The organism is Nocardia sp. NPDC055002, from assembly GCF_053608825.1.
This window is the reverse complement of sequence record NZ_JBSGWE010000001.1, coordinates 674139-904824: the sequence shown is the minus strand read 5'-3', so window position 1 is coordinate 904824 and position 230686 is coordinate 674139. Positions and strand designations below refer to the sequence as shown.

Genomic DNA, 230686 nt, shown 5'->3' with positions numbered 1-230686 from the left:
GCGATCTACCTGCATTTTCCGTCGAAGATCGAGCTGTTGACCGCCCTGCATCTGCACATCTACGCCACCGATGTCGTTCCGGTTCTCGAACGGCATCCGGTCACGGACACGATGACCGCGTGGGAGGCGCTCGACGCGACAATCGCCGCCGATGTCGAGGTCGCGTCCAGGGTGTGGCGGATTCACGAGGCGCTGGTGGTGGCTCGGCGCCAGCATCCCGAAGTCGAGGAGACATTGCGGGTACGCGAGGCGGATCGCTACGGCGAGCTGCTCGAACTCGGGCGGCGACTCGAGCGAGAGGACGCACTGCCGCCGCGGATCGACGTCGATGCGGTGGCCGACATGCTGTGGGGCCTGGTCAACACCGGGACCTACGGCAATCTGGTCAACGAACGAGGTTGGTCGCTCGACCGGTACAGGTGCTGGGTACGCGACACGATCCACCTCCATCTCGGCGCGAAGTGATCGCGCAGGGGGCGGTCCGGCCACCGCGGTAGTGGTGGGATTCGTAGTGATGTCGGAATCGTCGCAGGTCACGGCCCTCGCCATCGGTCAGGAACTGGCGTAACCATCCGGTAATTGCCCGAAACGTCCGTCGTAACGCGGCGTTCGCAGCATTTGCCGCATGACAGCCACTCCAACCTCCTCGGCGAGGCCACGGCCTCCCGATCCGGGTTCGGGCAGACGCAGCGCACCGGCCCGGCGCATCCGCGACATCCTGCGCGCACGTATCCGCAGCGGCGTCTACGGCACCCGCGCACTGCCCGCCGAAGCCCAGCTCGCCGCCGACTTCGCCACCAGCCGCAATATCGTGCGCGACGCGCTCACCCTGCTCCGCGACGAAGGCCTGATCGACCGCGTTCCCGGTGCGGGCACCTTCGTCGTCGCCGACAAGGCGGTGCAGGGCCTCGACCGCCTGCGTGGCCTCGCCGAAACCTTCGAGACCACCAGCGACCGGGTGGTGAACCAGGTCCTGCTCGCCGAGGTCGTGCCCGCCACACCGTTGGTCGCCGAACGGCTCGAGCTCCAGCCCGGCGACCCGGTCGTCGCCCTGGAACGGGTGCGCTACCTCGACGGGGCACCGCTCTCGCTCGACGCCAGCTACCTCACCGCCGACGTCGGCATCCCGCTCCTGGACAAAGACCTCACCGGCTGCGATGTGTTCGGCCTGCTCGAAGCCGAACTCGGCCTGCCACTGGGCTCAGCGGCGGTCGCGATCGAGGCGGTCGCCGCCGATCCCACCGTCGCCGGACTGTTGCAGGTCCGTGCGGGATCTCCGCTGCTGTTCCTGGAACGGCTCACCTACACCGACTCCGGTCGACCCGTCGATCTCGAATACATCCGCTATCGCGGCGACCGGTTCTCCCTGTCCGGGCGGCTCGACCGCGTCCCGGTGACCCCGCGGCGCACCCGCGACAACCATGAAAGGGGTTGATCCCCATGCAGATTCCACCGCTGACCGACCGGCGAGAACTGGTCTGCGACGTCCTGATCGTCGGTGGCGGCACCGCGGGCACCATGGCCGCGCTCACCGCCGCCCGCCACGGCGCCCGCGTGCTGCTGCTCGAGAAAGCCCACGTCCGGCACTCCGGCGCACTCGCCATGGGCATGGACGGCGTCAACAACGCCGTGGTCCCGGGCAAGGCGAGCCCGGAGGACTACGTCGCCGACATCACCGTCGCCAACGACGGCATCGTCAACCAGCGCACCGTCTACGAAACCGCCACCCGCGGTTTCGAGATGGTCCAGCGCCTCGAGGGCTACGGCGTCAAATTCGAGAAGGACGAGCACGGCGAATACGCGGTCCGCAAGGTGCACCGCTCCGGCTCCTACGTCCTGCCGATGCCCGAGGGGCGCGACGTGAAGAAGGTGCTCTACCGCACCCTGCGCGCCCGCGACGTCCGATCCAAGGTGACCATCAGCAACCGGGTGATGCCGGTGCGGGTGCTCACCGTCGACGGTCGGGCGGTCGGCGCGGTCGGATTCGACACGCGCACCGGCGAATTCGTCACCATCTCGGCAGGCGCGGTGATCCTGGCAGCGGGAGCGTGTGGCCGGCTCGGTCTGCCCGCGTCGGGCTACCTCTACGGCACCTACGAGAACCCCACCAACGCCGGTGACGGCTACGCCATGGCCTATCACGCCGGCGCGGAGCTCTCGGGTATCGAGTGTTTCCAGATCAACCCGCTGATCAAGGACTACAACGGTCCTGCTTGCGCGTACGTGGCGAATCCGTTCGGCGGCTATCAGGTCAACTCCGAAGGCAATCGCTTCGTCGACTGCGACTACTGGTCCGGTCAGATGATGGCCGAGGTCAAACGCGAACTCGACAGCGCCCGCGGCCCGATCTACCTGAAACTGAGCCACCTGCCCGATGCCACGATCCGCGAGATCGAAGGCATCCTGCACACCACCGAACGCCCCACCCGCGGCACCTTCCACGAAGGCCGCGGCACCGACTACCGCACCAGCGATATCGAGATGCACATCTCCGAGATCGGTTTGTGCAGTGGGCATTCCGCGTCGGGAGTCTGGGTCGACGAACACGCCGCCACCACCGTGCCCGGCCTCTACGCCGCGGGCGATATGGCGCTGGTGCCGCACAACTACATGATCGGCGCCTTCGTCTACGGCGACATCGCCGGTGAGCACGCGAGCCAATTCGCCCGTGGCGCGGCACATCCAGCGCTGCCCACCGATCAGATCGAGGCCGCTCACGAGCTCATCTACCGCCCGCTGCGCAACCCGGACGGCCCACCCCAAACCCAGGTCGAGTACAAACTGCGTCGCTTCGTCAACGACTACCTCCAGCCGCCCAAGGCGCAGTCGTATCTGACGCTGGGCGTCGAGGCGTTCGAACGGATGAACGCCGACATCGCCGCGATGGGCGGCCAGACGCCGCACGAACTGATGCGCTGCGCCGAGGTGACCTTCATTCGCGACTGCGCCGAAATGGCGGCCCGGGCCTCGCTGCGACGCACCGAAAGCCGTTGGGGGCTCTACCATCAGCGTGCCGACTGGCCCGGACGCAACGATGCCGAATGGTTCTGTCATTTGAACCTGTATCGCGGCGCCACCGGGGCGATGGAGTTCCGCACCAGGCCGGTCGCCCCCTACATCGTGCCGGTGCCGGGCTTCGTCCGTCCCGACGGCGTCGCCGATGTCTCCGCGCCCGAACTCGTCGGCGCTTGGGGTGCGCGATGAGCACACCGGTGCCGGGCCCGCGCAATGTCGGCGACTTCGACGTGCGGGGCGTCCGATGAGCGCCCGCCTGCTGGCCCTGCTCGAACTGGCCGACGAGTGCCCCGAGCTCGACGAACTCACCCCGTTCATCACCGACCCCGACCCGGAGGTGCGCCGTACGGCACTGTCGGTGCTCAGCGAGACCACCGACGCCTGGGCCGAGGCCGCTCCGATCTTCGCCACCGCACTGGCCGATGTCGATGTCGACGTGCGGCACGCCGCCATCGGCTTGCTCACCGAACTCCTCGAGGTCATCGTGCCCGGTCCGGAATTCGATGCGGCGCTGCGCCATTGCGTCACCGCAGCGGAGCCTGCGGTGCGCTCGGCCGCGATCGAGGCGCTGTGGCGGCACCGCAGGACCGAAGCGGCGGAGCTGGCGCGGTGGCTCGCCGATCCGAACGCGGCGGTTCGTCGCACCGTCGTGGGCGGGCTCACCTCTGTCGACGCTCTCGACGAACTGAGCCTCGGCGCCGCTGACGAAGACGAGGACGTGCGCATCGCAGTGGCGAAAGGGGTTGCGGCGATCGGTGATCCACGCGGCGCGGTGACCCTGCTCGTCCTCGCCGCCGACCCCCGGCCGCTTGTCCGCGCCGCCGCGCTGTCGAGTCTGGCCGGGACCGGCTGCGACGAACACGCTGCCGCGGCGGCCGCCGCATCGATGACCGACCCGGCCTGGCAGGTCCGGCAGGCGGCGGCCATCGCCCTGGCCGCCGCCGACCCCGAACTCGCCGCGGCACCGCTGCTGTCGGCGGTCTCCGATCCCAACCTCGACGTCCGCAAGGCGGCGGTGCGCGCACTGGCCGAGCGGATCGCCGAACGACGCGACATCACCACGGCGCTGCAGGCCGCGCTCGACGACCCGGACGCCGATGTCCGCGCCTTCGCCCGCATCGGCATCGCCAACTCTGGAAAGGAACTCTGATGGCCCAGGTCAATGCCCGTCTCGACGTCCCCGTCTCGGTCGACGAAGCGAAATGTATCGACGGCTGCACCCTCTGCGTGGACATGTGCCCACTCGATTCCCTTGCCATCCACCCAGATTCGGGCAAGGCCTACATGCACGTCGACGAATGCTGGTACTGCGGGCCGTGTGCCGCGCGGTGCCCGGTCGGCGCCGTCACCGTGAACATCCCGTTCCTGTTGCGTTGAGAGAGCCGACCATGAGCACCCGAATCCCCGCGCTGCTGCTCGGCGTCGCCGCGGTGGCCGCACTGGCCACCGGCTGCGGGAGCGCCGACGACGCCAAGACCGTCACCGTGAACATCGGTTACCAGTCCAAGACGATCAACACCGTCACCGCGGGCACACTGCTGCGTGATCGCGGCACTTTCGAGGCAGAACTCGCCGAACTCGGCAAGACGACAGGGCTCACCTACAAGGTGGAGTGGAAGGACTTCGCCGCGGGCCCACCGCTGACCGCGCAGATGTTGGCGGGCCAGGTCGACATCGGGTCGATGGGAGACGCGCCGATCCTGGTCAACGGCTCCAAGACACGCGACCACGCCGACGTGAAGTCCGAACTGATCGCCGTCACCGGCTACAACCTGCGCGGTTCGCTGAATCAAATTGTGGTGCCGACGGATTCGAAGGCGGCCACGATCACCGACCTGCGTGGTGAGATCGTCTCGACCAGCGTGGGGTCGGCCGCGCACGGCATGCTCGCCACCGGGCTCTCGGCCGCCGGGATGACTCTCGACGATGTGAAGCTGCTCGGTCAGGATCCGGCCGTCGGCGCCTCGGCGCTGCAAGGGGATCAGGTGGCCGCGCTGGCCCAATTCGTGCCGTGGCCACAGAAACTCGTCTACGACGGTAAAGCCAAGCTGCTCTATGACGGTGGCAGCGCCGGCATTCCGACCTTCCACGCCGTGGTCGCGAGCGAGCGCTTCGGTACCGGCAACCCCGATATCGTCACCGCGTTCCTCACCGCGGTGCGCAAGACCACCGACTACCTCAACCAGAACCCCTTGGCGGCCGCACAGCGCGTCGCCGAGATCACCGGGCTGCCCGCCGAGGTCGTGTACCTCTACAACGGCCCGAACGGCCTGGTGAGCTTCGATCCGACCATCAAACCCCAACAGGTGGACGCGCTGGGCACACTGTTGCCGTTCCTGAAAAGCCTCGGTGCGCTGTCGGATCTGAATCTCGGCGAATTCGTCGACGACCGCTACCTGCGCACCGTCTACGGGCCCGACTACGACACCGCCCGCGCGTCGGTGGCGGCTCCCGCGCCACTGACCGGCACCGATGCCGCGTGTGGGGGAGCGGTGGACGGCCTTCCCACCGCCTCGGAGGTGTGGTTCGCCGACGCCACGACCACCACCGTCGCCAAGACCCCGACCTGTCTGCTGCGACAGATCGCGGCCACCGGCAGCACCGTCCGCGCCGCCTACGTCCCCGACCACAGCACCGGCACCCGGCTCTTCGCCGCGACCGCGACCTGGGTCAGCGACCCTGCCGCGGGGCCGGACGATCGGCTGCTGCCCTTCGCGACCGGTGCCGCAGCACAGCAGTACGCCGCCGCCCACCCGGGCGTCACGGTGATCGACTACCAGGCAGCACTGAAGGCCCGCTAGATCCGTCACGTGAGACCAGGAGGCTCACCATGACCGTTTCCGCCGAACCCCGCACCGCGCCCGTCGCGAAGCCCGACATCGCCACCGCACCACCGAGTGCACCCACCCGATTCATCGTTCCCCGCAAAGCACGCAAGGCCGTACTGACCGCCGTGCCACTGGCCGCGTTGCTCGTGGCCTGGTACCTGCTCACCACCAATCAGGTGGTGTTCTGGCTACGTTTCGACAAGATCCCCACGCCCGCACAAGTATTCGACTCCTTCCGTACGCAGCTCGGTGCGGCCACCTACTACCGCGACATCTTCTCCAGCACCCGCCGCATCCTGATCGGCTTCGGCCTCGCCACGGTGTCGGGCGTGCTGATCGGTATGGCGGTCGGTCGCTCGGCCGTGGTCAGCGCACTCGTGCGGCCGGTACTCGAGGTGTTCCGGCCGATCCCCGCGATCGCGCTGGTGCCCCTGGCCATCCTGCTGTTCCCGACCGGCGAACAGGGCATCGTGTTCATCACCTTCTTCGCCGCGTTCTTCCCGGTCGCGGTGAGCACCATCCACGCCATGCACGCGCTGCCGAAAGTCTGGGAGGAAGCGGCGCACACCCTGGGCGCGCGTCGACGCGACATCCTGTTCCAGATCGCCCTGCCCGGTGCGCTACCCGGCATCTTCTCGGGCCTGTCGGTGGCGATGGGCGTGGCCTGGATCTGTGTGATCAGCGCGGAGATGATCTCGGGTCAGTTCGGCATCGGGTACTTCACCTGGCAGTCCTACGGGCTCCTGGACTATCCGGGGGTGATCGTCGGGATGCTCACCATCGGGCTGCTCGGCTGGTTCACCGCCTGGCTGGTCGAACTGGCGGGGCGCCGGGTGAACCGGTGGCTGCCCAGGGCACAGCGATGAGCGCCGGCGCCGCGGTGCGGCTGCACGGACTGCGCATCGCCTACGGTAAAAGTCTCGCCGCCGAAGTAGATCTCGACGTCGACGCCGGCCAGATCGTGGTCCTGCTCGGTCCGTCGGGCTGTGGCAAATCCACGGTGCTGCGGGCGATGGCCGGATTGCTGCCGCCGATCGGCGGCACGGTCACCGTCGACGGTGGGCCCAGCGCCCAGCACTGTTCGATGGTGTTCCAGGAGGACGCGCTGCTGCCGTGGCGCACGGCCCGGCGCAATGTCGAATTCGCGCTGAAACTGCGTGGAGTGTCACGGCGTAACCGGCGCGTCGAAGCCCAGGAACTGCTGAACCTGGTGGGGCTCACCGACTTCGGTGACCATCTGCCCGGTGCGCTGTCGGGCGGTATGCGTCAGCGGGTGCAGTTGGCGCGGACATTGGCCGCGCAGCCACGCGTGCTGCTGATGGACGAACCGTTCGGCGCTCTCGACGCCCAGACCCGCGCCGATATGCAGCGCCTGCTCATCTCGGTGTGGCAACAGCGCCGGACCACGGTGCTGTTCGTGACCCACGACGTCGACGAGGCGCTGTTGCTGGCCGATCGGATCGTGCTGCTCACCCCGCGCCCCGCCCGCATCCAGCGCGTCATCGAGATCGCCGCACCTCGCGCACCCGGCGCCCGCTTCGAACCCGAATTCGCGCGTCTGCGTTACGAAATCCTCGCCGCCCTCGGCGAGCCCAGCGAGAAGGAACTACAGCCATGACCTTTGTCATCGGAGCCGCCTGCGTGGACGTCATGGATCGCGCCTGCGTGGAGGAATGCCCCGTCGACTGCATCTACACCGGCGACCGGATGGCCTACATCCACCCGACCGAGTGTGTGGATTGCGGTGCGTGCGAACCGGTGTGCCCCGTCGAGGCGATCTACCTCGACGATGACATTCCGGCCGGCCAGGAAGGTTTCGTCGCCACCAATGCGGCCTTCTTCGACACGGCGCTGCCCGGCCGCGACACCGCGCTCGGCTCGCCGGGCGGCGCGGGCGCGGTGGGTGAACTCGGCGTGGACACGCCGTTCGTCGCGGGGTACGAGAAGTGAGAACTGCACTGCGGGTGGCGATCATCGGCGCCGGGCCCGCCGGTATCTACGCCGCCGACGCGTTGATGAAGTCCGATGCCTGCGCACACCGGGGAGTGAGCATCGACCTCTACGAGCGCATGCCCGCGCCCTTCGGTCTCATCCGCTACGGCGTCGCCCCCGACCACCCCCGCATCAAGGGCATCATCACCGCCCTGCACAAGGTCCTCGACAAAGACCAGGTCCGCCTGCTCGGCAACATCGACTACGGCACCGACATCACCCTCGACGACCTGCGCCAGTTCTACGACGCGGTCATCTTCTCCACCGGCGCCAACGCCGACCGCGCCCTGACCATCCCCGGCATCGACCTCGACGGCTCCTACGGCGCCGCCGACTTCGTGTCCTGGTACGACGGCCACCCCGACGTCCCCCGCTCCTGGCCCCTCGAGGCCGAGAAGGTCGCCGTCCTCGGTGTCGGCAACGTCGCCCTCGACGTCGCGCGCGTGCTGGCCAAGACCGGTGACGAACTGCTGCCGACCGAGATCCCGCCGAACGTCTACGAAGGACTCAAGGCCAACAAGGCCCTCGAGGTCCACGTGTTCGGTCGTCGTGGCCCCGCGCAGGCCAAGTTCACGCCCCTCGAGCTGCGCGAACTCGACCACTCGCCGACGATCGAGGTCATCGTCAACCCCGAGGACATCGACTACGACGAGGGCTCCGAAGCCGCACGCCGTAACTCCAAGCAGGTCGACATGGTCGCCAACACCTTGGAGCAGTGGGCCATCCGCGACCACGGCGACCGCCCGCACAAGCTGTTCCTGCACTTCTTCGAATCGCCCTCGGAGATCCTCGGTGCCGACGGCAAGGTCGTCGGCCTGAAGACCGAACGCACCCAGCTCGACGGCACCGGCAACGTCAAGGGCACCGGCGAATTTCGGGTGTGGGAGGTGCAGGCGGTCTATCGGGCAGTCGGCTATCGCTCCGAAGATGTCGCCGACATCCCGTTCGACGACCGCACCGGCACCATCCCCAACGAAGCGGGGCGCGTGCTGATCGACCCGAACGCGCGCGAGGGGGCGCGATACCTCGACGGGGTGTATGTCACCGGCTGGATCAAACGCGGCCCCGTCGGCCTGATCGGCCACACCAAAGGCGACGCCGCCGAAACCGTTGCCTGCCTGCTGGCCGATCAGGCCCGGCTGACGCCGGCGCCGCGACCACACCCCGATGCGGTGACCGAACATCTCACCGCCGCGGGCATTGCCTTTACCACCTGGGAAGGCTGGTACCGACTGGACGCCCACGAACGCGCGCTGGGCGAAGCCGAAGGACGCGAGCGGATCAAGGTCGTCGAACGCGCGGACATGCTGCATGCCGGCCTGGCCCAGTGAGGAGGAGCCCATGACATCACCGACCGAACCCCAGATCAGGACCGCGCTCGCCGGCGTCGACGACCCCGAGATCGGCCGTCCCATCACCGAATTGAACATGGTCGAGACCATCGACATCGACGGAGAAGGTCGTGTCGCGGTAGCCATCCTGCTCACCGTCGCAGGATGCCCCCTTCGGGCGAAGATCAGTGACGACATCCGCGCCGCCGTCACCGCGGTGCCCGGCGTCGCCGGTGTCGAGATCGACTTCGGGGTGATGAGCGAGGAGCAGCGCCGTAGCCTGAGAATCCAGCTCCGGGGACCCGCATCCGAGAATGTCTCCGCTCTCGTACAACCGGATTCACCCACCCGCGTGTACTGCGTGGTCTCGGGCAAAGGCGGCGTCGGGAAGTCGAGTGTGACCGTCAATCTGGCGGTCGCGCTGGCTCGACGCGGACTACGCGTCGGTCTCATGGACGCCGATGTCCACGGTCACTCGGTACCCGCGATGCTCGGCATCACCACCGCGCCCACCCTGATCGAATCAATGATCATGCCGCCCACCGCATTCGGCGTACGCGTCGTGTCGATCGGGATGTTCGTCGACGACAACGCCCCCGTCGTCTGGCGCGGGCCGATGCTGCACCGCGCGTTGCAGCAGTTCGTCAACGACGTGTACTGGGGCGAGCTGGATATTCTGCTGATCGACATGCCACCGGGCACCGGCGACGTGGCCATCTCCCTGGCCCAGTTGCTGCCCACCGCGCAGCTGCTGGTCGTCACCACGCCCCAACGCACCGCGGCTCGCATCGCCGAACGCGCGGGCGCCGTGGCCGCGCAGACCGGTCAGCGGGTGGCGGGCATCATCGAGAACATGTCCTGGTACGACAGTCCCGACGGCACCCGGCAGACTCTGTTCGGCGCGGGCGGCGCCACCGCGGTGAGCCGCGCGCTGAGCGGCCTGCTCGGCACCTATTGCCCGGTCATCGGCCGGATCCCGTTCGATCCGGTGGTCTGCGCGGCCGGCGATCAGGGCGCTCCGTTCGTCGACACCGATCCCCACTGCGCACCCGCCCTGGCGATCGGCGAGATCGCGGCGACCATCGCGCCGATCGTGCGCCGCCCGCTGTCTGTGACCCCGGTCAGCCCGGTGCCTGCCTGAGATCGAGGCGAAATAGTGCGTAAGCGGAGCTGACGGCTCTAGTCTGTTAGCGCTACGCACTGTGGAGGTTGGATCACATGACGGTCGAGATCGTGACCGAACCGGCGCCCGAGAACCTGTGGACCGGATCGGGCCGGGCGACCGGGACACCGCCGACGTCGATGATCGAGCGGATGACGCTCATCCTGGACGCGTTCGACGCCGCCACACCCACGCTGACGCTGCTCGGGCTCGCCGAACGCACCGGGCTGCCGCGCTCGACCGTGCATCGCATCCTCGACCAGATGATCCGGCTGCGCTGGCTCGCGCACACTCCGGGCGGCTACCGGCTGGGGTTGCGGGTGCTCGAACTCGGCGGGCTCGCGGCCGAGCAGAACGAACTGCGCGAGGTGGTGGGGCCATTGCTCTACGAACTCAGTCAGCGCACGGGGCTGGTGGGACACCTCGCGGTGCTGGACGGGCGTGAGGTGTTGTTCCTGGATCGTTCGGGGGGCCGCGGACGGGTGGTCATCCCGACCCGTGTCGGCGGCAGGCTGCCCGCGCACTCCACGGCGGTGGGCAAGGCGCTACTGGCCACGCTGGAGCCCGGCATCGCCGAGGCCGCGCTGCGGGGCAATGCCGTGGCACGGACCGCGCGCACGATCGTCGACCGGGCCGAACTGCACCGCGAACTCGCCCGCATCCGCAACCGTCAGGGCGTGGCCGTGGACACCGAGGAGTCGCTGCCGGGCGTCGGTTGCGTGGCGGTGCCGATCCGCGGCCGCGGTGTCGCGGTGGCCGCGATCTCGTTGTCGGGCACGGTCAATGGTGAGCGCACCGCGCTCGACACCGCGCGGCTGGCTCGGGCGCTGGCCGAGGTGGCCAAGGAAGCGTCACGCACCCTGGCCCCCCGGCACCCGCACTAGGCTGTGCGTCGCGCGATCGCTCGCCCGGCCGCCCGACCGGAGAAGATGCACCCGCCCAGGAACGTGCCCTCCAGCGCGTTGTAACCGTGCACGCCGCCACCGCCGAACCCGGCGACCTCACCGGCCGCGTACAAGCCGGGGAACACCGAGCCGTCCGGGCGCAGCACCTGCGAATCGAGGTCGGTCTGCAGCCCGCCGAGGGTCTTGCGGGTCAGCACATTGAGGCGCACCGCGATGAGCGGGCCGTGGGCAGGGTCGAGGATGCGGTGCGGCTTGGCGACGCGGAGCTTGTCGCCGAGGAACTTGCGGGCGCTGTTGGTCGCGGTCACCTGCGCGTCCTTGGAGAAGGAGTTGGCGACCTCGCGATCGCGGCCCACGATCTGGTGCTCGAGGGCGGCCACGTCCAACTTCGGGCCGCGGGAGATGTCGTTCATGCCGTCGACGAGTTCGGCCAGGGACTCGGCGACCACGAAGTCCACGCCATGCTGCTTGAACGCCTCCACCGGGCCCGGCGCGCCCTTGGCGAGCCTGCTGCGCACGGTGAACTTCAAATCCTTGCCGGTGATGTCGGGGTTCTGTTCCGAACCCGACAGCGCGAACTCCTTCTCGATGATCGACTGGTTCAGGACGAACCACGAGTAGTCGTAGCCCGTCGACAGGATCTGGCGCATGGTCTCGTTGGTGTCGAAACCGGGGAAACACGGTGCGGGCATGCGGTTTCCGTTCGCGTCGAACCACAGCGACGACGGGCCGGGGATGATGCGGATGGCGTGATCGGGCCAGATCGGATCCCAGTTGTGGATGCCCTCGGTGTAGTGCCACATCCGATCGCGGTTGACCAGCGCCGCCCCGGCCTCCTCGGAGATCCCGAGCATCCGGCCGTCGACATAGGCGGGCACACCGGAGATCATGTGCTCCGGACACGGGCCGAGCCGTTCGGTGGGCCAGTTGCGGCGGATGAGGTCGTGGGCGTGCCCGATGCCACCCGAACTCACGAGAACCGCGGGGGCTCGGAAGGTGAACTCGCCCACCACTTCCCGGTTCGAGGCCTGACCGCGGTCGGTGTCGGAGGGGGCGAGAACGCTGCCGCGCACGCCGGTCACGGCGCCCTCCTCGACGATCAGCTCGTCGACGCGGTGCCGGAAGGCGAAGCGGACCAACCCTTTCGCCTCACCGGCCAGCACCGGCTCGCGGAACACCCGCAGTACCTCGGGCCCGGTGCCCCAGGTGAGGTGGAACCGCGGCACCGAGTTGCCGTGCCCGCCCGCCAGGCCACCGCCCCGCTCGGCCCAGCCGACCAGCGGGGTGAAACGCAGACCCAGGGCGTGCAGGTAGTCCCGCTTCTCGTCGGTGGCGAACCGCACGTAGGCCTTCGCCCACTCGCGGCCCATCCGGTCCTCGTCGTCGCGGTCGAAACCGGCCGATCCCAGCCAATCCTGCAGTGCCAGTTCGTAGGAGTCCTTGATGCCCATCCTGCGCTGCTCCGGGCTGTCGACGACGAACAGCCCACCCAGCGACCAGAACGCCTGCCCGCCGAGGTTGGCGCGATTCTCCTGATCGAGCACCAGGACCTTGCGTCCGGCGAGCACCAGCTCGTGCGCGGCCACCAGGCCCGCCAGTCCGGCGCCGACGACAATCGCGTCGGGGGTGAAATCTTCGGTGGGCTCAGGCGCTGTGCTCGACATGTCTGGAACGTAGCATTGGTTCGTCGGCAGGCGGGGGCAAGTCCTGGAAAACACCCTGACCTGCGACATTTCATTCTATGAAAGGCTCGACACGCTCATGAACGTCCGAATCCGTACCGGCGCCGCCGTCCTCACACTCGCCGTCGTGGCCGGCCTCGGCGCCACCTCGTGCTCGAAGTCGCGCTGGTGTGAACGCGATCAGGGCGACGTTCTCGTCGCGGACTCCTACTGCGAGCGTGGTGTCGCGGGCTACGAGTGGGAGCCCGATCACGACAAGCCCAAGTACAAGAAGAAGCCCAAGAAGCACTGACGTAGCGCCAGCGGCGTTGTGCCGCAGGCGATCCGAGATGTAACCGTGGCGCAGCCGATGCCGAGTCAGCGCCATGTCTTTGCAGGTCAGCGGGTATTCCACCACTGAGCACACCGAATGCTGTAGGGCAGGAGGTGAATCGCTCTTTCTCTATTTCTCACAACGGCGTGAGTGGGTGGGCACGATGACCTATCGGAAGGCAATTCGTATCGTCGCAAGGCAAACAGCGCGAGCGCTGTCGGTGTTGCTACTGGCCGCGGGAATCGGGACAGCGATGTCCCCGGGACTGACAGCGTGGGCGCAGAATTGCGCCACCCTCGACGTCGTGATCGCCCGCGGCACAGTAGAACCCGGCTATCTGGGAGCCGCGATCGGCGACCCGCTCTACGCGGTACTGAGCGCGCAACTACCGGTGGACACCACCGCCCATCGCGTGGACTACCCAGCCGATCTGCTGGTGCCGACCTCGATGCCCGACGGTACCCGGGCCATGACCGGCCACCTGATCGACCAGGCCGCCGCCTGCCCGGACCAGCGTTTCGTTCTGGTCGGCTACTCCCAGGGCGCGGTGGTCACCCACGGTGTCCTCGGATCCGCCCCGCTGCCCGGCGCGTGGGTATTGCCCCCTGAGCTGTCTTCGCGCGTCGTCGCGGTGCTGCTGTTCGGTGACCCGCTGCGATTGATCGGCGGCACGGTGCCGCCGATGTATGCCGATCGCACCGCGAACTATTGCGCCGCAGGCGATCCGGTGTGCGCGGGCGGGGTGTTCCCGGCCGCGCACGGCAGCTACGGATGGGCGTTCGCGGCCGCGGCCGGACAGGTGAGCGCCCGGTTGTGACCCCCGCTCAGAGGGCGGGCATCACCCCCGACAGGACAGCGCCGACCTGCGCCACCGCGCGGTCGACGCTGCCTGTCGGCTGGAACAGATGACTCAGCGTCAGCCGGACCATGATCTCGACGACCGAGGTCAGCTCGTCATCGGTGAGGGACGCGAATTCGTACTGCTCGCGGACGGTGTCGCTGAGGGCGGCCACGGCCCGCCCGAGCACCGGCTCCGGGTCACTCACCAGGGCCGGCAGCAAGGCGGTATCGCCGTCCTGGCGAGCTGAGAGCACCGCCTTGATCAGGGTGTTGTCGCCCGCGGCGCGCAATGTGTACTCGGCGGCGGCGGTCATGCCGGCGAGCGGGTCGGCCGGATGCCGGGCCAGTGTCTCGGCGATGCCGGTCAGGTAGATGCCGGTCTCACGCTCGATCAGGGCATCCGCGAGCGCCTGCTTGGTGCCGATCTCCTTGTAGAGGACCGGCCTGCTGATACCGACCTCCTTGGCCACCCGCGACATGTTGACCGCGCCCCAGCCCTCGCTCACGACCATCGTGCGCGCGGCGTCGATCATCCGGTCGCGCAGCAGTTGGCGCATTTCTGCCTGAAAGTTCGGTGGTTCGGCCACGTGATCATCCTACATGTGCCCATCGATGTGCTCGTTCATTGACAATATGTGTGATTGTGTATCCAATCGGAACAACGCACGCTAATGTGTAAACGAAGGCGACTTCGAGCGAGAAGGTGTCCGAAGTCTCGGTGATGAGGAGAATGGCAATGACGACATCTCGAATCGGTGACCACGCAGGATCGGCGGCCCCGCCGCGGTGGCGAGATCCCAAGCGATACCTGTGGCTGTTCGGCCTCGTCGCCCCCAGCGCGACGCTGCTGGCGAGCGGGTTCGTGTGGGCCTTCAACCAGTTCGGCTGGCAGGCTGTCGCGCCCGTGTGGTGGTGGCTCGGGCCGATCCTGCTGTACGTGCTGCTGCCGACCCTCGACCGATTCTTCGGGCCCGACGGCAAGAACCCGCCCGACGAGGTGATGGAGCAGCTGGAGAACGACAAGTACTACCGCTACTGCACCTACGCCTACATTCCGTTGCAGCTGGTCAGCCTGGTGTTCGCCTGCTACCTGTGGACCGCGGACAACCTGGCCTGGCTCGGCATCGACGGTGGTCTCGGCCTGATCTCCAAGATCGGTCTGGCCTTCACGATCGGCGCGATGGGCGGCGTCGGCATCAACACCGCGCACGAACTCGGCCACAAGAAGGACGAACTCGAACGCTGGCTGTCGAAGATCACGCTGGCCCAGACCTTCTACGGCCACTTCTACATCGAGCACAACCGTGGCCACCACGTGCGCGTCGCGACGCCGGAGGATCCGGCCAGCGCGCGGTTCGCCGAATCGTTCTGGAGCTTCCTGCCGCGCAGCGTGTGGGGCAGCTTGACCTCGGCGTGGGAGCTGGAGCGCACCCGCATGCAGCGGCTGGGCAAGAGCACGTTCTCGCTGCAGAACGACGTGGTGAACGCCTGGCTCATGTCGGTCGTGCTGTGGGTGGGGCTGGTCGCGGTGTTCGGTCCGTCGATTCTGCCGTTCCTGGTGATCCAGGCGATCTACGGTTTCTCGCTGCTGGAAACGGTGAACTACCTCGAGCACTACGGTCTGCTCCGGCAGAAGACCGCCTCGGGCCGCTACGAGCGCTGCACCCCCGAGCACAGCTGGAACTCCGACCACATCGTCACCAACATCTTCCTCTACCACCTGCAACGGCACAGCGACCATCACGCCAACCCCACCCGCCGCTACCAGATCCTGCGCCACATGGACGGCGCGCCCGAGCTGCCCAGCGGCTACGCGAGCCTGATCGGCCTGGCCTACCTGACGCCGCTGTGGCGCAGGGTGATGGACCATCGCGTGCTCGCCCACTACAACGGCGACATCACCCGCGTGAACATCCAGCCCAGCAAGCGGGCGCGGGTCCTGGCGAAGTACGGAGTGAACTGATGGCGTATCTCTGCCCGATCTGCGACTACGTCTACGACGAGCGATTCGGTGCTCCCCGTGAGGGTTTCGCGCCCGGCACGGCCTGGACACAGATCCCCGACGACTGGTGCTGCCCCGACTGCGGTGTGCGCGAGAAGGTCGACTTCGAACCGAGGGAAGGCGCGACCCGATGAGCGACTATCGATTGTTCCAGTGCGTCCAGTGCGGCTTCGAATACGACGAGGCTCTCGGCTGGCCCGAGGACGGTATCGAGCCCGGCACCCGCTGGGACGACATTCCCGACGACTGGTCCTGCCCCGACTGTGGTGCCGCCAAGGCCGATTTCGATATGCGGGAGGTGAGCCGCGGATGAGTGGACGGATCGTCATCGTCGGCACCGGCGTCGCCGGTGCCACCGCCGCCCAGACCCTGCGACGCGAGGGCTACGCCGGTGAGATCGTGCTCGTCGGGGCCGAACCCGATCTGCCGTATCGCCGACCGGCGGTCTCCAAGGAGCTGCTCGCGGGTACTACGCCGTTCCAGCGCGTGGTGCTGAAGCCGGTGAAGTTCTGGGCCGACAACGCGATCGATCTGCGCCCGGCCACGCTGGTGCGCGCCATCGACACCGACAGCGCGACAGTGCGTTTGAGCACCGGCGAGGTGCTCGGCTACGACAGCCTGCTGCTCGCCACCGGAGCCGGCGCGCGCACGATCGACACCGCGTCCACCCGCGTGCACACCTTGCGGAGACAGGCCGACGTCGTCGCACTGCAAAACGCGATCGACATGGGCGGCTCGCTGCTCATCATCGGTGGCGGGCTCATCGGGTGCGAAGCCGCCGCCACCGCGCGCGGTCTCGGCGCCGAGGTGACGCTGGTGAACGCCGGGCCGGGGTTGCTCGATCGGGTAGTGCCGAACGCCGTGTCGAACCTGGTGCGCGACATCCACATCGAGCACGGCGTCGTCGTCGAGAACAGCGTCACCACCACGCAACTCGTCGACACCGCCACCGGCGTCGCCGCCACCACCACCGACGGCCGCACGTTCACCGCGGCCGCCGCCCTGGTCGCCATCGGCTCGATCCCCGACACCGCCCTGGCCGAATCCGCCGGCATCGCGGTGAACGACGGCATCGTCATCGACCAGCACTACCGCACCTCGGCCCCCGCCGTCTTCGCCGCGGGCGACGCCACCACCGCATTCAACCCCCGCCGTGGGGAATACGAACGCGGCCAACATTGGAACACGGCGATGTCGGACGGCGCCGCGGCCGCCAAAGCCATCCTCGGCCATCCTGCGGCCCCCGCCGACGTCCCCTGGGGCTGGACCGACCAACACGGCCTGTCGATGCACTTCACAGGCTGGCTGCACCCCCACGACGACCTGGTCATCGACGGCGACCTCGACTCCCGGGACTTCCTCGCGATCGCCCTCCACAACGGCCACCCCGTCGGCGCCGTAGCCATGGCAAGACCGAGAGAACTCCGAGCCACCCGCACCCTCATCGCCGCAGGGCAGCCGTGGTCACCGAACGCTTCCCTCGACCTGGTCCGCGCACGCTGAACCGAGAGCCGGCGAATTCAGCGAAATCTGTCGGCTGTTGCGGTCAGGAACTGGCTGCGATGGGTTTTAGCGTGGGGTTATGGAACTGAGAGAGGACGCGAAGAAGGTTGTTGTCACTACGCCGGTCGGGCATGTGGGGGCTCGGGTTGTGCAGTTGCTGGTGCAGGCGGGGGTTCGGCCGACTGTGCTGATGCGCGATCCTGGGCGGCTCGACGACGCGATGCGGGAGTTCGTCGATGTCGTGCGGGTCGATCAGGGGGATTCGGAGGCGGTGGTGCGAGCTACCGTGGGAGCGGATCGGTTGTTCTGGGTGGATCCGCCTGCGCTGGTGGATGGTGATCCGGTGGCAGGGTTCGCGCGGATGGGGGCGTCGGCGGCGCGTGCTGTTGTCGAGAACGGGATCGAGGCGACGGTGTTCGTCAGCAGTGTGGGTGCTGAGAAGCGGGGTGGGGCCGGGGAAATCGACGGGCTGGCGCGGACCGAGGAGTTGCTCGACAAGACCGGGGCGAATGTGGCGCACCTGCGGTGCGGCTACTTCTTCACCAATCTGCTGACCCAGCTCGATGAAATCCGGGCGGGCACGCTGTCCACACCGTGGCCGCCCGACCATGCGATGGCCTGGGTGGATCCGCGCGATATCGGTGAGGTGGCGGCGGCCCGACTGCTGTCGGACGCCTGGTCGGGGCGTGTCGTGCAGGCCGTGCACGGTCCGCGGGATCTGACATTCACCGAGGTCGCCGAGATCCTCGGCCGGCAGTTGGGCCATGAGGTCACCCCGATCCACCTCGCCGACAACGAGTTCCGGGAAGCGCTGCGATCAGCGGCCCTCGGACAGGGCCAGATCGACGGAATCGCCGGTATGTCAGCGGGATTGAGTTCCGGATTCGTCGCGGAGAACCCGCGAACGGTGCTCACCACCACGCCGACGACCCTCGCCGCCTGGGCCAGCACCTTCCTGCGGTGAACCGAACCGGCCGGTCACGACGACGAACGTCGTGACCGGCCGGGTGTTCAGGGTGATGTCACCAGTGCACGCCGGGCAGTACCCGGCTCATGCGGGCCGCTGAGTTCGGCATCACCATCAGCGGCGCGAAGACCGGGCCGAGGACGGTGAGGGCATTGCGTGCCGGTTCGGCGGGCTCGGTGACCGCGGCGGGAACGGACTTGCCCTGTGCCGCAGTGGATTCGCCGAAGAACCGGAACCCGGTGTGCATGATCGTGCGCTTGAGCGAGGGCAGGAACATCTCGACCGCCTGGGCGAAGGTGCCCGCGGGGGTGTCGATGCGGTCGGGGCGTTCCAGCAGAGCGCGCACCACGATGTCGGCCGCCCGGTCGGGGTCGGGCAGGGGCAGCGAACGGTAGAGATCGGTGGGCGCGATCATCGGGGTGCGCACGAGCGGCATCCGGATCGAGGTGAAAGAGACACCGTCGCCACGGTTTTCGACCGCGGCGATATCGCTGAAGTTGTCCAGGGCGGACTTGCTCGCGGCATAGGCGGCGAAGCGAGGTGCCTTGGTCTGCACGGCGATGGAGGAGATGTTGACGATGTGGCCGAAGTGACGTTCGCGCATCGAGGGAAGCAGCCCCAGGATGAGACGGACGGCACCGAAGTAGTTGACCGCCATGGTGCGTTCGAAGTCGTGCATCCGGTCCACCGAGTTGGCCACCGAACGACGGATGGAGCGGCCCGCGTTGTTGATCAGGTAGTCGACATGGTGGTGCTCGGTCAGCACGGTCTTGACGAGGAGATCGACCGCCTCCGCGTCGGTGATGTCGCAGGGGTAGGCGAACGCGGCGCCGCCCTCGGCGCGCACGGATTCCGCTGCGGCCGTGAGATCTTCGACGCCACGGGCGATCATCAGCACGATCGCGCCACGGCGGGCGACGGCATGGGCTGTGGCCAGACCGATACCCGAGGACGCACCGGTGATGAGCACCGTGCGACCCGAGAGCGGGTGCGCGTCGGCGGCGGGACGACCGCGGTGCGGGTCCAGGTTGACGCGCCAGAAGTCCCAGAGACGGTCGGCATAGGTGTCGAACGCGGGCACGGTGAGCCCGGGCAGTACCGCCTGGGTGGAGTCGGAGACGAAGTCGGCGGTGAACCCGACGTGCGGTGCGACCTCGGCGGGAATGCCCGCCTGTTCGAACAGGAAGTCGCGCACCGTGTTCGCGCCGGGAACATGACCGAGCCCGCTCAGCGCGCGTGCGCTACCGGGCACGGTGCCGATGCCGACCGGACCGCCCGCGGCGGTCGCCAGCGCGCGGTAGATCTCCCCGAACGGCTGCGGCCGCGGGTTGACCAGGTGGAACGTGCGCCCGTCCAGGCCGTCGCGGCGCACCAGCCGCACCATCGCCTCGGCGACGTAGTCGACCGGCACCACATTGGTCGCACCCAGATCGGGCAGCGGCAACGGCAGTTCGGACGGCAGGCCCGCCAGCGTGGAAATGGCCGAGAAGAAGTAGTACGGGCCGTCGATCTTGTCCATCTCGCCGGTCCGCGAATCACCGACGACGATCGCCGGGCGGTACACCCGCCAGCGCACGTCGGTGGCCTCGCGAACAAGCTTCTCCGCGGCGAACTTGGTGCGGTGGTACGGCGAGGTCAGGTTCTGGCCGAGGTCGAAATCCTCCTCGAAGAATTTGCCGCGGTGGTCGCCCGCCACCGCCACCGAGGACACGTGGTGCAGGGTGGCATCGAGGTTGCGGGCCAACTCGATCACCGAGCGAGTGCCCGCGACGTTGGCCGCGTGGGCGGTCTCCTCGTCGGCGGTCATGTCGTAGACCGCGCCGAGGTGCAGCACGTGATCTGCCCGCGGTGCGCCGTCGCCGAGACCGAGGCCGTCGGCGGTCAGGTCCCCGACCAGCGCGAACACGCGGTCACTGTCGGGATGTTGCGCATTGTGCGCGGTGAACTTGGGCAGCGACTCGGCGCGCACCAGCACGTGCACGATCGCGGTGGGGTCGGCTGCGAGCAGCCCCCGCACTACGCGTCGACCCAGAAATCCGGTACCGCCTGTCACGATGTAGGAAACCATCGCTCCTCCTGAAAATCTCGAAACACGGTGTCGCGCAACAGTGATCGGCATGCGGCGGTGAATGCGAAATCAACGGTTGAGGTCCAGCAGCAAAGTGGCTGGAGAGAAACCGGGCACATCGTCGTCCCGGCTACGCTTACCGTACTCGTCAGTAACCTAGCCGGGCAAGCTGATGGCGTGGTATCACCGTGTGGGAATTGTCACCCATCGCCGCAGGTCAAAGGGTATGTGTGACAGATACTTTCAGTAACCGAGAGTTTCAGACAACATGTCGCTACCGATCCGCCAGGACATCGGCCACAGTGCTCGCGATCCTGGTGCGGAACACCTCGGGGGCGAAGGTGTTGGCGTGCTCGCGGATCTTCGCGGGATCGTAGGAGGCCGAGCGGAATTCGCCCATCATGTCGGCCAGCGCCGCGACGACGTCCTCATCGGATCCGGCCGGTACGTACTCGCCGGTGACGCCGGGGCGCACTGTATCGAGCGCGCCGCCGGCGCCGACCGCGAGCACCGGCGTGCCGCAGGCCATCGCCTCCACCGGCACGATGCCGAAATCCTCGATGCCCGGCATGAGCAGCGCTTGGCAGCGCCGGTACATGTCCTGCAACAGCTCGCCCGAGGTGGCGCCGAGGAAGGTCGTCTCCGAGCCCGCGATCTCGTCGAGCTGCGCGCGGAACCGGCCTTCGCCGAGGACCACCAGGCGAACCCCGGCCCGCTGCGCGGCGCGAATGGCGAGGTCGGCGCGCTTGTAGGGCACGAGCCTGCCCGCGCACAGGAAGAAGTCCTCGCGTTGCACCGACGGATCCGGGGTGAAGCGGCTGACCTGCACCGGCGGGTTGACGACCGAGGCGGGCAGCCCCCACCACTCGGTGACCCGCTCGGCCACCGCGTGCGAGTTGGCGATGACGTGGGTGAGCCGCGGGGCGGCGCGCAGTTCGCCCCGCCGGGCCAGGGTGCCCAGCGCGCCCAGCGCCAGCTGGCCTGTACGACCGCCTGCCTCCTGTGCGCGGAACTCGCGATCCCAGGCCCAGCGGGCGGGGGAGTGCACGTAGGCGACCACCGGCGCGTCGGTGGCCAAGGCGGCCTGGGTGGCGAACGCGTGATGGCTGATCACCACGACATCGAAGTCGCGCAACGGCATTCGCCGTAGCACGCGCGGAACCAGCGGGAGCAGGGGAGCGTGCCTGCCGCCGGTGTAGGTGTGCGCCCTGCTGAGCCAGGTGTCGTGCACGGTGCGCACCGGCTCGCGCACGCCACCCGGCGCGACGATCGGTGCGAAAACCTCGGCATCGGGCCAGGTTTCGACGAATTCGCCGACAACGGCCTCGGAGCCGCCGAACTCGGTGAAACGTTCGTGGACGATGGCGACACGGGTCATCGGCGGGAGCTCGCTTCGATCTGTCGGGGTGCGGCGGTGCGACGCAGGGCGGGTGCGACCGGACGACCGGTCAGCAGACCGTCGACGGTGCCGCGGGCAAGGGCGGTGCGGTACACCCGGGCGGCCTCGGCGAACGCGGCGATGGTGTCGTCGACGGCGGTGTCGTCGTGGGCGGCCGAGGTGACGAACGACTGACCGAGGACGCCGTGGGTCAGCATCTCCTGGATGAACAGGGTTCGAAAGGCTTGGGACGCAACACCATCGGCGTCGTGCGTGCGGAAAATGGAGCAGGACGGGCGCCCCGTCACCGACAGGTGCTCGGCGATGCCGAGCTCGGTGGCGATCGCGTTCGCCCCCGCGGCCAACCGGTTACCGGCCGCTTCCATCCGGGCGACCGGGTCCTCGGTCCGGTAGGCGTGCACCACCGCGCGAAACGCCGCCAGCGACGCGGTCTCCGGGCCGTGCGTGGTCGACAGCAGGAACACGCGGTCGTGGTCGGTCCGGAGTCCGCCGCGTTCCATGAACTCGCGTTTGCCCGCCAGCGCCGCGATGGGGAAACCGTTTCCCATCGCCTTGCCCCAGCACGACAGATCGGGGGCGACGCCGTATACCGCCTGCGCACCACCCGCCGACCAGCGGAAACCGGTGATCATCTCGTCGAAGACCAGCAGGGCGCCGTACCGGTCGCACAGGTCGCGGACCGCGGACAGGTAGCCGTGTTCGGGTTCGCCGGTGGCGGTCGCGGGTTCCATCACCACGGCGGCGATCGGCGACGCGGCCAGGACTCGACGCAGCGCGGAGAGGTCGTTGTAGGGGAAGGTCACGGTGTCGACCGGGGGGATACCGGCCGACATCGGTGTGGTGCCGATGAACCAGTCGTCGACGGAGAAGAAGGGCTGCTGACAGACCGCGACGCGGTCGCGTCCGGTCACCGCGCGGGCCAGGCGCACCGCGGCGGTGGTCGCGTCGGAACCGTTCTTGGTGAACTTCACCATGTCGGCGCCGGGGACCAGATCCAGGAAGTCCTGGGCGGCCAGCAGTTCCAGCTCGGTGGGGCGGGTGAAGCTGACCCCGTCGGCGATGGTCGACGACACCGCGTCCAGCACGGGTCGGTACGCGTGGCCGAGCGTCACCGACCGCAACCCCATCCCGTATTCGACATAGCGATTGCCGTCGGCGTCCCATACGTGCGCGCCCTTGCCGCGCACCAGGATCGGCGCCATGTTCTCCGGGTACTGATCGGCGCCACGAGCGTAGGTGTGCGCACCGCCCGGCACCAGATCGTGCAGGCGGGCCTGGATCTCATTGCTGCGCTGGAACGTTCGCATCAGCGGCGACCTCCGTGACTCGGTGGTGTGGTCAGGGCCCACAGGCGATGGTCGGCGCGGACACCCGTGGGGCCGCAATGGTCGTGTAGCACACCTTCTTCGGTGAAATGGGCGGCAGCCAAAGCGGTGTTCGGAGCGGGGTCGGCGCTGGGGGCTTCGGCGGCGATCCGCCGAAGCCCGAGTTCGGAGAACCCGTGTTCGGCGACCGCCCGTAGCGCCGCCCCCAGCTGCGTGGCCTCGACGAGCTCGGGATCCGCCCATGCCGACAGCCGGGCGACGCGCCCGGTCATCGTCGGTTCGAACAATCGGATCTCCCCGGCGTACCGGCCCTCGGCCAGGAGCACGAGGACCAGCCCGGCCGGTGACCGCAACCCGTGGCGGGCATTGCGCAGGGCGCGGTGCCACTCGCGCCGATGCCGGCGCCGGTCGGTCGGTGCGAGCCGGGCGCGGTGGGCGGTAGCGGCCGCCTGCCAGTCGACCCGGTCGGCGCGGGACAGGCTGCGCACCGAGATGTTCGGCGCATCGGTGACGGTGATCCGCACCGTGCGGGCGAGCGTGTACCGGCGCAGACGGCGAACGACCAGCCACAGCAACAGCCGCAGCGCGGCGATCGCGATGATCGCCGGTGAGGGCCCACCGGCGCGCGAGGATCGATCGGTGGTCGGCGCTGGGAACTGTGGCGCGACCGCGAAAGTCTCGGGGGTCGAACTGTCACGTGCGGTCCACGCCCACAACGCGTGGTCACGCAGCGACCCACCCGCGTCGAAGGCCACGGCCATGGTGGCTTCCTTGCGGAAGCCGAGGGCGCGCACCGATCCGGCGGCGGGCAGATTGGCGGGGGAGATCGGCGCGACAACGCGTACCAGCCCGAGCGCGGTGACTCCGTAATCGAGCAACATCGCGCCCGCCACGGTGATCATCCCCTGGCCTGCCCAGCGGGCGTCTATCCAGCCGCTGGACTCGGCGGTCCCCGTCGCGGTGTCGATGACGCAGTACTCCAGCTGTCCGACGAATTGTCCGTCGACCTCGATCGCACCCGCGTAGCGGCGTCCGGCGCGCATGTCGGCACGGGCCAGCAGACATTCGCGCGCCCAACGCCGCGCGGTGTGCCGTCGCTCCCACGGCAGCGGGGAGGTGCTCCAATACGGCTCGATATGGGCGCGATCACGCAGCCGGATCTCGCGCCACGCGGCGAAATCCGACATCCGGGGTGGGCGCAATCGGATCTCGTGGCCGTTGTGTCGCACCGGGCCGAGGGTCAGCCGCGACAATTCGCGATCGTTCGGCCGTTGTCTGCTTCGGTAGGAAATGGTCACGCCGCGGAGCTAGCTGTCGCGTGGTTCGGTGGGAGTCGCGCGCGGACTGCTCGGCGTGTACCCGACCCGAGGCAGCGCCATGGTCTCGGGGTCGTGCGAGATGGTGGCCGAGCGCGGGGTGACCGGGGCAGCGCGGCGTGGCGGCGTGTCGAACGATGCCGGGGGAGCCGGCGACGTGCGCATCCGGGAATCGGCGGCGGGTGCACGGGTTTCCATCGCGGGAGCACGGTTGTCGGGTGCGGGTGCTCGGGTTTCCGCCGTGGGCGCGACCTTGTCGGTGTCGACCCCCGTGGGCTCGGCTGGCTTCTTGCCGCCACGACGACGGCCACGAGCCACCCCGGCCAGCACCAGACCTTCGGCGACCACGATCAATGTGGCCAGCGCGGCGAACAACCCTTCCTGCACCGGGTGCGGGGCAACGAGTTCCCAGGAGGGCGCGGTGAGCACCGTCAGGCGCGCGGGGCCGAGTACCTGGCGGAACTCGGTCTCGCGCGCGACATCACGGGCGTCGAAACTCAGCTCCGGGCGCAGCGGATCGTCGGACAGACGCTTGGAGAAGGTGTCCTCGACCGCGCGCCGGTGTGCTTCCAGGTCGGCCGCGGACCGTGCGATCGCCTCGGTCCGCATCTGGGAACCGACGCTGTCGAGCGACTGTTCGACTGCCACGACCAATTTCGAGGCCTGCTCGGGCGAGCCGGCCTCGGCCGTGATGATCAGCAACGACGGCGCGGGACCGGTCATCGCCGACACCCGGGAGCGCAGATCCGCTTCCGAGGGTGCGAGCCCGTTCTTCACCACATCCGAGAGCACGCGGGTATCGGTGACCATCACAATGTAGGGCTGGGTCAGTTCGTTGAACACCGCGCCGATCGACGGCTGCGAGATCTGGACGGTGATGCTCGCCTGGTAGGTCCGCTCGCTCCCGTCACGAACCAGCCACACCGCGCCGCCGACAATGATCGCGGCAACCAGGGCGAACGGCAGCACCCGTATCAGTTGGCGAAGATGGCCCGCGATGTTCACCGCGGGCATCGACCGCCCGCCGGAGTCGAGGTCGGCGGTCGACGGCGACTCGGTACTGCTCACACTTCCCCCACATTTCACGCATCAACACTTCTCGATCACCGGCCCCCGAAGCCGGTATGCCGTCACTTCGGCACGACCGAGTTGCGATGACGATACCCCAGGTCTGCCGGACGGTCGCGTCGGCGAACGCGGTCGAACCCCGCCGAACCTGCACAGTTCACTCGCCGGTAAGTCGCTGGGAATTCCACGGCGAACATCCGCGAAGCCCTCCAGGTAGTCTGATCTACGTTCGCCCTTGATGGGTGCGGGACGGTTGAGCCGTCGGCAAATGGATCTCATTGAGGGGTAACGGCTGTGGGGGTTCGAGTGTCGGTATGTGTACCGGCCTTCAACGCGGCGCGCACGATTGTCGAGACGCTGGAGTCGATCAGCGCGCAAGATTTCGACGACCTCGAGATCGTGGTCGTCGACAACGCGAGTACGGACGGCACGGGCGATCTCGTGCGCGCGTTCGACGATGCGCGCATTCGGTTGTACACCAACGACACCACGCTGCCGATCGAGCAGAACTGGAATCGCGCGATCGAACTGGCCGGTGGCGAGCTGGTCAAGCTGGTCTGCGCCGACGACATGATCGCCCCGGGGTGCCTGTCGGCGCAGGTCGAGTCGATGGACGACAGCGGGATCGCGGTCGCGGGCGCCAAGTTCGATGTCGTCGACGACGAGGGTGTGGTCCTCGCGCGGGGGCGTGGGCTGCCAGGACTGGTGGGTCGATGCTCGTCGCGGACCGTGCTGCGCACGCTCGTGCGCAAACTGCCCGACGACGTGTGCCCGACCGCGGCGTTCCTGTTCCGTCGCGCTGATTTCGCCGGTACCAGCGGTTTTCGCGCGGACTTCCTGTACGCGATGGATGTCGACCTGGTGGCGCGGCTGTGCGGACGCGGCGAGTTCTTCGGCCACGATCGTGTATTCGCGATCAACCGCGCGTCGGTGTTCAACTACTCGAGTACGACATCGTCGGCGAGCAAATTCGCCGACGTGCTGCGGTTCAACCACCATCACCGTCGGCAGTTCGCTGACCGCGTCGGTGTGATCGATGTCCTGATCGGCGACGGTCGCGTGCTGCGGCAGGCGCTGGTCCGGGTGTCGGCGCGGGCCGCGCGGTTGTTCGGGCGAGGCGCGCGGCAGTGAACTCCCTGTTGTACGTGGTGGCCCTGCCGGTGGCTTGGGTCTTCCTGCGCTGGATCTGGCATCGACCCCAGCGCGGGGTCTTGCTGGTGGCGGCGTTGGTGCCGTTCAACGGATTGCTGCTGATCGCACCGGCGTGGATGCGGGTCGACGGCTGGAAAGAAGCGATGCTGCTGCTCACCCTCGCGGTGGCGGCGTTCGTGCCCCACGGGCGAGTCGACCCGCGTCCGGCGTTGCCGTGGTGGTCGATCGGCGTGGTGCTGTGCGTGTTCGGGGTCGGTTCGGCGTTCCTGACAGCGGGAATTCTGGGCATTTTCGCGATCAAGATCACGTTCTTCTACTTCATCGTGGTGCCGTTGATCCTGTATCTGCGGCCGTTCACCGCGCGCGATCGCGATCTGCTCATCACGATCATGATGGTCGAGTCGGTCGGAATCGCGGTCTTCGGCTTGGCGCAGCAGGCGATCGGGCCCGCCGGGCTCGCCGAGATGGGCTACAAGTTCAACGAGACGATCCGGTTCTCCGGTGGTCTGATGCGCTCGTTCGGATCGTTCAACCAACCGTTCCCGTTCGCGTTCTATCTGGTCACCGTCTTGCTGGTGGGTGGATCAGTCGCGCTGGCCGCCCCGCGCCGGCTACGCAATCGGTTGTTCCTGCTGATGACTCCGGTGCTGGTGGCCGGTATCGCGGCCAGCGTCGTGCGCGCCGCGCTTCTCGGGTTGCTGATCGGTGTGCTGGTGCTCGCGGTCGTCCGCTATCGGCGCCAGCTCAAAGCGGTGATCATCGGCGGGGTCGCGTTGATCGTGGTGGTCGGCGTCGGGGCGTCGTCGCAGGCGCGCAGTTCGCTGTTGTCCTCGGACAGCCTGGCCGCGCGCGAGACCGGGTGGAAGGTCGTGACCAGGACGGTCCCGAGTCACCCGTTCGGTGAGGGCCTCGGCTCGACGGGGGCGGCGAAGGCGGCCCAACTCGTCGCCGAGCTCGGCCCGGCCGCCGAGAAATTGCCCTATGCCACCGGCGAAGTCCAGATCTACGGGCGCCCGTACCAACCCGACAACTACTACGTGAAGCTGCTCATCGAACTCGGGCCGATCGGGGTCTGGTTGTTCTGCGCGATCCTGGTGGTGATCTATCTGCTCGCGCTGCGTTCGGCGCGCACGATGAGCGGCAACGACGCCGCACTGGCGCTCGGGGTCGCGGCGGCCGTGCTGTCGAGCGCGGTCGCGGCGGTCGCGTCGAGCTACTTCGAGATCTTTCCCAGCGATTTCTACTTCTGGTTGCTCGCCGCGGTCGTCGGCTGCGCGGTCTCCCAGCACTCCCCAGTCCAGGCCGTCGAGCGCAGCCCCGTCCCCGAACAGGTGTCATGAATACTGCTGCGAACAGCCGGCCCACCGTGTGTTTCGGGGCGTTGGCCTACCGACCCGACGGCGCCGGGGTCTCGACGTATCAGCGGGAACTGCTGGCGCAGTTGCCCGCGCTGTTGCCGGGTGCCGAGCTGTCGGCGCTGGTCCAAGCCGACGCGGCGAGTTCGCTGCCGTCCACCGTCTCGGCGGTGTCGCGCCCGGTCGCGGCGGGCGCTCGCCGCGCGTGGCACGGTGTCGCGCCGCTGCGCGGATTCGATGTGTTCCACGGCCTCGATGTCGACCTTCCGCTGGTCGGGCCGCGTGCCACGGTCGCCACGGTGCACGACCTGTCGGTCTTCGATGTGCCGTGGGCGTTCAGCCGGTATCGGGCGCGCGGGGAACAGTTGCTGGTCCGGACGTCGTTGACGCGTGCCGATCTGCTGATCGCGGTATCGGAATTCACCGCCGAACGGATCGCGGACAAGTTCGGCCGCGCGGCGGTTGTCGTGCCGCTCGCGCCCGCCGACTGGGCGCGCGTCCCCGAAGCCTCCGAGGTGGACCGGGTGCGGGCCGGCTACGACCTGCCGCCTCGATTCATCCTGCAGGTGGGGACCGTCGAGCCGCGCAAACAGGTCGGGATGCTCGCGGAAGTGGCGCGCGCCCTCGACATTCCGCTCGTGCTGGCCGGGGCCGGATCCACCGGTCCGCAGGCCCCGGCCACGGCGATCGGTCTCGGTTACGTCGATGCCGCCGATCTGCCCGCGCTGTACGCCGCGGCGACCGTGGTGGCCTACTGCTCGGAGTACGAAGGATTCGGGCTGCCGCCGGTGGAGGCCATGGCGTGCGGTGGCGCGGTGGTGGCCAGCGCGGTCGGCGCGCTGCCACAGGTCTGTGGCGACGGTGCCGTGCTGGTCGCGCGCGCGAATGTCGAGTCGTGGACGGCGGCCGTGCGCCCACTGCTGCACGACACCGTCGGCAACGCCGTACTGCGCGAGCGTGGTCTGGCCGCGGCGTCGAAGCTGAGCTGGCGGGCCACCGCCGAGGCGACGGTCGGCGCCTATCGCGGCGCCGGGTTGATTCCGTGACGACCGAGGCGAAACCGTCGGTCCCCGATCGCCCGATCGAGAGCCGCGCCTCGATGTCGGGGCGGGCCGCCGCCAACAACACCGCCGCGATGCTGGCCAGCCGGATCTTCGCCGCGGTGCTCGGTCTGCTCGGCACCATGCTCACCGCCCGGATGCTGCCCGCGGTCGAATGGGGCTACTTCTCCTTCGTGTTCGGTCTGCTCGGCATGCTCGCGATCGTCACCGATCTGGGGGTCGGGCGCGCGGTCATCGGCAAACTCGTGCACGGCGAGCCCGCCGAGGTCGCCGAGATCGCGAGCTCGTTCATCGCGCTGCGGACCGTACTCGGACTGCTGGGTTACGGGGTGGCGCTGGGCTATGTGGTGCTGCTCGGTTGTCCACCGCAGGTCATCGCGGCGACAGCCGTCGCGGGGCTGGTCGTGGTGGTCGCGACGCCGAGCAACGCGCTCACCGTGCTGTTCCAGTCGACCATGCGCTTGACCTTGGTCGCCGCGGCGGAGTCGATCGCCCGCCTTGTCCAGGTGGCGCTGACCGTCGTCGCGGTGCTGTGGGCACCGACCTTGCTGATCGTGGTGATCCCCGCCGTGGTGTACGAACTGATCGCCATCGCGATCAAGATCGTCGGCGTGGGTCGGGGGCTCGGTGGACCGATCCCGGCGCGCCGTGTCGAACTGCGCTGGTGGGGCGGCATGTTGCGCGAGGCGCTGCCGCTGAGCATCGGCCTGGCCCTGATCATCATGCTGCAGAAGGTCGGCCTGCTGCTGCTGGGTCACTTCGACACCTTCGAATCCGTCGGGATGTTCGCGGTCGGCATGAAATTCGCCGACCTCGTCGACACCGCGGCGATCGCGGTCGTCGCCCCGTTGACCACTCTGCTCATCGCGGTGTGGCCGGCCGACCCCACCCGATTCCGGCGCTACTTCCGCCAGTCGGGTGCCGCGCTGACGGCCCTCGGCCTTGCCGCGCTGGTCGCCTTCTGGCCGGTCGCGACCCAGGTGATCGACCTGCTCTTCGGTGCGAAGTTCGTGTCCGCGGTCGATGCGAGTCGCTACCAGATCATCGGCGGACTGCTCGGCGCGCTGGCCCATCTGGGCCTGGTCGCGCTGATGGCCGCCGGGCGCAACTACCTGATTCCTTGGATCGCGCTACTCGCGCTGGTCGTCGACCTGGCGTTGTCGTGGCCGCTGATCGCGTGGCTGTCGTTCGAAGGCGCGGCCATCGCCGGTCTGGTGGCCAATGTCGTTCTGCTGATCGGGGTGTGGCTCGCGCTCGTCGCCACGGTGCGGATCGGGCGGTTGATCCCGGTCACCTCGGTGGTGTCGGTCAGTGCCGTCGCCGCCGCGGTGATCGTCCCCGCGACGATGATTCAGCAGCGGTGGGAGCCACCGTGGATTGTCACCTCTACGGTGGCCGGTGTGTTGTACCTTTTCCTCGCCGGCTGCGTTGTGCGCTGGACCGACGGATTGACGATACGAAGCGTGCGAGGGCCGAAATCTGATGACACTGTGGCGATTCGCTCGGATGATCACCACCGTGGCCCTCACGCTCACCCTGCTCGGATGCGGGACACCGACGATGTCGACCGTGCTCGATGAGCGCGTGAACGAGACCGGACTCGGCATCGCGGGCGGCCACTCTTGGCTCGCACTGAGCGCCGGCGAATTGGACCGCCAGATGAAGGGCGTGGTCGACGCGGGCGCCACCTGGATCAGGATGGATCTGGACTGGTCGCTCATCGAGCACGACCGTGGCCGCAAGGACTGGTCGATGACCGATCGGGTGGTGCGGTCGGCGCGCGCCCACGGGTTGCACGTGCTGGCCATCCTCACCTACTCACCGCCGTGGGCACGTCAGGACCCGGGGCCCGGTGGAAACAAGGTCGCCCCGTATCCCGCGCTGTTCGGCCAATTCGTCGCCGACGCGGTCGAGCGCTACCGCGATCAGATCAAGCACTGGGAGGTCTGGAACGAGCCCAATGTCACCAGCTTCTTCGCGCCGCTGCCCCATGTGAATCTGTACGCCCAGCTGCTCCACCAGGCGGCGACGGCCGTGCGCACCCGCCAGCCGGGTGGTCAGGTGCTGGTCGGCGGCTTGGCGCCCGCTGCCGACAACGGCCGCGACATCGCGCCGTCGACGTTCATCGAGCGCCTCTACGCGCTGGGCTCGGCTCTCGACTTCGACGCCATCGCGGTGCACCCCTACTCCTATCCGGAGCTGCCCTCGTCGCCGAGCCGGGACAACGCCTTCCAGAACCTGACTCGAATCCGCGCGATCATGGATGCTCGCGGCGATACGTCGAAGCGGCTGTGGCCCACCGAATTCGGCGCGCCGACCGGTACCGGAGCACGCGCGGTCGACGAGCAGACCCAAGCCGAGATACTCGGCGGCGGACTGGACTTGATGGCGGCGATGCCCAATATCGGCCCTGTTTTCGTCTATTCCCTGATCGACGCGGGCGACGATCGTCAGAACCTGGAGGACAACTTCGGCATGCTCCGTCGTGACTATTCGGCGAAACCGGCACTGGCGCAGGTCCGCGCCCGCGCGGAGGTGCTCCGTGCGGGGCAGTGACGACGGGCGCGAGCTGGTTTTCGTCGCTCACACCGGACAGGCGTCGGGCGCGGAGAACGTGATGCTCGCCCTCGTGGACTCGGCGCTCGAACGTGGCTACCGGGTGCGGGTCGCCTGCCCGGACGGTCCGTTGCGGGAGCGGCTGCCCGCCGGTGTCGAGCACATCGGCATCGCCGCGCTGGGGTTGGCGGGTGAACGCGGCCTGCGCCGGTTGACCGCCGCGCTGGTGATGCTGAAGAACTGGATCAGTGCGGTATGGCGTCTTCGGAAGCCGTTGCGGGACAGCCGAACCCGCATCATCGTCAATTCGACCATGGCGTTGCCCGCGCTGGCGCTGGCCCGTCCACATCGGGGCTCGGCGGCCTGGTTGGTCCACGACATCCTCGCCAGTCGGCGGCAATACGGCGCTGCCTGGGCCGGGCGTGCGGCGGTGGGCCGTGCCGTCGCGGTGTCCGAGACCGCCGCGCAGCCGCTGCGCCGGCGCGGGTTCGATGTCGATGTCGCGTTCAACGGCGTGACCTGGCCGGTCGAACCCGCGCCCGTGGTCGAGCGCACGCCACCGGTGGTCGGCATCCTGGGCGTGGTGACCTCATGGAAGGGTCACCACGTTCTGCTGGAGGCCGTCGCGGGGTTGCCCGAGGTGCGACTCGAGATCGCCGGCCGGGCATTGCCCGGCGACGTGGCGTATCTGGCCGAGCTGCGCGAGCGCGCCGAGCAGCCCGACCTCGTCGGCCGGGTCGCCTTACTCGGTCAGGTCGACGCCATGACCACCCTGCGGGGCTGGGACGCGGTGATCTCGGCCAGCGTGCTGCCCGAGGCCGGTCAGCTCGTCGTCCTCGAGGCGATGAGTTTGGGTGTCCCGGTGATCGCCACCGATCACGGCGGATACGCCGATGACCGCGTCATGGTGTGCGTTCCGCCCGCTGATCCGGTCGCGCTGCGGGCCGCGATCGAGCGTGTCATCGGCGACCCGCGGTTGCGGTCGCGCTTGCACGAGGACGGTCGGGCTCGGGTCGCGGCAGCACACGATCGGTCCCGCACACTGCCGCAGATGCTCGACGCTCTGCTCGGCACGGCACCGTGACAGCGACGGACCCGGCGAGTGAACTCACTCGCCGGGTCCGTCGGGCCCGATCAGATCGAGAAGGTCTTGCCGTAGGTGACGACGGTGTCGCCGGACGAGCCGACGATCCGCACGAACGGACGGACATTGGTCTGGCCGAGCACACCGGTGACAGTGCCGTGGAAACCTGAAAGACGCAGTACGCCTTCGGCTCCGGCGATCTCACCACCGGCGACCTCGACCTCCTGGATACCGGGGCCGAAGCCCGCGGCGAGTTCGATGCCCGCGCGCGGGATGAGACCGTCGAGCTTGACGGTGGGGCCGTCGGCGCCGACCTCGAGGCCGAGGCTCGGGGTGGACCACTCGAACTTGATCCGGCCGTCGAGAGTGGCGGGGTAGCCGACCTGATAGCCGAGCGTGATGCGACCGGACCAGGTCTCGGCGTCGGGGCCGGTGACCAGGTAGGAAGCCGCGCCGCTGTGGAACCATTCGCGGGTGAGCGGATTGCCGTCCAGTGGTGCGACGAAGTCGATCCGGGTGTCGGACTGGATCGCTTCGACGGTACGGTTCTTGCCGTCGAGAACGGTACTGCTGCTGTCGATTCCGGCAGCAGCGGTGCCTGCCCCCATGGCGAGACCGACAGCGATGGCCGATACCATCGCCGCGATCCGGAGCGCGCGTGATGCGAGCACGGTGGTTCCCCTCATCAGAATTCTTCCCCTGGACAGTGGCCCGCCGAACGCTGCGTTCGGCGCCGCGTTTCCCCTGCGATCCGGACACCGGCCACCGCGACACTGCGGCGGTCCAGCGGTGACCCGAATTCGATCATGGTGCGGCGCTGGGCATTTCCGAGTATCCCACGTCCTGCGGTCATGTGCCGATCGGCATAAGGTCGGTTATCCCACAGCCTTCGCCGGTCTCTATCGGTTGCGTGGGCCCGCCGGATCGTCGATCATCCACCGTCCGTCGAGTTCGGGCAGTGCGGCGCTCACCTCGGCGAGCAGGTCCGGCAGCGTGAGCAGCACGACGTCGGGCTCGGCGGCGACCAGTTCGGCGGGGGAGATGATGGGCACATCGGTGCCGGGCATCCGGCAGCCCTGTTTTCCCGGAGCGGCGTCGGCGACACCGGCGAGCAGGTCGCGGTGCGCGCCCGCCATGCTCAGCAGGGCCACCGCGCGCGACGCGGCGCCGTAGGCATAGACGCGAAGGCCCTGCGTGGCACCGGTGTCCAGCCAACCGCGCAGGGCGCGGACGTGACGGTCGACCGTCTGCTGCAGCTCGGGGGCCGCCCTCAGTGCGTCGGCTTCGGCGACGAGAAGGCTGTCGATGCTGGCGTCGGGGGTGTGATCGCCGTGGCGAACGGCCAGGAGTACCGTGCCGCCGTAGAGGTCGAACTCCCACGCGGTGACCACGCTCATCCCCGCCGCGCGTAACAGGGTGCGCAGAGCGGACAGCGAGTAGTACGCGAAGTGCCCGTGCCGCAACGCGTTCCATTGTCCCTGCGTGACGATGGTGGCCAGTGAGTGGTATTGGACAAGCAGCACCCCGTCGGGCGCCGTCGCCGCGGCCCGCGCCGCGAAGGCCGCTCGCTGATCGGGTTCGTGCATGATCCCGAAGCAGTCGAGCACCACATCGGCCGGTTCACCCGTGTTCTCGGTGAAGCCGTGCTCGGCGAGCAGTGGCAGCCAGGTGCCGCCGTGCGGGCTACCGAATTCGGTGACCGTCGATCCGCGCAGCAGCCCGGCGGCGTGCACCAGGCGCACCGCCTCGCCGGCTTGGTCGCGCAGGGCCAGCGGCTCGATACCGCGGGGCTCCGCGGTGACGGTGTCGTCGTCGGCCAGCTGAGCCAGCCCGCACGACGTGCACCGGTCCATCCGCAAGGGGTGGCCGGATTCGGTGGCGGCGATCGGAGCGTCACGTGGCGGAAAGTGATCCGCCGCCGGGACCGAGCCCAGATCGAGGACGGGAACGAGCGCGGTCTTCGCGCAGCCGCGGCATCGGCGGGTCATGGGAGTATGGCCTCGTGCGTATCGAGCGGACCGAATTGGCCGACGTAGTGGTACTCGTTCCCGAACCGTTCCGGGACGAGCGGGGGTTGTTCACCCGTACCTTCGACGCGGGCGAGTTCGACGCCCATCTCGGGGTAGCGGGTGCGGCGGCGGCCTTCGTGCAGGATTCGCAGTCGCGGTCGGTGCGCGGGGTGATCCGTGGCATGCACGGGCGCGGTGGGCGCGGTGAGGCCAAGCTGGTGCGGTGCGCGCACGGCGCCGTGCACGACGTGCTCGTCGACATTCGACCAGGTTCGCCGACTTTCGGTGCGCGCCAAGCGTTTCGGCTCGACGACGAGCAGTTCCACCACCTCTATGTGCCGCCGGGTTTCCTGCACGGGTTCCAGGCACTCACCGAGATCGCCGACGTCTGCTACCGCATCGACCGTCCGCACGATCCCGAAGAGGACCTCGGGGTCGCCTTCGACGACCCCGAACTGGCCATCGAGTGGCCGCTGCCCGTCGGCCCGGTCTCCGCGCGTGACGCGCGGGCCGGGACCTGGGCCGCGCTGCTGGCTACGCTGACGCCGACGCACTGATCCGGCGCAGCTGTGCGTCGAGCACCCCGGAGTCGCACAGCCCCTGCAGGTGCGGCAGCCGGGTGAACCGGCGGAAGAACGCATCGGCGGTGAGTCCGCGCGCGGTGTACTCGGTGAAGAGCTCGGCCGCGCCCGCGGGAACCGTCCACTGCGCCTCGAAGCCGAGAACCTCACGCGCGTAGGAGAAGTCGACCCGGTAGGACCGTGGGTCGGCGCCGTTCTCGCCGGTGATCAGCAGCCGGGATCCGGGGACTGCGTCGACCACCGAGGCGGCGATCTCGGCGACGGTGAGGTTGTTGACCTCGGTGCCGATGTTGAACGCCCGGCACGAGATGTCGGCGGCGGGCGCGGTCAGGCAGGTGGCGAAGGCGGCGGCGATGTCGGCGGCGTGCACCAGGGGCCGCCACGGGGTGCCGTCGGAGAGCACCTTCACCTCGCCGGTGAGCACCGCGTAGCCGACCAGATTGTTGAGCACGATGTCGGCCCGCAACCGCGGCGAGAAGCCGAAAGCGGTGGCATTGCGCAGGAATACCGGAACGAAGTTGTCGTCGGCCAGCGCGGCCACATCGTCTTCGACGCGCACTTTGCTCTCGGCGTAGGGGGTGATCGGGCGCAGCGGGGCGTCCTCGGTGACGAGGTCGGCACCGGCGGCGCCGTAGACCGAGCAGGTGGACGCGTAGAGGAACCGCGACACCCCGGCTTCCTTGGCGAGGCGGGCCAGTCGCACCGACGCGCGATGGTTGATGTCGTAGGTGATCTCCGGCGCCAGAGCGCCGAGGGGATCGTTCGACAACGCCGCGAGGTGGATCACCGCGTCGAAACCGCGCAGCTGCTCGACGGTCACCTCGCGCAGGTCCACGGCCAGACCGTCGGGGTCACCGGCGAATTCGCCGAGCAGGCAGTCGGCGAAGTAGCCGATGTCCAGGCCGGTGACCCGGTGGCCCGCCGCCCGCAGCACGGGCACCATCACGGTGCCGAGATAGCCCTGGTGCCCGGTGACCAGTACCCGCATGTTCACGTCTGTTCCCATCTGATGATCGCTTTGTCGAGCACGAACGCCTCGGCATACGGTGCGTGGCACTGCACCCCACGCATCCGGGCCAGCCCGAGGAAGGCCTGTTCGTCGAACCAGTCGCGGCCCGTCTGCGACGGATAGTGTTCGTGCAGCAGACGCGACTTCTGCTGCGCGAGTGCGTGACTCAGTGGGTGGTAGAGGGTGGGAGCCGGAGTGTCGGTCTCCCACTTGAGGATTTCGTAACCCAGGGTCAGGTGGTCACGGAACTCGGTGGGCACCAGTTCGGCGAGCAGCCGATGGTCCTGATGGGCGTCGCCACGATGCGGCGCGAACACCACCTCGGGTTCACCGCCACGACGAAAGTCCGCCAGCGCGTCCTTGATCCGATCCCAGTGCGCGGGCGCGCGGCCGTCGGGCACATCGAGGACGCGCAGTTCCGGCTTGTTGCCCGAGCAGAACGCGGTGAGCGCCGCCCGCTCCTCGTCCTCACGTGCGGTGCCGCCACCGGAGAGGACAAGCGCGCGCACCTCGATCTCGGGATCGGCGCCGGTGAGCGCGAGAAGCGTTGCCCCCATCCCGATCGCGATGTCGTCGCAGTGCGCGCCGAGCACCGCGATCCGGCGCGGCGGGGTGGTGAACAGCCCGATCACGGCCGGTCCCACACCATCCACGGCCGGGTGCCGTTGCGGTAGGCGTCGTCGAGTTCGGCGCGCTCCTTGAAGGTGTCGGCCGGCTTCCAGAAACCCATGTGCTGATATCCGAAGAGCCTGCCCTGCCCGGCGAGCGCGCCGCACGCGTCGGCCACCAGATCGCCACCGGGGGGCAGCAGATCGAAGATCTCCTGGCTGAGCACGAAATATCCGCCGTTCTCCCACAGCGGCATCTGCGCCACCGGCACGATGTCCTTCACTTCACCGGTCGGCGAGATGTCCACACAGTGGAACGAGGACTGCGGCGGCACCACCATCATCGACGCGGCCGCACCCGAGGCATGGAAACGCTCGATCATGGTGTCCAGCGGTGCGTCGGTGAGGACGTCGGCGTAGTTGGCCAGGAAATACTCGTCGCCGTCGAGGTGCTCGCGCACGCGGCGCAGTCGCTCCCCGATCGCGGATTCGACGCCGGTGTCGACGAAGGTGATCGTCCAGTCGCTGATGTCGCTGCCCAGCAGCTCCACTTCACCGTTGCGGATCACGAAGTCGTTGGACGCCGACTCCTGGTAGGTGAGGAAGAAATTCTTGATGTGCTCGGCGCCGTAACCGAGACACAGCACGAACTCTGTGTGTCCGTAGTGCGCGTAGTAGCGCATCACGTGCCACAGCAACGGGCGCGGCCCGACCAGCTGCATCGGCTTGGGGACGACGTCGTCGGATCCGCCGCGCATGCGCATGCCGTATCCGCCACAGAACAATACGACCTTCATCGGTTCGTTCACCTTCATTCCGGGAGTGCGCCGACCGCGACCGGTTCGCCCGTCGTGGCGGCGCGATGCAGCACCGGCAGAGGGTAGATCAGTTCGCCACCCCATTCGCCGACGTGGCTGAGTTGAGCGGTGATCTCGGTTTCGAGATTCCACGGCAGGACCAGCACCACATCGGGCTTGTCCGCGTCGATGCGTTCCGGCGGATGGATCGGAATCCGGGTGCCGGGGGTGTAGCGGCCGTGCTTGTAGGGGTTGCGGTCCACGGTGTATTCGAGCAGGTCGGGCCGGATGCCGCAGTAGTTGAGCAGCGTGTTGCCCTTGCCCGGTGCGCCGTAGCCGACCACCCGCTTGCCCGCGGCGCGGCAGTCGAGCAGGAAACGCAGCAGCTCGTGGCGAACCGATTCGGCACGGGCACCGAGCGCGGCGTAGCCGGCGGGTTCGTGCAGCCCCGCCGCGCGCTCGAGGTCGAGGACCTCGGCGACGCGGGCGGTGGGTTCGGCGACGGCGTCGGGGCGTGCCCACAGCCGGAGCGAGCCGCCGTGGGTGTCCAGCAGTTCCACATCGACGACGGTCAGGCCGGCGATCGCCAGCGCGCGCTGCGCCGAATGGACGGTGTAGTACTGGAAGTGCTCGTGGTAGATGGTGTCGAACTGGCCGAGCTGGACCAGGTTCAGCGCGTGGTGCACTTCGATGCTGCACCAGCCGTCGTCGCTGAGCAGGGTGCGCAGTGCGTGGGTGAACCCGCGCAGGTCGGGTACGTGGGCGTAGACGTTGTTGGCGACCACCAGGTCGGCCGGTCCGTGCTCGGCGCGGATCCGCGCGGCCGAATCCTGGTGCAGGAACGCGGTGTCCGTCGGTACGCCGACCTCGCGGGCCGCGAGTCCGACATTGACCGAGGGCTCGATGCCCAGACAGCGGATGCCGCGCGCGACCGCGTGTCGCAGCAGGTAGCCGTCGTTGCTCGCCACCTCGACGACGAACGAATCGGCGCCGAGGCCGAGTCGTTCGGCGGTCGTGGTGACGAACTGCTCGGCGTGACGGACCCAGCTGTCGGAGAACGAGGAGAAGTACGCGTACTCGGTGAAGGTGTCCTCGGGCGTGATCAGCGCCGGGATCTGTAACAGCAGGCAGTCCTCACACAACCGCAGGTGCAGCGGATACGTCGATTCGGGCCGGTCGAGATCGGTGGCGGACAGAAAGCTCTCGCACGGTGGGGTGGCGCCCAGGTCGAGCACGCTCGTGAGCCGTTCGGAGTCACAGAGTCGACATTGCACGTGGAGCCCCCACCTTCATACCTGTTCACCCGAGCTGTCGCGGCTCTTGCCGGTCATGCCGGAAGTCGGATCAGTGGGCACAGACGTTACAGCGGCGGGCAGAAAGGGTGCCCTGAAACGTTCGGGCGGAAACACATTCATGGTAATTTTCGGAGTAATACCAGGTCGATCCGGCACCGGCTAACTGTCGGCGAGGGCGACCATTCCTCCTCTGTTTGTGATGGCGATCACTTGTGAAAGTGATTGTCCTGCATTCATATCGAAAGGCAATAGCGGCTCGGTGATAGCTGTCCGATTGCGCTGTGAAGTGGCTAACTACTGGAATCCCTTGTGGCGGTGAGTCTTCGGAAAGAACCCCTGCTGGTGGTCTGTAACAATCAACGAGCGGGTATCGAATCGACGGGAAGTAGGACGGCCGCAACGGCCGCATTCCGGTCGACGGGGATCGGGAAACGATTCGTCGCCCGAAGGGGAGGTGTGGGTTCATGAGCTACGAGCTCACCGGTAGTGGCGACGTCGATGTTGTCAACGGCGTCCAGGTGCTGCGCCGTACCCAGCGCGAGAGTTGGCAGAGCGCACTGGTCCAGCGGTTGGCGGTGACCGACGTGATCGCGGTGTTCGGTGCGGTCGCGGCGGCACAGGTCATCCGCTTCGGCGGGCCCGCCGCCCCGCCGCTGGCCTGGCCACTGCCCTACGAGGTCGGCTACTCCGTGGTGTCGCTGGCTCTGGCCGCCGGGTGGCTGGCGTTGCTGCACGGCTATGGCAGCCGCACCCCACAGGTGGTCGGGACCGGGACCGAGGAGTTCCGCAGGCTGGTGTCGGCGACCCTGCGGCTGTTCGGTGTGCTGGCGATCCTCGCGCTGCTGTTCCGGGTGGAGGTCGCGCGCGGCTATCTCGCCATCGCGTTGCCCGCCGGGCTGTTCGCGCTGGTGGCCGGGCGGTTGGCGTGGCGGTGGCGGTTGCGGCGGTGGCGCGCGCAGGGGCGGTGCCATATCGCGGTGCTGGTCGTGGGTTCGCCGGAGGCCGCGCAGGCGATGGCGACGGCGTTCACCGGTGATCCCGGCTCCGGCTATCGCGTGGTCGGTGTCTGCGTGCCCGCGGGATCGGTGGGCCCGCAGTTCGATACGTCCGACGGGCCGTCGGTGCTCGGCGACGATCGCTCGGTGCTGGAGGCGGTGCGCCGCAGTGGCGCCGACTCCGTGGCCGTGGCCGCGACCGATCATCTCGGACCCGCCGAGTTGCGGCGGATGGCATGGGCATTGGATCCCCTCGGCGTCGATCTGATCGTCGCACCCGGCATCGCCGACATCGCGGGGGCGCGGCTGACCAACCGCCTCGTCGCGGGGATGCCGATGCTGCACATCGACCCGCCGCGCTACGGACGAGCGAAGTCGAGCCGTAAAGCGCTGTTCGATGTGTGTTTCGCCGCGACCGTGCTGGTGCTCGTCGCGCCGATGCTGGCCGCCATCGCGATCGCGGTGAAGATGACGAGCGCGGGGCCGGTGTTCTACCTGTCGGAGCGGATCGGGCGCGACGGTATTCCGTTCCGGATGATCAAGTTCCGCAGCATGCTCGTCGACGCCGACAACACGGTGGAGGCGCTCATCGAGCACCACGGTGGAAATCCGTTGTTCTTCAAGGTCAAAGACGATCCGCGAGTGACCGCCGTCGGCCGTTTCCTGCGCAAGTACAGCCTCGACGAGCTGCCCCAGTTCTTCAACGTGCTGCGCGGCGACATGAGCGTCGTCGGGCCACGGCCGCAGGTGCAACGTGAGGTCGACAGCTACGACGGGGAGATGCGACGGCGGCTGCTGGTGAAGCCGGGCGTCACCGGGTTGTGGCAGGTCAGCGGACGGTCCGATCTGTCGCCGGAGGACTCGGTGCGCCTCGACCTGTCCTATGTCGAGAACTGGTCGATGGTGCTGGATCTGGCGTTGATCGCGCGCACTGTCGGGGCGGTCACCCGCGGCGACGGCGCGTATTGAAACCGGGGTGGCGAGTCGACTCACCACCCGGCTCGGTGACGCGGAACGCACGCTCGGGGTCAGCGCAGGTCGCGTCGGCGCAAGGCCATGAGCCCCACCACGATTCCCGCCCCCGCCAGGGCGAGCAGGTAGGCGATCGGCACGATGTCGAACGCCGCACCCGGCAGCTTCGGCGGGTGGACGAAGGGCACCAGATCGAGGATCCACTGCGAGAAGCTGCCCAGCGAGCCCAGCACGAAGATCACGATCATCGCGCTCAGCACGCCCCACGCGAGTGCCGCGTACTTGGGCAGTGCGCCGAACAGCAGCATCGCGATGGCGGTGACCACCCAGACCGCGGGCAGTTGCACCGCGACCGCGCCCAGGGATTCGCCGACCTTGCCGGGAAGGTCGCCGTCTGTCGCGCCCCAGACGATGCCGATCGCCGAGCCCGCGGTCAGCAGTGCCACAGCGGGTCCGCCGATGGCGAACAGCAGGTGGCTCGACGCGTAGCGCACGCGGCTCACCGCGGCGGCCAGGACCGTCTCCGCACGCCCTGAGTTCTCCTCCTCGTGCAATCGCAGCACAGCCGACACGGAGTAGGCGGCGGCCGCGGCGGCCAGCATGGTGACCGCGTAGGCGATGAACGACTTCTCCAGATCGGCCGACCCGCCCATCGAGGTGACCACATCCTGCAGGGTGCCGCTGTCGTCGAGCATGCCGCCGATGCTGTCGACCGCACCGCCGATGAGCAGACCGTAGAGGGCGAAACCGGTCGTCCAGGCGAGCAGCGAACCTCGCTGCAGTCGCCAGGCCAGACCCACCGGACCCGACAGCGCGGTGCCCGCGACGGCCGGTCCGGGTCGGTCGGCCAGCAGTCCCGCGCCGATGTCGCGAGTCCGCAGCAACCGATAGGCGAGCAGGGTCGCGCCGGTGGCGAGGGCGGCCATCGGCACGAGCACCCACCAGCGTTCGTCGGCGAACGGGCGGATCTGCAGGCACCATCCCAGCGGCGAAAACCAGGACAGCACACCGTTTCCCGCGTCGCCGACCGCACGCACCGCGAACGCCGCACCCAGTGCGCCCAGCGCGATGCCGCGGGCGAGCCGCGCGCCGGTGCTGACCTGCGCGGCGACGGCGGCCACCGCACCCCAGACCACGCCGGAGCCGGCGAGTGCGGCGCCGAAGGCGACCGACCCTGCGACGGGTAGATCGGTGGCCATCAGTGAAGCGGTACAGGCGATTCCGGCAACCGCCGAAGCCCCGTAGGCGAGCAGCAGTGCTCCGGTGAGACCGGCGAAGCGGCCGATGCTGGTGGCGCCGACCAGTTCCGCACGCCCGGTCTCCTCCTCGACTCTGGTGTGGCGGATGACCGTGAGCACCGCGGCGATCGCGATCATCGCGTACATCGCCCCGGCCTTCCAGGTGCCGATGGAACCGAGTGCCGAGCTGAAAACGGGTCCGTACATGGCGATCAGCGCGGGGCTGGCCGCCGTGGTCGCCGCGAAGTGGTCGAGTTGTTCTCCGGTGGTGTAGATGTCCTTGATCGACACGATCTGCAGCGCGGGCATCAGCCCGATCAGCAGCGACCACAGCGGCGCGACCACCCGGTCGCGGCGCAGATACAGGCGCAGCATCTGACCGGTGCCGGCGAATTCGCCTGCGGTGCGGGCAGTTCCGGTGAAACGAGGGAGAGCGGCTGTCGCAGTCATGCCCGCACCTTCTCCGCGGTCTCGGCACCGTCGACGTGGTAGTGGCGAAGGAACAGATCCTCGAGCGTCGGTGGCGCGCTGGTCAGGCTGCGGACCCCCGCGTCGCCGAGTACCCGGATCAGCGCGCCGAGGTGGTCGGCATCGACCTGGCAGCGCAGGGTCGAACCGTCTCGTTCGACATCGCCGACCCCGGGCATCGTGCTCAGATCGCCGGGATCGCCGATCAGGTCGGCGGTGATGGCAGTGCGGCTCAGATGGCGCAGATCGTTGAGCGAACCGGATTCGACGGTGCGGCCGGCGCGGATGATGGTGACCCGGTCGCACAGGTGCTCGACCTCGGACAGGATGTGGCTCGACAGCAGCACTGTCGCGCCACGGGCGGCGGCATCGCGCACACAGTCCTGGAAGACCTGCTCCATCAACGGGTCCAGACCCGAGGTCGGCTCGTCGAGGATCAGCAGATCCGCGTTCGCCGAAAACGCCGACACCAGTGCGACTTTCTGCCGGTTGCCCTTGGAATAGGTACGCGCCTTCTTGGTGGGGTCGAGTTCGAAGCGTTCGATCAGCTCGCCGCGTCGTGCCTGGTCCAACCCCCCGCGCATGCGGGCGAGCAGGTCGATCGTCTCACCGCCCGACAGCGACGGCCACAGCGTGACATCGCCGGGGACATAGGCGATCCGGCGATGCAGGTCGACGGCATCGGTCCAGGGGTCGCGGCCGAAGACCGCGGCTTCGCCACCGGTCGCGCGCAGTACTCCGAGCAGGATGCGGATGGTGGTGGACTTGCCTGCGCCGTTGGGACCGAGGAAACCGTGGATCTCGCCGGTGCTGACGTGTAGGTCGAGTCCGTCGAGCGCGGTGAAGCGGCCGAACGTCTTTCGCAGGTCCGCGACATCGATGACCTGGTCGGTGGTGGGGGAGGGCATCGTCTACTCCTCGAAAAGGGTGTCGAGCATGGTGGAATCGGTGAGTAATCCTTGGGTGTAGAGCTCGAGCGCCGGGAAGGTGATCTCGTCGGACAGCTCACGAATCGCCTTGCGGTAATCGAGTTTTCCTTCGCGCTGCAGGCGCATCTGGAGGTAGAGGTTCATCGCGCCGACATGGCAGAGCACGATGTAGCGAGCACGTGCCGCGTGGTCGCGACTCGGTTTGGCCTTGCCCTCGTCGACGGCTGTCTGCATGTACTGCTCCGCGTCGGAGATCATGTGTTCGAGCAAGGACTCCGACAGCGGGCCGCCTGCCTGGAAGCTGCGCAGCATGTAGGCCACCAGAGGTGCGTACATCTCGAGTTCGGCCATCGCGTTCAAGATCCCCGCGGGACCGGGCGCCTGGATCGCGCGCAGCTTCTCGTCGCGGATGATCTCGAGCACACGATCGTCGCAGACCGCGCGCAGGCCGTCCTTGGAGCCGAAGTGATGGTTCACCAGCCCGGGTGACACCCCGGCCGCGGCGGCGATGGCCCGTACGCCGACGCCGAACCCCTGCTCACCGAACAATTCGATCGCGGCATCGCGAATCCTGGCGGCGGTGGTGAGATCGGCTGAACGCATGTTCAACATGTTAAACGTGTGTTCAATCCGTTGGCAAGACTTTCGCCCGATCCGAGTTTCGGGCCTGGGGGACCCATCGTGTGCGGGCTAATGTCGAAGCCATGGCTACCGGCACATCGACGACGGCAGAACATCTCCGCGCAGCGCTGGACGGACCGTGGCGCACGGTCAGGGAGCAGGCGCGCACCCAGCTCGCCGGTGCGGAATTCACCGACGATCCCGAACTCGACATCCACGCGGCGAGAGCGCGCGTGCTCGACCAGATGCGGGTCATCGCGACCATGGGCTACCCCGAACGCGGTTTCCGGCCCGAGAACGGCGGCACCGGTGATCCCGGCGGCGCGGTCATCGGGCTGGAGATGCTCGCCTACACCGACCTGTCGTTGTGGGTGAAATCCGGCGTGCAGTGGGGACTGTTCGGTGGCGCGGTGGAGAACCTGGGCACCGAACGTCACCGTGACTTCATCAAGCGCCTGATCTCGCTCGATCTGCTCGGCTGTTTCGCGATGACCGAGTCGGGCCACGGCAGCGATGTCGCCGATCTGGAGACCACGGCCACCTATGACCCGGCCACCCAGGAATTCGTCATCAACACCCCGACCCCGTCGGCGCGCAAGGACTACATCGGTGGCGCCGCGGTGCACGCGCGGATGGCCGCGGTGTTCGCCCAGCTGATCGTCGGCGGCGAGAGCAAAGGGGTGCACTGTCTGCTGGTGCCGATCCGTGACGACCTCGGCGCGGACCTGCCCGGCGTGACCACCTACGACGACGGGCTCAAGGGCGGCCTGCCCGGTGTCGACAACGGCCGGATCGTCTTCGACCAGGTGCGGATCCCCCGCGAGAACCTGCTCAATCGCTACGCCGACGTGTCACCGGACGGCACCTACAGCTCGGAGATCGAGAACCCGAGCCGCCGCTTCTTCACCACCCTCGGCACGCTGGTGCGTGGCCGGGTCAGTGTCGGCGGCGCGGCCGCGGCGGGCGCGCGGGTGGCACTGAGTATCGCCGTCCGCTACGCGCTGGCGCGCCGCCAGTTCGCCGACCCCGATACCGGCGAAGAGACCCTGCTGATGGACTACCGCAGCCATCAGCGCAGGCTGCTGCCGCTGGTCGCGAAGTCGTTCGCGCTGGCCTTCGCCCAGAACGACCTGGTGCGCCGGATGGACGAGATCCAGCGCGGGGAGAACACCGAACCGAGCTCACAGCGGGCGCTGGAGAAGCGTGCCGCCGGTCTGAAGGTGGCTCAGACCCGCCACGCCACCAGGGCCATTCAGGAATGTCGCGAAGCCTGCGGCGGCGCGGGATATCTCACCGAGAACCGCCTGGTCACGCTGAAGGCCGACACCGATGTGTTCACCACCTTCGAGGGCGACAACGTCGTGTTGACCCAGCTCGTGGCGAAGGAACTGCTCACGGCCTACTCCGACGAGGTCCGCGACCTCGACGCACTCGGCTGGGTGCGCTTCGCCGCCACCATGGCCGGTGACGTGGTGCGCAAACGCTCCGGCGTGCGTCAGCTGATCCAGACCCTGCGCGACCGCAACGACGAGTCCGTCGACGAAGGCGACCTGTCCAAACGCGACGTCCAGCTGCAGCTGTTCGCCGACCGCGAGGACTACCTGTTGCGCACCGCCGCGCACCGGCTGCGCGCCCGCGCCGCCGACACCGGCCCGTTCGAGGCGTTCAACAATGCCCAGGACCACATCCTGGCCGCCGGCGCCGCGCACATCGACCGGCTGGTGCTCGAGGAGTTCGTCGACGGCATCGCCACCATCGAGGACCCCGATGCCAAGGCGCTGGCCGAAACCGTCTGTGACCTCTTCGTCTACGCCTCGCTGGAGGAGAACCTGGCCTGGTACATCATGCACCGGTTCATGTCGGTGGAGCGGGCCAAGGCGGTGCGGCGCGGGGTGAACGAACTCGTCGACCGCCTGCGTCCGGACGCGCTGACCCTGGTGGAGGCGATGGGTGTGCCCGAGACGATGCTGCGCGCCGAAATGCTGCACGACGCCAGCGTTTTCGATCGCCGCTAGACGGCGCGCCGGGCGGCGTGTAGGGCATCGGAGATCCAGCACAGGCCGATCGCCATCGAGGCGGCCGCTGCCGCCCCACCGAGGACATCGGTGGGGTGGTGGTAGCCCAGCTCGGCCATCGCGGGGGTGATCGCGATCAGGGCGAGCACGGTGAGCGTCGCGACCGCGATCCGTATCCGGAGGTCGGTCACCAGGCACGCGAAAGTCGTTGCGACAGCGACCATGTGGACGGTGTGCCCGCTGGGGTAGGCGAGATGGTCGTCGAGCCGGCGATCCCACAGTGGTTTCAGCAACCAGGTGTTGACCGCCAAGGCGACCTCGGGAACCACCAGCATGGTCACGGCCCGCCACCACTGCCGATGGAGCGCGAAAAAGGCACACGCGGCCAGGAGCAGCGCCACGACCACCGGCACGTTACTCGGCGTGACGAGTACGTGCGCCAGGCCCGGGGAGACGGTGTCCGTCGACGCCACCGAATCCAGCTCGCTCGGGCCGCCGTCCGCGGGGAACGTCAACGGGACCGACGCGGTCAGTACGGCACCGGCGCCGATCGCCGCCACTCGCACAGCGGAGGCACTACCGACACGGTCGATCACGAACGCGACGATAGCCGCCGTCCGGCCCCGCTCAGGCCGGACCGTAGGTGAGTACCGCCGTGACCAGGAACCACAGCACCCACACGATGGCCACGATCATGCCGAGAGCGAGGGTGATCCGCAGGAATGCCCGGCCGAAATCGAGATCGCCGCCGACCCGCGGATACAGCTTCCACGGGCTGTACCACGGTGCGACCATCCCCCGGGACTGCGCCTGGCGTTCGAGCTCGGCCTGTTGCTCGGCGTAGGACTCCGCGGCCGCCTGGGTGGGCCCGCCGTGCCACAGCGTCACGTCGATCGGGCCGAGGAAGCCCTCGTTGAGCAGATCCTGTGGTGCGGGCAGGAACGGCAGGATGCCGAGGCCACGGAACGCGATGGCGACGTCGTTGGCCGTCCAGAGGTTGTGTTCCTTCTCGGCCAGCAACTCGAAGTACATCTCGAGCCGATGCGGGTCGTCGGTGACGATCACATCGAAGCTCGGGTCGCTCCAGCCCTGGTGCACGTCGATCTGGGCGCCGGGCATCGGCACGATCAGGCCGAGACCGTGCACCGCGCGCTGGCCGAGCCCGCGCGCGGCGAGATAGTCCTGCAGGGCGAAGGTGTGATCACGCGAACGTTCCAGCGGCGTCGATTTCTCCGCGCCCGCGAACTGGGCGAGTTCGCCGGAGACCATCCACGGACCGTTGAGCGGGATCTCGAGTACGCCGTCCTGCGGGGCGGTGAAGGTCTCCGCCTCGATGATCACGCAACTGGTCGGAGTCCAGACCACCGCGTCGAACTGATGCAGCCGATCCTGGTGGAACAGGCTGCAGTTGATCGTGGCGACGCCGTGCGGGCTCGCCGGGTCCTTCCACGTGCGCAACCAGTCGATCAGTGCCGCCTCGGCATCGCTGCCTGCCGCATTCTGCACGCGCACGAGCATGGAGACCGCCCTTCGTTGTGCCGAGAACCGTTGGCGTACATCGTAGCTCGATCAATCCTGTTCGGCGGCGATCGTACCCGCGTCCACGGCCGCGACGAGGTCGGCGTGATCGGCCTCGGTGCGGTCGGCGTAGCGCACCGCGAAGCGGGCCACCGAGTCCTCGAACCGGTCGTCGTCGTCATCGTCGGTTTCCAGATATCCCGCCAGCGCGCGCGGGTCGAGGGAGCGAGCGTGCGCGCGGGCCAGCAGCGCGCCGGCGAGGCGGCCGTAGTCGTCGAGATCGTCGGCGGACAGTTCCGCCGGGTCGATGCTGCCCTTGAGATTGCGGAACTGACGCACGATGAAGGGCAGCGACTCGTCGAGTTCGACGGTCGTCCAACCGAGCAGGATGTCGGTCTCGGACTGCACGGTCCGCGCGCCGACCACGATCCGTTCGCCCTCGTGCCGGGGCTCGGTGGGCGGCAGGAACGGGGCGAGGGCCGACGGGCGCGCCTGCTTGACCTGCAACACCACCGCCTCGCCGTCGTTGCCGTGCAACAGCGCCACATAGCTGTGCAGGCCGACGCTGCCGGTGCCGACGATGCGGAACGCGACATCGGAGACCGCGAACCTGGCCAGGAGGTTGCGCCGGGACTCCCGGATGGTGCCCGCGTAGCGTTCCAGGCCGTCGATCACGGCTTCCGACACCGGCGTGTCGACCGCGGTCAGCACGGGCGGATCGCTGACGAAACGGTGCTTGCGGATGTCGGTCTCGTGGTCGTCGAGGTGCTCGGTCCACTTCGCCACCACCTTGGCGCTGGTGTTCTTGCGCGCCTTCTTCGCGGCCTTCTTGAAGTCGTCGAGCAGGTCTTCGGCTTTGGCGCTGGTGAGGATCGACTCGTCGGGCAACGCGGTCCAGGACTGCATGAACGGCATGTCGGCCAATTCGCCGACGGTACGACGGTAGGAGCGGGCGGCATCGCGTGCCGCGCGCAGGCAATCGTCCTCGTCGACGCCGCTCTCGCGTCCCGCCAGCACGAGGCTTGCCGCCAGACGCTCCAGATCCCACTCCCACGGGCCCATGACCGTCTCGTCGAAATCATTGATATCCATCACGATCTCGCCGCGCTGGGTGCCGTAGAGGCCGAAGTTGGCGGCGTGGGCGTCACCACAGATCTGGGCGGCCAGACCACTGTCCGGTCCGGCGGCGAGGTCGGCGGCCATCAGGCCCGCGGCGCCGCGAAAGAAGGTGAACGGTGAGGCGATCATCCGCCCGATCCGCAACGGGATCAGACGTTCGATCCGGCCGCGGTTGCTGATGTCGATGAATTCGCGCACTGTCGGCCGATCGGGGCTCGCCGCGGCACGGTCACGCTCGGTGACAGGCACCCGCCGCCGGGCAGCCCGGCCACGTTCGCGGGCGTCCTCGGCGGAGACGTAGGAACGCAGATCAATACCACTGTCGGACACGATTGCCGAGGTTAGCCGGTTGCCGCGCGCCGGGCAGGGTGGCGCTCGGTACACAGCGGAGTTGACGGCGTTTCGGCGTGGCCGGATGGCGCCGGACGGGGTCGGTGCGGTAAGCAGGGGCGTGGCAACCGAATCAGGAACGCCGGGCACGCACGACACCGAAACCGGTGGCGTGTTCAGCGACCGCATCCTGACCGTGCCCAACGCGCTGAGCGTGGTGCGGTTGATCGGCATCCCCGTCTTCCTCTGGCTCCTCCTGGTCCGCCACGCCGACGGCTGGGCCTTCGCCTTGCTGATCGCCAGTGGCTTCACCGATTTCCTCGACGGCAAACTCGCCCGATTGCTCGATCAGTCCTCGCGGCTGGGAGCGCTGCTCGACCCGCTCGTCGATCGGCTCTATCTGGTGACGACCCTGGTGGCCTTCGTCGTGCGCGGCCTGCTGCCGTGGTGGCTGGCGGTGATCTTGATCGCACGCGATCTGGTACTCACCGCGACCCTTTCGGTGTACAAGCGGCGCGAGCTACCGGCGCCGGAAGTGATCTACCTGGGCAAAGCCGCCACTTTCGCGCTGATGTCGGCGCTGCCGTGGATCTTGACCGGGGAGATGGACTGGGCGGGGGCGAGTTTCGGGTGGGCCTTCGGCTGGGCACTGCTGATCTGGGGCACGGCACTCTACGTCTGGACCGGGCTGCTCTACGCGGGGCTCGCGGTCGCGGTCGCGCGATCGATACCGCCTGTGCCGCACCGCGGGAGCTAGTCGATACTGTTGCGTGCAACGTCGACGATGAAAGGACGTCCAGTGACCCGGACCCCTGAGGAACTGCGCTACACCGAAGAGCACGAATGGGTGCGGCGGACCAGCCCCACGGCGGTCCGTGTCGGCATCACCGATTACGCCCAGTCACAGCTGGGTGACGTCGTGTTCGTCCAGCTGCCCGACGTCGACAAAGACGTGACCGTCGGCGACAGCATCGCCGAGGTCGAGTCGACCAAGAGCGTGTCCGACATCTACGCTCCGCTCACCGGCAAAGTCGTTGCGGTGAACGAGGATCTGGTTCAGACGCCGGAGACGCTCAACGAAGATCCCTACAACGAGGGATGGCTGTTCGAGCTCGCGTTCGACGACGAGGCAACCCTCGATTCCGCCCTCGGTGAACTGCTGGATGCAGCGGGTTACCAAGGAGTTATCGGGGGCTGACTCAGCCTTCACAGTTCTCCCTGCACGGGCACGCCCCGGCAGGGTACGGTCAAAGCCAAGCGGATACGTCGGGGAATCGACGCCGGGATCTTTTCCTGGCGATGTGATCGCGCCGGTCGTGTCGCCGAATACAGCACCTGCTTGCATGGATAATCAGGTTCGAGGAGGAGAGAAACGGTGAGCGAGAACAGGGACCCGGGTTACGGGGAAACCGCGGCCGAGACGACGTCGGTCTTCCGCGCGGACTTCCTCAACGAGGTCGACGCGTCGCGCTCCGCAGAGCCGACCGGCGAACAGCCGGTTCAGGGCGTCGAGGGCCTGCCGGCCGGTGCGGCCCTCCTGGTGGTCAAGCGTGGCCCGAACGCGGGCTCGCGTTTCCTGCTGGATCAGCCGACCACTTCGGCCGGCCGCCATCCCGACAGTGACATTTTTCTGGATGACGTCACCGTCAGCCGTCGGCATGCCGAGTTCCGTCAGGACGACGACTCGTTCCAGGTCGTCGATGTGGGCAGCCTCAACGGCACCTACGTCAACCGGGAGCCGGTGGACTCCTCGGAGCTGCAGAACGGCGACGAGGTCCAGATCGGCAAGTTCCGGCTGGTCTTCCTGACCGGTCCGCGCACGCAGGCGAACGAGTCGGCGTCGGGCGCGGGGTCGCGATGACCCCAACGGTACTGGTGCCCGTGACGGGCACAGTGCTGTGACAGGGGCGGCGCAGTGGGCGCGCGGAGGGATGTCGATCGGCTCCGTACTCGACCTGCTGCGACCAGATTTTCCTGATATCACCATCTCCAAGATCCGGTTCCTCGAATCCGAGGGCCTGATCCGGCCGGAACGGACACCGTCGGGGTACCGGCGGTTCTCGGTGGCCGACTACGAACGGCTGCGTTTCGTGCTGACCGCGCAACGCGATCAGTACCTGCCGTTGAAGGTGATCAAGGAGCAGTTGGAAGCGATCGACAGTGGTGCGGCGACGTTGGGTGTGCGTGAAGCGCGCGCCCGCGCGCACTCCCACCACGGCGCCGCGGAGGCCGGGCACAGTGTGTCCGGCTCCGCGGAGTCCGATGCCGAGGCGAAGAGCCCGGCCGCGCCGCGCCGCCTCGGTATCGTGACGGGCGCGATCACGCCCGAGGAATTACGTGTCGACGTCGGCGTGCGGCTCACCAGGTCCGACCTGCTCGCCAAGGCCGACATCGACGACCGTTTCCTCGACGATCTGCTGCGCGCGGGACTCATCGTCCCCGGTGCGGGCGGATTCTTCGAGTCCGATGCGGTCACGCTCGCACACGCGGCCAAGGCGATGGCCGAATTCGGCCTGGAGGCACGTCATCTGCGCGCCTTCAAACTCGCCGCCGACCGCGAGGCCGCGCTGATCGCACAGATCGCCGCGCCCATCGCGAAGAGTCGCGATGCCGATGCGCGCGCTCGCGCCGAGGAGACCGTGCGCGAACTCGCGGCGCTGTCGCTGAACCTGCACGCCGCATTGGTCAAAGCCGCGGTGCGCACAGCCCTCGGCGGCTGACACACCCGGCCTGGTGATCAAGTATCGCCCCGGCTACACACCGATTTCGGCGCGAACGTCTTTCTTGCGCGCCCCAGAATTCGCCTAGACTCGTTGATACGGCGAGCTGTGCAGCTGTCGTGCCGGCCGGCGGCCGAGTATGGGAGGCAGGACTTACTCATGAGCGAGATGCGTGTCATCGGCATCCGTGTCGAGCAGCCACAGAACCAGCCCGTGCTGCTGCTGCGGGAGGCTTCGGGGGAGCGGTATCTGCCGATCTGGATCGGGCAGGCCGAGGCCACCGCGATCGTGCTCGAGCAGGAGGGGGTCACGCCGATCCGTCCGCTCACTCACGATCTGATCAAGATTCTGATCACCGAGCTGGGACACACACTCAAGGAAGTGCGGATCGTGGATCTGCAGGAGGGCACCTTCTACGCGGATCTGGTCTTCGACGGCGACCTGCGGGTCTCGGCGCGGCCGTCGGACTCGGTGGCGATCGCCTTGCGCGTCGGGTGCCCGATCTACGCCGAAGAACCGGTGCTCGCCGAGGCGGGCTTGGTGATGCCCGACGAACGCGAGGACGAGGTGGAGAAGTTCAAGGAGTTCCTGGAGTCGGTCTCGCCCGACGACTTCAAGGCGACCGACAGCTGACCACGATCTTCTAAACCTGAAGTAGAGGTCCAGGGAATCGCGGCGTTTGGTGCTTGGTGTGACAACACCGCAGGTCCGACAATGGCAGGAGTAACCTCGAAAGTCGGGCAACATCCGTCGTGACTCCGACCCGAGAACGTCGGCAGAAGGAGCGATCAGTGGAAGAACAAACGCAGGATGTCGTACAGCCTGGCTTGTTCCCGGACGACTCGGTTCCGGACGATCTGGTCGGCTACCGGGTGCCGAGCGCGTGTCAGGTCGCCGGCATCACCTACCGTCAGCTCGACTACTGGGCCCGGACCGGGCTGGTCGTGCCGTCGATCCGTGGTGCGGCGGGATCGGGCAGCCAGCGGCTGTACTCGTTCAAGGACATCCTCGTCCTCAAGATCGTGAAGCGGTTGCTGGACGCGGGCATCTCTTTACAGAACATCCGGATCGCCGTCGATCACCTGCGTAGCCGCGGCGTCGGCGATCTCGCCGGGATCACTCTGTTCTCCGACGGAACCTCGGTATACGAGTGCACCTCGCCCGAGGAGGTAGTCGATTTACTGCAAGGTGGGCAGGGCGTCTTCGGCATCGCCGTCGGTGGCGCCATGCGTGAGCTGACCGGCGCGATCGCGGACTTCCCGGCAGAACGAGCCACCGCCATCACCGACCGCCCCGAAGACGAGCTCTCCTTCCGTCGCAAGGTGAGAGAGAACCGCAAGACCGGTTAGTGACCAGCGCTACACCCCCGGCGTGCCCCTGGTGGCGCGACCGGGGGTTTGCTGCATCTAGAATCAGTGGTGCGTCGCCGCCGTGCGGGAGAGTCCTCGGTTCGCGAGAATCGGGGCGCCGAAGGAGCAGCACCTCCCCGTCAATCTCTCAGGCAACAGGGACCGCACGGTGATTCGACGCCTCTGGAAAGCGGTGGCATCCGGCTGCCCGCCCACGGGGAAAGGGGCACGGTCACCGATCTTCGGGGCCGGGTTTCCGAATCTCTCAGGCGCACAGACAGAGGGGGAGGGCTGGTACCCGTCGACCACGAGGTCGACCCGCCCGACCTGGAGCTGCCGTGACCCGTTCGTTCGCCGACCGCCACATCGGACCCGATTCCGACGAACTCGCCCGGATCCTCGCGACCATCGGCGTCGAGTCCATCGACGCACTCGCGACCACGGCGCTGCCCGCCACGATCCTCGACGAATCCGGCCTCGGCGCGCTGCCCGCGCCCGCCTCCGAGCACGAGGTGCTCGAGGAACTGGCCACGCTGGCGCAGGCGAACACCGTCGCCACCTCGATGATCGGTCTGGGCTACTACGACACCCTCACCCCGCCGGTGCTGGTGCGCAATCTGCTCGAGAACCCCGCCTGGTACACCGCCTACACCCCGTACCAGCCCGAGATCAGCCAGGGCAGGCTCGAGGCGCTGCTCAACTTCCAGACCATGGTGTCGGATCTGACCGGCATGGACGTCGCCAACGCCTCCATGCTCGACGAGGCCACCGCCGCGGCCGAGGCGATGACGCTGCTGCGCCGCGCGGGCAAGTCCAAGTCGAACCGGCTGCTGATCGACGCCGACCTGTTCCCGCAGACCAAGACCATCATCGGGACCAGGGCCGAGCCGCTCGGCATCGAGATCATCGAGGCCGACCTGTCGACCGGGGAGCTGCCGGAGGGCGAGTTCTTCGGCGTGATCGTGCAGACTCCGGGCGCGTCGGGCCGCATCGTCGACTGGACCTCGCTGTTCACCGCCGCCCACGAGCGCGGCGCGCTGGTCGCCGCCGGTGCCGATCTGCTCGCGATGACGCTGAGCACCCCGCCCGGTGAACAGGGTGCCGACGTGTGCTTCGGTACCACCCAGCGCTTCGGCGTGCCGATGGGCTTCGGTGGCCCGCATGCCGGTTACCTCGCCGTGCGCACGGCCTTCGCCCGTCAGTTGCCCGGTCGCCTGGTCGGCGTGTCCGTCGACGCCGACGGCGCGCCCGCCTACCGTCTGGCGCTGCAGACCCGTGAGCAGCACATCCGCCGCGAGAAGGCCACCTCGAACATCTGTACCGCCCAGGTGCTGCTGGCCATCGTCGCCGCGATGTACGCGAGCTACCACGGTGCCAACGGCCTGCGCGCCATCGCGCGCCGGGTGCACCAGCACGCCGCTGCCGTCGCGAGTGGCCTCGGTGGCGCCGTGGTGCACGGCGCCTTCTTCGACACCGTGCTCGCCCACGTGCCCGGCGGCGCGGAAGCTGTTGTCGCCAAGGCGAAGTCGAAGGGCATCAACCTGCGCCTGGTCGACGCCGACCACGTCGCCATCGCCTGTGACGAGGCCACCACCGACGCGCATGTCGCGGCCGTCGTAGAATCCTTCGGCACCGCGCTGACTCCCGACGCGGGCGCGGGCGCCGAGCCCGCCGCGATCGAGACCCGTACCTCGGACTACCTGACCCACCCGGCGTTCACCCGCCACCACACCGAGACCGCCATGTTGCGCTATCTGCGCGCGCTCTCGGACAAGGACATCGCGCTGGACCGCAGCATGATTCCGCTCGGTTCGTGCACGATGAAGCTCAACGCGACCGCGGAGATGGAGCCCATCACCTGGCCCGGCTTCGCCCGCCTGCACCCCTTCGCGCCGACCGAGGACACCCCCGGCATCCGCAAGCTGATCGCCGACCTCGAGCGGTGGCTGGCCGAGATCACCGGTTACGACGCGGTGAGCCTGCAGCCCAATGCCGGTAGCCAGGGCGAGTACGCGGGTTTGCTCGCGATCCGCCGCTACCACCTCGATCGCGGTGACGACCACCGCGACACCTGCCTCATCCCGTCCAGCGCGCACGGTACCAACGCCGCCTCGGCGGCCATGGTCGGCATGCGCGTCGAGGTGGTCAAGTGCCGCGCGAACGGTGACGTCGACCTCGACGACCTGCGTGCCAAGATCGCCGACCACGCCGACCGGCTGGCCTGCATCATGATCACCTACCCGTCCACCCACGGCGTCTACGAGCACGAGGTCGCCGAGTTGTGCGCGCTCGTGCACGATGCCGGCGGCCAGGTGTACGTCGACGGCGCCAACCTCAATGCCCTTGTCGGGCTTGCCCGTCCGGGCCGGTTCGGCGGCGACGTGAGCCACCTGAACCTGCACAAGACCTTCTGCATCCCGCACGGCGGCGGCGGCCCCGGCGTCGGCCCGGTCGCGGTGGGTGCGCACCTGGCGCAGTACCTGCCCGGTGACCCGCTCGAAGCCGGTTCGCACGCGGTGTCGGCGGCGAACTACGGTTCCGCGTCGATCCTGCCGATCACCTGGGCCTACATCCGGATGATGGGCGCCGAGGGCCTGCGCGCGGCGACGCTGACCGCGATCGCGTCGGCCAACTACATCGCCCGCCGCCTCGACGCCTACTTCCCGGTGCTCTACACCGGCGAGAACGGCATGGTCGCCCACGAGTGCATCCTGGATCTGCGGGAGATCACCAAGCAGACCGGCGTCACCGTCGACGATGTGGCCAAGCGACTGGCCGACTACGGTTTCCACGCGCCGACCATGAGCTTCCCGGTCGCGGGCACCCTGATGGTGGAACCCACCGAGAGCGAGAACCTCGAGGAGATCGACGAGTTCATCGCCGCCATGATCGCCATCCGTGGTGAGATCGACCAGGTCGCGGCCGGGGTGTGGCCGGTGACCGACAACCCGCTGCGCGGTGCGCCGCACACCGCGGCCAGCCTGGTCGCCGAGTGGAACCACCCGTACAGCCGGGAGACCGCGGTGTACCCGCGCGGTATCGGCCATGCTCGTCCGAAGGTCTGGCCTTCGGTGCGGCGCATCGACGGTGCGTTCGGTGACCGCAATCTGGTGTGCTCGTGCCCGCCGCTGGATGCCTACGAAGACTGACCGTAGTCCTGACACATGGCCCCGCCGACCTTGTCGGCGGGGCCATGTGTTGTCTGTGTGGGGCCAGGTGACGTTGCAGTCGCGGCATGGTTGCCGAAAGTGAATTCTCATCGGCCGTACTGGCGGCGCGTCACATACCGAATGCCTTGTTTGCAGCTATTCAGGGAATGACCAGTATGTGTCGAGCTGTCAAATGGTCTCGCTATTAAGTCAAGCCCCGAATATCGGTGGCAAACGAATTGGTATATTCGGCGCGCGACACGCGCGAGATCGGGATGTCTACCATTAAATCCGGAGTCGTGGTCTGCTCTAGGTGTTCCGTGGAGTGTCGAATGTCGACAGGGCCGCGATCAGAAGATTCGGTCGATCGATGAGTTCGACTGCCGTAATGGCAAAATTTGCCGATCACGCAGGGGATATGCCGGATCGGGGACGGAGGTCGCACCATCGGCAATCGGTCTGCGTCGCGCGCGGCAGCGTGACATCCGCGGCTCTATCGCCTCGACCTGCGGTGCTGTCGGAATATTGGTTTCGCACGGAATGTCCGTATTAGCGACCGACCTGAATTGAATTGTTACTAGGGTGTTCCCTGAAAATCGTATGCCAGCTGTTTGCTGTCAGGCTAATGTCGAGGAGATGTTTCGGATAGGAGTCGGCTGGGTACCGCACCTCGCGGGGTGTCGGATCGGTGTTTACCGGATCCGTATCGGTCCTGAGTACAGCAAGGGGAATTCGTATGGCTGTTCGGCGGTAAATGGACCCGCATTCGGCGGTTGTGGCGCACATGAATATCTGGGGTAGGAAAGCGCACGGATCTCCATACTCGGAGTCCGTGCTAGGTCGATAGCCATGCGAGGGGTCGGTTGATCATGGAGTCTGTCGAGAGCTGTGCCGGTAATCAGGAGCTTATTCCGCTTTCCTCTGCGCAATACGGCATGTGGTTCGCGGACAGTGCGCATAGTGGACCGGCGACCAACATCGCGCAATACGTCGAGATCGAGGGGCGGATCGACGTCGCCCTGTTCAACGCGGCGGTGCACGAGGCGGCCGAGGAGACCGAGTCGCTCATGGTGCGGGTGGTCGAGGTGGAAGGTCGTCCCTACCAGGTCGTCGACCGTGACATCACGTTCAACGAACTCGTGCTCGACTTCGGCACGCACAGCGATCCGATGGCCGCGGCGCTGGAATGGATGCGCCGCGACTACACCCGGCAGATCGACATCACCCGAGATCAACTCGCGGTCACGCGGCTGATCAGGATCAGCGATGACCTGCACCTGTGGTATGCGCGCGCCCACCACCTCGTGATCGACGGCTATGGCGCGTTCAACGTGTTGTGCCGGGTCGCCGAGCACTACAACGCGCTGTCGGAAGGCAGGCCACCGGCTCGGCCGGTGGCCGCTCACCTGCGCGAGATCGCCGCGGGGGAACAGGACTATCGGGAGGGCTCGCGATTCGAGGCCGATCGACGGTACTGGCTCGACAAGGTCGCCGATCTGCCCGCACCCGCGGGTCTGTCCGGTCGGTCGGCGCGCCCGGGCACCGTGGACGAGGTTGCGGCACGCGAACTTCCGGCGCAGCTGTGCGCGCTGCTCGATCGTCGTTCGGCCGAGCTCGACGCGTCGGCCGCGCAGGTCGTCGTCGCGGCGTTCGCTGCCTTCTTCACGCGGATGACCGGCGCCGACGAGGTGGTGCTCTCGGTCCCGATGAGCGCCAGGGTCACCGTGAAACTGCGCAACGCCGCGGCGATGCTGGCCAATATGGTGCCGATCCGCTTCGCGATCGATGACGCGACCACTGTGGCGCAGCTGGTCAAGGCATCGATCAGCGAGCTGGTCTCCGCGCTGCGTCATCAGCGCTACCGCTTCGAGGATCTGCGTCGTGAATCCGCCTCGATCGACAACTCCGCCAACACTTTCGGGCCCGTCGTCAACATCTTGTTCTTCGACTCCGAGATCCGTCTCGGCGACGCCGTCGGGCGCTATCACGCGCTCACCTCGGGCGCGCTGGAGGATCTGCAGGTCAATCTCTATCGGACCGGTCCCGACGCGCCGCTGCTGATCGAGCTGCACGGCAACGGTAACCTCTACAGTCAGCGCGACATCGACGCGCACGCCGACCGATTCATCGATTTTCTGCACCGATTCATCGAGGCCGACGCCGGCGAGCGGGTGGTGGAACTGCCGCTGGTGTCCGCCGCGCAGGAGCTCGCGATCATCGGCGAGTCGGCTGGTGTCGAGGGCGTCGCCCCGGTCGAGACGCTGGTGGATTCGCTGTCGCGACAAGCTCATTCGACCCCGCTCGCGGAAGCGGTCACCGCCGGGGGCAAGACGATCACGTATCGGGACCTCGATGAGCGTTCCACCCGGCTCGCCCGGCGTTTGATCGCCCGTGGCGCGGGTCCGGGCACGCTGGTCGCCATCGCGCTGCCGCGTGGCACCCAGCTGCTCGTCGCGATGCTCGCCGTCCTGAAATCCGGTGCCGCGTATCTGCCGCTGGATATCACCCATCCGCAGGAGCGGCTGGAATACGTGGTCGGCCGAGCGGATCCGGCAGTCGTCATCGTCGAAGAGACCGGACTGTCGGAAGGTCGCGGCCAGACGCTGGTTCTCGGGCAGGACGACGACCTCGACGGTGCCGCGGACCCGATCAGCGATGACGAGCGCACCGCGCCACTGCGGCCTGACGACGCCGCCTACGTCATTTTCACCTCCGGTTCCACGGGGCGGCCCAAGGGTGTGGTGATCAGCCACCGCTCGGTGGTCACCTACTTGGCGAATGCGTGTGCCGCTCTGGATGTCCGGGCCGACGATGTGTGGACATGGCTGCACTCGGTGGCCTTCGACTACTCGATCTGGGAGGTTTTCGGCCCGCTCGTCACCGGCGGCCGCGTCGTGGTCGCCGATGCCCCGACCACGCGCGCGCCCGATGAGCTGATTCGCCTGACCGTTCGTGAACGCGTCACCGTGTTCAGCCAGACGCCCTCGGCGTTCTATCAATTCGCCGCAGCTCAGCGGCGCTACCTCGCGGCGGGTGCGCCCGAGGGCGCGCTGGGGCTGCGGCTGGTCGTGCTGTCGGGCGAAGGTCTGGATCCGGCGGCGTTGGCGCCCTGGTACGTGGACAACCCGGACGGGCCGGTGGTCGTCAACAGCTACGGCATCACCGAGACCACCGTGTTCGTCACCCACACCGACATGAGCGCCGATCTGGCGGTACCCGGCACGCCCAGCGTGATCGGCGCGGCGCTGCCCGGCCTGCGCGCCTACGTGCTGGATCGGCGCCTGCGACCGGCACCGGTGGGCGCGTGGGGTGAAATCTATGTAGCGGGAACGCAATTGGCTCGCGGCTATCTCGGGCAGGCGGCATTGAGTTCGGGTCGATTCGTCGCCGACCCGTGGGGTGCGCCGGGGGAGCGGATGTACCGCAGCGGCGACGTGGCCCGCCGCGATCACCACGGTGCTCTCGAATACCGCGGGCGTGCGGATCAGCAGGTACAGCTGCGCGGGTTCCGCATCGAACTCGACGAGGTCCGTGCCGCGCTGCTGGCCCATCCGGCGGTGGCCGCGGCCGCGGTGGTGGTGCATCGAGCAGGCACCGACACGGCGCGTCTGGTGGGATACGTCGTACCGGCAGGCGCCGACTGCGATGTCGACGCCGTGGTCGCGCAGGCGGGTTCGTCGCTGCCGGACTACATGATCCCCAATGTCGTGCTGGTCGTCGACGAACTGCCGCTGACGGTCAACGGCAAACTCGATCTGCGTGCATTGCCCGAACCGGCCGCCGGGAGCACCGCGAGCTATGTCGCGCCGCGCTCCGATGCCGAAGAGGTCGTCGCGCACGTCTTCGCCGAGGTGCTCGGGGTGGACCGGGTCGGCGCGTTCGAGAATTTCTTCGAGGTGGGCGGCAACTCGCTCACCGCGGCGGGCGCCGTCGCCCGGGTCGCCGATGCCACCGAATGCGCACTGTCGGTGCGTGATCTGTTCGCCAATCCGACGGTGGCAGGGTTCGCCGCGTGCGTGGGCCGGGCACGGCGCCGGGTGCGGCCCACACTGACGCCGATCGCGCGCGACGGCCTGTTGCCGCTGGCTCCCGCGCAACATCGGATGTGGTTGATCAACCGCGTCGACCCCGAGTCCGCCGCCTACAACATTCCGCTGGTCCTGCGGTTGACCGGGCGACTCGACCCCGCCGCACTGCGCATGGCGCTGGGCGACGTCCTCGATCGCCATGAGGCGCTGCGAACGCGCTACCCCGCCCGTGACGGCCACGGGACGCAGGAGGTTATGTCGGCCGAGGCAGCTCTGGCCGACTTCGACTGCGTCCCAGAACGACTCGGGCAAGACCGGCTCGCCGGCCGGATCCGCGAGCTGACGGCCGACGGCTTCGATGTCTGCGCCCGCCCACCGCTGCGCGCGGACTTGCTCACGATCGGCCCCGACACGCATGTGCTGGTGCTGGTCCTGCACCACATCTGCTGTGACGGTACGTCGTTGGCGCCGCTGGCAGCCGACTTCGCCGCCGCCTACGCGGCCCGGTCACAGGCAACGGCGCCTGATCAGGTCCCACCTCGGGTGCAGTACGCCGACTACGCCGACTGGCACCGTCGTCTGCTCGGCGACGAAGCGGATCCGGATTCGCTCGCCGCTGACCAGTTGCGGTATTGGACAACCCAATTGGCCGATGCGCCCGCAGTGCTCGAGTTGCCGGCCGACCGGCCCCGGCCTGCCCGCCGTTCGATGCACGGTGAGGCCGTCACCACGCAGCTGCCCGCCCGGACCTACGCCGAGATCGAGCGACTCGCCCGCGCCGCGGACGTCACCCCGTTCATGGTGGTCCACGCCGCACTCGCCGTTCTGCTGGCCCGGCTGTCGGGAACCGGCGACATCGTGATCGGCGCCCCGCTGGCCGGACGCGGCGAGCCTGATCTTGCTCCGCTGGTGGGAATGTTCGTCAACACCGTGGCGCTGCGCACGCCGATTCGCGGCGAGGAGTCGTTCACCGCCCTGCTCGAACGCGTCAAGGACATCGACATCGATGCCTTCGCGCACGGCGAGCTGCCCTTCGACCGGGTCGTGGAAGAGCTCGATCCGCGGCGCTCGGCGGCCTACGCGCCCGTGTGCCAGGTGTATCTGGCCTTCGACAACACCGAACTGCCCCGCCTGGCCCTGCCCGACCTCACGGTGGACGTTGTCGATCCCGGCGCCGAACCCGCGAAGGTCGACCTCGTCGTCACCGTGGGCGCGAACGCCGCGGGCACCGGCGACGTCGCGGTGCGGCTCAACTACGCGAGCGACCTGTTCGATCCCGCCACCGTCGAACAGATGGCCGCACGGCTGGGCCGGATCCTGGACGCGGTGGTGGCGAACCCCGCTGTGCCGGTGGGCGATGTGGAACTGCTGTCCGCCGCCGAACGCGCCGTGCTGTCTCCGGTTCGGGGCGCCGACGCGGTACCCGGCGTGGCGCTGTCGGATCTGCTGGCCCGAGGTGTCGCGATCTCGCCGGAAGGTCCGGCTGTCGTGTCCGGGACACAGTGCCTGGATTTCGCGGAACTGGACGCGTTGTCGAATCGGTTCGCCCGGCGCCTGCTCGACGAAGGAGCCCGACCCGGTGCGGTGGTGGCGATGGTCCTGCCGCGCTCGGTCGATTTCGTGGTCGCGGTATGGGCCGTCGCCAAAACCGGTGCCGCCCTGGTGCTGATCGACCCGCGCAACCCGCGGGATCGGGTCGCCTCGATGCTCGCCGACAGCGCGCCCCGAGTGGTCTTGACCAGCGCCGAAGTCGAGGGCGCTGCGCCCGAGGGACCGTGGACGTTGCTGGTGGTCGCGGACCCGGTCTCGCGCAGCGTCACCGCCGGGTACTCGTCCGCGCCGGTGACCGACACCGACCGTGGCAGGCCCGTGCACCCCGGCGACGTGGCGTATGTGATCTACACCTCCGGAACGACCGGCGTGCCGAAGGGTGTCGAGGTCACCAACCAGGGGCTGGCGAACTTCGCCGCCGAACAACAGGACCGCTATGACGTCGAGCCCACCGTGCGGGTCCTGCAGGCCGCCGGTCCGGGATTCGACGCGGTGATGCTGGAGATTCTGCTCGCCCACCCCGGTGGCGCCGCGCTGATCGTGTCCCCGCCCGATGTCTACGCGGGCACCGAACTCGCGGCACTCGTTCGGGCACAAGGGGTTACCCATGCCTTCCTGACGCCGACCGTGCTGGCTTCGATGTCGCCGGAGAACCTGGAGTGCCTGCGGGTGCTGGTCTCCGGTGGCGAAGCCCTCACGGCAGAGCTCGCCGCGACCTGGGCGCCGGGGCGCCGGCTGTTCAACGGCTACGGACCCACCGAGACCACGATCATGGTCGCGATCAGCGACCCGATTCCCGCGCAGGGGCCGATCACCATCGGCGGGCCCATTCGCGGGATCTCCGCGCAGGTCCTCGACTCCCGGCTGCGGCCGGTGCCGATCGGTACGGCGGGCGAACTCTACATCGGCGGTGTGCAATTGGCGCGCGGCTACCTCGGCCGACCCACGGTGACAGCAACCAGTTTCGTCGCCGATCCCCGTGGCGCGGGCACCCGGATGTACCGCACGGGCGACCTCGTCCGGTGGACCTCGGAGCAGACCATCGAATACCTGGGCCGCGCCGACCACCAGGTGAAGATCCGCGGGCAGCGCACCGAACTGGGCGAGATCGAAGCGGTACTCGCCGAGGATCCCGCGGTGACCCACGCGGTCGTCGTGATCCACGCCGGCGCGGGGGCCGACCGGCTCGTCGGCTACCTGGTCGGCGCGGGCGTGGACGCGGAGCGGGTGCGCGCGGCCGCGCGCGACCGGCTTCCGGCGCACATGGTGCCTGATGTGTGCATGGTGCTCGACCGATTCCCGCTGACCGCCAGCGGCAAACTCGATCGCGCCGTACTGCCCGAGCCGGTGTTCCCGCAGGCCGTCGAAGACATCGCACCGCGCACGCCCACCGAACAACTCGTCGCCGGTATCTACCGCGATGTGCTAGGCGTAGCGCACGTGAGCGCGCTCGACAACTTCTTCGATCTGGGCGGCAACTCGCTCACCGCGACCAAGGCCGCGGCGCGCCTGTCCGAGGTGTTCGGCACCGGCATCGCGGTGCGGGCGCTGTTCGAGACGCCGACCGTCGACGCGCTCGCTCGCGAGCTGGATTCGGTGGATGGGCAGGCCGATCAGGGGTCGGTACATCACCGGCTGGTGCCGCAGCCGCGTCCGGATCGGATTCCGCTCTCGCCCGCGCAGGCCAGGATGTGGTTCCTGAACCAGTTCGATACCTCGGCCGCGGTCTACAACGTGCCCGTCGTCGTGCGGATCTCCGGGCCGCTCGACGTCGACCTGCTCCGGTCGGCACTGGCCGACGTGATCGTCAGGCACGAGACACTGCGCACCCGATACCCCGACAGTGACAGCGGACCGTGGCAGGAGATCCTGTCCCCGGCTTCGGCACCGCAGCTGCGGTGCGTCGAGGTCGCCGAGACCGAGATCGCCGAACGGATCGCGAACGAGACCGCCCTCGGCTTCGATGTGAGCACCGAGGTCCCGTTCCGGATCGCGTTGCTGCGCACCGCCGCCGAGGAATGGACCGTGGTGCTCACCGTGCACCACATCGCCATCGACGGATCCTCGCTCGCGCCGCTGGCCACCGACCTTGCCGTGGCCTATCGGGCGCGAACGGCGGGCGAGGCGCCTGCCTTCGCGCCCCTGCCGGTCCAGTACGCCGACTACACGCTGTGGCAGCGGCGAAACCTCGGCGTGCAGGAAGACCCGGCCAGTGTGACCGCGGGCCAGATCCGGTACTGGATCGCGGCACTGGCCGACCTGCCGCAGATGCTGGACCTGCCGACCGACCGTCCGCGTCCCGCACAGCAGTCCTACCGCGGGGCGAGCATGTCTGCCACGATTCCCGCCGACCTGCACCGCGACATCATCGCTCTCGCACGGCGTTACGACTCGACGCTGTTCATGGTGACCCATGCGGCGTTCGCGATCTTGCTGGCGAGGCTGTCGGGCACCGGCGACATCGCGGTCGGCACCCCGGTCGCCGGGCGCGGCGAGCCCGCCCTCGACCCGCTGATCGGCATGTTCGTCAACACGCTGGTATTGCGCGTCCAGGTCGATCCCGCGGCCCCGTTCACGGAGATACTCGAGCGCGCCCGCGAATGTGATCTCGGTGCGTTCGACAATGCCGCGATCCCGTTCGAACAGCTGGTGGAGGTCCTCAATCCGCCGCGCAGCACCGCGCACGAGCCACTGACCCAGGTCGGTTTCTCGTTCCAGAACATCGATATCCCGACGCTGCGCCTGGGCGGGCTCACGGTGGCGGCCGACCTCGTCGAACCGGGTGTCGCCAAGTACGACCTGCATCTAACCCTGGTCGACACGGTCGACGCGGACGGTGCTCCCGGTGACATGCAGGTCGAGTTCGGGTATGCGACCGACCTTTTCGACGAAGCCACGATCGTGCCGATCTTCGAGCGGTTCGTCGCCATCCTGCGCGGTGTCGTCGCCGATCCCGGTGTGCCCGTGGGTGATCTGCCGCTACTCAGTCCGCGCGAACTCGACGAACTGGCGCTGCGCGAATCCGGCCCCGATGCCCCCTCGGACGGTGCGACGATCGCGGATCTGTTCGCGAGACAGGTCGCGGCGACACCGGAGAATATCGCGGTCGTCGACGGCGAGGGTGGGGATGTGCTCACCTACGCCGCGTTCGGCGCCGAGGTGAACGCGCTGGCGCGAGGGCTGATCGGCCGCGGTATCGGGCCGGGAAGCGTGGTGGCCGTGGCCGTGCACCGCTCGGTCGAGCTGCTCACCGCGCTCTACGCCATCCACGCGGCAGGCGCCGCCTACCTCCCGCTGGATCCCGACCACCCCGTCGACCGGCTGCGCACGGTCCTGGCTACCGCGCGACCCGACGGGGTGCTGATCGGCGACGACATCGACCTGCCGACCCAGGCGCCGGTCTGGCGTCTGTCGGATCTCACCTCGCCCGCGACCGGGACCGCGCCGGTCACCGACGCCGATCGGATCAGGCCGCTGCGCCCGCAGGATCTGGCGTATGTCGTCTTCACCTCCGGGTCGACCGGTGTTCCCAAGGGTGTGGCACTCACCCACGAGGCAGTCGTCAACCAACTCCGTTGGCTCACTGGGCATTACGGGATCGGCAGCGACGACGTGCTGCTTCTGCGCACGCCCGCGACCTTCGACCTGTCGGTGTGGGAATTGTTCACCGCACCCACCGCCGGTGCCGCGCTGGTCGTGGCCGGGCGCGACGATCACACCGACCCGACCGCCGTCGCACGGCTGATCGCTCGTCACGGCGTGACCGTGGTCGACTTCGTTCCCTCACTGCTGTCGGCGTTCCTCGACATCGCGAACCCGGACGATCTCGCCGCCGTCCGTCAGGTGCTGTGCATCGGTGAGGCGCTGGACTCCGCGACCGTTCGCCGGTTCCGCGACGTCAGCGAAGCGCGCATCGACAACCTGTACGGCCCGACGGAAGCGGCCGTGAGCGTCACCGCCTACGAGATCGGCGAGCTCGACGGACCCGTCGTGTCGATCGGTACGCCCGAGGCGAACGTCGTCACGCACGTGCTCGACGCACGGCTGCGGCCCGTCCCCGCCGGTGTGACGGGCGAGCTGTATCTCGGCGGAATCCAGCTCGCCCGTGGGTACCATGCCCGCGCGGACCTGACGGCGAGCGCGTTCGTGGCCGACCCGTTCGGCTCGACGCCGGGGGCGCGCCTCTACCGGACCGGCGACCTGGTCCGGTGGGACACGGCAGGCCGGCTGCGGTACGTCGGCCGCCGTGATTCCCAGGTGAAGATTCGCGGCCTGCGCGTCGAACTCGGCGACATCGAGGCCGCGCTCCTCGCCCACGATCACATCGATGGCGCGGTCGTGCGGGTGTATACGGTCGCCGAGGGGCAGATCCTGGTGGCCTATGCCGTGAGCGACGAGGCGATCGACCCCGACTCGCTGCGGACGTACCTGCTGTCGCGCCTGCCCGCGTACATGGTGCCCGTCCAGGTGATTCGGATCGACACGATCCCGCTCACGGCCAACGGTAAGATCGACTACCGAGCCCTCCCGGCCCCCGACACCCGCGCCGCCGCGACGCGCTACCGCGCTCCTCGCGGGATCGCGGAGGAGACAATCGCCGGGGTGATCGGCGAACTGGTGCAGACTCCCTGGGTCGGCGCCGACCAGAACTTCTTCACCCTCGGTGGCAATTCGCTGCTGGCGACCCGCGTGCTCAGCCGCATCGGCGAAGTCCTCGGGGTAACGATTCCCGTACGCGCCATCTTCGAAGCGCCGACCGTGGCGGAACTGGCCCGCTGGGTCGAACAGCAGCGCGCCGTCGGCGATGTCGCGGGACCGGTGGCGAAACCGAGGCCCGAGCGCATCCCGCTCTCGCCCGCGCAGAGCCGGATGTGGCTGCTCAACCAGCTGAACCCCGAGTCGGCGAGTTACGTGGTGCCACTGTCGATCCGCCTCGACGGCGAACTCGACATCGAGGCCATGACGGCCGCGTTGCGCGATGTCATCGAACGGCACGAGATCTTGCGCACCACCTATCCGGCCCACGACGGCACCCCCGCGCAGGTCGTACTGACCGCCGATGACGTCGTCGCGGCCTGCGATCTCGCCGTGCGCCCGGTGTCCGCCGATGAACTGCTCCCACGGCTGACAGAGTTCTTCGGCACCGGCTTCGACGTCTCGGCGGGCGCCCCGCTGCGCGTGGCTTTGTTCCGGCTCACCGACACCGCGCACGCACTGGCGCTTTCGGTGCATCACATCAATTGCGACGGCTACTCGGTGGCGCCGCTGGCCGCCGACATCATCGAGGCCTATCGCGCACGCCGGATCGGCAATGCACCCGAATGGGCTCCGCTACCAGTGCAATTCGCTGACTACGCCATCTGGCAGCGCGAATTGCTGGCCGCACCCGACTCCGCGCCGGGTCGCGACCTGCTGTACTGGCGCACCCAACTCGCGGGGATCCCGGATGTGCTGGCGCTGCCCACCGACCGTCCGCGCCCGCTCGAGCAGTCCCACCGCGGTGCGACCGTCCACGCCGCGGTGCCCTCCCGGGTGGCCGAAGCCGTGGCGGCCTTGGCGCGGCGCAGCGGCGTGACCCCGTTCATGGTGGCGCACACCGCCCTTGCCGTCCTGCTCGCGCAATTGTCGGGCAGCGACGACATCGCCATCGGCGTCCCGTACGCGGGTCGCGGCGACCGTGCCCTCGATCGCCTCGTCGGCATGTTCGTCAACACCCTGGTTCTGCGCACTCGCGTCCGCCCCGACCAGCGGTTCACCGACCTGATCGAAATGACCAGACGCACCGACATCGAAGCGTTCGATCATGCCGCCGTTCCGTTCGAACAGCTGGTGGAGGTGCTGAATCCGGCGCGCTCGACGGCACATGCGCCGTTGTTCCAGGTGATGCTCGCCTATCAGAACATGGCGCCCGCCCAGCTCGAGCTGCCGGGGCTCGAGGTCGGTGGCATCGATGTCGGCGCCGACGCGGCGATCTGCGATCTGCTGCTCATGATCACCGAGGACCGGGGCCCGCACAACGAGCTCGCGGGCATGAACCTGCGCCTGACCTATGCCACCGATCTGTTCGACGACGCCACCGCGCACCGGTTCACCGAACAGCTCGTCCGTGTCCTGGATGCCGTCAGCGCCGACGAGCAGATCATCGCCGGGGAGATCGACCTCGCCGACGAAATGAGCCGCAATCGGCTTCTGCGACCGCTGGACGCCCCATTGGTGAGCACGGACCGCACGCTGGTCGATGCCTTCGACGAGCAGGTAGCGCGCACCCCGGACGCTGTCGCCGTCCGAGTCCCCGGCGGCCGCGCTCTGACCTACCGCGAATTCGACGACACCGTGAACCGCCTCGCCCGTCACCTCATAGATCTGGGCGCGGGCCCCGAAACGACGGTGGCCGTGGCGATTCACCGCTCGATCGACTTGATCACGGCCGTCTACGCCGTCGTGAAGTCCGGTGCCGCCTTCGTTCCGCTCGACCCGGACCACCCCACGGCGCGGCTGGCACACGTCCTGTCGGTCGCCCGGCCACTGCTGATCGTCACCACATCGAGCGACGAGAGCTCCCTCCCCGTCGCCATCGAGCGTGTCCGCCTCGACGAGCTGGACCTGAGCGCGTACCCCAGCGGGCCGGTCGGTGACGACGAACGTCGCGCACCGCTGCGCGCCGACAACGCCGCGTACGTGCTGTTCACCTCGGGCTCGACCGGTGCACCGAAGGGTGTCGCACTCACCCACGCCGCCACCGCCCACCAGTTGGCCTGGGCGCAAAGAGAATTCCCGCACGATGCGTCGGATGTGGTGCTGCACAAGACCCCGATCACCTTCGACATCGCGGTGTGGGAGTTGTTCTGGCCGTTGCAGACCGGCGCGCAGATCGTCGTCGCCGACCCCGCCGGCCACCGCGACCCTGCCTACCTGGTCGCGATCATCGCCGACGAGCAGGTCAGCACCGTGCATTTCGTCCCGTCGATGCTCGAGGTGCTGCTCGAGCACACCGGCACGACGCGGCTGCCGTCGGTCCGCTATGTGTTCCCGGCAGGTGAGGCGCTGGCCCAGCGCACCGCGGTACGCGCCAGGCAGACCTTCGACCGGGCCGAGGTCGTCAACTGGTACGGCCCCGCCGAGGCGGAAGTCGTGACGGCATACCGCTGCACGGCGGGTTCACGTGCACGGCGAACGGTCCCGATCGGTTACCCGGTTTCCGGAATGTCCGCATACGTGCTGAATGCCAGGCTTCGACCCGTCCCAGTCGGCGTTGTCGGCGACCTGTACGTCTCGGGCACCCAGCTCGCTCGTGGCTACCACCACAGGCCGGATCTCACGTGCGGCCGGTTCGTCGCCCATCCGTTCGGCGAGCCGGGGGACCGCCTCTATCGCACCGGTGATCTCGTTCGCTGGTCATGGGACGGTGATCTGGAGTATGTGGGCCGCAGTGACTTCCAGGTGAAATTCCACGGCCAACGGGTCGAGCCCGCGGATATCGAGGCCGCGCTGCGCTCGATCGACGATATCTCCGGAGCAGTCGCGATCGTTTCCGCTGACCGGATCACGGCGTATGTGTCGCCGAGACCGGGTGCGACCCTCACCGGATCGAAGGTCCGCAAACACCTCACCCGACTGCTTCCGTCCTACCTGGTGCCGGCACGAATTCAGGTGCTCGACACCATGCCGCTCAGCTCCAACGGCAAGGTGGACAGGTCTGCCCTGTCGCACGTTGCCTTCGACGACGCGGACGGCTTCATAGCCTCCGACGCGGACAATGCCGCGACGCGGGCGACGATGCTGGCCGAGTTCGTCGCCCGCACAGACCGTGAGGCGGTGCTGGCGAAGATCGTCGCCGAGATCGTCGGCGCCGACCAGGTCAGTGTCGTTGCCGATCTGTTCGAGCTCGGGGTGAACTCGCTGTCGGCCGCTCAGGTGGCGGCCCGGGCCGAGGCCGCGCTGCACGTGCGAGTCGGTGTCCGCGATGTCTTCGATGCCCCGACCGTCGCTGAGCTGGCCGAACGCATCGCGACGCGCGATGACTACGCATCGGTGCCGCTGGTCCGCCGCGGGCACGGGTCCGAAATCCCCCTGGCAGCCGCCCAGCGGCGTATCTGGATCCTCAATCAGCTCGACCCCGCGTCCGGTGCGTACAACATCGGTTTCGCGGCCAGGCTGAGCGGACCGCTCGACGTGGCGGCGCTGCGGGCCGCGATGGTGGATGTGGTCAGCCGGCACGAGACCCTCCGCACGACCTATCCCGCGGTGGGCGGGCAACCGCAGCAGCTCGTCCACGACAGCACGGTCGGCGCCGCCGACATCGAACTGGCCGACGTCGACGATTCGACGGTGCTGACAGACCGGCTGCGCGAAGCAGTCGAGTCGGGCTTCGACGTTGCCACCGACATGCCGGTCCGCGTCCGTCTGTACCGCACGGGCGCCGACGACCACGTATTGGTCCTGGTGGTGCACCACATCGCCGCTGACGGTGCGTCGATGGCGCCGCTCGCCCGGGATGTGTTCACCGCCTACCGGTCTCGCCGCACGGGCTCGGCACCGGTGTGGCCGGCGTTGCCCGTCGATTACGCCGACTACGCGGTCTGGCAGCGCGAACTGCTCGGCGCCGAGGACGACCCCACTTCGCTGGCCGGGCGCCAGATCGCCTACTGGCAGCGGATTCTCGCCGACGCACCCGAACTGCTCGCCCTGCCGACCGACAGCCCACGGCCCGCGGTGCTGTCGATGGACGGTGGCAGTGTCGCCTTCACGATCGAGCCGGGTCTGCACGATGCCGTCGTCGCATTCGCGCACGGCGAAGGTGCCACGGTGTTCATGGTCTTGCACGCTGCCCTGGCGATTCTGCTCTCGCGCACCGCGCACACCGACGATATCTCGATCGGTACCCCGGTCGGCGGTCGCGGCCGCCCCGAACTCGACGATCTGGTCGGCATGTTCGTCAACACGGTGGTCCTGCGCACCCGCGTAGCCGAGCAACTGTCGTTGCGTGAGTTCCTGGCCGACCTGCGTGGCGCGGATCTGGAAGGGCTGGCTCACGCGGACGTACCGTTCGAGCGTCTGGTCGAGATACTGAATCGGGCGGGGTCGACCGCGTATTCACCGCTCTATCAGGTGATGCTGGGCTTCCGCAATGCCGACCCCACTCGGTTCGAACTCGACGATATCGGCATCGAGGTGCTCGATCCCGGAGTTGCCCAGGCCAAGACCGACCTCACGGTGCTGCTGAACGAACGTGCCGACGGAGCGGGTATCGACGGTGAGATCGTCTACGCCACCGACCTGTTCACCGAGGCCACCGCGGCTCGGTTCGCCGACCGCCTGCTGCGGATTCTCGAGACGATCACCACGCGACCGGACACCATGGTCGGGGACATCGACTTGCTGAGCCCCGAGGAGACCACGTGCTTGCTCCCTGCCGGGCGCGAGTCCGCCGGGGTGCCGAAGACACTGCCGTCCCTGCTCACCGTGGCTGCCGCCGACCCGGAGGCGACCGCGCTGATCGGTGCCGACGAGACGCTGACCTATGGCGAGCTCGACCGGCGTTCCGGTCAGCTCGCCGTGCTGCTGGCACGGGCAGGCGCGATGCCGGGAACCTATGTCGCCCTGGCCGTGCCGCGATCGGTGGCCTACCACGTGGTGCTGTGGGCGATCGCGAAGACCGGTGCCGCGTTCGTGCCGATGGATCTGCGTTACCCCGCGGACCGGCTGGCGCACATGGCCCAGGACTCCGGCGTCACGCTCGGTGTGACGCTGGACGCGGCGCGCTCGTCACTGCCGGACACGGTCGAGTGGCTGTGCCTCGACGACGACCAGGTGATCACCGAACTGTCCACCGCGCCGACAGATCACCCCTTCCGGGCAGCACGCCTTGATGATGCCGCGTACCTGGTGTACACCTCCGGCTCGACGGGCAAGCCGAAGGGCGTGGTCGTCACGCACGCGGGGTTGTCGGCGTTCGCGCGCGAGAAGCACCAGCACTATCAGGTGGATCGAGAATCACGGGTCCTGCAGGTCGCCGCGCCCGCGTTCGACGCGGTGATGATGGAATCGCTGATGGCCTACGCGGCGGGCGCTGCCCTTGTCGTCTCGCCCGCCGAGGTGTTCGCCGGTGTGGAACTGACCGAACTGATTCGCGCGCACCGGGTTTCGCACGCGTTCCTGACGCCCAGCGTGCTGGCGACCTTGCGGCCGGAGGGGCTCGACGCGCTGCGGATGCTCACCATCGGTGGCGAGGCGCTGTCCGCCGAACTCGTCGCGGCGTGGGCGCCGGGCCGTCGCTTCCACAATGTGTACGGGCCGACCGAGACCACGATCGCGGTGTGCGTCAGTGCCGCGTTGCAGCCCGGTGATCCGATCACCATCGGCACCCCGATCCGCGGGGTGTGGGCCGTCGTGCTCGACAGCCGGCTGCGGCCGGTACCGGTCGGTGTCGTCGGAGAGCTGTACTTGGCGGGCAACGCGCTGGCCCGCGGCTACCTGAATCGGCCGGGGGCGAGCGCGGGTGCGTTCGTGGCCGATCCGTTCGGTGCACCGGGCGCCCGGATGTACCGCACCGGTGACCTGGTGCGCTGGAGCGCCGAGCACACCATCGAATACGTGGGCCGCGCCGACTTCCAGGTCAAGATCCGTGGTCAGCGGGTGGAACTCGGCGAGATCGACGCGGCACTGGTCGCCTGCCCGAACGTCGCTTCGGCGGTCACGGTGAGCAGGCGTGGCCAGGCCGGGCAACCGACGTTGGTCGGCTACCTGGTGGCCGCCGAGGGGCGAACGATCGACACGGCCGCGATCCGCGACCGGATCTCGGGCGCACTGCCCGACCACATGGTGCCCGCTGTGCTCATGGTGCTGGACGAGATGCCGGTCTCGTCGACGGGCAAGGTGAATCGGCGCGCACTGCCCGAACCCGGTGCCGAAGTGCCGGATTCGGCCGTGGCCGCCGCGGCGAGCGAGCTGGAGGCGACCATCGCGGGGATCTTCGCCGAGGTGCTCGGTGTGGCCTCGGTGGGTGCGGACGAGTCGTTCTTCGCGCGTGGCGGTGACTCGATCATGTCGATCCAGCTGGCGTCGCGATTGAAGACCGCGGGCGTGGTCGTAACGGCACGGGACATCTTCGAGCACCGGACCGTTCGTGGGCTGGCCGCCGTGGCCGGGGGCGCCGGACGGGTGCGTCTCGAGGAGCTGCCCGGCGGTGGCATCGGCGAGGTGACGCGAACGCCGATCGTGTCCTGGTACCTCGACCGTCCCACCGGCGATCGGTTCGCGCAGTCGCTGCTGGTCGAGCTGCCCGGCGACGCCCGCTCGGCCGACGTGATCGCGACGGTCCAAGCGGTGCTGGATCGGCACGACATGCTGCGTGCGCGTATGAGTGTCGCGCACCTCGAAGTGTTGGCGCCCGGAGCGATCGACGCCGAGAGGCTGGTGTCGGTGCGTGCATTCGGTGCCGAGAGTGCCCCTGGCAGTGCGGGTTTCACGTCGTTGGTCGAGGAGGCCCTCGAAGAGGCTTCGGCCGCGCTGAACCCGGTGGATGCCGTCATGATGCAGATCATCTGCCTGCTGCCCGAGCCCGGCGTGGCGTCGCGGGGGCGCGCGCTGATCGTGATCCACCACCTGGTGGTCGACGGCGTCTCCTGGCGCATCCTGATTCCCGACTTCGTCTCCGCGTGGCAGCAGGTCGGTGCGGGGCGAGTGGTCGAACTGCCCGAGGTCGGCACCTCGATGCGCCGGTGGGCCGAGGCCGTGTCCGCCGCCGCGGGCAGCCGTGCCGAGGAGCTGGCGCTGTGGCAGCGGATGGGGTCACGACCTGAACCGCTGCTCGGGCGCGCACCCCTCGACCCAGCAGCCGACGTGCACGCCACGGTCGAGCGGCTGACGCTGACGCTGCCTGTCGAGCTGACCACCGCCCTGACGGATGCGGTGCCCCGCGCCGCGCATGCCACCGCCGATGACGCCCTGCTCGCGGGCCTCGTTCTCGCACTGGGACGTTGGCGTGCCCGGCGCGATGTCGACCACTCCGGTGCGCGCATCCTGCTCGAAAGCCATGGGCGCGAAGAGCAACTCGCCCCGGGCGCCGACCTGTCCCGCACCGTCGGCTGGTTCACCAGCGCCTACCCGGTGGATCTCGACATCGACGGCACCGATCCTCGTGCCGCGGTGAAGGCGGTCAAGGAACAGCTGCGAACCGTGCCCGACAAGGGCATCGGCTACGGCATGCTGCGATACCTGAACCCGGCGACCGCCGATCGGTTGGCTTCGCTGCCCGCACCACAGATCAGTTTCAACAACCTCGGCCGGGCGGGCGTCGACATCTCGGCACTGTCCGGGCTCGCCTGGATTCCCGCCGACGAGGAATTCGACCACCAGGGCTCGTTCGATCCGGACATGCCCGCGTCCGCCGCGCTGACCCTCGACATCAACACCGTCGACACCCCCGGCGGGTCGACCCTCGCCGTGCAGATCGGTTATGCCGCACGGCTTCTCGATCGTGATGACGTCGAGGAACTTCTCGACGAGTGGACGGCGGCCCTCGAGCGGATCGCGGAAGCGTCGGCACAAGAGCAAGATTGGGGACTGTCCCCGTCCGACATCCCGTTGGTCGCGCTGACCCAACAGGACCTCGACGTCTTCACCGAACGCTACGGACCGATCGAGGCCGTGTGGTCGATGGCGCCGTTGCAAGCGGGGCTGCTGTTCCACGCCGAACTCGCCGCGGGCGACCTCGATGTGTACACGGCGCAGTCGGAGATGACGCTCACCGGGCCGGTCGACGAGGCGCGGCTGCGGCGAGCTGCGGCGGACCTGCTGCATCGGCATCCGAACCTGCGGGCGGCGTTCACCCGAACGATCGATGGTGGTGTCGCGCAGGTTGTTCCGGCGCATTCGGCCGTGCACTGGCGCCGCGTCGAGGCCCCCGAGACAGCACTGTCGCAGATCCTGGCAGCCGAACGCGAAACGGCCTTCGACCCGGCCGATCCGCCGCTGGTGCGATTCGTCCTCGTCGCCGTCGCACCCACCGAATTCCGGCTGATCCTGACCGCGCACCACCTGCTGCTCGACGGCTGGTCACTGCCGTTGCTGCTGCGCGACCTGGTCGGGTTGTACGCGGCAGGCGCGGACGCCGCCCTGCTGCCTCCCGCGCCGTCCTACGGCGACTACCTGGCCTGGCTGGACCGGCGCGACACCACCGCCGGTGTCGAGATCTGGCGCGACACCATGGCGGGCTTCACCGAACCCACCTTGATCGCCGACACGGTCGGCGAGGCCACCGTCGAGGTGCCGACCGATCTGAGCATCGATCTCGACGACGACATCACCACCGCCCTCACCGCACTCGCCCGCACTTCGGGTGCCACGATGTCGACGATCGTGCAATTCGCGTGGGCGACGGTGCTGGCCAACCAGCTGGGCCGCGAGCGGATCGTGTTCGGCGAGACCGTCTCCGGCCGACCGGCCGAGGTGCCCGGCGTCGAGTCGATGATCGGGCTGTTCATCAACACGCTGCCGGTACCGGTCCTCGTGCGTGGTGACCGGACCATCATGGCGGCGCTGGAACAGTTGCAGGCGAACAAGACCCGGCTGCTCGACCACCACCACGTCGAACTGTCCGGCATCATGGCCGCGCTCGGCGGCGGACAGCTGTTCGACACCCTGGTGGCATTCGAGTCCTACCCGGTCGACAGCAGCGGACTCGGTGACGCCGATATCGATGGAGTGCGGGTTACGGAGGTTGCAGGCACCGATGCCGCGCACTACCCGATCACCGTGCAGGCCCACCACACCGACACCTTGCACATCCGCCTTCGGTATCAGGCGGCTCGCGTCGAGAAGGTGACCGCCGCCGGGCTCGCCGACCGTGTCGAGCGGGTTCTGCGTGCCCTCGCCACCGACCCGACCGGGCGCGTCGGCGATATCGACCTGCTCTCGGCCGCGGAGCGTGCGGCACTCGTCCCGGCCAGGGGGGCGGAACGGGTGGTTCCCGAACCATTGACCGATCTGTTGCGCCACGGCGTGACCCGACACCCCGAGGGCGTGGCGGTGCTGTCCGGGACCGAGACGGTGAGCTTCACCGAACTCGATACCCGGGCACATCGGCTGGCGCAGTGGCTGGTCGAGCACGGTGTCGACACGGGGGACACCGTCGGGGTGGTCATGCCGCGCTCGATCCCGTTGATCACCACGATCTGGGCGCTCGCCGAGATCGGCGCCGCGTGTGCGCTACTCGACCCCCGCAACCCGCGAGAGCGGCTCGCGGTCATGCTGTCCGACTGTGGTGCCCGTGTCGTGCTGACAGTCGCGGAGGTGAGTGATGCAGTGCCGGAAGGGGAGTGGGCACGCCTGGCCGTCGACGATCCGTCGGCCGAGCGCGAGATCGCGAGCCGACCTTCGCGCGCGGTGACACGGACCGTCCGCGACACCGACCTGGCCTATGTCATCTACACTTCCGGAACCACCGGCACCCCCAAGGGCGTCGCGGTGACCCAGGCGGGAATGGCGAACTTCGCCGCCGAGCAACGGGACCGGTACCAGGTCGGCCCGGATTCACGGGTGCTGCAGTGTGCCGCACCAGGATTCGATGCCGTCATGCTCGAAGTCCTGATGGCGCATCCGCACGGTGCGGCGCTGGTCATCGCGCCGCCCGACACCTACGCGGGCGCGGAGCTGGCCGGGCTCATCCGCGACAACGCGGTCACCCACGCCTTCCTCACCCCGACCGTGCTGGCGACCATGTCACCCGACGGGCTGGACAGCCTCAGGGTTCTGGTCGCCGGCGGCGAGGCCGTGCCCGCCGAACTCGCCGCGCTCTGGGCGCCGCGACGCCGGTTGTTCAACGGCTACGGACCCACCGAGACCACGATCATGGTCGCCATCAGCGATCCCCTCGCACCGCCCGAACCGATCACCCTGGGTGGTCCGATTCGCGGAACATCCGCAGTGGTGCTGGACTCGCACCTGCGGCCCGTGCCGATCGGGGTGACCGGCGAACTGTATGTCAGCGGCATCCAGCTCGCCCGCGGATACCTCGGCCGTCCCGGCGCGACCGCCGCCACGTTCCTCGCCAACCCCTACGATCCGGGCGCCCGGATGTACCGCACCGGCGACCGGGTCCGATGGACCGCCGACCACACACTCGACTACGTCGGCCGTACCGACCATCAGGTCAAGATCCGTGGCCAGCGGATCGAACTCGGCGAGATCGAGGCCGTCCTCGCCGAACACCGATCGGTCACCCATGCGGTAGCGGTGCTGCGCACCGACGACAACGGCGCGGACCGGCTCGTGGGCTACCTCATCGGCGACACGATCGACCCCGAGCACGTGCGGGCATCGGCACGCCGCCGGCTACCGGCCCACATGGTTCCCGACATCTGCGTTGTGCTGGAGCAGCTTCCGCTGACCACCACCGGAAAACTCGACCGCGGCGCACTGCCGATGCCGAGTTTCGCCGCTGCCGGATATCTGGCGCCGAGCGATCCGACCGAGTGCCTCGTCGCCGACATCTGCGCCGAAGTGCTGGACCTGCCCCGAGTCGGCATGCGCGACAACTTCTTCGACCTCGGTGGCAATTCGCTGACCGCGACGAGGCTGACCGCTCGCCTGAGCTCCACGCTGGGCATCCGGGTGGCGGTGCGCGACCTGTTCGAGTACCCGCGCATGGCCGACCTCGCCGCCCGGCTCACCGGCCATGACCGGGTCGAACGCCCGGCACTGACCCGGCGGCCCGACACCGGCCCTATCCCGCTCTCGCCCGCCCAGCAGCGGATGTGGTTCCTCAACCAACTAGACGCCTCCGTCGGCGCCTACAACGTGCCGCTGGTGATCCGGCTGACCGGCGAGCTGGAAATCCCCGCGTTGCGGACAGCCTGCGCGATGGTGATCGGCCGCCACGAATCGTTGCGGACGAAATTCCCGGTGATCGACGGTATCCCGTGGCAGGTGATCGTCGACGTCGACGAAGTCGTGCCCGACCTGATCCCGATTGCGATCGAGGAATCGGTGCTGCCGAAGGCGGCAGCGGCGGTGCTGTCGAGGAGCTTCCAGTTCTCCGAGGCGCCGCCGGTGCGGGCCGAACTGTTCGATCTCGGCCCGGATGATCACGTGCTGGTGATCGCCGTGCACCACATCTGCGCGGACGGGCTCTCGATGATCCCGTTGGCCCGCGACGTCGCGGCCGCCTATCACGCGGTGATCACCGCGAGCGTGCCCTCGTGGCCGCAGCTCACGGTCCAGTATCCGGACTACGCGCTGTGGCAACACGATCTGCTCGGCGACGAGCACGATCCGGAGTCGCTGCTGTCGCGTCAGCTGGACTACTGGCGCGCTACCCTCACCGGGCTGCCCGAACTCCTCGAACTGCCGACCGACATGCCGCGTCCGCCGGTCGCGTCGATGCGCGGCCGGACCATCGACTTCGACATCGAGGCACCGCTGCAGGAGCGGATCGCCGCGGTCGCGCGGGCCGCGGGTGCGACGCCGTTCATGGTGGCTCACGCCGCGCTGGCTGTCCTGCTGGCACGGCTGGCGAACACCCGCGACATCGCGGTCGGTACACCGGTCTCCGGGCGCGGGGAACGTGAACTCGACGACCTGATCGGCATGTTCGTCAACACTGTCGTCCTGCGCACCGACGTCTCTGCCGATCAGCCGTTCGACGTACTTCTGGCCGACGTCCGGGCAGCCGATCTGGCGGCCCTCGCACACGCGGAGGTCTCCTTCGAGCAGGTCGTCGAGGCGCTCAATCCGCCGCGTTCGACCGCGCATCTGCCGCTGTACCAGGTGACGATCGACTACCAGAATCTCGACGAGGTGGTGCTCGAACTACCGGGGATCTCGGTGGAACCGGTCGAGGACTATGTCGATCAGGCGCAGTCGGATCTCAATGTGAAGCTGGTCGAGCGGTTCGCCCCCGACGGTCTCCCGCTGGGTACGCTCGGCCGATTGACCTACGCCACAGACCTTTTCGTCGAGGAATCGATGGAGCGGTTCGCGCAGTGGTATCTGCGCATCCTGGAGGCGGTGACCGCGAATCCGCGGGCGATCATCGGTGACATCGAGTTCATGCAACCGAGGCAGCGCCTCGAAGTTCTCGATGCGGCAGGCGTGGCGGGCGCGCACGTTCCCGAGGAAACGATCGGTGGATTGTTCGCCCGGCGCGTGGCTGTGGCCCCGGATTCGGTCGCGGTGACCGACGGGACGACGGTCCTGACCTACGCGGAACTGGATCGGCGCGCGAAGTCTGTCGCCGCCCGACTGATCGCCTCCGGTGCGGGCCCCGAAACACTGGTCGCCGTCGCGATGCCGCGCTCGGCCGAGTTGGCGGTCGGGCTGCTGGCTGTGGTCATGTCGGGTGCGGGCTACCTGCCTGTCGATGTGGCGTACCCGGCCGAGCGGCTCCGGTTCGTGCTCGACGACGCACGACCGGTAGCGATGCTGACCACGTCGGCGATGGCGTCGCGGACACCCGAATTCGCCGGGCCGACAGTCCTTGTGGATGACGACAACGTCGTCGACAGCGCGCAGAAATCTGCCGCGCTACCGGACAACGTCGCCTACATGATCTACACCTCGGGCTCCACCGGTCGGCCGAAGGGTGTCGCGGTCACCCACCGCGATGTGGCTACCCTGCTCACCCACACCGCGGAGAAGTTCGACGTCGGCCCCGACGACGTCTGGACACTGTTCCATTCCTACGCTTTCGATTTCGCGGTCTGGGAGATGTGGGGCGCCCTGCTCTCGGGCGGTCGCCTGGTGATCGTCGACTACGACACCACGCGCACGCCCGGCGCCTTCGTCGAGCTCGTGGCGCGCGAGCAGGTCACCGTGCTCAGCCAAACGCCGTCGGCGTTCTACGGATTCGTCGACGCGGAGCGCCGCTACCGTGGGGCGGGCGGCGCCGACCTCGCGTTGCGCTACATCGTGTTCGGCGGTGAAGCGCTCGACCCGTCCCGGCTGACCGGCTGGTTCCTCGCCCACCCGGCGGGCACGCCGACACTGGTCAACATGTACGGCATCACCGAGACGACCGTGCATGTCAGCTACGCCGAGGTCGATCAGTCGGGCGGCGGCGGGATCGGTCGCGCCTTACCCGGTCTGACGGTGTACGTGCTCGACGAGCGGCTGCGGCCGGTTCCGGTCGGCGTCGCCGGTGACCTCTACGTCGGCGGCGGCCAGCTCTCGCGCGGCTATCACGGGGCGGGCGCGCTGACGTCGGGCCGGTTCGTGGCTGATCCGTTCGGCACCCCGGGTAGCCGCCTGTACCGGACCGGCGATGTCGGCCGGTGGCGTCGCGGCGGGTACGGCCTCGAACTGGACTACCTCGGGCGCGCCGACGCGCAGATCCAATTGCGTGGGTTCCGTATCGAATTGGGGGAGGTGGAATCGGCGCTGCTCCGTCATCCCGGTGTCGCCCAGGCGGCAGCCGCGGTGCATCGCCACGCCAAGGACGTCGACCAGCTGATCGGTTATGTCGTCCCGGCCGACGGGCAGGAAATCGACCCGGCGCGGGTCCGTGACACCGCTGCCGACTTGCTCACCGGTTATATGGTGCCCTCGGCCGTCGTGGTGCTCTCGGCGCTGCCGGTGACGGTCAACGGCAAGCTCGACCGAAAAGCTTTGCCCGCACCCGACTTCGCCCGCGCCGAGGACGAATACGACGCGCCGCGATCACCGTCCGAGATCGCTATCGCCGAGGTCTTCGCACGCACCCTGAACGTGGCCAGGGTGAGCGCCGGTGCCGGCTTCTTCGATCTGGGCGGCAACTCACTGCTCGCGACCATGGCGGTGGCCGAACTGCAGGGCCGCGGCGTGCAACTCGAACTGCCGTGGATGTTCGATGACGCGACACCGCGGGCACTGGCGCGCCGGGTCGACGAGGCCGAGGGCGGTTCGGGCATGCAGGTGCTGCTGCCCTTGCGGCCCGCGGGCGAAGCCACACCGCTGTTCGCGATCCACCCGGCGGGCGGACTGGCGTGGTTCTACGGCGGACTCGTCGGACATCTGCGCGGTGACCGGCCGGTGTTCGGCCTGCAGGACCCGCATGTCGTCGCCGCCGAGCCCCCGGCCACGTCGATCGAGGAGCTCGCGCACCGCTACGTCGACGAGATCCGCCGGACCCAGGCCACCGGGCCGTACCACCTGCTCGGCTGGTCGCTGGGCGGTGAGATCGCCCACGCGGTCGCGACACAGCTGCAAGAACAGGGCGAACAGGTCGCGCTGCTGGCCATGATGGACAGCGCGGTCGGTGCGCCACCGATCACTCCCGACACCGATGCCGCGCCGGGGGAGCTGATGGCCGATCTGCTCGGTGGCTGGCGGGAACTGTTCGACCTCGGCGACACCGTCACCGCGAGCACCACCGAGCAGGCATGGCAGGTGATCCGCGATCAGATCACCGGTACCGGCCTGTTCGGTGCCGACCAGGTGGACCGGGTGATGGAGAGTTTCGCCACCGCGGGCGAACTCGCCGACGACTATCACCCACGGATCTTCGACGGCGACCTGATCTTCTTCACCGCGGGCAAAGACCGCGATGACACCGAGGCCGTCGCGCGGACGTGGCAACCGCACGTCACCGGCCGTATCCACAACACTGTTCTCGACGCTCGCCATCTCGAGCTGACCCACCCGTCCGCGCTGGCCGTGATCGGCCCGATCCTCGAAGGATTCATGAACTGATGACGACACAGCAGCAACTGCGCCTCGACGACGGCCGTACCGTCACCTGCACCAGCCCCGCCGAAGCGCGCATGCTCTGGAACGAGATGATCGCCGACGGGTACTACCGCCAGGCCGCCGCCACCCTGCGTCCCGGTGACCTCGCGGTCGACATCGGCGCCAATATCGGGCTCAGCGCGATGATGTTCGCCGAAACGCGCCCCGGTGTCCGCGTGATCGCCGCCGAACCCGCTCCCGCCACCTTCGACTGTCTGCACCGCAATATGGAAGCCCATGTGCCGGGCGGTGTTGCCCTCGAGGTCGCAGTGGGCGCCGCACCCGGTGTGCTGCCGTTCACCTGGTACCCCCGCGCCACCGCGAACTCGAGTCTGTATGCCGACCGTGAAGCCGACGACGATGCGACGAAGACCTTCCTGCGCAACAGTGGTCTGCCCGACGACGCGATCAGCCTCATCACCCGCGGCCTGCACGACGGCGAGCAGATCGATGTCGAGGTCACGACGGTATCGGCGATCCTCGCGCAGGAAGATCCGGTCGCCGAGATCGGCGTGCTGAAGATCGACGTCGAGCGCGCCGAATTCGATGTCCTGCTCGGCATCACCGAATCCGACTGGCCCCGCATCCGCGCCGTCGTCGCCGAGGTGCACGACCGCGACGGCCGCCTCGCCGAATTCTGCGAGGTCCTCAATCTCCACGGACTCACCTCGCGTACCAGGCAGGACCCGTCGCTGGCCGGCACCGAACTGCACGAGGTGTATGCCGTGCGGGCCTGATGGCACGGGTCGTACTGGCGCGCGGGCTGATTCAGGTGCCGATCGGTGTTCTCGCCAGCGCGGCGGCCACGTCGGCGGCTCGGCGCGCCTGGTCGGCGGTGACGGGTTCGTGGGTGACGAACAGCCGGTGGAACAGCGGTGCGACCGCGAGCCGGATGATCTCGGCGGCGTCGACCTCCGGGGCGACCTCACCGCGCGCGACCGCCCGTGCCACGATCGCCGCCGCCTCACGGTGCCGTGCCGCGTAGAAGTCGCGCAGCGCGTCGGCGGCCTCGGGATGTTGCATCCCCGCGGCGATGAAAGCCGTTGCCACCGAACCTGATTCGGGATCGGTGAAGCCCTGTCGGAGCAACTCGGTCAGGCCGCGGAGATCGCCGGTGAGGGTGCCCGTATCGGGGATCGGCCATGGCTGTTGCGAGGCGCGTTCGAGCGCGTCGGCCACGAGCCCCTCCGGGCCGCGCCAGCGCCGATAGACGGTGGTCTTGTGTACCCCGGCTCGCGCGGCGACGGCTTCCACGCTCAGGCCCTGGTAGCCCCGCTCGGCGAGTTCGTCCGTCGTCGCGTCGAGAACGGCTTCCCTGACTCGGGCGCTGCGTCCGCCGGGACGTCGTTGCGGTTCCAAAAACAACTCCTGTTGCGTTAGTCGTCATGGTTTTGTACTGTTAAAGCTACACGAGTTGCGATTGGAGCACTGTTTGACCACTCAACTGTCCCTGCGCGGAGTATCGAAGTCCTATGCGGACCAGCCCGTGCTCGACACCGTCTCGGCCTCGATCCGGCCCGGTGAACGCGTCGGCATCGTCGGCGAGAACGGCGCAGGCAAATCGACCCTGCTCCACCTGCTCGCCGGGATCGCCCGACCCGACGCGGGCACGATCACCGTCACCGCCGAGGGCGGGATCGGCCACCTCGCGCAAACACTGCCCGGCGACACCGTCGGTGCGGCCATCGAACTGGCGCTGGCCGAACTGCGCGAACTCGAGGCGGGCATGCAAGCCGCCGCCGAAGCGCAGGACATGGACCGCTACGGCGCGTTGCTCGCCCGTTTCGAGGCGCGCGACGGCTACGCCGCCGACGCCAGGGTGGACGCGTCGATGCACGGACTCGGAGTGGCGGGTATCGGCCGTGACCGCCCGCTCGACAGCCTGTCCGGCGGAGAACGGGCCCGCCTCGGGCTGGCCTGCCTGCTCGCTGCCTCGCCGGAGGTGCTCCTGCTCGACGAACCGACCAACCACCTCGACGACGCCGCGCTGACCTGGCTGGAACACCGCCTGCGCACCCATCAGGGCACGGTCGTGCTGGTCTCGCACGACCGGATCTTCCTCGATCGCGTTGTCACCGCGGTGCTCGAGGTCGCCGACGGCGCGTTGACCCGCTTCGGCGGCGGCTACACCGGATTCCTGACGGCGAAGGCGGCCGCGCGCATGCGCTGGGAACAGGCGTACGCGCAGTGGCGCAGCGAGATCGGGCGGCTCGAGGAGTTCGCCACGAGCACTGCCCAGCAGGTCGCGCCGGGTCGCGCGATGACCGACAACAACAAGATGGCCTACGACCGCAATGCCGGGCGGGTGCAGAGCTCGGTCGCGTCGCGGGTGCGCAATACGGCCGAGCGCTTGCGCCGGCTGCGCGAGGATCCGGTGCCGCGACCGCCCGAACCGTTGCGGTTCCGCGGCCGATTCACGGCAGGGACCGGCGTGGAGTTCCACCTCGGCGAGCTGACGCTCGGCCCGCGCGAGCGGCTGCTGATCCACGGACCCAATGGTTCGGGCAAATCGACACTGCTCGACACGATCCACGCGGCAGCACCGGGACGCATCGGCTACCTGCGCCAGGACGAGCGCTTCGATCCGGCCCGAAGTGTCACCGACACTTACGGATTCGGGCGCGAACTACTGCTCGCGACCGGGCTGTTCGCTCCCGAACTGCTCGATCGTGAGGTCGGTACCCTCTCGGAAGGTCAGCGGCGCAGGCTCGCGCTGGCCCGTGTGCTCGCCGGTGAACACGACCTGCTGCTGTTGGACGAGCCGACCAACCACCTGTCACTCACCGTGGTCGAGGAAGTCGAACGCGCGCTGAGCGAGTATCGGGGTGCGGTGGTCGTGGTGTCGCACGACCGGGCGCTGCGCCGTCGTTTCCGCGGAACACAGAAGGGAATTGAGGACTTTGGCTGAGATCGTGCAAGTGATCGACGTGCCCGGCGCCCCGTACGGGATCACCGTCGGGCCCGACGGGGCGCTGTGGTTCACGCTGGTGACGCAGGGTGTGATCGGACGTTGCGCGGAGGGGATCGTGCGGTCCTATCCGCTCGAGCAGTCCGACGGGCAACCGACGGTGATCGTCGCCGGTTCCGACCATGACCTGTGGTTCACCGAGTTCCAAGGTGGTCGGCTCGGGCGGATCACCGTCGACGGTGCGGTGACGAGCAGGTCCATGGAAGGTCCCTACGGTGCGTGCGTCGGGCCGGACGGTGCGCTCTGGTTCACCGAATTACAGGCGGGGCGGGTCGCGCGACTGACCGCGGACGGCAACCTCAGCCGCGTCGAGGTCGACGGTATGCCCTCGATGATCACACCCGGGCCCGATGGAGCGCTGTGGCTCACGGTGAACCAGGGCAACGCGATCGCCCGCGTCGACGCCGACCTCACGCTGCGCGTCCACCCGATCCCCACGGCCGCGGCCGCGCCGGTCGGCATCACCGCGGGCCCCGACGACGCACTGTGGTTCACCGAAATCGGCGCGGGTGCGATCGGGCGCATCGACCTCGACGGCACCATCGCCGAATTCGCGCTCCCGGCGACCGAGGCCCGCCCGCACGCGATCGTGGCGGGCCCCGACGGTGCGCTGTGGTTCACCGAGTGGGCGAGCTGCCGTCTCGGCCGGATCACCATCGACGGCACGATCACGCATCTCGACCTACCGGGCGCCGAACCACACGGACTCACCGTCGACGCTGCCGGAGACCTCTGGGTAGCGATGGAATCCGGTGCGCTGGTGCGGGTTTCTCTGTAACGGCGTCCGTGTCGGTGACCTAGGGCGTGGTCAGCGCCTTGACGACCGCGGTGCCGAAGCCGAGGTCGTTGCTCGTCGGCATGCGGGTGTAGGTGCCGCCGGTCTGGTCGGCGAGGGTCTGCAGGGTCTGGGTGCCCTGGCCGCCGACCACGACGATGTCGATGCGAATGGGCTTGCCCGACTTGGTCGCCGCGGTGATCTCGTCGACCAGCGCGGTGCCGGTCAGCGTCGAATCGTCGTCGGGACCGTCGGTGATCAGCAGAATCGAATTCGTGCGGCCGGGGGAGTAACCGGCCACCGCGGCGCGGTAGGCGGCGAGCAGGCTCGGGTACGCCTGATCCGCGGTGAGCTGGCTCGGTTTCACGGCGGTGACCGCCGAGCCGACCGCGTTGCGCTGGGAGTCGGTGAGCAGCTCGGTGGCCGCCTGCACCTTGTACGGGGTGGCGCCGTCGAGGTTCTTGCCGAACGTCCACAGGCCGAGCCCGAAGTCGGGCGGCATCACCTGCAGTGTGGAGGCGACCGCGGCAATCGCGTTCGACAGCCGGGTGGTCGAGCCCTCGGCGGTACCCATCGACGACGACACGTCGAGCAGGACCGTCGCGTTCACCCCGAGCACCGGGTTGGCCAGCGTCGACTGCACCTTCTCCAGTGCCGCACGCGGCGGATTCGCCGGTGCCGACCCGATGGCGGGCCCGAAGCCCTCGGCGGCGAGCGCACCCGCCTGCTCCGGTGCCCGCAGGAAGTCGATGAATCGTGACGCGATCAGATTCTGGGTCTTGTCGACCCAGGGACCCGACACCAGTGCGGCGGGATAATCGGCCAGCGGCGCGCTGCCGACCGGCCGGAACGCGGTGAGACCGCCGGTGCCGAGCTGCTGCTGGGTCGCGGCGACCGCGTGCACATCGTCATCGAGGGGATTCGCGCTGATCGCCGACATGGCGGTCAGCAGATCGGCCGGTGCCTGCGCGCCGGCGGCGAGCCCGGAGATCGCGGCGACGACCTGACCCGACTTGGCGGCCTGCTCGGTCAACGGTTCGGTCCCCGAGATCGCCGCGCCGATGGACGCGGCGGCGGCGGTCGTGGCGTCACCGGCGGGCAGTGCCATGTGCAGCCCACCCCAGCCGGACAGGCCGACCTCGTCGAGTGAGCCCTGCTGCAGTCGTGGCAGGTCGGCCCAGGAGATCTGGTGCTGTTCGAGCGCTTGACGCAGGGCATCGGGCACGGCGAGCACGATCGGGCTGGTGGCGATCGAGGCGGGCGTGCCCTCGATCAGACCCGGCACCCGAACCAGCTCGATCGACCGGCTCGAATCGGCGATCCACAGCCCCGGCTGCGGACCGAGACCTGGATCCCATTTCGTGGTGTCGGCGAGACCGGCGACCAGCGCGCTCGACGGGCGGGCCGACACCTTCACCTGCGCGCAGTGGTCACGCACCCGAGGCTTGGTCGCGTTGAACCGGTCGGCCGCGGCACGCACCGGGCCCGAGATCGCCGGATCGACGGTGACGTCGAGCTGTGAGGCCCCCTCGACGCACTCGGCGGCGGCCGCGACATCGGTGGTCGCGGCACGATCACTGAGCTGGACCCAGGCGACGACGGCGACGATCACCAGCACGATTGCCGATGCCGCGATAACCGGACCCTTGCTGATACTTCGAGAACTGGTCCCGTTGCGATGCGTACCCACGCGGCAAGTTTAAGGACACCGCGCGCAACCGCAGCACAGCGCATACCGGTGCGCATCGCCGCAGGTCACAGCATGCGGCACGAGTGGTCGGCTCAGTCGAGGCAGTGCGTGCAACCATGCAGTGCGTGCCGGATGCGCTGAGCCGGGTGCCACAGCGGACACCCGGCTCGGCCGGTCACGCGCGAATCACGCGGCCGCGATCGAATTCACGACCACCCCACACCCCGGACTGACCCGTCTGCGCCGCGTACTCGGCGCACCCCGCGAGCAACGGGCACCCGGCGCAGATCTTGCGGGCGTAATCGAAATCCTGCGACGGGTAGGGAAACCACGCCTCGTGGTTGGGGTCACCACGGCAGGCGGCGCGGTGCCATTGCCCCGAATCGGACAGGGTCAGCAGTTCGGTCAGTGCGAGGTCGGTGGTGGTCACGGCGCGTACTCCTTCCAGATCCGGCGCTGCTTGCGAGCGAGCGGGTCGGGAGCCTTGGGCTCCCACAGCAGCCGCATTCCCGCCTCTTCCGGGGTGCGGTCGGCCTTGCCTGTATTGCACGGTGCGCAACAGGCGACGAGATTGCTCCAGGTGTTCGGTCCACCCCGGCTGCGGGGGCGGATGTGGTCGACGGTGTGCGCCCAATCCGCGCAGTAGCCGCACCGGTGCTTGTCGCGACGCAACACCCCGGCCAGGGTGGCGCGGCTGTCGTCACCGATCGGCGTGAGGTGCGCCAGGTAGACGTAGCGCACCAGCCGGATCGTCTCGGGCAACGCGATGACCAGATGCTGCGAGCGGATCGGGAACCGCGGTGCCCGCTCGATCACGGTCTCGGCGGCGCCGCTGAGCAGCAAGGTCACGGCCCGATCGGCGGTGATCTCGTCGAGAGCCTCGTAGCTGGCATTCAGCACGAGCACCCTCGTGTGTATCCAGGTGTCGGAAGCGGGCGCCGTCGGGTCGACGGCATGACGAATCATCATGGGAATCACCATGTTTCGAGAGGAGTGAACGTCAGGAGCGGAGGTGGGCGGGCCGGTCAGGCCGCGGTCAGGAAACGGCCGGAGCCATCGATATCCAGGCGCATCGCGCGATGGACCGAATTCGCGCGGCGATAGGTCTTGCCCGATTCTCGCTGTGGCGCTTGCTGTTTCACGGCCGTCTCCTCCTCTCGATGCTGCTCGTCGGTTCCTCGCCCGCTGCGAGTCACCTGCGTGAAATCATGGTGGCATACCGTGTCCGAAATGTCGGCTGATTTATTTCGGGGCGCATCCCACCGGCGACCGGCGTGAGTTCGGCACGGTGACGTCAGCGCGTGAGCTGCCCGAGAGCCGGGCCGACCCCCACACGGCGAACCCCGCCGAGGCGTAGAGGGCGCCGAACAAGCTGGCGGCCCACCATCCCCACGTGATGTACGCCCAGGTCGTGGTGACCGCGCCGAGAGCCGAGCCCAGCGAGTAGAAGGTCATGTACGCGCCGATGACGCTGCCGGCGCGGTCAGGGTATGCGGTGGTCAGTAGATGCTGGCTGCTCACGTGCACGGCTTGGACGGCGAAGTCGAGCACCACGACACCGACGACGAGCAGCGCCAGGGATGACCCGGCTCGCGCGATGAGCAGCCAGGACGCGGTGAGCAGCGCCAGCGACCACCCGGTGATCCGCTGCGCGTGACCGGCATCGGCCCACCGGCCCGCGCGGCCGGCGCCGAGGGCTCCCGCGAGCCCCACCAGCCCGAACAGTCCGATCTCGGTGGTGCCGAAGTTCCAGGGTCGCGTGCCGAGTGGGAGCGCGAGGCCACTCCAGAGCGAGCCGAAGGACGCGAAGACGAAGAAGGCGATCAGGCCCCGGCTCAGGAACAGTCGATCCGTGGTGACGAGATGTCGCATCGACCGCAGAATCTGGGTGTATCGATCACGGGAGGCTCTGATGTCCGGGTCCAGACCTGCTCGGGTGACGACGGCGAGCCCCGCGCACAGCACGGCCAGCAGGGCATAGACCGCACGCCAGCCGAGCGTGTCGCCCAGCAGCCCCGCGACCACCCGCACGCCGAGGATCCCGATCACGACACCCGAGGTCACCGCACCGATGTTGCGACCACGCTCGCCGGGCGCGGAAACAGCGGCGACATAGGCGACTGTCACCTGCACCACGACCGCGAACACTCCGGCGAACGCGAGTCCGGCCACCGCGACCCCACCGCTGGGCGCGGCGGCCGTGATCGCGGCCCCGATCGAGGTGAGTGCCAGCAGTCCGCCGATGAGCCGACGTCGGTTCAGCAGGTCGCCGAGTGGCACCAGCAGGATCAGCCCGGCGAAGTAGCCGATCTGCCCGGCGGCGATCAGTACGCCCGACGACTCCGGTGAGACACCGAGCTCGGCGCCGGCGACGGCAAGGACCGGCTGGATCGCGTAGATCGTGGACACCGCCGCGGCGCACACCGTCGCCAGCACCCATCGCTGTGCTCGCGTGACTCCTGTCGCCACCAGACCTCCAAAGAGTAGCAAAATGAAACCAATTCTCACCGTAGGCAATAATGGTTTCGAATTGCAACCCATCAGGAGGTGGCTCATGGCACCAGCGCCCGGCTCCGACCGCGCATGGACCGACCCGACCTGCCCGGTCGCTCGCACGGTCGACCTGGTCGGGGACCGGTGGAGCCTGCTCATCGTGCGAGACGCCATGGACGGACCGGCGTCGTTCACCGAGTTCCGGCAGCGGCTCGGGATCGCGCGCAACATCCTCGCCGACCGTCTGCGCCGCCTCGTCGAGGACGGCATCCTCACCACCAGCGCCACTGCGAGCGGCAAACGGCACGTCTACGAGCTGACCCGTGCCGGGCAGGATCTGTTCACCACCATCGTCGCGCTGCGTCAATGGGGCGAAAGGCACGCCTTCACCGACCACGAGCCCCGTTCGGCGCTCGTGGACCACGACGGCCGACCCCTCGCCGCGCTACACCCCCGCAGTCAGTCCGGAACAGAGGTCACGGCCGAGACCACGGCCGTGCGACGAGTGGACTGAGAGCCCGCCGGTCCACGCGTTCTGTTGCGCGGAGGCGCGCCCCGGTCCTCGGCTGACCTACGTCCGATCGGCGGCGACGAGTTCGGCGCAGCGTTCGCCGACGAGCATCACCGTGATGTTCGGGTTGACCGTGGTGTGCGCGGGGAACACCGACGCGTCGGCGACGCGCAGACCCTCGACGCCCTTGACCCGCAGCTCGGGGTCGAGGGGACTCATCGGGTCGTCGACCGCGCCCATGCGGACCGTGCCCACCGGGTGGTAGACGGTGTTGTGGGTCCGGCGGACGTAGTCGGCCAGTTCGGCGTCGGTCTGCGCGTCCGGCCCCGGATACAGCTCACGCGCCACCCAGTCCGACAGAGGTGCGGTCGCGGCGATCTCGCGCGCCTTGCGCAGACCGGCGATCATCACGCGCATATCGTGACCCTCGGGGTCGGTGAAGTAGCGCGGGTCGACCTTCGGCTTGTCCCGGAAATCGCGCGAGCGCAATCGCACCGTGCCGCGCGAGCGGGCATGGGTGACGTTCGGTGTCAGACAGAAGGTGTTCTCGGCGGTCGGATACCCCTGCCGCAGTGTGTGCATGTCGAAAGGCACGCTGCCGTAGTGCATCATCAGGTCCGGCCGGTCGAGTCCGTCCTCGGTCGGGGTGAAGATGCCCGCTTCCCACCACTGGGTGGAGCTGTCCACCATCGGTCGCGTCGTCTCGAAACCGATCACGCCCTCCGGGTGGTCCTGCAGGTTCGCGCCGACACCGGGCGAGTCGACGATCACCTCGATGCCGTTCTCGCGCAGGTGAACCGTCGGCCCGATGCCCGAGAGCATGAGCAGCTTCGGTGAGTCGATGGCGCCGGCGGAGACGATCACCTCACGGTTGGCCGTGATCCGGGTGGTGCGGCCGAACGCGTTGTCGGTGATGTCGACCCCGACCGCCCGCCCGTTCTCGATCACGATCTTCTTGGCCCACGCGCCGGTGCGGATGGTGAGGTTCGGCCGGTCGAGATGAGGGTGCAGATAGCTGACCGACGACGACGAGCGCGTCCCGTCGGTGCGCCGGTTGATCTGAAAGAAGTTGGCGCCGTTGACGACTGTGCGTCCCGCGTTGAACTCGGCGCGCGGGATACCGACCGCCTCGCAGGCGTCGAGCAAGGCCACACCGCACGGATCGTTCGGCGGCACCGTCATGATGTGCACCGGGCCACCGCGGCCGTGATGCTCGCCGGGGGCGTCGTTGGTCTCGATCCGCGGATACAGCCGATACACCGAGTCCGCACCCCACCCGGTGGCGCCGTGCTCGCGTTCCCAGGAATCCAGGTCCTCGCGCGGAGCCCAGAACGCGATGCAGCTGTTGTGCGAGGAGCAACCACCGAGCACCTTGGCGCGGGCGTGGCGCATGAACGAATTGCCGTTCTCCTGCGGCTCGATCGGGTAGTCCCAGTCGTAGCCCGATTCCAGCAGTTCCATCCAGCGGTCGAGTCGCAGGACGGCCGGGTCGTCGACATCGGAGGGGCCCGCCTCGAGCAAGCAGACCGTCACCGACGGGTCCTCCGACAACCGTGCCGCGACGGCCGCTCCCGCGGAACCTCCGCCGACGATCACGTAATCGTATGTGGTCACCGCTGTTCCTCCCGATCGGCGAACCAGCCGGTGACGCCCGGCCGGAGATTCTCGTAGACGTGCTTGGCTTCGCGATACTCGTGCAGCCCGGAGGGACCGAGCTCGCGTCCGACACCCGAGCGGCCGAAACCACCCCACTCGGCCTGCGGCAGGTACGGCCCGAAGTCGTTGACCCACACCGTGCCGTGCCGCAGCCGGGCGGCGACGCGGCGGGCGCGTGCGGCGTCACCGGACCACACCGCGCCCGCGAGACCGTATTCGGTGTCGTTGGCGATGGCGACGGCCTCGTCTTCGGTGGTGAAGGTCTCCACGGTCACGGTGGGCCCGAACGCCTCGTCGTGCACGCACGCCATCGCGCGGGTGGCGCCGTCGATGACGGTCGGCAGGTAGAACCATCCGATGTCGAGGTTCCCGGAGCCCCGGTCACCGGTGGCGAACGCGCCACCGGTGCGGATGACGGCACCCTCGGCGCGGGCCTGCTCGACATAGGCGTCCACCTTGTCGCGGTGGGCGGCCGAGATCAGCGGCCCGGTTTCGGTCCCCTCGGCGAAGGGCAAGCCGAGCCGGATCTGCTCGGCGCGGCGCACCAGCTCGTCGACGAAACGGTCGTGTGCCGATTCCTCGACGACCAGGCGCGCGCCCGCCGAACACACTTGACCGGAGTGCAGGAACGCCGCGTTCAGTGCGTTGTCGACGCTCGCGGCCAGCCGTTCGTCGGTGTCGCAGGCGTCGGCGAAGACGACATTCGGGTTCTTGCCGCCCAGCTCGAGCGCCACCTTCTTGACCGTGGCGGCCGCCTCGCGCGCGATGATCTTGCCGGTGGCGAGCCCGCCGGTGAACGAGACCAGGTCGACATCGGGATGTTCGGACAGCGGTGCACCCGCGGTGGCGCCCGCGCCGAGCACGAGATTGGCCACCCCGGCAGGCACGCCGAGGTCATCGAGCACCGACATCAGCAGAATCGCGGTGTGGGGAGTCAGTTCGGCCGGCTTGAGAACGAACGTATTGCCTGCCGCCAACGCCGGAGCGACTTTCCAGGCCGCCTGCAACAGCGGGTAGTTCCACGGCGTGATCAACCCGCAGACACCGACCGGTTCGTAGACGATGCGGGAATCGATGTCGGGGGAGCCCGCGTCGACGACCCGGCCCGCGTCGTCGGCGGCGAGTTTGCCGAAATACCGGAAGCAGTTCGCGATGTCGGACATGTCGATGTCGGACTCGTAGGGGCGCTTGCCGGTGTCGAGGGTTTCGGCGCGCGCGAACTCGTCTCGTCGCGCGTCGATCGCGTCGGCGACCCGCAGCAGCAGGTCGCCGCGCTCGGCGGCGCCGGTGCGGCGCCACGGGCCTTCGTCGAAGGCGCGGCGGGCCGCGGTGATCGCGGCGACCGTGTCGTCCCGGCCTGCCTCGGCGACGACCCCGACGAGGGAATCGTCTGCAGGGCAGCGGATCTCGCGCGTCTGCCCGGACGCTGACGGTCGCCAGGAACCGTCGATATAGAGAGTGTCGCTCATGCTGGATCCCTTCACAGTTCGCGGTCGGTACTGTCGACGTCGCAGGATTCGGGCTCGTGGTGATCGCTCGCCGCGCGGCGCAGGTGCAGATAGCCGAGGTGGCGTTCGTACTGGTCGAGAATGTCGCCGATGATCTGCTCGCGGCTGTAGCCGTTGAGCGAGTAGCCCTGCGATCCCTCGGCCAGGTAGACCTCGCAGCGGAAGTAGCGGTCTCCGGAACGTTGCGCGAGCACGGCATAGGTCGGGGCCGGTGCCGAGACCGGCCAGATGCCGTACTCGAACCGGGGCTCGCTGGCCTGATCGACCAGCAGACGCGGCGACGGCAGACCCTCGTTGGACTGGGAATCGTCGATGGTCGCCGTCATACCCATGTGCTCGAACTCCGCGGCGACATCGTGCATCGCCGGATCAACGGTGCCGCTGATGAATTTTCGGGTGGCCGCGGCACCCGGGTAATTGACGGTCGAGAGCAACCGGCGACGCCAACTGCTGAGTTCGGCCGGTCCACGGCCTGCGGCGAAAGCTTTGGGCAGCGAGGTGCGGTAGCTGTCGAGTTTGAACGACTCGCTGTGCACGGCGCGCAGCAGCGCGATGCCGATCAGCGCCAACACGAACGAGAACGGCAGCCCCATGATGATGGTGGCGTTCTGCAGGGTCGTGATGGACCCACCCGCACCCGCGAACAGCATCGACAGAGTGAGCACGCCGATCGCGGCCGACCAGAAGATGCGGGTGCCGGTGGCGCAGTCGGCCATCGGATCGGGCAGCTTCGAGGTGAAATTGCCCATGACCAGCGACCCCGAATCGGCGGTGGTCACATAGAAGAGCAGCCCGGTGATGGTCGCGACGCCGAGCAACAGTGTCGCGCCGGGATATTTCTCGAGCAGCGAGTAGAAGCCGAGTTCGGCTCGGTCCGCGGTCTTCTCGGCGAAGGCTCGGTCGTCCCTGGCGACCTCGAGCGCGCTGTTGCCGAAGATCGAGATCCACATCAGGGTGAAGCTGAACGGCACGACCAGCACGCCGAAGATGAACTGGCGCAGCGTGCGTCCGCGCGAGATGCGCGCGAGGAACAGGCCGACGAACGGCGCCCAGGCCACCCACCACGCCCAGAAGAACAGCGTCCAGCTGTCCAGCCAGGTCGACGGCGCGTTCGCCGTCTCGGGATTGCGCTCCCAGGCGAAGGTGTCGAGGGTCCGGTCGGGGAAGGTCGAGAGGTAGTCGCCCGCATTCTGGGCCAAACCGTTGAGCAGGAAGTCGGTGTGACCGGTCACCAGGATGTAGACCAGCAACGCGATCGCCATGATGACATTGAGTTCGGACAATCGCCGGATGCCCTTGTCGACACCGGTGGTCGCCGAGATCGTGGTGATGGCGACCGACAGTGCGATCAGCCCGATCTGGGCGGCTTTGCCCTGCGGGATCCCGAACAGCTGATGCAGACCGTAGTTGAGCTGGACGATGCCGATGCCGAGCGAGGTGGCGATGCCGAAGATGGTGCCCAGCACCGCGGCCACGTCGATCGCGTCGCCCCACCGGCCGTGTACGCGCTTGCCGAAGATCGGATAGAGCGCGGCCCGGATCGTCAGGGGCAGGTTGTGCCGGAACGCGAAATAGGCGAGTGCGCCGCCCATCAGCGCGTACATCGCCCAGCCGGTGATGCCGTAGTGGAAGATCGTCCAGGCCACCGCGTTGCGGGCCGTTTCGTTGGTGCCCGGCTCGCCGAGCGGGGGATGCAGGTAGTTGTAGACGGGCTCGGCGACCGAGAAGAACATCAGGTCGATGCCGATACCCGCCGCGAACAGCATCGATGTCCAGGAGAACAGGCTGTATTCCGGCCGTGACTCCTCCGGCCCCGGCCGGTAGCGGCCGTACCGGCTGGCGCCGAGGAAAACGACCAGGCCGAGGATGGCCGTGGCGAGCACGAAGTACCACCAGCCGAACCAGGTGGTGGTGAAGGTCTTGACCTCGCCGACGATGGTCTCGGCGCTCGACGGTGAGGCCAGTGCCCAGATCCCGAACGCGAGCACGGTGCCCGCCGCGATGAGGAACACCGGCTTGTTGACCGAACGACGCCCCGCGACCGGATGTGCCGGGACCGCCTCGTCCTCGGTCCCGGCAGGTGATCGTTGCGTGCCGTTGTCCCCGGGATTGCTGACACCACCCATGCGAGGCAGGCTAGTTCGTGCCTACCCCGCGATCGGGGACCTTCAGTGGTTGCCGACCTCGTGTTCGAGCCTGCGCGCCACCAGATCGCGGGCTTGTTCGCGCAGTGCCGGCCGGTAGCCACTCGGATACACCGGGTCTCCCGGCGCGTAGTTCTTGAGCACTTCCTTGGCGAGAGTGATCTTGTGTACCTCGGTCGGGCCGTCGGCGATGGCCATGACCTCGGCGTAGGTGGTCATGTCGAGGAACGGCAGGTCGGTGCTCACGCCCATCGCGCCGTGCAGATGCAGTGCGCGGCGGGCGATGTCGTTCATGACGGTCGGCATGGCGATCTTGATGGCGGCGATGTCCTTGCGGACGGCGCGATAGTCCTGGGCCTGGTCGATGCGCCACGCGGTGCGCAGGACCAGCAGGCGGAACTGTTCCATCTGGATCCAGCTGTCGGCGATGCGCTCCTGGGTCATCTGGAAACCGCCGACGACACCTTTGCGGGCCGGGCGCGACACCGCGCGCTCGCACATCATGTCGAAAGCCTTGCGCACCAACGCGACCGTGCGCATCGCGTGATGCACGCGGCCGCCGCCGAGCCTGGTCTGCGCGACGATGAACCCCGCGCCTTCCGCGCCGAGCAGATGATCGGCGGGCACCCGGACGTCGGTGAATCGCAGATGCCCTTCGTGTTCGCTGAACCCGGGCACGGTGAAGTTGCGCACCAGCTCGAGCCCGGGCGCGTCGGCCGGCACGATGAACATCGACAACCGCTGGTGCGGTTCGGCTTCGGGGTCGGTCACGACCATCACGATGTGGAAGGTGGCGAATTCGGCGGCGGAGTTGAACCACTTCTCGCCGTTGATGACCCACTCGTCGCCGTCGCGCACCGCGGTGGTGCGGAACGCGGTCGGGTCCGAGCCGCCGGTGGGCTCGGTCATCGCGTAGCAGGAGCCGATCTCGCCGTCGAGCAACGGCTGCAGGTACTTCGCCTTCTGCTCCGCGGTGCCGAAGTGCGCCAGGATCTCGGCATTGCCGGAATCCGGTGCCTGACAACCGAAGACGAGCGGCGCCCACATCGAGGTACCGAGCACTTCGTTGAGCAGCGCCAGCTTGAGCTGGCCGAAACCGGGACCGCCGAGCTCGGGACCGAGATGGCAGGCCCACAGGCCCTGATCCTTGACCTGCTGCTGCAGCGGCCGCATCAGCGCCCGGATCTCGGGGTCGGCGCGGTCGTAGGGATTGGGGTAGAGCAGATCCAGGGGCTCGACCTCGGTGCGAACGAACTCCGCCACCCAGTCGAGCTTGCGCTGGTACTCCGGATCGGTCTCGAAATCCCAAGCCATGGTCAGCCTTTCGTGTTGTCGCCCGTGGCGCGCAGCCCGGACAGGACGGTGTCGGTGAGGATGTCGGCGATCGCGGCGGGGGAGTGGGTGCCGCGCTCGCGGTACCAGTAGCCGAGGGAATTGAGCATGCCGAGCATGCCGTTGGTGACGATGTGGTCGGCCGTGCGTAGTTGGCCGGCCGCGTGGCCCGCGTCGATCACGTCTTGCCAGTGGCGCTGCAGGCGGTCGCGCAGCTGCTGGAGCACGACCGCGTGTTCGTGAGTGAGTGCGTCGGCGTCACGCAGGTGCACGGCCACCGCGCGTCGATGGGTGACGATCAGCTCGACGTGACTGCGAATCAGCCGGCGCAGCGTCTCGACGGGTTCGGCATCGGTCTCGATGATGCGTTCGGCATCGGCGAGCAGCAGCCGGGTGTAGTCGCGCAGGATCGCCCACAGCAGGTCTTCCTTGGATCCGATGTGGTAGTACAGCGCACCCCGCTGGACGTCGGCTTTCGCGCCGATCTCGGCGACGCCGGTGGCGTGGAATCCGCGTTCGGCGAACAGCTCGAGCGCGGCATGGTGGATCCGCTCGCGGGTGTCGGCGCGCTCGGTGGCGCGGGGGCGTCCGCGACGGCGCACGGGGGATACCGGTTCGGTGGTCACGGCGCCTCCGTTCGGTCCGGCACACGACTTAATGTTCCAGTCAGTACATTAATTGCCCGCGCACCTACAATCAAGGGGTGTCCCGCCGCGCCCACGCCTCCGACCTCGGTGGCTCGGCGTGGCGGAATGGGCGGAGGCCGCAGGGCGTTCGAACCCACACGAGGTGTCACCTCTACCCACGGGTAACATGACATCGACTTTTCCCACCCGGTTTTCACCAAAGTGAGGCAGTAGATGACAGAGCGGATTCAGGTCGGCGGGCTCCAGGTGGCGAGCGTTCTTCACGATTTCATCGAGAACGAGGCGCTCCCCGGTACCGGCGTAGATTCCGCCGCGTTCTGGGCCGGTGCCGAGCAGATCATCAACGACCTCGCCCCGCGTAACCGCGCTCTGCTCGCTGAGCGCGACGAGTTCCAGGGCAAGCTCGATGCTTGGCACGGCGAGAACCCGGGCACCGGCTACGACAAGGCCGCCTACAAGCAGTTCCTGACCGAGATCGGTTACCTGCGGCCCGAGCCCGCGCCGTTCCAGATCGGCACCGGCAACGTCGACACCGAGATCGCCACCACCGCGGGCCCGCAGCTCGTGGTGCCGGTGATGAACGCGCGCTTCGCGATCAACGCCGCCAACGCGCGGTGGGGTTCGCTCTACGACGCGCTCTACGGCACCGACGCCATCCCCGAGGCCAACGGCGCGGAGAAGGGCAGCGGCTACAACCGCGTGCGCGGCGACAAGGTCATCGAGTGGGGTCGTAACTTCCTCGACGACGCCGTCACCCTGATCACCGGTTCGCACCTCGGCTCGGCGTACTACAAGATCGTCGACGGCGAGCTCGAGATCGGTCTGGAAGACGGCACCGACATCGGCCTGGCCGACCCGTCGCAGCTCGTCGGCTACCTCGGCGACCCCGAGGCCCCCACCTCGATCCTGCTCAAGCACAACGGGCTGCACATCGAGATCCAGGTCGACGCCACCTCGCCGATCGGCTCCACCGACACCGCCGGTGTCAAGGACATCGTCCTCGAGTCCGCGCTCACCACGATCATGGACTTCGAGGACTCGGTCGCCGCGGTCGACGCCGACGACAAGGTCGTCTGTTACCGCAACTGGCTCGGCCTGATGAAGGGCGACCTGGCCGAGGAAGTCTCCAAGGGCGGCAAGACCTTCACCCGCACCATGAACCCCGACCGCGTGTTCACCGCGCTCGACGGTTCCGAGCTGGTGCTGCACGGTCGTTCGCTGCTGTTCGTGCGCAACGTGGGCCACCTGATGACCTCCGACGCGATCATCGACGCGCAGGGCAACGAGGTGCCCGAGGGCATCATGGACGGCCTGATCACCTCGCTGATCGCCGTGCACTCGCTCAACGGTGACAACACCCGCCTCAACTCGCGCACCGGTTCGGTCTACATCGTGAAGCCGAAGATGCACGGCCCCGACGAGGCCGCGTTCACCAACGAGCTGTTCGGCCGGATCGAGGACGTCCTCGGCCTGACCCGCAACACCCTCAAGGTCGGCATCATGGACGAGGAGCGCCGCACCACGGTCAACCTCGCCGCGTCGATCGAGGCCGCCAAGGATCGCGTGGTGTTCATCAACACCGGCTTCCTCGACCGCACCGGCGACGAGATCCACACCTCCATGGTGGCCGGGCCGATGGTCCGCAAGGCCGAGATGAAGGCCCAGACCTGGATCACCTCCTACGAGGACTGGAACGTCGACACCGGCCTGGCCAAGGGCCTGCCCGGCAAGGCGCAGATCGGCAAGGGCATGTGGGCCATGCCCGACCTGATGGCGGGCATGCTCGAGCAGAAGATCGGCCACCCCAAGGCCGGCGCCAACACTGCCTGGGTGCCCTCGCCGACCGCTGCCACCCTGCACGCCACCCACTACCACCTGGTGGACGTGTTCAAGCAGCAGTCGCAGATCGCCAAGGGCGGCCCGCGCGCCACCGTCGACCAGATCCTCGAGATCCCGCTGGCCCAGTCCACCGACTGGACCGACGAGGAGAAGCGTCAGGAACTGGACAACAACTCCCAGGGCATCCTGGGCTACGTGGTCCGCTGGATCGATCACGGTGTCGGCTGCTCCAAGGTGCCCGACATCAACGACATCGGCCTGATGGAAGACCGTGCCACCCTGCGCATCTCGAGCCAGCTGGTCGCCAACTGGCTGCGCCACGGCATCGTCACCGAGGCCGACGTGATCGCCAGCCTCGAGCGGATGGCCCCGGTCGTCGACCGCCAGAACGCGAACGACAAGACCTACCGCCCGCTGGCCCCGAACTTCGATGACAACATCGCGTTCCAGGCCGCCAAGGAACTGGTCCTGGAAGGCTGCACGCAGCCCAACGGCTACACCGAGCCGATCCTGCACCGGCGTCGCCGCGAGTTCAAGGCCGCGCAGAAGTAGTGCTGTCGAGTTCTTGAAAAGTAGCTCGTAGCAGCTCTTTTCGTTCGAGGCCCCGCATCGGAGACATCCGAGGCGGGGCCTCTGTCGTCACCGGAGATCACCCGGCGTCGCATCCGATCCCGTCGCTATCGTTGCTGAGCCGGTGCGGGTCTGCGGGCGCGACAACGACATGTCCCGGATGGTCGCTGCCGTCGGGATCGGGGCCCATCCGCTGATGCGCGGTCGTCGACCCGATCTGTTGCGGGGGAGGAGTGAGGTCGCGCGGCGGCGGTATCGGCCGACCGGGCGGGCGAATCGTGATGCCTGGCCAGGAAATGCCGCGAACTCCACCGGGGCCGCGAGCGACGCGTATTCCTTCAGCGGTGATCCGCGGGCGGTAGATGGTTGCGCGGTGACCGAATGCCGGGTCGAGATCGATGGAGTTGAACAGCCCCATCCTCGTCAACCACAGCGAGGCGCGAACTACCTCGTCCTCGGTGAGCGATTCACCCGGCCAGCAGACCGACGCCCCGACGACGAAGGCGCCGAGCACCGGCAGCGGGTTGTCGAGGAGGTCTTCGTTGTGTGCCCATTTCAGTACTGCCTCGCGCACAGCCCATTGTCGGTCGGAGTAGCCGGGCGTCGTTCTCGCAGCGCTGTCCAGCCGCAGCATCGCAGGCCTTTCCATGGTGTCACTCCTCATTTCCGACCGAGTGGCTCGTGCCACCACGACTCCTATTGCTGGGCCGACGGGCTCGGCGGGTTCAACCGGCCGAGCCCGCTACCACGAGCTGTCAGTCCTGCTCGGCGGCGCGCTGACGTGCTTCGTTGGCCGATGCTTCGAGCCGTGCCTTCTCAGCCTCGGCTTCCTTCTCCGCGACCTCGCGCTGGGATTCGGCCTTGTCCTGCTGTGCACGGCCTTCGCGCTGTAAGGAGTCGTTGCCCACTACGGCGCCGGCGACCTCCTTGGCTGTGCCCTTCACGCCCTCGACGACGCCCTTGATTCCGGCCTCTACTCCACTGTCGTTGTCAGACACGACTGTCCCTTCCGTAGGCCCAATGTTTCCCCGTGTGACGCGAGCGCAACTCGGGGTGTGACAGCTCCACGGCTGCCGTTTACAAGATAAACATATGTCCGTTTACCTTGTAAACCTTCGTTTCGATCGCGGCCTGCCAGGGTGTGCTGAAACCAGCTGTGACATTCCCGGTATTCTGGGGTTGTGGTGGCGTGCTGGAAGACCAGGGCCCGAAGATTTTGACAGGAGCTCTGCCCTGAGCGAAGACACGATCGACTCGGGAGCCGAGCTGCGCGACAACCGTCCATCCGACGCGGGCACTCGGCCCACACGGCTGGACCGGGTCCTGATCCTGGAATCAGCGATTGCGCTGATCGATGAGGAAGGCCTGGGACATCTCACGATGCGCCGTCTGGGCTCGTGGCTGGGCGTCGAAGCCATGGCCCTGTACCGGTACGTTTCCGGGCGTGACGACCTGCTGGCAGGTGTGATCGATCACCTCGTCGACCAGCTCTACGAGCAGAACCTGATGGAGCCCGACGAAGAGGGCGGCAGCTGGCAGGGGTACCTGCAGCGCCTCGCGCACGGCGTGCGCCGTGTCGCGATCGAGCATCCGGAGGTCTTCCCGTTGATGGCCTCGAGCCCGCCGCAGGCGCCCTGGCTCTGCCCGCCGTTGCGCAGCCTGAACTGGATGGAATCCTTCCTCGATACGATGCTTCACTATGGCTTCGACGACCGTCAGGCAGTCCAGGTATATCGGTCTTTCGCGACCTTCCTGCTCGGCCACCTCCTCCTCGAAGTGGCGACCATGGGGGTCGAGCTGAGCCCGATCACCACTGCCGAGCCCGGACAGCACGAATCATCGGAGCTGGCCGACTACCCCAACGTTTATCGCCTGCAGAGCCACCTGGCAGCCAATCGTGCGGCCGATGAGTTCGAAGAATCCCTCGAGGCATTGCTCGACCGCCTCGAAGCGATGCGTCGCGCTCGACAACGCCCGTGAGTGGTGTGCGACGATGTCGCGCCCTGCGGGAACCGTCGCGCTGTCGGTTGGACGATCGCGGTGCTGTCGCAAGTCGCCTGGGCCGTGTTGTTTCTGGTCGTCTCCACGGTGGTGCTCATCTACTTCACTCAGTGGCCTCGTGAAGGGGTCGGTGTCGAGGCCAGGCACCGTGACCTGCGGTGTGTCGAGGATCCGGCGAGTTGCCAGGTACCGTTGGGCGGTGAACCCAGCTGACGTGCGACTACTCAAAGATGGCGACCTCGAGACCCGCGAGGAAAACTTGCGCCACCTGCTCGCGCGGGCTGAGGACGGCGATACGTCCGCCAAGGAGACACTGCGCGCGCTCGTGCGCGACTATCCCGACTACCACCGGTCGCTCTACAGCAGGGCATTGAACCGGGCGGAGGTCTTCGGTGACGACACCCTGCGCGAACCCCTGCTCGCGTCGCTTGCCGACACCCGCTACAACTGCCAGGCATGGGCGGCGATGGGCTGCGCGGCGCTCGGCATCCGTGAGGCGGTTCCCGGCTTGGTCGCGATGCTGGACCATCCACAGGACATCGCCCGCGACCAAGCGGTGATCGCCCTCGGCGCCCTCGGCGACGAATCGGTTGTCCCGGTGCTGGCGCCCCTGCTGCAGGACTCGATCAGCGGAATGCGCGAACGCACCGCCGAAGCCCTCGGCATGATCGGTGGCGACGCCGCACTGGCAGCGCTCTGGGATGAATTCGAGAACCGCCGCTACTACCGCATCGGCTACATCGCCAGCGCGTTGTCGGAGTTCGCTCCCGGCATCATCCCGAGACTGATCGAGGCGGCCGCCGGCGACGATCCCGACAAGCGGTACTGGGCGGCCGTCGCGCTCGGTTCGACCGGCGACGACCGCGCCGTGCCGACCCTGGAACGACTGATGGCCAACGATCGCGGCTCGACCGTCTTCGACGGCATGGTGAGCGTCGCCGCGAAGAAGGGCCTGCGCACGCTACGCCGAATCCAAGCCGCGATCGCCGCGCGCGAATCCTGAGTGCTCAGCGCGAGAAACGTTGTCGGTGGCGGGCGATAGTCTCGTCCGGTGTCAGTGAATATCGATGTCGCCCTGACTGTTCGGGGGCTCGCGAACGAACGCGAGTGGGTGGGAACGACCGACTTGCTCGTGGAGGTTTTCAAGGACGAGCGGCTGGAAGACGAGGTGTTCGTCTGGATGGGGGAGACCGAGGACGGTCTGTTCGTCCGCGCGGACTCGGACTACCCGGTGATCTTCAGCGGATTCTTCCGCTGGAGTGAGGCTTTCGAAGATCGCCTCACCCGTCGGGTGACAGCGCTCGTCCCGCAGGCCCGCGTGGCTTTCGACTGGGGGTATCCGGATGAAGAATGACGAAACCGGCCACGAGTGGGTCGATGTACTACCGGAAACAGCGCCGACGATACACAGAAATCTGGACGTGACGGTCGGCGGGCGCACCCTGACCACGCTCACCCGCACCCAGCTGAGCTATTGGATCAGCAAACTGAAATACAGTCGCGGCGGCCCGTTCATGACGGTATCCCGCCCCGACCACCCGGAATTCATCCAGACCTACCGCCACAGCGACACCGACTACTACCTCGAGATCCGCTCACCCGATTCCCGCGACGAACTGGCATCGACAACGTTGCGCGACGGTGAATCGGCCGCTGAGCTGATCTGGGAGTGGCTGGAACGCCAGGGAACCCGCCTGGGCGCAGGTGGATCCGGCAACTCATAGGATCTTCGACGGCCCTGGCCCGTGGAACTCGCGGAACCGGCGACTCGCGGTGCTGGTGGCCGAAACCACGACCAGCTCTCGTACGGTGGTGACATGGGCGCACGGATGGTGGTTGTCGGGGCGGATGCGACGGGGATGGCGGCGGCCTCGCAGGCACGCAGATTGCGCGACGCCGGTGAGCTCGAGATCGTGGTGTTCGAGAAGGGGCAGCATTCCTCGTATTCGGCGTGCGGGATTCCGTACTGGGTGGCCGGTGATGTTGCCGATGCCGACGATCTGATCGCGCGCTCGGTGGCCGAACATCGCGCTCGTGACATCGACCTGCGGATGCGGACCGAGGCTATCGAGATCGATCCGGTCGGGCGACGGGTCCTTTCTCGGGATCTCGACACCGGGGCCCAGGCATGGACGGGTTACGACCAGCTCGTGTTGGCCACGGGGGCGACACCGATCCGGCCGCCACTGCCCGGTATCGACGCCGAGGGCGTCTACGGGGTGCAGACCCTCGACGACGGGCAGGCACTGATCGAAGGTCTGGAGTCTGCCGGCGGGCGCAGAGCCGTCGTGGTGGGTGCGGGATACATCGGTGTCGAGATGGCTGAGGCGTTGGTGCGTCGGACGTTCGAGGTCACCATGGTCACTCGGGGCGCTGAACCCATGTCCACCCTGGATCCGGATATGGGTGCGCGGGTGCGAAAAGCCATGGAGGGGATGGGAATACGGGTCGTTCGCGGTACCGAGGTCACCGGCATGCGGACATCGGAGGACGGCAAGATCCGCGCCGTGACGACCGCCGACACCGAATACCCGGCCGACGTGGTCGTGCTCGGGATCGGCGTGCAACCGGCTACCGAGCTGGCGCGTCGAGCCGGGCTTCCCCTGGGGGAGAGCGGTGGTCTGCTCACCGACCTCGCCCAGCGCGTGCGCGGATACGACGACATCTGGGCAGGCGGCGACTGCGTGGAGGTGCTGGACCTGGTGTCGGGCACGCTGCGTCACATTCCACTCGGCACCCACGCCAACAAACACGGGCAAGTGATCGGATCGGGTGTCGGCGGCGGATACGCTACCTTCCCCGGCGTGGTCGGCACCGCGATGAGCAAAGTGTGCGACCTCGAGGTGGCACGAACCGGCCTCGGAGAGGACGACGCGCGGCGCGCGGGTCTGCAGTTCCACACCGTCACCATCGAATCCACCGGCCGCGCAGGGTATTTCCCCGGCGCGGAACCCATGACGGTGAAAATGCTCGCCGAACGCCGCACCGGCCGGCTGCTCGGCGTGCAGATCGTCGGCTACACCGGCGCCGCCAAGCGAATCGACATCGCGGCGGTGGCGCTCACCGCGAGAATGACCGTGGAGCAGGTGACCGCGCTCGACCTCGGCTACGCACCACCGTTCTCACCGGTGTGGGACCCCGTCCTCGTCGCCGCTCGCGCGGCTGTGCGTGCGGTGGCAACGGGTCACTGACCGCGTGGGAGTCACCAGAAGCGGGGGATGAGGCCCCACGACTCGAATTCTGCCGTCAGCAACTCGCGCAGGGCGCTGCGGCTGGGGAATCTGTCGGGGTCGGCGCCGGTGATCGCCAAGGTGACCGTGTGGCCATCGGTGCAGAAGGAGAGATTCACTCCTACCTCCACTCGGCGGAACATGGCGGTGTCGTTGGTGCAGACGACAGGGCGCATGAGGACCGAAGAGGCGTGGTGTCCCGCGAAATCGGCTACGGCACTCGCGGTTTCGCCGAGGTTGGTGCACAGGCATTCCGGTGCCTTGGCGGTGCGGGCGAAATGGCGGAGGACGAACCGGGGCAGGATCATCTGCAACGGCTGGAGGTGTTGCAGGGCGGGAGTGGTGGCCGGGTCTCGGTAGGCGGTGGCGGCGCGCTTCACGGCGGAGCGAACGGCGGCGAGGTCGATGCGTTCGCCGGTGCGGTAGGTCACCGAGATCGGCAGGCCGGTAGTGGCGTTGGCGCGGGGGTCGTCAGGGGTGCGCATCGAATGGGGGATGTCGACGCGGATGTCGGCGGTGTCGCCCACGCGCCCGCTGCGGCCGAGGACACCGGCGCCCAGCGCGATCAGGAGCCCGTTCGTGGTGCCGGAATGCCGTGCGGCGGCGGCGTTCCACTCCGCGAGATCGAGCTGGACCACCAGATCGGCCGGTGACCACCGGGTCGGGAGGGGAAGCTCGGGGAGGACGGGGCGGTTGTTGCGGTCCGGCTCGATCACGCCACGGGTGGCGATCGCCGCGCGAATCCCGTGTGCGACCGCGCGTAGCTGTCGACCGGCGTCGATGACATTCGCACCCAGGGTGTTTCGCGGCTGCGTCCCGACAAGCAGTCCCGAACCCGTGGTCACGTCCGGAGTCTCACCGAGCCGCGCCAGTGCGTCGCCCACGGCGAACAGCACCGCGCCGCCGTCGGATGCCACATGCGAGGTGACCAGCGACACCAGCGTCCCGCCCGCCGTGGTCGGTGCCGCGGACAGTCGCCACACCTGACCGGTCTCGGGATCGAAGTCGACCCGGCTCTGCGCGAAGTACCAGTCGAGGATCTCCTCGTCGGCGACGGGCACCGAATCCCAGCCCAGCGGAAGCGATTCCGTCGCGGGCAGCCAGTAGGGGCGGGCGAACGGTACCCGGGCCGGTTGCACACGCCGGGCCAGGAAACCCTGGGCCAACCGGGCGTGGAATCGGGCGAGCAGTTCAGGGTCGAGGGGCTCGTCGAACCGCCACGCAAGCTGATTGACCAGGGCGTTGCCGTAGAGGCTGTGCAGCTTGAGGAACAGGTCGTCATCGGCGGTGAGCCGGTTGACACCGACCCGGGAGATGACGGGCGGGGTCGACATGGTGAGTGTCATCAGAACTCCTCAGCGAGCACGCAGGGTGCGGACGGTCAGGGGCGCGAAGACGGCGGCGATCACGAGCGAGGCCACCACCGACCACAGGGCGTCGGTGCCGACGACGCCGTTCTCGGCGAGCCCGCGCACCGCGGACACCAGGTAGGACACCGGGTTGTAGTCGGAGACGTAGCGGAGCCAGGTCGGCATCGCCGACTCGGGCACCAGGGCGTTGGAGGCGAAGCTCAGGAAGGTGAGCACCAGCATCGACATACCTTGGACCGCGGCGGGTCTCGACACGGTGACACCGATGAACGCGAACAGCCAGCTGATCGCGGTGGTGGCCAGGACCACGAGCACCGCACCGGCGACGAACCCGACCGGATGATCGGGCCGATACCCCATCGCGAACCCCACGATCACCACCGTGGTCGCGGCGATGACATACCGGGTCGCCCCGGCCAGCAGGGCTCCGGCGACCGGTGCGGACCGGGCGATCGGCATGGCGACGAACCGATCGAAGACCCCGGACCGAATGTCTTCGGACAGTTGCACCCCGGTCGCGACCGACGATGTCAGCACGATCTGCACCAGCACGCCGGGAATCAGAATCGGCAGGTAGGCCTGCATGCTGCCCGCGATGGCGGTGCCGAAGATGCTGCCGAACAGCAACGGCCCCACGATGGGCAGCAGCAGTGCGTCGTAGAGCAACTGCGGGCTGTGCCGGAAGGTGAGCAGACCGCGCCACGCCATCATCAGCGACTGGAACAGCGAGGCGCGCAGGCTGACATGGGTGATCCGGGGGCGGCGGTCGATCGTCGGTGCCGCGGTGGGCTCGACGGTGATCTCGGCGATGGTGGCAGTCATGGTGGCCTCGGTCTTTCGGATCAGGCGGCGACGCGGTCGGTGCCGGTCAGCGCGAGGAAGACCTCGTTGAGATCGGGACGGTCGACAGCGAACCCGCGCAGTGCGATGCCCCCGCCACGGCAGGCGGCGACGATATCGGCGGCGGCGCCCGCGTCGGTGAGCGCGACGGTGAGCCTGCCCGCCGACGACCCTTCGGGCGACTGGCCGGTGAGCTCGACGATGATGGCCTCCGCGTGGGCGGACTGGGTGGGGTCGGCGAGTTCCAGGCGCAACACCTGATCGCCGATGGAGGACTTCAGTTCGGCCGCGGTGCCCTCGGCGACGATCGTCCCGCGGTCGATGACGGCGATCCGGTCGGCCAGCGCGTCGGCCTCTTCGAGGTACTGCGTGGTGAGCAGAACGGTCGCGCCGCGGGCGACCAGACGCCGGATCACACCCCACATCTTGTCGCGGGTGTGTGGGTCCAGGCCGGTGGTCGGCTCGTCGAGGAAGATCAGCGGCGGATCGGTGATCAGTGTCGCCGCCAGATCGAGCCGCCGCCGCATACCGCCGGAGAACTGGTTCACCGGCCGGTCGGTGACCTTCGACAGCTCGAACTCCTCGAGCAGTTCGACACTGCGGCGTGCGGCATCACGGCGGGACAGCCCGAGCAAACGCCCGAACAGCCGCAAATTCTCACCGGCGGTGAGGGTTTCGTCGACCGAGGCGTACTGGCCGGTGAGCCCGATCATCGAGCGCACGGCGGTCGCGTCGCGTGCGATGTCGTAGCCGAAGATCTCGGCGGAGCCGCGATCGGGACGGACCAGCGTCGCGAGCATGCGCACGGTGGTGGTCTTACCCGCGCCGTTGGGGCCGAGCAGGGCGAAAACGGTCCCCGCCGCGATGGTGAGGTCGACGCTGCCGACGGCGGTGAAATCGCCGTAGGACTTGCCGAGACCGGTGGTGCGGATGGCGATGTCGGTACTCACAGTTGCCTCCCGGCGGAATGGAGCAGTTCAGGGGCGTCCGGTGAACCCAGCAGCGCCTCGAGGGCATCGGCGGCTCGCTCGACACCGTCGGTGGGGAAACCGGCGGCCCAGGACGCCGCGCGCCCGACCACGTCGGGACGCGAGACCTGATCGAGTAGTGCGTCGAGGCGTTCGGCGGTGAGTTTCTTCGCGGGAATCGTGGCCGCGAGACCGAGTCGCTGCAACGCCTGGCCCCAGTAGGGCTGGTCGGCCTGGACCGAGCAGATCACCTGCGGCACACCCGCTCTCAGTGCGGCCGCTGTCGTCCCGGCGCCGCCGTGGTGCACGGCCACGACGCAACGAGGCAGTACCCGAGCGTGATCGACCTGACCGACGATCGCGACGGCATCCTCGAATCCCGGATCGATCGTCGCCCAGCCAGTCGCCAGCAGCAGCCGACGGCCCCGCCGGGCGCACACCTCGCGCACCATCGCGACGAAGGCAGCCGGATCGCCGACATCCATGGAACCGAACCCGACATAGATCGGCGCGGTTCCCGCATCGAGCCAGGAATCGAGATCCCCGGCCCCGGCCCCGGCCCCGGCCCCGGCCCCGGCCGCGGTGGCGGCAGGTGTGTGGCTCGCGAAACCTGCTACACCGGTGAGGAATCCGTCCACATCGGTCAGGAATCCCGTGAACGGGCCCGGCATCTGCTGCCGCACACCAGGGAACAGCCGCGGGTCATAGGCCTGGATTCGCGCAGTCGCCCCACCTTCGGCGGACGCTACCGAGGACGCTGTCGCCGCCCGAGCGGGCGGCGGCCCGCTCGGCAGAACGGGAGCCAACGCGGCCGCACGCGCCCGGGCCAGGAGCGACCACCCCCATCGGTGCACGAACCCGGGAAGTCGGTCCGCCCAGCGCACCGGCGTGACCGGGACCGCAGTGTTCGGCTGGATCGGGAAGAAGTGCACCGCCGCGAACGGCAGTCCGTGTGCCCGCGCCACCGACTCGGCCACTTCCTCGCCTGCCATCCCCGCGACCACCAGATCATGTCCGGGTGCCAGTGCGCGCAGGTCGTGAAGCTGCTCGGGCACTCCACGCCGTTGCAGATCGAACAGCGCCCGTAGCCGGGCGCGCGGATCGTGGCTGGTGAACCGTCGATCGGTGCGCTGCGCCACCAAGAGGTCGGCGGTATCGCAGCCGAACGGCACCGCCGGAACCCCATGGTCATGGGCGAAGGAGACGAGGTTCGGTGCGAGCGCCAGGGTCACGTCGTGACCGCGCTCGCGCAGCGCACGAGCCAGCAGGATGCCGGGTTGGGCGTCTCCTCGGCTGCCGGTGAAGGCCAACAGTGGGCGCATCCGCTCACCCCGCCTGCACGGCGACACGCAGCGTGTCGGCTCGCAGTGCTCGCGCATCGCTCGGCAGCGGTGCTTCCACCACGGCCGACGCCGACAGTCCGTCGGCTACCGCACCCGCAGGAACCGCTGCGGAGGGCTGTCCGGCGCCACCCTGGTCGACCGCCGGATCCGCGTGCACCGCGGCCGTGATCGACGACAGTGCCTGACCGAACGCGGTCAGGAACTCGTCCATGACCTCGGCGGGGAAGCCGGCGGGATACCGCGTCGACACGTACAGGCCGTCGGCGGCGCGCACAACCCACAGGAACACCTCGTCGGCCGAGTACGACTCGGCCCGCAAGGTCCGTCCGCGCAGGTCGGCGACCAATTCATAGCCGGGCAGTGCGCGGATGTCGAGGAAGGAGATGCCGAAACGCGGCGTCTCGGCGACATCGAGCAGGTCGAGAACGCGCGACCAGGAGGCGTCGTTGGCGGTGCGCGAACGACGCAGCGCGGCCCGCGCCAGATCCATGGCTCCGGCGATGCCGACACCGGGGGTGAGCGCGATATCGACCGGGACCACATTGACGAACCAGCCCATCGACTCCAGCCAGCGCAGATCGGGGCGGGTCGCGATCGGCATCGCGGTACGCATCCGGTCCGCGCCGAACCGCTGCTGATTGGCCACCGCCAGCGCGGCGAACACCGCCACCGACATCCGGTGCCGTACCTGGTCGAGGACTGCTTCGACCTGCTCGAGTTCGGGGAGATCGAGCAACCGTCGCGACACACTGGGCTGGGGCAGATCCGCGCGCGCGGGCCGCTGGGCCTGCGGGGCGAAGCGCGGCATGGCACCGTCGGCCAAGAATTCGCGCCACGTCGCGACCGCGGGCGAATCCGGACCGAGTTCGGCCGCGCTCGCGCGCTCCAGGACGGCGAAGTCGGCCGCGCTACCGAAGGTGACCGACTCGCGCGGCTCCTGGCCCGCCATGACCTCGCGGTAGAGCGTGCGCAGTTCGAGGATCAGGATGGCTTGTGCGTAGGCGTCCATCACGGAGTGATCGGCCGCGACGAGGACCGTGAAGTCTGCGGTGTCGGTGTGCTCGACCGTGGCGGCCAGGCAGTGCGGCCACACCAGTGGCGACAGGCGCTCTTCCAGTGTGCCGCGGAGGAATTCGTTGATCCGGGTACCGTCGGTGCATCCGGCGACGGGCTGTTCGGCGATGTCGACGGCGGTGGGCGCGGCGACGAGTCTGCGCGGCTCGCCCGCCGGTGCGATGGTCACCGTGGTGCGCAGACCCTCGTGCCTGGCATGCCAGCGCCGCAACGTCTCGCGCCAGGTGGGACCGTCGAGCGGGGCGTCCATCTCGAAGACGGTGCCGATCCAGCGCCCGCGACCGGGCAGCGGATCGGTGGGATCGACGCTCGCGCAGTAATCGGCGTGCACGCTGGTGAGCGGGCGATCATCGGGCTGCCACGCGTCGGCGGCGAGCTCGGGCGTCCACATCGACAAAGCGCCTGAACGGATTTCGAATTCGGACAGGTGGGTGTATTCCATGACCGGTTCACCTCGTGACGAATGCATGCCGAAGCGGCGGAAGGATGGGGGAGGAGAACACCGCACTGTGTCACCTGATGCGTTGAACTTCGGCGGTGAAACATTTCCGTGAAGCCTCGGCGAGATTGATCGTATATGTGAATCCGCTGAGAGCAGCATCGTGATGGGCATCACGGTTTAGCTGAACAAAACTCTGCCGCCTGCTGCTATTCGCGATCGAGGCATGGATTCACCTGTCCTGCATCAGGGTTGGAAAAGTGCGTATTCGGGTACGTGATTGTCTGTAGATATTTTGTTCATTCCGAATGGGATGATGTTTGTAGGCACCATCACACTCTTGGCAGCCGTCTGTGCAGGTGCGTTTCCCTGGCGTTCACCTGGCGCGATTCATATGGGCATTTCGCTATATGGCGACCGGTGCATCCGGTGATTGCCTGCCGGATTTATCCGGTCACGGCGGTCGGGCTCGTCATCGGAGACCATCATGGGCGCTGTCATCTGTCCGTTATCACAACGTTGCTCACTCGATGCCGGTTGCTATGGTGAACGCGCGAAGTGTTCGTTCGGATGTGAAGGAAGACAATGGGAAGCACTGCCCTCGACATCATGGCGTTGGTCCTCAACCGCGTCACCGAGTTCTGGAACTGGATGGCGACCGGATCGTCGGGATTCCCGCCGCTGTGATCGGCTGACATCACGTGGTGTCTGTGTGAAACCCCTGGAGGCCGTTGGCCTTCGGGGGTTTCGCCGTTCCTGCGGGTGCGGGTCGATCGTAGAGTGGGCTGATGACGACGGTGGGGACGGTTCAGGTGCCGCGGCGATGGTCGGTGGCGATGTGGGTCACCACCGGGGTCGCGATGGTCGCGATTGTGGTGATGGTGGTGGTCGATGCCACGCACATCGACGTTCTCGGCTGGGTTCTCGCGGTAGTGATGCTGCTGGCCTGCGGGCTGTCCTGGATGATTCTGGCGCCGATCGGGTGTGCTCGGTATCGGGAGTATCGAGCCGTCGCTGTCGCGCCGGTAGTGGTGATCGCCGGGCTGGGTCTGGTGTGGTTCGGGGTGCCGGAGAAAGTCGGGTGGTGGATATCGGCCGGCGCGATGACCGATGCCGCGCAGAGTTGCCGCGAATCCGAGGAAGAGTGGTTCGGTGTCATTCGGACCGACCGGGTCAGGTCCAGTGACGGCGGGTGCCAGTTCACTATCGATGACATGGCGATCGTGGGCGGTCTGGCCTACTTCCCGCCGGGAACTCCGCCGCCGGATCACGGCGGTGCGGGATATCAGCCCGTCTACACCCCCTATGACGGGAATTGGCACCGATTCGAGGTGACGATGCACGACCACCCCTGACCCCCGTGCCGAGTGTCCGATTCATGTCGGACCCCGGCGTTACCGTTGTCGCACAACCCGAGTCGAGGGAGGGTGGCGATGGCCGAGAAGATGCGCGAACGTGCGCAGCGCCCGGAGGATCTGAGTCGGCTGGTGGTCGAGCGATTGAACGCCGGTGATGTGGACGGACTCGTCGAGCTGTACGAGTCCGACGCGGTGCTCGCACTGCCCGACGGTGTCGTCGCGACGGGCGTGGACGAGATACGGGCGGCGTACGCGCGACTGGTCGCCGATCGACCGGTGTTCCAGCCCGGGCACCAGGCGCCCGCCTTGCTCGCGGGCGATCTGGCGCTGACGTCGTCGCGGTTGCCGGGAGGCACCGGCGCGACCGTCGAGGTGGCGCGCAGACAACCCGACGGGAGCTGGCGGTGGATTCTGGATCAACCGAACGCGCCCTGGGTGGTCAGCGAACCGGGAGAACGGGCGAACGTGCCCGGATGATCAGTTCGGGTTCAGGCCGGTCGCGAAGACGACGACGACCTTGTCGTCGGTCACCTCGCTGACCCGCACATCGGTGCCGTTGCTGGCCTGCGACTGGCCGACCGGAACCGTGATCTGCTGACCGCCGACGCTCAAGGTGACCATGTCACCGTTCACCGCGACGAGCTCCACGTCGATACCGAGAACCGAGGCTTTGGCGCTCACTCCACGATCGAAGGTGACGGTGCACCCGCTCACACTGCATTCGGAGGTGGTACCGGGTCCGGTCATCGTGCACGCGGAAACAGCGAAGGGAAGCAGGAGGGCGAACGCGGAGAGCGTGATCAGCCGTCGAACAGGCATGGCGTCAGTGTAGTGCGTCGAAGACACAACGGAACGGTCTCACCAGGTTGCCCGCCGATCACACCGGGAATACCGTCGCTGTGAGGTAGCTGGCATCGCAGCATCGGTGCCGATCGTGTCGGGCGGACGACCGGCCAGCCGGGTGTTCACCCCGCGGGTCGGCCGAGATCGGGAGGTGGCGCACGATGATCGTGAGCGAAATGACTGTTGCCAGTCGTTGGTGGTGGCGTCCGGGGTGGACGCCGGGTCGTTCGTTCTACAACTGGCAGATCATGCCGACCCAGCCGGTCGCCGACAAGCTGGTCGAGATCTTCGCGCCCACGATGTCACGCCTGCCCGGACTCGAACAGGTCGACGCCGCCCGGCTGCGGATCGGCGTGCAGGGCATCGGGTTCGCCGACGGGGTCAAAGGGGTGCACCTGGCGGCGCTGGTGGCGGGTGCCCGCGACCTGCTCGCCGAGCTCGCGCCGTTCCAGCTCGCCTTCGGGCCGCCCGAGGTCACCGCCGAGACGATCCGCTTGCCGGTCACCGTGTCGGAGGAACTGCTGCGGGTGCGCGCGGATCTGACCGACGCGCTGACCGATGTGTGGATCCGCGAGCGGATCCCCGATTTCGGGGAGCCGCTGCGTCCCTACCTGGCACTGGCCCACGTGACCCACCCGTCACCGGTGCACCAGATCCGCACCGCGCTCGCCGAGGACGGGTTCGCCGACTTCGCCCTCGACGACACCGTCTCGGCGGTCTCGATGGTCGAAATGCAGTGCGAGGACGGACGATACGACTGGTCCGACATCAGCACGGCCGAGCTGTTGCGTGAGCCGGACCCGGTCGTCGAGCGGAGCGTGTTCGACGACCCGCTGTTCGGTCCGCTGCGGCAGCCGACAGCGGCCGCGTTCAGGAGCTGAGCCGCGGCGGCGGCGCGCCGTGCGGGAGCCGCGGCCCCACCGCGAGCTGGGCCCCGGCGATGCGGCCGTGTCCCCATCCGAGATTCTCCCGATATCGACCGATGTGCTCGGTGGGGACCGCCGCGTCCGGCGGCAGCGGGGTCACCTCGGGCGCGACGTAGAGCGCGTCGGTGGGGCAGTACGCCTCGCACATGAAGCAGGTCTGGCAATCGGATTGCCGTGCGATAACCGGGATCCCGCCGTCGACGCGGTCGAAGACGTTGGTGGGGCAGGCGCTCACGCACTTGTCGCAGCCGATGCAGTCCTGCGCACGCAGTAGTTCGATCACGACGCCACCGCCAGACCCGAGTTGCGGGCGTCCGACGGATCGACCCACGGCCGGTCGAGACCACCCGAGTGCAGATGATGATGCTGGGCCGCGTCGAGGTCGGGATGATCGGCGCGCTTGCTCATGCCGCGAGTCTCGGTGCGCGCCAACGCGGATCGGTACATGAGACGTCCGACCGCGGTGATCGCCGCCGCCTGCCGAGCCCTGACCCGCTCGTCGCCGGTTCCGCCGCCGAGACCGGCTGCCGCGGCGTCCCACAGTTCGTCGAGGCGAGCCAGCGCGGGGCGCATCCGGTCACCGTGGCGCAGGTAGTTCTTCTCGAAGGGGATCAGTTCGTCCTGCGCGGCGGCGACGACTTCCGCCGCGGTCACCGACGGTGCGTCGCCGGGGCGCAGGCCGACTCCGCCGATGCCGTGCACCGCACCGGTGGATCGGGCCGCTGTCACAGCGTGTTCGGCGGCGCCCGTGCCGGCCCAGCTTCCCGACGACATCGCCCACGCGGCGTTGTGGCTGCCACCCCCGGTGAAACCACCGCAGATGCGTTCGCGGGTGGCCGCGTCCCCGGCGACGTAGAGGCCGGGAACCGTTGTCGCGCAGTCGTCGTCGACCACGTCGATGCCGCCGGTGCCGCGGACCGTGCCCTCGGCGAGCAGGTCGATCTCGAAGCGGTCGGTGAACGGATCGATCCCGCGCCGGTCGAACTGCAGGAAGAAGTTCGGCTGACCGACCCGCATCTGCGCCTGCACGGTCTCGTCCGCGCGGTCCAGCTGGGCGAACACCTTCTCCTGCAGGAGGGTTCGGGCGATCACCGAGCGGCCTTTCGTCGACCCCGCCTCCTCGAGCACCCTGCCGTCCTCGCCGAAGAAGGTGGCATAGCCGTAGTAGGCGGTCTTGGTGATGGTGGAACCCTTGGGCACGATGGCATAGGCATTGGAGAACTCCATGCCGGAGAATCGCGCGCCGGCCTCGGCCGCCATCAGCGCGCCGTCACCGGTGTCGACGTTGGTGCCGAGCGCACGCGAGAGGAACGCGCAACCACCGGTCGCGAGGACGACCGCTCCCGCGGTGATCCGGTAATCCCGGTCGAGTTGACGCTGGTAGCCCGCCGCACCGCGCACCGCGCCTGCTTCGTCGACCAGCAGTTCCAGCGCGGGGGAGTGGTCGTGGACCTGGACGCCGAGCCGGGTGAGCCACGCGCGCATCCGGCGCATGTACTCCGGCCCCTGGACGCCCGTCCGCAACTGCGCACCGGTGGCCGGGTCGACCGGGAACGGGTAGCGGCCCTCGACGGCGAGCCGGTTCATGTTGACGTAGGTCTGATCGAGGACGCGATCCATCCAGTAGTGGTCGGCGAGGTAGCCGCCGAGGGCTTCCCTGCTCGCTTTCGCGTTGGCGCGGGCCTCGGCCTCGGGTGCGACGTACCAGACGCCGGTGCCGGAAGGTGCTGTGGCGCCACTGGTTCCGCAGTAGCCCTTGTCGACCAGGATCACCTCGGCGCCTGCCTCGCGGGCGTGGATCGCGGCCCAGGATGCCGCGGGACCGCCGCCGATGACGAGCACGTCGGTCCTGGTGTGCCACGGTTCGGTCATTGTGTGCTCCTGTGTGTGTCGCGCGGGGAGGTGGTGGCCACCGAGGGCCGGGGATGCGGTGCCCGTATCGAAGACGCGGGCACCGCAACGGTTCTCAGGCGCCGGTGAACTTCGCGCCGGCGATCGGGGTGGACGACCGGCCGTCGACGCCGACCGGGATGTCGCCCTCGAGGGTGGTGCGGTAGAGGACCCGGGTGACGTCGAGGTGGTCGAGGTCGCTGGGGGCCAGATGCGCGGTGGCGCGGTTGTCCCAGAACGCGATGGAGCCCTTGGTCCAGCGGAAGCGGACGGTGTAGGCGGGATGGGAGATCTCGTCGAACAGCAGCTGCAACAGGGCATCGCTCTGCGGCGGGGTGAGCCCCAGGATCCTGGTGGTGAAGCCGGGGTTGACGAACAGCACGCGCTCACCGGTCACCGGGTGGACCCGCACGACGGGGTGTTCGGTCACCAGCGGCGCGGCGGCGATCTTGCGGGCGTACTCGCTGCCCGCCTCCCACGGCGGGATCCGGCCGCCGAAGCGGTGTTCGGCGCGCAGTCCGTCGAGGAAGGTGCGCAGCGATTCCGGCAGCCCGGCGTAGGCCGCGGCCAGGTTGGTCCACTGGGTGTCGCCGCCGGTCTCCGGTGCGATCTCGGCACGCAGGATCGAGGCCGCGGGCGGGTTGATCAGCGGCGAGACGTCGGTGTGCCACTGGTTGGTGTAGCTGAACTTCTTGCGACCGAACTTCTTCTCGTAGAGGCGACTGTCGACAGCGAGGATCTCCGGGTGCTCGGTGGGCGCGTCGTCGTCGTAGGGGTGCGACGGGGTGACCGCGCCGAAGCGGCGGGAGAACGCGATCTGTTCGGTGTGGCCGATCTGCTGGTCGCGGAAGAACAGCACCTTGTGCCGGTGCAGCGCCGCGGTGAGCTCGTCGACCTGGAAGTCGGCGAGTTCCTCGCGCAGGTCGACGCCGGTCACCTCGGCGCCGATGTGGCCCGCGACCGGGGTGATCTCGAGAGCGGTGACGACGCTGGGGTTTTCGATGGTGGTCATGTCGGTGGTCCTTCGTGGGAAGTCTGGTGTCGGAATGCGGGAGTCCTCATCCCCGACAGGAACTGCTCACCACCCGCATGAACTCGATATCGAGCCGGCGGGCGCGCATCAGGCGCTCACCCGTGAGTCCTGCTCGGCGAACTGGTTCTGCACCGGGGCGAGGCCGTAATGACCACGTAGCGTGGTGGATTCGTAGTCGGTGCGGAACAGTCCGCGTTCCTGCAGGATGGGCACCACGCGGTCCACGAATTCCGCCAGGCCGCCGGGCAGGTAGGGCGCCATGATGTTGAACCCGTCGGCCGCGCCCGCGTCGAACCAGCTCTGTAGTTCATCGGCTACCTGTTCGGGGGTGCCGGCGAAGGTGCGGTGACCGCGACCGCCGCCCAGCTTGCCGATGAGCTGACGCACCGTGAGGTCCTCGTTCTCGGCGAGCTGCTTGACCAGCGTGAACCGGCTCTTGCCGCCCTCGATCTCGCTCTCGGCGGGCAGCGGCGGCAACGGTGCGTCCAGCGCGTGTGCGGTGAGGTCGACGCCGAGCATCGAGGAGAGTTGGCGCAGTGCGTAATCGGGCGAGATCAGATCGGTGAACTCCTGCTCGAGCGCCCTGGCCTCCTCGACGGTGTCGGCGATGAACGGCACCAGGCCCGGCAGTACCTTCAAGTCGTCGTGTGCGCGACCGTATTTCGCCAGACGCGACTTGAGATCGCGGTAGAACCGCACGCCCTCGTCGAGGGTGCGCTGGGCGGTGAACACGGCTTCGGCGCGATGCGCGGCGAACTCCTTGCCCGATTCCGAGGACCCGGCCTGCACCAGCAGCGGACGGCCCTGCGGTCCACGGGGGGAGTTCAGTGGCCCGCGCACACGGAAGCGTTCGCCGGCGTAGTCGAGAGTGTGCACCCGGCTCGGGTCGGCGAAGACGCCGGTCTCGGTGTCGAGCACGATCGCCTCGGCCTCCCAGCTGTCCCACAGCGCCAGCGCCACGTCGACGAACTCCTCGGCGCGTTCGTAGCGGCGGGCGTGCTCGGGTATCGCGTCGAGCCCGAAGTTGTAGGCCTCGTCGACATTGCCGGAGGTGACGATGTTCCACCCGGCCCGGCCCGCGCTGATGTGGTCGAGCGAGGCGAACTTGCGCGCGAGGTTGAACGGTTCGTTGTAGCTGGTGGACGCGGTGGCGATCAGGCCGATCCGCTCGGTGACCGCGGCGATCGCCGAGAGCAGGGTGATCGGTTCGAACACGGTGAGGGTGTTGCGTTCGATCCGCGGGCCCACGGCGAGGGTGTCGGCGAAGAACACCGAGTCGAGCTTGCCGCGCTCGGCGATGCGGGCCAGCTCCTGGAAGTGGCGCACATCGAGGACGCGCTGTTCGTCGGTGCGGGGATGGCGCCACGCGGCCTCGTGGTGGCCGACGCCCATCAGGAAGGCGTTCAGGTGGAAGGTCTTGCGAGCCATGGTGATCTCCTGATCAGGCGTTGGTCGGTGAGGTGCGCCAGCGCGAGAGCCGGCGTTCCAGAGCGACGAGGGCGAAGTTGAAACCGAGACCGATCAGCGAGATCGCGACGATCCCCGCGTACATCTGCGGAATCTGGAAGTTCTGCTGCGCGGCGGTGATGAGATAGCCCAAACCGGCTCGCGCGCCGATCATCTCGGCGGCGATGAGGACCAGGATCGAGCCCGCCGCGGCCATCCGGATGCCGGTGAAGATGGACGGGATCGCCGCGGGCAGGATCACCTTCTGGAACAACCGCAGGGGCGAGAAGCCCAGCGATACCGCCGATTTCACGAGCAGCGGGTCGACGGTGCGCACGCCGGTGATCGTGTTGAGCAGGATCGGGAAGAACGTGGCGTAGCCGATCAAGGCGATCTTCGACGTCTCGCCGATCCCGAGGATCAGCACGAACACCGGCAGCAGCGCGAGCGCGGCGGTGTTGCGGAACAGTTCGAGCACCGGATTGAGGAAATCCGATACCGGCTTGTACCAGGCGATGGCGATGCCGACCGGAACGGCGATCACCAGGGCGAAGGAGAAGCCGGTGACCGAGCGAGTGAGGCTCGCCGAGGTGTGTTCGGCCAGCTGGCCGTTGCCCGCCAACTCGAAGAAGGCCTGCACCACCGTGGAGAACGGCGGCAGGAAAACCTCGTCGACCAGGCCGAACCGTGGCGCCAACTCCCACACGCCGAGCAGCAGCGCGAAAGCGAGCAGTGGTTTGGCGATGCGGAGCAGCGCGTTACCCGCCGAGCCGACCGCCCGGGTGAGCGCGGAACGGGCAGCGGGCGCCGCGACGGGGGTAACCGGCGGTGCGGCGGGTTCGGCGGCGGCGACTTCGACGGGGCGGACGAGCAGAGGGACGGCGCTAGACATGGGCGGGACTCCTGTCGGTGGACGCGACCGACGCGGCGGCCGTGCTGTCGTCGGCGGCGAGTTCGAGGCGCTGGGCCCGGCTCACCTCGCTTTGCAGTTCCGTCCAGATCCGATGGCGGTAGTCGCGGAACTGTTCGCTGGAGCGGACATCGATATCGCCGCTGCGGTCGATGTCGATATCGATCACGGCCTTCACCCGGCCGGGACGCGAGGTGAGTACCGCGACGCGCTGGCCCAGGTACACCGCCTCGTCGATGCCGTGGGTGATGAACAGGATCGTCTTGCCGGTCGTGCGCCAGATCCGGAGCAGTTCGTCCTGCAGCGACTCTCTGGTCTGCGCGTCGAGTGCGGCGAATGGTTCATCCATCAGCAGCACCTCGGGGTCGAAGGCCAGGCTGCGGGCGATCGCCACTCGCTGCTTCATGCCGCCGGACAATTCGTGCGGGTACCGGTCACCGAAGCCGGCCAGGCCGACCAGCTCCAGGTAGTGCTCGGCGATCGCCTTACGTTCCTTGCGAGCGATGCCCTTGGCTTCGAGGCCGAACTGGATATTGGCGCGGGCGGTGCGCCACGGCAGCAACGCGTACTGCTGGAACACCACACCGCGGTCGAGGCCGGGACCGGTGATCGGGGCCCCGTCCAGGAGGATCTGTCCGGAGCTGGGCTTGCTCAGTCCGCCGAGCAGATCGAGCAGCGTGGATTTGCCGGAGCCGCTGGGCCCGACCAGGACGAGGAACTCGCCTGCTTCGACCTCGATGGAGATGTCGTCGATCGCGGTGAACTTCTCGTCGGTGCCGCGCACGGCGAACTGTTTGCCCACCGATCGCAACGCGAGTTTGGCTGGGGTGCCGGTCATTTCGCGGCCACCACCTCTCCGGTCGGGCCGCTCGTCGGCTGGTAGGTGCCGTTGGCGTAAGGGTTGTCCTTGTTGGTGAACAGGTCCTTGGCGACGATCTTGCCCTTGGGCAGTTCGCCGTTGCGCTCGAGCCAGTCGATCCAGATCTGGATCTCCTTGTCCGCGATCACCGCGCCGGGCACCGGCAGGCCGGGGCTGCGCCAGTAGTCGAGCAACTTGAGGTTCTCGTTGCGGCCGCGCTTGTTGATGATCTCGGTGAACTTGGCGACGACCTGATCACGCGGGGTGAGCTGCAGCCAGCGGGTGGCACGCGCGGTGCCCTGCACGAAGTCCTTGACGGCCTCGGGATTCTGCGCGATGTAGTCCTTGCGGAAAACGTAGGTGCCGTAATCGAATTCGCCGAAGATGTCCTTGTCGGTGAACAGCGGGTGCAGGCCTCCGCGCTCGACGGCGGTCTCGCGGAATACGCTGCCGAGCGCGCCGACGTCGATCTGACCGCTGCGCAGCGCCTCCTCGGTGTTGACCGGCGGCACCACGATCAGCTGGACCTGCTTGATCTCGGCCTCGCTCAGGCCCTGCTGGTGCAGCCATTCGCGGGTGACGAACTCGTGGTGCGCGCCGAGGGTGTTGACGCCGACCTTCTTGCCGATCAGGTCACGGGCGTTGGTGATGCCGGCGTTGTCGCGCACGAAGTAACCGGTGAACGACTTGGCATCGGAGCCGTAGGAGCTGAGCACGGCCTGCACCGGCGCGCCGCCCGCGGCGAGCTTGACCACCGCGCCGTTGAACGCGCTACCGAATTCGACCTGCTTGGTGGCGGCCGCCTGGATGTTGGCCGGGCCACTGGTGGTGTCGCCCTCCCACTGAAAGCTGATCTTGGTGAAGTAGCCCAGGTTGTCGGCGAGCTCGTACGGCGTGACCTGTCCGGTCTGTCCCTGGTAGCGCAGCACGGTCTTGCCGTCGGCGGTCGTCACCGCATCGGTGCCGCCGCACGCGGTGACGACCGCGAGGACGGCGGGTGCGACGAGCGCGGCGGCGAGCGCACGCAGCGGACGTCGTCGGAAGGTAGTGGACAACATGGTTCGCGAATTCTTTCTACGGCGTGGGTGGACCACGCGGCGGGCCACCAGGGGCGCACGCCGCGACGATCCGCACACGAAGGGCGGATCAACGGGGTATGAGAGAAAGTGGAGATCGGCGACGGAGGAATGCCGCCGCTGTTTCAGCTGCGACAGAATCCGGGGGACAGGCGCATCAAGTCCACCGTACGACGGCGGACGAGCGCGGGGGATTCGATCATGATGAGACTTTCGTGAGCGGGATCGGCGTAGGGGACGCCGCCTGTATTCAATAGTGCGTCAACAGATAACGACTCGGCAATACTGTTTCCACATCGTGAAAATCATGGTGCGTCGAATCCCTCACCTGCGGCCGCGGTATGGAAATAGGGGCCGATACGCACCGCGATCTGGTGCATGGCGGGCAGTACGGCACGAACGAGATCGCGATCCAGACGTACCGCGCGCGCCTGCACACCGAGCGCGCCCCACACCTGCCGATCAGGACCGAGGACCGGCACGGCGATCGCGCGGATCGGTTCGTCGCTGTCGATCTCCTCCATGGCGAACCCGCGTCGGCGAATGGTGTCGAAGAGTTCGCCGTTGCCGCGGTCGAGTCCCACCGAGGCATGCGCGAGCAGCGCGTGACCGACGGCGCTGGTGCTCAGCGGTCGCCGCTCCTGCGGAATCTGGTTGTGGCAGAAGTGGATCGGTGGCCTGGCCTGGAACACCGTGAGGGCTTCGTCGGCATCGGCGACACTGAGACTGACGGTGATCTTGATGCCGGCGGCCAGCGCGTACAGGTGCGGCGCCGCGTCGTCGAGCCCGAGCCGTGACAGCGCGGGGCGGGCCAGGCACGCCAGTCCGTGCCCGATCCGGTAGCGGTCGGTTGCCGGGTCCTGCTCCAGCAGCCTGCCGCGCACCAACGCCTGCGCCAGCCGGAAGGTGGTGCTCACCGGGAGCCCGGCCCGCTGCGCCAATTCGCTCAGCGACAATTCGGGGTCCCCGCCCTGAAAGCAGTTCAACACGTACACGGCTCGGTCGACGGCTTGTGCGCCGGAACGGGGTGGTTCGGTCGCGGTCATGGCGGCCTCCTGGTCGACGACGTGCCGAGAACTATCGCCACCGCGCTGTCCAGGCGCAATGATTCGGCGCACCGGTGCGAGTAATTCACGAGGCGCCGATCGAATCCGGGTGAGAACAAACCTGTCGACACGGTGCGGTGGCGAGGAATCTGGAACGTGCACGCGCGGCTGAGGGTTCGCGCCGAATTGTGCTCGGAGAAAGAGGTTTCGACCCCGATTCTCTGCGACGGCGGCGTGAAGTGCCGCGGTCGCTCGGCGAAACAGGAAGTTCGGACACATGACCATCGACATCGAGCACACCGTGCGCACCGCCACGGTGTTCGATTCCATCGACCAGGCCATCGGGCACACCCCGCTGGTCCGGTTGAACCGGATCACCGACGACATCGCCGCCACGGTGTATGTGAAGCTCGAATACCTCAATCCCGCGGGGAGCGTGAAGGATCGGGCGGCGCTGTTCATGCTCGACGCGGCCGAGGCCGCGGGGGAGTTGCGGCCCGGTGGGGTCGTGGTGGAGGCGACTTCCGGCAACACCGGCATCGGGTTGGCCGCCATCGCGGCGGCACGCGGCTACCGCACGGTGGTGGTCGTGCCGGACAAGTCGAGCCGCGACAAGATCGCGCTGCTACGGGCCTACGGCGCCGAGGTGCATGTGACACCCGGCGGCCGTCCGGTCGGGCACCCCGAGCACCTGCGCAGTGTCGCGCTGCGGCTCGCGGAGGAAATCCCGGGTGCCTGGTTCGCGGGCCAGTACGACAACCCGGCCAACCCCACCGCTCACCGTGAAACCACCGGTCCCGAGATCTGGGCGCAGACCGGCGGCGGCGTCACCCACTATGTCGCGGGCATCGGCACCGGCGGAACCGTCAGTGGCACAGGGGAATTCCTGAAGGGGGCCTCGGGAGGCCGGGTCCAGGTCGTCGGCGCCGATCCCGAGACATCGGTGTACGGCGGCGGTGACGGTCGTGCCTGGTACGTCGAGTCGGTGGGCCACTACCGGCATCCCGACACCGAGCTCGACGAATGGCCGCAGTCCTACCACACCGAGGTGATCGACCGGATCGAGCGGATCTCCGATGGGGAATCGCTACGAGTGCTGCACCGGTTGGCCAAGGAGGAAGGCCTGCTGCTCGGTGGTTCCTCCGGCACGTCGATCGCCGCGGCGCTGCGGGTGGCCCGCGCGCTCGGGCCCGAGGATGTGGTGGTGGTGATCGCGCCGGACTCGGGACGCGGATACCTGTCGAAGTACTTCGACGACGGTTGGCTCGGGCAGTACGGATTTCCGTTGCTCGCAGCCCATGATGAGCTGACGGTCGGTTCGGCGCTCGGTGTGGTCGAGGGAGCCCGGTCGGTCGGGCCGGGTTCGTCGGTGCTCGCCGAGGCGCGGTTGCTCCCGTCGACAACGACCGTGGCGTCGGTCCGCCGAGAACTGTCTTCGCGACGGTCTGTTCCGGTCGTCCTCGCCAGGCAGACCGCGGGGCCGGTGGTGGTCGCCGAGGTGCTGGGTACCGCAACGCAGGCGCGCCTCATCGGCGCTGCGGACGAGGATCCGATCGGCGCGCACCTGGACCCGCCGCCGGCGTTCGCCGGCACCACCGAGCCGGTGGGTGCCGCGGTGACACGGCTCGCCGACTATCACGGTGAGGTGCTGATCGTGGACGAGGGCCGCGTGGTCGGTGGGGTCGACGCTGCTGCGTTCGTCGCCGCACTCGTGCGTGCGGAGGCGTCGTGAGACGCACGACATGGGCCGCGCTGGGGACGCTCGGTGTGTCCGCGGTGGCCTCCGTCCGTGTCCGGCGCGCGCATCCGGCCGCCGACGCTTCCTCGGCGCAGTGATGGCGACGGTAGCGATGGGCGGCGAACACCCCCGCTGGGGTGTGCGCCGATGGAGGGATCCGGTCGCCGCCTCGACACCGGATCGGCGGGCGATTCCGCCTTCGGGATCGCGCGACGAACCACAGGAGCGGGAACCGGAATGGGAGAACGCGCTCGCCGCTTCGATGCTCGCTTGGACGGCCTTCCTCGGTGGTTAGTCACTCGCGAGGCGACCGCGGCGCATGCGAGCGCCGGCCCGGCCCATAGACGGCATGTCAGAACGGTCGCGCCGATCGAGTGGCCCGCGAACGACAGCGCACTGCCGAGCCGGTCGCGCGGACCGACGGGGTCGCCGGTGGCAGGTCAGGCGTCGGGTTCGTCGTCGGTCGGGGGCGCGGTGGTGGCGCCGGAGACCCGGATGACGCCTGCTTCGAGGTCCAAGTCGAGGTGGGGTTGGCCGTTGGAGTCGCCGCTGCCCTCGTTCTGCAGCTTCTTGCCTGGGAAGAGTTCACCGATGATGCCCACGGTGTCCAGGATAGTCGCGGTCGCGACCTGGTCGCCGGGGCCGGGCGGGTGGCTACCGCTGCCGGTCTGCCGGGCTCGGTGCGGGAAGGTCGGCTTCGAGCATGGAGACGATGCGATCGAGCAGGGCTTCGAGGCGGGACTCGATGCCCGCGCCGTTGCGTGCCGACACGGTCAGGTCGGTGTGGCCGTCGAACTCGGTCAGCCCGAACAGCAGGGGCATGGCGATGCTGTGCTGGGGCAGGACGAACAGTCCGGTCGGGCGGAAGCCGGGGACGGCGAGTTCGTCGGCGGTGAAGCGGCCCATGTGGGAGACGGTAGCCGAGGCGAGGTTTCGGCCGAGGCGGGCGCCGAGCCAGTTCGTGGTGCGCAGCACGCCGCGGTTGATCGGGTCCGGGACCAGGGTGATGCGGGTGCTGGCCAGTTGATTCAGTTCGCGCCGTTCGTGCAGTCCGGCCTTGATCTGGTCCTTGATCGAGGTCCAGTCGCGGCCGGGTTCGATGTCGAGGAACAGCGGTAGTGCGAGGTTGGCGGTGGAGCGCAGCGCCGGGTCGTGGCGACGGAGGTCCACGGGCATCATGATGCGCGAGGTGCCGGGAGTCTCGGCGGCCAGCAAGGCACAGACGCGGGCCAACGCGCCGGAACCAGCGGCCGCGATCCGGCGATGACGCAGGAGATGCGGCGCGAGATCGCGGCGCTGCCGGCCTCGGCCGACGGCGGTGCGGTAGCGCGGAACCATCGGAGTCGGCCTGCCGGGAGCGCCGATTCTCGCGACGAGTTCCTGGTCGGCGATCGGATCGGGCTGGGGGACCGGGTCTTCGCCGCGCAGTGCGCGCAGCACATTCGTCACCCACGCCACCATGCCGATGCCGTCCATCACGCCGTGGAAGACGCGGAAGATCAGCGTGGTCGGCGCGCCGGTGAGCAGCAGCACCTCGACGGTGGCATCAGGGGTCGGTCCGATCGCGCCGGTGAGGACCGGATCGGTCTCGAGGGCGGGGTAGCTCAGCCGGTGGTCGAGAACGCGCACGGCCGGGGCGATGTCACTGTCGACCCACTCGTTGCCGCGCCGCCGCAGTCGCGCGCCGGGGGTGGCCGCCGCGGCGGTGGTTACCGCTGTGCGCAATGCATCCGGGTCGATGTTGCCCTCACCGGGAACCACCAGTTGCATGAGGAAGGGTGGGGCCAGCTCGCGCATGGGGAAATACATGCGCTCGGTGGTCGTCACCGGACGACGGAAAACCTTGCTGCCGTTCATGATTGCCTCCTGGGGCGTCGTCGGTGCCGCGCGGGCCGTGCCGAAGGTGTCGTGGCGAGTGTGACGGTGGCCGCGAACTATCGGAGGTTCTCGGCGAGCACTTCGATGCCGCCCTGCTCGTCGAGCCACGCCAGGAATCCGGCCAGACCGGTATCGCGATCCACCACAGGCATGTAGCCGAGATCGCGGCGAGCCGCACCGGTGTCATAGGTGGCGGTGCGTGTCATCAGCGCGACGGCATAGCGTGACAGCGGCGGCGACCAGCGATCGGCCACCGCCGGTATCCGCCAGATCGTTTCGATGGTCGCGACGACGGCGGCGAGCACCCGCGGGTTCGGTCGGCGCGCCGGGGCCTGGAACCCCAGTCGGGTGGCGACCTCGCCGAGGAACCCCCAGACATCGGTCTTCTCGGCATCGGCGATGAAATACGCCTTGCCGCCCACCGCGTCCGAGCGCACCGCCAGCAGGCAGGCGTGCACGATGTTGTCCACGTGGCACAGCGAGGCCTCGACGGTGCGACCGTAGGACAGGTCGGGCAGCGAGCCCGCGGCCGTGCGATCGAGCAACCTGACGATCGGGCCCGATCGGTCGCCGGCGCCCCAGATCGCTCGCGGTCGCAGCGCCACGGTCGTGAATTCCGGTGTGTCAGCGGCGAGTACGGCGCGTTCGGCCGCGGCCTTGGTCTCGGAGTAGTGATTGAGGTACCGGCTCGGATACGGCAGCGACTCGTCGACGTCGACCTGATCGCCACCGTCTCGCTCCATCAGAGCGCTCGGACTCGAGATGAAGACGAACCGGCCCGCGCCCCCGCGCCGCGCCGCGTCGAGGAGCAGCTCGGTGGCCCGCACGTTCTCGGTCCAGAAGCGGTCCCTGGTACCGCGTTCGTCGACCCGCGCGGCGCTGTGGATCACCGCGTCCATGCCGCTGGTGGCCCGGCTCAGCGACGCCGCGTCGGCGAGGTCGCCGTAGACGAGCGTGACGTGCTCCACGGCTGGGCCCAGATCGTCGAGAACGCTGGTGCGCCGCACCAGGATCGAGACATCGTGGCAGCCCTGCGCGACCAGCGCGCGCACGATGGCGCCGCCGAGGAATCCGGACGCGCCGGTGACCAGGATCTTCATCGTCGCGAGTCCAGTTTCTTCGTGGCCCAGCGGGCGAGTTGTTCACGGCCGATCTTGGCGTTGTGCCGGATATCGACCGGGAAGCGCGGGTGTACGAGGAATTCGGCGATCGGGGCGAGAGTGTCGAATTCGGCGGCGCGCGTACGCAATCGCGTGAGTGCGGCCACCGCGTCCGCGCCGGGTTCGAGCTCCACACACAGGACCGGACGCTGTGCCCCAGGGGTACCGACACCGACCAGCGCCGTGCGCGTAACTCCGGCAACCGCGTTGAAGACCTGTTCGATCTGCACGGTGAACATCGGACCCCGCGCGGTCGTGATCCGTTGACTCTTGCGCCCGCAGAACCAGATCCGGCCCTGTTCGTCGAGCCATCCCAGATCACCGGTGCGGTGCCAGACCTGCTCGCCATCGCTGATCTTGCCCGCCGTGTTGGCCTGCGCGGGCCAGTAGTAGCGCGTACTCACATTCGGGCCTGCGACCACGATCTCGCCGACCTCGCGTGCGCCGAGTTCGTCGGTGTCGTCCCAGGTCGCGACGGGGTCATCGGTGATGGCGAGCAGCCGGACACGCACTCGATCGGTGGGCCGGCCGATGCAGGTGCCCTCGCCGCTCTTGGCGCGCTCGACCAGACCCGCGAGCAATTCCCGCGATTCGATCGTCGACATGGGCAGCGCCTCGGTCGAGCCGTATCCGGCGTAGATCTCCACATCGGGCCGCAAGACCTCGCGCAACCCGGCGACGCACCAGTGCGGAACAGGTGCGCCACCGGAGAAGATACTGGCCAGCGACGGTATGTCGACCGGCTGCGCGCGCAACCGTTCCAGCAGCGGGATGAGGACCGCGGGCGAGGCGAACATCGTGCGCACACCGAAACGCCTGATCGCGTCGACCACGTGCGCCGGATCGGTCGAGCCGACCTTGCTCGGAATCAGCGGTGGCAACACACACCGCGACCCGAGCAGCAGGTCGAGGACGCCCACCAGCGGCAGTGTCACCAGGGAAGTGCCGGGTGGCGTGTGCCCGCGAGCGGCGTGCACCTGCTCCACCATCGCCGCGAGATTGCCGTGCGTCAGCTCCACGGCTTTGGCGGGACCGGTACTGCCCGTGGTGAATCCGATGATCAGCAGCTCGTCCGGATCGGCGGGCACCCGCTCGGGCGGCGCACCGGCGGGGGTGCGCGTCCACGAATCCAGCGTCGGCCCACCCCAGAACCAGCGGCGCCCCACGGTGAGTGTGGTGCGCACGCGCCGGAAACTGCGCGGGAACAGCACCCGCAAGGCATGCGCCTGCGGGATCCCGACGAACGCCTGCGCTTCGACCGCGCGCAGGCAGTGCACCATGCGGCGCACACCCATGCCCGGATCGATGACGACCGGAACGGCGCCGATCTTCAACAGCGCGAACAGGATCGCGTACAGCTCCGGGCTCGGCAGCACGAGCACGATGGTGCGGGTGCCGCTGCCCACCCCGGAATCGGTGAGATGTTCGGCGATGGCGTCGGACCAGCGATCGAGGTCGCGATAGGTGATGTCGCGGTAATCGGGCAGCCCGTCGGCGGTCGTGCCGTCGGGATAGATGACCGCCTCGCGATCGGGCTCCTCGCGGGCGAGCTCCCGGAACCGGTCGATCGTGGCCCAGTAGGTCGCCGTCGTCACGCGGCGGTCTCCGCGGGGAGCCGGTACAGCGTCGCGGCGGCGGACGGGCCCGCGCCCGCGGCGACGAACAGCACGTGGGTGTAGCCGGTGAGGGTGCCCTCGGCGCTCGCGCGGGCGTAGGCCAACGGCAGTGCGGCGGTGTGTGGGTCGCCGTCGGACAGGTCGGGCACCCGTACCGCGTCCTGGTCGATGCCGAGGGCGTCGGCCAGGCGCCCGGGAAAGTGCGGGCTCGGAGTGGACGCGATCAACGCGACGAAGGCGCCCTCGAAGTCGGCGAGCGCGGAGTGCGCGACCTCGGTGGCCACCGCGAGGATGCGCTCCTCGAAGTCGGGTTCGCGTTCGATCGTCATCAGCGTGCGCCCGACGGTGCCCATGGTGGCCGTGTCGACGTAGGCCTGTCCCGCGGCAGTGCCGGGTGCGGTCGCGGTGTACACCGGGCCGAACCCCTCGGGGTCGTCGACCTGCTCGAGCAGCAGCGCGGCACCCGAGGTGGCGTAGGGGAATTCGGCGTCGGCGCTCGACCGGGTCATCGACGGGTGAGTGTCGCCCGCGACGATCAGGACGTGCTCGGTGCTGCCCGTCGCCAGGACCGAGCCCGCCACCTGGACGGCGTTGACGACGCCGACCGCGCCGTTCATCAGATCGAAGGAGAAGGTCCGCGGATCGGTCCTGGTGTAGTCGAGCCCGATACCCGCCGCTTTCTGGATCAGCGCGGCCACCGCCGGTTCCACGGTGTTCGAGTCGCGGAAGACACCGGTATTGATCAGCACGCCGACCTGGTCGGGGCGGACACCGGCCCGCTCCAGACATTGCGCGGCGGCACGCCCGCTGTGGGTGACGACGCTGTGGGTGTCGGTCGACCTGCTCGTGCCCGTGGCTCGGATGCGAATGCCCATTGTTGACCTCAGACCTTCAGGGAGGAGATGGTGGCGGACAGGAATCCCGCGACGACACCGGACGCGGCGGGCACCATGAGCAGTTTCGATCCCGCCGCGATGTTGTCGTCGGCGAGCTGATCGTGCAGAACGATGAAATGTGACGTGGTCGAAGTATTTCCGTACTTCTCGATCACATTGAGGTCCGGCGGCATCTCGGCGCCGAACTCGCGCGCGGCCACCGCGTTGATGTAGGGCACCGCGGCAGCGCCGAACTGGTGATGGATGATGTAGTCGAACTGCTCGCCGGCGAAGTCGCGGCCCTGTTGCTCGAGGAAACTGCCCTGGGCATCGGGCCAGAGCAGGAACCGCGCTTCGTTGTGCATCTTGCGGTTGTCGGTGTAGAGGGCGACGCCCGACGACTTGTCGCTGGGCATCCCGAGGCACAGGTGTGAATGTTCTGCGGCGGTGAGCAATTCGATGTAGTGGATCTTGTCGGCGTCGTCGACCGCGCGGTCCAGCACGACCGCGCACCCGGAGTCGCCCACCGACAGCGAGGCGAACTGCAGATCGTATTTCTCGGTGATCTCGTTCACCGCGGTCTCGGCGATGGGGGTGATCGCCTCGCCGCTGACCACCATGCCGTTGCGCACCACGCCCGAGCGGATCATCCGGTCCAGAATGTAGGTGCCGGTGAGCATTCCGGCACAGGCGTTGGAGACGTCGAAGGTGATGGCCCGTTCGGCGCCGAGGGTCTTGGCGATCGTCGACGCGAACGAGGGCTCCATGTACATGCGGGTGCCGTCGTTGCTGCGGGTGATCGAACACGAGATGATCACGTCCAGCTCGCCCGGCGCGTAGCTCGACCGCGACAGGCAGTCGCGCGCGGCGTTCACGGCGAGGGTGAACGAGTCCTCGACCGACTCCGGGCGGGTGTCGCGCACACGGCGTTCTTTCACACCGGTGATGCGCTCCAGATCGAACGACGGTGGCGTTTTCAACCGGGAGATCAATTCGGTGGTGGACAAGATGTTCGACGGAAGATATGCCCCGATGGATTCGAAACGCGATTGTGACACGTGAGCTCCCGGATGCGGTCGAAAGAATGGTTTACCGGACGAATCTCGAGCGCCGGTGGACTCGAACCATACCGGTCATCGGCCGGCATCGGGTGCGGTGATCCAGCGCACCGGCCGGTGCGAGATTGTTTGTGCGACACGGTGTTGCGGAAACTTCGGCAATCCACTCGAATCTCATAGATCACCTGGACCAGGGCGTTTGTCCGACTGTGGGCAATGGTACGGCTATCGGATAGATCTGCCTCGCCGCGGTGATGTGGTCCTGCAGAACGGTGCTCGCGCAGTGAGTCACTTCACGATTGTTTACACCGTCGAATAAATTGCGAGCCGAACGGGCTTGTTTTCGGAGTACAACTGGTCTCGCGAATTTTGTCGGCGAGAACTAGCCGCCCAGGCCCACGACGCGGGCCAGCCGCCGATGTGATTCCAGACGCGCCGCTCGATCGAAAGTGCTGGTGTGGACCAGGATTTCATCGGCCTCGGTGCGGCTCACCAGCTTTTCCAATGCTTCGGCGACCTGATCCTCGGTGCCGTGGATCTGGTGGCCGAGCGCCTGCTCGAACAGGTGGCGCTGGCGGTCGGTCATCGCCGCCGGGTCGATCTCCTCGGGTGGGATCAGCGCGGGAAACTCGCCGCGCGTGCGCGAGTAGGCGCTCGACCAGGCCTCCGGGAGCAGCAGTCGGTGCGCCTGCTCGGCCGAGTCGGCGATCATCGCCGTCGCGGAGACCACGACATACGGTCGGGGGACTCGGGCCGAGGGCTGGAACAGGGTGCGGTACCGCTCGATCGCGTCCACCATCGCCTGCGTGCCCGCGATCGGGGCGATCACCAGCGGCAGCCCGAATCGTGCGGCGCGCTCGGCCCCGGAACCGGTGGCGAGCAGGAACGCCGGGACGTCCGCGCCCTCCGCGGAGCCGGCGTGCACACCCTGCCTGCCCACCGCGAAGTAGTCGAGAACCTCGGTGAGGCGTGCGTCGATATCGTCGGCGTCGTCGAGGCCGTGACCGAGCGCGCGGCGGACGCCGTCGGTGAATCCGACCGAACGGCCGAGGCCCATGTCGATTCGTCCGGGGAACAGCGACCCGAGCACGCCGAACTGCTCGGCGACGACGAGTGGCTGATGGTTGGGCAGCATCACTCCACCCGTGCCGACGCGGATGCGCGTGGTGGCCGCCGCGACCGCCGCCGCCAGCACGGTCGGCGCGGTTCCGGCGACACCGGGAACGCTGTGATGCTCGGCGACCCAGAACCGGTGGTAGCCCCACTGCTCGGCTAGGACCGCGAACGCGACCGTCTCCCGCAGGGCGTCGGCGTGGTCCTGCCCGCGCCGCACGCGTGAGCGGTCCAGGATCGAGAAGCGAACCGATTCGAGTGCCATATCAGTAGTCAACGTCGCAGCAGCGGGGCGATTCCGTGGCGGTGACACGCGCGGGTGATCTTCACAGGTTTGGACCGGTACCAACCCTGGACCAACCTTTCGCAACGATAGTGTGCCCCGAGCACGATCACCGGCGAGAAACTGCGAGGAGCGCACTATGGTTCGACATCCCAACGGCCGCAAGGTAGATCATCGCCACCGTGCGGTCGAGGCCAGCGATGATGCGCTGCGTGTGCTGCGGCTGCTGCTCGAGATGCACGGCCCGGTGGTGCTGTACCTCGCGCCTGACACCGACGGGTACACGCCGGTCTGTGTGCGGCTGCGGGACTTCCGGCCCGCGCGCGGCGATGTCCTCGCCGGGCAGACGGCGTGGCACACCCAACTGTGGATGGCCGACCGGTTCCACGTCGGGTTCGACGACCTCGATGTCAGCATCGAGGTGCGCAACCGTCCGCAGCCGGGCTCCGCCTCACTGGAGGCGGTATGCGGATTCCGGTTCGCGCTGCGGATCGACAAGGCCGAAGCGGCCGTCGACTTCGTCGAGGAAGCCTCCTAGCCCGTCACCAGAACCGCGGCGTCAGGCCCCAGTCCGCGAACTCGGCGGCCAGTAGCTCGCGCAGCGCCGCGCGGGTGGGGAAACGATCAGGGTCGCCGCCGGTCACCACGAGTGTCACGGTGTCGTCATCGCAGGAGAACGCGAGATTGACACCGACCTCTACCTGGCGGAACAACTCCACGGGGCCGGGATTGACCACCGGGCGCATGATGACATCGCGTGCGCGGTGCGATCCGAGGACCGCGATGTTCTGCGCGGTGCGGCCCATGTTGGTGCACAGGCATTCCGGCGCCTTGGCGGTGCGCGCGAACTTGTGCAGCACCACCTTGGGCAACAGCATCTGCACCGGTTGCAGGTGTTGGATGGGTGGGATCGTCGCCGGATCGCGATAGGCCAGGCCCGCCGCCTTGAGCGCGGCGCGCACCGCGGGCAGATCGGCGCGTTCGCCCGCCCGGTAGCCGACGCTGATCGGCAGCCCGGTGGTGGCGTTGGCGCGGGGGTCGTCGGCCTCGCGCATCGAATGCGGAATGTCGACGCGCACCTCGGCGCCGTCGGCGACGCGGCCACTGCGACCGAGCAGCCCGACCGCGACACCGATCAGCAGGCCGTTGGTGGTGCCGCCGTGCGCGGCGGCCACAGCGTCCCATTCGGCGAGATCGAGCTGGACGATGGCCTCGGCCGCCTGCCAGGTGTCGGCATGGGGCAGCCGTGGCGCCGCCGGGCGCGGATTGCGGGCCGGTTCGCTGACACCGCGGGCGCGGCGTGCCGCACGGACCCCACGGGCGACGGCACGGAGTTGGCTGCGCGCGTCGGCGAGATCGGCGGCCAAGCGGCCCGCGCCCGCCACCGGACCGACGAGCCTGCCCGCGCTGGTGCGGCGGTCGGGTGTCTCGCCGCGGTTGAGCCGGTCCAGAGAATCGACGATCGCGTGCATCATGGCGCCGCCGTCGCACGCCACATGCGAGGCGACCAAGGTGACCACGGTGCCACCGGACGCGAGCGGCGCGCCCGCGAGCTGCCACACGAGCCCGCGCTCGGGGTCGAACTCGACGGCGGCCTGCTCGAGGAACCAGTCGAGGACCCGCTCCTCGGGAATCGGGGTGTCCGACCAGCGCAGCGGCAGCGATTCGGTGGCGGGCTCCCAGTGCGCACGCGCGATCGGGAAGCGCGTGGTGCGGACCCGGCGCGCGATGAACCCGGTCGCCAGGTGCGCGTGCCAGTCGGCGAGCAGGTCCCGGCTCAACGCGGTGTCGAAGCGGTACGCCAGCTGGTTGACCAGGGCGTTCGGATAGAGGCTGTGCAGTTTGAAGAACAGGTCGTCGTCGGCGGTGATCCGGTTGAGGTCGGTGGACACCGCGACAGCGGGGGCGATGACAGTCATCGAAAGACTCCTAGCGGGAACGGAGAGTGCGCACGGTCAGCGGCGCGAAAACGGCGACCACGACCACCGAGGCGACCAGCGACCACCAGGCATCGGCGCCGACGGTGCCCTCCGCGGCGAGGGTGCGCACGGCGGAGACCAGGTAGGACACCGGATTCAGGTCCGAGACGTGCCGCATCCAGGTCGGCATGGATTCCTCGGGGACCAGGGCATTGGAGGCGAAGCCGAGAAAGGTGAGCACCAGCATGGACATGCCCTGCACGGCGGCGGGGCGGGCGATGGTGGCGCCGATGAACGCGAACAACCAGCTGATGGCGGTGGTGGCGAACACGACCAGCACCGCGCCCGCCAGGAATCCGGCGGTGTGCGCGGGTTGGTAGCCCATGCAGAAGCCGACGATCACCACGGTGGTCGCGGCGATCAGGTAGCGCACGGCCCCTGCCAGCAATGCCCCGGCAACCGGGGCGGACCGGGCGATCGGCATGGCGACGAAACGGTCGAAGACACCGGAGTGGATGTCCTCGGACAACTGCACACCGGTGGCGACCGAGGAGGTGAGCACGATCTGGACCAGCACGCCCGGGATCATGATCGGCAGGTACGCCGCCATGCTGCCGGCGATGGCGGTGCCGAAGATGCTGCCGAACAGCACCGGACCGACGATCGGCAGCAGAATGGCGTCGTAGAGCAGTTGCGGGCTGTGCCGGAAGGTGAGCAGTCCGCGCCAGGCCATCATCAGCGAATGACGCAGGGCGGCAAGCGGACCGACTCGGGTCACGCGCGGCGCGCGCACCACCTGGAGCGGTTTCTCGACCGTGTGGGTCATGGTGGTCCTCGAACTTTCGCGAAGGGTGCTCATGCCGCGTCCACGGTGCGCGCGTGCCCGGTCAGCGACAGGAACACCTCGTTGAGATCGGGCCGGTCCACCGCGAATCCACGCAGGGTGATGCCCTCGGCGCGGCAGGCGGCGACGATATCGGCGCCGCGCGTGACATCGTGCAGTGCCACGGTCAACGTCCCCGTGGACGACCCTTCCGGGACGTCGCCGGTGATCTCCTGGATCAGCGCCTCGGCCCGGCGCAGGTCGGCGGTGTCGGGGATGTCCAGTCGCAGCACCTGCTCACCGATCGAGGACTTGAGTTCGGCGGGAGTGCCGTCGGCGACGAGCGAGCCACGGTCGATGACCGCGATCCGGTCGGCGAGTGCGTCGGCCTCCTCCAGGTACTGGGTGGTGAGCAGCACGGTGGCTCCGCGGGCGACCAGTCCGCGCACGATGCCCCACATGCGGTCGCGGGTGTGCGGGTCGAGGCCGGTGGTCGGCTCGTCGAGGAAGATCAGCGGGGGCACCGTGATCAGCGTCGCGGCCAGATCGAGTCGACGTCGCATGCCGCCGGAGAACGCGCTGACGCTGCGGCGCGCGACGGCCGAGAGCTCGAATTCCTCGAGAAGTTCCTCGGCCCGGCCGGCGGCAGCGCGCCGCGACAGGCCGAGCAGCCGTCCGAACAATCGCAAATTCTCACCGGCGGTGAGGGTTTCGTCGACGGAGGCGTACTGGCCGGTGAGCCCGATCATCGAGCGCACCGCGGTCGCCTCGCGCACCACGTCGTAGCCGAATACCTCGGCGCTGCCCCGGTCGGGTCGCAGCAATGTGGCGAGCATGCGGACGGTGGTGGTCTTGCCGGCGCCGTTGGGGCCGAGCATCGCGAACACCGATCCGGCCGCGATGCTGAGGTCGACGCCGCCGACGGCGGTGAAGTCGCCGTAGGACTTACCGAGGCCACTGGTGCGGACGGCGATATCGGTGCTCACTGCGGCCTCCCGGCGTGGATGGACAAACTACTCGGGAATGTCAGGGGGACAAGGGATTCCACCTCGTCGGCAGCGCGTGCGACTCCGGTGCCCGCGAACCGGCTCGCGTACGCGGCCGCTCGCGAGACCACGTTCGGGTCCGCGACGCGGTCGAGCAGGGCGGTGAGCTCGGCCTCGGTGAGCTCGGCGGCGCGCACGGTGCCCGCCATCTCGAGCCGTTCCAGTGCCCGGCCCCAATACGGCTGATCGGCTTGGACCGCGCAGATCACCTGCGGGACACCGGCTCTCAGCGCGGCCGCGGTGGTGCCCGCGCCGCCGTGGTGCACGGCGGCGATACAGCGCGGGAACACCGACGCGTGATCGACCTGCTCGACGATCGCCATCTCGGGCGACAGCACAGGTGCGATGCCCGCCCACCCCGCGGCCAGCAGCAGCCTGCGACCACGACGGGCGCAGACCGCGCGCAACATCGCCACCAGCGCGGCCGGGTCGTCGACCGCCATCGAGCCGAAGCCGACATAGATCGGCGCCGAACCGGCGTCGAGCCACGCGGTCAGCGCGGGATCGGCCGCGGCGCTGAGGAATCCGACGGCATCGACGGCGAAGCCGGTCACCGGGTGCCGATCCGGCAGCTCGGCGGCCAGCCCGGGAAACAGGTCGACGTCATAGGCCTGGATCGACACCCGATCGGGCAGTTGATGTTCGACGATCCCGAACTCCGAGAGCGGCTGCTCCAGCGCGGCGTCGCGTGCCCAGCGCAGCGCCGACCAGATCCGCCGGTTGAGCGCCTTCGGAATCCGGGCGCCCCACGCGGTGGGGACCACCGGGACCGACCGATTCGGATGGATCGGAAAGAAGTGCACCGCGGCCAGCGGCAACCCGACGCGCCGCGCGGCCTTCTCGGCCGCCTCCTCGCCCGCCATCCCGGTCACGAGCACATCGTGACCGGGGGCGAGAACGAGCAGATCGCGCACCGCCTCGACGACGCCGCGCCGTTGCAGATCCAGCACCGCGCGCACCCGCTGTCGCGGATTCGGGCTGCGAAAGCGGTGATCGTCGTGCTGGGTGCGCAGCAGTTCGGCGCTGTCGCGGCCGAAACCCACGGCGGCGACGCCGTGGGCGGTGGCGAAGTCGACGAGATTGGGCGACAGTGCGAGCGTCACCGAGTGCCCGCGAGCCAGTAGCTCGCGGGCGAGGAGGATGCCGGGCTGGGCGTCGCCCCGGCTCCCGGTGAAGGCCAGCAGTGCACGCATTCTCAGCCCGCGCTCAGCGCTGCCGCGGCATCGGTGACCGGTGCGGGTGCGGGCGCCACCATGGTCACCGCGTACATGGCCCTGGCGAACTCGGTGAGGAAGCGTTCCATGACCTCGCCGGGCAGGCCCGCGGGGTGACGGGTGGAGACATAGAGCCCGTCGGGGCCGCGCACGACCCAGAAGTACACCTCGTCGGTGGAGTACGACACCGCCCGCAGGGTGCGTCCGCGCAGGTCGGCGACCAATTCGTAGTCCGGAAGCATGCGGATGTCGAGGAAGGACGCACCGTAGGTCGGACCTTCCACGGCGCCGACCATCGCCAGGGAACGGCCCCAGGACGCGTCGTTGCAGAGGTGGGCGCGCTTGAGCGAGGCGCGGGTGGCCTCCAGCGCGACGGTCATGTCCGCGCCCGGCGGCAGCGTCACGTCGACCGGGACGACATTGACGAACCAGCCCATCGACTCGAGCCAGGTGAGGTCGGGCCTGGTCGCGATCGGCATCACGGTGCGGAACCGGTCGTCACCGAAGGTTTCCCGGGAGGCCATCGCCAGGGCGGCGAACACGGTCACCGACAGCCGGTGCTTGAGCCGATCGAGCGCCGCCTCGACTTCCTCGAGCTGTTCGATGCTGAGCAGGGTGCGCGAGACGCTGGGCTGGGCGTGTTCACCGTCGAGGACGGCGACCTGATCCGCGGCGAAGCGGGGCATGGGCGAGCCCGGCGCGCCGAGGAACTCGCGCCACACCGCGACGGCGGGGGAGTCGGGATCGAGTTCCTCGGCGGCGGCGCGCTCGATGACGGCGTAGTCGGCCGGGCTGCCGAAGGTGGCCGAGTCGCGGATCTCGCCGCCGGTGGTGACCGCGGTGTAGAGGGTGCGCAGCTCGAGGATGAGCACGGCCTGGGAGTAGGCGTCGAGCACCGAGTGGTCGGCGCCGACCAGGACGGTGAAGTCGTCGGTGTCGTGGGCCACCGTGGCCACCAGCAGGTGCGGCCACATCAGTGCGGAAAGACGCAGTTCCAGTGCATCGCAGAGGTATTCGTTGATCTCGTCGCCGTCGGAGAGATCGGCGACCGGGGCGCCGGTGACACGAACGGTGCCGGGGGCGGTGGTCACACGGTGGTAGCCGCCGTCTCCGGTGGGGGCGACGGTGGTGCGGAAGCCCTCGTGGCGGTCGTGCCACAGCCGCAGCGTGGTCGCCCAGGCGTCGGCGTCGAGTGGGGCGTCCATCTCGAAGATCGTGCCGATCCAGCGGCCGCGGCCGGGACGGGCGTCTTCGGGGTCGAGGAACCCGAGGTACTGCTCGTGGACGCTGGCGAGGGGACGCTCGTCGTCGCGCCAGGCGTCGGCGGAAATGAGTTCGGGGGTCCAGATCACCAGGTCACCGGAGCGGATCCGGAATTCGGAGAGATGGGTGTATTCCATGGCGGGTCACCTCATGGGGAGTGCAAGCCGAGAACGGCGCGACGGGGATTCGGTGATCGCGGGCGCGTCACCGGATGTTGCTCTGGATCCCGCACCGGATGTAGCTGGCGAACCCTGGGCTATCCCGAGTCTATAACTCTGAGAGTTTTCTGAAATATTACTTCTTCACAACTGGGCAGTGTGAAGAAGCTCACTTTCAAATTTGTTGCGAATCACAACCTAGACCAGGTGCCCCTGGAGTAATGGGGTTTTAGTTCAGATCACCGAGCTGAACTCGGTCAGGACCGTGCCGTGCCGGATGAGCCCCGACAGCCCTGGCAGTTCGACCTGCGGCGACCACGTGCGGAAGCCGTCGTAACTGTCGCTGAAGTAGTACCGGCCCTCGGTGTAGGCGTCCAGGTAGATGCGGTGCCCGCCGTCGGGAAGCCGGACGATCGACTGTCCCTCCCGTGGCCCGCCCCACCCGGCCCAGTCGCCGGTGGCGACGAAGCTGTACGGCCCGAGCGGCCGGTCGGCGACGGCGAGCTCGATCAGCTTGGAGTCCTCGTTCTTCACGAACGCGAACAGGCGTCCGTCCAGGCGGACCAAGGTGGTGTCGATATGGCCGAGTGAGCCGGGCCCGGCGGGCCCGAGCCCGAGCATCGGCACCGGCGGCGCCCAGACGGTGAGCCCGGCATCGAGCGGGATGAGCAGATGCGGGGTGAAGCCGTGCCCCCAGGTCAGCGACACGATGATGCCGACCCGCCCCGCCGCGTCGGCGTACCACTCCGGCGCCCACGCGCCTTCGAGCCTGCCCGCCACCAGCATCGGCACAGCGGCGAGGAACGTCCAGGTGATCCGGTCGCGGCTGCGCGCCAAGCCGATCGCGGTGGCGTCACCGGCGATCGTGTATGTGAGGTAGTAGTGCCCGTCGGTGTGCAGCAGCACGCTCGGGTCGCGGACCAGGCCGGCCGGCGGTGTGTACGCGTGCTCACTGACCGGGGTGAAATCGGTGCCGTCCGCGGACTCGTAGACCGCGAGGGTGGTATCGCTGTCGGCACGAAAGGCCGTCATCGTGTACCGGACCGGAGTGCGGTGGGGGTCGATGCCCACCCCCGGGCCGAGCGAGGACTGCGCGCGGGCCGTGCCCGCTGCCAGTAGTGGGAGTCCCGCCAGAAGTGCGAGTGCCGATCTGCGTCCCACTGTGATCGCCATGACCTGGGATTATCCGCGCGGATCGCGACGGCTCGGGGTAGGCGCGCCGTCGGTCAGGAGGTGGCGGCCTCCGGCTCCGGGGCTGCCGCGTCGACCGGTAGCCGCAGGTCCACGATCAGCCCGATCAGCCCGACCGACAGGCAGATGGCCGACACGGTGATCGCGATCGGGTGGCTGTCGCCTGCCAGGGAACCGGCCAGTACCACCGTCGAGATCGTGCCGGGGGCCGAACCGGCCACTGTCGCAGCGAGATACGGGGCAAGGCGGACCGACGACAGGCCGCAGCAGTAGTTGAGGATCGAGAAGGGGACGACGGGGATCAGTCGCAGCGCGGCCACCGCGAGCCGGCCGCGGCGGGCCAGCCGGTCGTCGACCGCCCGCACCGCCGGGTGTGTGAGGTGTTCGGCGACCCGGTCGCGGCCTAGCCTGCGTACCCCGAGCAGCGCCACGGTCGCGCTCACCGCCGTGGCGGCCATGGCGATGACCGAACCGAGGATCGGACCGAACAGAACACCGCTGGTCACGGTGAGTACGGTGCGCGGAACGGGCGCGACGGCGACCACCGCGTAGAAGAGGAAGAACAGCAACGGCAACAGCGGCCCGGCGTCGCCTGCCCAGTCCCTGATCTGCTGCGGGCCCGGCAACGGAACCAGCATCGCCACCACGAACAGCGCGGCGAGCCCGGCCAGAGCGATGAGCAGGCGCGGGGAGCGGATCAGTCGAGACACCCGGGTAAGCGTACCGGCCGGTAGGGGATGGCCCGGGTGGCCGGACACCCTGTCACAGATAGCATCATGAGGGAACCGGATACATCCTGGTTCGCTGTGGGCCCGTTTGTGGGATTTCACGGACCGGCAGCACACCGGGGTGCGGTCGTCGAATGGAAGAGAGAACAGCAGCTATGCCGATTGGTTCAGAGTCCGGGGCGGGGCTCGCACCGGATCCGGTGCCCGAGTACGCCGCGTGGCGCAAGGGCGTGGCGGGTGTGCTGGCGAAAGCGCGACGGGTCGAGGCTTCCGAGCTCCCCGCCGAACCGGAACATCTGCTCGACGAGACCACCTATGACGGGCTCACGATCGCCCCGCTCTACACCCGCCGCGACGAGCTGCCCGAGCAGCCGCTGCCCGGCGCCTTCCCCTACGTGCGCGGTGGCGACGCCGCGCGTGACCCGCAGCGCGGCTGGTTCGTCGGCGCGTTCGCCGGTGAGAACGACGCCGAGGCCACCAACCGGGCGATCCTGACCGGTCTGGAGAACGGCGTGAGCGCGATCGCGCTCGGAGTGGGCACCTACGGCGTCGCCGTCGACGACATCCCCCTTGCCCTGCGTGGGCTGCTGTTCGAGCTGGCCCCGCTGACGCTGGTGGCCGGTGCGGCGACCGGCACGGCCGCCGAGCGGGTGTTCGACGTCCTCGACGGCTACTCGATCGCCGATCGCACGCAGATCCGGGTCGGCCTCGGCGCCGCCCCGCTGACGAGCGCCTTCACCGGTGCCGAAGACCTCGACGACGCCGAGACCGTGGCGCTGGCCGTGCGCGCGATCGCCCGGCCCGAGACGGTCCGCGCCATCACGGTGGACGGCATCGCCTTCCACAACGCCGGTGCCGCCGACGCACAGGAAGTGGGCGCCGCCGTCGCAGCCGGTCTGGCCTATCTGCGCCTGCTCACCGGTGCCGGAGTCGACATCGCCGACGCGTTCGGCCAGCTCGAGTTCCGCTTCGCGGCGACCGACGACCAATTCGCCACGATCGTGAAATTCCGGGCGGCCCGGCGCCTGTGGGCCCGAGTGGCCCAGGTCTCCGGTGCGCCTGCCTTCGGCGCCGCCCCGCAGCACGCGATCACCTCGGCCGCCATGATGACCCAGCGCGACCCCTGGGTGAACCTGTTGCGCACCACGCTCGCCGCGTTCGGCGCCGGCGTCGGCGGTGCCGATTCGGTGACCGTACTGCCCTTCGACGCGGCCCTGCCGGCCGGCGAACTCGGCGTGTCCACGACGTTCTCCCAGCGCCTGGCTCGCAACACCCAGCTGCTGCTGCTCGAGGAATCCCGTCTCGGGCACGTGCAGGACCCGGCCGCCGGTTCCTGGTACGTCGACAAGCTGACCGACGAACTCGCCGCCAAGGCATGGGAGTTCATGCAGGAGCTCGAGTCGGCGGGCGGCTACCTCGCCGCGCTCGACACCGGTGTGCTCGCGGCCCGGATCGCCGAGACCGCCGCCGCGCGCGCGGCCGACGTCGCCCACCGCCGGACCGCGGTCACCGGCGTCAACGAGTTCCCCAACCTCGCCGAGACCCCACTGTCGGAGCAGGCCCGTGAACCGGGTCCGAACGCGCGTTACGGCGCTGCCTTCGAAGCGCTGCGCAACCGCTCCGATGCCTACCTGGCCGCCAACGGCGCCCGCCCGAAGGCACTGATCGTGCCGCTCGGCCCGGTGGCCGAACACAACGCGCGCACCATCTTCACCGCGAACGTGCTGGCGTCCGGCGGTATCGAATCGGTCAACCCCGGCCCGCTCACGATCGACGCCATCGCCGCCGCCGCCACGGAATCCGGTGCGCGTATCGCGGTGCTGTGCGGTGCCGACAAGCGCTACGGCGAACAGGCGGGGGCCGCCACCGATGCCCTTCGCGCCGCCGGGATCGAGACCGTGCTGCTGGCCGGCGCGGAGAAGTCGGTCGAGCAATACAGCGGGACGCAGCGTCCCGACGGGTACCTGGCCCTGCGCATCGACGCGGTCGCGGTCCTGTCGCAGCTGCTGGAGAAGGTGGGAGCCTGATGACCACGTCCGATATCGAGCACGTCATCGGCAGCTTCGCCGAGGTGCCGCTCACCGACCACGCGCCCGCGTCGGCCGACGTCGACGCCGAGCAGGTCCGCGCCTTCGTGGCCGACGCGGCGACGGCGAACCACACCACGCCCGAGCAGCTGGTCTGGTCGACCCCGGAGGGCATCGACGTTCCGCCGGTGTTCACCAAGGCCGATCGGGATGCTGTTGTCGCGCAGGGTTATCCGCTCGACACCGTGCCCGGCGTCGCGCCGTTCCTGCGTGGCCCGTACCCGACCATGTACGTGAATCAGCCGTGGACCATCCGCCAGTACGCGGGCTTCTCCACCGCCGCCGATTCCAACGCCTTCTACCGCCGCAACCTGCAGGCGGGCCAGAAGGGACTCTCGGTCGCCTTCGACCTCGCCACCCACCGCGGCTACGACTCCGACCACCCCCGCGTCCAAGGTGACGTCGGCATGGCCGGCGTCGCGATCGACTCGATCCTGGACATGCGCCAGCTCTTCGACCAGATCCCCCTGGACCAGGTGTCGGTGTCGATGACCATGAACGGCGCGGTGCTGCCGATCCTGGCGCTCTACGTCGTCGCCGCCGAAGAGCAGGGCGTGACCCCCGAGCAGCTGGCCGGAACCATTCAGAACGACATTCTGAAAGAGTTCATGGTCCGCAACACCTACATCTATCCGCCCAAGCCCTCGATGCGGATCATCTCCGACATCTTCGCCTTCACCAGCGCGAAGATGCCGAAGTTCAACTCGATCTCCATCTCCGGCTACCACATTCAAGAGGCAGGTGCGACCGCCGATCTGGAGCTGGCCTACACCCTCGCCGACGGTGTGGAATACATCCGCGCCGGCATCGCCGCGGGCATGGATGTCGACAAGTTCGCACCGCGTCTGTCGTTCTTCTGGGCCATCGGCATGAACTTCTTCATGGAGGTCGCCAAGCTGCGTGCGGGGCGTCTGCTGTGGAGTGAGCTGGTGTCGAAGTTCGAACCCAAGAGCGCGAAATCGCTGTCGCTGCGGACCCACTCGCAGACCTCGGGCTGGTCGCTGACCGCGCAGGACGCCTACAACAATGTGGCGCGCACCTGCATCGAGGCGATGGCCGCGACCCAGGGTCACACCCAGTCGCTGCACACCAACGCGCTCGACGAAGCCCTGGCCCTGCCGACGGACTTCTCCGCCCGTATCGCGCGTAACACCCAGCTGCTCATCCAGCAGGAGTCCAACACCACCCGCCCGATCGACCCGTGGGGTGGCTCGTACTACGTCGAGTGGCTCACCCACCAGCTCGCCGAGCGGGCGCGCGCCCACATCGCCGAGGTCGAGGCGCACGGCGGTATGGCACAGGCGATTTCGGAGGGTATTCCGAAGCTGCGCATCGAAGAGGCCGCCGCGCGGACCCAGGCGCGCATCGACACCGGCCAGCAGCCGGTGATCGGCGTCAACAAGTACCAGGTCGAAGAGGACCACGCCGTCGAAGTTCTCAAGGTCGAGAACTCGCGGGTGCGGGCCGAGCAGATCGAGAAGCTGGAACGGCTTCGCGCCGACCGTGATTCGGTCGCGGTGGAGCAGGCGCTGGCCGAATTGACCCGTGCGGCAGCGTCGTCCGAAGGCGGCATGGAGAACAACCTTCTCGCGCTCGCCATCGACGCCGCGCGCGCCAAGGCCACCGTCGGTGAGATCTCCGACGCGCTGGAGAAGGTCTACGGCCGCCATCAGGCCGAAATCCGTACCCTGTCCGGTGTGTACCGTGACGAAGCAGGCAAGGCCACCAACATCGGCGCCGCCATCGCGCTGGTCGAGGAATTCGGCGAGGCCGAGGGGCGCCGTCCCCGCATCTTGGTCGCCAAGATGGGCCAGGACGGACACGACCGCGGCCAGAAGGTGATCGCGACCGCGTTCGCCGACCTCGGCATGGACGTCGACGTGGGCCCGCTGTTCCAGACGCCCGAAGAGGTGGCGCGCCAGGCGGCCGACAACGACGTGCACATCGTCGGTGTGTCCTCGCTGGCCGCTGGTCACCTCACGCTGGTGCCCGCCCTACGGCAGGCACTGGCCGATGTCGGTCGTCCCGACATCATGGTCATCGTGGGCGGTGTGATCCCGCCCGGCGATTTCGACGAGCTCTACGAGGCCGGTGCGGCAGCGATCTTCCCGCCCGGCACCGTCATCGCCGATGCGGCCATCGACCTGCTGAAGAAGCTGGGCGCGGCTCTCGGACACGAGATCGGTGGCGGCGCACAGGCATGAGCGGTCAGCGCCCGGAGGCGGTAGCCGGCGTAACCACGGAGGGCGCCCCAGCATGCCGCAGTGGAACAGTATGAGCGACGCCGCACAGGTAGCCGGGGGTGCCGACGCGCACCCTCGGCTCGGGACCACCGCGGGCGTCGGCTCGCCACGCAACGAGGGGCGCACCGCCGTGGGTGTTCGCCGGACGATCGATGTCGACGCGCTCGCCGAGCAGGTCACAGCGGGGCAGCGTTCGGCGCTGGCCCGCGCGATCACGCTGGTCGAATCCACCCGCTCCGATCACCGGGAACTCGCGCAGCAGCTACTGCTGCGGGTGGCGGCGGAACCGGGCAGCGTCGTCTCGAACCGGGTCGGCATCACCGGTGTTCCGGGCGTCGGCAAGTCCACGTTCATCGACGCGCTCGGGATGTACTTGCTGGCCAAGGGACATCGGGTCGCGGTTCTCGCGGTCGACCCGTCCTCGACCCGCACCGGTGGCTCGATCCTCGGTGACAAGACGCGGATGGCGCGGTTGTCGCTGGAGGCGGACGCGTTCATCCGGCCGTCCCCGACGGCGGGCACCCTCGGCGGCGTGGCCAAGGCGACCCGGGAGACGATCGTGCTCCTGGAGGCCGCCGGGTACGACGTGATCCTCGTGGAGACCGTCGGCGTCGGCCAGTCCGAGGTGACCGTCGCCAACATGGTCGACGTGTTCTGCTTCCTCACCCTGGCCCGCACCGGAGACCAGTTGCAGGGCATCAAGAAGGGCGTGCTGGAACTCGCCGAGCTGGTGGCGGTCAACAAGGCCGACGGTAAGCACGAGATCGAAGCCAAGGCCGCCGCGCGCGAACTGGCGGGCGCCCTGCGCCTGATCCACCCGCACGACGCCCTGTGGAAACCGCCGGTGCTCACCATGAGCGGTCTGGAAGGCGTTGGCCTCGACAAGTTCTGGGGCACCGTCCTCGACCACCGCCGGGTCCTCACCGAGGCGGGCGAATTCGCCGAGAAGCGTCGCCGCCAGCAGGTCGACTGGACCTGGACCATGGTCCACGACCAGATCCTGCGCCGCCTTGCCGATAACCCGAACGTGAAAGATGTTCGCGCGCAGGTGGAATCGGCTGTCCGCGCCGGAACACTCACCCCCGCCCTGGCCGCCGAACAGATCCTCACGGCCTTCGACCGGAGTTGAGACACCCGCACGGTGCCCACTGGTAGCTGCTGACGGCGTCATCGAGTCGTGTCCGGGGTGATCGCCCGGGACTTTCGGCTTTCACGTCGGGGTTTGTGGATGATATTCCCATTCCGGCTGCTTTGCCAGCTGTTGTCTGTGCCGATTTTCGAGGATCCTCGGAAGTGGACGTCGAGAGCTGACGGCCGAGGAGGTAGTGATGACGATCTTCCGCACGAATCGGACCATGAGCAGTGACAGGACGCCCGAGCGGGCGATTCTCGGGGGCGACGGTCGTTGGCGGCTCACCTGGCTGCCAGAACTCGGACTGACGTCCGATCAGGCGATATCAGGACTGAGGCTGGACGAAATCCTCAGTGACCCTGCCCTGGTCTATGACCGGATGGCGCTGGCAGAGGCCACCACCTGTGCCGACCGCATCGGCATCATCCTCGAGCTCGCGATGGTGCGACTCTGGAAGCGGATGAGCACCGCCATCGCGCTCTGCGGGCTCGTGGCGACCCGATGGGGTCGACCTGTCTGACCCGGCCGGACTTTCACAACCAGCGGATACGTCGGAAGGCGACGATCAGGGTGGCGCAGATGGTGGCCATGACGATCAGGGTGGCGGGGTAACCCCAGGTCTGCCGGAGTTCGGGCATGTGATCGAAATTCATGCCGTAGATGCCGGCGATCATGGTGGGGACCGCCAGGATGGCGATGTAGGCGGAGATCTTGCGCATGTCCGTGTTCTGCTGGACGGCGATCTTGGCCACCGCGGCGCCCACGAGCGTGGTGAGGGTTTCGTCCAGGTCGTTGATGCGCTCGGCGACGCCGCTGTGATGATCAGCGACGTCGCGCAGGTAGCGGCGCACCTCCTTGGGCAGGGGAGTGCGCGGCGCGGTGAGGGTCTGCAGCGGGCCCGCGAGCGGGCGAACGGCCCGGCGTAGCTCGACGATCTCGCGTTTGAGCTGGTAGATGGCCTCGATCGGGATCTTGCTCCGCGGGCTGAAGAGCTCTTCCTCCATCGACTCGACGTCGAACTCCGTCGCCTGGGTGACGTCGATGTAGGTGTCGACGACGTGGTCGGCGATCGCGTGCAGCACGACGCCGGGGCCGAGCGCCAGGCGATCGGGTTCGGCTTCGAGCCGGTGCCGCACGGCGGTGAGTTCGTTGTGTTCGCCGTGGCGGACCGCGACCACGAAATCGGCGCCGAGGAAGACCATGATCTCGCCGGTCTGCACGATCTCACTGACGGTGTGCATATCGTGCTCGACGTAGGCGACGGTCCGCATCACGGTGACCATGGTGTCGTCGTAGCGTTCGAACTTCGGCCGCTGTCTGCCGGTGACGGCGTCCTCGACGGCGAGTTCGTGCAGACCGAACGTCGCGGCGATCTCGCCCATCTGGTGCAGGTCCGGTTCGAACAGCCCGATCCACACGAAACCCGTACCACGCCTGCGGATTTCGGTCAGCGCTGTGTCGGGGGTGAAGCGGCCGGGCAGACGCTTGCCGTCGACATAGGCGGCGCAGTCGATGATGGCGCGCGCGGTCGGCACCGAGGGTGTGTGGACGACTTCCACTCGCCGTCGGCTGCGCGACAGGAACGGGGAATTCGCTACCCGGGCTCCGATACCGCGCCGGGTCGCGGTGGGAGCGGGTGTGACGCGAGGGCCGTCGACCATCGTTCACCTCGCTCTCTTCGATCGTGCCGCAGCATCCCACGGCGGCCGACGCGGACGCAACCGAAGCGGGGGGTTGCGCAGACCGGCCCATCCGTGAATACTTAGGTATGTGCCTAAGTATTCGAGCGGCGAACCGGACAGAGGACTCGACAGCGTCTTTCGGGCATTGGCCGATCCGACTCGTCGCGCGATCGTCGAACGGCTGGCGCGCGGGCCCGCGTCGGTATCGGATCTCGCCGCACCGTTCGAAGTCGCGCTCCCGACGATCGTGCAGCACTTGAAAGCGCTCGAAGCCGGTCGGCTCGTCAGTTCGGCGAAGATCGGCCGTGTGCGCACCTACCAACTGGTGCCGGACGCCTTCGCAACGGCGATCGACTGGCTGCACGACCAACGTCCACCGGCGCAACGTCAGGTGGACCGGCTCACGGCACTACTCGTGGAATCGACCAGAAACCCAGAGGGAGAACAACAATGACCGACACGGTGACCCGCTCCATCAACCACGCCCAGTTCACCATCGAACGCGAGGTGCCCGTCGCGCCCGCCGTCGTCTTCCAGGCCTTCGCAGACCCCGCCGTCAAGGCGAAGTGGTTCGGCGGCGAGGAAGGCTGGGAGCAGGGCGAGTCCTCGATCGACTTCCAGGTCGGCGGCCGCGAGATCAACGAAGGCACCTTCCAGCAGAAGATGACCTCCCGCTTCGTCGCCACCTACACCGACATCATCGACAACGAACGCCTCGTCTACACCTACGACATGTGGCTCAACGGCTCCCACATCTCCACCTCGGTGGCCACCTGGGAATTCGAACCCACCACCACCGGAACCAAGCTCACCCTCGTCGAATTCGGCGCCCACCTGGACGGTTTCGACACCGGTGACCAGCGCGAGGAAGGCACCCTCGGCCTCGTCGACGCGCTGGTGACCTATCTCGCCGGCCAGGCCTGAGCGAATCGCTCAGCGCACCATGACGACGCGCGAGTGCCTGCCCGTCGCGCCGTCGGGGAACGGGGTCGCCCTGGCGTCGGTCTGCACCGATCCGGTGGCGTCGACCGCGCGCACCCGAAGGGAATGCGTGCCGGGCGAGGCATCCCACGTCCAGGTCCACTGGCGCCAGGTATCGAGGGAGTAGGCGGCGGCGAGTGTGGTCGGTTGCCACGGTCCGTCGTCGACCTGGACTTCCACGGCGTCGATCCCGCGGCCCTGGGCCCACGCCACGCCTGCCACGATCACCGGTCCGGCGTCCAGGTGCGCGAACGCCGCCGGGACGTCGATCCGGGATGCGGTTTTGATCGGTGCCCGAGTTGCCCAGCCGCGTTGCGTCCAGTAGGCCTGTGCTCGGTCGAATCTGGTGAGTTCCAGATCGACAACCCACTTGGTGGCCGAGACGTAGCCGTAGAGGCCGGGCACGATCATCCGCGCCGGGTAGCCGTGAGCGACGGGCAGCGGCTCGCCGTTCATCGCGACGGCGAGCAGAGCGTCGGGGTTGCCCAGCACCGCGGCCGATGGCGTGCTCGCGGTGAATCCGTCGACGCTGCGCGACAGGATCATGTCGGCATCGGGGGAGGGCCCCGCCTCGGCCAGGAGATCGGTCAGGCGGTATCCGGTCCACAGTGCGGTTCCGGCGAGATCCCCGCCGACTTCGTTCGAGACACAGGTGAGCGTGATGAGTGACTCGACCGCACGCCGGGCGCTCAATTCGTCGAAGTCGAGACGGATCTCGCGCTCCACCATCCCGTGGATGCGCAATCGCCACTGCGCGCGAGTCAGCGACGGAAGCTGAAGCGCGGTGTCGACGCGATAGAAATCCGGTGCGGGAGTGATGAATCGGGTGAGGCCGGGCACGACTCGGTCCATCTCGGGGGTGACCGGTGGCACCGGCGCGGCGACCCGAGGGAGCACGAAAGCCGCCCGGTCGGCGGCGATATCGCGCAGACGGCTGCCGATGACCCGGCCCGCCGCCCCGGCCGCCACTGCGCCGGCCGCCACCGCGGTCAGAGCGAGCAGGAACCCGCGCCGCGTCGGCCCGGCTTGCCGGTCGGCCTCGGCGGGCACGAGGAACAGCGCGCACAGCGCGGCCATGCCCACCAACGATCCGACCACTGCCGGAACGACGAACAGCGGTGTGGCCGTTGGGCGGAGCAGCGCCAAGCCGCCCACGGCGATGCCGAGAGCGCCGAGCAGCCCGGCCGCCCATGCCGGGCTGCGGCGGGCCACCAAACCGATCATCGCGGCAGCCACGGCCATGACGGCGGCCATAGTGACCGCCAGTGCGAGTTTGTCGTTGGTGCCGAACCAGCGGATCGCGCTGTCCTTCAACCACTTCGGCGTGTGATCGACAACGGTGGCACCGAGGACGAAGAAGGGGGAGGACACCGGATCGATGAACACGGCGACGAAGTGTCCGACCCCGAGGACCAGCGCGGCGGCGGCCGCGGCCGCGGCTGCCGCAGCGAGTCGGCCCGGATGGCGATGGGTGAAGCTGAAACGGCGGACCATGCTGTCACTCCTGGGGTTCGAGTGTCGGCACGGCCCGCCGCAGCAGGTCAGCCGACTGTCATGCTGACGATCGGGGAGGTGGTCGGCCCGGTCGAACCACCGGCGGGTTCGACCGTCACCGCGAGCGTGTCGGCGACGTCGACCGTGGTCACGACCGAGGCCGGACCGTCCATCACCGCCACCGATGTCGGGGTGCCCGCGCGGATCAGCCACAGCTGGTACGCGCGATCGGCAGGCAGCGCGGGCATGTCCTGGAACGACACCGCGGCCGCGCCCAGCGACTTCGACTCGTACACCGTCATCGCGCCGCCACCGGTGACGGCCACCGAGGACTCCCGGCTGTCGGGCTGGTCGAGCACCTGCTGCGCGGTGACCGCACCCGTACCGTCGTTCGCGCGTTCGATCACCACCCCGATACCTACACCGGCGCCGACCGCCACGATCGCCGCGGCGGCGACGGTCAACCATCGAAGGTGCCATCTCCTGCCGGGCGCGCCGCGCCGTAGGAGCGGAGACGCCTGGGTGTCGTATCGGTCCAGTGCTCGCATCAGTGCGGATTCGAGGCGTGCCGGTGGCGGGACCGAGTCGAACACGGTCAGGTCCGCCATCGTCTCCTGGATGCGGCGGACGGCGGCCTGGAACTCGGCCACCCGGTCGGGGCCTGCGGCGTCGAGCCACTCCTCGAGCGCCTGTCGCTGGGGTGGATCCAGTGCGTCGATGGCGTAGGGGTAGGCCTCGTCCAGCCACGACCAAGGGGTCCGCCGATCGATCTCGCTCATCGGGTATTCCCTCCGGTCAAACAGTTCTCGAGCCTTTTCAGGCCGTCTTTGATGCGGCTCTTCACCGTCGGCAACGGCACCGCCAAGGTCTCGGAGACCTCGAGATAGGTGCGCCCGCCGTAGTACGCCAGCGCCACCGCTTGGCGCTGGAGTTCGGTCATGGTCTGCAGACAGTCCAGCACCGACTGCTCGTCGAGTCGCTGGGTGACCTCCTCGGCCACGACGTCGTGGTCGCGGCCGAGATGGGCGTGGCCGAACACGATGTCGCGGCGGGTGGCCGACTGCTCGGCCCGTACCCGGTCGACCGCGCGCCGATGGGTCAGCATCATCAGCCAGCCGATCGGGCTGGCCTTGGTCGCGTCGTACTGTCCCGCCAGCGACCAGACCTGAAGGAACACCTCCTGAGTGATGTCCTCGGCGGCGCCGTGGTTGCGCACCACGCGGAGCGCGAGACCGAACACCCGCGGGCTGGTGGCGCGGTAGAACTCGGCGAACGCTGCCCGATCGCGTGCCGCGACGTCGTCGAGCAGGTCGACCAGCCGCTCCTGGACGGCATGGTCGCGGCGGTCGCCCGTCGGGCAGGCCGGAGCGGGCTCGGTGACCGATCGCAGGTTGATCGGTGCGGAGCCGCGCCGGGCCGTCATCGGATGGTCCCTGCTTGCATCAGCATGAGAGGGATTTCGGCCTGCCTTCGGGTTCGGATGGGCGCCGCCGAGAAATTTCCGCGGCGACGCCGGAAAAAGCGCCGTCGCCGTCATCACGCCGCGGGCGGCATGAGCACGCTGTCGATCATGTACACGGTGGCGTTCGCGGTGCGCACGCCACCGCAGATCACGTTCGCGGCGCCGACCTTCAACGTGTCACCGGAGCCGCTGACCGTCACGTCGGCGCCCTGGACTGTCTTGTGCGTGCCCGCGATGCTCTGCGGAGAGATCTGGCCCGGCACCACGTGATAGGTGAGAATCGAGGTGAGCGTAGCCGAGTCGGTCTTCAACGAGTCGATCGTGGCCGGATCGATCTTCGCGAACGCCGCGTCGACGGGCGCGAAGACGGTGAACTGGCCACCGTTGAGGGTGTCGACCAGATTGACGTCGGGATTGAGTTTGCCCGAGACCGCCGAGGTCAACGTGGTGAGCATCGGGTTGTTGGACGCGGCGACGGCGACCGGCTCCTGGGCCATCCCGCTGACCGAGCCGGGTCCACTGGGCACCTGGGCGGCGTATTCCGCGCAGCCGGGCCCGACGAGGTCGGCGGCGGCGGACGCGCCGGTGGTCATCGGCGCCGTGGTCATCGGCGCGGAGGAGGTCGCGGCGGTGGTGCTCGAGTCGTCGTCGGAACAGGCCGAGAGGCCGAGTGCCGAGCCGAGGAGCAACGCCGCAACGAGGGTTTTCGGCAAGGATCGCATGGTGTTTCCGTCACTTCCGTCGAGGCGGCGAGGTGCCGCGTAGATGTTGGATGCAACGGAGTTCGGCTGGCTCGGTGGTTCGGATTGCCGACTATGGCCGTCGATATTCTCGACACGGTGCTAGCGCCCGGGCGTCGAACCGGACGACCCGTCCTCGGGTACCGGTTTCGCGTGGAGGACCAGCATGGCGGCGAGCAGTCGATCCCACGTGACGTCGGGAAGTTCGTGGCCGATGCCGGTCAGCGCGAGCAGATCGGCGCCGGGGATCTCGCGAGCCATGGCCTCGCCGTTGCCGTAGGGAAAGAACGGGTCATCGGTGCCGTGCGCGACCAGGGTCGGCACGGCGATCTCGCCCAGACGTTCCCGCCACCGGTCGCCGGCCTCGACGTATGCCAGGTTGAGCACGCTGGAGGCCATGTCGGTGGTGCGGTCGACCATGTGGGTCGCGTGCCGGCGCGCCCGCAGTTCGTCGAATCCGTGTGTGCCCGCGCGTACCCGGGCCTGTTCCACGCCGTAATCGATCACCGCCGCCCGGTCGGACCAGTCAGGGTGGGGTCTGTCGGTGAAGAACGCCATGATCCGGTCCGAGTGCTCGGGCAGATCAGGGTCCGCCGGGCCGGGGGCGGTCGGACGGGTGTTGATCAGAGTCAGGGCGGACACCCGATCGGGGTGGTCGAGGGCAGCGAGCTGACAGATCCATCCGGCCACCGAGAAACCCACCAGGTGGGCTCGCGGAAGTTCGAAGACATCCATCAGCCCGACGAGATCCGCGACCAGATCCCGGAGGCTGTAGCCGGGAGCGCCCGGCGCGGAGGCGGTCGACCGGCCGGTATCGCGAATGTCGTAGCGCAGCACGAACCGGCCCGCGCCGGCGAGCCGGTCGCAGAACCGGTCCTCCCAGAACAGTCTCGACGTGCTCGGCAGTAGCACCGGCGGATGGCGCCGGTCCCCGAAGGTGCTCACACACAGGTCGACGTCACCGACGGCGACCCTGCGCTCGGGCGATCCCTGACCATGAAGCGGCATGGCGACTCCTCTGCGGCTGCGTCTGTGGAGAAGACGACCTCCGCAGCCGGAATTCATCGGTCTAGCTGCCCACGCAGTCGATGATCGGTGCGGGATAGTCCGCCGGCTCGACGGCCGCGCGCCACGGTCGGTGAATGCTCGCGCCGGGCAGGTGCGCCAGTTCGGGCAGCCACCGCCGCACATAGACGCCGTCGGGGTCGTAGCGCTCGGCCTGGCGCAGCGGATTGAGGACCCGGTTGGGCCGGGTGTCGGTGCCGGTGCCCGCGACCCACTGCCAGTTGAGCTGATTGTTGGCGAGGTCGGCGTCGACGAGCCAGCGCAGGAAGTGGGCCGCGCCGACCCGCCAGTCCTGGCGCAGCGACTTGGCGAGAAAGCTCGCCGCGATCAGCCGAGCTCGCCCCGGCATCCAGCCTTCCGCACGGAGCTGCCGCATGCCCGCGTCGACGATCGGGTACCCGGTGCGCCCGTCTCGCCAGGCCGCGACGGCCTGTTCGTCGTCGGGGCCCGCGGTCACCCGCGTGCGGTAGTCCGACCAGGCGGCATCGGGACGGGCGGCGAGCACCTGATGATGGAAATCGCGCCAGGCCAGCTGGCGGACGAAGGCGAGTCCGCCGTCGGTCGCCGTATCGACCCGGCGCACCACCTCGGTGGGGGACACGCACCCGAAGTGGAGGTACGGCGAGAGCCGGGAGGTCGCGTCGGCGGCGAGATCGTCGTTGTCGCGGGCATAGTCGGTGATCGGGCCGTCGAGCCAGTCGTGCAGCAGCGCACGTCCGGTGGATTCCCCACCGACCCGCAATTGTGGCGACGGTCGCCCGGAACCGAGATCCGCCGGCTGAGGCAGCGCCGCACTCCGGATCGGTGGCACCGACAGCGACCGGGGCGCGGGCAGCGGAGTGCGGCGGTGGGCTGCGCTCCAGCGCCGGAAATAGGGGGTGAAGACGGCGAAGTGATCGCGTCCGGTCGACGGGACGAGTTCGGCGGAGGTGGCTGTGACGGAACCGGAATGGCAGTGCACGACGGTGTCAGGGTTGCGGCGCAACGCCTGCTCGCGCTGCCTGCTGTAGCGGCTGACATCCTCGGCCAGGTGCACGCTCGTGGCGCCGGTCTCCTCGATCACCTGGTCGAGGACATCGGCCACCGCGCCGCGGCGCACGACGAGCGTGCCGCCGAGCGCGCGCAGCTCCTTGTCGAGTTCGGCGAGTGCGGCGGCGAGGAAGTGCGCGCGATTGGGCGGGCAGCGATCGGGCACCAGTACCTCGTCGACGACGAACAGTGGTACCACCCGGTCGGCCTCGCGAGCCGCAGCGGTGAGCACCGGATTGTCGTGAACGCGCAGGTCACGGGTGAACAGGGCGATAGCGACGCTCATCGTGCGCAGAGGGGCAGCACACCCTCGCGGCCGCCGGTCGTGGGTGAGGTGAGGTAGACGCACGGGTCCTGGCCCGCGATTCTGATCGCCTGGTCGATCCGCTGCCAGGTGCTCTCGTCCAGGGCCGGGGTGCGGGAGAGGACGAAACCCGACAATCTGCTCGGCGAGGTGACCAGGGCCCACGAGTAGTCCGGGCCGAGTGCGGTCACCAGGTAGTTGGTCGGTCCCTCGCGCCCGTCCTGGCCGGCGACACCTGGAAAGCTCACGTGCAGTTGCGCGTTCGTGACCGGGTCGTTCACCGTCGCGGTGCCGCGGATCTCGTCGACGCCGCCACTCCAGGTGTGGCAGCGATTGTGGACGGCGATGTCGCCGCGCGCGTCGAGGCTGTAGTTCGCGGAGGTGTCGCGCGCGCAATTGAGGTTGAACACCTGCGGTACTGCCGCGAGCTGGTGCCAATCGCCGAGATAGCGGTCGAGGTCCAGACTCGGCACCGGCGCGGGTGGCGCGGCGGCCGCGGAGCCGGAGCCTGCCACGGTGAGGCCGGCGGCGATCAGCAAGGCGGTGGTCCACGGGCCGAATCGGGTGCGCACAGGAAACTCCTCGCGTAGTCGGTGTTCTTCCATGCTAACAGCAATTGATGCACTATTGATGCATGATGCGGACGGTTCAGCGGGTTGCCGGCTCGACGGGCGCGACCGGGCGCCGACGCGCGGAGGCCGGGCCGTGACGCGCCCGTCGAGGCGTTCCGGGCAGAATGAGGCGATGCCCGCCGGTTCTGCTCCTGTCTCCGCCGCGGCCGGTTTCACGGTTCGCGCGGTGGCCGACCGCCTCGGCATCCCGACCGCGACCCTGCGGAGCTGGAATCGCCGCTACGGCATCGGTCCCGCCCAGGACCGGCCCGGCCGCCATCGGCTCTACACCGACACCGATATCGCCGTGCTCGAGCACATGCTCGAGCTGATCGGCGGGGGCGCGAGTCCCGCCGGGGCCGCGGCGGCGGCCCGTGGGCCAGCGCCGGCCCTCGGTGACCGTGCCGGCCTGCTCGACGCGGCGTTCGCGCTGGACACCACCACCGTCTGCGCCCATCTGGACGCCCATGTGCGGGCTCATGGCGTCGTGCAGACCTGGGAGGCCCTGTGCCGCCCCGCGTTCACCGATATCGTCGCGCGCCAGGGCGGCGGTGAGGGATGCATCGACGTCGAACACCTGCTGTCATGGTCCATCGCGGCGGTCATGCAGCAGGTGAAACCGGCGCGGAGCAGCGCGCCCGTGCTGCTCGCGTGCACGAGCGGCGAAACGCATTCGCTGCCCCTCGACGTGCTGCGTGCCGCCTTGGCGCAGGCCGGGGTAGGTGCGCGCATGCTGGGCGCCGACGTGCCGACGGTCGCGTTGTCCGATGCGCTCGCCCGGCATTCGAACGAGGCCTCGGTGCTGCTGTGGTCGCAACGTGAGTCGACCGCGTTGACCTCGGCGGTGCTGGCCTGCGCGGGGTCCGGTGCCCGGGTGCTCGTCGGCGGGCCGGGCTGGGACGCCGCGCTGTTGCCCGACACGGTCGAGCGGATCGGTAGCCTGGCGGCCGCGGTCGACGCGTTGCGCTGAATGCGTTCGGGTACATCATGTTTCCGCCTCGGTGTCGATCAACCGCGTTCCCGGCTGGGCGCCACCGCGCGATCTGACCTGGCCGCCATCGAACGATGCGCAGGCGATGCGATACAGGAAATAGTCGAATCCCACGTCGGCGAACCCGCTGATACGCATCGTCCGCTCGCGCGGACCGTGTCAGCCCGCCGTCCGCCCCAGCAGGTGCCGCAGCGTCTGCTCCAGATCCTCGCTCCGGAAGACGTGCCCGGCCTTCGTCAGCTGGGTCGGCGTCACCCGCTGACTGGCCTCGGCGAGTTCGCGCGCGCCCTGCTTGCCCAGCAGTACCGCCGGGCCGAAGCTCGGGACCGGCAGCAGCGCCGGGCGATGCAGCACTCGCGCCAGCACGCGGGTGTACTCGCTGTTGCGAACCGGCTGTGGCGCAACGGCATTGACCGGACCAGCCAGCGTGTCGTCCCAGAGGGCGTGATGGTAGACATCGACGAGATCGTCGATGCCGATCCATGACAACCACTGCCGGCCGTCCCCGATCCGCCCGCCGAGACCGGCGCTGAACAACGGCCGCAGCAACCGCAGGGTGCCCCCACGCGGAGACTGCACGATGCCGGTACGCACCCGCACCACCCGCACTCCGCCCACCGCGGCGGGCTCGCACGCGTCCTCCCACTGTTCGACCACATCGGCCAGGAATCCGTCACCGCGCTCGGACTTCTCGGTCAGCGCCTGCTCGCCACGGTCATAGCCGTAATAACCGATGGCGGAGGCGCTGACGAAGGTTTCGACGCCCGAGGCCGCGGCCAGCTCGGCGAGCCGCCGGGTCGGCTCGATGCGGCTGTCGGCCACCGCACGCCGGTGCGCGGCGGTGAATCGACCCGCGATCGACGCCCCGGCCAGATGCACCACGGCATCGATGTCGGCGAGCAGGTCGGCGGCGGGCGCGTCGGGGTCCCACTGTCGTTCGTCGGGCTGCTGTGCGGGATGGCGGACCAACCGCACCACGCGGTGGCCGCCGGTGCTGAGGAAGGCGCTCAGCGCGGAGCCGACCAGCCCCGACGCGCCGGTCATCGCGATCGTCGTCGGCCCCAGGCCGGCCTGCGCCGCACGGCGGTGGCTCGCCAGATCGTCGGTGAGCTGGCGATAGCGGTAATCGAACATCGGCCGCAACACCGACTCCGGAATCGGCGTCCGCACCCGATCGATGACACGGGTGTGCGTGGCGTCGACCTCGGCGAACTCGTGGACGTGCTGCCACGGCAACAGCCGGGAGACCGGCAGCGAGGCCGGTCCGCCCGCCGCGACGGCGTCGGCGAACCGCTCGGGCGGCCGGTACTGCTCGGGGTCGTGTTGAGCGATCCAGCGCAGCCCGCCGGGCAGGCCGAGCACCGCTCGCCCGGTGGCCAGCGAATCGGCTTCGGAGATCAGGGTGACCGGCTGCCACGGCGGCGCCAATCGCGTGAACGCACCGCGACGGGCGAACCAGGCGAAAACGTCGGCCCTGGGTGTTGCAACGATGTCAGAACACTCGATGCCCATCCCTCGACTGTAGTCACGATCCGCCGTGATCCATGGCTCCCATGTCCGTGTCCATGTCCATGCGCGCGGGTGCGGCTTGCTGCCCGGGGGCCAGCACCAGGAACTGGCCCATCATGCCCTGGTCTTCGTGGTGGAGCAGGTGGCAGTGGTACATGTAGGGATAGGTGGGGTCGGTGTGGTCGGCGAAATGCATGGCCAGGGTGTAGGTGGCGCCCGGTGCGGTGTAGACGGTGTCCTTCCAGCCGGAAAGGGCTGGAGGAGGCGGTGTTCCGTCGACGGCGACGATCTGGAATTGGACGTCGTGGACGTGGAAGTTGTGGGGCCAGTTGTCCTTGTTGCGGACCGTCCAGACTTCGGTGGTGTCGACGGGGATGGTCATGTCGATGCGGTTCATGTCCATGCGGCGGTTGTTGATCATGAACCATTGGAGGTCGAACGAACGGCTCGGTGGGGTGGTCGCGGCGGCGAGGGCGGGCATCGGGATCAGCGTCGTCGGTAGTGCCGCGGAGGGTCGCACGGTGGCGGCGGCACGCAGTGTCAGGATGTCGAAGGTGTCGTCGAAACCGAACTCGCCCGCGCGGTCGATACCCGCGCGCTCGGTGATCGGCAGCGACCGTAACGTGACGTTCTCGTCCGGACCGAGGGCGACCACCAGCTCGACCCGCTCGCCGGGGCTGAGCTGAATCCGGGTCAGCGCAACGGGTTGCGAGAGCAGACCGCCGTCGGTGGCGATGAGCTGGAACGCCCTGCCGTCGCCGAAGGCGAGCTGGTAGAGCCGGCCCGACGAGCCGTTGAGGATCCGCAACCGCACCCGGTCGGTGGTGACGGGCAGGTGGGCGTTCGCGATGCCGTTGGTGACGATCGTGTCGCCGAGCAGGCCGACATCGGTGGCGTCGGATTCGTCGAGGGCACCGTCGGCGGTGAACCGGCGATCCTGGATCACCAGCGGAATGTCGTCGACGCCATAGTCTTTCGGCAGATCCAAGGCGTCCGACGCGTCGTCGTCGATCAGGAACAAGCCCGAAAGGCCGCGGTGGACATGCTTTTCGGTCGCGCCGTGCGGATGTGGGTGGTACCAGAGCGTCGCGGCCTGCTGCTGCACGGTCCACTGCGGCGCCCACTGCGCACCCGGCCCGATCATCTGATGGGGGCCACCGTCGAACTTCGCGGGCAGGTGCATGCCGTGCCAGTGCACCGAGGTGGGTTCGGGCAGGTCGTTGGTGATAGTGAAGGCGACCTTCTCGCCGCGTCGAGCCCGCACGGTGGGGCCGAGGACCGAACCGCTGTACCCCCATGTCGGGGTCTGCTTGCCCCGGATCATCTCGGTCGTGCCCGGCTGGGCTCGCAGCGTGAATCGGCGGATGCCGTCCGCGCCGACGGTGGACGCGGCCAGCGGTGGGATCGGTAGCGGCCGGGTCGACCCGGCTGCCGAACCAGGTGCCGAGGGTCGGATCGAGCACCCGGCCGCGTAAGCCACCGGTGCGAGGGCGAGCCCGGTGAGAAATCCTCGTCGCGAGACCACGTGTGCTCCTTCTGTGCGGGAACCTCCAGCTTCGTTCGGCGGCGGCGGCGGGGACTCCGCCGAACGGCCCGACCCGGACCGCCGGATTCCACCCGCGCGGCCCTTGCGCACACGCGGGTCGCCTGGTAATCCGAGCCGATCCAGAACGGCTCGCCGACTGAGCTCCCTTGCGGCTCCCGCCGGTTCTCGCGCGGGCGCGCCGACCGCCTGCTCGCGCGGTCCGAACCACTCGGTCGCTTACCGTGGGGGCGTGATCGACATCCGCGCCCACCGTGACTGGCGAGGGCTGCTGCGGTGGCTGCCGCTGGCGCTGATTCCGGTGTTGCTGCTGGCCAGCACCTACCCGGGCCAGTACCGCGTGCCGCCGCACTACTGGCTTTTGGCGATGACCGCGGCCGTGGTGTTTCCGGCCGGCGCTCGGTGGCCGCTCGCGGTGTCGCTCGCACTGTCGGCGCTGGCCGTGCCGATGCTGCGCACCGACGCTTGGGGAGTGTCCGGGCTGGCGCCGTACCTCGGCGCGGTGGCCCTGGTCGATGTGGTGGCGCGCACGCACCGGTGGTCGACCGTCGCGGTGGCGACCGCGGGCTGGGCCGCGGCTGTGACGCTCGGGCGGGTCGGTCTACACGACAGCTCGATCGGGCGGGCGTCGACCCTCGTCGAGGCCGCGGCCTATGTGGGACTTCCGTTGCTGCTCGGGTTGTACCTGCGTGGGCAGCGTGACCTGGCGCAGAATCTGCGCCTGCGCGCCGAGGAAGCGCAAGCGCGTACCCGCCTCGACGAGCGCGCCGCGCTGGCCAGGGAACTCCACGATGTGGTCGCTCACCACATGGCCTCGATCGTGCTGCGGACCTCGGTGGCGGGACATGTTGTGCGCGAAGCCGATCCGCGCGTGGTCGCGGTGCTCGACGATGTGCGTGACACCGCGGCCGATGCGCTCGCCGACATTCGCCGCTTGCTCGCTGCTCTGCGCGATCCAGCCCTCGGCGCCGTCGCCCTGGTCGACACCGACGCGGTCACGACCGAGGTCGAGGCGGCGCTCACTCGGGTTCGTGCTGCCGGGTTCGCTGTCGTGGCCGAGGTCGACACCGACCTCGGCGGGCTCGACGCGATCAGCAGGCTCACGCTGTTGCGTCTGGTGCAGGAGTCGCTGACCAATGTGATGAAGCACGCGGATCGTGCGGTGCCGGTGCGGTTCGCGATCATCAGGCGCGACGGCGCGATCACCCTCGAAGTCGTCAACAGCGGTCGCGAGCGGGCGACGGCGCCGCCGGGACACGGGATCGTCGGGATGCGCGAGCGCGCCGAACTCGCCGGGGGCAGCCTCGCTGTCGGCACGGACGCGGACGGCGACGAGAAGTGGACGGTGCGTGCTCGGTTGCCGGACACCACGAGGGGAGTGGGGCTGTCGTGATCACCGTCTTGCTGGTCGACGATCAGCGCCTCGTGCGCGCGGGCCTGCGGATGCTCATCGAGGACACCACCGACCTCGCCGTCGTCGGGGAGGCGGCCGACGGTGTCGAGGCGGTGCGGCTCTACGCCGAGCTCGCCCCCGACCTGGTCGTGATGGACCTGCGGATGCCCGGCCTCGACGGTGTCGCGGCGACCCGGCAGATCCTGGCCGCGTCACCACGCGCGAAAGTGCTGGTACTGACCACTTTCGACGACGACGAACACCTGTTTCCCGCGCTGTCCGCCGGAGCCGCGGGCTATTTCGTCAAGGACACCGAGCCCGCCGTGCTGCTCGATGCGATCCGGCGCACGGTGGAGGGCGATCTGATGTTCTCGCCCGCGCTGCTGCGCCGCCTGGTCGACCGGGCGCTCACGGCGCCGTCGCCGCCGGTCCGCACTCCCCAGCTGACGCCACGCGAGCTCGACGTCCTTCGTCTCGTGGCCCAGGGGTACGGCAACCAGGAGATCGCTGACCAGCTTCACCTGGGCGTCAGCACCGTCAAGACCCACATCGCCAACCTGCTAGGCAAGACCGGCACCGACAACCGCGTTCGCCTCGCTGTCTACGCGGCAGAGGTCATCGGCCGCTGATATCTCGAGAGTGAGATAAGTCATCATTAACTAAGTCAACATTAAGATATATTTCTCTCTGTCAGGCAGTCGGATTGTCGTGCAGGAGGATTGGTCATGCGGATCGCGGTGTTCGGAGCTGGTGGGGCCGTCGGGAGTCGGGTCGTCGCCGAGGCGGTGTCGCGCGGGCACGAGGTGACCGCGGTGTCGCGGCGCGAGATGCCGGTTCCGGACGGTGTGCGGGTGCGGATCGGTGACGCGAGCCGAGCCGACGACGTCGAAAAGATCAGCGCCGGACACGATCTCGTGATCTCGGCGACCAGACCCGCGGTGGGACGGGAGTCCGAACTGCCTGTCGTCGCGGCGGCGATGCTCGAGGGTGTCGCACGCGGCGGTGTCCGGCTGCTCGTCGTCGGCGGTGCGGCGACGCTGACGCTCCCCGGCACCGGGGCACCGCTGAGCCGAACCCCGGAGTTCCCGCCCGAACTCGCCGCGATCGCACTGGCGTGCGCCGATCAGCTCGCCGCGTGCCGAGCGGACGCGGCGGCCGATTGGACCTATCTGAGCCCGCCCGCTGATCTGATTCCGGGGGAGCGCACCGGTGATTACCGGGTCGGTGCCGACGAGCTGCTGGTCGACGCGGACGGCGTCTCGGCGATCTCCATGGAGGACTTCGCGGTGGCATTGCTCGACGAGGCGGAGCGGCCCGCGCATCGGCGGGCCCGATTCACCGTCGCGGCACGATGATTCGCCGAATCGGCGTGGTGTTCGGTGACGAATCGGTAAGAAACCGGTAACGACAGTGTGATCCAGCCCGATATTGTGACGAGCCGCACTGAGCGGTCGGTTTTCGCATGGAGGTTGGATCGGTGAGGTGCCGCAGCGCGGTTTCGGCGGTGCTCGTCGTGGTGGGCTCGATGATGGGCGTGAGCGGGGCGCATGCGCAAGAGCCGGAACCGATTGCCGCGGTGGCGAATCAGACCGTCACAATCGACGGTTCGCGGGCCGAGGTGACCGCGATCGACGGTCGGCAGGTGACCGTACGGATCCACTCGGCCGCCATGGGTCGCGAGGTCTCGGTGAAGGTTCAGCGCCCCGCCGACACCTCGGTACCGCGGCCGTCGCTGTATCTGGTGAACGGCGCGGGCGGCGGCGAGGACACTGCCACCTGGGAACAGAACACCGACGTCGTCGACTTCTTGGCGGGCAAGGACGTCAACGTCGTCATGCCGATCGGTGGCGCGTGGAGCTACTACACCGACTGGCGCGAGCCGGATCCGATGCTGGGCGTGAACAAATGGCGGACCTTCTTCCTCGACGAACTGCCCACGCTCGTCGACACGATGTTCGCCACCACGGGCAGGAACGCGATCGCGGCGAACTCGATGACGGCCACCTCCGTGCTACAGCTGGCGATCGCGAAACCGGGACTGTTCCGCTCGGTCGCCGCCTACAGCGGCTGCGCCCAGATCAGCGACCCGGTGGGCAGGCAGTTCGTCAATGTCGTGGTCGGAACCGGCGGCGGCGACGCGTCGAACATGTACGGTCCGCCCGGTGATCCGGCCTGGGCGGCCAACGACCCCGTCGTGAACGCCGAGGGGCTGCGCGGCACCAAGCTCTACGTCTCGAACGGCAACGGCCTGCCCGGCGAGTTCGACAAGCTCGGCGACTCCCACCTGGTGACCTGGGGTCCGGTCGGGTTGGCCAACCAGATCGTCGTCGGCGGCGTCATCGAGGCCACGACCCGCTGGTGCACCAAGAACCTGCAGAATCGCCTGGAAGAACTGGACATTCCCGCGACCTTCGACCTGTCGACCCAGGGCACCCACTCGTGGGGCTACTGGCAGAAGGCCTTCAAGAACTCCTGGCCGCTGCTGGCCGAGGGGATGGAGATCCCCGCCTGATCAGTCGAGCTCGAACAACCGCGCCGCGTTGTCGTGGCAGACCTTGCGCAGCCACTCCGGACCGAGGTCCAGGCGTTCCAGTGCGGCGACGGACTCGGCGTAGGGATACGGGATATTGGGGAAGTCGCTGCCGAACAGAATACGATCGGCGAAGCGGCGCAGGCGTTCTCGTTCGGCGGGCGGGAAGGGTGCATCGCCTTCGCTGAAATCGGTCCACACCATGGTGGTGTCGAGGTAGAGCCGCGGGTACTGCTCGGCCAGGTCGAGGAACTCGCTGTACTCGGGGGTCCCCATGTGCGCGATGATCAAGCGCAGGGTCGGGAAGCGCCGCAGGAGTTCGGCGATGGGCGCGGGTCCGGTGAATTTGCCGGGGGCGGGACCCGATCCGCAGTGGATCAGAACGGGCGTGCCGGTTTCGGCGAGGATCGCCCACACCGGGTCGAGCAGCGGATCCAAGGGCGAGAACGCGCCGACCTGGATGTGCACCTTGAACACTCGCGCGCCACGGTCGATGGCCTCGCGGACGTAGCGCGGCGCGTCCAGCTCGGGGTAGAAGGTGGCGGTGTGCAGGCAATCGGGGGTGCGTGCGGCGAACTCGGCGGTCCAGTCGTTGAGCCAGGCGCCCATCTCCGGCTTGTGCGGGTACACCAGGGAGGTGAACGCCCGGATGCCGAAGTCGCGCAGGGTCTTCAGGCGCACCTGTTCGTCGTCGCGATAGGTGATCGGCCACGGACGGCCCGTCAGTGGCCCCGCGGTGTCGAAGTAGGCCCAGACCTTGCGCATCACCTGGTCGGGCATGAAATGGGTGTGGACGTCGATGATCGCGGGCAGCTGGTAGCGCGCGCGGAAGCCGGCGAGGTAGGCGACAGTGTCTACGGTCATGACTGCTCCGGGTAGAGGCGGCGGGCCAGGGCGCCGACGCGGGTGACGAGGCGTTCGAAGAAGACGGCGGGGTCGGTGCCGATCACGATGTCGGCATTGGGTTCCCGGCCCCACATGCCCGCCCAGTCGGCGACCGTGGTGGCACGGGTGATGGTGCCGGCCAGCTCCACGTCGACGGTGGCCGGGCGGGTGGTCACCGAGGCCGGGTCGAGCGCGACCGCGGCCGCGAACGGGTCGTGCATGTGAGCCAGATATCCCAGGTCGTACTGGTGGTGGAAGTCGAAATAGAACCGCACCGCGTCGGTGAGATAGCGGATGATCGGATTGCCGGCCGCCGAACGGAATTCGGGGGGATCACCCGCACCGACATGCTCGATCGGAGCGCTGTGTGCCGCCTGTGCGAGCAGAACGAGATGTTCGGGCAGCATCTCGATGGACTCGGTGATATCCAGTGCGCACACCAGCGGCCTGCGCTCCGGTGGCGCCGCCGAGAAGGCGTCGAACACTTCCTTGGCCGCTTCGGGGTCGACGTGGATGTTCCATTCGTTGGTCGGTGTCGTATTGCCGGGATGGTTGAACGAGCCGCCCATGATGACGAGACGGTTCAGCAGACGCGGCAGCTCGGGTTCGATGCGCAGGGCCAGTGCGAGATTGGTCAGCGGACCGGTACACAGGCCGATCACCTCGCCCGGAGCGGCACGGACCAGGTCCACCCAGAGCTGGGCCGCCGATCGGGACGACAGCGCCCGCGAGGACACGGGCAGCTCGGCGTAGCCGAGTCCCTGCGGACCGTGGGTGTCCTCGGTGGTACGCAAGGGGACGGCGAGCGGCTCGGCCGCACCGAGCGCCACCTCGATCTCGGGGGCCCGGCCCAGGTCGAGCATCGCCAGGGTGTTCGCCGCGACCTGGGCGCCGTCCACGTTGCCCGCGGTGGCCGCGATGCCGATGATCTCGGCCTCGTCGCAGGCCAGCAGATACAGGATGGCCAGGGAGTCGTCGATTCCGGTATCGACGTCGAGGATGATCTTCTGCGGCACGTCATCGAGAGTAGCCGCGGGCCTGTCGAGGTCCGCGGCCAGTCTGCGGGTGGGTCAGTAGGTCGGGAGGGCGAATTCCTCGGTGTGGCCGAAGAAGATCTTCTTGGTGAGCGGACGCATCGGGCGCGACATCATCAGCCGCACGTTCGTCTTGGCGAGCCGCGTCAACAGCGGGGACTTCGGGATCATCATCGCCATGCCGCCACCGGGGATCTCCTTGGCCTTGTCGAGGAACGGCGAGATCTTGTCCTGGTAGCGCTGCTGCGCGGCGGCCAGATCGGCCGGGGTGGCCGCGATCTCGGCGGCTAGGATGTAGGCGCCCACGATGGCCATCGCGGTGCCCATGCCGGTCAGCGGTGAGCCGCAGTAGCCCGCGTCGCCGATCAGTGTCACGCGGCCGACGGACAATTCGGGAACGTCGACGCGGGCGACTTCGTCGAAGTAGAAGTCGGGGGTGGACTCCATCGCCGCGAGGACGGCGGGGGCATGCCAGCCCGCGTCGCCGATCGTCTTCCTGATCAGCGCGCGCTGAGCGTCGACGTCGCGGCGCAGCGCCGGGTCCGGCTCGGTGCGCATGGTGATGATCGCCTTGGCGGTGCTCGGGTCGGCGTCGGGACGGATGCCGAGCATGGCGCCGGGCACCAGGCGCATGCTGAACCAGCCGGGCTCCACATCGGCGGGCTTGGGCATGGTGAAGAAGGCGCCGTAGCCGCCGAGGTTGGTGCTGAACTTCTCCTCGGGCCCGAAGACCAGTCGCCGCGTCGCCGAGTGGATGCCGTCGGCGCCGATCACCAGGTCGAACCGCTCGGTGGCCCCGGAGGCGAACGTGACGTCCACGCCGGTGTCGTCCTGGGCGACCTGGTCGATCCACTCGCCGTAGCGGTAGTCCAGCTGACCGTTGTCGGCGGTGGCCAGCGCGTCGAGGAGCACGTGATTGAGGTCGCCCCGGGTGATCTCGATTTCGGCGACGGCGCCCTGTCCGTCGAAGTCCTCCATCGCCATCCTGGCGTAGATCTTGCCGTCGCCGTCGATGTAGGACATGCCGCGCTCGTCGAGCTGGTACTTGGCGATGCCCTCCATCAGGCCCATCCGCTCCGCGGCTTCCTTGCTCGGGCCGCGCAGGTCGACGGCCTGGCCGCCGGGGCGGGGGACCGCGGCGCGCTCGACAACGGTGGTGCGAATGCCGTTGCGCAGCAACTGGAGTGCGACCGCGTTGCCGGCGATGCCGCCGCCGGAGACGAGAACGTGGAGGGTGCTGGTGATGCTCATGATGTGTTTCCCGTCTGATGTACGAATGTCTTAGACATATGTCTAACAGAGATTTGCACGTCTGTCTAGAACAAACGTCTGAGACGATCGGGTAGGCTGCTGAGCATGGGAAACAGAGAAGATCTCCTGGCGGGGGCGCGCAAAGTGATTCTCGAGCGCGGCGTCGCGAAGGCGACCGCACGTGATATCGCCGCCGCGGCGGGGGTGAGCCTGGCCGCGATCGGCTACCACTTCGGGTCGAAGGATCGCCTCGTCACCGAGGCATTGAGTGAGGCGCTCGGCACCGGGATGGGCGATGCGATGGACGAGCTGATCGCCGCAGGCACCGGAAAGTCACCGCTGGAGGGGCTCGCGCTGCTGTGGAACGGGATGCCCGAGGTGTTCGCAGGCAATCACGAGGCGATGCTGGCCAGCCTGGAGAACATCGTGCGGATCGTGCGCTCCGACGACGCGCGGGCGCAGCTGGGCGACCAGCTGTCCGGGGCGTTCGCCGACCTCGGCGCCCATGTGCAGGCGGCCCACCCCGAGCTCGACGCGGCACAGGCCGCGGCGATCGGGCGGATGTATTTCGTGATCGCCCAGGGGCTCGGGATGCTGTGGCTGCTGGACCCGGGTGAGGTGGCTGTCGATGGTGATCAGCTCACGGTGGCGATCCGGGCGCTCGCCGGGAAGTGACCCGGCTGGTCACGGGCGGTGGTAGTGATCGGGCGCTTCGACCCAGAACGGCTGCGCTGATCCGTAGGGTGGCGCGGGCCAGCGATAGTCGTCGTAGTCGGCGAATGCCGGTGCGGCCGTGATCAGTTCGCTGTGCGTGACGGTCGACGCCGGCTCCGGCGGGGTCGGTGCGGGGTGGTCGGGGCAGCGGTCGTCCGCGGCCAGGAGCCAGGATGCGGTGCGTGCCAGGGAAACTCGGACGTTGCGGCCGAACCCGTCGTCGGCGCGAGCCAGCAGGGCATCCATGACGGCGGCGGCCAGCAGGTAGCCCGACCCGTGGTCGAGTGCCTGCGCGGGCAGTGCGCCGGGCCGATCCGGCGTTCCCTCGAGCAACGAAATGCCGGACACCGCTTGGACGATGCTGTCGAAACCTCGACGCGCGCCCCACGGTCCGCCCGTACCCCAGGCGGAGACCGAGGCCTCGATCAAGCCGGGACGTCGGGCAGCGCGGACACCGGCCGCGGCGAGGGCACCCGGGCGGTAGCCGGTGACCAGTACATCGGCCTCGTCGAGGAGGATCTCGAAGGTCGCCAGGTCGGTGCGCAGGTCGAGCAAGGTGGAGCGTTTGCCCTGGCCGTTGTCGGAGAACTGCCAGTCGATCTCGGGCAGGTGCGGTGGGTCGATCCGCAGCACGTCGGCGCCGAGCAAGGCCAGCGTCCGGGTGGCCACCGGGCCCGCGAGGACGCGGGTGAGGTCGAGCACGCGAAGGCCGCTCAGTGGTCGCTCGATGGTCGCCATGCGCTCGCCCGCACCTGGCCACGGCGTGGTGGGCGTGCGCGCGTCGCGCGCATCGACGGCGGCCAAGGGCCCGAGGGCGGCCGCGCGGCCCATCGGGCTGTCGGCCCATTCGCCCTCGGTGCGCACTCGTGCCGCGATGGCGCCCACGGCAGCGGCGGCGTCTTCGATCTCGGCGCCCTTCATCGCGGAAAACCGGGCGGTGAGCTGGGTGGCGTCTCCGGGGTCCGGGAGGTCGAGCGCGCGCAGCAATCGTTGCCGGTGATGTGGGTAGTTCGCGTGGGTGCGCACCCATCCGTCGGCGGTGGGAAAGAAGCCCGACAGCTCGGCGAAGAACGCGGGCGCGCTACCGCCTCGCCGGAACAGCCGTTCACTGCTGAACGCCGCGGTCACCCGGTCGGCATCGAGGCGAACGGGGCGCGCGGGCAGGCCGTGCGCGACTCTGACCCGGTTGGCGGCCGCGCTCACTGCCGCGACCGAACCCGCCGCGAGCGCCCATACCGGTAGGGTGGCCGCCAACCGCGCACCGGGATCCGGCACGTCGGCATCGCTCGACGGCGGGAGTCCCAGTCCCGCCTCGTAGGCGTGGACGAGCTGCTGCGCGGTGGTCACATCGACCAGCCTAGTTGCGGTGAAGAGGGTGAGGAGCGTGATGTGGGCGTGAATACAGCTGCGACGGAGTGGGTTCGGATCCTGCGATCGGACGCGGTGGCACGCGGGCGTTTGACGTGTTTTCCGCCCGGCGGGGGATCGGCGACCTTCTATCGGGAGTTGGCGCGACACGTCGGCGCCGGTGTGGAAGTGACGGCGGTGCAGTATCCGGGCAGACAGGACCGGCTCGACGATCCGACGATCACCGACCTGCATCTGCTCGCCGACCGGATCGCCGCGGACATCGCGCGTCAGGCGGGACCGGCTCGCGCGCTGTTCGGGCACAGCATGGGCGCGACCGTGGCCTACGAGACCGCGCTGCGACTCGCCGCCGCCGGACAACCGCCCCGCGTCCTCATCGTCTCCGGGCGTCCCGCACCGGAATTCGTCGAAACCGGACAGCTACACACCGGGTCGGACACCGCGCTCATCGACGAGCTGGAGCGGCTGGCGAACGATCCCGCACCGGTGCGGCTGCTGCGTACCGAACCGGGCCTGGCCGATCTCGTGCTGCCCGCCGTGCGCGCCGACTACCAGGCGGTCGAGACCTATCGGCGTCGCCCGGGAGCACAGCTGAGCTGCCCGGTCGTCGCCTTGGTGAGTACCGAGGATCCGACGACCACGGTGGCCCAGGCCGAACAGTGGCGTGCGGTCACCGACGGGCCGTTCAGCCTGCGCACGTTCGGTGGCGGGCACTTCTACCTCGACGAACAGCACGCCGCGGTGGCGCAGGAGATCACACGGCACGTGAACTGAGCCGGCGCTGGTACAGGCGCGCGTAGCCGAGCCACGACACGAGCACCGTCAGTGCCGCCAATGCGCGCACCAAGCCGAGCGCGCTGTCGGGGTAGATCACCCCGGTGAGGTAGTGGTCGATGAAGCCGGCGGCGGGCAGCTCGCCCACCCCCGCTTGCCTGCGCGCCCAGTTCTCGGCGTAGGTGAGCGGGCAGTCGAAGCCGATCAGGATGGTGCCGAAGCCCCATGCCACGGCGAGTGCGTGCAGGCCGATCGTGCGTGGCCATCGCCACGCCAGGAAGCCGCCGGCGACCACGTACGCGATGAACGCGACGTGGGTGACGGCGAGAACGTCGGCCAGCACCCGGAACGGCACCTATTCAGGATATGTACCGTGCTCCCCGGGCGGCATCATGATCATCATTCCGGTTCGGCATCGCTTGCGTCACCAGGGTGAAGGCCGGTAATCCTTGAGGAAGCAGCCGTAGAGGTCCACGCCGTCCTCGCCCTGCACAATCGGGTCGTAGACGCGGGCGGCGCCGTCGACGAGATCGAGCGGGGCGTGGAAGCCCTCCTCGGCGAGGCGGACCTTGGTGAAGTGCGGGCGTTCGTCGGTGATCCAGCCGGTGTCGACCGCGGTCATCAGGATCGAGTCGGCCTCGAACATCTCGAGGGCACTGGTGCGGGTGAGCATGTTGAGCGCGGCCTTGGCCATGTTCGTGTGCGGGTGCCCCGGGCCCTTGTAGCCGCGCCCGAACTGGCCTTCCATCGCCGAGACGTTGACCACGTACTTGCGCCGGCCCGCCGCGGCGGCCAGGGCAGGCCGCAACCGTGACACCAGGATGAACGGGGCGACCGAATTGCACAGCTGCACCTCGAGCAGCTCGGTGGCCTCCACCTCGCCGACAGTCTGCACCCAGCTGTTGGTGTGCGCCAGATCGGGCACCAGACCACCGGCGTCGATGGCCACGCCCGCCGCGATCCGCTCCGGGGTGGCCGAACCGGCGACCAGCGCGAGTTCGGCGACATCGGTGGCCGACAGCGACGGCGTGAGCGAGGCGGTGAGTGCGGTCGGGTGGGCCTGCATGGTCTTGCCGAATGTGACCATCTCCGGCAGGACGCCCGCGGGCAGCGGCGCGGTCTCGGCGTCGACCAGGGCGCTGTAGGCGCCGGCCGATCGACGCACCGTCTGGGCCGCGTTGTTGATCAGGATGTCGAGGGGGCCCTGGGCGGCGACGTCGTCGGCCAGCGCCACGACCTGCGCGGGGTCACGCAGATCGATGCCGACGATGCGCAGCCGGTGCAGCCAGTCGGCGCTGTCCTCCATGGCGGCGAAGCGGCGGATCGCATCGTTGGGGAATCGGGTGGTGATGGTGGTGTGCGCACCGTCGCGCAGCAGCCGCAACGCGATGTACATGCCGATCTTGGCGCGACCGCCGGTGAGCAGGGCGCGCTTGCCGGACAGGTCGGTGCGGGCGTCGCGCTTGGTGTGGCTCGCGGCCGCGCACTCGGGGCACAGCTGATGGTAGAACGCGTCGACCTGGGTGTACTTCTGCTTGCAGATGTAGCAGGGACGCGCCTTGAGCAGGGTGCCCGCGCTGGCGCCCGAGGTGGACGAGCTGATCGGGATGCCCGCGGTCTCGTCGTCGATGCGCTGCGGGGACCCTGTCGCGGTCGCGGCGATGACGGCGCGGTCGTTCGAGGAGATCTGCTCCCTGGCCTCGATGCGACGGCGGTGCTTGAGCTTTTTGAACATGTGCCCGACGGCGCGCTGCACGGCGATGGAGTCGGGGTGTTCCTTCTCCAGCTGCCCGGCGCGTTCCAGTACCCGCAGACAGGTCGCCAACTCATCCGGATCGATCATGTTCTCGGTCATCGGGGAGTGCGGCATTCCTTCGTGCGGGAGCGGTGGACGACATCTATTGTCGCATTGGCCGCGCGAGCGACCCGCTGGGTATCGTGATGGGCCGTCGCCGCAACCGCGCGACGGCTCTCGAACTCGACGGAGAACCGCGATTTCCCCGCTGGACACCGACACCGCAGACGCGCCGCGCAGGCGCAGGCTCGAACCCGACGAGCGACGAGCGCAGATCCTGGCGTGTGCCATCGACATGTTCGGTGAGCGGCCCTACGCGGCGGTGTCGACCGCGGAACTGGCCCAGCGCGCGGGGGTGGCCCGTGGCCTGATCAACCACTACTTCGGCAACAAGCGCGACCTGTATCTGGCGGTGGTGCGTCGCATGGTGACCCTGCCGCGTCAGGACAAGGTGTCCATTCCCGACGGCACACCGGGTGAGCGGGTCGACGCGATCGTGGGCTGGCTGCTCGACACCATCGCCGAGCACGGCACCACCTGGGTGAAGGTGACCAGCCACGAGGGTGTCGGCGACGACCCCGAGGTGCAGCAGATCCTCGATCAGGCCGACGATGCCGCCGCCGAACGCATGCTGGTGATGATCGGGCGCGCCGATCTGGCAGACAGTGCGCCTTTGCGCGCACTGGTCCTGGCCTACGCGGGTCTGGTGAAAGTCGCCGGGCGCGAATGGATCACCCGCGGCACCCTCACCAGAGCGCAGGTGCATCAACTGCTGGCCGACACCTTGCTCACGATGATCACCGTGACGATTCCCAGCGTGCTGATCACCGAGCCGGAACCGACCGGGGAATCGGGCGGGCGCTAGGAATCGAGCGCGCGACTCGAGCGCCGCATCGCGATCGCGGCGGCACTGTAGCGCTGGGGTCCGGCATGGCCGGGCGCGTGCCCGGTGCGGCCGAGCATCTGCTCGATCTTCTTCTCCCGGTGATGCTCGAACATCAGCGCACCGACACCGCCGCCGAGGAAAAGTAACGTCATGATCCCGGCCAGCACGGCCCATCCGGTGTGCTCGGTACCCGCCGCGACGAGGGTGCACGCGAGCCCGACGACCCCGATCGCGCACATGATGATGCCGGGAACGTTGTAATCGTCGGCCAGCAGATCACCGGCCTGGGCATGCCAGGCGCGGTCTGCCGACGGCGTGCTGTCGGACATGAGTCCTCCTCGCGAGCTCAGGGGTGCGCGCAATGGTGTACATGATGACCAGCATGAACCTGTTCCGTCCGCCGGGGTAAGGGTGTTAGCCGGTTCGTTACCAGGGGGCTCGCGCGAGTTGACACGTTATGTCACTGTGACCCTATTTCGCGTTTGAGCTGTGCTACCGGGCTTTTACTCCTTATTCTCGTCGCAAACCCGGCGCCGCACCTGTTTCGTTGTGCGCCCGGGGAGATCGGAGAGGGACCCGGGGTTGATGGCACGGTACGAGGAATGGGATGACGACCCCGAGCAGGAGTCCGACGATCGGCGTTGGGACGGCCAGCGCTGGCCGCAGGTGAGCGCGGACAGTGCGACCGGCGGTCGCCGCGGTGACCAACCGCGCGTGAATCCTTACTCGATGGTGGCGCTGGCCGCCGCGCTGGTGCTGCTGTTCCCGATCGCGATCGTGTTCGGGCTGCTGTCGTTCGGGCATCCGCGCGGGCGGGGGATCGCGGTGCTGGCACTGCTGCTCGGTATCTCCGAGGTGGCGGTCGCGGCAGCGATCGGGCTCGCCGTATTCGGTGGGTTGGACGTGTCGATGCCGGCACTCGCCCAGTCGGCGGCGACCACCACGCCGACGCCGGTGTCGGTGACCTCGCACACGGCACCGACGGTGACCGAGGCCGTCCCGGTGACGAGCCCCGCGGGCGGCGGCGAGAAGAGCGGCGTGGTCGAGAAGGGCACGGAGTGCACCGCGGAGAAGGCCGGTCTGCTCGGCGTCGCGGCAGACGGTGCGACATTGCTGTGTCTGCGCGGACCGAGTGGTCATACCTGGTCAGGGCCGTTCAAGGTATCGGGGTCCTACTACACCGCGGGGGCGAAATGCGATCCCTCGGTGGACAAATCGGGCCGTACCTCCGACAACCACGCGCTCGTGTGCGAGGGCAAGGGCAGCGCCGCGGTCTGGTCGCCGTGGACCACCGAATAGGTTCTCACTCCTTCTTGGCCCGGCTCGGTTGCACGCGCGGCGGCTCATTGGGCATCTTCGGATACTGCGGTGGCCACGGTGCGTCCATCAGCCCCGCTGCCATATCGCGCTCCGACATCGTCAGCAGCGGTTCGATCGATTGCGGTGCCCGGTTCGCCCAGGGATCACCCGACTCGGCGAGGCGGGCGGGCACGGTGGCCAGGGTGAGCTCATCGGGGACGACGGTGTCGAGTTCGGCCCAGGTGATCGGTGTCGACACCTGACCGCCGACCTTCGGCCGCACCGACCAGGCGCCGAACACGGTCTTGTGCGGGGCGTTCTGGTTGAAATCGATGAACACCCGCGAGCCGCGTTCCTCCTTCCACCACTGCGCGGTGATCTGCTCGGGATGCCTGCGCTCGAGCTCCCTGGCCAGCGCCACCGCGGCGGCCCGCACCTCGTAGCCGTCCCAGCGCGGTTCCAGCGCCGCGTAGATGTGCAGGCCGCGTGATCCCGAGGTCTTGATGGACGAGTCGACGCCGAGTTCGGCCAGCAGTTCGCGGGTGAGTACCGCGGCCCGGCGCAGATCATCGAAACCGATCCCGGGCGAGGGATCGAGGTCGATGCGTAGTTCGTCGGCGATCCGCAGATCCGGAACGTGATTGGGCCACACGTGAAAACCGAGACAGGCCTGATTCACCGCCCACAGGATGTGCGCGAGATCGTGGGCCACCAGCGCGTCGCTGGTGGTGCCGTTGGGGGTCGACACCTCCACGGTCTGCAACCAGTCCGGCGCGGACTTCGGTACCCGCTTCTGGAACCACGATTTGCCCGACGCGCCGTCGGGATAGCGTTCCAGCAGTAGCGGCCTGCCGCCGATCACGCCGAGCAGCGGTTCGGCCACAGCGCGGTAGTAGTTGACCAGATCGAGCTTGGTCTCGCCGCGTTTGGTGAAGTAGACCTTGTCGGGATTGCTGATGGTCAGCGTCCGGCCGTCGATGTCGAGTTCCACCGCGGCGCTCATCGGCCGACTCCGAAGATCGCGTCGAGCTCGGCGGGCGCCACTTCGTCGAGCTGGGCGTAAGTGCACGAATCGGGGGTCCGGTCGGCGCGGAACCGCGCCAGCCGCCCGCCGTGGCGGAACCGTCCCGACTGCACGTGCTCGTAGCGCACTTCGGCGACCAGCTCGGGCCGCAGCGGCTCCCACGACAGATCCTTGCCCCCGCTCCAGCGGCTCTGCCCGCCGGGCATCTTGCCGTCGGCGTTCGCCTGCGCGGCGGCGTCGGCCCAGTTGCGCCACGGATGGTCGTCGAGCGCGTTCTCGCGCAACGGCGCCAGCTCGCCGAGCAATTCGCGGCGCCGGGCCGCGGTGAAACTCGACGCCACCCCGACATGGTGCAGATTGCCCTCGTCGTCGAACAGGCCGAGCAGCAGCGAACCGACGCCTTCGCCGTCCTTGTGCATCCGGTAACCGGCGACCACGCAGTCGGCGGTGCGCTCGTGCTTGATCTTGAGCATCACGCGCTTGTCCTGCAGGTAGGCCAGCTCGTCGGACTTGGCCATCACGCCGTCGAAGCCCGCGCCTTCGAAGCGGGTGAACCAGTCCTGAGCCACGTCGGGATCCTGGGTGATCGGCGTGAGATGGATCCGGCCGGGCGCGGCGTCGAGCAACGACTCGAGCTCGCGGCGCCGCTGCGCGAACGGTGCGGTGGTCAGATCGCGATCGCCGAGGGCGAGCAGATCGAAGGCGACGAAACTGGCCGGTGTCTCCGCTGCGAGCTTGGTGACCCGCGACGCGGCCGGATGCAACCGCTGCTGCAAGGTGTCGAAATCGAGGCCGTGATCGGTGACGACCACGATCTCCCCGTCGACGACGCAGCGTTGCGGCAGCGCCTCCTTCAGCAGCTCGGCCAGCTCGGGGAAGTACCGGGTGAGCGGGCGGTCGTTGCGGGAGCCGAGTTCGATCTCGTCACCGTCGCGGAACACGACGCAGCGGAAGCCGTCCCACTTCGGCTCATAGCTGAGTCCTGGTTCGCGCGGCAGCGACGGCGTCGACTTGGCCAGCATGGGGCGCACTGGCGGCATCACCGGTAGATCCATCCGATCCTCCTCGCGGGTGTGTTCACCCGTGTCGACGATGCGAGCACGCCCGATTCATCGGTGTGTGAGGCGATCGTAGGACGGGGGACCGACACGTGCGCGGACATCGAGTGCGTGCCTGTCGCGCTCGCCGAGTCCGCGCCGGAGTTCATCGGCGGGCGCTACAGCGGCCCGGGAACGAGATCAGCTGTCGAGCCAGCCGTGCTCGTCGGCGAAGGTGGTGAACCGGTCGCGGATGGTGATGATCTCGGCCGCGGTGAGCGCGGGGGACGCTTCCAGCAGCAATTCGGTGATCTGCTGACGCAGTTCGTCGGGACCGAGCCGGTCGCCGCCCTTGCGCGTCTTCGGAGCGGCGGGGGGCTGTCCGACCCCGGTCAGGTTGATCGCCTTGGGACCCCGATCGCCTTCGGTCACATCGAATTCGAACAGGCGACCCTGGCGCAGCTCGTCCTCGTCGAGGCCGATGTCGTTGACGTGGACGAATACATCGGGCCCGCCGTCATCGGGCCGGATGAATCCGAAACCCCGTGAACCGTCGAACGACACCAATTTCCCGATGGACACCAACAGACTCCTCGCTCCGCTTCCCGTCGTTACTCTAACGCGGCTTTTGGGCGATTTCGCCCGGAAAGTGGATAGTCGGCGAAATCTTGGGATTCGCGATGCGGGCGGCCTGACCGAGCATGGTCACGATCCGGTAACTGCGTGTTCACATCGGCTCATTAGCGTTGCTCACCTGTCGAAACGGTGTGGAGGTTGTGGACGCGTGTCGGACCCCGGTGTGGGGAGCAGATCGGGGGGATACGGCGCCGGTAGTGGCGTTTTGTCGGCGACGGCGCGCACCGGGAGCGACCCGGTGTGTGCGCGCCCCGCCGCGTCACCGGTGCTCGGCCCGCGACCGTGTCCGGCCCATGTGCCGCTGGCGCCCGCGCAGGAGCGGATGTGGCATGCCGCGCGACTCGGCCGGTCGGCGGACTGGAATGTCGCGCGGGCGATGCGCTTGCGTGGGGCGTCGGTCGACGTGGCAGCACTGCGGGCGGCGCTGAAACTTCTTGTCGGTCGCCATGTTCCGCTGCGGACCCGGTTTCCGGCGACCGAGCTCGGCCCGGCTCAGTGCGTCGTCGACCCCGACGATGTCGTCCTCGAGGTGGCCGAATGCGGCGTCGGCGAAGCCGAACTCGCCCCCGCCGTCGCCGCGCTGGCCGGGCAGCCCTTCGACCTCGCCCGCGACCTGCCGGTGCGGGCGCGGCTGTTCGTGCTCGGGCCCGACGATGTGGTGCTCGCCCTTGTCGTGCACCACATCTCGGTCGACGGCCGCTCGATGGGCCCGCTGATCCGCGATCTCGTCACCGCCTACCTGGCCTGTCGCGCCGGTACCACCCCGCACTGGCCGCCGCTGCCGATCAGCTACATCGACTACACCCTGTGGAAGCACGAGCAGCTCGGCGAGTTCACCGACGAGTGGAGCCGGGCCACCCATCAGCTGCGGTACTGGGCCAATGCGCTGGCCGGCCGCCCCGCCCTGCTCGACCTGCCCGCGCGTGAGCTCCCCGCGGCCCCGATCGACCCGGTCGCCGGTGCGCTGCTGCCGATTTCGTTCGACGCCGCGACCCATGCCGGGCTGCTGCGGATGGCGCAGGAGGGGCGGGCGAGCCTGTTCATGGTGTTGCAGACCGCGTTCGCGCTCACCGTCGGCGCGTTCGCGCGCAGCGCCGATGTCACGGTCGCCACGGCGGTTTCGGGTCGCGATCACCGCCTGCTCGACGATCTCGTCGGCAACTTCTCCGCTGATGTGCTGATGCGCGTGCGCCTCGACCGTGCCGCCGATGTCGGCGAACTCCTCGATCAGGTGCGCCGGGTCGCGCTTGCCGCGTACGCCCACCCCGACACCCCCAACCCACGCCTCAAGCGCTGCCTGCCGCAGGACGCAGCGCTGCCGCTGTTCCAGGCCACCCTCATCCTGCAGCGAGCGGGGGCGCCGCGCACACCCGTCGAAAGCACTCCCGCACAGGGGCTTTCGATCACCGAGGTGCCGACCGGGGTGGTCAGGGCCAAGCACGACCTCGAGTTCGGGCTCACCGACCACTACGATCCGCTCGGAGCGCCCGCCGGGGTCGACGGGTCGTTCATCTACCCGATCGCCCGGTTCGACGAGCCGACCGCGCAGCAGTTCGTGGCGCGCTTCCGCGCGGTCGTCGGGCTGCTCGCCGACGGGTATCGCGGACCGCTCACGGTGCTGCTGGCGACCACCGGGCGCGGTTGTGCGCTGAGCACCGCGCGCCGCGCCACCCGGGTGCTCGTCTGATCAGCCGCCGCGCTCCATCGCGTATCCGGCGTCGCGCCACGCGACGATGCCGCCCGCGAGGCTGAACGCCTCGTAACCCGCGCGGTGGGCCACCGCGGCGAAACGCAGCGAGGTTTCCCCGACCGGGCACACGAACACCACCGGCCGGGACCGCGGAAACGGCACGCCCTGGGTGAGCATCTCGTCGAGCTGGTCGTCGCGGATGTTGAGCGCGCCCGGGACATGCCCGACGCGGTAGGCCATCGCGCCGCGGGTATCGACGACGGTGGGTCTGGCGGTGCGGTCGAGTTCGGCCAGCTCGGCGGGGGACAGCGTCGGCGCGGTGTCGTCGGGGCTCGGGGGCGCGGGCCCGGTGGGCTTGCCGAACAGCTCCGGCCTGCGTTTGGCGAGATAGGACAGATACGGTTCGATCCGGTCGCACACGATCAGCACGGCCACCAGTGCTCTGCCCTCGGGGCGTGGCGCCGCGGCCAGGGTGCGAAGGGCGGCGCAATAGCCCGCGCCGCTGGTGGGTCCGGCGAGCACGCCGTAGCCACGCATCAGGTCGAGAGTCGACTCGATGGCCGCGGCGGAGTCTACGGTGACGATCTCGTCGTAGAAATCGGGCCGGAACAGGCCGACGTCCCACATCTCGCGCTCGGAGCGGATACCGGGGATGAAATCGAAGCGGTCCGACACCACCCCCACGGTGCGCAGATCCGGATGGTGGGCGAGCAGGGCGGTCGCGGTGCCTCGAGTGGAGCCGGTGGTGCCGAGTCCGCCGATCAGGTAGTCCAGGTGGTCGATGCTCGCGTTCGCGAGGTCGGTGGCGATCTCGGTGCCGGTGCCGTCGTGATGGGCGGCGATATTGCGCTCGTTCGTGTATTGCGAGGGGTGATACCAGTGGTCGGGCGCCTGACCGATGGTCTGCTCGATGACCGCCGAAACATCATCGGCGGCATGGGGATCAGGGCATTCGGACAGGCCGGGAAGTTCCACGATCTCGGTCCCGAGCAGTTGCAGCAGTTGGCGGACCTCGCTCACCCGGATCCGGTTGGTGACCGCGCGCAACGGGATGCCGTGCAGTGCGCCGAGTACCCGTAGCGCTTTGGCGGTGTTGCCGCTCGACGCCTCGATGAACGACTGCCCGCCCGCGCGCACACGCTCGAGGTCGTCGCGGATCATCGCCCAGGCGACGCGGTCCTTCACCGAACCGAAGGGGTTGTGCGACTCCAGTTTCGCGTACAGCTCGACCTCGGGCAGCCCGTGGACGGCGGGGTCCAGGCGCAGCAGGGGGGTGTTGCCGATCAGCTCGGTGATGTGGGTGTAGACCATCACCGGCCCCCGGGCCGAAAGTCGGCGTCAGGGCACAGCACGAACTGTCCTTCTCGGTGCAGCACAGCGACTTTCGCGGGTGTCGGGTGCATGCCGGCCTGCGCGGCCGACAGGTCCGTGTGGTAGGCGGCGGTATTGGGGAACACCACCGGATCGCCCGGGGACGGTAGCTGCTGAACTCGCACCTGCCGCTGGGTGATCAGATCACGCTCGAGACACAGGTGCCCGGCGAAATACACCCCGGCCGGGCGCGGCTCGGCTACGTCGGCCAGCACGATCGGATCGATGAGCACCTCCTGGTCGGCGGCGGTGACGGTGTCGCGACTGAGATCCAGATGGACCAGCGTCGCGCCGTTGCCTGCCTGTTTGACGAACTCGACCTGGGCCACGGTGATGCCTGCCTGGTCGACCAGCGCTTTGCCCGGTTCGAGCCACAGATGGAGGAGATTGTCGGTGAGGACCGCCGCCAGCGCCCGTCCACCGTGCCCGGGCAGCGGCGCGGCGAGCAATTCGGCGAGGATGTCGGCGGCGGGTTCGGTATTGGCGTACTTGTGGAACACCGGTGCGCCGTGCACCATTCCCTCGGCGACGTGATAGCCGAAAGTGTTGTTGCCCCAGTGCATCGCGGGGCCACGCCCGAGCAGGCCCGCCCGCAGTGCGTGGTCGTAGGCGTCGTACCCCCCGGCATCGGCGGTGAAGACCTGGCGCAGGCCGCCGCCGATATCGAGCACCGTCGGCGTCAGGCCGTGCGCGTAGGCCCGTTCGATCAGTTCCAGACAGTCGCCCACGGCGTTGACCCGTTCCGCGGTGGCAGCGGTATCGAGGTGAAAGGCGAATCCCAGCAGCCGCAGCCGGTCTCGGTGGCGTACCAGCAGCTCCAGCGCCGTGGCCACGTCGGCGAGGTCGATACCGAACCGGCTCGGTGAGCTGCCGGAGAATCCCGAAATACGCAGCAACACCGGGACAGCCGCCGCCGGGGACGCCAGCTCGGCCAGGGTCGCGAGTTCCCAGAGGTTGTCGACATTGACCGTCGCCGCGGCCGTCAACGCGGCCCGCAGCAGCGTGGCGCCCTTGGGCCCGGTCACCTCGATGCGATCGGCGGGGAATCCGGCGGACAGCGCAGAACGCAGTTCCCCCGTGGACGCCACATCGACGGCGATTCCCGCGTGCGCGGCCGTGTGGGCGAACGCCGCCGAGCGATTCACTTTGTGCGCGTAGCAGATTCGATGCCGGACCGCTGCGTTGTCGAGCACGGCGCGCAGTGCGGCGAGGTTGGCGGTGAAGATCTGCGGGAACACCAGATGCACGGGGGAGCCGTAGCGGCGCAGCGCGGCGCGCACGCCGTCGCGATCGGTGAGGAACGCGGCGACGAGCGGATGCAGCGCGGCGGAAACGGCGGGCGGGATCATCCCACCGACGCGCCGGGCACCCGCGCCGGCACGTCGTCGACCGGGTTGTAGCCGCCATCGCGCAATGCCTCGAAGACACGGAACCTGTTGCGCGGACTGCGGATCCGGGCGATCACCCGCTTGGACTCCAGATCGATCTCGACGACCGGGATCTCCATCGACTCGAGCAGAGCGGTGATCGTGCGCACACAATGTCGGCAGCTCATATCGGGAACGTAGAAGACGCTGTCGTCGCCGGTGGGTGCGGTGCCCGGCTGTTCCTCGGTCAGGTCTTGGAGCACTTCCACCGAACCTGTCAGCGCGGCGAACGTCTCGACGAACTGATCGACGACCGTGGCGAGAATGTGCACACCGGCGCCGTCGACGTCGTGCTGGGTTGCCGCGAGACAGGTGGGTCGCGTGTCGGCGGGCAGCAGCGCGTATTGCCGTGAGATCAGGTCGAGGTCGTCGTGGTATTTCGCGACGGCCGCTTCGGTCTCGAGTCCCTCCTCGCTGGTCGCGCGCAGCATCACCGCGTGCGCGTCGGCGATGGTGGCGTCTTTCATCGCGCGCAGGACGGCGATCGAGTCGGCGGTGTAGCGCACGGACCCGTCGGGCTGGGTGGCAAAGCGCACCGGGATCATGCCGCGCCGGAAGGTCGATGCCTGCAATTCCCAGAACCAGCGGGTGGCGACGGCGGTGAAGATGCCGCAATCACGCATCCCGGTGGCGAATTCGACGAGCCCGCGATAGGGGGTGTCGGCGGCGATCAGCCCGTGCTGGACCAGTGCGCGCCCTGTTGCCTCGATACCGACCCGGAAGATCTCGTGCGGATCGTGATCGGTGGTGGTCGCGGAAAGAACGCCGTGATCGTGGGCGGGGAGGGCCGCGGCGCGCGCCGGGAGTCCGGATGCCGCCAGCGAATGCCACAGCGCGAGGACTGTTTCCCGCGCGAGCACCGCGAGTTCGGGGCCCGCGCCCGCGGTGTGGAAGTACCCGGTGTTGGGAATGCCCGCGCTGTCGGTCCACGTGAGGCGGTGGGTCGCGCTGGTCACCTGATCCGGGCGGCACGGGCGCATGAACCGTTCCAGGTACATCCGCTGGGACTGTGTGAGCGCGGCACCCGATTCAGGCTGTAATGCCCTGGCGCGGTAAGTGATTCGGGTCACGGGCGCCGGTTCGGTGGCGGCGAACAGTCCGGGAGCGGCCAGGCGGGCCAGTACCCGCGACGCGGCGCGACGATCGTAGTGCTGCACGGTGGGCGAGCCCATCGTTCCTCCTCGGCGTCGGGGGCTTGAAGGACAGGTCGTTCAGCGCCCGTGGCCGGCGATGCCGGACACGCAGGCGACGAATCGGTCGATCTCGTCGAGGGTGTTGTAGAGGTGGGTACTCACCCGCACCGAACCGTTCCCGGCATCGGCCGAGGGCACGCAATGCGCTCCGGTTCGCACCAGGAAGCCGGCATCGGCCAGGACGAACCCGAGGTCGGCCGCGCTGATCGTGTCGAGGGTGAACGAGACGATCCCATAGCCGACGGCGCACGTGGCGTGTGCGGGCCCGGGAAGGAAGTCGAGCCCGGGAACCTCGCGCAGGCCGTCGATGAGCCGCAGGGTGAGCACCCGGTTGTGCTCGGCGACAGCGAATCGGTCGAGCTCGTCGAGGAGGTCGAAAGCTGGTGCCAGGGACAGGATCCCGGGGATGTTGTGGGTACCGCCCTCGAGCAGCTCGGGCATTCCGGTGCCGACGAGACCGGTTTCGGTGATCCTGACCCCGGTGTTCCCGCCGGGCAGGAAGGGCCGCAGCCTGTCGTGCACCCGGCGGTGGCAGTACAGCAGGCCGATCCCGGGCGCACCGAACATCTTGTGTCCCGCGAAGACCGCGAAATCGGCACGCAGCGCGGTCACGTCGACCGGGAGGTGCCCTCCGCTCTGCGAGCAGTCGAAGCACAGCAGGATCTCGGGGTCGATCCGGCCGTGCAGTTCCTCGAGGGTGGTGAGCCCGCCGTACACGTGATGGAGGTGGCTGGTGGTGATCAGACGGGTGCGCGGACCGACCCGCGCGAGGATGTCCTCGATGTCGGCTTCGCCGGTCGCGGTGCTGCGATAGGGCCGCAACACGATTCGGCGGCCGAACCTGGCGAGGGTGTCGCGCAGGTGGTGCCACGGCAGCACATTGGCGGCGTGATCGGCCGGGTTGTAGAGGATCTCGTCGCCGTCGTCGAGCTCGGCCAGGCCCCAACTGTGCGCGATCGCGCCGAGTGCGGCGGTGGCTCCGCTGGTGAACACGATCTCGTCGACGTGGTGCGCGCCGAGGAAACCGGCCGCCCGGGTCCGGGCGGCGGCGATCCGCGCCGACAGCGCGGTGGCCCAGCCGTAGGTGCCGCGGCCCGCGTTGGCGGTGTGCTCGCGGTGGTAATCGGTGACAGCCGCGATGACGGTGTCGGGCTTCTGCGTCGTCGCGGCACTGTCGAGGTAGACCACCGCGGGATCGGCCAGGGCCGGAAACCGCGTGCGAATCGAGGCGGGCACCGGGGTGGGCGCGTGCCGGATCACCGAGGCGGCGGCGAGCTCGGGCCGGACGGGGTGCACCCGCTCAACGATACGCACGTTTCTGGTACTGCTCGCGAAGAATTCTCAGGCGCAAGGCTTTTCGGTGTCGCCGGTCGGTATCGGGCTCAGTAGTTGCCCTGCAGGTACTCGACGAGGTGTTCACGTTCGGCGGCCAGTTCGGTGATCTCACTCTTCACCACGTCACCGATACTGACGATGCCGACGAGCCGGTCGGACTTCACCACCGGCATGTGCCGGATCCGGTGCTCGGTCATCACATCGCGCAGCGAGGACACGTCCTCATCGGGCCCACAGGTGCGAACCCGGGCGGTCATGATGTCGGTGACCGGCCGGTCCAGCAGCGCGGCGCCGTGGACGTGCAGATGACGCACCACATCGCGTTCGGAGACGATGCCCGTGATCACGGCGCCATCGGGGGAAACGACCACCGCGCCGATATTGTGGTCGGCCAGTGCCGCGAGCAGGTCGCGCACGGTGGTCTGCGGCGGCACGGTCGTGACCGCCCTGCCCTTGTTGCGCAGGATCTCCGCTATCCGCATACGCGCACCACCTGTCCGGATCGATCGTCGCCCACCAGCATGACCTGTCGGAATCGGTCTGACCAGCACGAAGACGTTACGACCGCACTATTCGTCGTCCAGCCCCGCGGACAGGTACGCGGCAGCGGCCAGCCACTGACGGCACTGCGGACCATGGATGTCGTGTTGGCTCAGCATCTCGCGCGCCTGACGGTAGGTGAGCCCGTTCGGCTCGTCGCTACACGCCGTGGGCGGTACACCTGCGGCACTGAGGTGTCGCTGAAACGGACTGCTCATCGAGTCCCCTCCCATTCGGCGACGGGAGGCCCGCCCGGCTGGGGGAGCCGAGGTACCTCCCGGTGATCTTGCGGCCTGAGTCTACGGGCGGTTCATTTTCGAATGCAAGCACATCTGCACGCTCGTTGCGGCCGTGTCGGCTCGCGATGGGGTTGCGGCGCTTACGAATTCAGGGGGCTGGACGAGACGGTCGGCGCCTGGCCGCGGTCATGACGCCGGGTAAGTACCGACCGGTGCGCGGTGGCGTTTCGCGTGTTAATGTCCCCATCGCGCAAGGCAGATGCAAGAACGTTTGTGCGTGCATCTGCAATTTTCGTACCGGTGGGCATCATTCGACAACGAGGAGTGCGGTATGTCCGGAATGCAGCATGATCAGCGTGAACGCCCCGGAGACGGCGCGTGGCGCAAAAGCACCTACAGCAACCCCAGCGGCAACTGTGTCGAGGTCGCCGAAGCCGCCGACGGCTCGGTCGCCGTACGCAACTCGCGCGACCCGCAGGGGTCGGTGATCTTCTACACCCGGCCCGAGATCGACGCATTCATCCGCGGCGCGAAGGCCGGAGAGTTCGACTACCTCACCGGGTAATCGGTAGGATCTGGGTCCATGACGGCTGAACCCGACGAGATCGGTCGCGTACAACCTGTTGTCGACCGTGGCCCCACCGTGTTGCGTATCGCGCTCGGTGGCCAGTTGCGCAAGCTACGCGAGGGCAAAGGCATCACCCGCGAGGCCGCGGGCGACGCGATCCGCGGCTCGCACGCCAAGATCAGCCGACTCGAGCTGGGCCGCACCGGTTTCAAGGAACGCGACATCCGGGATCTGCTCACGCTCTACGGCGTGCACGACCCGGTGGAACGCACCTCGTTCTTCGAGTTGGCCAGGCAGGCAAGCGAACCCGGCTGGTGGCATCGCTACAGCGACCTGCTGCCGTCCTGGTTCAGCACCTACCTCGGGCTCGAGCAGGCGGCCAGCCAGATCCGCACCTACGAAGCACAGCTGGTACCCGGCCTGCTACAGACGCCGGAGTACACCAGGGCGATCGTCACTCTTGGTTTCGACGACGCCGAAACCGATCGCCGGGTCCAGGTTCGGCAGTTACGCCAGGATGTCCTGCGCCGGGTCGACCCGCCGGTGGTGTGGGCGGTGATCGACGAAGCCGTGTTGCATCGTCCGATCGGCGGGCGTGAGGTGCACCGGGCCCAGCTTCGCTACCTGGCCGAGCTCTCGGAACTGCCGAACGTGACGGTGCAGGTGCTGCCGTACTCGGCGGGCGGGCACGCGGCGGCGGGTAGTTCGTTCAGCATTCTGCGCTTCGGCGAGCCGGAACTGCCCGATATCGTCTACCTCGAGCAACTCACCAGCGCGCTCTACCTCGAGCGCCGCCAGGACCTCGCGATGTATCTGTCGGTGATGGATCAGCTCAGCGTCCAAGCCGAACGGCCGGATCGCTCACGCGAGATACTGCTGTCCTACGCCGAGCGGGACTGACAGCCGAGCGGGACTGACAGCCGAGCGGGACTGACAGCCGAGCGGGACTGACAGCCGAGCGGAGTTGATCGGTCGGGCGGACTCGAACACGGAGAGCTGATCGGACTGCGCGCGAGAGGCGGGGCAGTCGATCGGCGGGTACCGATTCGCGGTCAGTACCGGATACAGCCGGCGGCGATACGCCAGAAAGTATCGGGAGTCAGCGTTTGCAGATCCCAGTCATCGGCCAGTTCGTGCGCGGTGGTCACGATCCGGTCGATATCGAAATCGTTGCGGGTCGCCGCGCCGGTGGATTCCACGGCGTCGATGACGAAGGCGACCGCGCTTTCCCTCGACCATCGAGCGGAGCCGGGGTGATCGGCCGCCGCGCGATCGGCGAAACCGAAACGGCTCGTGGTGTTGTTCATGTGAATGCCCCTGTGCTTCTCAGGCAGTGGCAAACCCAAGGCAATCCTGGCCCCGGGTGTGCCGCTCGCGGCCTCCCCTGACTATCCCCTGAATTGTGTTGCGGCCCTGAGTTTAGGACGGAGAGACTTTCAGATGCAAGCACATCTGCACGATCGATTCCGTCTCGATGCGGTGCATTTCCCGGCTTCTGAGCGGCGAATCCAGGGTGGTGCCACCCCCTCCGTCAAATGTGGCGCTCGAATAGTGGCGTGACCGGCGGCTGGTTGTGTTCATCGGGTGGCGACAATGCGGCACGACTTGATGACAATCGCGCTCAGCGGGCGAAATATGTTGTGATAGTTAATTTGCGGCTATCAAATGGCCGCGACGGCTGACTCGATCGTCTCCGATCCGGAGACCAGCTCCAGTGTGCGCCGAAAAGTGTTGTCCGCGACCAAGATCGACGCGAGTGTCGCGGCGACATCGGCGCGTGGCACCGAATCGCGCGGAATAGGCGGTGGTCCGAGCGTGATCAGACCGTTGCCTTCGGTGTCGGTGAGCCGGCCCGGTCGCAGGATCGTCCACGCCAGCGCGCGAGTCCGCAGGTCCTCCTCGGCGCGGGTCTTGGCGTCGATATAGGCGGCCCACACCTCATCGGTCCCCGGGGCGGGCGGACTGCCCGCGCCCATCGTCGAGATCTGGACGAACCGCGCGACGCCCGTGTGCTCGGCGGCGTCGGCCAGCTGTACCGAACCGTTGAGGTCGACCGTGTACTTGCGCGCGGCACCGCTGCCCGCGCCCGCACCCGCGGCGAACACCACCGCGTCCGAACCTGCGACCGCCGCCGCGAGGTCGGCGGGGGTGTCGCGTTCCATGTCGTAGATGACCGGCACGCCGCCGGTCGCGGCGATATCGGCGGCTTGGCCGGGTTCACGGATGAGCGCATGGACGTGATCGCCGCGCCGGGTCAGTACCTGGGCGAGCAGGAGAGCGATTTTGCCGTGTCCACCGGCGATGACGATGCGCATGGGATGCTCCTATCAGCGTTCGGGGCCGCCGGGATTGCAGTTCGCCGCCACCGTGGCCTGATATCCGACGGCGGGGCGCCACGGTTCGAGATTCCAGCTCGGCTTGTCGGGCGCTACCATCCTGGCCCAGACCCAGTGACACACGAACTGGTCGCGCATCCCCGGCGCGTCGGCGTCGGCGTCGAGGGCACGTACTTCCTGCCACGCGAGTTCGTCGGTGCCGGGCGCGGCGGTTTTGCGGCCCGCCTGGGTGGGGAAGACGAGCAGGCGGGGGCCGTCGACGTTCTCGGTCCAGGTCACGTGATCGATCAGGGGCAGGCCCGCGTAGGGGTCGACAGTGGTGGTGGGCGGCGCGATGGTGGCGGGCACCCGCTTCGTGGTGGTCGTCGTCGGGGCGGTGGTGCTGGGTGCGGTGGCGACCTCGGTGGTGTCCGCCGAGCCGCAGCCGGTGAGGACGGCCGCCGCGGCCAGTGCGAGCGGGAACTGCCACCGTGTCACGAATGCCCTTTCTGTCACCGCGGGCCGAGCAGCGCCCGCCGTGCCAGCTTAGTGCGGCCGGCGAGGCCGCGCCGCGAGCGTCAGTGCCACAGCGACCGGCAGGGCAACCGGCGCAGGCCGGGGCCGACATTGCCATCGACGGTCACCAGCAGGCCGGAATGTACGGCCGCCGAGGTGAACTCCCACGCCTCGGCCTGGGTCGCGGCGTATTCCAGGACCAATGCGTCCTCGGGGGTGGGGCCGTCGAAGTAGACCGTGATCCGCCGGGTCGGTATCTCGTTCGGGTCGATGCGGTGGAGGGTGGCGGCGATGTTCTCGTCGGTGGGAATCATGGCGTGCTCCTTTCGCCCCGGCACTGGTGAGCGCCTTCCTACTCGACGGTAGGTCTTGCACCATCGAGAGGAACACGTTCCGATTTCGCTTGGAGATCTCACAATCCACCTGTCGCCGCGGCGGTGCGCCCGCATATCGGCGTCCTGCCTCCGGTCACAACCGCACACAGGTGAGGTTGTGAGCTCCGCCGATGTTCGCGGCGACCCGTCGACGAGGAGCCACGGTACCGGCGAAGATCGGTCTCGACAGCAGCGACACGGGAGGGACAGCCGCATGATCTGGGATGCCGCGGCACGACACAGCAGGCCGGGCCGAACACTATTGGTCTGCCTGGCGGCAGCGGTGCTCACCGTGGTCCCCGCCGCGGCAGGCCACACCACACCGCTGTACCCGACTGCCGACCCCGACCCCTTCTACAGCCAGCCGGCCGACCTGGCCGAGCACAAGCCCGGCGACGTACTCGGCGTACGGCAGATGCCGGCGCTGGCCATGTTCCCCGACACCACCATCACCCTGATCCAGTTCCGCTCCACCAATTCCGCGGGCGACCCGATCGCCGCGACGACGACGGTGCTGCAGCCGAACAATCACCGCACCGACGCCCCCGTGCTGTCCTACCAGCACATCATCAACGGGCTCGGCACGCGCTGCTCGGCTTCCAAGGTCCTCTACACCGACGATCCGGACTTGATGGTGCGCGAGGCGGTGGCCTGGAACTACGCGCTCAAGCGCGGCTGGACGATGGCCGTGCCCGACCACCTCGGACCGAATTTCGCCTACGGGGCAGCGAAATTGGGCGGCCAGGTGACCCTCGACGGTATCCGCGCGGTGCGCCAGGTCGAGCAGTTGCGGGTCGGCGGCAGCCGGGTCGCGATGGCGGGGTACTCCGGTGGCGGCATGGCGACGGCGTGGGCGGCGGCATTGCAGCCCGAGTACGCGCCCGAGCTCGAGATCGCGGGGGCGGCGATGGGCGGGGTGCCGATGAACCTGGTGTCGATGCTCGAGGGGCTCGGCTTCGGTTCACATCCGGTGTTCGGTCTCGCGCTGGCCGCGGGGATCGGGCTCGAACGGGAATACCCCCAACGGTTCCCGATCAGCGATCAGATGAATGCCAGCGGTCTGGCCGCCCGCGCGTCGATCCGTGACGCCTGCACCAACGACATCCTCGGGGCGGGAGCCGGGCGCGGCATCCTCGACTTCGCGGCCACCACCTCACTGGTGGAGGATCCCGAAGCTCGCGCCGTGGTGGAGGAGAACAGCCTCGAGCTGTATCCGGGCGCGCCGACAATGCCCGTCTTCGAATGGCATTCGCCGATCGACGGCCTCATCCCGGTCGACGCGATCACCTCCACCACCCATCGCTGGTGTGCCGCGGGCGCCAAGGTTGTCAGTCAGCAGACACCGACCCCGGACCATCTGACCGCAGCTGTGCTCGGACTGCCTTCCGCGCTGAGTTGGCTCGATGCCCGGCTGCAGGGGGAACCGGCGCCCAGCACCTGCTGAGCCGGTTCGATCGGCCCGGATCCGCTCGCCCCGAAGCGGATCCGGGCCGATTCGCGTCGTCACAGACGATTCTTGTTGCGATACAGCGGCATTGCGCACACGACTCGGGCACAACGCCGAAGCCGGTTCGCCGCGCCCCGTAGCGTGAAGGATCTGACGACGGCGCGGTGGGGGAGTTTCGGCGGGGGTCGGAGCACCGCATAGTGGCACGTCATCGACGAATCCGTTGCCACCCGAAGGCGTGTGTGCCATGAGATCTGTTCGAGTACTTGTCGGTTCGGTGCTGCTGCTCGGCTCCTTCGCGGCAGGCACGGCGGCCGCCGAGCCGCCGACCCAGGAATTCCCGGTGCCGCAGGTGGGGACACCCGGTTTCCTGCCCGATCTGCAGCGCTGGATCGACCAGGTGATTCCGTCGCCGATCCCGGCGAACGCCGCCGATCCGGCGGCCGAACTCGCGGCACTGCACGCGGCGGTGCTCCCGTCGGCGGTCGGCGATCCGATCTTCGACCAGTGGCCTGCCGGGCTCGACGAGTTGTCGCCCGGCGATCTGATCGAATCCCGCGACGTCACCGCGACCGCGGCCTGGTTGACCCTGGTCCCCATCCGCTCGGCGACGCTGCTGAAATTCCGCACCGACGACGCGCACGGCAGACCGTCCTACGCCACCGCGACCCTGATCGTGCCCGCCACCGAGTGGACCGGGCCGGGGGATCGCCCTGTGCTGGTGAACAACCTGCCCATCGACGCGCTGGGTCGCAAGTGCACTCCCGGCTACTCGCTGGCGCACGGCCTGACATCGCAGTCGAGCTCCACAGAGTTCATTCCGCCGACGACGCAACTGGCGGTCCTGCGCGGGTACGCGGTCCTGGTGCCCGACCACGAGGGCCCGTGGATGGCGTACGCCGAACCGTATGTCGCCGGGCACGCGGTGCTCGACGCGATCCGGGCGGTGCGCGGTGTCGACCCGGCGGCCTACGGCGACAGCCGATTCGCGATGACCGGCTATTCCGGTGGCGCCATCGCCACCCACGGTGCGGCCAAGCTGATCGATTCCTACGCACCGGAACTGGCCGACGTCATCGTCGGCGCGGCGCTGGGTGGGGTGCCCGCCGACTTCGAAATCCTTTCGCGCAGTATGAATGCCAACCTCGCATCCGGAATATTTATGGCCGCGACCTTCGCGATCGGCCGGGAGCGACCCGAAATCCTCGCCGCGATGAACAATCTCGGGCGCTGGGTCACCACCTCGATCATGAAAGATACGTGCGCCAGCGTGTTCGCGGTGCCGGGAATCTTGCACCTGCCGATCGATGTGGGCGCCAACATCGCCGATCCGCTGCGTTCGGAACTGGCCACCGAGATCTACGAGATCACCCGGATGCAAGGAATGCGGTCGTCGACTCCGCTCTACATCTACAACGGTGACCAAGAGTGGTGGATTCCCGCCGAGGGTGCGCGCAATCTCTACGATGAGCAGTGCGAACTCGGGGCGAACGCGGTGTATCGCGGCGTGCTCGGTGAGCACATCATCGGCGCGGCGACCGGCTATCCGGAGGCGGTGCTGTGGCTCGACGAGCGACTTCTCGGAGTCGCGGCGCGCAGCGAGTGCTGAACATTTTCCTGTGCCCTGTCATGGCACTTTTCGAGGGGCTGTGGTGACCTACCCAGACCGCGCGTGACAATCGTCTCGTAAGTAATTCTGCGGCTTATGTTTTGGGCGGTTTCGACAAGCCATTCGTTCTCCCGGAAGAAAAGGGCGACGAATATTCGAATCGCACAGGAAGACAAGTCAACACATGAAATCTCCCAGTCGCAGGCGCACGCTGCACACGGCGGTATTCGCCGGAGTCGGCGCCCTCTCCATGGTGTTCACCGGGCCGGGGGCGAGCGCGGCTCCCGCCTCGGCGCCGACCGAGCAGGATCTTGCCGGCATCATCTCCGAAGGCCGGCAGGTCGCCGGCTCCGGGTCGGCGTGCACCTCCGGCAGTGGCGCCGGATCCGGTAACGGGTCCGGTGACTGCTACGGCGGTTCGGGCTCCAGCTCGGGTTCCTCGGGTGGCTATTCCTCCGATCCCGGTGCGTACGGACCGGAGTCGACGGCGTTCCTCGCCGCGTTCGCCTACGGACTCGGCAACCCCGATGCGGCCGCGCCCGGGACGAACGACTGGAACTGCAAGCCGACCGCCGAGCACCCTCGCCCGGTCGTGCTGCTGCACGGCACCTGGATGAACGCCTACAACGGTTACGCCTACATGGGCCAGCCCATCAAGGACGCCGGCTACTGCACGTTCACGTTCAACTACGGTCGCTCCAACATCATGGAGGGCGGCGGGCTCGGTTCGTTCCTGCCCGGGGTGATGGGCACGGGCTACATCGAGGATTCGGCCAAGCAGACCGCGGCGTTCGTCGATCGCGTGCTCGCCGCGACCGGTTCCGACGAGGTCGACATCGTCGCGCACTCACAAGGTGGGTCGATGGCGAACTACTACACGAAGTTCGAGGGCGGCGCGGCCAAGGTCAACAAGCTGATCACCTTCGGCGCCACCCACCACGGCACCAGCCTCGACGGTATCGGCGCCCTGGGCCGCATGATCAACAACCTGGGCATCGACATCCTGGGTCCGATCGAGATCTTCGTCGGGCACGCGGGTATCCAGCAGACCATCGGCTCGGATTTCGTCAACAACCTCAATGCCGGCGGTGACACCGTCGCCGGTGTCGACTACACCATCGTCGGCACCCGCTACGACGAGGTGACCAACCCCTACGAACTGACCTTCATGAAGGCCGGTCCGGGGGCGACGGTCCACAACATCACCCTGCAGGACGGCTGCGAGCAGGACATCTCCGATCACCTGACGATGATGTACTCACCGCGTGCCCTCTCGATCGCGCTTCGCGCGCTCGACCCGGTGCAGAACCCGCAGCTGACCTGCGCGTTCAACCCGTGGCTGGTCGGTGGCGGCGGCTCGCTGTGACCCGCTCGCACTGAGAACGACGAAGGCGCTGCCCACCATGGTGGGCAGCGCCTTCGTCGTGTCGGGGATCAGGCCGGAACGGAGCGGTAACTGCGCGCGACGAGCGCGGAACGCAGGTACCACAGCCCCGACGGCTGGGTGGGATCGAAGCCGGTGAGCTGGCCGATCCGCTTGAGCCGGTAGTCGACCGTATTGGTGTGCACGTGCAGCACGCGAGCGGTGCGCTGGCGGTTGAGGTTGTTGGCGATGTGACGCTGCAGGGTTTCGAGCAGCTCGGGGTACTGATCCAGCGGATCCAGTAGCGAGCCGAGGAATTCGCGGCCGGGCCCGGGACGGGTCAGCTGGTATTCCAGGGCGAGCTCGTCGAAGCGGTACAGACCCGAGGTCACCTCGAGCCGCTGCACCATGTCCAGCAGCTCGTGGGCCTGATCGGCGGCATCGGGAACCCCGGTGGTGCTCGTTTCGACCATCGCGGCGGTGATGCCGACCTGAGCCGCCTGGGAGAGCTGGGCGACCAGCGCGGTCAAACCCTCGCGGTCGAAGGCATTGGCAGGGATCAGCACCGTCCCGCCGTCGACGCTGAGCAGCGACAGTGCCGAGTCGCCGCAGCGCTTGGCCAGTTCGGCTTGCACGCGGCGCAACTTGCGGCGGGCGACGACCTTCGAGTCCAGTGCCGGGTTGGCTTCCTCGCGGTGCTGGGGGATAGCCAGGGCGAAGACCGCGTAGGTCTCGGCGATGGTGATGCCGCATTCGCGGGCCATCGTCGAGGTGCTGTGCCCGCCGAGCAGGGCCGAGGTCAGGGTGTGGACGGCGGTGTGGTGCTCGCTGACCACACCGCGCAGCTCGCGCACATAGGCCAGCGAGATCTGGGCGGTGATGGTGTCGAGCAGTTCCATCACGACCTTGACGCCGCCGACCAGGCTGTCGAAATCCTTGCCCGACGCGCTCGATACCACCAGGTCGAGGCCGATCTTGAAGCCCTCGGCGATCGAGTGGTGGATCGTGTCGATCGGTACGCCCTCCCGGGCCCACGCGCTGGCCGCGTCCTGCAGGCGCTGCAGCTGGCTCGGGACATCACGCCCGTCGAGCATGCCGACCGCGAATTCCAGGCAGATCCGGGTGATCGTGGTGACATCGCCGGAGATGGCGTCACCGGGTAGCGTGCCACAGGGTGCGACGGTAGCGACGAAATGGCCGACCATCTGCCGCGAGAGTGCGCGAACGTCCTTGAGTGGCAACGACATCGGCTTGCCCGAGACGGTCAGCGACGGTCGGGGTGGATTGTGGACGGACATCTGTGTTCCCTTCGCCAGTTTCGGCTGTACCCCCCGCTGTCCAGCGAACCCCACCCTAACGAACGACAAAGGAAACCGGAATGGATTGTCAGGTTCTGGGTAGGGGGCCCACCCCTGGCGGTCGCCGTAGTGACGGATCACAAGTCTGGTTCTTAGCTATCAGTGGTTGTAGAGTTCAGCGCCATGCGACCTGCCGTCCGTTGTCTGGTCTGGGAACTGGACGAGACCCTGTGGGAGGGTGTCGTCCACGACGAGACCGGCACCACGCCGCGCCCACCGGCACTGCGCACGCTGACGAAACTGAGCGAGCGCGGTGTGCTCCATGCTGTCGCCGCACGCGGTGACCGAGCCAGAACCATGCACACGCTGTACCGCCACGGTCTGTACGAGATGTTCTCGGCGGTCGAGGTGGGCTGGGGGCGCAAGTCCGCCTCGATCGTCCGCATCGCAGGCACCCTCGGCCTGGGTCTGGACTCACTCGCGTTCGTGGACGCCGAGCCGGTCGAACGCGCGGAGGTCTCGCGAGCACTGCCGATGGTGCGCTGCTACGCCGCCCGCAATGTCGACATGCTGCCGTTGCTCCCGGACTTCCGCCACGAACTGCGTTCGGGCCCCGTACCGACACCACCGTTGGGATTCGCCCGCGTTCCCGCCCTCTGACCGCGATCGACGCATCGACCGCAGCATTGCATCGAGTGCCAAAACGTGGAATCCGGGCGTTCGCGGATCCTGATCAGGGCAGCAGCGACAGGGTGAGCGCGGCCAGCCGATCCGGCGCGGCCACCACGTCGCAAGCCGCGATGCGCCCACCGCGCACGAGGAACGTCACCACGAAATTCGGTCCGTCGGCTCCCGGCACCACCAGGCCCGGCCTGCCGTCGACGAGCACCAGCACCGCCTCGCGCGAGCGCCGCCGCAGCGCGAGAGCGCCCTCGGCCACGGCGCGGGCGCCGCGCACGACCAGGGCCATTCCGGGCGAGAGCGCCGCCGGGTCGGCGGTTCGCACCACGTCGGGTGCGAGCACCGCGAGCAGTCCGCCGAGATCGCCCTCGCGAGCAGCCTGCACAAAAGCCGTCACCGCGGTCTGATGCGCGAGCAGTTCCGTCGGCTCTACCCGGGCGGGCGCGTGCACACGCAGCCGGGCCCGGCTGGCGAGTTTCTTGGTGGTGGCCGGCGTGCGCCCGAGCATCGGCGCGATCTCGGCGAACGGCACCGCGAACAGATCGTGCAGCACGAAGGCGACACGTTCCTCGGGGCCCAGCGTGTCGAGAACGACCAGCAGCGCCCGCCCGACGGAATCCGCCCGCACCGCTTCGGCTTCGGGATCCACACCCGCGCCGGTCGCCACCGGAACGGAAGTCTCAGGGGGCGCTATCTCGGCGCGTCGGGTACGGGCGCGCAGCATATCGAGGCAGATCCGCGATACCACCGTGGTGAGCCAACCGTCGAGATCGGCGATCTCGGTGTCGGTCCCGGCCAAGCGCAACCACGCCTCCTGCACCGCGTCCTCGGCCTCGGCTCCCGAACCCAGCATCCGAAAGGCCACGCCACGCAGGCGGTCGCGCCGTTGTTCGAACGCGCGCGCCGACACTTCGGTCCGGTCAGTGCGCATCGGTCACCTTTCGCTCGCGCCGGTCGTCTATCCGAGGGACGGCACTCGCTGTCCCATCACGGCGGCTGTCTCCACGATGACAGAGGCGCCGATCACCGAAACCGGAGGATCTGATCCGATGCACACCACCTATCTCGTCGTCACCGTGCTCGCGGCCGTCGCCGCCTTGGCAGCTGCGCTGATCGACGTCGTTCGCGCCGACTGGGTTCGCGAGAACATGCGTAACTACGGCATCGCGTCCTGGACGCTCACGCCGCTGGCCCTGATCAAGGCGGCGGGTGGACTCGGTCTGCTCGCCGGTCTGGCCTATCGGCCGCTGGCGGTGGCAGCCGCGGCCGGCCTCGTGCTGTATTTCGTCGCCGCCGAATTCACCGTGTTGCGTGCGCGCCAGTACGCGGATCTGGGTTATCCGCTGCCGTACCTGCTGCTCGCGGCCGCTTCGCTGGGCCTCGCGGGAGCATGAGGCAGCTGGTGGCGCGCCCTCGCCCGCGCGCCACCAGCACCTGGGTCAGGCCTCGGCGAGGATGAAGTCCGCGGCCTGTTCGCCGATGAAGATGGCGGGGGCGTTGGTGTGGCCGCGGATGATCAACGGCATCACCGAGGCGTCGGCGACGCGCAGACCCTCGACGCCGCGAACCTTCAGGTCCGGGGCGACGACACTGGCGGCATCGGTGCCCATCCGGCAGGTGCCGATCGGGTGGTAGAGGGTGTGCGAGAACTGTTCGATGGTCAGCGCGATGGCCGCCTCGAGATCCTCGGGTGCCTCGGGTGGGTAGATCAGCGCGCCCAGCGCGCTCTTGAGCGCGGGCTGCGCGGCGAGCCCGGCACACACCCGAAGTCCGGCGGTCAGGGCGGCCCGGTCGGCGCCCTCGGCATCGGACAGATACCGCGGATCGATCACCGGCTTGGCCGTCGGATCGGCCGAGGCCAGGCTGATCTTGCCGCGACTGCGCGGGCGGAGCAGGATCGCGCCGAGCACCACACCGTGTTCGGTGGCTTCGACCAGACCCTCGTGGTAGAACGGCGCCGGAGCGTAGATCAGCTCCAGATCGGGGTGCTCGAGGTCGGGCTCGCTGCGCACGAAGCCGTACGCCTCACCGACATTGGAGGTGAGCATCCCGCGGTGGCGGACCAGGTAGTTGATCAGCTCGAGGGGCTTCTCCGCGGTGAACAGCGAATCGGAGTCCACGCTGTAGCCGAGCGCCGAGATGAGGTGATCCTGCAGGTTCGCGCCGACCTCGGGGGAGTGCGCGACCAGTTCGATGCCGTGTTCTTTCAGCTCGTCCTGATCGCCGATGCCCGAAAGCTGCAGCAGCTGGGGGCTGTTCACCGCCCCACCACACAGGATGACCTCACGATCGGCGGTCACGGTGAGGGTCTGCCCGCCGTTGCGGTACTCGACGCCCACTGCCTTGGTGCCCTCGAACAGCACCCGGGTGGCCAGCGACTCCGCCAGCACGGTCAGGTTCGCGCGCTTCATCGCCGGACGCAGGTACCCGTCGGCGGTGCTCCAGCGCCTGCCGTCGCGCTGGGTCACCATGGTCTGGGTAAAGCCCTCGGGCGCGGGCCGGTTCGCCGATTCGAGCTCGTGACCCGCCTGACGCGCGGCCTCGAGGAACGCGTGCGTCGACGCGCGCGGGCTGCGCTGGCGCTGTACGTGCTGGGGCCCCTTGGAACCTTCGTCGGGAAACTGCGCGTCCTGGACGTTCTCGATCTTGCGGAACTGCTCCACCGCGGCGGCGAAATTCCATTTCTCGCCCGCCAGCAGCCCCCATTCCTCGTAGTCGGCGCGGAAACCGCGGACCCACATCATCGCGTTCATCGATGACGAGCCACCGAAGGTCTTGCCGCGCGGCCAGTAGATCTGCCGGTCGCCGAGCTCGGGCTGTGGCTCGGTCAGATAGTCCCAATCGCGCTCGCTGCGGAACAGTTTCGAGAACGCGGCCGGGATGTGGGCGAACTTGTCGTCGTCTGCCGGACCTGCCTCCAACAGCACGACCGTGGTGCCCGGGTCGGCACTGAGCCGATTCGCGAGCACCGCCCCCGCGGATCCGGAGCCGACGATCACGTAATCCGCGGACGTCCCACCTGCTTGCACTGTCCAACTCCGATCTGCATTGCGTCTGTCGTTCGGCGCGCCTGCTCCCGGGCGTGAAAAGCCCGTGAGCCCAGCCGGACTCGTCGTCGGGCGTGACGCTGCAAGCAGAGTACTGACAGAACCCGCGCGGTGGGTCGTCCGCGGTTCAGCCCGCGGCCGCTGCTTTGCCCGCGCGCCGGCCGTAGAAGCTGCCGTCGCCGAGCGAGGCCCCGCTGACGTAGCCGTACGCGCACAGGCCGGATGTGCAGCGACCCGCCGCGAACAGGCCCTCGATCGGCTCACCGCTCACGTGCAGCACCCGCGAATCCAGGTCGGTGCGCAGTCCGCCGAGGGTGAACCCGGCGGTGAACCCGCGCAGGTCGAAACAGGCCAGCGCCCCCTTGATCGGGCGCACCCATTCGGGTTTCTTGCCCAGCAGCGGGTCGGTGCCGTGCTCGGCGTGCTGGTTGTAGGTGGCGACGGTGGTCTGCAATGTCTGTGCGGGCAGGCCCATCTCGGCCTCGAGCTCGGCGACCGTCTCGGCGACCCACTTGGGCTGGAAGCGGAAGAACGGGGTGGCGCTCTCGGTCGCGAGGGCCTCCTCGAGCGAGGTCTCGTCGATGATCAAGAACGCCTGGTTGTCGTTCTGCAACAGCGTCGCCTGACCGATGCGGCCGGGGTAGGTGTCCTCGGTGACGTAGCGCTGGCCGCGTCCGTTGACGAGGATGCCCCGCGCCATCATCTGCGGATCGCCGAAGATGGCCACCTCGCTGGCGTCCATGTGCGCGAGCTCGGCGCCCAGCGCTTGCGCCAGCCGGATGCCGATGCCGTCGTGTTCTTCGATGGCCGCGCCGGGCCTGCCGCTCAGGCGCGGGGTGTAGCGGTCGATCATCTCGGTGTCGTAGGCGAAGCTGCCGGTGGCCAGGACGACACCCCGTGCGGCCCGCACGGTGACGGGCTTGCCGTAGGTGGTGGCCAGCACGCCCACCACCCGGTCCTCGTCGTCGACGACCAGCCGGCGGATGCGGGTGTCGTACTCGACGTCGATGCCGAGCTCGGCCACGGTGTCGGCCAGAGGCTTCATCAGCATGTAGCCGCCGCTGCGCTCGCCGATCTTCTTACCCGCCAGCTCCGGAACGTGGCCGCGCGGAGCGGGTTCGGCGATGTCGAGGAACGGTGCGGAGTTCTCGCCACCGGAGTACATCAGGCCTTCGTCGTGCGGGGGCTCCCAGCCGGGCTCGCCCCAGAACGACTCCTTGAACGGCACCCCGCAGTCGACGAGCCAGTTGTAGTGCTCGACGCTGCCCGCGCAGTAGTCCTTGATCTTCGCCTCGTCGACGCCGGGTCCGAGCGCGGCGGTGAGGAACGCCGCCATGTTCTCCGGGGTGTCGTCGAATCCGAGTGCCTTCTGCAACGGTGTGCCGCCACCGAGGTAGACGAATCCGCCTGCCAGCGCCGCCGCGCCGCCCCAGCCGCCGGTCCGTTCCAGAATGAGCACCTTCGCGCCTGCCCGCGCCGCTTCGATCGACGCGCACACGCCGGCGATGCCGAAACCGGCCACCACCACGTCGGCGTCGAAATCCCACTGCGTCACCTCGCTCGCGCGCAGCGGGCGGACGGTATCGATCCGATGTGGCTGGTCGCTCACGGGCTTCCTCCGGTGCTCAGGGTGCGGGCGTCACCGCCCATCCATAGGAATGGTGCCGCGAACCGCGTCACAAAACAAGAACGTGTTACAGATTCTCTCGCCGAGCGGGACACTTGCGCGCCGATCGGGCTCCGGTACGGTGGCGATCGAACCGACATAGACGAGATCTGGTGGTGATGTGATGAGCGCGAACATTCGAGACATTGCGGTGCAGACCCTGGCGGGCGAGGACACCACACTGGGCGAGCTGGCTGGCGAGCGGGCGGTGCTGCTGGTCAACGTGGCCTCCAAGTGCGGCCTGACCCCGCAGTACGGCGCCCTGGTGGAACTGCAGAAGACTTACGGCGAGCGCGGTTTCACCGTGATCGGCTTCCCGAGCAACCAGTTCATGGGCCAGGAGCCCGGCAGCGCCGAGGAGATCCAGGAATTCTGCTCGGTCACCTACGGCGTCGATTTCCCGTTGCTCGCCAAGGCCGATGTCAACGGCGACGATCGGCACCCGCTCTACGCCGCGCTGGTCGAGACCGCCGACGCCGAGGGTGCGGCGGGCGACGTGCAGTGGAACTTCGAGAAGTTCCTCGTCGGTCGCGACGGCACGGTCGCGGGCCGGTTCCGCCCGCGCACGACCCCCGACGCCGCCGAGATCGTGCAGGCGATCGAAGCCCAGCTCTGATCTAGACCAGCTCCGAACTACTGAGCGTTCGCCAGCAGCGCGTACTGTGCCGCTGCCTGCTGGCGAACCCCGGCGGGTTCGGCGCCGCTGACGAACGCGCCGTAGCGCCGGTAACTCACATAGCAGCGGGTCAGTGCGGGCGCAGTCCCCGCACGCCGCTCCGCGCACCGCGCCTGCGGCAGGCCTTCGGGTGCCGCGACAGGATGCGCTGCCGCGCTGAGCGTGTTCTGCCACGTGGTGCCGAAGGCGAGGGCCGCGGCCTCGTCACGGAACCGGAACAGCGTGGTGCTGTAGGAATTCGCCACGCTGTCCACGCCACCGCGATCCCACGCCGCGCCGAGCTCGGCGGGTTCGGTGGGGCGGTAGTGCAGTCCCGCACGGCCGGTCCACGCCGCGAACTCGCGCGAGGAGATGGCGATCTGCTGATTGGCCGGGCCGGGAATCAGGGTGCGGCGCAACAGATCGTCGGGATCGCGGGACAGCTCGGAGATCCGGTCGGGCGCGGTCGGGGTGAACTTGTCGAGCAGGGGGATCTGGGCGTCGAGGACGGCCGCGACGCGTTTCGCCAGCGCGTCGATGTCGGGTGAGGGATGCTGGAGGAACATGCTCACCACGATCTCGCCGTGGGCGAAGGTGGCACCGATCGTCTTGATGCCGGGCCGCCAATGCGCGTGTGCGGCAGCGTAACCGGGGATCGGTACCGGCTGATTGTCCGGACTCACCCGGAAATCGGTCGCCTCGAGCTCCCGTGCCGCCTCCGCGGCTGTTGGGGCGCTCGGAAACCGCAACAGCACCACCCGGGTGATCCGCGCGTCGGTCTCGATCGCCGGTTTCGCCTTGTCGAAGGCCTGGCTGCCCTCGGCGACGTCGAAGGCCACGATCATCCGATGGCGTTCCAGCACGGCGAGATTCACATTCGAGATCGCCGAGGTGTCCGAAGCCCGCCGCGGTGTGTCCAGGACATCGGTGCCCCAGCTGTGGGTCAGCGCCGGATCGACCTCGTGCGGCAGCACCACCGCGCCCGCCATCCGCAGACCTTCCAGAATCGGCCCGTCCGTGGACTTTCGGCCCGCCTCGATATCGGCGGGCGCGGTCGCATAGCTGCCCACGTCGAGGGAGCGGACATCGATCTCACCGGACGTCGCGGTGCCCTCGACGGTGCCGCAGCCGACGAGCAGAACGGCGAGTGAGCCCAGGGCCAGTCGTGCGGTCACAGAGGTGCGGTGCTCAACCATTGGTCGATCATCTCCTGATGGGTGTGGCCCTTCCAATACACCTGGAGCAGCACAGTCGAATACGGCGCGGCGTCGAAGCGCACCAGCAGCCATGGTCCGGTGGAGCCGTTGAAACTGTGCACGGTCAGCGGTCTGCCGTACCGCGACCGCGGCTGCTGGGTCGCCCCGGCGGGCAGGGTCGCGACGAACCGTCCGACGGTCCCGGAATCCTTGTGCGCCATCACCTGCACGTGCAGTCCTTCGCGGTCGGTGCAGTCGAACCCCGTATCCCACATCGCCTCCGCGCTCTTCGTCGCGAAACTGCACCGCAGTCCCCGATACCCTGCACTGTCGGGACTCGCGGGCAGCAGGTCGGGGAACATCGCGATCGTGGGCCGCGCGGCCGCCCACGCGTCGACGGTGGTGGTCGGCGCGACCGTTGCGCTCGTCGGAACGGCTCCGGTGCTCCCGGAATCCCGGAGCGACAGGACCACAGTTCCGATCGTGATCACGGCGACCACCCCGAGTGCGCCCGCTACCCACCACCTGGCGTTTCCGCGACGCGCACCCGCATCGGTGGCCGTGGCGAAGTCGGCCCGATCGTCGACACCGAACGTCGGGTTGCCCGCGCCGCCGATCCCAGCTATCGCGTCTCGGCCCACCAGGGTGACCTGTGGGCCTCGCGCCAGGTGGTCGACCGCCTGAGCCGGCCCGACGGGGCCGGTCACGGGACGAGCGGGAGCGGTTCCGGTGGTCAGGGCCGTCGACGCCGCCGCGACCATTTCCGCGCAGCTGGCGAATCGATGATCGGGATCTTTGGCGAGGGCCCGCGCGAACACCGCGTCCATCGCGGCGGGCATGCCGGCCGCGATCTCGCTGATCCGCGGCACCGGCTGCATCAGATGCGCACCGATCAGCGCCCCCGCATTGGTCGCGGTAAACGGTGGGCGCCCCGCGAGCAGGTGAAACAGCGTGCACGCCAACGAATACTGGTCCGCCCGGGCGCCCGTCGTGCGCCCGTCGAGCTGTTCGGGCGCCGCGTATCGCAGCGTCGCCACCAAGGTCCCGGTCTCGGTCAGCGCGGTGCCCTCATCGACTGCCTTCGCGATGCCGAAATCGGTGAGCAGCACCCGCTCACCGCTGCCGCCCGCGCTCTCGCTCAGCAGAATATTGGCGGGTTTGACATCGCGATGCAGGAGCCCGGCCGTGTGCGCGCAATCGAGCGCGTCCGCCGTCGACCGTGCGATGTGCAACGCCCGCCGCGGGGCCAAAGCCCCTGTGCGCATCGCCGTTTCCGCGTCGCTGCCCGCGACGTACTGCATCGCGATCCACAGCCGCCCGTCCTCGTTTCCGCGGTCGTGGATCGCCACGATATTCGGATGATCGAGGCGCCCGGCGAGATCGGCCTCGCGCTCGAATCGACCCCGGAACACCGAATCCGCCGAATACGATGAGTGCAGCAGTTTCACCGCGACCAGACGCGGCAACCGCGGGTGCCGGGCGGCGTACACACTCCCCATCCCGCCCGCCCCGAGCACCCGCTCGATCCGATAGCCGGCGAAAATGTCACCGGCCCTGAGCTCGTGCATGGTGTCACGCTAGCTCAGGACCGGTGGCGCCGCGATCAGCGCGCTCGGCGGCGGATCCCGCGCACAGCCAGTGCCGCCGAGACAGCGGCGACAAGCGTGATCGCCGCGCAGATCAGATGCACGACCGCGACCGCGCCGGCCGCCGATGACACGGTCGTTCCCACCAGTTCGAAGAACACCGACCCGATGCTCGCGATCCCGACCACGGTCCCCAGCTGCACGCTGGTGACGAGAATGCCGCTGGCGTCGGCGGCGAGTGTCACCGGCACCGCGGCCAATGCCCGGGTCATCAACGGGCTGAACGCCAGCCCGTTACCGAGACCGAACAGCCCGAACGCGATCGACGCCGCGATGCCGATACCCGCGCCGTCACCCAGCAGCCACGCGAGCCAGCCCAGCGAGGCCGCGCTCAGCACCAGCCCGAACGGAATCATCCGCGCGTGCAGCGTGGCCGGAACGCGCTGCCAGGACAGTCCGGCCACGGCGAACGTGGCACCCATCGGCAAGAACTGCGTGCCCGCCCGCAGCGCGCTGTAGCCGAGGTCGCTCTGCATGTGGATGGCGCTCACGAACAGCCAGCCGCCGAAGGTTCCCATCACCATGAGCAGGGTCGCGGCAGTCGCGAGCAGACCGGGCGCGCCGAGCGCCTGCGGCGCGAACAGGGGATCGCGACCGCGCCCGGCGACCGCCCGCTCGACCGGAACGAACACCGCCGCCCCGAGCACGCCCGCCCCGAGACACAGCCACGACCACCGCGGGAACCCGAGCTCCCGGCCGAGTACCAGCGGCACGACCAGTAACAGCACGGTGGCCGTGAGCGTCACCAAGCCCAGCCCGTCGACCGTTCGATCGGTGCGGGCGACGGTGGCCGGGAGAACACGCGGAGCCAGCACCAGCAGTGCGATGCCGATCGGCACATTCACCAGGAACACCCCACGCCAACCGGTGCCGCCCAGATCGGCGTCGACGATCAACCCGCCGAGAATCTGGCCCGCCAGCAGGCCACCGGAGACGATCGCCGCATAGATGCTCAGGGCCCTGGCTCGCGCCGCCCCGGCGAACGTGCGCTGGATCAACGTCATCACCTGTGGCGCCATCGCGGCCGCCCCGACGCCCTGACCGAACCGGAACACGATGAGCGACAGCTCGTTCCATGCCAGTCCACACGCGAGGGAAGCCAGGGTGAACCCCGCCAGCCCCGCGATGAAGGTGCGTCGCTGCGTGAACCGATCGCCCAGGCGCGCACCACCGATCAGCAACACCGCGTACGCGATCACATACCCGGCGACGATCAATTGCAGTGCGGCCCCACCGGTGTCGAGGCTCGACCGAATGGACGGAATGGCGACATTGACGATGGAGCCGTCGAGCACCGTCATGAACTGGCCGGTGAGGATGACGACGAGCACGGCGACCGAACGCCTGCCCGTCGCCGCCGAATCGGGCACCGGGACTGGTTTGAGCATCTGGATCATGCTCAGATCCTGGGACCGGACGCACCGGAGGAATAGGAGCCCACCGATACGGGTACTCCGGGTACCCGGCTCGCGGCCTGCCCCGGCCGAGTCGGAATAGCTTGTCTGCCAACGTAACCGATGCCCTAGGCTTGAATCGTCCAGTTGGCTCCGATGCTCGAAAGGCGCTCCCGATGTCGCATTCTTCTGCCGCCTACCCCAGCGCTGTTCCGGTCGGGGTAGACACCACCCGTGCGAGTATCGCGCGTGTCTACGACGCCGCACTCAACGGCAAGGACAACTACGAGGTGGATCGCGCAGTACTGGACCAGGTCCGCACCGTCGCCCCGCAGGTCAACGACCTCGCCTGGGCCAACCGTGATTTCCTGATCCGCGCCTGCCGATTCCTGGCCAGGGCGGGCATCGACCAGTTCCTCGACCTCGGATCGGGTCTGCCCACCGCGGAGAACACCCATCAGGTGGTCCAGCGGGTGAACCCCCAGTCCAAGGTCGTCTATGTCGACAACGACCCGTCGGTGCTCGTCCACGCGCAGGCATTACTGGCCAGCAACAGCCGCACCCGCATCGCCGAAGCCGACATCTTCCGACCCCTGGAAGTTCTCGGCAACGAGACGGTTCGCCGCGAACTCGACTTCACCCGCCCGCTGGCGCTGTTTCACATCGGCACCCTGCACCACTACCTCGGCGACGACGGCCCCGCCCTCATGCAGACCTACATCGACGCCTTGCCCTCGGGCTCGTTCGTCGCGATCGCCCACTTCCACGACCCGGAAACCGCCGAATACAGCGAGCTGGCCCGGAAAATGGAAGAGAAGTTCATCCACAGCCCGATGGGCAGCGGCCGCTTCCGCACCCGCAACGAAATCCAGGCCATGTTCGGCACCCTCGACATGGTCGAACCCGGCCTCGTCCGCTGCGACGACTGGTGGTCCGACGGTCCCCACCTCACCCCGCTCTCCGACGTCCGCAACTGCATCGTCGGTGGCGTCGGCCGCAAACCCTGAGAAGGCCGCTGTTCAGCGAAGAGGGTTATTTCTGGATGGTGCGGGCGAGGATGCCGAGCGTGGCCCGCAGCGCGGACTCGGGAATGATCGGGAAGATGGCCGCTTCGCGGTAGCGGGGCGCGATCCTGCTCCAGTCGTAGTACGAGGTGACCAGGGTGCCGATGTCACTGGGCTCGAGGCGGTAGCCGTACAGGTGCTCGATCGGCGGCTGGATGGTGCCCGAGATCGTCCACTCGAGCTGCTTGTCCTGCTCGAACTCGGTGATGATCACTGTGACGTCGTATTTGCCCATCGGGAAGTCGTTGAGGGACTCACGATCCATGTGCACGATGAACTCGTCGCCGACGCCGGTGACGGGCTTTCCCTCCGCCGATTGCAGCATGCCCGAACTGTCGATCGCTACGTGCCCTTCGGGGGAGCACAGCAGTGTGAAGATTTCCGAGGGTGACGCGGAGACCTGCCGCTGCACTTCGAACCGTTCTACCGTCATGTCGTCCACCCTCGCACACTCGGCGTCGACGCGGTCCGCCGCTGACGCCGGCTGAACCGGACCGCAACGCGTGCGCGGCGAGACCGATCGTCCCGGTGCCGTCACCTCGGTGGGGTGACTGGTGGGCGGGCGATCGATGGAGTCGGACGCGGCGGCTTCGTCGTGGGCGGGGGCGTGGTCGTCGGTGACGTGGTCGTTGTCGACCGCGCCGATGTGGTCGTTGTCGCCCGCGCTGATGTGGTCGTCGGCGCCGCCGGTGTCGTGGATATCGCCGGTGTCGTGGATATCGCCGGTGACTGGGATGTCGTGGTCGAACTCGCCGGATCGGTCGTTGTCGTGGTGCTGGGCGATGCTGTCGTGGTGGTGCCCGGCACTGTGGTGGAAGTGACGGTGATGGTCGAGGGATCAGCTGACACCGTCACCGTGCTCGGTTCGGCTGTCACCGTGATCGTCGACGGATCGGGCGGAGTCATGGCGGCGGTCACCGTGGATGTCGAGGTCGACGTGACGGCACCCGGGTCCGGCACATCGGCGGTGTCCTGGACCGAAAGGCTGGCCGTGGCGGAGAAACTGGCGCTCACCGAAACAGCCGGCGAGTTCGCTGTCGCGGTATCCGTCGGTATGGCTGTCGTCGTTTCCGTCGCAGTGGTCGTGCTCGGGGAATCGGCGCCCGGTGGGGCGGACTCGGCATCGGTAGCGGGGTAGCCGCCCGAGACGTCGACCGGCACGGCGACCTCGCTCGGGTTGTCCGCTGGTGTGCTTGTGATCGTCGCCAGGGACAGGCTTCGGCCGGCGCTGTAGCCGGAAATTCGTGCGGTGGGTTCGCCCGCGAAAGCCCCCGCACTGGTCGCCCGCACCGGCGGGCTCGAATCTGCCCGCACCACGAGCGTTGTCCCGATAACCGTCATCGCCAACGCGGCCGCCACCCCGGCACGCGACATCTGCCGCCGGAACCGGTCCGATGATCGCGCCTCGGGCGGGTGGCCGCACCGTCGCACAATCTGAGGTCGAGGCTCGGTATCGGTGGCAGGCTCCGCCACCGGGTTTTCGCTGTTGTCGAAGGTTCGCATTCAATTCCTGCTTTCTCCCTCGAAATACGCCGACCGGCGTGTGTGTTCTCAGGGGCGCGAGTAGGGATCCACCTCGCGCAGCCGTTGCCGGTGAATTCGTTGCAGTTCGCCCGCACGGGTGAGAAAGTCCGCGATTATTTCCAGTTCGGCGGCGTCATAATAATTCAGCAACATCTTGTAGCTCTCGACGATCATCGGAACGACGAGTTCCTGTACCCGATCGGCCGCGAGCTCGGTGGCCATCACAATGACGCGGCGACGATCGGTCGGGTGCAGCGACCGTGCGATGTAGCCCTGTTTCTCCAGCCGGTTGAGCATGATCGTGACACCGGCGGCGGTGAGGCCGAGCCGTTCGGCCAGCCTGCCCGGCGTCGTGGACTTCTCCTCGAGCAGGACGATCTCCAGTGCGCGCCGATCGGTCTCGTTCACGCCCAGCACTCTGATCAATTCGCGGACCAGGTCCTCGACGCTTCCGTGATAGAACTCCAGCGCCCTTTTGAGCTCGACCGAGATCCGGGCGGGTTCGCTTGTTGTCGGGCACACGGGCTTTCCCATCGATCACTGGAAACATAGAACCGCTCAGCACAAGTCACCGATCAGGGCCTGTTCGGTTGCTGAGCGCCCGGATCTGTTCGGGGCAGCCGGGGAGCGCGGCGGAGTCGATGGACGCCGCAGGCCGCAGCAGCAGGGATTGCCGCCGGGTGCTCGAGGTGGGCATGGGCGCTCCTGTCAATCGATCGACCGGCGGCCCGAACCGCGGCTGACGAACATCACGAAAGCGGCACCGCTCCGGTCGTCGAAGCGGCCGTGGCTGTGCCGGACATGCACTGTACGACACACCGGGCGAGGTGGTACCGCGCATCGGATAAATCGGTCGAAGTGGCTCCGCTGCGCCAAACCGTAAGCAGGGCAACCACAATCAGCAGTGGCGGCCGTCCGGTGTGACTCGGTGGGGCCGGACCGGGATGCTGAGGCAACCCGGTCCGGGACGTTCACCACAGGCCGCCGGCGCGGACACCGGTCATCATCCGGCGGCACTCGGGTGCGGACTCAGACGACAGCTGTGGTGGTCAGGGTCGGGGACGGGTTCGGGTAGCACGAGGTCGCGACATTGCCGACAAATGAGACATTGGTCGTCATGGTCATACCGGGACTGGTGTAGCTGGTCCCCGCGTACTTACTGGTGATCGGTGTTCCGGCGGCGCCGGCGGTGACGTTGATGGTCACCGCCGGTGGGGTGAAGCTGGTACCGCCGGCGATCGGACCCGGCACGGTCAGTACGACATTCCCGCCCGACGTGGCCACGGTGCCCGCCACGGTGCCCCCGGAGGCGGTAGCTGAGACCACTGTCGAATTCGCCGGAGTCGGAATGGTCATCTTCAGGTTGCTGATGTTGTTCACGGTGAATCCGGAAGCTGAACTGGGAACCGACGAGGCGCCCGGTGTGATGGTGATGGCCACCGTGGAGCCCGACGCCGCCGAGCTCGGCGCGGTGCCGGTAACCGAGGTGTTCATGCTCGAGGTTTGGCCGATGCCGAGGACCGTGCCCCGGCAGCTCCAGTTCACGCTGACGGGGGCGGCATTTACCGGTGCGGCCAAACAAAAGACGGTCGCGATGGCGACCGGGGCGATAAAGCCCGCACGAAACAAGGAAGAGGTCGATATCATGGCGATCTCCAGGGAATGTCGAGCAGCGGTAAGACGGGAGGTCGAACCGCTAAAAAATGGGTGTTCAGAAAATATAACCCGCTCTTGTCTTTCTGTTGTTGAAATCGCCGATCCGAGCGTGGCAAGAATATCCTTATCCGCAATTAGATATCTATTCCGAATAGTTAACTGCGGAAAGGTTTTTGCGCAGACCAGTATTGTCTCGGCCGGTCGTCGCCGGTCGGCTGCTCAGTGGCTGTGGAGTTTTGCTGTGAGCTGCCGCAATCCGTCGCCGTCATCGATGCCGATGCTGTCCCGGCCGATGGTGATCAGGCGGTGTCGCTCGAATTCCTCGATGACCTTGTGGAACGACGCGCTCCGCACACCGAGCATGGCGGCGAGCGTGCGCTGGTCCAGCTGAACCGACCCGTCGACGGCTTCGTCGAGAAGCAATTGAGCCACCTGGACCGGGAGCGGGCGGCCGAGCATATCCGTCAGCCAGCTCTGGACCGTCGTAACCCGCTGCGCCACACTGGATATCCAGCGCCGAGCGATCTCAGGGTTGGTGGTGAGCAACGTGTCGAAATTGCGCTGGGAGACGAACAGGCACTGCGCCTCGGTGAGCGTGCGCGCGGTGTATGCCAGAGGCACCTCCAGCACCAGCGCGATATCGCCGTCGACATCGCCAGGACCCAGCCTGCCGACCACAGCACGCTGCGTGCCCGATCCGACGGACAGTTCGACCTGCCCCTGCCGCACGATCCAAACCCCGTCCGGCGGTTGGTCCGCCGAGAACATCACCGATCCGGCGGGCAGGGCTCTGGCCTCGAGACGGTCGGCAACTGCGGTGAGGTCGTCGAAGTGCAGCGGAGCGGCGGCACCGTGGCCTACCCACCGCGCGACCCAGGCCGCATGGCGCACTCGAAGGTCGTCGAAAGACTGCTCACCCATATCGTGCAGCAAGTGGGAGAACGTTCGGTGGCTGTGTAGCATCGCGTGCTCCTGACGGTGCGTACGAACTGGTCAACCCACCGTCCATTGTCCTCCCTTCGGCGACAGAACCAACCGCGTGCATACCGATGCGGCCGATACGGAACCGCTCAGGGTCGAAGGATCAGGTCCGCGCACTTCTCGCCGATCATGATCGAGGGCGCGTTGGTGTTCCCGCCGATGATGGTCGGCATGATCGACGCGTCCGCGACGCGCAGACCGTCGATGCCCGAAACCCGCAACGTCGGATCGACGACCGCACGCTCGTCGACTCCCATCCGTACCGAGCCCACCGGGTGGTACACGGTGTGGATTCGGTTCGGCAGCTCCGCGCGTAGCGACGCGTCGTCGGCGAACTCGGCTCCGGGGTTGATCTCGCCGGCGTTGTCGCCGGTTCCCGCCATGATCTCGCGCACCATCGCGATGCCTTCGAGCAGCACTTCCGCATCTTTGGGCACGCTCAGGTACCCGGGGTCGATGAGTGGAGCCGCAGTCGGATCCGCCGAGGAGAGCCTGACGGTGCCCCGGCTCTCGGGGTAGATCAGCGTCGGGAAGACACTCTGCCCCGGCTTCTTCGTCGGCGGTACGACCCGCTTGTCGGAGTCCTGGTTGGGCGAGGGGTAGACCCAGTAGAGACTGAGCAGTTGCAGGTCGGGAATGTCCTGGGCGAACGACGTGCGCACGAACGCGACGGACTCGAACGACGATCCGGCCGCCCACGAGCTTCCTGGCCTGCGCTTCTCCGCGAGGAGTCCGCGCAGGAAGTACGACGGAGTCGGTCGCCGCACCGCCGATTTCATCTTGTACGAGAGCGGGACGAAGAGGTGGTCGTGCAGGTTGTCGCCGACCGGCAGATCCGCGTGCACCGCGATGCCGTGCTGCGCGAGGTGTTCGGCGGGACCGATACCGGACAGTTGGAGGATCTGCGGCGACCCTAACGCGCCCGCCGAGAGGATCACCTCGCGCGAGGCGTGCACAATCTGCTTGCCGCCCTCGACCGAGATCTCGACGCCGGTGGCCCGCGAGCCGTTGACGACGATCCTGATGACCGTCGTCTCGGTGAGAACCAGCAGGTTCGGGAGCGGATCCGCATGGATGTAGCCCTGCGCAGTGGAGTACCGCAATCCCTTCGCGGCGCTCTGCTGAAAGACCGCGACGCCTTCCTGACTTTCCGCGTTGTAGTCGTCGATGGCGGGCACACCCAGGCGCTCGGTCGCCGCTCCCATGAACGCGCGGGCCGCCTCGGTGAGATCGCTCTTGCGGGTGACCTTGATCGGGCCACCGGCACCACGGAAGTCGCTGGCGCCGCCCTCCCAGTCCTCCAGCCGTTTGAAGTACGGAAGGACACCGGCGTAGTCCCAGCCCTCGCAGCCCTCAGCCGCCCAGTCGTCGAAGTTCTTCTTGTTGCCGCGGACGAAGAGCATGCCGTTGACCGAACTCGAACCACCCAGGACCCGGCCGCGCGTCATGGGGATCGTGCGGTCGAGCGCACAGCGCTGCGGTATCGACTTGGAACCCCAGTCGAACAGCTTCTTCAACTGCGGCGTGGAGTGCATGACGTTGATAGCACCGGGAATCTGGAAGAGCATCTTGGCGATGCCCTTGTCGTCTGCGCGCCCAGCCTCGATCAGCACGACGGACGCGCCACTTTCCGCGAGTCGGCGAGCCACCGCGCAACCGGCGCTACCGGCTCCAACCACGATGTAATCGGCGTCGGTCATCGGCGCTTCTCCGTTCGATTACCGTTGTTCCGGCACGGCGACGATCACCCGGCCACAGACGACTTCCAGGGATGTGGTCAAGAGGGTGGGACCCCTTCATTGTGCTCGTCCGAGGAGCGCAGATCAGGGTTGAACACCGGCTGTGCTGCCGCCGAGCGGCATGGCGGGCAGACCGAGTTTGCGATGGTCCCACGAGCGGATCCGCGTCGGCTCGACCCGAACGACGATGCGTTTGTGCATCATGGACTCGACCAGCGGACGAGCCTGCTCGGTGTAGGGACCGACGTAGCGACGGAAGACGTCGATTCCGGCGTTCCAGTACTCCTCGTCGGCGGGGTCCTCGATCAGATGCGCTGTTCCTTCGATCGAGACGCCGCGCAACTGGTCGTAGGTGTCGCCCGCCTCGGCCATGCAGGTAAGGGTCGGGTTACGGCGCAGATTGGCCGCCTTCTGCGACTTCGCCTTCGTCTCGAAGTAGATCTTGCCGTCGATGTGCCCGAACCACATCGCTGTCAGATGCGGTTTGCCTTCGGCATCCAGGGTGGCCAAGGTGAGCACCCTGCTGCGGTCGAGGAACTGCGCGATCTCGTCCGCGCTCATCTGCACCGTGGCCCGCTGTTTGATTCCCACGTTCACCTCCAGCTCGATCGTTGCGCCGACCCTATCGAGCAACCGCGCCCGGCGATCCCGAACGCGACTATTCCCCTGGCCAGCGGCCCTGGTCGTTGTTGTCGACTACTGGAACAGCGTGTCCCACACGGCGAATCGCGTCAGTCGACAGAAATTCGGAAGGGGCGCCGCTCGTTCAGAACTGGCCGGGCAGCGGCACAATGCCGAGGTTGGCGTCGAGGCCACCGTCGACGACGAGGGTGGTGCCGGTGATATAGCCGGCGGCGGGCGAGGCGAGGAACCAGATCGCCTCCGCCTGTTCACGTGGTTCCGCGAACCGTCCGAGCGGGATCCGGCGTTCGATCGCCGTCAGCAGTGCGGGGTCCTGGTGTACGCCGGCGGTGATGCCGGTGCGGGTGAGCCCGGGTGCGATGGCGTTGATCCGAATCCCCTGCGCGGCATAGTCGATCGCCACCGCGCGGACCAGGTTGATCAACGCGCCCTTGGACGCGTTGTAGGCCCAGTTTCCCGCATCGCCGCGCAAACCGGCCACCGATGCGGTCAACACCGCGCAGCCCCCGGACCGACGCAACGCCGGAATCGCCGCTCGCAGCCCGCGAATCGGCCCGAGTAGGTTCACATCGAGGATGCGGTCGGCCGTGCGCACCGCATCGTCGGCCTCGAGCGGCGGGGTGCCGCCGGTTCCGGCATTGAGAACGATGGTGTCGAGCCGGCCGAAATGACTCAGCGCGGCGTCGACCGCGGCCTGGTTCGCCGCGTCGGACGACACGTCGCCGGCCAGGGTCACGATGCCGTCGCCGAATCCGGTCAGGCCGTGCTCGGAGATATCCACCGCGACCACGTCGTGCCCGCGTTCGGCGAACAACTCGACAGTGGCTCGGCCGATACCGGACGCGGCGCCGGTCACGATCGCGACGCGACGCACGTCGGCGGGGGAGGGCTCGCTCATCTGAGGCCTTTTGCCGGAGCCCGAGCAGCGCGCCCGATCTCGGCCACTCGGGCAGTCACACCGATGATCAGTCGAGTACTTCGTTCAGTTTTCCGGTCGCGACGTCGAAGACGAATCCGCGCAGAGAGGTGGTGCGCGTGATGAAGGGGCTGCGTTCGATGCGGCGCAGCGAGTTGCGGATGTCCTCGTCGAGATCGCCGAAGGCTTCGGCGGACCAGGTCGGCTTGATGCCGATCTCGTCCTGGATCGCCCGTTTGAAATCGTCGTCGGTGAAGGTGAGCATGCCGCAGTCGGTGTGGTGGATCAGGATGATCTCCGTGGTGCCGAGCAGTCGCTGGCTGATGGCCAGCGAGCGGATCTCGTCGTCGGTGACCACGCCGCCCGCGTTGCGGATGACGTGGGCTTCACCGTCGCGTAGACCCAGGATGCGGTAGACGTCGAGGCGGGCGTCCATGCACGCCACCACCGCGACGTGCTTGCTGGGCGGCAGCGGGAGCGGGCCGCTGAACTGCGCCGCGTACGCGGCGTTGTTGCTGAGGTATTCGTCTGTGACGGTCATGGCGGCGTCCTCGGATCGATGGGTGGCGACAACGAATCTCCGCATCCATGGTTGGTGCTCGACCGGAGAGCGGCCAGAGATTCGCGCAGATCGAGGAGAAGGGTCGTTCGCAGCCGCGCGAACGAGTAGAAGCGCGCACTTCACACTCAGGGCCGCAGCTCACGCAATGCCGGGGCGATCCAGGTAGTGAGATAAGCGCGCAGCGCGACGCCCTGACGTGGCGGGCGACCGGGGTCGATGACGAACGATTGCACGGTGCGCAGCATGTGCTCGACCAGCTCGTCGAGGGCGGTGTCAGCGATACCCGCGCGTTCCCAATCGATGGCGAAGCGTTCGAGAATCGAGCGGCCGAAGGCCCGCGCGGTGTCTGAGGTGACGCCAGGGGAAAAGACACCGGCGCGGCCGGGGCTCAGTAGCAATCCGAGATATCTGTCGGCGGCGAGACTTTCGAGGGTGTAGGCAATGCCTTCGACCACGGCCTCGGCTGGATCGGTGATGTGGTCCAGATGCGCGGCGAGGACATCGAGGAAGCGTCCGGTCTCGGCCAGAGCGGTAGCGGTCAGCAGCGCATCGGCGTTGGCGAAATAGCGGTACACCGTTTGGCGGGTGACGCCGAGGTCGCGGGCGATCTCGGCCATCGTGAAATCCCCGCCGCTGCGTTCGATGGCAGTGCGCGCGGCGGCGATGATGCGTTCGATGGCTTCGGTGTCATCGGCCGGAGTGGTGCCGGACCAGCCATGGGTGCGCATCGAGTCCCTTCGGGCAGCTGTGTTTCTCGCCGACTCTATCGACTTCGTCGGGGGACCGCGTAACCCGTTCAACCGAAACAGACCATACATATTGAGCAATATGTATGGTCATTGTCATGATGAACCAGATCGAACCCGGCGCCGTCGGGCTGACCGAGGACCTGACCCGCCGCGCGCTGCGCTTGGTGCTCGACCGGACCACCGACATGGCGCCGACCGCACTACGAGTGCCGCTGCACTACTACCGCGACCCGAAGATCGCCGAGGTGGAGGAATCGCAGATCCTGCGCCGCACGCCTGTGATGATCGCGCCCTCCGCGCGCATCCCCGAACCGAACGACTACGTGGTGCGCACCGTGCTCGGCGACTCATTGCTGGTGACCCGTGATCGCGACGGCACCGCGCACGTGCTGCTGAACTACTGCCGTCATCGCGGCGCGCAACCGGCCTGTGGATCCGGCAACGCAACGCGCTTCACCTGCCCGTATCACGCCTGGACCTACCGCAACACCGGCGAGCTGACCGGAGTGCCGGGCAAGGAAGGCTTCACCGGAATGGACCGCGGCGACTACGGCCTGGTCGAACTACCCAGCCAGGAACGTCACGGCTTCATCTGGGCGGTACTCTCCGCCGACGGTGAGATCGACATCGACGCTCACCTCGGCGACATGGGACCTGAACTGGCGCAACTGGATTACGGTTCCTACGGCTACCACGACGAGCGCGAGTTCACCTCCGAGGTCAGCTGGAAAGGCGCGCTCGAAGCCTTCGCCGAGAGCTATCACTTCCCGTTCGTCCACGGCCAGAGCGTGATCGGCCAGAATACCGTCGCCAACACCTCGACCCACGACGCCTTCGGTCGCCACCACCGGATGGGATTCCCGTTCAACTGGATCACCGGGCTCGACACCGATCCCACCGGTTCCTGGGATCCCCTGATGAACATGGGCGTGATCTACTGGATCTACCCGAACCTGGTCCTGGCCAACAGCCCTGTCGGCGTGGAGATCCTCGACATGCTGCCCGCCGGTGCGCCTACCCGCTGTACCGTGCGCCACAGCTGGATGGCCAAGATCCCCGCCACGACTGATGAGCAGCGCGCCGTCTACGACACCATTTACGCTCAAGTCCACGCCGCGGTCCGCGACGAGGACTTCGCCATGCTGCCCCAGTGCGGCGAAGGTGTTCGTCATGGCCAGCATGACCACATGATCATCGGCCGCAACGAAATCGGCGTCCAACACATGATCAAGACCTTCGCCACCGAACTCGGAGTCGCCCTGAGCTGAACCGGCTTTCGATCGGTGTCAGCGGGCGAATTCGTGGTAGAGCCGCGGCAGAAATCCGGCCAGATGGTTCATTTCCTGACCGCAGTGCAGGAGTAGTTCCCGGGCGAGCTCGACGTCGAGGACGAGGTCTCGGGGATCGACGGCGGGCCCGCGTTCGATCGCTTGCGCGGCTCGGGAGAGGTCGGGTTGGTGGAGGCCGTGGAGATTGAGGTAGAAGCGGCTGCGCATTTCGCATCCCCCGGGGATCGGCCTGACCTGATGTGCCAGCCACCCGAGGTCGACCGGCGCAACGATGCTGCCGACCCTGCCGAGAATGATCGTGTGCTGATCGGGGACATCGAAGCCGTGGGCACGCGGGTCGGTGAAGGCAATCGCCAGTTGCTGCAGTTTCGGGCCGATGTACTCGTCGACATAGGCGATGTTGCCGATGTATTTGTCGCGGTCGGAAATGTGGTCAGCCGACCGGTCCCGGGCGATTCCGCAGTAGAGGTGAGCGTCGGGGTGCCACAGTTTGTAGCGCGCGGATTCCACGGTGTGCCAGGCGAACCACCAATCCCACATGGCGGCGGTGACGCCCTGCATCTCGGTATGTACCGCGACCCAGATCGCGCCGGATGCGGTGTGTCCGTAGCCGGTTTCCACCGCGGCGACACCGTGCGGTGAGAGGTCGCTCGGGAGTGCGGAGAACTCGGGAATCTGCTCCGATGGCGTCGGGCCGCAGCGATAGGCCGCGGCGACCGAAGCCAGGACAGGCGCGGTGTGCGCGGCCATGTATTTCGCGTACGGTTCGGCACGGTCCTCGGCAGAGTACCCACGGTATCGCACGTTCGGATCGGCGGTGGCGGAGACTGGGAGACCGGACAGCGCCAGGCCCACGCCGACAACCGCCGCCACCTGAATTGCGCGGCGCCGATTGGTTTCTGGTTGGCTCGGCATCCGTCGACCCTATGGTCATGGAGAAGAGCTACCGAAGCCTTGGGGCAGGTCTGTGAAGTATGACAACGTGCGGAGGTGGCATCCGGTGCCCAGATGCACGCGCGCCGACCTTCGGCCACAACGAACAGAGGATCGTCGATGAAGTTGCGTCGGGTTCGGACCGAGGACGGTTTGCAGACACAGTGTCTCCGTGACGGGCAGTGGTCCGCGCATCCGGAACCGGTGGCGGGCAAGGTGTTCGGTGATCAATGGGAGCTCGGCGTCGCGAACGGGCACCTGAGTGAGTCCGAGCTGTTGCTGCCTTTCAACCCGGCATCGTTTCGCGACTTCATGTTGTTCGAGCAGCACAATATCGACGCCAGCCGTGGTTTGGTGCGCCGATTCCATCCGGCGCAGTACCGGTTGGCTGCTGCGGTCGAGCGGCTGAGTGGTCGGAGCTTTCCGCTGTTCAAGCCGAAGCCGTTGTTCTATCAGCAGCCGATCTACTACATGGGTAATCATCTGACATTCGTTCCGTCGGGAACCCCGATCAGTGCTCCGGCCTACTCGTCGGCATTGGATTACGAACTCGAGATCGGATTCGTTCTCGCCGAGCCTCTGTACTGTGCGACCGCGCAGCAGGCTACCGCCGCGATCGGCGCTTTCGTCCTGCTCAACGACTTCAGTGCGCGCGACATCCAGCGCGCCGAAATGGCCAGCGGGTTCGGGCCACAGAAATCCAAGCATTTCGCCAGTTCGATGTCGGCGACCGCCGTGACCGCGGACGAAATCCTGCCGCGCATCGATAGCCTCACCGGGTCGGTCAGAATCAACGGCGATACCGTCACCACGGTATCGAGCGCTGGGATGTGCTGGAGCCTCGGTGAAGTCCTCGCTCACGCTTCCCACAGCGAACATCTCTTTGCTGGAGAGTTGTTCGGAACCGGCACTCTGCCCGGCGGCAGCGGTATGGAAACCGGTAACTGGCTCGAGCCGGGGGATGTCCTCACCTTGACTCTCGATGGTATCGGCGAGGTCGAACACCACATCACCAGCTGATGGGAATCCGCCGCCTGCTGCCGGCGCTGGGCTGAGTGGTGCCGCGTCGATGGCAGGTGCCGCTACTGTGTGGTCCCATGGCGCGAATCAAGGCCACCGACACCGGCACGAAGGTTGCGCGGCGGCAGGTGATCGCCGCCGCGGTGATCGACGTTCTCGCTGAACAGGGTCTTCGCGGGCTGACTCACCGCGCGGTGGACGCCGCCGCCGGCTTCGGCAGCGGCGCGGTGAACTATCACGCCCCCACCCGGGCGCACCTGGTCCGTTTGGCGCTGGACGAGCTGTTCGCCCGCGACGGGGTCGTCGCCGCCACTCATTTCGCCGACCTGATCTGCACCCCGCAGATTCCCATGGCCGTCGTAGTTGACCGCATGAGCGCGTTCGTGCAGGAAATGACGGCCCCTCCGGCTCGGCAGCGTGTCGTTGCCCGGCATATGTTGTTGGCCGAGGCCCAAGTCGATCCGCAGATCCGTGCGGAGTTCGATGCGCACCGTGGTGCGTTCGTGGAGTTCGCCGCGAATATCGTGACTGCGATGGATCACGATTATCCCGCGATCACCGCCGAGGTGGTGGTGATCATGATCGAAGGCTTGATCCAACGCCAAGTACTCATCGGGGCAACGCCATTGGCTGATTCGTTGCATCCGATCATTGCAGGTCTCCTGCGTTCGTGGACTATCGAGTAGGCCCCGCCTGATATGGAACCCTGTCGACAACGGTCACGATGTTGACGATCTTGTCTTTGTCGACCACGAGACGGTCTGCGCCCGCGACCGACATTGCCCCTCGTATCACGGGTAGGCATTGTGAGATGAACTGCCTGTATGCTCTGGAGCCGCTCACGCGCCTGGTTTGAGTGTCGCAGATGACGTCATCAGCGACATAGCGCATGGCCCTGCTGAGGTCGCCGGCTGTCAACGCGGTGAAGTAGTGCAGGGCGGTGAGATGACACAAGTTCGGAAGCCGAGTGGTGCACCTACTCCAGACCTCGGATCCAGGTCTTGCGTGCGCTGTCCTGCGCACAAAGTCAGCCAGCGCGCTAGATCGAGCGCAGGATCCCTCGCAAGCGGTCGGCAAAGGCCCGTGGCCGAAAAAGCGGTCCGTTGTGGCCGCCGGGAAACGTCTCGACTTCGCGGCCGAGCATCTCGGCCAGGGCCGTGGAACAGTGTGGCACCGGGCCGACGCTGGTGGCGCCCGCTGCCGGGGTGATCACGTCGGCAGCAGCGCGGAGTGCCACGGTGTCCGGACGATATTCGCGCACTGCCGGCGCATCGTGGGCGAGGAAGTGTTCGAGATTGCGTATCCGGCCTGGATTCGGCAGTGCCACAGGCACATCGGGGTCGCGGTCGACGATGTCCAACCCCGCGATCTTGACGAGGAGCGCCATCGCCGCGGCGATGCCGTCGCGGCGGTACGCGTCTTCGACGTCGAGCTGGGACTGAAGCAATTGCGCACGCTCGGAATCGGGTAGCAAGGCTGCTATCGGCGGCTCATGAGCGATCACTGTCCGAACCCGTTCTCGGTGGCGCGCCGCGAGTTCCAGCGCGATGATCGCACCGATGCTGGTGCCGAATACCAGCGCCGGGGAGTCGGTCACCGCGCCCAGTACCAGCGCGGCATCGTCGGCGTGCGTGCGTGGACCCGACGTGTCAGCCGGTCCCGTGCTGCGCGACAGGCCGCGCCGGTCGAAGCTGATCACCGTGAAGTCCGACTTCAGATGCAGGGCTAGGACGTCATACGCATCAGCGTCGCCGTCACCTCCGGGGAGCAATAACAGCGCAGGGCCGACGCCTCGAACCTTGTAGTAGATCTGCGCGCCGGGCACGTCGAGTACCGCCATGATTCACCACCCATAAGAAACTGAAGTTGCTTATTTGAAGGTAGCAAGCACTGAAAGTTTTAAGCAACTCGGGTAGCTTATTGGGGGTGATGCAGACACGACGACGAGGTGCCGCGCTGGAGCGGGCCATCCTGGACGCGGCCTGGGCGGAACTGGTCGAAGTCGGCTATCGCGAGATGACCATGGCCGGCGTCGCCGAGCGCGCAGGCGCGGCGAAATCGGTGCTGTACCGACGGTGGCCCGACAAGTTCGACCTGATTCGCGCTGTCATCGAGCAACGAGTCCCCCGGCTGGGGCGTCCGGCGCCGACCGGCAATCTGCGTGACGACGTACTTCAAGTACTCACCGGGGTCATCGCTCGATATGAGAGTTTGTCGGTGCTGACAGGTGTGGACCCGGAGTTGACCAACCGGCTGCGCCCCGAGCTCGCCGACGACGCGATCACCCAACTCGGCGAAGTCGTGCAAGCCGCGGGTATGGATCTGGCCGCAATCAGCCCGCGATTGTTGCGCCTACCCATCGCGATGATCATCGACGACCTTCTCCACTACAGGGACGAGGTCGATCCGCGAGCGATTGCCGACGAACTCTTCATTCCCCTGGTCGAATCGACCATTGTCACCAGCTCGCGAAAGGCGCCGTGATCCGTCGCGTAGGCGGACTCGAAGCCGCCTGTCGCGCGAGCACGGATACGTTCGCGGCGCACCGATGAATTTCGTGTGGATCTGTCGTCGATATCGGTGGATACACCGACTGCGGTGTGTCTGCGCCGGGGCCGTTCCCGCGCGGGAACAAGCACACGGAGGCACCGGTGAACTTCGACAGCCCTGCACACGAGCACGCGACCCAGATACGTGAGCAAACCGCCGACCCCGCACACCCGCGGGTGTTGGTAGCGGGAGCGAGCATCGCGGGGCCCGCGCTGGCCCACTGGTTACATCAGCGAGGGGCAGAGGTGACCGTGGTGGAGCGGGCGTCCGGGCTGCGTCCCGGTGGGCAGGCGGTAGACGCACGCGGGGTGACCAAGGAGGTCATCCGGCGCATGGGGCTGGACGCGCAGGTGCGCGCGGCCTGCACGGAGACCGCAGGCGCGCACACCGTGGACGCGGACGGGAGCGTCCTGGAGACCTTCCGGGTGGGCGACGACGGCGGCGACGGGTACATCGCCGAGATCGAGATCCTGCGAGGGGACCTGTCCCAGGTGCTCTATGACGACACCCGCGACAGCGTCGAATACATCTTCGGCGACCGGATCGCCGCCCTCGCCCAGGACGCGGACGGGGTCGACGTGACCTTCGAATGCGGCGACCCGCGCCGCTTCGACCTGGTGATCGGGGCAGACGGACTACATTCGGCGCTGCGAGCAATGGTCTTCGGCCCACATGAGCGGTTCGTTCGCCATCTGGGGCTCGTGCTGGCCTTCTACAGTGTCCCCAACGACTTCGGATTGGACCGCTGGTTGATCGACTACCGGGAGTCGGGGCGATCCGCGGGCCTGCGGCCCATCCGAGACGCCGCCCAGGCGATGGCCGTACTCTGCTTCAGCTCGGGCGACTTCGACGTCGACTACCGCGACATCGCGGCGCAGAAGCGTTTGCTGCGCGAGCGGATGAGCGGAATGGGCTGGTTGACATCCGACATCCTTGCCCATCTCGACGACACTGCGGACTTCTATCTGGACCAGGTCGCCCAGGTGGTGATGGAGAGCTGGTCGAGCGGGCGGGTGGGGCTACTCGGGGACGCGGCGTTCAGCTCGTCGCCGATGTCGGGGCAAGGTACCGGCCTGGCTCTGGTCGGCGCCTACCTGCTGGCCGGCGAGTTAGCCGCCGCAGGATGGGACCCGGAGACCGGGTACGCCGCCTACGAGCGGCGGATGCGCTCGTTCGTCGAGGCCAACCAGGAGATCGGCCGGTTGCACGCGCGAAGCCTCATCGCCCCCGCGCCGGAGGCCGAGCCGGGCACAGGGCCCGACGTCGAATGGGACCTCGCGCTGATCGAGCGTGCGATCAACGGTATCGAGCTGCCCGACTACACAGGGGGGCCGACCGAAACGCACACCGCACCACTGAGCAACTCGTCGGCCAAGCCGTAGGCATCACATCGGCAGGGGTGGGGCCCGGGGCATCGGGTACATCAACGGCCGGCAATCGCGGCTGACGCTGCCATTGTGGTGCAGGGGCTCGCCTGGACATCATCCCGAGCGATCGGTGCACGGGTTCCGGTGTGCGTGATTCCTCTCCTCGCGGATCAGGTTGCGAACACCCGGGGGAAGCCGAACATCGGAACCAGCGCGGGAGCATGGAACTTGACCACCCGTGCGATACCGGCGGTAGTGGGCGCCAGCACCACGACACCGTCCGCTCGCAGCACTCCGCTCGTGTCCCTGCGGTACACCACAGCGGCAGGTTGGCCGTTCGCGGTAGTGGCGATCATCCGCCAGTCACCGGATGTGCCGAGTACGTACGTGCCGAGCACATGGATACACATCGCCCTGCCCGCTTGCCAATCGCCGAACGGCGTCGCTTCCAGGGTGGCATCGGTGCGCAGCACCTGCTCCAGCAGACTCGCATCGGAACGCTCGAAGGCTGCGATGTAACCGTCGAGCAGCGCACGTGCTCGGGGGTCGGCCGGCTCGAGCAGATTCTCCGGCTCGGGCTCGACCTCGTCGAGGCGGGCGCGCGCTCGTTGCAGCCCGCTCTTGACTGCCGCAGTGGTGGTTCCGAGGATCTCCGCGGTCTCGTCGGCGGAGAATGCGAGCACCTCGCGCAGGATGAGCATCGCTCGCTGGCGGGCGGGCAGATGCTGCAAGCTCGCGATGAGCGCCAGCCGCAGCGACTCGCGTGCGACAACGATCGTCGCCGGATCGCCATCAGGTGGTGTGATCCACCCGTCCGGTAGTGGACCCAGCCACGAGATCTCTTCCGAAGCAATCGGATTCGGCGCACGATCGGGACCGTCGTAGGGTCCGCCCAAACCCGAGGGCAACACTCGGATCCGACGCCGCTGCAGAGCGGTAAGGCACACATTTGTGGCGATCTTGTAGAGCCAGGACCGAACCGAGGCGCGGCCTTCGAATCCTGAGTAGGACTTCCACGCCCGCAGATAGGTCTCTTGCACGAGGTCCTCGGCGTCATTGGCCGACCCGGCCATGCGGTAGCAGTGCGCCAGCAGTTCTCTGCGAAACCGATGGGTCTCGATGGTGAACCGGTCGTGATCCGGTGCGCCCCGTGGGTGCGATGTCACACGGCCACCCTAGCTAGCTTCCCTTGTCGAACGGCGGCTTCCATCTCGTGTGGGGTCACCGAGTCCACGTGGATACAGCGTTCGCAGGTCACGGCAGCAGGGCCAGTTTGCCGACGGTCGCTCTGGTCTCCAGTTCGCCCAGCGCTTTCGGACCGTCGGCCAAGTCGTAGACGGTGGGTTGGATCGGAGTGAGCACCCCGGCTGTGATGAGCGCGGACAGCTCACCCATGATTTCGCCGAACATCTGCGGTGCGGCCTGGATCAGCACGCCGATATTGAGCCCGATGAGCTGGACCTGATGCTTGTACACAAGTTCCCAATTGCTGACCGCCGCCTGCCCGCCCGCCAGCCCGTAAACAACGACCCGACCGGTGATGCGCTTGGCCGCTGCCAGACTGGCCTCGAACGTCGCTCCGCCCGCCGATTCCAACACCAGGTCGACGCCGGCGCCGCCGGTCACTCTTGATACTTCGGCGGCGAGGTCGTCACCGCGGGAGTCCAGGACGTGGTCGGCGCCCAACGCCAGAACTGCCTCGTGCTTGGCCGGCGAAGCGGTGGCGATGACCGTCGCCCCATAGTGCTTGGCGATGGTGACCGCGGCCTGGCCGGTCGCCCCCGCCGCGGCGTGAATCAACACGGTCTGGCCTGTGGCGAGCCCGCCCAGGGTCCGCAGTGCGGCCAGCGCCGTGGGCCAATTCACTGTCAATCCGAGCGCCTGCTGCGCCGTCCAGCCGGGGGGTACGGCGACCGCGGCCGCCGCGGGTAGCGCCACATATTCGGCGAAAGCGCCACTCCCGACACCGACAACACGTGCACCCGGCACGGGGTCGGTAACCTCCGCGCCTAGCGCGACAACTTCGCCGACGGCTTCGAAACCGGCTAGGTAGGGCGGTCGCGGGCCGTCCCGAAATGCTCCGTGGGACTTCGAGATATCAGCGAAGTTGACCCCAGCGGCGGCGACTCGGACAAGAACCTCGCCTGGCCCGGGGCGGGGTATCGGAGCATGGTCTATCAGGCGCATGTCCTGTGGACCTTCGAAGGACATCTGCTGCAGCGCACGCATGGTAATGGGAATGCTCATCGGCGATCAGCCTTTCTTTCCGGGGCACACGATGGAGTCCTGTTCGTCGTGCGGACAGGCTCTAGTAGGTAGACCCGGCTGACGCCACAAAAGAATCGGCCTGCGCAGTGAGCGGACGTAGCATCTGACAAGTTCCCGCTTCGGACTTCGCGAAGCGACGGTCGATCAGGATCAGTCCGCGACCACGCGAGCCGCGAGTGTCGGTGATATCCGTTGCATACCGAGCAACATTCCGACTTTCCCGACTCGGATCCGGTGCGCCTGCCTCTTGTGTAGCCCGGTGAGAACCGCCGCCGCTGCCGCGCCGGGGCTGATCTTGCCCCGGCCGCGTCCGGCGGTCATCGCGGTGTCGACCAGCGGCAGCATCGCGTCGACGACGCGCACGGTAGGTGCGTCTACGGCGAGTTGGTACCGCAGCGAGGTGGTCGCCGCGATCAAGCCCGCCTTCGCCGCGCAGTACACCGGCGCGGAACGCTTGGGCACCAACCCGAGCGCCGAGGTGATGTTGACGATCGTCGCGGACGGGGCGAGCGCCAGCGCGGGAAGCAGACGTGCGGTCAGGCGCAGCGGCGCGATCAGGTTCGCCGCCAGTTCCTCGGTCACATCGTCGAGCAGTTCGTCGGCGTCCGATGTCATCCACTGCCGGTCGAATTGGACTCCGGCGTTGTTGATCACCAAATCCAGTCCGGCGATTCCGGCCGCGGTCGCGGCGACGCGATCCACGTCGGCGGGAACGGCCAGATCGGCGGATATGGTCCGCAGGCCTGGGATGCGCGCGGCCGCGTTCGCGAGCCGGTCGGGGTCGCGGCCACAGATCAGAACGTGACAGCCGGTGGCGGCGAGCTGCTGGGCGAAGGCGAACCCGACTCCACTGCCGCCTCCGGTGACCAGCGCCGCGCGCGCGACGATCTGCTTGCTCATTCGGCGGCCCTGTGCCCGTCTTCCACGGACAAGATCAGGTCCTCGAGTCGGAAGTAGGGCCTGGTGAACAGCGCCGAGTCGCGCAGGTGCTCGATCACCAGGTAGTACTCGTCGAGGTCGGTGGTGGCGAACACCGCGATGTCGCTGGACCGGGCGCTGAAGGCCTCGGCGTCGTAGAACCGCATCGTGGTTTTCGTCCGGTCGCGCAGGGCGGTGCCCAGGGCGGCGTCGGCGATACGTCGACGCTCCGGGCGGCTCATGGCCAGCCATGCGGGGAGCGCGGTCAACATCATGAACGCCGTGTACTCGGTGGGCTCGGCACCTAGCGATGAAGCATTTGTTACATCCATGCCGGCGACCCTAGATGTAACAAATGTTACAGTCAAGGGGTGGCTGCCCGAACATCTCCGAACCCCACCCGACGCGACGAGCTCCTCCACGCCGCTCTCGACGACTTCGCGCGTCACGGCCTCGTCGACTTCACCTTGCGTGGCCTCGCCGAGCGCATCGGGACGAGCGCGCGCATGCTCGTGCACTACTTCGGCAGCCGCGAGCAATTGCTGTCCGCCGCGTTCGCTGAACATCGACAGCAGATGCAACGACAACTCGCCGATGCCGCCGAGCAGAGTCCGGCCGGGGCGGCGACATCGGCGTGGGCGGCGATGACAGCGGACGAGCAGCGCACACACTTCACCGTCATGTACCACCTGCTCGCCGCCGGTCTCACCAACGGCGCCGCGGAGCGCCCCGCCGCTCGCGATGCGATCCTGGCATGGGTCGACTATGCGACTGACCTGCTCGCTCGCGCAGGTCGCGATGCCGTCGATGCCCGTGTCGATGCCACGGTGCTGGCGTCGGGCCTCAAAGGAATCCTGATCGACCGCCTCGTCACCGACGACGAACAACGCTGCGACGCCGCCGCACGCCGCCTCATCGACGCGGTGCTCACCTGACTCGCGTGAGCGCGGACCGGCTGTGCGGCGATGCCGTCGTGGCTCGAGCCCGGTGGAAGTAGGAATTCGATTTCTATCCGAATCGAATCCGGTCGCGAACATGATCCGCCATGACCGCGGAGGTGTAGGTGCAACCGCTGGGCCTTGTTGCCGTTACTGCAGGGTGACCGACGCAGGGCATGGACGACTTCTGTAAGAGACTTCCAGTCGCGTCCGTGGTGCATGTCGAGCAGGCTATTTGCCAGGGCGGGTAGTGCGGGATGAATATTCGATACGGAGAGGTCGGGTTGCGCTGTACCGCAGGTGAATTCGCAATTCGATGCGGTGTGGAGGGTGTGGTCATCGGCGGTGCGGTATGACGAATTTTCGACAGCCTGGAACGGCCGCCCGGTCGCAATATTCCGGCACCTTTTCGGTGTGTGATGGGAAATTCTCGACACTAAAGCCCCGAAGCTGTGAAGTTTCCAGAGAAATGCTTCGACGCTCGACAAGGGCCGCGACTGTAAGAACAGTTTAGAACTGTTCACGATAATGATGGCAGCCTTCCTCGGGGTCGAGGCGGCACGGTGAGGTTGGTCGGTGAGGGCATCAGCAACGTATCGGATCGCGGGTCCACCTGGGCTGATCGGCAGCCGACTCCCCGACGGCTACCGATCTCGCGCAGATCACATGCTCTCTGTTACGGCTCACAAACCGGCTCCTGTTAGCTATCAATTAGCTATAAGATGTCCGGTTTGGCCCTCCATTTTCTGTGAATAATCGGGTACGGTCGACCATCGACGGGGAACTACTTCGACAGGGGGATCGATGGACGAGAACATCAGTGGTACCCCGATATCGCGCGATGACGTAGGCGGCGATCGGGTTTCACGAAATCTTGAATGCCGCATTGCGGCTCCCGGCGCGGAATCTTATGACAGCGAGACCGCTCATCTTCACGATGTCGTGGATCAATTGGAGTACGCGGTACAGGTTTGTTCGCGCGAGAGCATTCCGCTTCCCTTCGTGTTGCAGGAAGTCGAAAAGGCGCTCGGTGTGGACCTCGACGATCTCTCGGCGGACTGGCCTTCCGCCCTCCGCCTGCACCTCGTCGACTACGTGACGGCGGTGTTCGCGAAGGACCACCTACAGCCACCGCATCGGTGACGGCGGCCGGGGTGGTGCAAGTCGGCGCGGCGGGCAGTCCTCAGCGGCTCGCACGCAGAATGCGGTTCGCGCGCAGTGCGCGCGGCGAGTCGCTCTCGAACCTTCCGGATCCGTCGAGGTAGCCACCGATGAGCTCAGGGGCGGAATGGTCTTCGATGTCGGTGAATCCGAGGGCGCGCAGCTGTGCGGCGATGTCGTCGGGGGTGAAGTAGCTGAACAACGGTTCGCCGATGCCGGCCAGCCGATCGGCACGTGCCCGGTGGTCCGCACGGTCCTCGTCGGTCGTCGCGGGCTGGAGGTAGTCGAAGACCACCTCGACCGGCTGGGCCTGGGCAGCGATGTATTCGAGGGTGGCATGGGCGGCGCTCGGAGTCAGATAGAAGACGACGCCGAGCCACACGAACACGGCCGGGTCCGTCCGTGTGAATCCGGTGGATTCCAATCGCGCCGCCAGCGTCTGGGTTTCGAAATCGACCGGCACGAAGGTCAATGTCTCGGGGCGGTCGATTCCGGCGGCGGCGAGGCGTTCGCGTTTCCACGCCTGGGTGGCAGGATGGTCGACCTCGAAGACACGCAAGTCCGGGTACGTAGTGCGATAGGCGAAGGTGTCCAGGCCCGCGCCGAGGATCACGACCTGCCGCACACCAGCAGCGAAGGCCGCGGCCACGGCGTCCTCGGCGAAGCGGGCGCGGGCGGCGAAGAACAGGCGGCGGGGCCTATCAGTTGCCACGTCACCGAGATGATCGGTGGTGAGCGTGCCCGGATCGGCCAGTTCCTCCGCGGTGACGGCGAGCAGCCGTGCCGCCAAGGGGTCGGTGAAGATCTGTGGCCGGTCGGCGATCTGGTGATAGGCGCGGGCGTAGGCGGTGACGAGGGCTGTCCTGCTTGGTCCGTCGTTCTCCATGCTCGAGAACCTACTCGCGAAGTTGCCGCATGCTCTATGAACTCGCTCACCCATACGCCACCGGGGAGCCGGTACCGATTGCCCACGCCGAAATCCCGCGTGGGCATGGGTGTCGGCGCAATCGGATAGCATCCCCGGTACTACCTCTCGGTCCAGCAACCGGCCGGCGGAGTCAGTTCGCGTCGTGGGCGCTTGTGATCGGAGGCTTTCGTGCACACCCTGGGTTTTGTGCTGTCCAGGTGGGGAGGGGAAGTCTGATGTGGTGCGAGCAGGCAACTCTCGGCTGTGCCGGCGGTGGTCGTGGTGCGCAGTGACGCGTTGAACGCCGATCTCTTCACGGCCGGGCCCGGATCGCGGCGTCAACTCCACATACTGCTGGTCGAGGACGATCCCGGCGACGCCTTGCTGGTGGAAGAGATGGTCGCCGATCTGTCTCCGCGCCCGCACCTGGATTGGGTACGCACCCTGGCCGAGGCCGGCGAGCGACTACGCACCGACGTCCCCGATTGTGTGCTGCTCGATCTGCATCTGCCCGATGCACACGGACTCGAGGCGCTGGCCGGAATCCGCGTCCGCAACGATCAGGTCCCGGTCGTGGTGATGACCGGGCTCGACCAGGAGCGCACCGGGCTGTTCGCGTTGGCCTCCGGCGCGCAGGACTATCTGGTCAAGGGCCGGGTGGACCCGGAATTGTTCGGGCGCGCAGTGCGTTACGCGATCCAGCGCAAGCAGGCCGAGCTCACCAGTGCGGCCCTGCAGGCCAGTCAGATGCGGGCACAGGAGAACTCCCGACTCGAACGCGGACTGTTGCCGACCCCGCTGTTGGGTGCCGACCCCGCGGTGGAGGTGGTGTCGCGGTATCGACCCGGCCGTGACCACTCACTGCTCGGCGGCGACTTCTACGACGTGGTCCAGGACCCGACCGGCATCGTGCACGCCATCATCGGTGATGTCTCCGGCCACGGTCCCGATGCCGCGGCGACCGGGGTCGCGTTACGGTTGGCGTGGCGCACGCTGGTGCTCAGCGGTGTCACCGGTGCCAGGCAGCTGAACCTGCTCGAGGAAGTGTTGCTCGCCGAACGCGCCGACCAGCAAACCTTCGCCACCGCTACCAGCTTGGTACTCGACCCGGCGACCCGACAGGTGTCGGTGCGCCGCGCGGGTCATCCCGGCATGCTGTCGTGCACCGGTGCCGGACTGAGTTGGGTGGAGGTGCCGGGCGGACCGGCCCTCGGTTTCGTCCCGGGCTACGCGCAGTGGCCTGCGCACGAGGTGGCACTGGCGGATCAGGCGGGGCTGATGCTGTTCACCGATGGACTGTTCGAAGGGCGTGTCGGCGACGGCAGCACCCGCCTCGGCGAGGACGGATTGTTCGAACTGGCACAGACGCTGCCGACCGGACAGCCCGAGTCCTTCGTCGACGCGCTGATCGGGCAGGTGGCGGAACTGTCTTCGGCGGCAGGCGGTTTGGATGACGATGTGGCCATCCTGTATTTGCGGTGGAGTGATGTGACGAGGCGGAGAACGTGACGAGTAGTACACCAGCCCGGGCGGGGTCGATTCGCAAGCTGACAGCACAGGGCTGGTTCCAGCTCGTGTTCGCGCTGATGATTCTGGTGGTGGTCGCCGGTGCCGCGGCGGGTGCGCAGGTGATCGCGCACACCAGCCGGGTCACCGATCGTCTGCTCGCAGAAACTCTGCCCGCGGCCACCGAAGCCCATCGGCTGCAGGGTGCGCTGCTGAACCAGGAAACCGGTATCCGCGGCTACGCCATCACCGGGGACCCGCAGTTCCTCGAGCCCTACGACCGAGGGCGTCAGGAGCAGACACGCGCTGCCGACCGCTTACGGGAGCTGCTCGTCGCCCACCCCGGATTGCTCGCCGACCTCGCCGCTGTCGACCTCGCCGCCCAGCGGTGGCAGGCCGACTTCACCGATCCGGCGACCGGAGCCGTGTCGTCTCGCGCGGGCATCGGTTCCGACGCCGCCACGGGAGCGGTGCGTCGAAAGGCGCTCTTCGACGCCGTGCGCGATACCTTCGCGGTGCAGAACGACCATCTCGTCGCGGTCGTCGACAGCGACTCCGCCGAGCTGGCAAGCGCACGCACCACCCGCAACATCGTGCTGTCCGGCATCGTCGCGGTCTTCCTGCTGACCGGGGTGCTGCTCACCGTTCTGGTACGGCGACTGGTGGTACGGCCGTTGGGCTATCTCACCGAGTCGTCGCGGCGGGTAGCGGCGGGGGAGTTCGACGCGCGTATCGAGGCTGTCGGTCCATCCGATATCGCGTTGGTCTGCGAGGCGGTGGAGAACATGCGCCACCACATCGTCGCCGAGCTCGATTCCACGCGCATCCAGGAGGCGGCACTGCTGCGCCAGAAGCAGGATCTCGACGTCCAGGCCGAGGAACTGCGCAGATCCAACACCGAGCTGGAGCAGTTCGCCTACGTCGCGTCCCATGACCTGCAGGAGCCGCTGCGCAAGGTGGCCTCGTTCTGCCAGCTGCTCGAGAAGCGCTACGGCGACCAGCTCGACGAGCGCGGCAAGCAGTACATCGACTTCGCCGTCGACGGCGCCAAACGCATGCAGGTGCTGATCAACGACCTGCTCACCTTCTCCCGCGTCGGCCGGATGTCGGAGGGCACCGAGCCGGTGGGCCTGGATCAGACCCTGGACGAGGCGATAGCCGCCCTGGCGGCGACCATCGAGGAATCCGAGGCCGTGATCGAGCGCCCGGCGGCGTTGCCGGAGCTCCTCGGGGAACCGACCCTGCTGATCATGCTGTGGCAGAACCTCATCGGTAACGCGATCAAATTCCGCACGCCCGGCCTGACCCCTGTGGTCCAGGTGGCGTGCGCGCCCAACGTCGACGACGCAGAGGAATGGGAATTCTCGGTGTCGGACAACGGGATCGGCGTCGCGGCCGAATTCGCGGAGAAGGTCTTCGTCATCTTCCAGCGTCTACATCCGCGAGATGCCTACGGCGGCACCGGGATCGGATTGGCCGTGTGCAAGAAGATCGTGGAGTTCCACGGCGGCCGGATCTGGCTCGACACCGACTACCGTGACGGCACCCGTCTGTGCTTCACCCTGCGGGCGGCAGCGCCCGCGATCACCGCTACATCCATCGAGAACGAGGTATTCGCATGACCGATCCCGGCCAGCCGGTCGATATCCTGCTCGTCGAAGACGACCCCGGCGACGAACTGATGACGCGGGAAGCCTTCGAGGACAACAAGATCGGCAATACGCTGCACGTGGTCAGGGACGGTCAGGAAGCGCTGGACTTCATCTACCGCACCGGCGCGTACGTCGACGCTCCACGGCCGGATCTGATCCTGCTGGATCTGAACCTGCCCAAGTACGACGGCAGGCAGGTGCTGGAGAAGATCAAGGCCGACCCGGAGCTGTCCCACATCCCCGTGGTCGTGCTCACCACATCGGCGGCCGAGGAAGACATTCTGCGCAGCTACAAACTGCATGCGAACGCCTACGTCACCAAGCCGGTGGATCTCGACCAGTTCATCGCTGCGATCAGGCAGATCGACGAGTTCTTCGTGCAGGTCGTGGGGGGGCCCCCGGGGGGGGGGGCGGGGCGCCCGCCCCCGGGGCCCGGGGGGGCCGGCGCGCGGGCGGCCGGCCCCGGGGGGGGGGGGGGGGGGCCCGGGGGGCGGCGGCCGC

Annotated in this window: 198 protein-coding genes, 2 pseudogenes and 1 riboswitch (1 of these 201 running past the window's edge); of the genes and pseudogenes, 86 read left to right on the top strand and 114 right to left on the bottom strand. The window is 68.1% G+C overall.

Features of this window, described 5'->3' with window-relative positions:
• From ACWF99_RS04220 to ACWF99_RS04170, 11 genes and pseudogenes are all read left to right on the top strand, one after another.
• Window positions 1–465: the 3' portion of a TetR/AcrR family transcriptional regulator gene (locus ACWF99_RS04220; protein WP_452534594.1), read on the top strand. 129 nt of this gene lie to the left of the window's left edge; the window shows 465 of its 594 coding nt (coding positions 130–594); the start codon falls outside the window, past its left edge; it ends in the stop codon at window positions 463–465.
• Window positions 466–625: 160 nt separating this feature from the next.
• Window positions 626–1435, top strand: a complete 810-nt coding sequence (locus tag ACWF99_RS04215) for a GntR family transcriptional regulator (protein WP_378631138.1) — start codon at window positions 626–628, stop codon at window positions 1433–1435.
• A 5-nt stretch (window positions 1436–1440) separates the two neighbouring features.
• Window positions 1441–4165, top strand: a pseudogene (locus ACWF99_RS04210) (fumarate reductase/succinate dehydrogenase flavoprotein subunit).
• On the top strand, window positions 4165–4392 hold the full coding sequence (locus ACWF99_RS04205) for a 4Fe-4S dicluster domain-containing protein (RefSeq protein WP_056816902.1): 228 nt from the start codon (window positions 4165–4167) through the stop codon (window positions 4390–4392). Before ACWF99_RS04210 ends, ACWF99_RS04205 begins: the two are co-directional and overlap by 1 nt.
• 11 nt (window positions 4393–4403) lie before the next feature.
• On the top strand, window positions 4404–5816 hold the full coding sequence (locus ACWF99_RS04200) for an ABC transporter substrate-binding protein (RefSeq protein ID WP_452534591.1): 1413 nt from the start codon (window positions 4404–4406) through the stop codon (window positions 5814–5816).
• 29 nt (window positions 5817–5845) lie between these two features.
• Window positions 5846–6709, top strand: a complete 864-nt coding sequence (locus ACWF99_RS04195) for an ABC transporter permease (RefSeq protein WP_452534589.1) — start codon at window positions 5846–5848, stop codon at window positions 6707–6709.
• The gene (locus ACWF99_RS04190) at window positions 6706–7461 is read left to right on the top strand and encodes an ABC transporter ATP-binding protein (protein ID WP_452535307.1); all 756 of its coding nucleotides are present in this window, start codon (window positions 6706–6708) and stop codon (window positions 7459–7461) included. The genes ACWF99_RS04195 and ACWF99_RS04190 overlap by 4 nt, the downstream gene beginning before the upstream one ends.
• Entirely contained in the window at window positions 7458–7793 is a 336-nt protein-coding gene (fdxA, locus tag ACWF99_RS04185; protein WP_378990002.1) for a ferredoxin, read from the top strand. Before ACWF99_RS04190 ends, fdxA begins: the two co-directional genes overlap by 4 nt.
• Entirely contained in the window at window positions 7790–9166 is a 1377-nt protein-coding gene (locus ACWF99_RS04180; protein WP_452534588.1) for an FAD-dependent oxidoreductase, read from the top strand. The genes fdxA and ACWF99_RS04180 overlap by 4 nt, the downstream gene beginning before the upstream one ends.
• A gap of 10 nt (window positions 9167–9176) precedes the next feature.
• The gene (locus ACWF99_RS04175) at window positions 9177–10307 is read left to right on the top strand and encodes an Mrp/NBP35 family ATP-binding protein (RefSeq protein WP_452534586.1); all 1131 of its coding nucleotides are present in this window, start codon (window positions 9177–9179) and stop codon (window positions 10305–10307) included.
• A gap of 77 nt (window positions 10308–10384) precedes the next feature.
• Window positions 10385–11212, top strand: a complete 828-nt coding sequence (locus ACWF99_RS04170; RefSeq protein WP_378631150.1) for an IclR family transcriptional regulator — start codon at window positions 10385–10387, stop codon at window positions 11210–11212.
• Here the strand turns inward: ACWF99_RS04170 and ACWF99_RS04165 are convergent.
• A complete protein-coding gene (locus ACWF99_RS04165) occupies window positions 11209–12897 on the bottom strand; it encodes an FAD-binding dehydrogenase (protein ID WP_452534583.1) in 1689 nt (562 codons plus the stop codon). The genes ACWF99_RS04170 and ACWF99_RS04165 overlap by 4 nt on opposite strands.
• A 97-nt stretch (window positions 12898–12994) precedes the next feature.
• On the opposite strand from ACWF99_RS04165, the gene ACWF99_RS04160 reads away from it, so the two are divergent.
• Entirely contained in the window at window positions 12995–13207 is a 213-nt protein-coding gene (locus tag ACWF99_RS04160; protein WP_378657680.1) for a hypothetical protein, read from the top strand.
• A gap of 184 nt (window positions 13208–13391) precedes the next feature.
• A complete protein-coding gene (locus tag ACWF99_RS04155) occupies window positions 13392–14045 on the top strand; it encodes a cutinase family protein (RefSeq protein ID WP_378631154.1) in 654 nt (217 codons plus the stop codon).
• 7 nt (window positions 14046–14052) lie between these two features.
• Here the strand turns inward: ACWF99_RS04155 and ACWF99_RS04150 are convergent, their stop codons facing one another.
• The gene (locus ACWF99_RS04150; protein ID WP_452534581.1) at window positions 14053–14655 is read right to left on the bottom strand and encodes a TetR family transcriptional regulator; all 603 of its coding nucleotides are present in this window, start codon (window positions 14653–14655) and stop codon (window positions 14053–14055) included.
• 149 nt (window positions 14656–14804) lie between these two features.
• Here ACWF99_RS04150 and ACWF99_RS04145 point away from each other — a divergent pair, with 149 nt between their 5' ends.
• The 5 genes from ACWF99_RS04145 to ACWF99_RS04125 all read left to right on the top strand — a co-directional run bounded on the left by ACWF99_RS04145 (window position 14805) and on the right by ACWF99_RS04125 (window position 18537).
• On the top strand, window positions 14805–16031 hold the full coding sequence (locus ACWF99_RS04145; RefSeq protein ID WP_378631158.1) for an alkane 1-monooxygenase: 1227 nt from the start codon (window positions 14805–14807) through the stop codon (window positions 16029–16031).
• Window positions 16031–16204 carry a rubredoxin gene (locus ACWF99_RS04140; RefSeq protein WP_452534578.1) on the top strand — a complete coding sequence of 58 codons (174 nt, stop codon included), beginning with the start codon at window positions 16031–16033 and terminating at the stop codon, window positions 16202–16204. The genes ACWF99_RS04145 and ACWF99_RS04140 overlap by 1 nt, the downstream gene beginning before the upstream one ends.
• Entirely contained in the window at window positions 16201–16383 is a 183-nt protein-coding gene (locus ACWF99_RS04135) for a rubredoxin (RefSeq protein ID WP_266289085.1), read from the top strand. Before ACWF99_RS04140 ends, ACWF99_RS04135 begins: the two co-directional genes overlap by 4 nt.
• On the top strand, window positions 16380–17573 hold the full coding sequence (locus tag ACWF99_RS04130) for an NAD(P)/FAD-dependent oxidoreductase (protein ID WP_452534576.1): 1194 nt from the start codon (window positions 16380–16382) through the stop codon (window positions 17571–17573). The genes ACWF99_RS04135 and ACWF99_RS04130 overlap by 4 nt, the downstream gene beginning before the upstream one ends.
• A 79-nt stretch (window positions 17574–17652) precedes the next feature.
• Window positions 17653–18537, top strand: coding sequence for an NmrA family NAD(P)-binding protein (locus tag ACWF99_RS04125; RefSeq protein ID WP_452534575.1), 885 nt, complete (start codon window positions 17653–17655; stop codon window positions 18535–18537).
• 58 nt (window positions 18538–18595) lie between these two features.
• Here ACWF99_RS04125 and ACWF99_RS04120 read toward each other — a convergent pair whose 3' ends face one another.
• From ACWF99_RS04120 to ACWF99_RS04100, 5 genes are all read right to left on the bottom strand, one after another.
• Entirely contained in the window at window positions 18596–20608 is a 2013-nt protein-coding gene (locus tag ACWF99_RS04120) for an SDR family oxidoreductase (protein ID WP_452534573.1), read from the bottom strand.
• Between the two features lie 274 nt (window positions 20609–20882).
• A complete protein-coding gene (locus ACWF99_RS04115) occupies window positions 20883–21986 on the bottom strand; it encodes a glycosyltransferase (protein WP_452534571.1) in 1104 nt (367 codons plus the stop codon).
• The gene (locus tag ACWF99_RS04110; protein WP_378631170.1) at window positions 21983–23314 is read right to left on the bottom strand and encodes a glutamate-1-semialdehyde 2,1-aminomutase; all 1332 of its coding nucleotides are present in this window, start codon (window positions 23312–23314) and stop codon (window positions 21983–21985) included. The genes ACWF99_RS04115 and ACWF99_RS04110 overlap by 4 nt, the downstream gene beginning before the upstream one ends.
• Window positions 23314–24585 carry a GNAT family N-acetyltransferase gene (locus ACWF99_RS04105; RefSeq protein ID WP_452534569.1) on the bottom strand — a complete coding sequence of 424 codons (1272 nt, stop codon included), beginning with the start codon at window positions 24583–24585 and terminating at the stop codon, window positions 23314–23316. Before ACWF99_RS04105 ends, ACWF99_RS04110 begins: the two co-directional genes overlap by 1 nt.
• Before the next feature lie 54 nt (window positions 24586–24639).
• Window positions 24640–25716 carry a YveK family protein gene (locus tag ACWF99_RS04100; RefSeq protein WP_378631174.1) on the bottom strand — a complete coding sequence of 359 codons (1077 nt, stop codon included), beginning with the start codon at window positions 25714–25716 and terminating at the stop codon, window positions 24640–24642.
• 294 nt (window positions 25717–26010) lie between these two features.
• Here ACWF99_RS04100 and ACWF99_RS04095 point away from each other — a divergent pair, with 294 nt between their 5' ends.
• Genes ACWF99_RS04095 through ACWF99_RS04070 form a run of 6 tightly spaced genes read left to right on the top strand, consistent with a single transcriptional unit; the run spans window position 26011 to window position 32924 of the window.
• Window positions 26011–26847, top strand: coding sequence for a glycosyltransferase family 2 protein (locus tag ACWF99_RS04095; protein ID WP_378631176.1), 837 nt, complete (start codon window positions 26011–26013; stop codon window positions 26845–26847).
• Entirely contained in the window at window positions 26844–28208 is a 1365-nt protein-coding gene (locus tag ACWF99_RS04090; protein WP_452534566.1) for an O-antigen ligase family protein, read from the top strand. Before ACWF99_RS04095 ends, ACWF99_RS04090 begins: the two co-directional genes overlap by 4 nt.
• Window positions 28205–29269, top strand: a complete 1065-nt coding sequence (locus ACWF99_RS04085; RefSeq protein WP_452534564.1) for a glycosyltransferase family 4 protein — start codon at window positions 28205–28207, stop codon at window positions 29267–29269. Before ACWF99_RS04090 ends, ACWF99_RS04085 begins: the two co-directional genes overlap by 4 nt.
• On the top strand, window positions 29266–30864 hold the full coding sequence (locus ACWF99_RS04080; protein ID WP_452534562.1) for an oligosaccharide flippase family protein: 1599 nt from the start codon (window positions 29266–29268) through the stop codon (window positions 30862–30864). The genes ACWF99_RS04085 and ACWF99_RS04080 overlap by 4 nt, the downstream gene beginning before the upstream one ends.
• Entirely contained in the window at window positions 30791–31840 is a 1050-nt protein-coding gene (locus tag ACWF99_RS04075) for a glycoside hydrolase 5 family protein (protein ID WP_378631184.1), read from the top strand. The genes ACWF99_RS04080 and ACWF99_RS04075 overlap by 74 nt, the downstream gene beginning before the upstream one ends.
• Window positions 31827–32924: a glycosyltransferase family 4 protein gene (locus ACWF99_RS04070; RefSeq protein WP_452534560.1), complete on the top strand. Its 1098-nt coding sequence runs from the start codon at window positions 31827–31829 to the stop codon at window positions 32922–32924. The genes ACWF99_RS04075 and ACWF99_RS04070 overlap by 14 nt, the downstream gene beginning before the upstream one ends.
• Before the next feature lie 50 nt (window positions 32925–32974).
• On the opposite strand, the gene ACWF99_RS04065 is transcribed toward ACWF99_RS04070, so the two are convergent.
• The gene (locus tag ACWF99_RS04065) at window positions 32975–33610 is read right to left on the bottom strand and encodes an MspA family porin (protein ID WP_452534558.1); all 636 of its coding nucleotides are present in this window, start codon (window positions 33608–33610) and stop codon (window positions 32975–32977) included.
• Window positions 33611–33823: 213 nt separating this feature from the next.
• The gene (locus ACWF99_RS04060; protein ID WP_452534556.1) at window positions 33824–34912 is read right to left on the bottom strand and encodes a class I SAM-dependent methyltransferase; all 1089 of its coding nucleotides are present in this window, start codon (window positions 34910–34912) and stop codon (window positions 33824–33826) included.
• A 14-nt stretch (window positions 34913–34926) separates the two neighbouring features.
• Here ACWF99_RS04060 and rfbC point away from each other — a divergent pair, with 14 nt between their 5' ends.
• Window positions 34927–35490 (top strand): dTDP-4-dehydrorhamnose 3,5-epimerase, encoded by a 564-nt coding sequence (rfbC, locus tag ACWF99_RS04055; RefSeq protein WP_452534554.1) that lies wholly within the window; start codon window positions 34927–34929, stop codon window positions 35488–35490.
• Here the strand turns inward: rfbC and ACWF99_RS04050 are convergent.
• Genes ACWF99_RS04050 through ACWF99_RS04035 form a run of 4 tightly spaced genes read right to left on the bottom strand, consistent with a single transcriptional unit; the run spans window position 35468 to window position 39202 of the window.
• Window positions 35468–36502, bottom strand: a complete 1035-nt coding sequence (locus tag ACWF99_RS04050) for an NAD-dependent epimerase/dehydratase family protein (protein WP_452535306.1) — start codon at window positions 36500–36502, stop codon at window positions 35468–35470. The two genes, rfbC and ACWF99_RS04050, sit on opposite strands and share 23 nt — an antisense overlap.
• 2 nt (window positions 36503–36504) lie before the next feature.
• On the bottom strand, window positions 36505–37155 hold the full coding sequence (locus ACWF99_RS04045) for a PIG-L deacetylase family protein (protein WP_452535304.1): 651 nt from the start codon (window positions 37153–37155) through the stop codon (window positions 36505–36507).
• Window positions 37152–37928, bottom strand: a complete 777-nt coding sequence (locus ACWF99_RS04040; RefSeq protein ID WP_378631193.1) for a glycosyltransferase family protein — start codon at window positions 37926–37928, stop codon at window positions 37152–37154. Before ACWF99_RS04040 ends, ACWF99_RS04045 begins: the two co-directional genes overlap by 4 nt.
• A gap of 14 nt (window positions 37929–37942) precedes the next feature.
• Window positions 37943–39202: a methyltransferase domain-containing protein gene (locus ACWF99_RS04035; RefSeq protein ID WP_378631195.1), complete on the bottom strand. Its 1260-nt coding sequence runs from the start codon at window positions 39200–39202 to the stop codon at window positions 37943–37945.
• A 485-nt stretch (window positions 39203–39687) separates the two neighbouring features.
• On the opposite strand from ACWF99_RS04035, the gene ACWF99_RS04030 reads away from it, so the two are divergent.
• On the top strand, window positions 39688–41187 hold the full coding sequence (locus ACWF99_RS04030; protein ID WP_378631196.1) for a sugar transferase: 1500 nt from the start codon (window positions 39688–39690) through the stop codon (window positions 41185–41187).
• Window positions 41188–41246: 59 nt separating this feature from the next.
• Here the strand turns inward: ACWF99_RS04030 and ACWF99_RS04025 are convergent, their stop codons facing one another.
• From ACWF99_RS04025 to ACWF99_RS04015, 3 genes are read right to left on the bottom strand one after another with little or no spacing between them, the layout of a single operon-like run.
• Window positions 41247–42878, bottom strand: a complete 1632-nt coding sequence (locus ACWF99_RS04025; RefSeq protein WP_378631198.1) for an ABC transporter permease — start codon at window positions 42876–42878, stop codon at window positions 41247–41249.
• Complete coding sequence (locus ACWF99_RS04020) at window positions 42875–43804, bottom strand: ABC transporter ATP-binding protein (protein WP_452534552.1); 930 nt, start codon at window positions 43802–43804, stop codon at window positions 42875–42877. The genes ACWF99_RS04025 and ACWF99_RS04020 overlap by 4 nt, the downstream gene beginning before the upstream one ends.
• Window positions 43805–43807: 3 nt before the next feature.
• The gene (locus ACWF99_RS04015) at window positions 43808–44428 is read right to left on the bottom strand and encodes a TetR/AcrR family transcriptional regulator (RefSeq protein WP_378631201.1); all 621 of its coding nucleotides are present in this window, start codon (window positions 44426–44428) and stop codon (window positions 43808–43810) included.
• A 101-nt stretch (window positions 44429–44529) separates the two neighbouring features.
• Here ACWF99_RS04015 and ACWF99_RS04010 point away from each other — a divergent pair, with 101 nt between their 5' ends.
• Entirely contained in the window at window positions 44530–46461 is a 1932-nt protein-coding gene (locus ACWF99_RS04010) for an acyl-CoA dehydrogenase family protein (protein WP_452534550.1), read from the top strand.
• Here the strand turns inward: ACWF99_RS04010 and ACWF99_RS04005 are convergent.
• The 3 genes from ACWF99_RS04005 to ACWF99_RS03995 form a co-directional block, all read right to left on the bottom strand.
• Complete coding sequence (locus ACWF99_RS04005) at window positions 46458–47057, bottom strand: phosphatase PAP2 family protein (RefSeq protein ID WP_452534548.1); 600 nt, start codon at window positions 47055–47057, stop codon at window positions 46458–46460. The two genes, ACWF99_RS04010 and ACWF99_RS04005, sit on opposite strands and share 4 nt — an antisense overlap.
• 31 nt (window positions 47058–47088) lie before the next feature.
• On the bottom strand, window positions 47089–47967 hold the full coding sequence (locus tag ACWF99_RS04000; protein WP_378631205.1) for a nuclease-related domain-containing protein: 879 nt from the start codon (window positions 47965–47967) through the stop codon (window positions 47089–47091).
• Between the two features lie 63 nt (window positions 47968–48030).
• The gene (locus ACWF99_RS03995) at window positions 48031–49428 is read right to left on the bottom strand and encodes a DUF2252 domain-containing protein (protein ID WP_452534546.1); all 1398 of its coding nucleotides are present in this window, start codon (window positions 49426–49428) and stop codon (window positions 48031–48033) included.
• 121 nt (window positions 49429–49549) lie between these two features.
• Here ACWF99_RS03995 and ACWF99_RS03990 point away from each other — a divergent pair, with 121 nt between their 5' ends.
• The 9 genes from ACWF99_RS03990 (at window position 49550) to ACWF99_RS03950 (ending at window position 82663) form a co-directional block, all read left to right on the top strand.
• A complete protein-coding gene (locus ACWF99_RS03990; RefSeq protein WP_378631208.1) occupies window positions 49550–50185 on the top strand; it encodes a CDP-alcohol phosphatidyltransferase family protein in 636 nt (211 codons plus the stop codon).
• 42 nt (window positions 50186–50227) lie between these two features.
• Window positions 50228–50626, top strand: a complete 399-nt coding sequence (gene gcvH / locus ACWF99_RS03985) for a glycine cleavage system protein GcvH (RefSeq protein WP_379219366.1) — start codon at window positions 50228–50230, stop codon at window positions 50624–50626.
• A 177-nt stretch (window positions 50627–50803) separates the two neighbouring features.
• Window positions 50804–51289: an oxoglutarate dehydrogenase inhibitor Odhl gene (gene odhI / locus ACWF99_RS03980; RefSeq protein ID WP_101462719.1), complete on the top strand. Its 486-nt coding sequence runs from the start codon at window positions 50804–50806 to the stop codon at window positions 51287–51289.
• Window positions 51290–51359: 70 nt separating this feature from the next.
• On the top strand, window positions 51360–52148 hold the full coding sequence (gene ftsR / locus ACWF99_RS03975; RefSeq protein WP_452534544.1) for a transcriptional regulator FtsR: 789 nt from the start codon (window positions 51360–51362) through the stop codon (window positions 52146–52148).
• 159 nt (window positions 52149–52307) lie between these two features.
• The gene (locus ACWF99_RS03970; RefSeq protein WP_067446263.1) at window positions 52308–52781 is read left to right on the top strand and encodes a bifunctional nuclease family protein; all 474 of its coding nucleotides are present in this window, start codon (window positions 52308–52310) and stop codon (window positions 52779–52781) included.
• Window positions 52782–52939: 158 nt separating this feature from the next.
• Window positions 52940–53497, top strand: a complete 558-nt coding sequence (locus ACWF99_RS03965; RefSeq protein WP_131816826.1) for a MerR family transcriptional regulator — start codon at window positions 52940–52942, stop codon at window positions 53495–53497.
• 75 nt (window positions 53498–53572) lie between these two features.
• Window positions 53573–53672, top strand: a riboswitch (glycine riboswitch).
• 163 nt (window positions 53673–53835) lie between these two features.
• Window positions 53836–56646 carry an aminomethyl-transferring glycine dehydrogenase gene (gcvP, locus tag ACWF99_RS03960; protein ID WP_452534542.1) on the top strand — a complete coding sequence of 937 codons (2811 nt, stop codon included), beginning with the start codon at window positions 53836–53838 and terminating at the stop codon, window positions 56644–56646.
• 869 nt (window positions 56647–57515) lie between these two features.
• The gene (locus ACWF99_RS03955; RefSeq protein ID WP_452534540.1) at window positions 57516–81890 is read left to right on the top strand and encodes a non-ribosomal peptide synthase/polyketide synthase; all 24375 of its coding nucleotides are present in this window, start codon (window positions 57516–57518) and stop codon (window positions 81888–81890) included.
• The gene (locus ACWF99_RS03950; protein WP_452534539.1) at window positions 81890–82663 is read left to right on the top strand and encodes an FkbM family methyltransferase; all 774 of its coding nucleotides are present in this window, start codon (window positions 81890–81892) and stop codon (window positions 82661–82663) included. The genes ACWF99_RS03955 and ACWF99_RS03950 overlap by 1 nt, the downstream gene beginning before the upstream one ends.
• A gap of 31 nt (window positions 82664–82694) precedes the next feature.
• Here ACWF99_RS03950 and ACWF99_RS03945 read toward each other — a convergent pair whose 3' ends face one another.
• Complete coding sequence (locus ACWF99_RS03945) at window positions 82695–83285, bottom strand: TetR/AcrR family transcriptional regulator (protein WP_452534537.1); 591 nt, start codon at window positions 83283–83285, stop codon at window positions 82695–82697.
• A 61-nt stretch (window positions 83286–83346) separates the two neighbouring features.
• On the opposite strand from ACWF99_RS03945, the gene ACWF99_RS03940 reads away from it, so the two are divergent.
• Both ACWF99_RS03940 and ACWF99_RS03935 read left to right on the top strand, forming a co-directional pair.
• Window positions 83347–84834 carry an ABC-F family ATP-binding cassette domain-containing protein gene (locus tag ACWF99_RS03940; RefSeq protein WP_378631219.1) on the top strand — a complete coding sequence of 496 codons (1488 nt, stop codon included), beginning with the start codon at window positions 83347–83349 and terminating at the stop codon, window positions 84832–84834.
• Window positions 84827–85672, top strand: a complete 846-nt coding sequence (locus ACWF99_RS03935) for a Vgb family protein (RefSeq protein WP_378631220.1) — start codon at window positions 84827–84829, stop codon at window positions 85670–85672. The genes ACWF99_RS03940 and ACWF99_RS03935 overlap by 8 nt, the downstream gene beginning before the upstream one ends.
• Before the next feature lie 19 nt (window positions 85673–85691).
• On the opposite strand, the gene ACWF99_RS03930 is transcribed toward ACWF99_RS03935, so the two are convergent.
• The 4 genes from ACWF99_RS03930 to ACWF99_RS03915 all read right to left on the bottom strand — a co-directional run bounded on the left by ACWF99_RS03930 (window position 85692) and on the right by ACWF99_RS03915 (window position 89828).
• Window positions 85692–87359 (bottom strand): VWA domain-containing protein, encoded by a 1668-nt coding sequence (locus ACWF99_RS03930; RefSeq protein WP_452534535.1) that lies wholly within the window; start codon window positions 87357–87359, stop codon window positions 85692–85694.
• A gap of 175 nt (window positions 87360–87534) precedes the next feature.
• Entirely contained in the window at window positions 87535–87789 is a 255-nt protein-coding gene (locus ACWF99_RS03925) for a WhiB family transcriptional regulator (RefSeq protein WP_378631224.1), read from the bottom strand.
• Entirely contained in the window at window positions 87786–88328 is a 543-nt protein-coding gene (locus ACWF99_RS03920) for an HNH endonuclease (RefSeq protein ID WP_378631226.1), read from the bottom strand. The genes ACWF99_RS03925 and ACWF99_RS03920 overlap by 4 nt, the downstream gene beginning before the upstream one ends.
• A 273-nt stretch (window positions 88329–88601) precedes the next feature.
• On the bottom strand, window positions 88602–89828 hold the full coding sequence (locus tag ACWF99_RS03915; protein ID WP_452534532.1) for an MFS transporter: 1227 nt from the start codon (window positions 89826–89828) through the stop codon (window positions 88602–88604).
• An 85-nt stretch (window positions 89829–89913) separates the two neighbouring features.
• On the opposite strand from ACWF99_RS03915, the gene ACWF99_RS03910 reads away from it, so the two are divergent.
• Entirely contained in the window at window positions 89914–90366 is a 453-nt protein-coding gene (locus tag ACWF99_RS03910) for a winged helix-turn-helix transcriptional regulator (protein WP_378631229.1), read from the top strand.
• Between the two features lie 57 nt (window positions 90367–90423).
• On the opposite strand, the gene ACWF99_RS03905 is transcribed toward ACWF99_RS03910, so the two are convergent.
• The 5 genes from ACWF99_RS03905 to ACWF99_RS03885 are packed head-to-tail and all read right to left on the bottom strand — an operon-like array spanning window position 90424 to window position 97629.
• Entirely contained in the window at window positions 90424–91977 is a 1554-nt protein-coding gene (locus ACWF99_RS03905; RefSeq protein ID WP_452534530.1) for a GMC family oxidoreductase, read from the bottom strand.
• The gene (locus tag ACWF99_RS03900; RefSeq protein WP_452534529.1) at window positions 91974–93488 is read right to left on the bottom strand and encodes an aldehyde dehydrogenase family protein; all 1515 of its coding nucleotides are present in this window, start codon (window positions 93486–93488) and stop codon (window positions 91974–91976) included. Before ACWF99_RS03900 ends, ACWF99_RS03905 begins: the two co-directional genes overlap by 4 nt.
• 11 nt (window positions 93489–93499) lie before the next feature.
• Complete coding sequence (betT, locus tag ACWF99_RS03895) at window positions 93500–95653, bottom strand: choline BCCT transporter BetT (protein WP_452534527.1); 2154 nt, start codon at window positions 95651–95653, stop codon at window positions 93500–93502.
• 42 nt (window positions 95654–95695) lie between these two features.
• Window positions 95696–96985 carry an acyl-CoA dehydrogenase family protein gene (locus ACWF99_RS03890; protein ID WP_378631235.1) on the bottom strand — a complete coding sequence of 430 codons (1290 nt, stop codon included), beginning with the start codon at window positions 96983–96985 and terminating at the stop codon, window positions 95696–95698.
• A 2-nt stretch (window positions 96986–96987) separates the two neighbouring features.
• Window positions 96988–97629 carry a TetR/AcrR family transcriptional regulator gene (locus ACWF99_RS03885; RefSeq protein WP_378631237.1) on the bottom strand — a complete coding sequence of 214 codons (642 nt, stop codon included), beginning with the start codon at window positions 97627–97629 and terminating at the stop codon, window positions 96988–96990.
• A 234-nt stretch (window positions 97630–97863) separates the two neighbouring features.
• Between ACWF99_RS03885 and ACWF99_RS03880 the strand changes: the two genes are divergently transcribed.
• Entirely contained in the window at window positions 97864–100041 is a 2178-nt protein-coding gene (locus tag ACWF99_RS03880; protein WP_378631239.1) for a malate synthase G, read from the top strand.
• Between the two features lie 97 nt (window positions 100042–100138).
• Here the strand turns inward: ACWF99_RS03880 and ACWF99_RS03875 are convergent, their stop codons facing one another.
• Together ACWF99_RS03875 and mbp1 are read right to left on the bottom strand one after the other, a co-directional pair.
• Window positions 100139–100708, bottom strand: a complete 570-nt coding sequence (locus ACWF99_RS03875; RefSeq protein ID WP_452534524.1) for a hypothetical protein — start codon at window positions 100706–100708, stop codon at window positions 100139–100141.
• A gap of 106 nt (window positions 100709–100814) precedes the next feature.
• A complete protein-coding gene (mbp1, locus tag ACWF99_RS03870; protein ID WP_452534522.1) occupies window positions 100815–101057 on the bottom strand; it encodes a microaggregate-binding protein 1 in 243 nt (80 codons plus the stop codon).
• Window positions 101058–101151: 94 nt separating this feature from the next.
• Here mbp1 and ACWF99_RS03865 point away from each other — a divergent pair, with 94 nt between their 5' ends.
• From ACWF99_RS03865 to ACWF99_RS03845, 5 genes are all read left to right on the top strand, one after another.
• Entirely contained in the window at window positions 101152–102039 is an 888-nt protein-coding gene (locus ACWF99_RS03865) for a TetR/AcrR family transcriptional regulator (protein ID WP_452534521.1), read from the top strand.
• A gap of 220 nt (window positions 102040–102259) precedes the next feature.
• Entirely contained in the window at window positions 102260–103063 is an 804-nt protein-coding gene (locus ACWF99_RS03860) for a HEAT repeat domain-containing protein (protein ID WP_378631245.1), read from the top strand.
• 48 nt (window positions 103064–103111) lie between these two features.
• Window positions 103112–103414 carry a hypothetical protein gene (locus tag ACWF99_RS03855; protein ID WP_378631247.1) on the top strand — a complete coding sequence of 101 codons (303 nt, stop codon included), beginning with the start codon at window positions 103112–103114 and terminating at the stop codon, window positions 103412–103414.
• Window positions 103404–103784 (top strand): hypothetical protein, encoded by a 381-nt coding sequence (locus ACWF99_RS03850; RefSeq protein ID WP_378631248.1) that lies wholly within the window; start codon window positions 103404–103406, stop codon window positions 103782–103784. Before ACWF99_RS03855 ends, ACWF99_RS03850 begins: the two co-directional genes overlap by 11 nt.
• 93 nt (window positions 103785–103877) lie before the next feature.
• Window positions 103878–105251 (top strand): FAD-dependent oxidoreductase, encoded by a 1374-nt coding sequence (locus tag ACWF99_RS03845; RefSeq protein WP_378631249.1) that lies wholly within the window; start codon window positions 103878–103880, stop codon window positions 105249–105251.
• A gap of 11 nt (window positions 105252–105262) precedes the next feature.
• Here ACWF99_RS03845 and ACWF99_RS03840 read toward each other — a convergent pair whose 3' ends face one another.
• From ACWF99_RS03840 to ACWF99_RS03820, 5 genes are read right to left on the bottom strand one after another with little or no spacing between them, the layout of a single operon-like run.
• Window positions 105263–106636 (bottom strand): hypothetical protein, encoded by a 1374-nt coding sequence (locus tag ACWF99_RS03840; RefSeq protein ID WP_452534518.1) that lies wholly within the window; start codon window positions 106634–106636, stop codon window positions 105263–105265.
• A gap of 9 nt (window positions 106637–106645) precedes the next feature.
• Window positions 106646–107482, bottom strand: coding sequence for an ABC transporter permease (locus ACWF99_RS03835; protein WP_452534516.1), 837 nt, complete (start codon window positions 107480–107482; stop codon window positions 106646–106648).
• Window positions 107483–107502: 20 nt separating this feature from the next.
• Entirely contained in the window at window positions 107503–108450 is a 948-nt protein-coding gene (locus ACWF99_RS03830) for an ATP-binding cassette domain-containing protein (RefSeq protein WP_452534514.1), read from the bottom strand.
• A complete protein-coding gene (locus tag ACWF99_RS03825; protein WP_452534512.1) occupies window positions 108447–109790 on the bottom strand; it encodes a glycosyltransferase in 1344 nt (447 codons plus the stop codon). Before ACWF99_RS03825 ends, ACWF99_RS03830 begins: the two co-directional genes overlap by 4 nt.
• Before the next feature lie 4 nt (window positions 109791–109794).
• Window positions 109795–111327 carry a condensation domain-containing protein gene (locus ACWF99_RS03820; protein WP_452534510.1) on the bottom strand — a complete coding sequence of 511 codons (1533 nt, stop codon included), beginning with the start codon at window positions 111325–111327 and terminating at the stop codon, window positions 109795–109797.
• A 785-nt stretch (window positions 111328–112112) separates the two neighbouring features.
• Between ACWF99_RS03820 and ACWF99_RS03815 the strand changes: the two genes are divergently transcribed.
• Both ACWF99_RS03815 and ACWF99_RS03810 read left to right on the top strand, forming a co-directional pair.
• The gene (locus tag ACWF99_RS03815; RefSeq protein ID WP_452534508.1) at window positions 112113–112679 is read left to right on the top strand and encodes a hypothetical protein; all 567 of its coding nucleotides are present in this window, start codon (window positions 112113–112115) and stop codon (window positions 112677–112679) included.
• A gap of 78 nt (window positions 112680–112757) precedes the next feature.
• Window positions 112758–113159, top strand: coding sequence for a YybH family protein (locus ACWF99_RS03810; RefSeq protein ID WP_378631260.1), 402 nt, complete (start codon window positions 112758–112760; stop codon window positions 113157–113159).
• Here ACWF99_RS03810 and ACWF99_RS03805 read toward each other — a convergent pair whose 3' ends face one another.
• Window positions 113160–113501 (bottom strand): hypothetical protein, encoded by a 342-nt coding sequence (locus ACWF99_RS03805; protein WP_452534506.1) that lies wholly within the window; start codon window positions 113499–113501, stop codon window positions 113160–113162.
• A 200-nt stretch (window positions 113502–113701) separates the two neighbouring features.
• On the opposite strand from ACWF99_RS03805, the gene ACWF99_RS03800 reads away from it, so the two are divergent.
• Window positions 113702–114406: a 2'-5' RNA ligase family protein gene (locus tag ACWF99_RS03800; RefSeq protein ID WP_378631263.1), complete on the top strand. Its 705-nt coding sequence runs from the start codon at window positions 113702–113704 to the stop codon at window positions 114404–114406.
• Here the strand turns inward: ACWF99_RS03800 and ACWF99_RS03795 are convergent.
• The 8 genes from ACWF99_RS03795 to ACWF99_RS03760 all read right to left on the bottom strand — a co-directional run bounded on the left by ACWF99_RS03795 (window position 114396) and on the right by ACWF99_RS03760 (window position 122711).
• Window positions 114396–114734 carry a 4Fe-4S dicluster domain-containing protein gene (locus tag ACWF99_RS03795; protein ID WP_452534504.1) on the bottom strand — a complete coding sequence of 113 codons (339 nt, stop codon included), beginning with the start codon at window positions 114732–114734 and terminating at the stop codon, window positions 114396–114398. The two genes, ACWF99_RS03800 and ACWF99_RS03795, sit on opposite strands and share 11 nt — an antisense overlap.
• Window positions 114731–116323 (bottom strand): FAD-binding protein, encoded by a 1593-nt coding sequence (locus ACWF99_RS03790; RefSeq protein ID WP_378631266.1) that lies wholly within the window; start codon window positions 116321–116323, stop codon window positions 114731–114733. Before ACWF99_RS03790 ends, ACWF99_RS03795 begins: the two co-directional genes overlap by 4 nt.
• Before the next feature lie 94 nt (window positions 116324–116417).
• Complete coding sequence (locus tag ACWF99_RS03785) at window positions 116418–117353, bottom strand: TauD/TfdA dioxygenase family protein (protein WP_378631267.1); 936 nt, start codon at window positions 117351–117353, stop codon at window positions 116418–116420.
• A 108-nt stretch (window positions 117354–117461) separates the two neighbouring features.
• Window positions 117462–118802 (bottom strand): LLM class flavin-dependent oxidoreductase, encoded by a 1341-nt coding sequence (locus ACWF99_RS03780; protein WP_452534502.1) that lies wholly within the window; start codon window positions 118800–118802, stop codon window positions 117462–117464.
• Window positions 118803–118815: 13 nt separating this feature from the next.
• A complete protein-coding gene (locus ACWF99_RS03775) occupies window positions 118816–119712 on the bottom strand; it encodes an ABC transporter permease (protein ID WP_378631271.1) in 897 nt (298 codons plus the stop codon).
• Entirely contained in the window at window positions 119705–120568 is an 864-nt protein-coding gene (locus ACWF99_RS03770; RefSeq protein WP_378659851.1) for an ABC transporter ATP-binding protein, read from the bottom strand. The genes ACWF99_RS03775 and ACWF99_RS03770 overlap by 8 nt, the downstream gene beginning before the upstream one ends.
• Entirely contained in the window at window positions 120565–121647 is a 1083-nt protein-coding gene (locus ACWF99_RS03765) for an ABC transporter substrate-binding protein (RefSeq protein WP_378659848.1), read from the bottom strand. Before ACWF99_RS03765 ends, ACWF99_RS03770 begins: the two co-directional genes overlap by 4 nt.
• A gap of 323 nt (window positions 121648–121970) precedes the next feature.
• Complete coding sequence (locus ACWF99_RS03760) at window positions 121971–122711, bottom strand: IclR family transcriptional regulator (RefSeq protein WP_378659845.1); 741 nt, start codon at window positions 122709–122711, stop codon at window positions 121971–121973.
• A gap of 277 nt (window positions 122712–122988) precedes the next feature.
• Here ACWF99_RS03760 and ACWF99_RS03755 point away from each other — a divergent pair, with 277 nt between their 5' ends.
• Window positions 122989–124443 (top strand): PLP-dependent cysteine synthase family protein, encoded by a 1455-nt coding sequence (locus ACWF99_RS03755; RefSeq protein ID WP_452534499.1) that lies wholly within the window; start codon window positions 122989–122991, stop codon window positions 124441–124443.
• Between the two features lie 446 nt (window positions 124444–124889).
• Here ACWF99_RS03755 and ACWF99_RS03750 read toward each other — a convergent pair whose 3' ends face one another.
• From ACWF99_RS03750 to ACWF99_RS03720, 7 genes are all read right to left on the bottom strand, one after another.
• The gene (locus tag ACWF99_RS03750) at window positions 124890–125051 is read right to left on the bottom strand and encodes a hypothetical protein (RefSeq protein ID WP_378631280.1); all 162 of its coding nucleotides are present in this window, start codon (window positions 125049–125051) and stop codon (window positions 124890–124892) included.
• Between the two features lie 52 nt (window positions 125052–125103).
• Window positions 125104–126306: a peptide synthetase gene (locus ACWF99_RS03745; protein ID WP_452534498.1), complete on the bottom strand. Its 1203-nt coding sequence runs from the start codon at window positions 126304–126306 to the stop codon at window positions 125104–125106.
• Window positions 126307–126383: 77 nt separating this feature from the next.
• On the bottom strand, window positions 126384–127427 hold the full coding sequence (locus tag ACWF99_RS03740; RefSeq protein WP_452534496.1) for an NAD-dependent epimerase/dehydratase family protein: 1044 nt from the start codon (window positions 127425–127427) through the stop codon (window positions 126384–126386).
• On the bottom strand, window positions 127424–129082 hold the full coding sequence (locus ACWF99_RS03735) for a fatty acid CoA ligase family protein (protein ID WP_452534494.1): 1659 nt from the start codon (window positions 129080–129082) through the stop codon (window positions 127424–127426). The genes ACWF99_RS03740 and ACWF99_RS03735 overlap by 4 nt, the downstream gene beginning before the upstream one ends.
• Window positions 129079–129978, bottom strand: coding sequence for a hypothetical protein (locus ACWF99_RS03730; RefSeq protein ID WP_378659831.1), 900 nt, complete (start codon window positions 129976–129978; stop codon window positions 129079–129081). Before ACWF99_RS03730 ends, ACWF99_RS03735 begins: the two co-directional genes overlap by 4 nt.
• Window positions 129979–129986: 8 nt before the next feature.
• Window positions 129987–131036 carry a 3-oxoacyl-ACP synthase III family protein gene (locus tag ACWF99_RS03725; RefSeq protein WP_378631287.1) on the bottom strand — a complete coding sequence of 350 codons (1050 nt, stop codon included), beginning with the start codon at window positions 131034–131036 and terminating at the stop codon, window positions 129987–129989.
• A 382-nt stretch (window positions 131037–131418) separates the two neighbouring features.
• A complete protein-coding gene (locus ACWF99_RS03720; RefSeq protein ID WP_452534492.1) occupies window positions 131419–132414 on the bottom strand; it encodes an MsnO8 family LLM class oxidoreductase in 996 nt (331 codons plus the stop codon).
• A gap of 157 nt (window positions 132415–132571) precedes the next feature.
• On the opposite strand from ACWF99_RS03720, the gene ACWF99_RS03715 reads away from it, so the two are divergent.
• On the top strand, window positions 132572–132970 hold the full coding sequence (locus ACWF99_RS03715; RefSeq protein WP_452534491.1) for a DUF779 domain-containing protein: 399 nt from the start codon (window positions 132572–132574) through the stop codon (window positions 132968–132970).
• A 4-nt stretch (window positions 132971–132974) separates the two neighbouring features.
• Here ACWF99_RS03715 and ACWF99_RS03710 read toward each other — a convergent pair whose 3' ends face one another.
• The 7 genes from ACWF99_RS03710 to ACWF99_RS03680 form a co-directional block, all read right to left on the bottom strand.
• On the bottom strand, window positions 132975–134351 hold the full coding sequence (locus ACWF99_RS03710; RefSeq protein WP_452534489.1) for a hypothetical protein: 1377 nt from the start codon (window positions 134349–134351) through the stop codon (window positions 132975–132977).
• Window positions 134352–134361: 10 nt separating this feature from the next.
• A complete protein-coding gene (locus ACWF99_RS03705; protein WP_378631293.1) occupies window positions 134362–135177 on the bottom strand; it encodes an ABC transporter permease in 816 nt (271 codons plus the stop codon).
• Between the two features lie 29 nt (window positions 135178–135206).
• Window positions 135207–136160, bottom strand: coding sequence for an ATP-binding cassette domain-containing protein (locus ACWF99_RS03700; RefSeq protein WP_378631295.1), 954 nt, complete (start codon window positions 136158–136160; stop codon window positions 135207–135209).
• Window positions 136157–137413, bottom strand: a complete 1257-nt coding sequence (locus ACWF99_RS03695) for a glycosyltransferase (RefSeq protein ID WP_378631296.1) — start codon at window positions 137411–137413, stop codon at window positions 136157–136159. Before ACWF99_RS03695 ends, ACWF99_RS03700 begins: the two co-directional genes overlap by 4 nt.
• Before the next feature lie 2 nt (window positions 137414–137415).
• A complete protein-coding gene (locus ACWF99_RS03690; protein WP_378631298.1) occupies window positions 137416–138834 on the bottom strand; it encodes a condensation domain-containing protein in 1419 nt (472 codons plus the stop codon).
• A 255-nt stretch (window positions 138835–139089) separates the two neighbouring features.
• Window positions 139090–140028 carry a hypothetical protein gene (locus tag ACWF99_RS03685; protein ID WP_452534486.1) on the bottom strand — a complete coding sequence of 313 codons (939 nt, stop codon included), beginning with the start codon at window positions 140026–140028 and terminating at the stop codon, window positions 139090–139092.
• Window positions 140029–140081: 53 nt separating this feature from the next.
• A complete protein-coding gene (locus ACWF99_RS03680; protein WP_452534485.1) occupies window positions 140082–140756 on the bottom strand; it encodes a TVP38/TMEM64 family protein in 675 nt (224 codons plus the stop codon).
• Between the two features lie 173 nt (window positions 140757–140929).
• Here ACWF99_RS03680 and ACWF99_RS03675 point away from each other — a divergent pair, with 173 nt between their 5' ends.
• The 4 genes from ACWF99_RS03675 (at window position 140930) to ACWF99_RS03660 (ending at window position 146756) form a co-directional block, all read left to right on the top strand.
• The gene (locus tag ACWF99_RS03675) at window positions 140930–142801 is read left to right on the top strand and encodes a methylmalonyl-CoA mutase family protein (RefSeq protein WP_378659808.1); all 1872 of its coding nucleotides are present in this window, start codon (window positions 140930–140932) and stop codon (window positions 142799–142801) included.
• Window positions 142801–145065, top strand: a complete 2265-nt coding sequence (scpA, locus tag ACWF99_RS03670) for a methylmalonyl-CoA mutase (protein ID WP_378659805.1) — start codon at window positions 142801–142803, stop codon at window positions 145063–145065. Before ACWF99_RS03675 ends, scpA begins: the two co-directional genes overlap by 1 nt.
• Window positions 145066–145135: 70 nt before the next feature.
• The gene (meaB, locus tag ACWF99_RS03665; protein WP_452534483.1) at window positions 145136–146233 is read left to right on the top strand and encodes a methylmalonyl Co-A mutase-associated GTPase MeaB; all 1098 of its coding nucleotides are present in this window, start codon (window positions 145136–145138) and stop codon (window positions 146231–146233) included.
• A 199-nt stretch (window positions 146234–146432) separates the two neighbouring features.
• A complete protein-coding gene (locus ACWF99_RS03660; RefSeq protein ID WP_452534481.1) occupies window positions 146433–146756 on the top strand; it encodes a hypothetical protein in 324 nt (107 codons plus the stop codon).
• A gap of 13 nt (window positions 146757–146769) precedes the next feature.
• Here ACWF99_RS03660 and ACWF99_RS03655 read toward each other — a convergent pair whose 3' ends face one another.
• A complete protein-coding gene (locus ACWF99_RS03655) occupies window positions 146770–147897 on the bottom strand; it encodes a magnesium and cobalt transport protein CorA (RefSeq protein WP_452534479.1) in 1128 nt (375 codons plus the stop codon).
• Window positions 147898–148006: 109 nt separating this feature from the next.
• On the opposite strand from ACWF99_RS03655, the gene ACWF99_RS03650 reads away from it, so the two are divergent.
• Complete coding sequence (locus tag ACWF99_RS03650; RefSeq protein WP_378631311.1) at window positions 148007–148372, top strand: ArsR/SmtB family transcription factor; 366 nt, start codon at window positions 148007–148009, stop codon at window positions 148370–148372.
• Window positions 148369–148842, top strand: coding sequence for an SRPBCC domain-containing protein (locus tag ACWF99_RS03645; RefSeq protein ID WP_378631312.1), 474 nt, complete (start codon window positions 148369–148371; stop codon window positions 148840–148842). Before ACWF99_RS03650 ends, ACWF99_RS03645 begins: the two co-directional genes overlap by 4 nt.
• 9 nt (window positions 148843–148851) lie before the next feature.
• On the opposite strand, the gene ACWF99_RS03640 is transcribed toward ACWF99_RS03645, so the two are convergent.
• The 7 genes from ACWF99_RS03640 to ACWF99_RS03610 form a co-directional block, all read right to left on the bottom strand.
• The gene (locus ACWF99_RS03640) at window positions 148852–150393 is read right to left on the bottom strand and encodes a molybdopterin-dependent oxidoreductase (RefSeq protein WP_452534476.1); all 1542 of its coding nucleotides are present in this window, start codon (window positions 150391–150393) and stop codon (window positions 148852–148854) included.
• Between the two features lie 47 nt (window positions 150394–150440).
• Complete coding sequence (locus tag ACWF99_RS03635; protein WP_452534474.1) at window positions 150441–151172, bottom strand: anti-sigma factor; 732 nt, start codon at window positions 151170–151172, stop codon at window positions 150441–150443.
• Entirely contained in the window at window positions 151169–151816 is a 648-nt protein-coding gene (gene sigK / locus ACWF99_RS03630) for an ECF RNA polymerase sigma factor SigK (RefSeq protein WP_452534472.1), read from the bottom strand. The genes ACWF99_RS03635 and sigK overlap by 4 nt, the downstream gene beginning before the upstream one ends.
• A gap of 113 nt (window positions 151817–151929) precedes the next feature.
• On the bottom strand, window positions 151930–152577 hold the full coding sequence (locus ACWF99_RS03625; RefSeq protein ID WP_452534471.1) for a fasciclin domain-containing protein: 648 nt from the start codon (window positions 152575–152577) through the stop codon (window positions 151930–151932).
• Window positions 152578–152697: 120 nt separating this feature from the next.
• Window positions 152698–153603, bottom strand: a complete 906-nt coding sequence (locus ACWF99_RS03620) for an alpha/beta fold hydrolase (protein WP_378659788.1) — start codon at window positions 153601–153603, stop codon at window positions 152698–152700.
• Window positions 153604–153664: 61 nt separating this feature from the next.
• Window positions 153665–154975 (bottom strand): cryptochrome/photolyase family protein, encoded by a 1311-nt coding sequence (locus ACWF99_RS03615; protein WP_452534468.1) that lies wholly within the window; start codon window positions 154973–154975, stop codon window positions 153665–153667.
• Entirely contained in the window at window positions 154972–155565 is a 594-nt protein-coding gene (locus ACWF99_RS03610) for a lipocalin family protein (RefSeq protein ID WP_452534466.1), read from the bottom strand. Before ACWF99_RS03610 ends, ACWF99_RS03615 begins: the two co-directional genes overlap by 4 nt.
• 172 nt (window positions 155566–155737) lie before the next feature.
• On the opposite strand from ACWF99_RS03610, the gene ACWF99_RS03605 reads away from it, so the two are divergent.
• Complete coding sequence (locus ACWF99_RS03605) at window positions 155738–156574, top strand: MerR family transcriptional regulator (protein WP_378631325.1); 837 nt, start codon at window positions 155738–155740, stop codon at window positions 156572–156574.
• A 15-nt stretch (window positions 156575–156589) separates the two neighbouring features.
• Here the strand turns inward: ACWF99_RS03605 and ACWF99_RS03600 are convergent, their stop codons facing one another.
• Genes ACWF99_RS03600 through ACWF99_RS03590 form a run of 3 tightly spaced genes read right to left on the bottom strand, consistent with a single transcriptional unit; the run spans window position 156590 to window position 159629 of the window.
• Window positions 156590–156733, bottom strand: a complete 144-nt coding sequence (locus tag ACWF99_RS03600) for a hypothetical protein (RefSeq protein ID WP_452534464.1) — start codon at window positions 156731–156733, stop codon at window positions 156590–156592.
• A 21-nt stretch (window positions 156734–156754) separates the two neighbouring features.
• On the bottom strand, window positions 156755–158107 hold the full coding sequence (locus ACWF99_RS03595; RefSeq protein WP_452534462.1) for a TIGR01777 family oxidoreductase: 1353 nt from the start codon (window positions 158105–158107) through the stop codon (window positions 156755–156757).
• 13 nt (window positions 158108–158120) lie between these two features.
• Window positions 158121–159629, bottom strand: a complete 1509-nt coding sequence (locus ACWF99_RS03590; RefSeq protein WP_452534460.1) for a multicopper oxidase family protein — start codon at window positions 159627–159629, stop codon at window positions 158121–158123.
• A 250-nt stretch (window positions 159630–159879) separates the two neighbouring features.
• Here ACWF99_RS03590 and ACWF99_RS03585 point away from each other — a divergent pair, with 250 nt between their 5' ends.
• The 4 genes from ACWF99_RS03585 (at window position 159880) to ACWF99_RS03570 (ending at window position 163552) form a co-directional block, all read left to right on the top strand.
• A complete protein-coding gene (locus ACWF99_RS03585) occupies window positions 159880–161040 on the top strand; it encodes a sensor histidine kinase (protein WP_452534459.1) in 1161 nt (386 codons plus the stop codon).
• The gene (locus ACWF99_RS03580) at window positions 161037–161669 is read left to right on the top strand and encodes a response regulator (RefSeq protein WP_452534457.1); all 633 of its coding nucleotides are present in this window, start codon (window positions 161037–161039) and stop codon (window positions 161667–161669) included. The genes ACWF99_RS03585 and ACWF99_RS03580 overlap by 4 nt, the downstream gene beginning before the upstream one ends.
• A 96-nt stretch (window positions 161670–161765) precedes the next feature.
• Window positions 161766–162395, top strand: coding sequence for an NAD(P)-dependent oxidoreductase (locus ACWF99_RS03575; RefSeq protein ID WP_452534455.1), 630 nt, complete (start codon window positions 161766–161768; stop codon window positions 162393–162395).
• A 107-nt stretch (window positions 162396–162502) separates the two neighbouring features.
• Window positions 162503–163552 (top strand): alpha/beta hydrolase, encoded by a 1050-nt coding sequence (locus tag ACWF99_RS03570; protein ID WP_452534453.1) that lies wholly within the window; start codon window positions 162503–162505, stop codon window positions 163550–163552.
• Here ACWF99_RS03570 and ACWF99_RS03565 read toward each other — a convergent pair whose 3' ends face one another.
• Genes ACWF99_RS03565 through ACWF99_RS03555 form a run of 3 tightly spaced genes read right to left on the bottom strand, consistent with a single transcriptional unit; the run spans window position 163553 to window position 166740 of the window.
• Entirely contained in the window at window positions 163553–164434 is an 882-nt protein-coding gene (locus ACWF99_RS03565; protein WP_452534452.1) for an amidohydrolase family protein, read from the bottom strand.
• Complete coding sequence (locus ACWF99_RS03560; RefSeq protein ID WP_452534450.1) at window positions 164431–165471, bottom strand: nucleoside hydrolase; 1041 nt, start codon at window positions 165469–165471, stop codon at window positions 164431–164433. The genes ACWF99_RS03565 and ACWF99_RS03560 overlap by 4 nt, the downstream gene beginning before the upstream one ends.
• 54 nt (window positions 165472–165525) lie before the next feature.
• Window positions 165526–166740 (bottom strand): FAD-dependent monooxygenase, encoded by a 1215-nt coding sequence (locus tag ACWF99_RS03555; protein ID WP_378631334.1) that lies wholly within the window; start codon window positions 166738–166740, stop codon window positions 165526–165528.
• A gap of 105 nt (window positions 166741–166845) precedes the next feature.
• Between ACWF99_RS03555 and ACWF99_RS03550 the strand changes: the two genes are divergently transcribed.
• A complete protein-coding gene (locus tag ACWF99_RS03550; protein ID WP_378631336.1) occupies window positions 166846–167415 on the top strand; it encodes a TetR family transcriptional regulator in 570 nt (189 codons plus the stop codon).
• A gap of 9 nt (window positions 167416–167424) precedes the next feature.
• Here ACWF99_RS03550 and ACWF99_RS03545 read toward each other — a convergent pair whose 3' ends face one another.
• Window positions 167425–168801: a CoA transferase gene (locus ACWF99_RS03545; RefSeq protein WP_378631338.1), complete on the bottom strand. Its 1377-nt coding sequence runs from the start codon at window positions 168799–168801 to the stop codon at window positions 167425–167427.
• Window positions 168802–168843: 42 nt separating this feature from the next.
• Here ACWF99_RS03545 and ACWF99_RS03540 point away from each other — a divergent pair, with 42 nt between their 5' ends.
• Window positions 168844–169596 carry a thioesterase II family protein gene (locus ACWF99_RS03540; RefSeq protein ID WP_452534448.1) on the top strand — a complete coding sequence of 251 codons (753 nt, stop codon included), beginning with the start codon at window positions 168844–168846 and terminating at the stop codon, window positions 169594–169596.
• Here the strand turns inward: ACWF99_RS03540 and ACWF99_RS03535 are convergent.
• Window positions 169577–169951, bottom strand: a complete 375-nt coding sequence (locus tag ACWF99_RS03535) for a DUF2784 domain-containing protein (RefSeq protein WP_378631339.1) — start codon at window positions 169949–169951, stop codon at window positions 169577–169579. The genes ACWF99_RS03540 and ACWF99_RS03535 overlap by 20 nt on opposite strands.
• A gap of 69 nt (window positions 169952–170020) precedes the next feature.
• On the bottom strand, window positions 170021–171451 hold the full coding sequence (locus ACWF99_RS03530) for an SDR family NAD(P)-dependent oxidoreductase (protein WP_378631341.1): 1431 nt from the start codon (window positions 171449–171451) through the stop codon (window positions 170021–170023).
• Between the two features lie 235 nt (window positions 171452–171686).
• On the opposite strand from ACWF99_RS03530, the gene ACWF99_RS03525 reads away from it, so the two are divergent.
• Window positions 171687–172256: a TetR/AcrR family transcriptional regulator gene (locus ACWF99_RS03525; RefSeq protein WP_378631343.1), complete on the top strand. Its 570-nt coding sequence runs from the start codon at window positions 171687–171689 to the stop codon at window positions 172254–172256.
• Here ACWF99_RS03525 and ACWF99_RS03520 read toward each other — a convergent pair.
• Window positions 172253–172606 (bottom strand): hypothetical protein, encoded by a 354-nt coding sequence (locus ACWF99_RS03520; RefSeq protein WP_452534445.1) that lies wholly within the window; start codon window positions 172604–172606, stop codon window positions 172253–172255. The genes ACWF99_RS03525 and ACWF99_RS03520 overlap by 4 nt on opposite strands.
• Window positions 172607–172862: 256 nt before the next feature.
• On the opposite strand from ACWF99_RS03520, the gene ACWF99_RS03515 reads away from it, so the two are divergent.
• A complete protein-coding gene (locus ACWF99_RS03515; RefSeq protein WP_452534443.1) occupies window positions 172863–173576 on the top strand; it encodes a hypothetical protein in 714 nt (237 codons plus the stop codon).
• Window positions 173577–173580: 4 nt separating this feature from the next.
• On the opposite strand, the gene ligD is transcribed toward ACWF99_RS03515, so the two are convergent.
• The 3 genes from ligD to ACWF99_RS03500 form a co-directional block, all read right to left on the bottom strand.
• A complete protein-coding gene (ligD, locus tag ACWF99_RS03510; protein ID WP_452534442.1) occupies window positions 173581–174579 on the bottom strand; it encodes a non-homologous end-joining DNA ligase in 999 nt (332 codons plus the stop codon).
• Window positions 174576–175655 (bottom strand): ATP-dependent DNA ligase, encoded by a 1080-nt coding sequence (locus tag ACWF99_RS03505; RefSeq protein ID WP_378631347.1) that lies wholly within the window; start codon window positions 175653–175655, stop codon window positions 174576–174578. The genes ligD and ACWF99_RS03505 overlap by 4 nt, the downstream gene beginning before the upstream one ends.
• Before the next feature lie 183 nt (window positions 175656–175838).
• Window positions 175839–176225 carry a cold shock domain-containing protein gene (locus ACWF99_RS03500; protein WP_378631467.1) on the bottom strand — a complete coding sequence of 129 codons (387 nt, stop codon included), beginning with the start codon at window positions 176223–176225 and terminating at the stop codon, window positions 175839–175841.
• 286 nt (window positions 176226–176511) lie between these two features.
• Here ACWF99_RS03500 and ACWF99_RS03495 point away from each other — a divergent pair, with 286 nt between their 5' ends.
• The gene (locus ACWF99_RS03495) at window positions 176512–177960 is read left to right on the top strand and encodes a condensation domain-containing protein (RefSeq protein WP_452534440.1); all 1449 of its coding nucleotides are present in this window, start codon (window positions 176512–176514) and stop codon (window positions 177958–177960) included.
• Here ACWF99_RS03495 and ACWF99_RS03490 read toward each other — a convergent pair whose 3' ends face one another.
• The 6 genes from ACWF99_RS03490 to ACWF99_RS03465 form a co-directional block, all read right to left on the bottom strand.
• Window positions 177961–179274 carry a pyridoxal-phosphate dependent enzyme gene (locus tag ACWF99_RS03490; protein WP_452534438.1) on the bottom strand — a complete coding sequence of 438 codons (1314 nt, stop codon included), beginning with the start codon at window positions 179272–179274 and terminating at the stop codon, window positions 177961–177963. It lies immediately after the preceding gene.
• Window positions 179274–180683 (bottom strand): decarboxylase, encoded by a 1410-nt coding sequence (locus ACWF99_RS03485; RefSeq protein ID WP_452534436.1) that lies wholly within the window; start codon window positions 180681–180683, stop codon window positions 179274–179276. Before ACWF99_RS03485 ends, ACWF99_RS03490 begins: the two co-directional genes overlap by 1 nt.
• Window positions 180680–181933, bottom strand: a complete 1254-nt coding sequence (locus ACWF99_RS03480; RefSeq protein ID WP_452534434.1) for a heavy-metal-associated domain-containing protein — start codon at window positions 181931–181933, stop codon at window positions 180680–180682. The genes ACWF99_RS03485 and ACWF99_RS03480 overlap by 4 nt, the downstream gene beginning before the upstream one ends.
• A gap of 39 nt (window positions 181934–181972) precedes the next feature.
• Window positions 181973–183268 carry an aminotransferase class V-fold PLP-dependent enzyme gene (locus ACWF99_RS03475; protein ID WP_378631355.1) on the bottom strand — a complete coding sequence of 432 codons (1296 nt, stop codon included), beginning with the start codon at window positions 183266–183268 and terminating at the stop codon, window positions 181973–181975.
• Between the two features lie 68 nt (window positions 183269–183336).
• Complete coding sequence (locus ACWF99_RS03470) at window positions 183337–183771, bottom strand: CBS domain-containing protein (protein WP_378631357.1); 435 nt, start codon at window positions 183769–183771, stop codon at window positions 183337–183339.
• An 87-nt stretch (window positions 183772–183858) separates the two neighbouring features.
• A complete protein-coding gene (locus tag ACWF99_RS03465; RefSeq protein WP_378631358.1) occupies window positions 183859–184047 on the bottom strand; it encodes a hypothetical protein in 189 nt (62 codons plus the stop codon).
• 352 nt (window positions 184048–184399) lie between these two features.
• Between ACWF99_RS03465 and ACWF99_RS03460 the strand changes: the two genes are divergently transcribed.
• Window positions 184400–184633, top strand: coding sequence for a DUF397 domain-containing protein (locus tag ACWF99_RS03460; RefSeq protein WP_056817490.1), 234 nt, complete (start codon window positions 184400–184402; stop codon window positions 184631–184633).
• An 18-nt stretch (window positions 184634–184651) separates the two neighbouring features.
• Window positions 184652–185536, top strand: coding sequence for a helix-turn-helix domain-containing protein (locus ACWF99_RS03455; RefSeq protein WP_378631360.1), 885 nt, complete (start codon window positions 184652–184654; stop codon window positions 185534–185536).
• A gap of 152 nt (window positions 185537–185688) precedes the next feature.
• On the opposite strand, the gene ACWF99_RS03450 is transcribed toward ACWF99_RS03455, so the two are convergent.
• The 4 genes from ACWF99_RS03450 to ACWF99_RS03435 form a co-directional block, all read right to left on the bottom strand.
• The gene (locus ACWF99_RS03450) at window positions 185689–185943 is read right to left on the bottom strand and encodes a hypothetical protein (protein WP_378631362.1); all 255 of its coding nucleotides are present in this window, start codon (window positions 185941–185943) and stop codon (window positions 185689–185691) included.
• Window positions 185944–186297: 354 nt separating this feature from the next.
• Window positions 186298–186951: an NAD(P)H-binding protein gene (locus tag ACWF99_RS03445; RefSeq protein ID WP_378631363.1), complete on the bottom strand. Its 654-nt coding sequence runs from the start codon at window positions 186949–186951 to the stop codon at window positions 186298–186300.
• A gap of 12 nt (window positions 186952–186963) precedes the next feature.
• Complete coding sequence (locus tag ACWF99_RS03440) at window positions 186964–187449, bottom strand: DUF2599 domain-containing protein (protein WP_452534430.1); 486 nt, start codon at window positions 187447–187449, stop codon at window positions 186964–186966.
• 80 nt (window positions 187450–187529) lie between these two features.
• Entirely contained in the window at window positions 187530–187781 is a 252-nt protein-coding gene (locus ACWF99_RS03435; RefSeq protein ID WP_378631365.1) for a hypothetical protein, read from the bottom strand.
• A gap of 274 nt (window positions 187782–188055) precedes the next feature.
• Here ACWF99_RS03435 and ACWF99_RS03430 point away from each other — a divergent pair, with 274 nt between their 5' ends.
• From ACWF99_RS03430 to ACWF99_RS03420, 3 genes are all read left to right on the top strand, one after another.
• A complete protein-coding gene (locus tag ACWF99_RS03430; protein WP_452534428.1) occupies window positions 188056–189285 on the top strand; it encodes a lipase family protein in 1230 nt (409 codons plus the stop codon).
• Window positions 189286–189535: 250 nt separating this feature from the next.
• Window positions 189536–190897, top strand: coding sequence for a lipase family protein (locus ACWF99_RS03425; protein ID WP_452534426.1), 1362 nt, complete (start codon window positions 189536–189538; stop codon window positions 190895–190897).
• Window positions 190898–191081: 184 nt separating this feature from the next.
• Window positions 191082–192263, top strand: coding sequence for an esterase/lipase family protein (locus ACWF99_RS03420; protein ID WP_378631368.1), 1182 nt, complete (start codon window positions 191082–191084; stop codon window positions 192261–192263).
• 68 nt (window positions 192264–192331) lie between these two features.
• Here ACWF99_RS03420 and ACWF99_RS03415 read toward each other — a convergent pair whose 3' ends face one another.
• Complete coding sequence (locus ACWF99_RS03415) at window positions 192332–193558, bottom strand: PucR family transcriptional regulator (protein ID WP_378631369.1); 1227 nt, start codon at window positions 193556–193558, stop codon at window positions 192332–192334.
• A 183-nt stretch (window positions 193559–193741) separates the two neighbouring features.
• Here ACWF99_RS03415 and ACWF99_RS03410 point away from each other — a divergent pair, with 183 nt between their 5' ends.
• Entirely contained in the window at window positions 193742–194218 is a 477-nt protein-coding gene (locus tag ACWF99_RS03410) for an HAD-IIIC family phosphatase (protein WP_378631370.1), read from the top strand.
• A 73-nt stretch (window positions 194219–194291) separates the two neighbouring features.
• On the opposite strand, the gene ACWF99_RS03405 is transcribed toward ACWF99_RS03410, so the two are convergent.
• Complete coding sequence (locus ACWF99_RS03405; RefSeq protein ID WP_452534423.1) at window positions 194292–195170, bottom strand: sigma-70 family RNA polymerase sigma factor; 879 nt, start codon at window positions 195168–195170, stop codon at window positions 194292–194294.
• A 118-nt stretch (window positions 195171–195288) separates the two neighbouring features.
• Between ACWF99_RS03405 and ACWF99_RS03400 the strand changes: the two genes are divergently transcribed.
• Entirely contained in the window at window positions 195289–195633 is a 345-nt protein-coding gene (locus ACWF99_RS03400; RefSeq protein ID WP_452534421.1) for a DoxX family protein, read from the top strand.
• Between the two features lie 45 nt (window positions 195634–195678).
• On the opposite strand, the gene ACWF99_RS03395 is transcribed toward ACWF99_RS03400, so the two are convergent.
• Window positions 195679–197268: a GMC family oxidoreductase gene (locus tag ACWF99_RS03395; protein ID WP_378631373.1), complete on the bottom strand. Its 1590-nt coding sequence runs from the start codon at window positions 197266–197268 to the stop codon at window positions 195679–195681.
• 145 nt (window positions 197269–197413) lie between these two features.
• Window positions 197414–198895 carry an FAD-dependent oxidoreductase gene (locus ACWF99_RS03390; RefSeq protein WP_378631374.1) on the bottom strand — a complete coding sequence of 494 codons (1482 nt, stop codon included), beginning with the start codon at window positions 198893–198895 and terminating at the stop codon, window positions 197414–197416.
• A 181-nt stretch (window positions 198896–199076) separates the two neighbouring features.
• Here ACWF99_RS03390 and ACWF99_RS03385 point away from each other — a divergent pair, with 181 nt between their 5' ends.
• Entirely contained in the window at window positions 199077–199568 is a 492-nt protein-coding gene (locus ACWF99_RS03385) for a glutathione peroxidase (RefSeq protein ID WP_452534419.1), read from the top strand.
• A 17-nt stretch (window positions 199569–199585) separates the two neighbouring features.
• Here the strand turns inward: ACWF99_RS03385 and ACWF99_RS03380 are convergent, their stop codons facing one another.
• The 3 genes from ACWF99_RS03380 to ACWF99_RS03370 are packed head-to-tail and all read right to left on the bottom strand — an operon-like array spanning window position 199586 to window position 203837.
• The gene (locus ACWF99_RS03380; protein WP_452534417.1) at window positions 199586–200782 is read right to left on the bottom strand and encodes a DUF7373 family lipoprotein; all 1197 of its coding nucleotides are present in this window, start codon (window positions 200780–200782) and stop codon (window positions 199586–199588) included.
• Window positions 200779–202371 (bottom strand): protein kinase domain-containing protein, encoded by a 1593-nt coding sequence (locus tag ACWF99_RS03375; RefSeq protein ID WP_452534415.1) that lies wholly within the window; start codon window positions 202369–202371, stop codon window positions 200779–200781. The genes ACWF99_RS03380 and ACWF99_RS03375 overlap by 4 nt, the downstream gene beginning before the upstream one ends.
• Window positions 202372–202406: 35 nt before the next feature.
• The gene (locus ACWF99_RS03370; protein WP_452534413.1) at window positions 202407–203837 is read right to left on the bottom strand and encodes an MFS transporter; all 1431 of its coding nucleotides are present in this window, start codon (window positions 203835–203837) and stop codon (window positions 202407–202409) included.
• 182 nt (window positions 203838–204019) lie between these two features.
• Between ACWF99_RS03370 and ACWF99_RS03365 the strand changes: the two genes are divergently transcribed.
• Window positions 204020–204850, top strand: coding sequence for an SAM-dependent methyltransferase (locus tag ACWF99_RS03365; RefSeq protein WP_452534411.1), 831 nt, complete (start codon window positions 204020–204022; stop codon window positions 204848–204850).
• A 25-nt stretch (window positions 204851–204875) separates the two neighbouring features.
• On the opposite strand, the gene ACWF99_RS03360 is transcribed toward ACWF99_RS03365, so the two are convergent.
• On the bottom strand, window positions 204876–205340 hold the full coding sequence (locus ACWF99_RS03360) for an SRPBCC family protein (protein ID WP_378631382.1): 465 nt from the start codon (window positions 205338–205340) through the stop codon (window positions 204876–204878).
• Between the two features lie 114 nt (window positions 205341–205454).
• Here ACWF99_RS03360 and ACWF99_RS03355 point away from each other — a divergent pair, with 114 nt between their 5' ends.
• The gene (locus ACWF99_RS03355; RefSeq protein WP_452534408.1) at window positions 205455–206045 is read left to right on the top strand and encodes a hypothetical protein; all 591 of its coding nucleotides are present in this window, start codon (window positions 205455–205457) and stop codon (window positions 206043–206045) included.
• A gap of 413 nt (window positions 206046–206458) precedes the next feature.
• On the opposite strand, the gene ACWF99_RS03350 is transcribed toward ACWF99_RS03355, so the two are convergent.
• From ACWF99_RS03350 to ACWF99_RS03310, 9 genes are all read right to left on the bottom strand, one after another.
• Window positions 206459–206965: a MarR family winged helix-turn-helix transcriptional regulator gene (locus ACWF99_RS03350; RefSeq protein ID WP_378631385.1), complete on the bottom strand. Its 507-nt coding sequence runs from the start codon at window positions 206963–206965 to the stop codon at window positions 206459–206461.
• A 34-nt stretch (window positions 206966–206999) separates the two neighbouring features.
• Entirely contained in the window at window positions 207000–207128 is a 129-nt protein-coding gene (locus ACWF99_RS03345; RefSeq protein WP_452534406.1) for a hypothetical protein, read from the bottom strand.
• A gap of 332 nt (window positions 207129–207460) precedes the next feature.
• The gene (locus ACWF99_RS03340) at window positions 207461–208009 is read right to left on the bottom strand and encodes a hypothetical protein (RefSeq protein WP_452534404.1); all 549 of its coding nucleotides are present in this window, start codon (window positions 208007–208009) and stop codon (window positions 207461–207463) included.
• A gap of 297 nt (window positions 208010–208306) precedes the next feature.
• Entirely contained in the window at window positions 208307–209008 is a 702-nt protein-coding gene (locus ACWF99_RS03335) for a Crp/Fnr family transcriptional regulator (RefSeq protein WP_452534402.1), read from the bottom strand.
• A gap of 149 nt (window positions 209009–209157) precedes the next feature.
• Window positions 209158–210768: a GMC family oxidoreductase gene (locus tag ACWF99_RS03330; RefSeq protein WP_452534400.1), complete on the bottom strand. Its 1611-nt coding sequence runs from the start codon at window positions 210766–210768 to the stop codon at window positions 209158–209160.
• 123 nt (window positions 210769–210891) lie between these two features.
• A complete protein-coding gene (locus ACWF99_RS03325) occupies window positions 210892–211398 on the bottom strand; it encodes a pyridoxamine 5'-phosphate oxidase family protein (protein WP_452534398.1) in 507 nt (168 codons plus the stop codon).
• Between the two features lie 175 nt (window positions 211399–211573).
• Complete coding sequence (locus ACWF99_RS03320; protein WP_452534396.1) at window positions 211574–212347, bottom strand: SDR family NAD(P)-dependent oxidoreductase; 774 nt, start codon at window positions 212345–212347, stop codon at window positions 211574–211576.
• A 67-nt stretch (window positions 212348–212414) separates the two neighbouring features.
• Window positions 212415–212906 (bottom strand): beta-class carbonic anhydrase, encoded by a 492-nt coding sequence (locus ACWF99_RS03315; RefSeq protein WP_452534394.1) that lies wholly within the window; start codon window positions 212904–212906, stop codon window positions 212415–212417.
• A gap of 146 nt (window positions 212907–213052) precedes the next feature.
• Entirely contained in the window at window positions 213053–213655 is a 603-nt protein-coding gene (locus ACWF99_RS03310) for a TetR/AcrR family transcriptional regulator (RefSeq protein WP_378631396.1), read from the bottom strand.
• A 119-nt stretch (window positions 213656–213774) separates the two neighbouring features.
• Here ACWF99_RS03310 and ACWF99_RS03305 point away from each other — a divergent pair, with 119 nt between their 5' ends.
• A complete protein-coding gene (locus ACWF99_RS03305) occupies window positions 213775–214944 on the top strand; it encodes an aromatic ring-hydroxylating oxygenase subunit alpha (RefSeq protein WP_452535303.1) in 1170 nt (389 codons plus the stop codon).
• Between the two features lie 18 nt (window positions 214945–214962).
• On the opposite strand, the gene ACWF99_RS03300 is transcribed toward ACWF99_RS03305, so the two are convergent.
• On the bottom strand, window positions 214963–215880 hold the full coding sequence (locus ACWF99_RS03300; RefSeq protein ID WP_452534392.1) for a DAPG hydrolase family protein: 918 nt from the start codon (window positions 215878–215880) through the stop codon (window positions 214963–214965).
• A gap of 138 nt (window positions 215881–216018) precedes the next feature.
• On the opposite strand from ACWF99_RS03300, the gene ACWF99_RS03295 reads away from it, so the two are divergent.
• Window positions 216019–216918, top strand: a complete 900-nt coding sequence (locus ACWF99_RS03295) for a fumarylacetoacetate hydrolase family protein (protein ID WP_452534391.1) — start codon at window positions 216019–216021, stop codon at window positions 216916–216918.
• 77 nt (window positions 216919–216995) lie between these two features.
• Window positions 216996–217604, top strand: a complete 609-nt coding sequence (locus ACWF99_RS03290) for a TetR/AcrR family transcriptional regulator (RefSeq protein WP_452534389.1) — start codon at window positions 216996–216998, stop codon at window positions 217602–217604.
• Window positions 217605–217957: 353 nt separating this feature from the next.
• On the opposite strand, the gene ACWF99_RS03285 is transcribed toward ACWF99_RS03290, so the two are convergent.
• Window positions 217958–218758 (bottom strand): alpha/beta fold hydrolase, encoded by an 801-nt coding sequence (locus tag ACWF99_RS03285; protein WP_452534387.1) that lies wholly within the window; start codon window positions 218756–218758, stop codon window positions 217958–217960.
• Window positions 218759–218847: 89 nt separating this feature from the next.
• On the opposite strand from ACWF99_RS03285, the gene ACWF99_RS03280 reads away from it, so the two are divergent.
• Both ACWF99_RS03280 and ACWF99_RS03275 read left to right on the top strand, forming a co-directional pair.
• Window positions 218848–219402 carry a TetR/AcrR family transcriptional regulator gene (locus ACWF99_RS03280; protein ID WP_378631471.1) on the top strand — a complete coding sequence of 185 codons (555 nt, stop codon included), beginning with the start codon at window positions 218848–218850 and terminating at the stop codon, window positions 219400–219402.
• A gap of 167 nt (window positions 219403–219569) precedes the next feature.
• Window positions 219570–220850, top strand: coding sequence for an FAD-dependent monooxygenase (locus ACWF99_RS03275; protein ID WP_452534385.1), 1281 nt, complete (start codon window positions 219570–219572; stop codon window positions 220848–220850).
• Window positions 220851–221005: 155 nt separating this feature from the next.
• Here the strand turns inward: ACWF99_RS03275 and ACWF99_RS03270 are convergent, their stop codons facing one another.
• The 4 genes from ACWF99_RS03270 to ACWF99_RS03255 form a co-directional block, all read right to left on the bottom strand.
• Window positions 221006–222001, bottom strand: a complete 996-nt coding sequence (locus ACWF99_RS03270; RefSeq protein ID WP_378631407.1) for a sigma-70 family RNA polymerase sigma factor — start codon at window positions 221999–222001, stop codon at window positions 221006–221008.
• A gap of 88 nt (window positions 222002–222089) precedes the next feature.
• Window positions 222090–223022, bottom strand: coding sequence for a zinc-binding dehydrogenase (locus tag ACWF99_RS03265; protein WP_452535301.1), 933 nt, complete (start codon window positions 223020–223022; stop codon window positions 222090–222092).
• Between the two features lie 231 nt (window positions 223023–223253).
• Entirely contained in the window at window positions 223254–224003 is a 750-nt protein-coding gene (locus ACWF99_RS03260; RefSeq protein WP_452534382.1) for an SDR family NAD(P)-dependent oxidoreductase, read from the bottom strand.
• Window positions 224000–224353 (bottom strand): darcynin family protein, encoded by a 354-nt coding sequence (locus ACWF99_RS03255; protein WP_378631412.1) that lies wholly within the window; start codon window positions 224351–224353, stop codon window positions 224000–224002. Before ACWF99_RS03255 ends, ACWF99_RS03260 begins: the two co-directional genes overlap by 4 nt.
• A gap of 39 nt (window positions 224354–224392) precedes the next feature.
• On the opposite strand from ACWF99_RS03255, the gene ACWF99_RS03250 reads away from it, so the two are divergent.
• Window positions 224393–224956: a TetR/AcrR family transcriptional regulator gene (locus ACWF99_RS03250; RefSeq protein WP_452534380.1), complete on the top strand. Its 564-nt coding sequence runs from the start codon at window positions 224393–224395 to the stop codon at window positions 224954–224956.
• Between the two features lie 807 nt (window positions 224957–225763).
• Entirely contained in the window at window positions 225764–226102 is a 339-nt protein-coding gene (locus ACWF99_RS03245) for a hypothetical protein (RefSeq protein WP_452534378.1), read from the top strand.
• Window positions 226103–226142: 40 nt separating this feature from the next.
• Here ACWF99_RS03245 and ACWF99_RS03240 read toward each other — a convergent pair whose 3' ends face one another.
• Window positions 226143–227006, bottom strand: coding sequence for a class I SAM-dependent methyltransferase (locus ACWF99_RS03240; RefSeq protein ID WP_378631415.1), 864 nt, complete (start codon window positions 227004–227006; stop codon window positions 226143–226145).
• Between the two features lie 369 nt (window positions 227007–227375).
• Here ACWF99_RS03240 and ACWF99_RS03235 point away from each other — a divergent pair, with 369 nt between their 5' ends.
• The 3 genes and pseudogenes from ACWF99_RS03235 to ACWF99_RS03225 form a co-directional block, all read left to right on the top strand.
• The gene (locus ACWF99_RS03235) at window positions 227376–228536 is read left to right on the top strand and encodes a PP2C family protein-serine/threonine phosphatase (protein ID WP_452535299.1); all 1161 of its coding nucleotides are present in this window, start codon (window positions 227376–227378) and stop codon (window positions 228534–228536) included.
• The gene (locus tag ACWF99_RS03230; RefSeq protein ID WP_452534376.1) at window positions 228533–230155 is read left to right on the top strand and encodes a sensor histidine kinase; all 1623 of its coding nucleotides are present in this window, start codon (window positions 228533–228535) and stop codon (window positions 230153–230155) included. Before ACWF99_RS03235 ends, ACWF99_RS03230 begins: the two co-directional genes overlap by 4 nt.
• Window positions 230152–230583, top strand: a pseudogene (locus ACWF99_RS03225) (response regulator); the annotation flags it as partial. The gene ACWF99_RS03230 and the pseudogene ACWF99_RS03225, both read left to right, overlap by 4 nt.
• Between the last annotated feature and the right edge of the window lie 103 nt (window positions 230584–230686).

What these genes read in the sequence shown, in the direction of transcription:
- ACWF99_RS04215 (WP_378631138.1), top strand. Translation starts at nt 626, where the DNA reads ATGACAGCCACTCCAACCTCCTCGGCGAGGCCACGGCCTCCCGATCCG.
- ACWF99_RS04205 (WP_056816902.1), top strand. Translation starts at nt 4,165, where the DNA reads ATGGCCCAGGTCAATGCCCGTCTCGACGTCCCCGTCTCGGTCGACGAA.
- ACWF99_RS04200 (WP_452534591.1), top strand. Translation starts at nt 4,404, where the DNA reads ATGAGCACCCGAATCCCCGCGCTGCTGCTCGGCGTCGCCGCGGTGGCC.
- ACWF99_RS04195 (WP_452534589.1), top strand. Translation starts at nt 5,846, where the DNA reads ATGACCGTTTCCGCCGAACCCCGCACCGCGCCCGTCGCGAAGCCCGAC.
- ACWF99_RS04190 (WP_452535307.1), top strand. Translation starts at nt 6,706, where the DNA reads ATGAGCGCCGGCGCCGCGGTGCGGCTGCACGGACTGCGCATCGCCTAC.
- fdxA (WP_378990002.1), top strand. Translation starts at nt 7,458, where the DNA reads ATGACCTTTGTCATCGGAGCCGCCTGCGTGGACGTCATGGATCGCGCC.
- ACWF99_RS04175 (WP_452534586.1), top strand. Translation starts at nt 9,177, where the DNA reads ATGACATCACCGACCGAACCCCAGATCAGGACCGCGCTCGCCGGCGTC.
- ACWF99_RS04170 (WP_378631150.1), top strand. Translation starts at nt 10,385, where the DNA reads ATGACGGTCGAGATCGTGACCGAACCGGCGCCCGAGAACCTGTGGACC.
- ACWF99_RS04165 (WP_452534583.1), bottom strand. Translation starts at nt 12,897, where the DNA reads ATGTCGAGCACAGCGCCTGAGCCCACCGAAGATTTCACCCCCGACGCG.
- ACWF99_RS04160 (WP_378657680.1), top strand. Translation starts at nt 12,995, where the DNA reads ATGAACGTCCGAATCCGTACCGGCGCCGCCGTCCTCACACTCGCCGTC.
- ACWF99_RS04155 (WP_378631154.1), top strand. Translation starts at nt 13,392, where the DNA reads ATGACCTATCGGAAGGCAATTCGTATCGTCGCAAGGCAAACAGCGCGA.
- ACWF99_RS04145 (WP_378631158.1), top strand. Translation starts at nt 14,805, where the DNA reads ATGACGACATCTCGAATCGGTGACCACGCAGGATCGGCGGCCCCGCCG.
- ACWF99_RS04140 (WP_452534578.1), top strand. Translation starts at nt 16,031, where the DNA reads ATGGCGTATCTCTGCCCGATCTGCGACTACGTCTACGACGAGCGATTC.
- ACWF99_RS04135 (WP_266289085.1), top strand. Translation starts at nt 16,201, where the DNA reads ATGAGCGACTATCGATTGTTCCAGTGCGTCCAGTGCGGCTTCGAATAC.
- ACWF99_RS04130 (WP_452534576.1), top strand. Translation starts at nt 16,380, where the DNA reads ATGAGTGGACGGATCGTCATCGTCGGCACCGGCGTCGCCGGTGCCACC.
- ACWF99_RS04125 (WP_452534575.1), top strand. Translation starts at nt 17,653, where the DNA reads ATGGAACTGAGAGAGGACGCGAAGAAGGTTGTTGTCACTACGCCGGTC.
- ACWF99_RS04120 (WP_452534573.1), bottom strand. Translation starts at nt 20,608, where the DNA reads ATGGTTTCCTACATCGTGACAGGCGGTACCGGATTTCTGGGTCGACGC.
- ACWF99_RS04115 (WP_452534571.1), bottom strand. Translation starts at nt 21,986, where the DNA reads ATGACCCGTGTCGCCATCGTCCACGAACGTTTCACCGAGTTCGGCGGC.
- ACWF99_RS04110 (WP_378631170.1), bottom strand. Translation starts at nt 23,314, where the DNA reads ATGCGAACGTTCCAGCGCAGCAATGAGATCCAGGCCCGCCTGCACGAT.
- ACWF99_RS04085 (WP_452534564.1), top strand. Translation starts at nt 28,205, where the DNA reads ATGAATACTGCTGCGAACAGCCGGCCCACCGTGTGTTTCGGGGCGTTG.
- ACWF99_RS04075 (WP_378631184.1), top strand. Translation starts at nt 30,791, where the DNA reads ATGATCACCACCGTGGCCCTCACGCTCACCCTGCTCGGATGCGGGACA.
- ACWF99_RS04065 (WP_452534558.1), bottom strand. Translation starts at nt 33,610, where the DNA reads ATGAGGGGAACCACCGTGCTCGCATCACGCGCGCTCCGGATCGCGGCG.
- ACWF99_RS04060 (WP_452534556.1), bottom strand. Translation starts at nt 34,912, where the DNA reads ATGACCCGCCGATGCCGCGGCTGCGCGAAGACCGCGCTCGTTCCCGTC.
- ACWF99_RS04050 (WP_452535306.1), bottom strand. Translation starts at nt 36,502, where the DNA reads ATGCGGGTACTGGTCACCGGGCACCAGGGCTATCTCGGCACCGTGATG.
- ACWF99_RS04040 (WP_378631193.1), bottom strand. Translation starts at nt 37,928, where the DNA reads ATGAAGGTCGTATTGTTCTGTGGCGGATACGGCATGCGCATGCGCGGC.
- ACWF99_RS04030 (WP_378631196.1), top strand. Translation starts at nt 39,688, where the DNA reads ATGAGCTACGAGCTCACCGGTAGTGGCGACGTCGATGTTGTCAACGGC.
- ACWF99_RS04025 (WP_378631198.1), bottom strand. Translation starts at nt 42,878, where the DNA reads ATGACTGCGACAGCCGCTCTCCCTCGTTTCACCGGAACTGCCCGCACC.
- ACWF99_RS04020 (WP_452534552.1), bottom strand. Translation starts at nt 43,804, where the DNA reads ATGCCCTCCCCCACCACCGACCAGGTCATCGATGTCGCGGACCTGCGA.
- ACWF99_RS04015 (WP_378631201.1), bottom strand. Translation starts at nt 44,428, where the DNA reads ATGCGTTCAGCCGATCTCACCACCGCCGCCAGGATTCGCGATGCCGCG.
- ACWF99_RS04010 (WP_452534550.1), top strand. Translation starts at nt 44,530, where the DNA reads ATGGCTACCGGCACATCGACGACGGCAGAACATCTCCGCGCAGCGCTG.
- ftsR (WP_452534544.1), top strand. Translation starts at nt 51,360, where the DNA reads ATGTCGATCGGCTCCGTACTCGACCTGCTGCGACCAGATTTTCCTGAT.
- ACWF99_RS03970 (WP_067446263.1), top strand. Translation starts at nt 52,308, where the DNA reads ATGAGCGAGATGCGTGTCATCGGCATCCGTGTCGAGCAGCCACAGAAC.
- ACWF99_RS03955 (WP_452534540.1), top strand. Translation starts at nt 57,516, where the DNA reads ATGGAGTCTGTCGAGAGCTGTGCCGGTAATCAGGAGCTTATTCCGCTT.
- ACWF99_RS03950 (WP_452534539.1), top strand. Translation starts at nt 81,890, where the DNA reads ATGACGACACAGCAGCAACTGCGCCTCGACGACGGCCGTACCGTCACC.
- ACWF99_RS03920 (WP_378631226.1), bottom strand. Translation starts at nt 88,328, where the DNA reads ATGATGATTCGTCATGCCGTCGACCCGACGGCGCCCGCTTCCGACACC.
- ACWF99_RS03910 (WP_378631229.1), top strand. Translation starts at nt 89,914, where the DNA reads ATGGCACCAGCGCCCGGCTCCGACCGCGCATGGACCGACCCGACCTGC.
- ACWF99_RS03900 (WP_452534529.1), bottom strand. Translation starts at nt 93,488, where the DNA reads ATGAGCGACACTCTCTATATCGACGGTTCCTGGCGACCGTCAGCGTCC.
- betT (WP_452534527.1), bottom strand. Translation starts at nt 95,653, where the DNA reads ATGGGTGGTGTCAGCAATCCCGGGGACAACGGCACGCAACGATCACCT.
- ACWF99_RS03890 (WP_378631235.1), bottom strand. Translation starts at nt 96,985, where the DNA reads ATGGCTTGGGATTTCGAGACCGATCCGGAGTACCAGCGCAAGCTCGAC.
- ACWF99_RS03880 (WP_378631239.1), top strand. Translation starts at nt 97,864, where the DNA reads ATGACAGAGCGGATTCAGGTCGGCGGGCTCCAGGTGGCGAGCGTTCTT.
- ACWF99_RS03875 (WP_452534524.1), bottom strand. Translation starts at nt 100,708, where the DNA reads ATGGAAAGGCCTGCGATGCTGCGGCTGGACAGCGCTGCGAGAACGACG.
- ACWF99_RS03865 (WP_452534521.1), top strand. Translation starts at nt 101,152, where the DNA reads ATGTCCGTTTACCTTGTAAACCTTCGTTTCGATCGCGGCCTGCCAGGG.
- ACWF99_RS03850 (WP_378631248.1), top strand. Translation starts at nt 103,404, where the DNA reads ATGAAGAATGACGAAACCGGCCACGAGTGGGTCGATGTACTACCGGAA.
- ACWF99_RS03845 (WP_378631249.1), top strand. Translation starts at nt 103,878, where the DNA reads ATGGGCGCACGGATGGTGGTTGTCGGGGCGGATGCGACGGGGATGGCG.
- ACWF99_RS03840 (WP_452534518.1), bottom strand. Translation starts at nt 106,636, where the DNA reads ATGACACTCACCATGTCGACCCCGCCCGTCATCTCCCGGGTCGGTGTC.
- ACWF99_RS03835 (WP_452534516.1), bottom strand. Translation starts at nt 107,482, where the DNA reads ATGACTGCCACCATCGCCGAGATCACCGTCGAGCCCACCGCGGCACCG.
- ACWF99_RS03825 (WP_452534512.1), bottom strand. Translation starts at nt 109,790, where the DNA reads ATGCGCCCACTGTTGGCCTTCACCGGCAGCCGAGGAGACGCCCAACCC.
- ACWF99_RS03820 (WP_452534510.1), bottom strand. Translation starts at nt 111,327, where the DNA reads ATGGAATACACCCACCTGTCCGAATTCGAAATCCGTTCAGGCGCTTTG.
- ACWF99_RS03815 (WP_452534508.1), top strand. Translation starts at nt 112,113, where the DNA reads ATGACGACGGTGGGGACGGTTCAGGTGCCGCGGCGATGGTCGGTGGCG.
- ACWF99_RS03810 (WP_378631260.1), top strand. Translation starts at nt 112,758, where the DNA reads ATGGCCGAGAAGATGCGCGAACGTGCGCAGCGCCCGGAGGATCTGAGT.
- ACWF99_RS03805 (WP_452534506.1), bottom strand. Translation starts at nt 113,501, where the DNA reads ATGCCTGTTCGACGGCTGATCACGCTCTCCGCGTTCGCCCTCCTGCTT.
- ACWF99_RS03800 (WP_378631263.1), top strand. Translation starts at nt 113,702, where the DNA reads ATGACTGTTGCCAGTCGTTGGTGGTGGCGTCCGGGGTGGACGCCGGGT.
- ACWF99_RS03790 (WP_378631266.1), bottom strand. Translation starts at nt 116,323, where the DNA reads ATGACCGAACCGTGGCACACCAGGACCGACGTGCTCGTCATCGGCGGC.
- ACWF99_RS03785 (WP_378631267.1), bottom strand. Translation starts at nt 117,353, where the DNA reads ATGACCACCATCGAAAACCCCAGCGTCGTCACCGCTCTCGAGATCACC.
- ACWF99_RS03780 (WP_452534502.1), bottom strand. Translation starts at nt 118,802, where the DNA reads ATGGCTCGCAAGACCTTCCACCTGAACGCCTTCCTGATGGGCGTCGGC.
- ACWF99_RS03775 (WP_378631271.1), bottom strand. Translation starts at nt 119,712, where the DNA reads ATGTCTAGCGCCGTCCCTCTGCTCGTCCGCCCCGTCGAAGTCGCCGCC.
- ACWF99_RS03770 (WP_378659851.1), bottom strand. Translation starts at nt 120,568, where the DNA reads ATGACCGGCACCCCAGCCAAACTCGCGTTGCGATCGGTGGGCAAACAG.
- ACWF99_RS03765 (WP_378659848.1), bottom strand. Translation starts at nt 121,647, where the DNA reads ATGTTGTCCACTACCTTCCGACGACGTCCGCTGCGTGCGCTCGCCGCC.
- ACWF99_RS03760 (WP_378659845.1), bottom strand. Translation starts at nt 122,711, where the DNA reads ATGACCGCGACCGAACCACCCCGTTCCGGCGCACAAGCCGTCGACCGA.
- ACWF99_RS03755 (WP_452534499.1), top strand. Translation starts at nt 122,989, where the DNA reads ATGACCATCGACATCGAGCACACCGTGCGCACCGCCACGGTGTTCGAT.
- ACWF99_RS03745 (WP_452534498.1), bottom strand. Translation starts at nt 126,306, where the DNA reads ATGAACGGCAGCAAGGTTTTCCGTCGTCCGGTGACGACCACCGAGCGC.
- ACWF99_RS03740 (WP_452534496.1), bottom strand. Translation starts at nt 127,427, where the DNA reads ATGAAGATCCTGGTCACCGGCGCGTCCGGATTCCTCGGCGGCGCCATC.
- ACWF99_RS03730 (WP_378659831.1), bottom strand. Translation starts at nt 129,978, where the DNA reads ATGGGCATTCGCATCCGAGCCACGGGCACGAGCAGGTCGACCGACACC.
- ACWF99_RS03720 (WP_452534492.1), bottom strand. Translation starts at nt 132,414, where the DNA reads ATGGCACTCGAATCGGTTCGCTTCTCGATCCTGGACCGCTCACGCGTG.
- ACWF99_RS03715 (WP_452534491.1), top strand. Translation starts at nt 132,572, where the DNA reads ATGGTTCGACATCCCAACGGCCGCAAGGTAGATCATCGCCACCGTGCG.
- ACWF99_RS03710 (WP_452534489.1), bottom strand. Translation starts at nt 134,351, where the DNA reads ATGACTGTCATCGCCCCCGCTGTCGCGGTGTCCACCGACCTCAACCGG.
- ACWF99_RS03705 (WP_378631293.1), bottom strand. Translation starts at nt 135,177, where the DNA reads ATGACCCACACGGTCGAGAAACCGCTCCAGGTGGTGCGCGCGCCGCGC.
- ACWF99_RS03695 (WP_378631296.1), bottom strand. Translation starts at nt 137,413, where the DNA reads ATGCGTGCACTGCTGGCCTTCACCGGGAGCCGGGGCGACGCCCAGCCC.
- ACWF99_RS03690 (WP_378631298.1), bottom strand. Translation starts at nt 138,834, where the DNA reads ATGGAATACACCCATCTCTCCGAATTCCGGATCCGCTCCGGTGACCTG.
- ACWF99_RS03685 (WP_452534486.1), bottom strand. Translation starts at nt 140,028, where the DNA reads ATGGCGATCACAGTGGGACGCAGATCGGCACTCGCACTTCTGGCGGGA.
- ACWF99_RS03675 (WP_378659808.1), top strand. Translation starts at nt 140,930, where the DNA reads ATGCCGATTGGTTCAGAGTCCGGGGCGGGGCTCGCACCGGATCCGGTG.
- scpA (WP_378659805.1), top strand. Translation starts at nt 142,801, where the DNA reads ATGACCACGTCCGATATCGAGCACGTCATCGGCAGCTTCGCCGAGGTG.
- meaB (WP_452534483.1), top strand. Translation starts at nt 145,136, where the DNA reads ATGAGCGACGCCGCACAGGTAGCCGGGGGTGCCGACGCGCACCCTCGG.
- ACWF99_RS03660 (WP_452534481.1), top strand. Translation starts at nt 146,433, where the DNA reads ATGACGATCTTCCGCACGAATCGGACCATGAGCAGTGACAGGACGCCC.
- ACWF99_RS03655 (WP_452534479.1), bottom strand. Translation starts at nt 147,897, where the DNA reads ATGGTCGACGGCCCTCGCGTCACACCCGCTCCCACCGCGACCCGGCGC.
- ACWF99_RS03645 (WP_378631312.1), top strand. Translation starts at nt 148,369, where the DNA reads ATGACCGACACGGTGACCCGCTCCATCAACCACGCCCAGTTCACCATC.
- ACWF99_RS03640 (WP_452534476.1), bottom strand. Translation starts at nt 150,393, where the DNA reads ATGGTCCGCCGTTTCAGCTTCACCCATCGCCATCCGGGCCGACTCGCT.
- ACWF99_RS03635 (WP_452534474.1), bottom strand. Translation starts at nt 151,172, where the DNA reads ATGAGCGAGATCGATCGGCGGACCCCTTGGTCGTGGCTGGACGAGGCC.
- sigK (WP_452534472.1), bottom strand. Translation starts at nt 151,816, where the DNA reads ATGACGGCCCGGCGCGGCTCCGCACCGATCAACCTGCGATCGGTCACC.
- ACWF99_RS03625 (WP_452534471.1), bottom strand. Translation starts at nt 152,577, where the DNA reads ATGCGATCCTTGCCGAAAACCCTCGTTGCGGCGTTGCTCCTCGGCTCG.
- ACWF99_RS03620 (WP_378659788.1), bottom strand. Translation starts at nt 153,603, where the DNA reads ATGCCGCTTCATGGTCAGGGATCGCCCGAGCGCAGGGTCGCCGTCGGT.
- ACWF99_RS03615 (WP_452534468.1), bottom strand. Translation starts at nt 154,975, where the DNA reads ATGAGCGTCGCTATCGCCCTGTTCACCCGTGACCTGCGCGTTCACGAC.
- ACWF99_RS03605 (WP_378631325.1), top strand. Translation starts at nt 155,738, where the DNA reads ATGCCCGCCGGTTCTGCTCCTGTCTCCGCCGCGGCCGGTTTCACGGTT.
- ACWF99_RS03600 (WP_452534464.1), bottom strand. Translation starts at nt 156,733, where the DNA reads ATGCGTATCAGCGGGTTCGCCGACGTGGGATTCGACTATTTCCTGTAT.
- ACWF99_RS03595 (WP_452534462.1), bottom strand. Translation starts at nt 158,107, where the DNA reads ATGGGCATCGAGTGTTCTGACATCGTTGCAACACCCAGGGCCGACGTT.
- ACWF99_RS03575 (WP_452534455.1), top strand. Translation starts at nt 161,766, where the DNA reads ATGCGGATCGCGGTGTTCGGAGCTGGTGGGGCCGTCGGGAGTCGGGTC.
- ACWF99_RS03570 (WP_452534453.1), top strand. Translation starts at nt 162,503, where the DNA reads ATGGAGGTTGGATCGGTGAGGTGCCGCAGCGCGGTTTCGGCGGTGCTC.
- ACWF99_RS03565 (WP_452534452.1), bottom strand. Translation starts at nt 164,434, where the DNA reads ATGACCGTAGACACTGTCGCCTACCTCGCCGGCTTCCGCGCGCGCTAC.
- ACWF99_RS03555 (WP_378631334.1), bottom strand. Translation starts at nt 166,740, where the DNA reads ATGAGCATCACCAGCACCCTCCACGTTCTCGTCTCCGGCGGCGGCATC.
- ACWF99_RS03550 (WP_378631336.1), top strand. Translation starts at nt 166,846, where the DNA reads ATGGGAAACAGAGAAGATCTCCTGGCGGGGGCGCGCAAAGTGATTCTC.
- ACWF99_RS03530 (WP_378631341.1), bottom strand. Translation starts at nt 171,451, where the DNA reads ATGACCGAGAACATGATCGATCCGGATGAGTTGGCGACCTGTCTGCGG.
- ACWF99_RS03525 (WP_378631343.1), top strand. Translation starts at nt 171,687, where the DNA reads ATGTTCGGTGAGCGGCCCTACGCGGCGGTGTCGACCGCGGAACTGGCC.
- ACWF99_RS03520 (WP_452534445.1), bottom strand. Translation starts at nt 172,606, where the DNA reads ATGTCCGACAGCACGCCGTCGGCAGACCGCGCCTGGCATGCCCAGGCC.
- ACWF99_RS03515 (WP_452534443.1), top strand. Translation starts at nt 172,863, where the DNA reads ATGGCACGGTACGAGGAATGGGATGACGACCCCGAGCAGGAGTCCGAC.
- ligD (WP_452534442.1), bottom strand. Translation starts at nt 174,579, where the DNA reads ATGAGCGCCGCGGTGGAACTCGACATCGACGGCCGGACGCTGACCATC.
- ACWF99_RS03505 (WP_378631347.1), bottom strand. Translation starts at nt 175,655, where the DNA reads ATGGATCTACCGGTGATGCCGCCAGTGCGCCCCATGCTGGCCAAGTCG.
- ACWF99_RS03490 (WP_452534438.1), bottom strand. Translation starts at nt 179,274, where the DNA reads ATGGTCTACACCCACATCACCGAGCTGATCGGCAACACCCCCCTGCTG.
- ACWF99_RS03485 (WP_452534436.1), bottom strand. Translation starts at nt 180,683, where the DNA reads ATGATCCCGCCCGCCGTTTCCGCCGCGCTGCATCCGCTCGTCGCCGCG.
- ACWF99_RS03480 (WP_452534434.1), bottom strand. Translation starts at nt 181,933, where the DNA reads ATGGGCTCGCCCACCGTGCAGCACTACGATCGTCGCGCCGCGTCGCGG.
- ACWF99_RS03470 (WP_378631357.1), bottom strand. Translation starts at nt 183,771, where the DNA reads ATGCGGATAGCGGAGATCCTGCGCAACAAGGGCAGGGCGGTCACGACC.
- ACWF99_RS03465 (WP_378631358.1), bottom strand. Translation starts at nt 184,047, where the DNA reads ATGAGCAGTCCGTTTCAGCGACACCTCAGTGCCGCAGGTGTACCGCCC.
- ACWF99_RS03460 (WP_056817490.1), top strand. Translation starts at nt 184,400, where the DNA reads ATGTCCGGAATGCAGCATGATCAGCGTGAACGCCCCGGAGACGGCGCG.
- ACWF99_RS03455 (WP_378631360.1), top strand. Translation starts at nt 184,652, where the DNA reads ATGACGGCTGAACCCGACGAGATCGGTCGCGTACAACCTGTTGTCGAC.
- ACWF99_RS03450 (WP_378631362.1), bottom strand. Translation starts at nt 185,943, where the DNA reads ATGAACAACACCACGAGCCGTTTCGGTTTCGCCGATCGCGCGGCGGCC.
- ACWF99_RS03445 (WP_378631363.1), bottom strand. Translation starts at nt 186,951, where the DNA reads ATGCGCATCGTCATCGCCGGTGGACACGGCAAAATCGCTCTCCTGCTC.
- ACWF99_RS03435 (WP_378631365.1), bottom strand. Translation starts at nt 187,781, where the DNA reads ATGATTCCCACCGACGAGAACATCGCCGCCACCCTCCACCGCATCGAC.
- ACWF99_RS03430 (WP_452534428.1), top strand. Translation starts at nt 188,056, where the DNA reads ATGATCTGGGATGCCGCGGCACGACACAGCAGGCCGGGCCGAACACTA.
- ACWF99_RS03425 (WP_452534426.1), top strand. Translation starts at nt 189,536, where the DNA reads ATGAGATCTGTTCGAGTACTTGTCGGTTCGGTGCTGCTGCTCGGCTCC.
- ACWF99_RS03420 (WP_378631368.1), top strand. Translation starts at nt 191,082, where the DNA reads ATGAAATCTCCCAGTCGCAGGCGCACGCTGCACACGGCGGTATTCGCC.
- ACWF99_RS03415 (WP_378631369.1), bottom strand. Translation starts at nt 193,558, where the DNA reads ATGTCCGTCCACAATCCACCCCGACCGTCGCTGACCGTCTCGGGCAAG.
- ACWF99_RS03410 (WP_378631370.1), top strand. Translation starts at nt 193,742, where the DNA reads ATGCGACCTGCCGTCCGTTGTCTGGTCTGGGAACTGGACGAGACCCTG.
- ACWF99_RS03405 (WP_452534423.1), bottom strand. Translation starts at nt 195,170, where the DNA reads ATGCGCACTGACCGGACCGAAGTGTCGGCGCGCGCGTTCGAACAACGG.
- ACWF99_RS03400 (WP_452534421.1), top strand. Translation starts at nt 195,289, where the DNA reads ATGCACACCACCTATCTCGTCGTCACCGTGCTCGCGGCCGTCGCCGCC.
- ACWF99_RS03385 (WP_452534419.1), top strand. Translation starts at nt 199,077, where the DNA reads ATGAGCGCGAACATTCGAGACATTGCGGTGCAGACCCTGGCGGGCGAG.
- ACWF99_RS03375 (WP_452534415.1), bottom strand. Translation starts at nt 202,371, where the DNA reads ATGCACGAGCTCAGGGCCGGTGACATTTTCGCCGGCTATCGGATCGAG.
- ACWF99_RS03370 (WP_452534413.1), bottom strand. Translation starts at nt 203,837, where the DNA reads ATGCTCAAACCAGTCCCGGTGCCCGATTCGGCGGCGACGGGCAGGCGT.
- ACWF99_RS03365 (WP_452534411.1), top strand. Translation starts at nt 204,020, where the DNA reads ATGTCGCATTCTTCTGCCGCCTACCCCAGCGCTGTTCCGGTCGGGGTA.
- ACWF99_RS03360 (WP_378631382.1), bottom strand. Translation starts at nt 205,340, where the DNA reads ATGACGGTAGAACGGTTCGAAGTGCAGCGGCAGGTCTCCGCGTCACCC.
- ACWF99_RS03350 (WP_378631385.1), bottom strand. Translation starts at nt 206,965, where the DNA reads ATGGGAAAGCCCGTGTGCCCGACAACAAGCGAACCCGCCCGGATCTCG.
- ACWF99_RS03345 (WP_452534406.1), bottom strand. Translation starts at nt 207,128, where the DNA reads ATGCCCACCTCGAGCACCCGGCGGCAATCCCTGCTGCTGCGGCCTGCG.
- ACWF99_RS03335 (WP_452534402.1), bottom strand. Translation starts at nt 209,008, where the DNA reads ATGGGTGAGCAGTCTTTCGACGACCTTCGAGTGCGCCATGCGGCCTGG.
- ACWF99_RS03330 (WP_452534400.1), bottom strand. Translation starts at nt 210,768, where the DNA reads ATGACCGACGCCGATTACATCGTGGTTGGAGCCGGTAGCGCCGGTTGC.
- ACWF99_RS03320 (WP_452534396.1), bottom strand. Translation starts at nt 212,347, where the DNA reads ATGAGCGAGCCCTCCCCCGCCGACGTGCGTCGCGTCGCGATCGTGACC.
- ACWF99_RS03315 (WP_452534394.1), bottom strand. Translation starts at nt 212,906, where the DNA reads ATGACCGTCACAGACGAATACCTCAGCAACAACGCCGCGTACGCGGCG.
- ACWF99_RS03310 (WP_378631396.1), bottom strand. Translation starts at nt 213,655, where the DNA reads ATGCGCACCCATGGCTGGTCCGGCACCACTCCGGCCGATGACACCGAA.
- ACWF99_RS03305 (WP_452535303.1), top strand. Translation starts at nt 213,775, where the DNA reads ATGAACCAGATCGAACCCGGCGCCGTCGGGCTGACCGAGGACCTGACC.
- ACWF99_RS03300 (WP_452534392.1), bottom strand. Translation starts at nt 215,880, where the DNA reads ATGCCGAGCCAACCAGAAACCAATCGGCGCCGCGCAATTCAGGTGGCG.
- ACWF99_RS03295 (WP_452534391.1), top strand. Translation starts at nt 216,019, where the DNA reads ATGAAGTTGCGTCGGGTTCGGACCGAGGACGGTTTGCAGACACAGTGT.
- ACWF99_RS03290 (WP_452534389.1), top strand. Translation starts at nt 216,996, where the DNA reads ATGGCGCGAATCAAGGCCACCGACACCGGCACGAAGGTTGCGCGGCGG.
- ACWF99_RS03285 (WP_452534387.1), bottom strand. Translation starts at nt 218,758, where the DNA reads ATGGCGGTACTCGACGTGCCCGGCGCGCAGATCTACTACAAGGTTCGA.
- ACWF99_RS03280 (WP_378631471.1), top strand. Translation starts at nt 218,848, where the DNA reads ATGCAGACACGACGACGAGGTGCCGCGCTGGAGCGGGCCATCCTGGAC.
- ACWF99_RS03265 (WP_452535301.1), bottom strand. Translation starts at nt 223,022, where the DNA reads ATGCGCCTGATAGACCATGCTCCGATACCCCGCCCCGGGCCAGGCGAG.
- ACWF99_RS03260 (WP_452534382.1), bottom strand. Translation starts at nt 224,003, where the DNA reads ATGAGCAAGCAGATCGTCGCGCGCGCGGCGCTGGTCACCGGAGGCGGC.
- ACWF99_RS03255 (WP_378631412.1), bottom strand. Translation starts at nt 224,353, where the DNA reads ATGGATGTAACAAATGCTTCATCGCTAGGTGCCGAGCCCACCGAGTAC.
- ACWF99_RS03245 (WP_452534378.1), top strand. Translation starts at nt 225,764, where the DNA reads ATGGACGAGAACATCAGTGGTACCCCGATATCGCGCGATGACGTAGGC.
- ACWF99_RS03240 (WP_378631415.1), bottom strand. Translation starts at nt 227,006, where the DNA reads ATGGAGAACGACGGACCAAGCAGGACAGCCCTCGTCACCGCCTACGCC.